Annotated in this window: 242 protein-coding genes and 8 tRNA genes (2 of these 250 running past the window's edge); 150 read left to right on the forward strand and 100 right to left on the reverse strand. The window is 42.1% G+C overall.

Annotation, left to right across the window (positions count from 1 at the left end):
* From rlmKL to rmf, 6 genes are all read left to right on the forward strand, one after another.
* On the forward strand, positions 1-1,977 hold the 3' portion of the coding sequence (gene rlmKL / locus ACIH2S_RS06585; RefSeq protein ID WP_430248318.1) for a bifunctional 23S rRNA (guanine(2069)-N(7))-methyltransferase RlmK/23S rRNA (guanine(2445)-N(2))-methyltransferase RlmL. 132 nt of this gene lie to the left of the window's left edge; the window shows 1,977 of its 2,109 coding nt (coding positions 133-2,109); its start codon lies beyond the left edge, outside the window; the stop codon is at positions 1,975-1,977.
* Between the two features lie 12 nt (positions 1,978-1,989).
* A complete protein-coding gene (locus ACIH2S_RS06590; RefSeq protein ID WP_430248319.1) occupies positions 1,990-3,897 on the forward strand; it encodes an ABC transporter ATP-binding protein in 1,908 nt (635 codons plus the stop codon).
* A gap of 34 nt (positions 3,898-3,931) precedes the next feature.
* Positions 3,932-5,206, forward strand: a complete 1,275-nt coding sequence (gene pqiA / locus ACIH2S_RS06595) for a membrane integrity-associated transporter subunit PqiA (protein ID WP_132494521.1) — start codon at positions 3,932-3,934, stop codon at positions 5,204-5,206.
* Positions 5,203-6,852, forward strand: a complete 1,650-nt coding sequence (gene pqiB, locus ACIH2S_RS06600) for an intermembrane transport protein PqiB (protein ID WP_036951701.1) — start codon at positions 5,203-5,205, stop codon at positions 6,850-6,852. The genes pqiA and pqiB overlap by 4 nt, the downstream gene beginning before the upstream one ends.
* Positions 6,852-7,406, forward strand: coding sequence for a membrane integrity-associated transporter subunit PqiC (gene pqiC, locus ACIH2S_RS06605; RefSeq protein WP_349487714.1), 555 nt, complete (start codon positions 6,852-6,854; stop codon positions 7,404-7,406). The genes pqiB and pqiC overlap by 1 nt, the downstream gene beginning before the upstream one ends.
* A gap of 310 nt (positions 7,407-7,716) precedes the next feature.
* On the forward strand, positions 7,717-7,887 hold the full coding sequence (gene rmf, locus ACIH2S_RS06610) for a ribosome modulation factor (RefSeq protein WP_036951696.1): 171 nt from the start codon (positions 7,717-7,719) through the stop codon (positions 7,885-7,887).
* A gap of 125 nt (positions 7,888-8,012) precedes the next feature.
* Here rmf and fabA read toward each other — a convergent pair whose 3' ends face one another.
* The 3 genes from fabA to ACIH2S_RS06625 all read right to left on the reverse strand — a co-directional run bounded on the left by fabA (position 8,013) and on the right by ACIH2S_RS06625 (position 10,738).
* Positions 8,013-8,531 carry a bifunctional 3-hydroxydecanoyl-ACP dehydratase/trans-2-decenoyl-ACP isomerase gene (gene fabA / locus ACIH2S_RS06615; RefSeq protein WP_036951692.1) on the reverse strand — a complete coding sequence of 173 codons (519 nt, stop codon included), beginning with the start codon at positions 8,529-8,531 and terminating at the stop codon, positions 8,013-8,015.
* A gap of 96 nt (positions 8,532-8,627) precedes the next feature.
* Positions 8,628-10,364 (reverse strand): AAA family ATPase, encoded by a 1,737-nt coding sequence (locus ACIH2S_RS06620; protein ID WP_430248322.1) that lies wholly within the window; start codon positions 10,362-10,364, stop codon positions 8,628-8,630.
* Positions 10,365-10,561: 197 nt separating this feature from the next.
* Entirely contained in the window at positions 10,562-10,738 is a 177-nt protein-coding gene (locus ACIH2S_RS06625; RefSeq protein WP_071992149.1) for a GhoT/OrtT family toxin, read from the reverse strand.
* 172 nt (positions 10,739-10,910) lie between these two features.
* Here ACIH2S_RS06625 and matP point away from each other — a divergent pair, with 172 nt between their 5' ends.
* Positions 10,911-11,372, forward strand: a complete 462-nt coding sequence (gene matP, locus ACIH2S_RS06630) for a macrodomain Ter protein MatP (protein ID WP_108478890.1) — start codon at positions 10,911-10,913, stop codon at positions 11,370-11,372.
* A 117-nt stretch (positions 11,373-11,489) separates the two neighbouring features.
* Here the strand turns inward: matP and ompA are convergent, their stop codons facing one another.
* Positions 11,490-12,563: a porin OmpA gene (ompA, locus tag ACIH2S_RS06635; RefSeq protein WP_036951685.1), complete on the reverse strand. Its 1,074-nt coding sequence runs from the start codon at positions 12,561-12,563 to the stop codon at positions 11,490-11,492.
* Between the two features lie 354 nt (positions 12,564-12,917).
* Positions 12,918-13,484 carry an SOS-induced cell division inhibitor SulA gene (gene sulA / locus ACIH2S_RS06640; protein WP_321146429.1) on the reverse strand — a complete coding sequence of 189 codons (567 nt, stop codon included), beginning with the start codon at positions 13,482-13,484 and terminating at the stop codon, positions 12,918-12,920.
* Positions 13,485-13,752: 268 nt separating this feature from the next.
* Here sulA and ACIH2S_RS06645 point away from each other — a divergent pair, with 268 nt between their 5' ends.
* Positions 13,753-14,355 (forward strand): TfoX/Sxy family DNA transformation protein, encoded by a 603-nt coding sequence (locus ACIH2S_RS06645; protein ID WP_036951681.1) that lies wholly within the window; start codon positions 13,753-13,755, stop codon positions 14,353-14,355.
* A 66-nt stretch (positions 14,356-14,421) separates the two neighbouring features.
* Here the strand turns inward: ACIH2S_RS06645 and yccS are convergent, their stop codons facing one another.
* Positions 14,422-16,572 carry a YccS family putative transporter gene (gene yccS, locus ACIH2S_RS06650; RefSeq protein ID WP_159075029.1) on the reverse strand — a complete coding sequence of 717 codons (2,151 nt, stop codon included), beginning with the start codon at positions 16,570-16,572 and terminating at the stop codon, positions 14,422-14,424.
* Between the two features lie 123 nt (positions 16,573-16,695).
* On the opposite strand from yccS, the gene helD reads away from it, so the two are divergent.
* Positions 16,696-18,750: a DNA helicase IV gene (gene helD, locus ACIH2S_RS06655; protein WP_321146721.1), complete on the forward strand. Its 2,055-nt coding sequence runs from the start codon at positions 16,696-16,698 to the stop codon at positions 18,748-18,750.
* A gap of 102 nt (positions 18,751-18,852) precedes the next feature.
* Here the strand turns inward: helD and ACIH2S_RS06660 are convergent, their stop codons facing one another.
* Positions 18,853-19,311 (reverse strand): methylglyoxal synthase, encoded by a 459-nt coding sequence (locus ACIH2S_RS06660; protein ID WP_036951676.1) that lies wholly within the window; start codon positions 19,309-19,311, stop codon positions 18,853-18,855.
* Between the two features lie 129 nt (positions 19,312-19,440).
* Between ACIH2S_RS06660 and ACIH2S_RS06665 the strand changes: the two genes are divergently transcribed.
* On the forward strand, positions 19,441-19,854 hold the full coding sequence (locus ACIH2S_RS06665) for a CoA-binding protein (RefSeq protein WP_108478988.1): 414 nt from the start codon (positions 19,441-19,443) through the stop codon (positions 19,852-19,854).
* 75 nt (positions 19,855-19,929) lie between these two features.
* Here ACIH2S_RS06665 and hspQ read toward each other — a convergent pair whose 3' ends face one another.
* The gene (gene hspQ, locus ACIH2S_RS06670; protein ID WP_006813539.1) at positions 19,930-20,250 is read right to left on the reverse strand and encodes a heat shock protein HspQ; all 321 of its coding nucleotides are present in this window, start codon (positions 20,248-20,250) and stop codon (positions 19,930-19,932) included.
* Positions 20,251-20,467: 217 nt separating this feature from the next.
* Here hspQ and ACIH2S_RS06675 point away from each other — a divergent pair, with 217 nt between their 5' ends.
* A complete protein-coding gene (locus ACIH2S_RS06675) occupies positions 20,468-20,746 on the forward strand; it encodes an acylphosphatase (RefSeq protein WP_036951674.1) in 279 nt (92 codons plus the stop codon).
* 26 nt (positions 20,747-20,772) lie between these two features.
* Here ACIH2S_RS06675 and ACIH2S_RS06680 read toward each other — a convergent pair whose 3' ends face one another.
* Positions 20,773-21,102 (reverse strand): TusE/DsrC/DsvC family sulfur relay protein, encoded by a 330-nt coding sequence (locus ACIH2S_RS06680; protein WP_036951672.1) that lies wholly within the window; start codon positions 21,100-21,102, stop codon positions 20,773-20,775.
* A 194-nt stretch (positions 21,103-21,296) separates the two neighbouring features.
* On the opposite strand from ACIH2S_RS06680, the gene ACIH2S_RS06685 reads away from it, so the two are divergent.
* The 4 genes from ACIH2S_RS06685 (at position 21,297) to ACIH2S_RS06700 (ending at position 24,754) form a co-directional block, all read left to right on the forward strand.
* Positions 21,297-21,384 (forward strand) — tRNA-Ser (locus ACIH2S_RS06685).
* A gap of 356 nt (positions 21,385-21,740) precedes the next feature.
* The gene (locus tag ACIH2S_RS06690) at positions 21,741-22,286 is read left to right on the forward strand and encodes a GNAT family N-acetyltransferase (RefSeq protein WP_108479548.1); all 546 of its coding nucleotides are present in this window, start codon (positions 21,741-21,743) and stop codon (positions 22,284-22,286) included.
* Positions 22,287-22,344: 58 nt separating this feature from the next.
* Positions 22,345-22,830 (forward strand): GNAT family N-acetyltransferase, encoded by a 486-nt coding sequence (locus ACIH2S_RS06695; RefSeq protein WP_430248325.1) that lies wholly within the window; start codon positions 22,345-22,347, stop codon positions 22,828-22,830.
* A gap of 508 nt (positions 22,831-23,338) precedes the next feature.
* Positions 23,339-24,754 carry an FAD-dependent oxidoreductase gene (locus tag ACIH2S_RS06700; RefSeq protein WP_430248327.1) on the forward strand — a complete coding sequence of 472 codons (1,416 nt, stop codon included), beginning with the start codon at positions 23,339-23,341 and terminating at the stop codon, positions 24,752-24,754.
* A 159-nt stretch (positions 24,755-24,913) separates the two neighbouring features.
* Here ACIH2S_RS06700 and ACIH2S_RS06705 read toward each other — a convergent pair whose 3' ends face one another.
* The gene (locus tag ACIH2S_RS06705) at positions 24,914-25,411 is read right to left on the reverse strand and encodes a hypothetical protein (protein WP_108479550.1); all 498 of its coding nucleotides are present in this window, start codon (positions 25,409-25,411) and stop codon (positions 24,914-24,916) included.
* A 162-nt stretch (positions 25,412-25,573) separates the two neighbouring features.
* Between ACIH2S_RS06705 and ACIH2S_RS06710 the strand changes: the two genes are divergently transcribed.
* The 3 genes from ACIH2S_RS06710 (at position 25,574) to ACIH2S_RS06720 (ending at position 27,422) form a co-directional block, all read left to right on the forward strand.
* Positions 25,574-25,927: a hypothetical protein gene (locus ACIH2S_RS06710; protein WP_255425946.1), complete on the forward strand. Its 354-nt coding sequence runs from the start codon at positions 25,574-25,576 to the stop codon at positions 25,925-25,927.
* A 189-nt stretch (positions 25,928-26,116) separates the two neighbouring features.
* Positions 26,117-26,800 (forward strand): carbonate dehydratase, encoded by a 684-nt coding sequence (gene can / locus ACIH2S_RS06715; RefSeq protein WP_036951600.1) that lies wholly within the window; start codon positions 26,117-26,119, stop codon positions 26,798-26,800.
* Positions 26,801-26,993: 193 nt separating this feature from the next.
* Positions 26,994-27,422 carry a TOBE domain-containing protein gene (locus tag ACIH2S_RS06720; RefSeq protein WP_036951599.1) on the forward strand — a complete coding sequence of 143 codons (429 nt, stop codon included), beginning with the start codon at positions 26,994-26,996 and terminating at the stop codon, positions 27,420-27,422.
* A gap of 130 nt (positions 27,423-27,552) precedes the next feature.
* On the opposite strand, the gene ACIH2S_RS06725 is transcribed toward ACIH2S_RS06720, so the two are convergent.
* The 3 genes from ACIH2S_RS06725 to ACIH2S_RS06735 all read right to left on the reverse strand — a co-directional run bounded on the left by ACIH2S_RS06725 (position 27,553) and on the right by ACIH2S_RS06735 (position 30,002).
* Positions 27,553-28,704 carry a beta-ketoacyl-ACP synthase III gene (locus ACIH2S_RS06725; RefSeq protein WP_430248328.1) on the reverse strand — a complete coding sequence of 384 codons (1,152 nt, stop codon included), beginning with the start codon at positions 28,702-28,704 and terminating at the stop codon, positions 27,553-27,555.
* Positions 28,705-28,854: 150 nt separating this feature from the next.
* Positions 28,855-29,448, reverse strand: a complete 594-nt coding sequence (locus ACIH2S_RS06730) for a TetR/AcrR family transcriptional regulator (RefSeq protein WP_154637426.1) — start codon at positions 29,446-29,448, stop codon at positions 28,855-28,857.
* A complete protein-coding gene (locus ACIH2S_RS06735; RefSeq protein ID WP_132494599.1) occupies positions 29,448-30,002 on the reverse strand; it encodes a dihydrofolate reductase family protein in 555 nt (184 codons plus the stop codon). Before ACIH2S_RS06735 ends, ACIH2S_RS06730 begins: the two co-directional genes overlap by 1 nt.
* 271 nt (positions 30,003-30,273) lie before the next feature.
* On the opposite strand from ACIH2S_RS06735, the gene ACIH2S_RS06740 reads away from it, so the two are divergent.
* From ACIH2S_RS06740 to ACIH2S_RS06765, 6 genes are all read left to right on the forward strand, one after another.
* Positions 30,274-30,540 carry a DUF2798 domain-containing protein gene (locus ACIH2S_RS06740; protein ID WP_036951591.1) on the forward strand — a complete coding sequence of 89 codons (267 nt, stop codon included), beginning with the start codon at positions 30,274-30,276 and terminating at the stop codon, positions 30,538-30,540.
* 62 nt (positions 30,541-30,602) lie between these two features.
* The gene (locus tag ACIH2S_RS06745; RefSeq protein WP_108479554.1) at positions 30,603-30,926 is read left to right on the forward strand and encodes a YnfA family protein; all 324 of its coding nucleotides are present in this window, start codon (positions 30,603-30,605) and stop codon (positions 30,924-30,926) included.
* A 351-nt stretch (positions 30,927-31,277) separates the two neighbouring features.
* The gene (gene fdnG / locus ACIH2S_RS06750; protein ID WP_159075039.1) at positions 31,278-34,325 is read left to right on the forward strand and encodes a formate dehydrogenase-N subunit alpha; all 3,048 of its coding nucleotides are present in this window, start codon (positions 31,278-31,280) and stop codon (positions 34,323-34,325) included.
* An 11-nt stretch (positions 34,326-34,336) separates the two neighbouring features.
* Positions 34,337-35,224: a formate dehydrogenase subunit beta gene (gene fdxH, locus ACIH2S_RS06755; RefSeq protein WP_165906918.1), complete on the forward strand. Its 888-nt coding sequence runs from the start codon at positions 34,337-34,339 to the stop codon at positions 35,222-35,224.
* Entirely contained in the window at positions 35,217-35,873 is a 657-nt protein-coding gene (fdnI, locus tag ACIH2S_RS06760; RefSeq protein ID WP_036951972.1) for a formate dehydrogenase-N subunit gamma, read from the forward strand. The genes fdxH and fdnI overlap by 8 nt, the downstream gene beginning before the upstream one ends.
* A gap of 133 nt (positions 35,874-36,006) precedes the next feature.
* On the forward strand, positions 36,007-36,540 hold the full coding sequence (locus ACIH2S_RS06765) for a GNAT family N-acetyltransferase (RefSeq protein WP_349487721.1): 534 nt from the start codon (positions 36,007-36,009) through the stop codon (positions 36,538-36,540).
* Positions 36,541-36,550: 10 nt separating this feature from the next.
* Here the strand turns inward: ACIH2S_RS06765 and ACIH2S_RS06770 are convergent, their stop codons facing one another.
* Positions 36,551-36,988 (reverse strand): GNAT family N-acetyltransferase, encoded by a 438-nt coding sequence (locus ACIH2S_RS06770; protein WP_349487722.1) that lies wholly within the window; start codon positions 36,986-36,988, stop codon positions 36,551-36,553.
* A gap of 237 nt (positions 36,989-37,225) precedes the next feature.
* On the opposite strand from ACIH2S_RS06770, the gene agp reads away from it, so the two are divergent.
* Positions 37,226-38,479 (forward strand): bifunctional glucose-1-phosphatase/inositol phosphatase, encoded by a 1,254-nt coding sequence (gene agp, locus ACIH2S_RS06775; RefSeq protein WP_430248331.1) that lies wholly within the window; start codon positions 37,226-37,228, stop codon positions 38,477-38,479.
* A 224-nt stretch (positions 38,480-38,703) separates the two neighbouring features.
* Here the strand turns inward: agp and ACIH2S_RS06780 are convergent, their stop codons facing one another.
* Positions 38,704-39,141: a universal stress protein gene (locus ACIH2S_RS06780; RefSeq protein ID WP_036951577.1), complete on the reverse strand. Its 438-nt coding sequence runs from the start codon at positions 39,139-39,141 to the stop codon at positions 38,704-38,706.
* A 211-nt stretch (positions 39,142-39,352) separates the two neighbouring features.
* Entirely contained in the window at positions 39,353-39,943 is a 591-nt protein-coding gene (locus ACIH2S_RS06785; protein WP_272534389.1) for a tetratricopeptide repeat protein, read from the reverse strand.
* A 743-nt stretch (positions 39,944-40,686) separates the two neighbouring features.
* On the opposite strand from ACIH2S_RS06785, the gene ACIH2S_RS06790 reads away from it, so the two are divergent.
* Positions 40,687-42,015, forward strand: a complete 1,329-nt coding sequence (locus ACIH2S_RS06790) for an amino acid permease (protein WP_036951569.1) — start codon at positions 40,687-40,689, stop codon at positions 42,013-42,015.
* Positions 42,016-42,108: 93 nt separating this feature from the next.
* Here the strand turns inward: ACIH2S_RS06790 and ACIH2S_RS06795 are convergent, their stop codons facing one another.
* The 7 genes from ACIH2S_RS06795 to ttrS form a co-directional block, all read right to left on the reverse strand.
* Positions 42,109-42,516, reverse strand: coding sequence for an acyl-CoA thioesterase (locus ACIH2S_RS06795; protein ID WP_036951567.1), 408 nt, complete (start codon positions 42,514-42,516; stop codon positions 42,109-42,111).
* 140 nt (positions 42,517-42,656) lie between these two features.
* Positions 42,657-43,463 (reverse strand): PhzF family phenazine biosynthesis protein, encoded by an 807-nt coding sequence (locus ACIH2S_RS06800; protein ID WP_154600303.1) that lies wholly within the window; start codon positions 43,461-43,463, stop codon positions 42,657-42,659.
* 145 nt (positions 43,464-43,608) lie between these two features.
* Positions 43,609-45,141, reverse strand: coding sequence for a peptide MFS transporter (locus tag ACIH2S_RS06805; RefSeq protein ID WP_036951563.1), 1,533 nt, complete (start codon positions 45,139-45,141; stop codon positions 43,609-43,611).
* Between the two features lie 378 nt (positions 45,142-45,519).
* Complete coding sequence (gene mdtG, locus ACIH2S_RS06810) at positions 45,520-46,743, reverse strand: multidrug efflux MFS transporter MdtG (RefSeq protein WP_108479561.1); 1,224 nt, start codon at positions 46,741-46,743, stop codon at positions 45,520-45,522.
* 167 nt (positions 46,744-46,910) lie between these two features.
* A complete protein-coding gene (locus ACIH2S_RS06815) occupies positions 46,911-47,858 on the reverse strand; it encodes a Kdo(2)-lipid IV(A) acyltransferase (RefSeq protein WP_108479562.1) in 948 nt (315 codons plus the stop codon).
* 67 nt (positions 47,859-47,925) lie between these two features.
* A complete protein-coding gene (ttrR, locus tag ACIH2S_RS06820) occupies positions 47,926-48,522 on the reverse strand; it encodes a tetrathionate respiration response regulator TtrR (RefSeq protein ID WP_036951558.1) in 597 nt (198 codons plus the stop codon).
* Positions 48,523-48,653: 131 nt separating this feature from the next.
* A complete protein-coding gene (gene ttrS, locus ACIH2S_RS06825; protein ID WP_430248333.1) occupies positions 48,654-50,399 on the reverse strand; it encodes a tetrathionate respiration histidine kinase TtrS in 1,746 nt (581 codons plus the stop codon).
* A 261-nt stretch (positions 50,400-50,660) separates the two neighbouring features.
* Between ttrS and ttrB the strand changes: the two genes are divergently transcribed.
* The 4 genes from ttrB (at position 50,661) to ACIH2S_RS06845 (ending at position 56,950) form a co-directional block, all read left to right on the forward strand.
* Positions 50,661-51,398 (forward strand): tetrathionate reductase subunit TtrB, encoded by a 738-nt coding sequence (gene ttrB / locus ACIH2S_RS06830; RefSeq protein ID WP_108479563.1) that lies wholly within the window; start codon positions 50,661-50,663, stop codon positions 51,396-51,398.
* On the forward strand, positions 51,398-52,426 hold the full coding sequence (gene ttrC / locus ACIH2S_RS06835; protein ID WP_195848060.1) for a tetrathionate reductase subunit TtrC: 1,029 nt from the start codon (positions 51,398-51,400) through the stop codon (positions 52,424-52,426). Before ttrB ends, ttrC begins: the two co-directional genes overlap by 1 nt.
* Entirely contained in the window at positions 52,419-55,508 is a 3,090-nt protein-coding gene (ttrA, locus tag ACIH2S_RS06840) for a tetrathionate reductase subunit TtrA (protein WP_108479565.1), read from the forward strand. The genes ttrC and ttrA overlap by 8 nt, the downstream gene beginning before the upstream one ends.
* A gap of 395 nt (positions 55,509-55,903) precedes the next feature.
* A complete protein-coding gene (locus ACIH2S_RS06845; protein WP_108479566.1) occupies positions 55,904-56,950 on the forward strand; it encodes a rhodanese-related sulfurtransferase in 1,047 nt (348 codons plus the stop codon).
* A 46-nt stretch (positions 56,951-56,996) separates the two neighbouring features.
* Here the strand turns inward: ACIH2S_RS06845 and ACIH2S_RS06850 are convergent, their stop codons facing one another.
* The 7 genes from ACIH2S_RS06850 to ACIH2S_RS06880 all read right to left on the reverse strand — a co-directional run bounded on the left by ACIH2S_RS06850 (position 56,997) and on the right by ACIH2S_RS06880 (position 61,044).
* Positions 56,997-57,590: a LuxR C-terminal-related transcriptional regulator gene (locus ACIH2S_RS06850; protein ID WP_036951544.1), complete on the reverse strand. Its 594-nt coding sequence runs from the start codon at positions 57,588-57,590 to the stop codon at positions 56,997-56,999.
* Positions 57,591-57,830: 240 nt separating this feature from the next.
* On the reverse strand, positions 57,831-58,085 hold the full coding sequence (gene bssS, locus ACIH2S_RS06855) for a biofilm formation regulator BssS (protein WP_036951542.1): 255 nt from the start codon (positions 58,083-58,085) through the stop codon (positions 57,831-57,833).
* Between the two features lie 219 nt (positions 58,086-58,304).
* Entirely contained in the window at positions 58,305-59,351 is a 1,047-nt protein-coding gene (gene pyrC, locus ACIH2S_RS06860) for a dihydroorotase (RefSeq protein WP_036951541.1), read from the reverse strand.
* 191 nt (positions 59,352-59,542) lie between these two features.
* Positions 59,543-59,618, reverse strand: a tRNA-Asn gene (locus tag ACIH2S_RS06865).
* A 307-nt stretch (positions 59,619-59,925) separates the two neighbouring features.
* Positions 59,926-60,001 (reverse strand) — tRNA-Asn (locus tag ACIH2S_RS06870).
* Positions 60,002-60,328: 327 nt separating this feature from the next.
* Positions 60,329-60,404, reverse strand: a tRNA-Asn gene (locus tag ACIH2S_RS06875).
* A gap of 136 nt (positions 60,405-60,540) precedes the next feature.
* Positions 60,541-61,044: a YlaC family protein gene (locus tag ACIH2S_RS06880; protein ID WP_036951540.1), complete on the reverse strand. Its 504-nt coding sequence runs from the start codon at positions 61,042-61,044 to the stop codon at positions 60,541-60,543.
* 481 nt (positions 61,045-61,525) lie between these two features.
* Here ACIH2S_RS06880 and cspE point away from each other — a divergent pair, with 481 nt between their 5' ends.
* The 3 genes from cspE (at position 61,526) to mgtA (ending at position 65,770) form a co-directional block, all read left to right on the forward strand.
* Positions 61,526-61,738, forward strand: a complete 213-nt coding sequence (gene cspE, locus ACIH2S_RS06885) for a transcription antiterminator/RNA stability regulator CspE (protein ID WP_004909801.1) — start codon at positions 61,526-61,528, stop codon at positions 61,736-61,738.
* Positions 61,739-62,222: 484 nt separating this feature from the next.
* Positions 62,223-62,921, forward strand: coding sequence for an MgtC family protein (locus tag ACIH2S_RS06890; RefSeq protein ID WP_036951537.1), 699 nt, complete (start codon positions 62,223-62,225; stop codon positions 62,919-62,921).
* Positions 62,922-63,067: 146 nt separating this feature from the next.
* Entirely contained in the window at positions 63,068-65,770 is a 2,703-nt protein-coding gene (gene mgtA / locus ACIH2S_RS06895) for a magnesium-translocating P-type ATPase (protein WP_430248334.1), read from the forward strand.
* Between the two features lie 83 nt (positions 65,771-65,853).
* Here the strand turns inward: mgtA and ACIH2S_RS06900 are convergent, their stop codons facing one another.
* Positions 65,854-66,165, reverse strand: a complete 312-nt coding sequence (locus ACIH2S_RS06900; RefSeq protein ID WP_006657479.1) for a DUF5339 domain-containing protein — start codon at positions 66,163-66,165, stop codon at positions 65,854-65,856.
* A gap of 1,024 nt (positions 66,166-67,189) precedes the next feature.
* On the opposite strand from ACIH2S_RS06900, the gene fliZ reads away from it, so the two are divergent.
* Positions 67,190-67,702 (forward strand): flagella biosynthesis regulatory protein FliZ, encoded by a 513-nt coding sequence (gene fliZ, locus ACIH2S_RS06905; protein ID WP_036951530.1) that lies wholly within the window; start codon positions 67,190-67,192, stop codon positions 67,700-67,702.
* Positions 67,703-68,081: 379 nt separating this feature from the next.
* On the opposite strand, the gene putA is transcribed toward fliZ, so the two are convergent.
* Positions 68,082-72,080, reverse strand: coding sequence for a trifunctional transcriptional regulator/proline dehydrogenase/L-glutamate gamma-semialdehyde dehydrogenase (gene putA / locus ACIH2S_RS06910; RefSeq protein ID WP_321146806.1), 3,999 nt, complete (start codon positions 72,078-72,080; stop codon positions 68,082-68,084).
* 493 nt (positions 72,081-72,573) lie between these two features.
* Here putA and putP point away from each other — a divergent pair, with 493 nt between their 5' ends.
* Positions 72,574-74,058, forward strand: coding sequence for a sodium/proline symporter PutP (putP, locus tag ACIH2S_RS06915; protein ID WP_430248338.1), 1,485 nt, complete (start codon positions 72,574-72,576; stop codon positions 74,056-74,058).
* An 87-nt stretch (positions 74,059-74,145) separates the two neighbouring features.
* On the opposite strand, the gene cycA is transcribed toward putP, so the two are convergent.
* Together cycA and ACIH2S_RS06925 are read right to left on the reverse strand one after the other, a co-directional pair.
* Positions 74,146-75,546, reverse strand: coding sequence for a D-serine/D-alanine/glycine transporter (gene cycA, locus ACIH2S_RS06920; RefSeq protein WP_154600298.1), 1,401 nt, complete (start codon positions 75,544-75,546; stop codon positions 74,146-74,148).
* Between the two features lie 350 nt (positions 75,547-75,896).
* Entirely contained in the window at positions 75,897-76,328 is a 432-nt protein-coding gene (locus tag ACIH2S_RS06925; protein WP_036951513.1) for a hypothetical protein, read from the reverse strand.
* A gap of 1,629 nt (positions 76,329-77,957) precedes the next feature.
* Between ACIH2S_RS06925 and flhD the strand changes: the two genes are divergently transcribed.
* The 12 genes from flhD to ACIH2S_RS06985 all read left to right on the forward strand — a co-directional run bounded on the left by flhD (position 77,958) and on the right by ACIH2S_RS06985 (position 90,288).
* Positions 77,958-78,308: a flagellar transcriptional regulator FlhD gene (gene flhD / locus ACIH2S_RS06930; RefSeq protein ID WP_036951507.1), complete on the forward strand. Its 351-nt coding sequence runs from the start codon at positions 77,958-77,960 to the stop codon at positions 78,306-78,308.
* A complete protein-coding gene (gene flhC / locus ACIH2S_RS06935) occupies positions 78,305-78,895 on the forward strand; it encodes a flagellar transcriptional regulator FlhC (protein WP_036951503.1) in 591 nt (196 codons plus the stop codon). The genes flhD and flhC overlap by 4 nt, the downstream gene beginning before the upstream one ends.
* A 96-nt stretch (positions 78,896-78,991) precedes the next feature.
* Complete coding sequence (motA, locus tag ACIH2S_RS06940; protein WP_036951501.1) at positions 78,992-79,879, forward strand: flagellar motor stator protein MotA; 888 nt, start codon at positions 78,992-78,994, stop codon at positions 79,877-79,879.
* 6 nt (positions 79,880-79,885) lie between these two features.
* Positions 79,886-80,821 carry a flagellar motor protein MotB gene (gene motB / locus ACIH2S_RS06945; protein ID WP_036951498.1) on the forward strand — a complete coding sequence of 312 codons (936 nt, stop codon included), beginning with the start codon at positions 79,886-79,888 and terminating at the stop codon, positions 80,819-80,821.
* Positions 80,822-80,913: 92 nt separating this feature from the next.
* Positions 80,914-83,124 carry a chemotaxis protein CheA gene (gene cheA, locus ACIH2S_RS06950; protein ID WP_108479570.1) on the forward strand — a complete coding sequence of 737 codons (2,211 nt, stop codon included), beginning with the start codon at positions 80,914-80,916 and terminating at the stop codon, positions 83,122-83,124.
* A gap of 16 nt (positions 83,125-83,140) precedes the next feature.
* Positions 83,141-83,638: a chemotaxis protein CheW gene (cheW, locus tag ACIH2S_RS06955; RefSeq protein ID WP_006662059.1), complete on the forward strand. Its 498-nt coding sequence runs from the start codon at positions 83,141-83,143 to the stop codon at positions 83,636-83,638.
* 120 nt (positions 83,639-83,758) lie between these two features.
* Positions 83,759-85,444 carry a methyl-accepting chemotaxis protein gene (locus tag ACIH2S_RS06960; protein WP_036951493.1) on the forward strand — a complete coding sequence of 562 codons (1,686 nt, stop codon included), beginning with the start codon at positions 83,759-83,761 and terminating at the stop codon, positions 85,442-85,444.
* 112 nt (positions 85,445-85,556) lie between these two features.
* Positions 85,557-87,122: a methyl-accepting chemotaxis protein gene (locus ACIH2S_RS06965; RefSeq protein WP_108479571.1), complete on the forward strand. Its 1,566-nt coding sequence runs from the start codon at positions 85,557-85,559 to the stop codon at positions 87,120-87,122.
* Positions 87,123-87,280: 158 nt separating this feature from the next.
* Positions 87,281-88,120, forward strand: a complete 840-nt coding sequence (locus ACIH2S_RS06970; protein ID WP_430248342.1) for a CheR family methyltransferase — start codon at positions 87,281-87,283, stop codon at positions 88,118-88,120.
* Positions 88,117-89,184: a protein-glutamate methylesterase/protein-glutamine glutaminase gene (locus tag ACIH2S_RS06975; RefSeq protein WP_036951484.1), complete on the forward strand. Its 1,068-nt coding sequence runs from the start codon at positions 88,117-88,119 to the stop codon at positions 89,182-89,184. The genes ACIH2S_RS06970 and ACIH2S_RS06975 overlap by 4 nt, the downstream gene beginning before the upstream one ends.
* A gap of 42 nt (positions 89,185-89,226) precedes the next feature.
* On the forward strand, positions 89,227-89,619 hold the full coding sequence (cheY, locus tag ACIH2S_RS06980) for a chemotaxis response regulator CheY (protein WP_036951481.1): 393 nt from the start codon (positions 89,227-89,229) through the stop codon (positions 89,617-89,619).
* A 24-nt stretch (positions 89,620-89,643) separates the two neighbouring features.
* Positions 89,644-90,288: a protein phosphatase CheZ gene (locus tag ACIH2S_RS06985; RefSeq protein WP_036951478.1), complete on the forward strand. Its 645-nt coding sequence runs from the start codon at positions 89,644-89,646 to the stop codon at positions 90,286-90,288.
* Between the two features lie 157 nt (positions 90,289-90,445).
* On the opposite strand, the gene ACIH2S_RS06990 is transcribed toward ACIH2S_RS06985, so the two are convergent.
* Positions 90,446-90,640, reverse strand: coding sequence for a CcdB family protein (locus ACIH2S_RS06990; RefSeq protein ID WP_430248344.1), 195 nt, complete (start codon positions 90,638-90,640; stop codon positions 90,446-90,448).
* A gap of 122 nt (positions 90,641-90,762) precedes the next feature.
* On the reverse strand, positions 90,763-91,110 hold the full coding sequence (gene yajD, locus ACIH2S_RS06995) for an HNH nuclease YajD (RefSeq protein WP_006657500.1): 348 nt from the start codon (positions 91,108-91,110) through the stop codon (positions 90,763-90,765).
* Positions 91,111-91,394: 284 nt separating this feature from the next.
* On the opposite strand from yajD, the gene flhB reads away from it, so the two are divergent.
* The 3 genes from flhB (at position 91,395) to ACIH2S_RS07010 (ending at position 95,030) form a co-directional block, all read left to right on the forward strand.
* Positions 91,395-92,546 (forward strand): flagellar biosynthesis protein FlhB, encoded by a 1,152-nt coding sequence (gene flhB / locus ACIH2S_RS07000; RefSeq protein WP_036951475.1) that lies wholly within the window; start codon positions 91,395-91,397, stop codon positions 92,544-92,546.
* Entirely contained in the window at positions 92,539-94,635 is a 2,097-nt protein-coding gene (flhA, locus tag ACIH2S_RS07005; RefSeq protein ID WP_036951472.1) for a flagellar biosynthesis protein FlhA, read from the forward strand. Before flhB ends, flhA begins: the two co-directional genes overlap by 8 nt.
* 257 nt (positions 94,636-94,892) lie before the next feature.
* Positions 94,893-95,030: a hypothetical protein gene (locus ACIH2S_RS07010; RefSeq protein ID WP_154600296.1), complete on the forward strand. Its 138-nt coding sequence runs from the start codon at positions 94,893-94,895 to the stop codon at positions 95,028-95,030.
* Positions 95,031-95,127: 97 nt separating this feature from the next.
* Here the strand turns inward: ACIH2S_RS07010 and ACIH2S_RS07015 are convergent, their stop codons facing one another.
* From ACIH2S_RS07015 to flgA, 3 genes are all read right to left on the reverse strand, one after another.
* Complete coding sequence (locus ACIH2S_RS07015) at positions 95,128-95,568, reverse strand: flagella synthesis protein FlgN (protein WP_036951468.1); 441 nt, start codon at positions 95,566-95,568, stop codon at positions 95,128-95,130.
* Positions 95,569-95,579: 11 nt separating this feature from the next.
* Positions 95,580-95,882, reverse strand: coding sequence for a flagellar biosynthesis anti-sigma factor FlgM (flgM, locus tag ACIH2S_RS07020; protein ID WP_036951464.1), 303 nt, complete (start codon positions 95,880-95,882; stop codon positions 95,580-95,582).
* A 246-nt stretch (positions 95,883-96,128) separates the two neighbouring features.
* Positions 96,129-96,800, reverse strand: coding sequence for a flagellar basal body P-ring formation chaperone FlgA (gene flgA, locus ACIH2S_RS07025; RefSeq protein ID WP_036951461.1), 672 nt, complete (start codon positions 96,798-96,800; stop codon positions 96,129-96,131).
* 240 nt (positions 96,801-97,040) lie between these two features.
* Here flgA and flgB point away from each other — a divergent pair, with 240 nt between their 5' ends.
* The 11 genes from flgB to flgL all read left to right on the forward strand — a co-directional run bounded on the left by flgB (position 97,041) and on the right by flgL (position 107,369).
* Positions 97,041-97,454: a flagellar basal body rod protein FlgB gene (gene flgB / locus ACIH2S_RS07030; RefSeq protein ID WP_006657508.1), complete on the forward strand. Its 414-nt coding sequence runs from the start codon at positions 97,041-97,043 to the stop codon at positions 97,452-97,454.
* Positions 97,455-97,459: 5 nt separating this feature from the next.
* Positions 97,460-97,864 carry a flagellar basal body rod protein FlgC gene (gene flgC, locus ACIH2S_RS07035; protein WP_036951457.1) on the forward strand — a complete coding sequence of 135 codons (405 nt, stop codon included), beginning with the start codon at positions 97,460-97,462 and terminating at the stop codon, positions 97,862-97,864.
* A 12-nt stretch (positions 97,865-97,876) separates the two neighbouring features.
* Positions 97,877-98,743, forward strand: a complete 867-nt coding sequence (locus ACIH2S_RS07040; protein ID WP_036951454.1) for a flagellar hook assembly protein FlgD — start codon at positions 97,877-97,879, stop codon at positions 98,741-98,743.
* 45 nt (positions 98,744-98,788) lie between these two features.
* A complete protein-coding gene (gene flgE / locus ACIH2S_RS07045) occupies positions 98,789-100,057 on the forward strand; it encodes a flagellar hook protein FlgE (protein ID WP_036951452.1) in 1,269 nt (422 codons plus the stop codon).
* Positions 100,058-100,072: 15 nt separating this feature from the next.
* Positions 100,073-100,828 (forward strand): flagellar basal body rod protein FlgF, encoded by a 756-nt coding sequence (locus tag ACIH2S_RS07050; RefSeq protein WP_036951450.1) that lies wholly within the window; start codon positions 100,073-100,075, stop codon positions 100,826-100,828.
* A 47-nt stretch (positions 100,829-100,875) separates the two neighbouring features.
* Positions 100,876-101,658, forward strand: coding sequence for a flagellar basal-body rod protein FlgG (gene flgG / locus ACIH2S_RS07055; RefSeq protein WP_006657513.1), 783 nt, complete (start codon positions 100,876-100,878; stop codon positions 101,656-101,658).
* Positions 101,659-101,738: 80 nt separating this feature from the next.
* The gene (locus ACIH2S_RS07060; RefSeq protein ID WP_036951448.1) at positions 101,739-102,473 is read left to right on the forward strand and encodes a flagellar basal body L-ring protein FlgH; all 735 of its coding nucleotides are present in this window, start codon (positions 101,739-101,741) and stop codon (positions 102,471-102,473) included.
* A 35-nt stretch (positions 102,474-102,508) separates the two neighbouring features.
* On the forward strand, positions 102,509-103,624 hold the full coding sequence (locus tag ACIH2S_RS07065) for a flagellar basal body P-ring protein FlgI (RefSeq protein ID WP_036951445.1): 1,116 nt from the start codon (positions 102,509-102,511) through the stop codon (positions 103,622-103,624).
* Entirely contained in the window at positions 103,624-104,604 is a 981-nt protein-coding gene (flgJ, locus tag ACIH2S_RS07070) for a flagellar assembly peptidoglycan hydrolase FlgJ (protein ID WP_036951441.1), read from the forward strand. The genes ACIH2S_RS07065 and flgJ overlap by 1 nt, the downstream gene beginning before the upstream one ends.
* A gap of 139 nt (positions 104,605-104,743) precedes the next feature.
* Positions 104,744-106,384, forward strand: coding sequence for a flagellar hook-associated protein FlgK (flgK, locus tag ACIH2S_RS07075; RefSeq protein ID WP_036951438.1), 1,641 nt, complete (start codon positions 104,744-104,746; stop codon positions 106,382-106,384).
* A gap of 49 nt (positions 106,385-106,433) precedes the next feature.
* Positions 106,434-107,369 (forward strand): flagellar hook-associated protein FlgL, encoded by a 936-nt coding sequence (gene flgL / locus ACIH2S_RS07080; RefSeq protein WP_036951436.1) that lies wholly within the window; start codon positions 106,434-106,436, stop codon positions 107,367-107,369.
* 389 nt (positions 107,370-107,758) lie between these two features.
* On the opposite strand, the gene fliR is transcribed toward flgL, so the two are convergent.
* From fliR to fliF, 13 genes are all read right to left on the reverse strand, one after another.
* A complete protein-coding gene (fliR, locus tag ACIH2S_RS07085; RefSeq protein ID WP_036951417.1) occupies positions 107,759-108,538 on the reverse strand; it encodes a flagellar biosynthetic protein FliR in 780 nt (259 codons plus the stop codon).
* Positions 108,539-108,540: 2 nt separating this feature from the next.
* On the reverse strand, positions 108,541-108,810 hold the full coding sequence (fliQ, locus tag ACIH2S_RS07090) for a flagellar biosynthesis protein FliQ (RefSeq protein WP_036951410.1): 270 nt from the start codon (positions 108,808-108,810) through the stop codon (positions 108,541-108,543).
* An 8-nt stretch (positions 108,811-108,818) separates the two neighbouring features.
* Positions 108,819-109,562 (reverse strand): flagellar type III secretion system pore protein FliP, encoded by a 744-nt coding sequence (gene fliP / locus ACIH2S_RS07095; protein ID WP_036951405.1) that lies wholly within the window; start codon positions 109,560-109,562, stop codon positions 108,819-108,821.
* 12 nt (positions 109,563-109,574) lie between these two features.
* A complete protein-coding gene (gene fliO / locus ACIH2S_RS07100) occupies positions 109,575-110,072 on the reverse strand; it encodes a flagellar biosynthetic protein FliO (RefSeq protein WP_036951402.1) in 498 nt (165 codons plus the stop codon).
* Between the two features lie 2 nt (positions 110,073-110,074).
* Positions 110,075-110,491, reverse strand: a complete 417-nt coding sequence (fliN, locus tag ACIH2S_RS07105) for a flagellar motor switch protein FliN (RefSeq protein ID WP_036951399.1) — start codon at positions 110,489-110,491, stop codon at positions 110,075-110,077.
* Complete coding sequence (gene fliM / locus ACIH2S_RS07110) at positions 110,484-111,491, reverse strand: flagellar motor switch protein FliM (RefSeq protein WP_036951396.1); 1,008 nt, start codon at positions 111,489-111,491, stop codon at positions 110,484-110,486. The genes fliN and fliM overlap by 8 nt, the downstream gene beginning before the upstream one ends.
* 5 nt (positions 111,492-111,496) lie before the next feature.
* Positions 111,497-111,982, reverse strand: a complete 486-nt coding sequence (gene fliL, locus ACIH2S_RS07115; protein WP_036951392.1) for a flagellar basal body-associated protein FliL — start codon at positions 111,980-111,982, stop codon at positions 111,497-111,499.
* A gap of 162 nt (positions 111,983-112,144) precedes the next feature.
* Entirely contained in the window at positions 112,145-113,560 is a 1,416-nt protein-coding gene (locus ACIH2S_RS07120) for a flagellar hook-length control protein FliK (protein WP_430248348.1), read from the reverse strand.
* Positions 113,561-114,004, reverse strand: a complete 444-nt coding sequence (gene fliJ / locus ACIH2S_RS07125) for a flagellar export protein FliJ (protein ID WP_036951388.1) — start codon at positions 114,002-114,004, stop codon at positions 113,561-113,563.
* Between the two features lie 11 nt (positions 114,005-114,015).
* Positions 114,016-115,380 (reverse strand): flagellar protein export ATPase FliI, encoded by a 1,365-nt coding sequence (gene fliI, locus ACIH2S_RS07130; RefSeq protein WP_036951385.1) that lies wholly within the window; start codon positions 115,378-115,380, stop codon positions 114,016-114,018.
* Positions 115,377-116,108, reverse strand: coding sequence for a flagellar assembly protein FliH (gene fliH / locus ACIH2S_RS07135; protein ID WP_036951383.1), 732 nt, complete (start codon positions 116,106-116,108; stop codon positions 115,377-115,379). Before fliH ends, fliI begins: the two co-directional genes overlap by 4 nt.
* Entirely contained in the window at positions 116,101-117,093 is a 993-nt protein-coding gene (fliG, locus tag ACIH2S_RS07140; protein ID WP_006657530.1) for a flagellar motor switch protein FliG, read from the reverse strand. Before fliG ends, fliH begins: the two co-directional genes overlap by 8 nt.
* Positions 117,090-118,781, reverse strand: coding sequence for a flagellar basal-body MS-ring/collar protein FliF (gene fliF, locus ACIH2S_RS07145; protein WP_036951380.1), 1,692 nt, complete (start codon positions 118,779-118,781; stop codon positions 117,090-117,092). The genes fliG and fliF overlap by 4 nt, the downstream gene beginning before the upstream one ends.
* A gap of 250 nt (positions 118,782-119,031) precedes the next feature.
* On the opposite strand from fliF, the gene fliE reads away from it, so the two are divergent.
* Complete coding sequence (gene fliE, locus ACIH2S_RS07150) at positions 119,032-119,343, forward strand: flagellar hook-basal body complex protein FliE (protein ID WP_036951378.1); 312 nt, start codon at positions 119,032-119,034, stop codon at positions 119,341-119,343.
* A gap of 20 nt (positions 119,344-119,363) precedes the next feature.
* Here the strand turns inward: fliE and ACIH2S_RS07155 are convergent, their stop codons facing one another.
* From ACIH2S_RS07155 to ACIH2S_RS07270, 24 genes are all read right to left on the reverse strand, one after another.
* The gene (locus ACIH2S_RS07155) at positions 119,364-120,647 is read right to left on the reverse strand and encodes a site-specific integrase (protein WP_154633741.1); all 1,284 of its coding nucleotides are present in this window, start codon (positions 120,645-120,647) and stop codon (positions 119,364-119,366) included.
* A gap of 7 nt (positions 120,648-120,654) precedes the next feature.
* A complete protein-coding gene (gene xisR, locus ACIH2S_RS07160) occupies positions 120,655-120,891 on the reverse strand; it encodes an excisionase family protein (RefSeq protein ID WP_006659470.1) in 237 nt (78 codons plus the stop codon).
* Between the two features lie 63 nt (positions 120,892-120,954).
* Positions 120,955-121,113, reverse strand: coding sequence for a hypothetical protein (locus ACIH2S_RS07165; RefSeq protein ID WP_430248350.1), 159 nt, complete (start codon positions 121,111-121,113; stop codon positions 120,955-120,957).
* Positions 121,114-121,120: 7 nt separating this feature from the next.
* Positions 121,121-121,666, reverse strand: a complete 546-nt coding sequence (locus ACIH2S_RS07170; protein ID WP_430248351.1) for a phage N-6-adenine-methyltransferase — start codon at positions 121,664-121,666, stop codon at positions 121,121-121,123.
* A complete protein-coding gene (locus ACIH2S_RS07175; protein WP_430248352.1) occupies positions 121,656-121,835 on the reverse strand; it encodes a hypothetical protein in 180 nt (59 codons plus the stop codon). The genes ACIH2S_RS07170 and ACIH2S_RS07175 overlap by 11 nt, the downstream gene beginning before the upstream one ends.
* Positions 121,836-121,988: 153 nt before the next feature.
* A complete protein-coding gene (locus tag ACIH2S_RS07180) occupies positions 121,989-122,261 on the reverse strand; it encodes a hypothetical protein (RefSeq protein ID WP_430248353.1) in 273 nt (90 codons plus the stop codon).
* Positions 122,261-122,563, reverse strand: a complete 303-nt coding sequence (locus ACIH2S_RS07185; RefSeq protein ID WP_430248354.1) for a hypothetical protein — start codon at positions 122,561-122,563, stop codon at positions 122,261-122,263. The genes ACIH2S_RS07180 and ACIH2S_RS07185 overlap by 1 nt, the downstream gene beginning before the upstream one ends.
* A 29-nt stretch (positions 122,564-122,592) precedes the next feature.
* Positions 122,593-122,853, reverse strand: coding sequence for an antitoxin (locus ACIH2S_RS07190; protein ID WP_430248356.1), 261 nt, complete (start codon positions 122,851-122,853; stop codon positions 122,593-122,595).
* A gap of 40 nt (positions 122,854-122,893) precedes the next feature.
* On the reverse strand, positions 122,894-123,061 hold the full coding sequence (locus ACIH2S_RS07195) for a hypothetical protein (RefSeq protein WP_430248358.1): 168 nt from the start codon (positions 123,059-123,061) through the stop codon (positions 122,894-122,896).
* Between the two features lie 16 nt (positions 123,062-123,077).
* Positions 123,078-123,578 (reverse strand): single-stranded DNA-binding protein, encoded by a 501-nt coding sequence (locus tag ACIH2S_RS07200; RefSeq protein WP_430248359.1) that lies wholly within the window; start codon positions 123,576-123,578, stop codon positions 123,078-123,080.
* Complete coding sequence (locus tag ACIH2S_RS07205) at positions 123,571-124,146, reverse strand: hypothetical protein (protein WP_430248360.1); 576 nt, start codon at positions 124,144-124,146, stop codon at positions 123,571-123,573. The genes ACIH2S_RS07200 and ACIH2S_RS07205 overlap by 8 nt, the downstream gene beginning before the upstream one ends.
* Entirely contained in the window at positions 124,146-124,970 is an 825-nt protein-coding gene (locus ACIH2S_RS07210) for a PD-(D/E)XK nuclease-like domain-containing protein (RefSeq protein WP_430248362.1), read from the reverse strand. Before ACIH2S_RS07210 ends, ACIH2S_RS07205 begins: the two co-directional genes overlap by 1 nt.
* Positions 124,967-125,173 (reverse strand): hypothetical protein, encoded by a 207-nt coding sequence (locus tag ACIH2S_RS07215; RefSeq protein ID WP_430248364.1) that lies wholly within the window; start codon positions 125,171-125,173, stop codon positions 124,967-124,969. Before ACIH2S_RS07215 ends, ACIH2S_RS07210 begins: the two co-directional genes overlap by 4 nt.
* Positions 125,170-125,400 (reverse strand): hypothetical protein, encoded by a 231-nt coding sequence (locus ACIH2S_RS07220; RefSeq protein WP_430248366.1) that lies wholly within the window; start codon positions 125,398-125,400, stop codon positions 125,170-125,172. Before ACIH2S_RS07220 ends, ACIH2S_RS07215 begins: the two co-directional genes overlap by 4 nt.
* Positions 125,397-125,552, reverse strand: coding sequence for a hypothetical protein (locus ACIH2S_RS07225; RefSeq protein WP_430248368.1), 156 nt, complete (start codon positions 125,550-125,552; stop codon positions 125,397-125,399). The genes ACIH2S_RS07220 and ACIH2S_RS07225 overlap by 4 nt, the downstream gene beginning before the upstream one ends.
* 66 nt (positions 125,553-125,618) lie before the next feature.
* Positions 125,619-126,560 (reverse strand): cell envelope biogenesis protein TolA, encoded by a 942-nt coding sequence (locus ACIH2S_RS07230; protein WP_430248371.1) that lies wholly within the window; start codon positions 126,558-126,560, stop codon positions 125,619-125,621.
* Between the two features lie 64 nt (positions 126,561-126,624).
* Positions 126,625-126,885, reverse strand: a complete 261-nt coding sequence (locus tag ACIH2S_RS07235; protein ID WP_154604070.1) for a hypothetical protein — start codon at positions 126,883-126,885, stop codon at positions 126,625-126,627.
* 1 nt (position 126,886) lies between these two features.
* Positions 126,887-127,123: a hypothetical protein gene (locus ACIH2S_RS07240; protein WP_154604426.1), complete on the reverse strand. Its 237-nt coding sequence runs from the start codon at positions 127,121-127,123 to the stop codon at positions 126,887-126,889.
* A 17-nt stretch (positions 127,124-127,140) separates the two neighbouring features.
* On the reverse strand, positions 127,141-127,287 hold the full coding sequence (locus tag ACIH2S_RS07245; protein WP_430248373.1) for a hypothetical protein: 147 nt from the start codon (positions 127,285-127,287) through the stop codon (positions 127,141-127,143).
* A 58-nt stretch (positions 127,288-127,345) separates the two neighbouring features.
* Positions 127,346-127,507, reverse strand: coding sequence for a hypothetical protein (locus tag ACIH2S_RS07250; protein WP_430248374.1), 162 nt, complete (start codon positions 127,505-127,507; stop codon positions 127,346-127,348).
* Positions 127,508-127,509: 2 nt separating this feature from the next.
* Entirely contained in the window at positions 127,510-127,785 is a 276-nt protein-coding gene (locus tag ACIH2S_RS07255) for a hypothetical protein (protein WP_430248376.1), read from the reverse strand.
* Between the two features lie 417 nt (positions 127,786-128,202).
* A complete protein-coding gene (locus ACIH2S_RS07260; RefSeq protein ID WP_430248378.1) occupies positions 128,203-128,559 on the reverse strand; it encodes a hypothetical protein in 357 nt (118 codons plus the stop codon).
* A complete protein-coding gene (locus tag ACIH2S_RS07265) occupies positions 128,556-129,326 on the reverse strand; it encodes a hypothetical protein (RefSeq protein ID WP_166687324.1) in 771 nt (256 codons plus the stop codon). Before ACIH2S_RS07265 ends, ACIH2S_RS07260 begins: the two co-directional genes overlap by 4 nt.
* 449 nt (positions 129,327-129,775) lie before the next feature.
* On the reverse strand, positions 129,776-130,486 hold the full coding sequence (locus ACIH2S_RS07270) for a LexA family protein (protein ID WP_131680872.1): 711 nt from the start codon (positions 130,484-130,486) through the stop codon (positions 129,776-129,778).
* Between the two features lie 95 nt (positions 130,487-130,581).
* Between ACIH2S_RS07270 and ACIH2S_RS07275 the strand changes: the two genes are divergently transcribed.
* The 38 genes from ACIH2S_RS07275 to ACIH2S_RS07460 all read left to right on the forward strand — a co-directional run bounded on the left by ACIH2S_RS07275 (position 130,582) and on the right by ACIH2S_RS07460 (position 157,262).
* Positions 130,582-130,773, forward strand: a complete 192-nt coding sequence (locus tag ACIH2S_RS07275; RefSeq protein WP_108479599.1) for a Cro/CI family transcriptional regulator — start codon at positions 130,582-130,584, stop codon at positions 130,771-130,773.
* Positions 130,774-130,928: 155 nt separating this feature from the next.
* Positions 130,929-131,249: a CII family transcriptional regulator gene (locus ACIH2S_RS07280; protein ID WP_430248381.1), complete on the forward strand. Its 321-nt coding sequence runs from the start codon at positions 130,929-130,931 to the stop codon at positions 131,247-131,249.
* Between the two features lie 119 nt (positions 131,250-131,368).
* Positions 131,369-131,695, forward strand: coding sequence for a hypothetical protein (locus ACIH2S_RS07285; RefSeq protein ID WP_335674263.1), 327 nt, complete (start codon positions 131,369-131,371; stop codon positions 131,693-131,695).
* A 308-nt stretch (positions 131,696-132,003) separates the two neighbouring features.
* The gene (locus tag ACIH2S_RS07290; protein ID WP_239354388.1) at positions 132,004-132,390 is read left to right on the forward strand and encodes a hypothetical protein; all 387 of its coding nucleotides are present in this window, start codon (positions 132,004-132,006) and stop codon (positions 132,388-132,390) included.
* Between the two features lie 2 nt (positions 132,391-132,392).
* Complete coding sequence (locus ACIH2S_RS07295) at positions 132,393-134,030, forward strand: DEAD/DEAH box helicase family protein (RefSeq protein ID WP_430248383.1); 1,638 nt, start codon at positions 132,393-132,395, stop codon at positions 134,028-134,030.
* Positions 133,993-134,949, forward strand: coding sequence for a primase-helicase zinc-binding domain-containing protein (locus ACIH2S_RS07300; protein ID WP_272672220.1), 957 nt, complete (start codon positions 133,993-133,995; stop codon positions 134,947-134,949). The genes ACIH2S_RS07295 and ACIH2S_RS07300 overlap by 38 nt, the downstream gene beginning before the upstream one ends.
* Positions 134,950-134,975: 26 nt before the next feature.
* Positions 134,976-135,179, forward strand: a complete 204-nt coding sequence (locus tag ACIH2S_RS07305) for a hypothetical protein (protein ID WP_430248384.1) — start codon at positions 134,976-134,978, stop codon at positions 135,177-135,179.
* A gap of 45 nt (positions 135,180-135,224) precedes the next feature.
* Positions 135,225-135,446 carry a hypothetical protein gene (locus ACIH2S_RS07310; protein ID WP_430248386.1) on the forward strand — a complete coding sequence of 74 codons (222 nt, stop codon included), beginning with the start codon at positions 135,225-135,227 and terminating at the stop codon, positions 135,444-135,446.
* Entirely contained in the window at positions 135,446-135,616 is a 171-nt protein-coding gene (locus ACIH2S_RS07315; protein ID WP_430248387.1) for a Lar family restriction alleviation protein, read from the forward strand. The genes ACIH2S_RS07310 and ACIH2S_RS07315 overlap by 1 nt, the downstream gene beginning before the upstream one ends.
* Positions 135,609-135,860, forward strand: coding sequence for a DUF4752 family protein (locus ACIH2S_RS07320; RefSeq protein ID WP_430248389.1), 252 nt, complete (start codon positions 135,609-135,611; stop codon positions 135,858-135,860). Before ACIH2S_RS07315 ends, ACIH2S_RS07320 begins: the two co-directional genes overlap by 8 nt.
* 8 nt (positions 135,861-135,868) lie before the next feature.
* Positions 135,869-136,342: a recombination protein NinB gene (locus ACIH2S_RS07325; RefSeq protein WP_430248390.1), complete on the forward strand. Its 474-nt coding sequence runs from the start codon at positions 135,869-135,871 to the stop codon at positions 136,340-136,342.
* 288 nt (positions 136,343-136,630) lie between these two features.
* Entirely contained in the window at positions 136,631-137,005 is a 375-nt protein-coding gene (locus ACIH2S_RS07330; protein ID WP_430248391.1) for a hypothetical protein, read from the forward strand.
* Complete coding sequence (locus tag ACIH2S_RS07335) at positions 137,002-137,664, forward strand: metallophosphoesterase (RefSeq protein WP_430248393.1); 663 nt, start codon at positions 137,002-137,004, stop codon at positions 137,662-137,664. Before ACIH2S_RS07330 ends, ACIH2S_RS07335 begins: the two co-directional genes overlap by 4 nt.
* 96 nt (positions 137,665-137,760) lie before the next feature.
* Positions 137,761-138,378 carry a recombination protein NinG gene (locus tag ACIH2S_RS07340; protein ID WP_265524605.1) on the forward strand — a complete coding sequence of 206 codons (618 nt, stop codon included), beginning with the start codon at positions 137,761-137,763 and terminating at the stop codon, positions 138,376-138,378.
* Positions 138,379-138,589: 211 nt separating this feature from the next.
* Entirely contained in the window at positions 138,590-139,093 is a 504-nt protein-coding gene (locus ACIH2S_RS07345) for an antiterminator Q family protein (RefSeq protein ID WP_423140283.1), read from the forward strand.
* 568 nt (positions 139,094-139,661) lie between these two features.
* Positions 139,662-139,970: a phage holin, lambda family gene (locus ACIH2S_RS07350; protein WP_283812503.1), complete on the forward strand. Its 309-nt coding sequence runs from the start codon at positions 139,662-139,664 to the stop codon at positions 139,968-139,970.
* Complete coding sequence (locus ACIH2S_RS07355) at positions 139,963-140,379, forward strand: structural protein (protein WP_430248396.1); 417 nt, start codon at positions 139,963-139,965, stop codon at positions 140,377-140,379. Before ACIH2S_RS07350 ends, ACIH2S_RS07355 begins: the two co-directional genes overlap by 8 nt.
* The gene (locus ACIH2S_RS07360; protein ID WP_430248398.1) at positions 140,376-140,828 is read left to right on the forward strand and encodes a lysis protein; all 453 of its coding nucleotides are present in this window, start codon (positions 140,376-140,378) and stop codon (positions 140,826-140,828) included. Before ACIH2S_RS07355 ends, ACIH2S_RS07360 begins: the two co-directional genes overlap by 4 nt.
* Before the next feature lie 751 nt (positions 140,829-141,579).
* Complete coding sequence (locus ACIH2S_RS07365) at positions 141,580-142,110, forward strand: Rha family transcriptional regulator (protein WP_430248401.1); 531 nt, start codon at positions 141,580-141,582, stop codon at positions 142,108-142,110.
* A gap of 79 nt (positions 142,111-142,189) precedes the next feature.
* Positions 142,190-142,360 carry a hypothetical protein gene (locus ACIH2S_RS07370; RefSeq protein ID WP_430248403.1) on the forward strand — a complete coding sequence of 57 codons (171 nt, stop codon included), beginning with the start codon at positions 142,190-142,192 and terminating at the stop codon, positions 142,358-142,360.
* Positions 142,357-142,605, forward strand: coding sequence for a hypothetical protein (locus tag ACIH2S_RS07375; protein WP_430248406.1), 249 nt, complete (start codon positions 142,357-142,359; stop codon positions 142,603-142,605). The genes ACIH2S_RS07370 and ACIH2S_RS07375 overlap by 4 nt, the downstream gene beginning before the upstream one ends.
* A gap of 6 nt (positions 142,606-142,611) precedes the next feature.
* Positions 142,612-143,202 carry a terminase small subunit gene (locus ACIH2S_RS07380; RefSeq protein WP_430248408.1) on the forward strand — a complete coding sequence of 197 codons (591 nt, stop codon included), beginning with the start codon at positions 142,612-142,614 and terminating at the stop codon, positions 143,200-143,202.
* On the forward strand, positions 143,195-144,544 hold the full coding sequence (locus ACIH2S_RS07385) for a PBSX family phage terminase large subunit (RefSeq protein WP_430248409.1): 1,350 nt from the start codon (positions 143,195-143,197) through the stop codon (positions 144,542-144,544). The genes ACIH2S_RS07380 and ACIH2S_RS07385 overlap by 8 nt, the downstream gene beginning before the upstream one ends.
* On the forward strand, positions 144,544-146,076 hold the full coding sequence (locus ACIH2S_RS07390; protein WP_430248411.1) for a DUF1073 domain-containing protein: 1,533 nt from the start codon (positions 144,544-144,546) through the stop codon (positions 146,074-146,076). The genes ACIH2S_RS07385 and ACIH2S_RS07390 overlap by 1 nt, the downstream gene beginning before the upstream one ends.
* Complete coding sequence (locus ACIH2S_RS07395; protein ID WP_430248413.1) at positions 146,048-146,839, forward strand: phage minor head protein; 792 nt, start codon at positions 146,048-146,050, stop codon at positions 146,837-146,839. The genes ACIH2S_RS07390 and ACIH2S_RS07395 overlap by 29 nt, the downstream gene beginning before the upstream one ends.
* 12 nt (positions 146,840-146,851) lie before the next feature.
* Entirely contained in the window at positions 146,852-148,066 is a 1,215-nt protein-coding gene (locus tag ACIH2S_RS07400; RefSeq protein WP_430248414.1) for a DUF2213 domain-containing protein, read from the forward strand.
* A 12-nt stretch (positions 148,067-148,078) separates the two neighbouring features.
* The gene (locus ACIH2S_RS07405; protein WP_407901480.1) at positions 148,079-148,564 is read left to right on the forward strand and encodes a structural cement protein Gp24; all 486 of its coding nucleotides are present in this window, start codon (positions 148,079-148,081) and stop codon (positions 148,562-148,564) included.
* 9 nt (positions 148,565-148,573) lie between these two features.
* The gene (locus ACIH2S_RS07410) at positions 148,574-149,572 is read left to right on the forward strand and encodes a DUF2184 domain-containing protein (RefSeq protein WP_430248415.1); all 999 of its coding nucleotides are present in this window, start codon (positions 148,574-148,576) and stop codon (positions 149,570-149,572) included.
* A 59-nt stretch (positions 149,573-149,631) separates the two neighbouring features.
* Positions 149,632-149,949 (forward strand): hypothetical protein, encoded by a 318-nt coding sequence (locus ACIH2S_RS07415; protein WP_430248417.1) that lies wholly within the window; start codon positions 149,632-149,634, stop codon positions 149,947-149,949.
* A 74-nt stretch (positions 149,950-150,023) separates the two neighbouring features.
* Positions 150,024-150,434, forward strand: coding sequence for a DUF4054 domain-containing protein (locus ACIH2S_RS07420; RefSeq protein WP_430248419.1), 411 nt, complete (start codon positions 150,024-150,026; stop codon positions 150,432-150,434).
* A complete protein-coding gene (locus ACIH2S_RS07425; protein ID WP_430248420.1) occupies positions 150,427-150,987 on the forward strand; it encodes a hypothetical protein in 561 nt (186 codons plus the stop codon). The genes ACIH2S_RS07420 and ACIH2S_RS07425 overlap by 8 nt, the downstream gene beginning before the upstream one ends.
* Positions 150,974-151,357, forward strand: a complete 384-nt coding sequence (locus ACIH2S_RS07430; RefSeq protein ID WP_430248421.1) for a hypothetical protein — start codon at positions 150,974-150,976, stop codon at positions 151,355-151,357. The genes ACIH2S_RS07425 and ACIH2S_RS07430 overlap by 14 nt, the downstream gene beginning before the upstream one ends.
* Positions 151,342-151,830 carry a phage neck terminator protein gene (locus tag ACIH2S_RS07435; protein ID WP_196712315.1) on the forward strand — a complete coding sequence of 163 codons (489 nt, stop codon included), beginning with the start codon at positions 151,342-151,344 and terminating at the stop codon, positions 151,828-151,830. Before ACIH2S_RS07430 ends, ACIH2S_RS07435 begins: the two co-directional genes overlap by 16 nt.
* Positions 151,831-151,839: 9 nt before the next feature.
* Positions 151,840-153,300, forward strand: a complete 1,461-nt coding sequence (locus ACIH2S_RS07440; protein WP_430248423.1) for a DUF3383 domain-containing protein — start codon at positions 151,840-151,842, stop codon at positions 153,298-153,300.
* A gap of 13 nt (positions 153,301-153,313) precedes the next feature.
* Positions 153,314-153,760 (forward strand): phage tail fiber protein, encoded by a 447-nt coding sequence (locus ACIH2S_RS07445; RefSeq protein ID WP_051473540.1) that lies wholly within the window; start codon positions 153,314-153,316, stop codon positions 153,758-153,760.
* Complete coding sequence (locus tag ACIH2S_RS07450; protein ID WP_108477893.1) at positions 153,760-154,170, forward strand: hypothetical protein; 411 nt, start codon at positions 153,760-153,762, stop codon at positions 154,168-154,170. The genes ACIH2S_RS07445 and ACIH2S_RS07450 overlap by 1 nt, the downstream gene beginning before the upstream one ends.
* A 195-nt stretch (positions 154,171-154,365) precedes the next feature.
* Positions 154,366-156,732 (forward strand): hypothetical protein, encoded by a 2,367-nt coding sequence (locus ACIH2S_RS07455; protein ID WP_430248425.1) that lies wholly within the window; start codon positions 154,366-154,368, stop codon positions 156,730-156,732.
* Between the two features lie 65 nt (positions 156,733-156,797).
* Positions 156,798-157,262, forward strand: coding sequence for a hypothetical protein (locus ACIH2S_RS07460; protein WP_430248426.1), 465 nt, complete (start codon positions 156,798-156,800; stop codon positions 157,260-157,262).
* 221 nt (positions 157,263-157,483) lie between these two features.
* On the opposite strand, the gene ACIH2S_RS07465 is transcribed toward ACIH2S_RS07460, so the two are convergent.
* Positions 157,484-158,281, reverse strand: a complete 798-nt coding sequence (locus tag ACIH2S_RS07465) for a LexA family protein (protein ID WP_430248428.1) — start codon at positions 158,279-158,281, stop codon at positions 157,484-157,486.
* A gap of 100 nt (positions 158,282-158,381) precedes the next feature.
* On the opposite strand from ACIH2S_RS07465, the gene ACIH2S_RS07470 reads away from it, so the two are divergent.
* The 12 genes from ACIH2S_RS07470 (at position 158,382) to ACIH2S_RS07525 (ending at position 167,412) form a co-directional block, all read left to right on the forward strand.
* Positions 158,382-158,555: a hypothetical protein gene (locus tag ACIH2S_RS07470; protein WP_241541906.1), complete on the forward strand. Its 174-nt coding sequence runs from the start codon at positions 158,382-158,384 to the stop codon at positions 158,553-158,555.
* 65 nt (positions 158,556-158,620) lie between these two features.
* Positions 158,621-159,352 (forward strand): BRO-N domain-containing protein, encoded by a 732-nt coding sequence (locus tag ACIH2S_RS07475; protein ID WP_430248430.1) that lies wholly within the window; start codon positions 158,621-158,623, stop codon positions 159,350-159,352.
* 66 nt (positions 159,353-159,418) lie between these two features.
* The gene (locus ACIH2S_RS07480; protein WP_430248431.1) at positions 159,419-160,201 is read left to right on the forward strand and encodes an ORF6N domain-containing protein; all 783 of its coding nucleotides are present in this window, start codon (positions 159,419-159,421) and stop codon (positions 160,199-160,201) included.
* Between the two features lie 44 nt (positions 160,202-160,245).
* Positions 160,246-160,485 carry a hypothetical protein gene (locus tag ACIH2S_RS07485; RefSeq protein WP_430248432.1) on the forward strand — a complete coding sequence of 80 codons (240 nt, stop codon included), beginning with the start codon at positions 160,246-160,248 and terminating at the stop codon, positions 160,483-160,485.
* 61 nt (positions 160,486-160,546) lie between these two features.
* On the forward strand, positions 160,547-161,299 hold the full coding sequence (locus tag ACIH2S_RS07490) for a phage baseplate protein (RefSeq protein WP_430248434.1): 753 nt from the start codon (positions 160,547-160,549) through the stop codon (positions 161,297-161,299).
* A gap of 258 nt (positions 161,300-161,557) precedes the next feature.
* Positions 161,558-162,445 carry a baseplate hub protein gene (locus tag ACIH2S_RS07495; protein WP_430248435.1) on the forward strand — a complete coding sequence of 296 codons (888 nt, stop codon included), beginning with the start codon at positions 161,558-161,560 and terminating at the stop codon, positions 162,443-162,445.
* Positions 162,432-163,118: a Gp138 family membrane-puncturing spike protein gene (locus ACIH2S_RS07500; RefSeq protein WP_196712324.1), complete on the forward strand. Its 687-nt coding sequence runs from the start codon at positions 162,432-162,434 to the stop codon at positions 163,116-163,118. The genes ACIH2S_RS07495 and ACIH2S_RS07500 overlap by 14 nt, the downstream gene beginning before the upstream one ends.
* A gap of 3 nt (positions 163,119-163,121) precedes the next feature.
* Complete coding sequence (locus ACIH2S_RS07505) at positions 163,122-163,475, forward strand: hypothetical protein (protein WP_154600747.1); 354 nt, start codon at positions 163,122-163,124, stop codon at positions 163,473-163,475.
* Positions 163,472-164,662, forward strand: coding sequence for a baseplate J/gp47 family protein (locus ACIH2S_RS07510; RefSeq protein WP_430248438.1), 1,191 nt, complete (start codon positions 163,472-163,474; stop codon positions 164,660-164,662). Before ACIH2S_RS07505 ends, ACIH2S_RS07510 begins: the two co-directional genes overlap by 4 nt.
* Positions 164,662-165,294, forward strand: a complete 633-nt coding sequence (locus tag ACIH2S_RS07515) for a DUF2612 domain-containing protein (RefSeq protein WP_196712326.1) — start codon at positions 164,662-164,664, stop codon at positions 165,292-165,294. Before ACIH2S_RS07510 ends, ACIH2S_RS07515 begins: the two co-directional genes overlap by 1 nt.
* A gap of 7 nt (positions 165,295-165,301) precedes the next feature.
* On the forward strand, positions 165,302-166,747 hold the full coding sequence (locus ACIH2S_RS07520; RefSeq protein WP_430248440.1) for a hypothetical protein: 1,446 nt from the start codon (positions 165,302-165,304) through the stop codon (positions 166,745-166,747).
* Positions 166,744-167,412, forward strand: coding sequence for a tail fiber assembly protein (locus ACIH2S_RS07525; protein ID WP_430248441.1), 669 nt, complete (start codon positions 166,744-166,746; stop codon positions 167,410-167,412). The genes ACIH2S_RS07520 and ACIH2S_RS07525 overlap by 4 nt, the downstream gene beginning before the upstream one ends.
* On the opposite strand, the gene ACIH2S_RS07530 is transcribed toward ACIH2S_RS07525, so the two are convergent.
* Positions 167,409-167,636 (reverse strand): DNA polymerase III subunit theta, encoded by a 228-nt coding sequence (locus ACIH2S_RS07530; RefSeq protein WP_430248561.1) that lies wholly within the window; start codon positions 167,634-167,636, stop codon positions 167,409-167,411. The genes ACIH2S_RS07525 and ACIH2S_RS07530 overlap by 4 nt on opposite strands.
* 478 nt (positions 167,637-168,114) lie before the next feature.
* Here ACIH2S_RS07530 and ACIH2S_RS07535 point away from each other — a divergent pair, with 478 nt between their 5' ends.
* From ACIH2S_RS07535 to ACIH2S_RS07545, 3 genes are read left to right on the forward strand one after another with little or no spacing between them, the layout of a single operon-like run.
* A complete protein-coding gene (locus ACIH2S_RS07535; RefSeq protein ID WP_108479073.1) occupies positions 168,115-168,534 on the forward strand; it encodes a hypothetical protein in 420 nt (139 codons plus the stop codon).
* Positions 168,535-168,558: 24 nt separating this feature from the next.
* A complete protein-coding gene (locus tag ACIH2S_RS07540; protein ID WP_036951373.1) occupies positions 168,559-168,972 on the forward strand; it encodes a hypothetical protein in 414 nt (137 codons plus the stop codon).
* Between the two features lie 10 nt (positions 168,973-168,982).
* Positions 168,983-169,342 (forward strand): hypothetical protein, encoded by a 360-nt coding sequence (locus ACIH2S_RS07545; protein WP_108479072.1) that lies wholly within the window; start codon positions 168,983-168,985, stop codon positions 169,340-169,342.
* A gap of 95 nt (positions 169,343-169,437) precedes the next feature.
* Here ACIH2S_RS07545 and ACIH2S_RS07550 read toward each other — a convergent pair whose 3' ends face one another.
* The 3 genes from ACIH2S_RS07550 to ACIH2S_RS07560 all read right to left on the reverse strand — a co-directional run bounded on the left by ACIH2S_RS07550 (position 169,438) and on the right by ACIH2S_RS07560 (position 172,068).
* Positions 169,438-169,902 carry a DUF1097 domain-containing protein gene (locus tag ACIH2S_RS07550; RefSeq protein ID WP_108479108.1) on the reverse strand — a complete coding sequence of 155 codons (465 nt, stop codon included), beginning with the start codon at positions 169,900-169,902 and terminating at the stop codon, positions 169,438-169,440.
* A gap of 258 nt (positions 169,903-170,160) precedes the next feature.
* On the reverse strand, positions 170,161-171,297 hold the full coding sequence (locus tag ACIH2S_RS07555; RefSeq protein ID WP_159075032.1) for a YadA-like family protein: 1,137 nt from the start codon (positions 171,295-171,297) through the stop codon (positions 170,161-170,163).
* Between the two features lie 288 nt (positions 171,298-171,585).
* Positions 171,586-172,068 carry a DUF4822 domain-containing protein gene (locus ACIH2S_RS07560; RefSeq protein ID WP_108479070.1) on the reverse strand — a complete coding sequence of 161 codons (483 nt, stop codon included), beginning with the start codon at positions 172,066-172,068 and terminating at the stop codon, positions 171,586-171,588.
* A gap of 563 nt (positions 172,069-172,631) precedes the next feature.
* Here ACIH2S_RS07560 and def point away from each other — a divergent pair.
* Entirely contained in the window at positions 172,632-173,138 is a 507-nt protein-coding gene (gene def / locus ACIH2S_RS07565) for a peptide deformylase (RefSeq protein ID WP_036951367.1), read from the forward strand.
* Between the two features lie 129 nt (positions 173,139-173,267).
* On the opposite strand, the gene fliT is transcribed toward def, so the two are convergent.
* From fliT to fliD, 3 genes are read right to left on the reverse strand one after another with little or no spacing between them, the layout of a single operon-like run.
* Positions 173,268-173,657, reverse strand: coding sequence for a flagellar protein FliT (gene fliT, locus ACIH2S_RS07570; RefSeq protein ID WP_036951364.1), 390 nt, complete (start codon positions 173,655-173,657; stop codon positions 173,268-173,270).
* Positions 173,647-174,045 (reverse strand): flagellar export chaperone FliS, encoded by a 399-nt coding sequence (gene fliS / locus ACIH2S_RS07575; RefSeq protein WP_006657543.1) that lies wholly within the window; start codon positions 174,043-174,045, stop codon positions 173,647-173,649. Before fliS ends, fliT begins: the two co-directional genes overlap by 11 nt.
* 4 nt (positions 174,046-174,049) lie before the next feature.
* Positions 174,050-175,486, reverse strand: a complete 1,437-nt coding sequence (fliD, locus tag ACIH2S_RS07580) for a flagellar filament capping protein FliD (RefSeq protein ID WP_108479068.1) — start codon at positions 175,484-175,486, stop codon at positions 174,050-174,052.
* Between the two features lie 476 nt (positions 175,487-175,962).
* Between fliD and ACIH2S_RS07585 the strand changes: the two genes are divergently transcribed.
* Both ACIH2S_RS07585 and ACIH2S_RS07590 read left to right on the forward strand, forming a co-directional pair.
* Positions 175,963-177,117: a FliC/FljB family flagellin gene (locus tag ACIH2S_RS07585; RefSeq protein WP_108479067.1), complete on the forward strand. Its 1,155-nt coding sequence runs from the start codon at positions 175,963-175,965 to the stop codon at positions 177,115-177,117.
* A gap of 451 nt (positions 177,118-177,568) precedes the next feature.
* Positions 177,569-178,285 (forward strand): RNA polymerase sigma factor FliA, encoded by a 717-nt coding sequence (locus ACIH2S_RS07590; protein WP_036951358.1) that lies wholly within the window; start codon positions 177,569-177,571, stop codon positions 178,283-178,285.
* A 301-nt stretch (positions 178,286-178,586) separates the two neighbouring features.
* Here ACIH2S_RS07590 and ACIH2S_RS07595 read toward each other — a convergent pair whose 3' ends face one another.
* The gene (locus ACIH2S_RS07595; RefSeq protein ID WP_108479066.1) at positions 178,587-179,027 is read right to left on the reverse strand and encodes a GNAT family N-acetyltransferase; all 441 of its coding nucleotides are present in this window, start codon (positions 179,025-179,027) and stop codon (positions 178,587-178,589) included.
* A 304-nt stretch (positions 179,028-179,331) separates the two neighbouring features.
* Here ACIH2S_RS07595 and ACIH2S_RS07600 point away from each other — a divergent pair, with 304 nt between their 5' ends.
* Positions 179,332-179,694: a hypothetical protein gene (locus ACIH2S_RS07600; protein WP_230082499.1), complete on the forward strand. Its 363-nt coding sequence runs from the start codon at positions 179,332-179,334 to the stop codon at positions 179,692-179,694.
* Positions 179,695-179,768: 74 nt separating this feature from the next.
* Here the strand turns inward: ACIH2S_RS07600 and ACIH2S_RS07605 are convergent, their stop codons facing one another.
* A complete protein-coding gene (locus ACIH2S_RS07605) occupies positions 179,769-181,811 on the reverse strand; it encodes a choline transporter (protein ID WP_108479064.1) in 2,043 nt (680 codons plus the stop codon).
* 209 nt (positions 181,812-182,020) lie between these two features.
* Between ACIH2S_RS07605 and betI the strand changes: the two genes are divergently transcribed.
* From betI to betA, 3 genes are read left to right on the forward strand one after another with little or no spacing between them, the layout of a single operon-like run.
* Positions 182,021-182,623 (forward strand): transcriptional regulator BetI, encoded by a 603-nt coding sequence (betI, locus tag ACIH2S_RS07610; protein WP_036951954.1) that lies wholly within the window; start codon positions 182,021-182,023, stop codon positions 182,621-182,623.
* 21 nt (positions 182,624-182,644) lie between these two features.
* On the forward strand, positions 182,645-184,123 hold the full coding sequence (gene betB, locus ACIH2S_RS07615) for a betaine-aldehyde dehydrogenase (RefSeq protein ID WP_108479063.1): 1,479 nt from the start codon (positions 182,645-182,647) through the stop codon (positions 184,121-184,123).
* Between the two features lie 33 nt (positions 184,124-184,156).
* Positions 184,157-185,824 carry a choline dehydrogenase gene (gene betA, locus ACIH2S_RS07620; protein WP_154600286.1) on the forward strand — a complete coding sequence of 556 codons (1,668 nt, stop codon included), beginning with the start codon at positions 184,157-184,159 and terminating at the stop codon, positions 185,822-185,824.
* A 45-nt stretch (positions 185,825-185,869) separates the two neighbouring features.
* On the opposite strand, the gene ACIH2S_RS07625 is transcribed toward betA, so the two are convergent.
* Positions 185,870-186,217: a carboxymuconolactone decarboxylase family protein gene (locus tag ACIH2S_RS07625; protein ID WP_036951341.1), complete on the reverse strand. Its 348-nt coding sequence runs from the start codon at positions 186,215-186,217 to the stop codon at positions 185,870-185,872.
* A gap of 358 nt (positions 186,218-186,575) precedes the next feature.
* Positions 186,576-186,923 (reverse strand): divalent-cation tolerance protein CutA, encoded by a 348-nt coding sequence (gene cutA / locus ACIH2S_RS07630; RefSeq protein WP_036951336.1) that lies wholly within the window; start codon positions 186,921-186,923, stop codon positions 186,576-186,578.
* A gap of 697 nt (positions 186,924-187,620) precedes the next feature.
* Between cutA and ACIH2S_RS07635 the strand changes: the two genes are divergently transcribed.
* Together ACIH2S_RS07635 and ACIH2S_RS07640 are read left to right on the forward strand one after the other, a co-directional pair.
* Complete coding sequence (locus ACIH2S_RS07635) at positions 187,621-189,093, forward strand: anion permease (RefSeq protein WP_036951333.1); 1,473 nt, start codon at positions 187,621-187,623, stop codon at positions 189,091-189,093.
* Between the two features lie 274 nt (positions 189,094-189,367).
* Complete coding sequence (locus ACIH2S_RS07640) at positions 189,368-189,688, forward strand: lipoprotein (RefSeq protein WP_036951331.1); 321 nt, start codon at positions 189,368-189,370, stop codon at positions 189,686-189,688.
* A gap of 90 nt (positions 189,689-189,778) precedes the next feature.
* Here ACIH2S_RS07640 and ACIH2S_RS07645 read toward each other — a convergent pair whose 3' ends face one another.
* Positions 189,779-190,870: an NADH:flavin oxidoreductase/NADH oxidase gene (locus ACIH2S_RS07645; protein WP_321146841.1), complete on the reverse strand. Its 1,092-nt coding sequence runs from the start codon at positions 190,868-190,870 to the stop codon at positions 189,779-189,781.
* Positions 190,871-191,478: 608 nt separating this feature from the next.
* On the opposite strand from ACIH2S_RS07645, the gene ACIH2S_RS07650 reads away from it, so the two are divergent.
* The 4 genes from ACIH2S_RS07650 (at position 191,479) to ACIH2S_RS07665 (ending at position 196,172) form a co-directional block, all read left to right on the forward strand.
* Positions 191,479-192,795 carry a CitMHS family transporter gene (locus ACIH2S_RS07650; RefSeq protein WP_430248444.1) on the forward strand — a complete coding sequence of 439 codons (1,317 nt, stop codon included), beginning with the start codon at positions 191,479-191,481 and terminating at the stop codon, positions 192,793-192,795.
* A gap of 495 nt (positions 192,796-193,290) precedes the next feature.
* Entirely contained in the window at positions 193,291-194,112 is an 822-nt protein-coding gene (locus tag ACIH2S_RS07655) for a VanW family protein (protein ID WP_036951322.1), read from the forward strand.
* A gap of 219 nt (positions 194,113-194,331) precedes the next feature.
* The gene (locus tag ACIH2S_RS07660; protein ID WP_211885260.1) at positions 194,332-195,042 is read left to right on the forward strand and encodes an RNA ligase family protein; all 711 of its coding nucleotides are present in this window, start codon (positions 194,332-194,334) and stop codon (positions 195,040-195,042) included.
* The gene (locus tag ACIH2S_RS07665) at positions 195,039-196,172 is read left to right on the forward strand and encodes an AAA family ATPase (RefSeq protein WP_430248446.1); all 1,134 of its coding nucleotides are present in this window, start codon (positions 195,039-195,041) and stop codon (positions 196,170-196,172) included. The genes ACIH2S_RS07660 and ACIH2S_RS07665 overlap by 4 nt, the downstream gene beginning before the upstream one ends.
* Before the next feature lie 48 nt (positions 196,173-196,220).
* Here ACIH2S_RS07665 and ACIH2S_RS07670 read toward each other — a convergent pair whose 3' ends face one another.
* From ACIH2S_RS07670 to citC, 8 genes are all read right to left on the reverse strand, one after another.
* Positions 196,221-197,276, reverse strand: a complete 1,056-nt coding sequence (locus tag ACIH2S_RS07670; protein WP_349487768.1) for a 4-oxalomesaconate tautomerase — start codon at positions 197,274-197,276, stop codon at positions 196,221-196,223.
* Between the two features lie 83 nt (positions 197,277-197,359).
* Positions 197,360-198,793, reverse strand: coding sequence for an anion permease (locus ACIH2S_RS07675; protein WP_036951311.1), 1,434 nt, complete (start codon positions 198,791-198,793; stop codon positions 197,360-197,362).
* Between the two features lie 269 nt (positions 198,794-199,062).
* Positions 199,063-199,956 (reverse strand): triphosphoribosyl-dephospho-CoA synthase CitG, encoded by an 894-nt coding sequence (citG, locus tag ACIH2S_RS07680; protein WP_349487769.1) that lies wholly within the window; start codon positions 199,954-199,956, stop codon positions 199,063-199,065.
* Positions 199,937-200,482: a citrate lyase holo-[acyl-carrier protein] synthase gene (citX, locus tag ACIH2S_RS07685; RefSeq protein ID WP_036951306.1), complete on the reverse strand. Its 546-nt coding sequence runs from the start codon at positions 200,480-200,482 to the stop codon at positions 199,937-199,939. Before citX ends, citG begins: the two co-directional genes overlap by 20 nt.
* Positions 200,483-200,485: 3 nt before the next feature.
* Positions 200,486-202,012 carry a citrate lyase subunit alpha gene (gene citF / locus ACIH2S_RS07690; RefSeq protein WP_108479053.1) on the reverse strand — a complete coding sequence of 509 codons (1,527 nt, stop codon included), beginning with the start codon at positions 202,010-202,012 and terminating at the stop codon, positions 200,486-200,488.
* Between the two features lie 11 nt (positions 202,013-202,023).
* A complete protein-coding gene (citE, locus tag ACIH2S_RS07695) occupies positions 202,024-202,920 on the reverse strand; it encodes a citrate (pro-3S)-lyase subunit beta (RefSeq protein WP_430248447.1) in 897 nt (298 codons plus the stop codon).
* Positions 202,920-203,216: a citrate lyase acyl carrier protein gene (gene citD, locus ACIH2S_RS07700; protein WP_036951301.1), complete on the reverse strand. Its 297-nt coding sequence runs from the start codon at positions 203,214-203,216 to the stop codon at positions 202,920-202,922. Before citD ends, citE begins: the two co-directional genes overlap by 1 nt.
* An 18-nt stretch (positions 203,217-203,234) precedes the next feature.
* Positions 203,235-204,287, reverse strand: a complete 1,053-nt coding sequence (citC, locus tag ACIH2S_RS07705) for a [citrate (pro-3S)-lyase] ligase (protein WP_430248449.1) — start codon at positions 204,285-204,287, stop codon at positions 203,235-203,237.
* Between the two features lie 371 nt (positions 204,288-204,658).
* On the opposite strand from citC, the gene dpiB reads away from it, so the two are divergent.
* The 6 genes from dpiB to ACIH2S_RS07735 all read left to right on the forward strand — a co-directional run bounded on the left by dpiB (position 204,659) and on the right by ACIH2S_RS07735 (position 210,984).
* Positions 204,659-206,296 carry a sensor histidine kinase DpiB gene (gene dpiB / locus ACIH2S_RS07710; protein ID WP_108479051.1) on the forward strand — a complete coding sequence of 546 codons (1,638 nt, stop codon included), beginning with the start codon at positions 204,659-204,661 and terminating at the stop codon, positions 206,294-206,296.
* Positions 206,289-206,969 (forward strand): two-component response regulator DpiA, encoded by a 681-nt coding sequence (dpiA, locus tag ACIH2S_RS07715; protein WP_036951294.1) that lies wholly within the window; start codon positions 206,289-206,291, stop codon positions 206,967-206,969. Before dpiB ends, dpiA begins: the two co-directional genes overlap by 8 nt.
* A 64-nt stretch (positions 206,970-207,033) precedes the next feature.
* Complete coding sequence (locus ACIH2S_RS07720; protein ID WP_108479050.1) at positions 207,034-208,188, forward strand: ATP-grasp domain-containing protein; 1,155 nt, start codon at positions 207,034-207,036, stop codon at positions 208,186-208,188.
* The gene (locus tag ACIH2S_RS07725; protein WP_108479049.1) at positions 208,185-209,324 is read left to right on the forward strand and encodes a GNAT family N-acetyltransferase; all 1,140 of its coding nucleotides are present in this window, start codon (positions 208,185-208,187) and stop codon (positions 209,322-209,324) included. The genes ACIH2S_RS07720 and ACIH2S_RS07725 overlap by 4 nt, the downstream gene beginning before the upstream one ends.
* Entirely contained in the window at positions 209,321-210,325 is a 1,005-nt protein-coding gene (locus tag ACIH2S_RS07730) for a Rieske 2Fe-2S domain-containing protein (RefSeq protein WP_196712337.1), read from the forward strand. Before ACIH2S_RS07725 ends, ACIH2S_RS07730 begins: the two co-directional genes overlap by 4 nt.
* A 176-nt stretch (positions 210,326-210,501) precedes the next feature.
* On the forward strand, positions 210,502-210,984 hold the full coding sequence (locus ACIH2S_RS07735; protein ID WP_349487772.1) for a glutathione peroxidase: 483 nt from the start codon (positions 210,502-210,504) through the stop codon (positions 210,982-210,984).
* 42 nt (positions 210,985-211,026) lie between these two features.
* On the opposite strand, the gene ACIH2S_RS07740 is transcribed toward ACIH2S_RS07735, so the two are convergent.
* Complete coding sequence (locus ACIH2S_RS07740; protein ID WP_272534309.1) at positions 211,027-212,088, reverse strand: tetratricopeptide repeat protein; 1,062 nt, start codon at positions 212,086-212,088, stop codon at positions 211,027-211,029.
* A 1,019-nt stretch (positions 212,089-213,107) separates the two neighbouring features.
* Here ACIH2S_RS07740 and dtpA point away from each other — a divergent pair.
* Positions 213,108-214,577: a dipeptide/tripeptide permease DtpA gene (dtpA, locus tag ACIH2S_RS07745; protein ID WP_108479045.1), complete on the forward strand. Its 1,470-nt coding sequence runs from the start codon at positions 213,108-213,110 to the stop codon at positions 214,575-214,577.
* Between the two features lie 79 nt (positions 214,578-214,656).
* Here the strand turns inward: dtpA and glpX are convergent, their stop codons facing one another.
* Entirely contained in the window at positions 214,657-215,634 is a 978-nt protein-coding gene (glpX, locus tag ACIH2S_RS07750) for a class II fructose-bisphosphatase (protein WP_181478713.1), read from the reverse strand.
* Between the two features lie 173 nt (positions 215,635-215,807).
* Positions 215,808-216,731 carry an AEC family transporter gene (locus ACIH2S_RS07755; RefSeq protein WP_036951272.1) on the reverse strand — a complete coding sequence of 308 codons (924 nt, stop codon included), beginning with the start codon at positions 216,729-216,731 and terminating at the stop codon, positions 215,808-215,810.
* Between the two features lie 508 nt (positions 216,732-217,239).
* On the opposite strand from ACIH2S_RS07755, the gene ACIH2S_RS07760 reads away from it, so the two are divergent.
* From ACIH2S_RS07760 to fabV, 15 genes are all read left to right on the forward strand, one after another.
* On the forward strand, positions 217,240-219,996 hold the full coding sequence (locus tag ACIH2S_RS07760; RefSeq protein WP_108479042.1) for a DUF2339 domain-containing protein: 2,757 nt from the start codon (positions 217,240-217,242) through the stop codon (positions 219,994-219,996).
* Positions 219,997-220,019: 23 nt separating this feature from the next.
* The gene (locus ACIH2S_RS07765; RefSeq protein ID WP_430248454.1) at positions 220,020-221,528 is read left to right on the forward strand and encodes a DUF3999 family protein; all 1,509 of its coding nucleotides are present in this window, start codon (positions 220,020-220,022) and stop codon (positions 221,526-221,528) included.
* A gap of 61 nt (positions 221,529-221,589) precedes the next feature.
* Positions 221,590-222,000: a GFA family protein gene (locus ACIH2S_RS07770; protein ID WP_430248456.1), complete on the forward strand. Its 411-nt coding sequence runs from the start codon at positions 221,590-221,592 to the stop codon at positions 221,998-222,000.
* Between the two features lie 223 nt (positions 222,001-222,223).
* Positions 222,224-222,631, forward strand: coding sequence for a phosphate-starvation-inducible protein PsiE (psiE, locus tag ACIH2S_RS07775; protein WP_187129826.1), 408 nt, complete (start codon positions 222,224-222,226; stop codon positions 222,629-222,631).
* 292 nt (positions 222,632-222,923) lie between these two features.
* Positions 222,924-224,477, forward strand: a complete 1,554-nt coding sequence (locus tag ACIH2S_RS07780) for an AbgT family transporter (RefSeq protein ID WP_036951266.1) — start codon at positions 222,924-222,926, stop codon at positions 224,475-224,477.
* A 16-nt stretch (positions 224,478-224,493) separates the two neighbouring features.
* The gene (gene pepT / locus ACIH2S_RS07785; RefSeq protein WP_196712339.1) at positions 224,494-225,726 is read left to right on the forward strand and encodes a peptidase T; all 1,233 of its coding nucleotides are present in this window, start codon (positions 224,494-224,496) and stop codon (positions 225,724-225,726) included.
* Between the two features lie 229 nt (positions 225,727-225,955).
* Positions 225,956-226,642, forward strand: coding sequence for a LuxR C-terminal-related transcriptional regulator (locus ACIH2S_RS07790; RefSeq protein ID WP_036951262.1), 687 nt, complete (start codon positions 225,956-225,958; stop codon positions 226,640-226,642).
* Positions 226,609-228,441 (forward strand): excinuclease ABC subunit UvrC, encoded by a 1,833-nt coding sequence (gene uvrC, locus ACIH2S_RS07795; protein WP_430248458.1) that lies wholly within the window; start codon positions 226,609-226,611, stop codon positions 228,439-228,441. Before ACIH2S_RS07790 ends, uvrC begins: the two co-directional genes overlap by 34 nt.
* A 56-nt stretch (positions 228,442-228,497) precedes the next feature.
* Entirely contained in the window at positions 228,498-229,046 is a 549-nt protein-coding gene (gene pgsA / locus ACIH2S_RS07800; RefSeq protein ID WP_006657588.1) for a CDP-diacylglycerol--glycerol-3-phosphate 3-phosphatidyltransferase, read from the forward strand.
* Positions 229,047-229,210: 164 nt separating this feature from the next.
* A tRNA-Gly gene (locus ACIH2S_RS07805) sits at positions 229,211-229,286 on the forward strand.
* Between the two features lie 25 nt (positions 229,287-229,311).
* Positions 229,312-229,385: transfer RNA gene (locus ACIH2S_RS07810), tRNA-Cys, on the forward strand.
* A 7-nt stretch (positions 229,386-229,392) separates the two neighbouring features.
* A tRNA-Leu gene (locus tag ACIH2S_RS07815) sits at positions 229,393-229,479 on the forward strand.
* A 105-nt stretch (positions 229,480-229,584) separates the two neighbouring features.
* Positions 229,585-229,671: transfer RNA gene (locus tag ACIH2S_RS07820), tRNA-Leu, on the forward strand.
* A gap of 248 nt (positions 229,672-229,919) precedes the next feature.
* Entirely contained in the window at positions 229,920-230,078 is a 159-nt protein-coding gene (locus ACIH2S_RS07825) for a hypothetical protein (protein WP_036953708.1), read from the forward strand.
* A gap of 98 nt (positions 230,079-230,176) precedes the next feature.
* On the forward strand, positions 230,177-230,686 hold the beginning of the coding sequence (gene fabV / locus ACIH2S_RS07830; protein ID WP_036953705.1) for an enoyl-ACP reductase FabV. Its footprint extends 690 nt past the window's final position; only the first 510 of its 1,200 coding nucleotides appear in the window; it begins with the start codon at positions 230,177-230,179; its stop codon lies beyond the right edge, outside the window.

Here is a 230,686-nt window from a genome sequence, read left to right on the forward strand (position 1 = left end):
TATCAAAGTCTGCTGTGGAGTCGACTGGCATCCCGTATTTTATTACCGCTGAATGATTTTGATGTCTATAGCGACCTTGATTTATATCTGGGTGTTCAAGCGATTGATTGGTCTGAAATCTTCGATGTGAATGACACATTTGTGGTGCATTTCACGGGAACCAACGAAGAGATCCGTAATAGCCAATACGGTGCATTAAAAGTGAAAGATGCCATCGTCGACAGCTTTGTGCGTAAGTTAGACCAGCGCCCGAATGTTGCTCGCCAAGAAGCCGATATTCGTATTAACGTCTACTTAAATAAAGAACGCGCAAGCGTGGCACTGGACTTGAGTGGTGATTCACTGCACATTCGTGGCTATCGCGATTTAGCGGGTCAAGCACCACTAAAAGAAACATTAGCGGCAGCAATTATTGGCCGTTCGGGCTGGCAGAAAAATACCCCGATAGTCGACCCTATGTGTGGTTCAGGGACTCTATTAATTGAAGCGGCAATGATTGCAGCGGATAGAGCGCCGGGCTTGTATCGCCAGCATTGGGGATTCAATGCATGGTTGAAACATAACCCTGAATTATGGCGTGAAGTTGTCACGGAAGCTCAGGTACGTTTCCGCCAAGGCTTGAAAGATACCACTTCCCGTTTCTATGGCTTTGATATTGATAAGCGTGTGCTGGATATGGCGCGTGCCAATGCTCGTCGTGCAGGATTGCAAGATTTAATCACTTTCAATCATGGTGATGCAGCGGCGCTGGAAAACCCAGTTAAAACGGATATCAAGGGAACCATTATCAGTAACCCACCATACGGTGAGCGTCTGGAAAGTGAACCGGCATTAATCGCATTACATAGCCAATTTGGTCGTATTGTGAAAGCGCGTTTCCCAGGCTGGCGTTTATCGATTTTCAGTGCATCCCCTGAATTATTAAGCTGCTTACAATTACGTTCTGAACGTGAATTTAAAGCGAAAAATGGTCCACTGGATTGTGTACAGAAAAACTATCAATTAGCGGAAACGCCATCAGAAACTATTGCGGAAATTTCACCAGATTTTGCTAACCGTTTACGTAAAAACCAGAAAAAACTGACGAAGTGGGCGAAGCAGCAAGGTGTTGATTGCTACCGTCTATATGATGCAGATTTACCTGAATACAATGTGGCTGTGGATATTTATGGCGACAAAGTCGTTATCCAAGAATACGCACCGCCAAAAACCGTTGATGAGCGTAAAGCGCGTCAGCGCCTGTTCGATGTGATCACCGCGACAATGAATGTCCTTGAGTTAACCTCGAATCAATTAGTATTGAAAACGCGTCAGCGCCAAAAAGGTAAACAACAGTACGAAAAATTAGCACAGAAAGATGATTTCTTTTTAGTGAATGAATATAACGCTAAATTGTTAGTTAACTTAACTGACTATCTGGATACTGGGTTATTCCTCGACCACCGTATTGCTCGTCGTATGTTAGGTGAAATGAGCCGTGGTAAGGACTTCTTAAACCTCTTTTGCTACACCGGTACTGCCACCGTTCATGCGGGGCTAGGTGGTGCGAAGAGCACAACCTCTGTGGATATGTCTCGTACCTATTTAGAGTGGGCAGAGAAAAACTTGCAAGCCAACCAGCTTACAGGTCGCCAGCACCGTTTAATGCAAGCGGATTGTTTGAATTGGTTAGCCAATACTGATGAGCAATTTGACTTGATTTTCATCGATCCACCGACGTTCTCAAACTCGAAACGTATGGATGGAACCTTTGACGTTCAACGTGACCATGTGCAATTAATCACCCATTTGAAACGTATGCTGCGTCGCGGTGGTACCGTGATGTTCTCCAACAACAAGCGCGGATTCAAAATGGATCTCGAAGCACTGACTGAACTTGGCCTAAAAGCACAAGAAATCACCGCTAAGACACTGTCAGAAGACTTCGCACGTAACCGTCAAATTCACAACTGCTGGTTAATTAGCCACGCAGAGTAAGGAACAGAATTAATGGCTTTGATTAATTTATCGGGTGCATACCTCGCGTTTAGTGATGCGCCTCTGTTAGACAATACTGAAATTCATATTGAAGATAATGAACGTGTCTGTTTAGTGGGTCGCAACGGGGCAGGAAAATCGACCCTGATGCGTGTCTTGACGAAAGAGCAGCCACTGGATGATGGTTCATTAACTTATGAACAAGATTTAATTGTTGCTCGCTTACAGCAGGATCCACCGCGTAACGTGGAAGGCACTATTTTTGACTTTGTGGCCGAAGGTGTTGCTGAACAAGCACAATATTTAAAAGATTATCACCATGTTGCTAAGCTGGTGGAGTCTGATCCAAGTGAGAAAAATTTAAATAAACTGGCGGATTTACAAGAGGTTCTGGATAACTTAAATCTCTGGTTATTAGACTCGCGTATTAATGATGTGCTCAAAAAACTGGGTTTACCGGCGGATGCGGAGTTATCTTCATTATCTGGTGGTTGGTTGCGTAAAGCGGCATTAGGACGTGCCTTGGTCAGCAATCCTCGCGTGCTTTTCTTAGATGAGCCGACTAACCACTTAGATATTGAAACCATTTTATGGTTAGAAACCTTTTTGAAAGATTTCCAAGGTAGCATCGTCTTTATTTCCCATGACCGTTCTTTCATTCGTAATATGGCAACCCGTATTATCGATTTAGACCGTGGTCAGCTCTCTTCTTGGCCGGGTAACTATGATGATTATCTGATCAATAAAGAAGAAGCGCTGCGTGTTGAAGAGATGCAAAATGCGGAGTTTGATCGCAAATTAGCACAGGAAGAAGCCTGGATCCGCCAAGGGATCAAAGCGCGTCGTACCCGTAATGAAGGCCGTGTTCGCGCGCTGAAAGCATTGCGAGTAGAACGCTCGGAACGTCGTGAAGTGATGGGCACTGCGCGTATGCAAGTGGGTGAAGCAGCGCGTTCCGGTAAAATTGTATTTGAGTTAGAAAACGTTAATTATCAAGTTGATAATAAAGTTTTAGTGAAAGATTTCTCTGCGCAAGTGATGCGTGGCGATAAAATTGCATTGGTGGGACCTAACGGTTGTGGTAAAACCACACTGTTACGTTTAATGCTCGGCGATTTACAAGCAGATAGTGGACGCGTTCACTGTGGGACTAAACTTGAAGTTGCGTATTTCGACCAGCACCGCGCAGCACTCGACCCAGATAAAACTGTTATGGATAACCTTGCGGAAGGTAAGCAAGAGGTCATGGTTAATGGTAAACCTCGTCATGTATTGGGTTACCTGCAAGACTTTATGTTCCCGCCAAAACGCGCGATGACGCCTGTAAGAGCGTTATCCGGTGGTGAGCGTAACCGCTTATTATTAGCGCGTTTATTCTTAAAACCAAGTAACTTGCTGATCCTCGATGAACCAACCAACGACCTTGATGTTGAAACATTAGAGTTACTGGAAGAGCTGGTGGATGGGTATCAAGGTACCGTTTTATTAGTTAGCCATGATAGAGAATTCGTGGATAACAGCGTAACAGAGTGCTGGATTTTCGAAGGTAACGGCGAAATTAACCGCTTTGTGGGGGGCTATAATGATGCTCAACAACAAAGAGCACAAACCGTACGTCTGAAATCGGAGCAAACCAGTAAAGTAGCTGCGCCAGAAAAAGAATCTAAGCCAAAAGAAGCTCCTAAACGTGCAAATAAGCTTAGCTATAATTTATTGCGTGAATTAGAGCAATTACCGGCGAAATTAGAGCAACTTGAAGGGGAAATTGAAACTCTTCAAGCACAAATTGGCGATGCAGATTTCTTTAATCAGCCACATGATGTGACTGAGCAAGCGTTAACTGCACTTGCCGCTAAAGAACAAGAGTTAGAACAGGCGTTTGATCGTTGGCAGGAGCTAGAGCTGTTGAAAAACGGTTGATATGACGGCTTGAATCAAAAGGAGAGAAAACACCTTGTGTTCTCATGAGCCCCATGAACATGTGCTCTGTCCACAGTGCGACATGATGGTTGCTGTTCCTGAATTGGAACAAGGAAATAAAGCCACATGTCCGCGTTGTGAAACAACACTCATATCCAAGTGGCGTTATCCTTACAGGCAACCCGCAGCATATGCATTTAGTGCATTGATTATGCTGGTAATTGCCTGTCTTTTCCCATTTGTAAAAATGAGTGCAGCAGGCATTGAGAATGAAATCTCCATGTTTCAAATCATCGAGATTATTATGGGGACGCGTTACAGCGGCTTAGCGCTGTTTTTTCTCCTATTTTCTTTGATTATTCCTGCATTTTGCATGGTGACTATCATCTTGTTAGGGCTGCAGGTTCACCTTCCTAAATCAATCAAAGTGCTTATAACGCGAATTCTCTTTCAGATGAAATCGTGGTGTATGGCGGAGATTTTTTTGGCGGGGGTATTAGTTAGTTTTGTTAAGTTAATTGCCTATGGTGATATTGGCATTGGGATGAGTTTTCTCCCTTATTGCGCATTTTGTATGATGCAAGTGCGAGCATTCCAGTGCCTAGATCGACATTGGTTATGGAACCGAATTGAAGAGGCGCCCAAACTCAATAAACCGCTGATTGTTGGGAAAACAGGAATTAGCCAAGATGTGCGTTTATGTTTAGTTTGTACGGCAATTTTGCCAGCAGACCAACATGAATGTCCGCGTTGCCATGCCCATGGTAGCGTACGTAAAAAGCAAAGTTTGCAGTGGACTTTGGCATTATTGTTAACTTCTATTTTGCTTTATATTCCCGCAAACGTTCTGCCGGTGATGACAACAAACGCCTTAGGTAGTGGGTTGCCTTCTACTATCATGGATGGTGTGATCCTTCTTTGGGAAGATGGTTCATTCCCCGTCGCCATGATTATTTTTATTGCCAGTATTATGGTGCCTTCCTTGAAAATGATTGGTATAGCATGGCTATGCCTCGACTCTAAAGGGTTTGGTAACCGTGATCCTCATCGAATGCATTTTATTTATGAGCTGGTGGAGTATGTTGGTCGCTGGTCAATGATCGATGTGTTTGTAATTACCATTTTGACTGCATTGGTTCAAATGGGGCAGTTAATGAACATCGTACCGGCACTGGGAGTTATTTTCTTCGGTGTAGTGGTAATTTTAACGATGTTTGCCGCAATGACATTTGATCCTCGCTTAACATGGGATCGTTGTGAAAAGAGAGATGCAGTTAAGACTGTTGAACAAGAAGGAGCCGCAGGGTGACAGATCAAGAAACACCACAGGCCAATGCTAAAGTGAGTAAGTTAAAGAGCTGGTCACCGGTTTGGGTGATCCCGATTGTGACTCTACTCATCGGTGCTTGGATCATGTTTTACCATTTCAGCCATCAAGGCCCAGAAGTGACGTTAATCACTTACAGTGCGGAAGGGGTTGAAGCAGGTAAAACCAAAATTAAAAGCCGTAGCGTGGATATTGGGGTGGTTGAAAGCGTCACCCTCGATGCTAATTTTAGCCGCGTGATTATTAAAGCCCGCTTGAATCCTGAAATGGAAGGTTTGCTGCGCTCTGATTCTGCCTTTTGGATAGTGAAACCTACGATAGGTCGTGATGGGGTAACAGGGCTAGGTACTCTGTTATCAGGGGCATATATTGAACTGCAGCCGGGATTAGCGGCAAAAGAACATTTTGAGTTTACGTTATTAGATACGCCACCTTTGGCGTCCCCTGATGCTAAAGGTAAACGGATTATTTTAACCAGCGACAAAGCAGGGCAGTTAAATGCTGGCGACCCTGTATTATTCCGTGGTTATCGTGTTGGATCCGTTGAAACCAGTAATTTTGATATGGATAAACGCGATATGCGTTATCAGCTGTTTATCAATGCACCGTATGACAAGTTAATTAGCAGCAACGTGCGTTTCTGGAAAGATAGCGGTATTGCCTTTGATATGTCTTCCCAAGGGGTACATGTTTCCATGGGGTCGGTGGCGACATTATTAACTGGTGGCGTGAGTTTTGATGTGCCTGAAGGGTGGGTACCAGGAGAAACAGTTAAAGAGAATGCACAGTTCGAACTGTTTGATACTCAATCAAGTATTCAAGATTCGTTATACACCACATACCAAGATTTTGTGCTGTTCTTCTCTGATTCTGTACGCGGTCTACAGCCGGGGGCACCAGTAGAATTCCGCGGTATTCGCTTAGGTACAGTGGCACAAGTGCCATTCTATACGGCGGGTCTGGATCAATCACTGGATAATAACTTCCGCATTCCTGTTCTTATTCATATCGAACCCGAGCGTTTTTCTAAGGATGTTGGTAAAGATTTTAACCTGAAAAATGAACTGAATCTGGCGATGAAAAATGGCTTAAGAGCCTCGTTAAAGTCCGGTAATTTATTAACGGGTGCACTGTATATCGACCTCGACTTTATTCCAGATGTGCCAGAGTACAAAGGTCCTTATGTTATTGCTGGCTATAAAATTATTCCAACACACAGTGGTGGTTTAGCGCAGATCCAACAGAAAGTGATTGCCGTACTGGATAAAATCAACAATATGCCAATTGAGCCTATGTTGAAACAAACAACGCAAACATTAGCTGAAGGTCAAAAACTGGTTCAAGAAGCAAATGTGATGTTTACACAGTTGAATAAATTGATGTCTAGCAAAGAGTTCCAGAGTTTACCTGCTGACATGCAAAAATCACTGAAAGAGATAAACAAAACGATGCAAGGCTTCCAACCAGGCTCACCAGCTTATAATAAGATGGTTGATGATATGCAGCGTTTAGATCAAGTACTGCGTGAAGTACAACCACTACTGCGCACGCTGAATAATAAGAGCAATGCGCTCGTGTTTGAAGCAGAACCAAGCAAGGACGTTGTGCCTAAAGGAGTGAAAAAATAATGAGATATCTATTAGCGATAGGCGTTTTTCTCCTGGCGGCTTGTAGTAGCACCCCAGAAAAAATGTATTATCAATTACCGATGAAGGCCCCTGAAGTTCAATCTGAGGCCGTGATGGATAAAGGACAAATCTGGTTACAGCGTATTACGCTGGCGGATGTGCTGACATCAAATGGGATAACTTACCAAACGTCCGATGTTGCTTATTCAAATGCGAGTGCGCATTTATGGGCAAGTCCGTTAGAGCAACAATTAGGGCAATCAATGGTGCGTGAGCTATCTTCTGCTCTACCGGATAGATTTATCTCATTACAACCTTTGCAGAACTCACCTGAGACGTTAGATATCACTCTAACGGCATTTAATGGTCGTTATGATGGGAAAGTGTTAGTGCAGGGATTTTGGACATTGATGCGTGGCGACAAAGTTGTACGCCGCAACTTTGATATCCAATTAGAACAGCAAGAAGATGGTTATCCTGAATTAGTCAGAACATTAGCGAGTGGTTGGCAAAAAGTGGCGGCAGATATTGCTCAAGAGATAAGCAAGCCATAATTTGATAATGATTTTGTTGTGACATGAATGCGCTACGGTAAAACGTAGTGCATTTTTTTATTATTTTTCATTTTGAAAGTGGATATTATGAATCTTAATTAACTGATAAATAATGAATTTATTTTTAATCATTTGAATATCAGTAGGTTGTGATTATCTCGAAATGTAGGTCACATTTATCATAATTATGACAATAATATGAAATTCTTTACTTGCATTTCTTATGGACGGGCGCTATTTGTATAGTGTATCTATTAACAAAAAATAGATGCTGTTTTCTTTTCCATTTAAATGATGAGGGAAGTAAGGCATGAAAAGACAGAAGCGAGACCGTTTAGAAAGAGCGTTATCAAGAGGTTATCAAGCAGGTTTAACCGGACGTTCCAAAGAATTATGTCCTTATCAGGCAGTAGATGCCCGTTCGCATTGGCTAGGTGGTTGGCGAAAAGCGATGGAGGATAGAGCGGCAGTAGCCGTTTAATTGGTCATTTAACGAGGATCATTAAATTATTTTGCGGAAATTAATTAGACGCATAATTTAATACCATCCCCTTGAAATTATAAACCTCCGCATTTGCGGAGGTTTGCATTTAAGGCAAGCTACGATTAGAACGCGCTTGTATCCTTAAATAAGCCGACTTTCAGGTCTGTTGCAGCATAAATCAGTTTGCCGTCTACCAGAACTTCACCATCTGCTAATCCCATAATTAACTTACGGTTAATCACACGTTTAAAGTTAATACGGTAAGTGACTTTTTTTGCGGTCGGTAATACTTGTCCAGTGAATTTCACTTCACCGACACCTAACGCACGACCTTTACCTTCGCCGCCTAACCAGCCGAGGTAAAAACCAACCAGTTGCCACATAGCATCAAGACCTAAGCAACCAGGCATAACAGGGTCATTCGTGAAGTGGCAACCAAAGAACCATAAATCTGGATTGATATCCAGTTCAGCTTCAACGTAGCCTTTATCAAATGTACCACCATCTTCGGTCATTTTGATGATGCGATCCATCATCAACATATTACCTGATGGCAATGGAGGACCATTTTCCCCAAATAATTCGCCTCTTCCAGAAGCCTCTAAATCTTCTTTTGTATAGGATTCGCGTTTATCAACCATGATCTTCAGATAGCCTTTATTATGTGTAGGTCAACAGAATAGCTTACACTTGTACGCTGAACAACTCCGATCAGCTAATATTTACTCAATCTTTACTTAGCCCATCCACTTTAAAAACCAAGGTAATCTAGACTTATCCGGTGAATTTGCTTGGTTTATGCGTTCTTGAATTAAAGCTAACAAGTGTACGTTATCACCTTCTACTTGTTGTTCAAAGTAAGGTTGTTTCGTTAAGAGAGAAATTGCTTGAGCAACATGTTCGACAGGCCAAATATGGAATTTCTCTTCTTTGACTGCCTCGATAACTTCTTGTTTCAAACATAGATGGCGTACATTAGACATTGGGATGATGACACCTTGATTACCTGTTAGCTCACGCTTATCGCAGATATCAAAAAATCCTTCAATCTTTTCGTTAACACCGCCAATCGGTTGAACATAGCCAAATTGGTCAACCGCACCAGTGACGGCAATTTGTTGGTCGATAGGCTGCAATGATAATGCGCTAATTAAGGCACACAGTTCAGCTAATGATGCGCTATCACCGTCAACTTCACCATAAGACTGTTCAAATACAATAGAGGCAGAGAAAGGCTGAGGTTGCTCTAATTTTAATTCGTAGTTTAGGTAGGCCTGCATAATCATCATGCCTTTTGCATGAATATTGCCACCTAATTCTGCTTTGCGCTCGACGTCGGTAAATTCACCATCGCCTAGATGAGCCACGCAAGTGATCCGTGATGGTTCACCAATTGCATCAGGGTATCCCGGATACTGTAAGACAGATAGCCCGTTAATTTGACCAACAACTTCCCCTTCAGTTTTAATCAAAACTTGCTCTTGTAGGATGTCGTCTTGATTGCGCTCAACAAGGAAAGAATGACGCCATAAACGATTTTCTTCGGCTTGAGAGAATGATTCAGCCGTTAAATAGCCTTCATGAACGTATTGAGCTGCATTGGTTAAATTGCGAGTTAGCCAATTAATATCAAGTGGCAAATTGTATTTGTCTTCACAACAACGCGTCGCTTGCAAAATAAATTCAGACCAGCCGTCAGCAGCAATTTCTGGTAGCTGATTACTGTTGACAATGAATTTAATGAAATTCATCCATAAGCTTAATTGTTCTTCGTCTTCGAAAAACATGAGAGGTTCATATTCTGCATATATTGAACAATCAAACAGCTCAGGAGCTGCAAACTCAAACTCTTCTAATATGAGTCTATCACCGACAACAATTACTTTAAGTTCAAGCGGCTGAGGCTCAATTTCAATCGGTAAGGTTTGATTTTCACTATGTGGCAGCCACTCTAATTGGCGGCGAGTCACCATATTTTTTAGCCGAGTCCACATTAATGGCTGAGTGACCAACGAGGTTGCAGAAATAACGAGGACTCCACCGTTAATTTGGTGTAGCAAACCTGGGACTAGATTTTGATTTGGCGTGATATAGCCGAACAGTTGTTCTGGTTCAATCCAGTGGCGGTAAGCGATTTTTTCATGTGAGGAAAAACGACCAGTAACATCGTTTTGCCACTGATATCGTTGCTTATCTTCAGATAATTGATAGTCACCATTAATAAATTGGGTTTTAGTCAATAGTGGGGTGATAGCGTCAGTAAATAGTTTGAGATACTCTTCACTTTCGTCAGACTTGATGAACATAAAGCGCGTTTGAGCATATTCACGAATGAAATGCTGCATCCCATCGAATAATCTTGGTTGAATATCAGCCAATGTTGCCGGAGTCAACGTCGCTGAAGAGACAAATTTTGTCTGAAAAGACGATAAGTTAGGAGTTAGGCCTTGCCATGTTAATTCTTGACTGATCACTATAATTATCTGCTATTAGTATGGTTATCAATAAATGCCTGCCAATCAGCAGGGCGCATATGCCTGAGTTTATTTATGTACCGTCTGTTTTATATACAATTTCAGGCTAATTTATTACCTTAAAATATTTTCGGCTTAAGATTGTTATATTAGCCTTTGAACGCTAATCTTGCAGCAATATTTGTCGAAATATCGAGTTAGAATAAAGAAAACATGAGTGCGACGGGTAAACTCAGTGGCCATGTAAAGCCAATAAGAAGTGCGCTCAATAATCTCATGCAAAAACTAGGATCTTTGGTTACTAGCAGGGCGAATAACGCTGAACATACTCCTCCAATCCCATAGATAAGAAGTATGTGTTCAAAAGTGGACATGCGATTTTAGTGGTTTGTTAACGTGTGGATGCGAATTGTACACTATTTTTTTATTTACTGTTATTTTCTTTGTGTTAATCAATGGATAGTCGATTAAATGAAATCCACTTTGAGCATTTTTCTTATATTATTGCTAATATAATGATAGGTACGATTTTCTTCGGGAAAAAATATGAAATATCAGCAGCTTGAAAATCTTGAATGTGGCTGGAAATGGGAATATCTAGTCAATAAAGCGAGAAGTGGGGAGCCTATTACCCGATATATAGAAAGAAGTGCGGAGCAAGAGGCAATTGAGCTGTTGTTAAAGCTGGAAAATACGCCTGTGGATGTATTGAAATGGATTGCAGATCATATGTCCCCTCAATTAGATAACCGAATGAAACAGAGTATTCGTGCGCGTCGTAAACGTCACTTTAATGCTGAGCATCCACATACTCGAAAAAAGTCGATTGATTTAAATTATTCGGTTTGGCAACGACTATCTAATTTGGCAGTAAAACGGAATAAAACCTTATCAGAGACGATTATTCAGTTAATTGAAGATGCGGAACATAAAGATAAGTATGAGAGCCAAATGAGCTTATTGAAGCATGATCTTCAAGCGATCTTAGGTAAGTCGGAGAAAGAGTAACGATCTATAGTTGAACAAATGGATTATTGTGATGATCTTTCTTTCTAAGGATGAAGAAAAGCCCCAATAAATTGGGGCTTTTTATATTCAGTTCGAAATTCAAACTAGGGCTATAAATTAAGCGCCTGGTTGAGTTACAACTTCAGTTGTACCTTGGATTTCGATTTCAACGCGACGGTCTGGCGCTAAGCACTCGATCAGAGCTGCACGGCCTTTAACTGCGTCACATTTGTTACCAGTTACTGGATCTTCTTTACCACGACCTTCAGCAGCGATTGCGCTTGCTGGAACGCCTTTAGATACTAAGTAGTCTACTACTGACTGAGCACGTTTTTGTGACAGTGGCAGGTTGTAGTTTTGTGAACCGATACGGTCTGTGAAACCAACTACCAGCACGCGACCTTGAGTTGGGTCGATGTTGCTCAGTTCGTTGTACAGTTCGTTCAGTGCTTGCTGACCTTCTGGTTTCAGAGTCGCTTTGTTGAAGTTAAACAGAACGTCTGAACGCAGAGTGAAGCGTTTGTTTTCAACAACTGGAGCTGCTGGCTCAGCAACTACTGCTGGAGCAACAACTGGAGCTGCTTCTTGACCGAAACGGTATGCAAGACCAACGCTCAGCATGCCGTTATCTGGGCTAACACCGATGTTGTCTTTGTCGCCCATGCGGCTAACCCACTGGTAGTCTAAACGAGTCGCTAATTCTGGAGTGATAGCATACTCAAGACCCAGTGCGTAAACTGGAGAAACGCCAGTGTCAGTTTCTTTACCAACGCCGTTAACTTTAGCTTCTGTACGGTAAACCATACCACCCAGACGAGTATAAACGTCTAAGTCATCCATGATTGGATAGCTCAGTTTGGTAGTCAGAGAAACGCCCATTGAAGAAACGCTACCTGCGTTGTCACCTTTGTACTTCATTTTACCAAACCAGTCATAGCCCATTTCGAAGCCCATGTACTGGTTGTATTGGTAACCTGCGTACAGACCCGCACCTAATTGGTCACGAGTTTTTTTGCCAGTACCAACTGAAGTTTCATCTCCAGCAGCATCTTCAAAAGTAAATTTAGCGTGCTCGTAGTGAGACCAACCTAATTTACCACCAGTGTACCAAGTGTTATCTTTTGGAGCTGCTTGTGCAACAGTTGCAAATGCTGCCACTGCCACTGCTACCGCGATAGCTGTCTTTTTCATTTTTACGCCTCGTTATCATCCAATATTGGCTTGGCTTCGTGAGCCTTATTATTTGCCATTGGTTCAATTTAATTGCTAGGTTCAGCTGACATTATCCACAAAAATTTACGAAAAGTAAAAAAATAATGTCATGAGCTTAACAGGCTAAAGTCTACAACGAACTCCAAAAGATACAAGTATGGTAAGCAATAAAGGTTAAAAAAAGTCTTTTTTTACCGTTGAAATCAGAGAGATAAATATATTACCCATTTTGTTGTTAATAAACGCATCTTATTGTTTTTAAAGAATTTAAATATATTTCTTTATAATTATCTTGATGAATGTAAAATTTCGTAAGAAAAATCTTATTATTGTTTAGTGAATGTTATTGGCGTGAATCTTTAAAAGGTTTTGATGTCTAATATCCGCTGAGCTTGTATTATATGTTTTGTCTGGTCTCATAATAAATCCCATCGAATGACCTGCTTCTGCCGCATTTTGTAAAAGAATAAAATCTTGCTCATTTATTTCTGGCAACCATCCTAATACGACACTGTAATTACCGCTTCTTAATGCTTTTTCCATGGCATCAATGGTCGTAATTGAATTAACTTGGTTAAATTGCATGATTTTGTTGGTGGGTAAACCCGCTTGCTCTAACCAGTGTTTACTCAGTTTTTTATCTGGGCTCAGCCACAATAGCCAACGTGATTGAATACCGAACTGGCGCAACATGGGTAGCAAGATGTAATCCATAATTGGGTGTTGTTCGTTATAGACTAGCTCGCTCACCATGCCTTGTTGCATTGAGCCATTTGCAAAACTCATTGCTGGGGTTGCATTGCTTAAATTGCTATGCGTAAGCTGGTCATGCGTGAAGCTATCATTAGTAAAATGATTAAGAGAATGTGTTGTTGCGCTATTCCAAGTAGAAATACTCATAATTCACCTCGCTACAATTTTACATGTAGTACAATGTTTCATGGAGATAAGTGCTGTATGAACATACAGTAACTGTATATTTATACAATATCAAGGCTATTTTTACAAAGCGCTTCGCAACTTTGTGGTTTTTATGCGAGTTATACTTGGCATTTTTAACTGAAACTTTAAAATTGATTAAACATAATTATATGTAAAAACAGTTGTTTTTTTATTGCTTGAAGCTCAAGGACGATTGTGTTTTTTTTATTCATAAGGAGATGAAAAAGTGTCATTACAAAATGAAAGAAGTTCCCTTTTACAACAAATTTTGGGTCAGTTTGGTGTACTAAAAAAGAAAAACCATTTCGGTGGATACTGTTTGTGTATTGATAATGCACTGGTGGGGTTAGTATTGGATGGACATTTCTATGTTCGTGGGTGCCTGTTTTCTCGTAGCTATTTTGAATCAGTTGGGTTTGAACGGTTGGTATACAGTAAAAGAGGTATACCTCTAGAGATGCGCTATTACCAACTTCCGGAAGAGGCCTGGTGTAACCCATCAATATTGAGTCATATCATTGAATTAGCTTACCGTTCAGCCATGGAAGAAACCCAACAAAGAGAGTCGGCGGCGGTACGCATCAAGGACTTGCCAAATATGAATATGGCAATGGAGAGGGCGCTTGGGAAAATTGGGATTTTCCATGCTGAAGACCTCATTATGATTGGTGCTAAAGCGTGTTTCTTGAAACTAAAACAGCATGGGAAGCTGATACCAAGTGTAAAACAGTTGATTGGATTGGCTGCGGCTATTGAGGGTTGCCATAGTGAAGTATTACCTTCTCGAACTCGGCAGGAGCTCATTAACTGGTTTAACAGCATGAACTAATTTTGATTCTTTCAAATCAGCGGGCATGACCATTAATAGGTTTTAATGCCCGCTCATCAGTTTATTTTATGACAAGCTAATCTGTTTAATCATTGATTTTATTTCAGGAATTAATTCAACCAGTAATTTAGTTTGTTCCATGATCAAGACAGTTTTCTCATCGTCATCGCTGGATGCACGGTCAATGCGATTCAGTAAGCTCACTCTTAGACGCTCTGATTTTTCGTCAATAATTGCGGGATCTAAGGATGTGACTTGAATAGACGATTCGATATAGCAGATTGCATCATTTAATAAGGCGAGATTCGCTTCGTTTTGCATTTGCTCTCGATGGGCACCGAGTGCTGAAATATAGCCTAGTAATGTATGGTTTAAACACAGTAAGCGGAATGCTTGCTCTTGCGTAATTTGGTATGACTTAGGATCCGATGCCATATTTGAAACAATTGAAGCAAATTCTGCATCATTATTATGGGCGTCACGCCTTGCAACACGGTACTCCAAGCTATTATCTTTACCTTGATAATATTGCTGCAAAATAGCGTCTAAATAACGGCAGTTGCTATCCATCGTTTTCTGAACTACTTGTGGTAACTGTCGAAATTTCCAGTCAGGCCAAATAAAACTGACGGCAAGTAATGCGATAAAACAGCCAATTAGAGTGTCGATTATTCGAGGTAATGCGACTTCGAAACCTTCACCGAGTAAATTGAAGCAAAATAGCACCAGTAATGTAATAAATAGTGTTGCTTGAGCATATTGGCTGCTACGGAACATGAAGAACAGTAACCCGGTGATAACGATTAGGGTGAGTTGCCCCTCAATGGATGGCACGATATTGAGTAAAGGTAAGCCAATGGCGATCCCTAATAACGTGCCTGTAATACGTAATGCTAGACGGCGCTTAGTCGCATTATAGTTGGGTTGGCATACAAATAAGCTAGTGAGTAAGATCCAATAACCGCGTTCTAAATCAAATAATTGAATAATCAAGTATCCAGTACAAAGCAAGACTGACATTCTGATTGCATGACGAAACAGCGAGGATTTGGGGGTTAAATGATGTTTGAAGCGGGCAAATACATCACGAATACCCGAGACTGATTCATCAGATAACTGTTCAATTTGCTTATTATTTTGCTGCCAAGAAGCTTGGCCTAAGCTTAAGCCTTTTAGTTGGACATCAATACCTTTGAGATTTTTTAGCAAGTTTCGTAATGCTTTGATTTCATGTAATTCAGGAGATTGTTGCTGGAGTAGCTGCAAGGAGTTTTCAATATACGTAAATGTACGCTCAAAGCGCGGATTATGTTGATATTGTTTGCGCCATAAAACGGATTGAGCGACCTGCTGGCAGGCTCTTGCTTGCATGGTTAATAAGCGTTGAAAGCGAAATAAAATATCACAATGGCGCAAACGGCGGCTAAGCTGTTGATATTGAATATGTGATGAACTAGCTCGTTCATGAATATCTTGGGCGACAAAGTAATATTGCAATGTATTACGCGTGCCTCGCTGACCTCTATCGCCTTTTAATCGACTGAGTAGCGATATTTTTGCCTGATTCATTGTACTGACTAACGTACTGTTAACTAAGGCTAAATCATAGACTGATTGCTGATAGTCATCTTCAAGATCAGGATCAAATAAGTTTGCCTTTGCATCAAGATAAGCCGAAAGCTGCTGATAACATTGCGTAATGGCATCTTGTAGTGGGCGAACAGGGAACAGGATATGCCCGATAAGGGTGAGAATGTTGTACCAAATGGCGCCAGTTAATAAGAGCGCTGGCTGGATGTACCAAGTATCAAAAATAGGTACGCCAAGCATGGTGTATATTGCAATTAGCAGGGCACCGAAAGCGATAGTGGCATAACGTTGCCCTAATGCGCCAAGTAAGATAAAACCGCAGGTTGAGAATGCTAACCCAAAAAAGAATAAAACAGGGTAAGGAAAAAGTAATTCAATAGAGACTGAGGCAATTAAAAAACAGAATAAAGTAATAATTAAATTTTTTATTCTGCCAGTCAATCTATCATCTAAGTCAGTGAGTGCGGCAGCGACAACGCCTAGAGTTAAAGGGATCGTGACTTTAGGCTCTAGGCCTAAAAGCCATGGAACCAAGGTTGTGCCTGTCAGCGCAATTAAGATTCGGGTATAATATAAAATATGGCTGTTATAGAGCACACGACGATAACTGGTTAGCAGCGTTAGCACAAAGTACCTCAGTGGTAAGACAAATCCTTATCTATATAGAATAACGTGTTTACGTAGAATAAAAAACTATTAGCAATTATGCTTTAATTATTTTCACGAATGATTCACACAGGTGCAGAACGTATGGAACTGAAATCAACACAGATTGGACAGCGCCTGGCTCAGCATCCCTATAATCGGGTTCGCTTACTTAATGCAGGCATCGAAGTTAGTGGTGAAAACCATCAATATCTTATTCCCTTCAATGAACTAGTCGATATTCGCTGTAAGCGTGGGATCGTCTGGGGGGAACTGGAATTTGAAGTTTTAGATGAACAAGTCGTTCGTTTGCACGGTACAGAGTGGAAACAAACTCAGCGTTTCTACCATTTTTTGAATGAAAAATGGCAGCAATGGAGCGTTGAAATGAGCGAGGTCAGTGCTCAAGTATTGACGTCTTTAACCCAGTCGATTTTACAACAAACTCAGCAAGATGCGTGGTTAAGTTTACGTAGCTTGCAGTCGATAAAAGAAAGGATCACTCAGCAGTTTTCATCACTTCCTTTACCCCTCGTTCGAATGCCTTTATTTGAAAACTGTGCCGCACATTACCAATTTTGCAAGCAGTGGCTAACGAATAGTGAACAATGCCGCAAGCAAAATAATCAGAATTGGTGCCAGTCAGTTCTAACACGCTATGATGATTTTTTCCAACATATTGAATCCTCTCCATTAAATTATTCTCAATCATTATCAGTTATTAATGGCGAAGATAATGTTTTAGTTTTAGCGGGAGCGGGCAGCGGAAAAACGTCGGTGCTGGTTGCAAGGGCTGGGTGGCTTCTATTAAGAGAACTGGCTAAACCTGAGCAAATCTTATTATTGGCGTTTGGACGTAAAGCTGCGGAAGAGATGAATGAGCGGATTCAATCTCGTTTACAACAAAAAGAGATTGAGGCGAAGACATTTCACGCACTTGCATTGCAGATTATCCGCGAAGGTAGCAATAAGTCACCGATAATTAGTGCGTTAGAGTCGGATACCGAAAAGCGCCAATCTCTTTTGTTGAATGAATGGCGAGAGCAGTGCTCCAGTAAAAAAGCCCAAGCGAAAGGTTGGCGAGAGTGGCTGTCAGAAGAATTACAGTGGAATATTCCTGACGGTGAATTTTGGAATGATGAAAAAATTAGTCGCAAAGTGGTCGTTCGACTAGAGCGCTGGTTGAGTTTGATCCGCTCTCATGGCGGTAGCCAAAAAGAGATGGTCGACAATGCGCGGGAAGAAATTCGTGCGCTATTCCAAAAACGAATTCGTTTAATGGCTCCGTTATTGAAAGCTTGGAAGAGTGCTCTCAAAGATGAAGGTGCGATTGATTTCTCCGGTCTTATCCATCAAGCGGTCAATATTATTGAAAAAGGGCGTTTTATTAGCCCGTGGAAACATATTTTAGTTGATGAATTCCAAGATATTTCGCCACTGAGAGCCAAATTATTACATGCATTACGCCAACAAAATAAGCAAACCTGTTTATTTGCGGTTGGTGATGATTGGCAGGCAATCTATCGCTTTAGTGGCGCTGAATTGGATTTGACGACGTCATTTAAAACGCATTTTGGTGAAGGGGATTTATGCGCATTAGATACAACATACCGGTTTAATGAGCGCATTGGTGATGTTGCGAATCGTTTTGTGTTACAGAACCCAAGCCAGTTAGATAAGCCATTAAATAGCCTAACAAAAGGTAATAAGAAATCAGTTGTTTTATTGTATGAAGATGCGCTAGAGCGTTTGCTGGATAAAATGAGTGGTTATGTTTTAGATGATGAAAATATCTTAATTTTGGCTCGTTACCATTATTTAAAACCGGAAATTCTTAATAAAGCGGAAACACGCTGGCCGAAATTGAAAATTCAATTTATGACCATGCATGCATCGAAAGGTCAACAAGCGGATCATGTCATTATTTGTGGTTTAAATGGTGGCAAAGAGGGGTTCCCAGCGCCTGCGCGGGAGTCGATTATTGAAGACGCTTTGCTGCCGCAACCTGAACATTTTGAACATGCGGAAGAGCGACGACTATTTTATGTGGCATTGACGAGAGCGAAGCAACAAGCATGGTTATTGTATAACCCTGATAATCCATCCGAGTTTGTTGAAGAGCTAAGGCAAATGGGCGTACCTAGACAGAAAAAACCTTAAAAATCGCTTATTAAAGTTCAGAGCTTAAAAATGAAAACTGCGCCATTGAGTATACTGATGGCGCAGTTTTTTATTTATTTACGACTATTTTCAGGCGTACTATTAATTAGTGCGTTTATTTAAATAGCTTTGATAATCAGGGATCACAATATCAATTTTCCCATCAAAGAAAGGAGAGGTAATCAGAAAATCAGCAGTAGCAGGGTTAGTGGCAACAGGAATGTTCCATACAGTGGCTAATCGCAGAAGCGCTTTGACATCTGGATCGTGAGGAACGGCATTTAACGGATCCCAAAAGAAAATGAGTAGGTCGATTTTCTGCTCTGCAATCATGGCACCAATTTGTTGGTCACCGCCCATTGGGCCGCTCAACATGCCAGTAACGGGTAAACCGGTTTCTTTATTGACTAAGCTCCCAGTGGTACCTGTTGCAAACAGTTTGTGTGAGCTTAATTTCGTTTTATTTTGGGTTACCCAACCGAGTAAGGATGATTTACAGTGGTCATGGGCAACTAAGGCAATATTTTTTGAAGCTGCGATTTTTCGGGTGGTAGATTCCATGAGGTTCCCTTAAACAAGATTTGCATCACAATAAATAGTTGTCACGCATCTTAAAAATTGAGTGAACAAAGATGTACAACATATATCATAATGCATATGAATAGTTTACTGATTTTGGGAGATATTTTGATGAGAGATCAAGAAATTGCTGAAATTCTAACAAGCGTTAAGACAATTGCATTAGTTGGCGCGAGTGACCGTACAGACCGCCCAAGCTATGAAGTCATGGAATACCTCTTACATCAAGGGTATCAGGTTATTCCGGTGAGTCCGAAGCTCGCGGGGCAAACGTTATTAGGGCAGAGAGTTTATGCACAACTGAGTGAAATCCCTAACCCTATTGATATGGTTGATGTTTTTAGAAATGCAGATGCTGCAGTCGGCGTTGCTCATGAAGCCGTCGCCATTAAAGCTAAAGTTCTATGGTTGCAAAAAGGGGTTATTAGCGAAGAGGCACAAAAGATTGCTGTAAATGCGGGATTACAGTGTGTGATGGATAAATGTCCTAAACAAGAAATTCCAGCGTTAGGTTTGGAAAAATAAGTATCGCGAGTTTATCGACGGTAATGTAAAAAAATAAAGCAGCTGGTGGGCTGCTTTACTGGATTGCGTTCATGGTCAGTTACGTAGACGCGGAGCTTGTAATTGGGATCTTATCGATTCTGCTAACTCATCCATAGAAGGTTGTTCCGGATGGTCATCAGTCATCTCATAAGTAATCTGTGCTTCTGCTAAATAAGTATGAACCGCTTCCCCATTATCATCTTCCATGACGACATGATACCAAGGCAGATCGCGTAATGTACTGTTGGATGCAATGTCATCATCATGTGGTTGGTCGAGCGAGTATTCAGGGTCAACATCAACAACTACCCCAAGGTAGCCGAGAAGTTTGTGCCTGACTTGTTGCCCGATTCCATATTTACTGGTGATCATCATAGCGACCTCCTTAAAAGCCTTGCTTGTGCTGTAAACTACATGTGGGCAGTGCTGTGCGTTTTCAAGCCAATGTGTGGACAATTACTCATAACGCAATACACTGTCTTTAAGTAATAACGAAAAGCAGTGCCTCAATAATCAGATTATCTGCTGAATGAATAAAAAACAACTGCGCCAAAGGGTTTTAATTGATTAAGTAATGACATCGGAGGCTTATATGACAGCAACAGGTCGTTATTTCTATATTTATGGACGAGTCCAAGGTGTTGGGTTTCGTTACCAAACCTATCATTGGGCGAATCAAAATGGGGTCAAAGGTTTTGTTTATAACCGGGATGATGGCAGTGTGAAACTAGCTATTTATGGTTCCGAGCAGGATATTGAGTTTGTCGATGACTGGCTGAAAGCGGGCGGGCCTCCGGGTGCTAAAATCGATCACTACTTTAGTGAAAATTGGCATACAGAACCAATAGCGGATTTTTCCGTCCGCTATTAATGTATTCTTAAATGATTAGCAGGTTCTTAAATGCATTTTACGGGTTTAGGAAGACCTGCAAGTTTTGTCGCTTGCTTCGCAGGACCTTGAGGAAACAGTCGATATAAATAACGGCTGTTGCCTTTTTCTTCTCCAAACTGTTGAGAAACCGCTTTAACTAACATTCTGATCGCTGGTGATGTATTAAATTCTAAATAGAATGCACGAACGAAACGGATAATTTCGAGATGCTCGTCAGTGAGTTCAATTTCTTCTTGCGCAGCGAGTAATGGAATAAGATCTTCGCTCCATTGTTGGCTATCAAGTAGGTAGCCTTGCGAGTCTGTTTCAATTTCTTGATTATTAAAAACCAACATACTTAATTTCTATCCAAACAAAAGTAGACCGCAAATTTAGCAAAAAACCAGCAATAACCCAAGTAAACCCTGTTGGAATAGGAAAAAATGTTGATAATTTCATCCATTGAATCAATGTGCGTCTATTTTTAAAGCGAACGAACAAATTAGGGGTTTACATTGAAAGCGCAGATGATTATAGTGCTCGTCATTGCGGAGGGGTGGCCGAGCGGCTGAAGGCAGCGGTCTTGAAAACCGCCGATGGGAAACCATCCGAGAGTTCGAATCTCTCCTCCTCCGCCATCTTCACTTCTAATCAAGTCTCTGAAATCTTTCAATTCCAAATAAATTCCAAAGTTTATCAAACACTCTAGCAAAATTTCATTCTACTGACGTTTACTGATACCGTTTTAAATCGCTACTATTTCGCTAGGCAATACTGGCGGTTTATGAAACTAGCCAATAAAGCAATTAAGCGTGACAAGCCAAAAGACATTATCCATTCCCTATTAATTAAGCCCTCTACACTTAAACTAACACCAAATTATCTGGTAAATTCAAACCAATCCGCTGAATTTTAGTTACAAGCAAATCTAATTAAGACATAGTTAAATCTAATTATATTCTGTGTAATGGTATCTCTAATTTGAGGCCTCAATATGATAATTAATTGCTATGATAAAAAACTAAGTGAAAATAAAATCGATGAGCTTGTTAACGTACTTTATAAGTGCGTCCTTGGTGGTGCAAGTGTTGGATATACTGATGCAGAAGCTCAAATTAATGAGATGAGAAACTATTGGATTGACGTCAATCATTCGTTATCAACGAATAGTTTTAAGCTGATCTCAGCAGAGCTAGACAATCAAATCGTTGGGGTTGTTGGTCTTGAATTATGCGCAAAACCAAATGGTAAACACCGAGGAGAAATTTGTAAGTTATTGGTGTTACCTGAATATAGGCGTAAAGGACTTGCAAGAAAATTGATGCAAGAGGCTGAGCAAGTTGCATGGAACTTAGGATTGAGGCTTTTAACATTGGATACCAATACTAAAGGGATAACGGTTAGCTTATATAATTCCCTTGGATGGCAGATAAGTGGTGAAATTCCTGATTTCGCTCAATCGGTTGGTGGTATTCTTGAATCCACGACGATTATGTTTAAGCGCAAGCCCGAAAATGGAATTAAAATACACCATCCCTAGCGGTGTAGGGTAATATCTTGTTTTTAAAGGATATTTAAGGTGTGACTATCTGGTTTATATGAAAATTCAAATAAAGCCTTATCAACCTCAGAATGCAGAAAAACTGCATGAAATATTTTATACCTCAGTTCATCATATTGCAGCTGCGTATTATACAGAAGAACAGCTTGAAGCTTGGGCGCCTGATTTATATGAGCGTGAGCATTGGCAAAGCAAAATGGACATATTAAAGCCGTTTATTGCATATATTGATGAAGAGATTGTTGGATATGCAGATCTTCAAGATGACGGGTATATTGACCATTTTTTTGTTATGAAGCCTCGCTGCGGAATTGGTGCCACACTTATGAATAAACTTGTTGAAGTGGCTAATACGAAAAGCATCAACAAGCTATGGTCATATGTCAGCTTATCAGCTGAAGAATTTTTTAAAAATCATCAATTTGAAATAGTTGAACGTCGAGAAGTTATTGTGAAGGGAGTGCTACTTCATAACGCAATGATGGTTCGATTGGCATTAGAGTTAAATGATTTGAAGTATTGATAGATGTTTTGATGAGAAAAGTCGCTTTTAACGTTTTTGTATCGTAGTCATCATTTACGAAGTTCAACTTCTATTCTGCAATACCAATATATAGCGCCCATACGCCACTCATAAAATCTGTTTTTCTTACCAAAATAGTGAGTTATTTAGCTGTAATCAAATAATGTTAGCCTTTAAGTGAGATTATTTTATAACTATAAGCATTAGTTGCTAATGAATAATAATCTAAAAATGATGGATTATTATGTGTTTTCCTTTAAAATCAAAGGGCTATTATTTCCGCCGAAAAAACACAATTAAATCAATTGTTTTCAATGGAATAATGAGGTTTTTGAAAATTAACAAATGAAGTTTTTATTTATTTTTAACTGAGTAATTAGACAAAAAAGTGGGATTACACATAAAATAAACATGATTTACTAATAGTTTACGAATGATTAACAAATAATATAAAATGGTGAAATTGTTAGGTAAGTAATATTGATCGTGTATAAGGAATTGTGTCGAAATGGCAATAACCAGAAGAAAATTTATTATTGGTGGTTCTGTAGTCGCTGTCGCAGCGGGAGCCGGTATTTTAACTCCGATGTTGACTCGTGAAGGGCGATTTGTTCCAGGTAAACCACGTGTTGGTTTTGTTGAAGGAACGCCTGGCGCATTGCCACAGCAATCTGATGTTGTTGTTATTGGGGCTGGTATTTTAGGTGTAATGACGGCAATTAACCTTGCTGAGCGTGGTTTATCTGTCGTGATTGTAGAAAAAGGGAACATTGCGGGAGAGCAATCATCTCGATTCTATGGTCAGGCAATTACATACAAAATGACCGATGAAACCTTCTTATTACACCATTTAGGCAAACATCGCTGGCGTGATATGAATGCGAAGGTGGGTGTTGATACCACTTATCGTACTCAAGGCCGTGTAGAAGTTCCTCTGGATGAAGAAGATCTGGTTCACGTTCGCCAGTGGATGGATGAGCGCCATAAAAACGTTGGCTCTGATATTCCATTCAAAACACGCATGATCGAAGGAAGCGAGTTAAATCAGCGTCTTCGTGGTGCTAAATCTGATTGGAAAATTGCAGGTTTCGAAGAAGATTCTGGTAGTTTCGATGCAGAAGTTACTGCATTCGTTATGGCTGAATACGCGAAGAAAATTGGTATTAAAATCTATACCAACTGTGCAGCGCGAGGCTTAGAAACTCAAGCGGGTGTGATCTCTGATGTTGTGACTGAAAAAGGCACAATCAAAACTTCTCAAGTTGTTGTTGCGGGCGGCGTTTGGTCTCGTCTGTTCATGCAAAACCTGGGTGTAGATGTTCCAACATTACCAGCTTATCAATCACAACAATTGATTAGCGCGGCACCAAATGCACCGGGTGGAAACGTTGCTCTGCCGGGCAATATTTACTTCCGTGAACAAGCCGATGGAACCTATGCAACTTCTCCACGCGTGATAGTGGCACCTGTTGTTAAAGAATCCTTCACTTATGGCTATAAATACCTGCCATTGTTAGCATTGCCAGACTTCCCTGTTCATATTTCATTAAACGAACAGCTGATTAACTCGTTTACCCAAGAGACCAGCTGGAAATTAGATGAAGTTTCTCCATTTGAGAAAAACCGTGATATGACGGCATTACCAGACTTACCAGAACTGAATTCATCTCTAGAAAAACTGAAAACTGAGTTCCCTGCATTTAAAGACTCTAAATTAATTGACCAGTGGAGCGGAGCGATGGCTATCGCACCAGATGAAAACCCAATTATTTCTGAAGTTAAGGAATATCCAGGTCTGGTTATTAACACGGCAACTGGCTGGGGTATGACTGAAAGCCCAGTATCCTCTGAAATGACCGCAGATATCCTGTTAGGTAAAGAGCCAATCATTAATCCGAAAGCATTTAGCCTGTATCGTTTCTAAGTTAAGTACAGCCTGTTGTTGACATTAATGTAGATATAAAAATACTAAAGCCCTCAATATGAGGGCTTTTTTGTATCGACAGGAAGTTAAAATTAGATAAAAACTATAAAGCCGTTTTTTTAATTTCTCAACGATATTAGGTTTGACTGGAAAGTAACCTTACTCTAAATCGCCAAAATGCTGGGTAAACTGTGTTTCGTACTGGCCTATAAATTGCTCTAGTTTTGCCGGAGTATCTCTAATGTTGGTTTCTGTAATACCTGCTTTTGCCATTGCCGCTTTTAATTTTGCTTCCGTTCCTTCATTAATGTCGATGTTAGCAATAACCAGGAAAATGGTTTTTAAATCATCACAGCCGCTTTTTGTTTCACATATCTTCGCGATTTTCTGCTCATTAGACATATAGATAGAATAGCTAAAGGCATCTTTGGTGCACACTACATCATTTCTCTCTTCTGAGGTCATATCTTTAGTTATGGCACTGAAAACGCTATTAGTGACCTCTGTGTAGTTTGCAAAAGAGGTGCTATTTTTAGGGGTTGGCAAACCGCTTTTCGTTAAACTTTGATTAGTCACAGGCAAACAGGTCGAATTGGCCATAGCGCCAGAAACAACCGTACCGCTTAAAATGATCGATAAAAGTAATTTTTTAAACATAACAAACCTTTCGTTTTTGAAATGATAAAGTAACGTATAATTTAAGTGTAATAGAGGATATAGGATTAACGGTATTTTTTAGGTTTTATTTAGACTTTGTAATTGATATCTAATTATTTTACGGAGTTAAGATTTTTAGGTGTTTATAAAGGTTGTTTAAGCATGCGATTGGCTCGATATTTTTATGAAAAAAACGAAACTATGTTAGCAAAATACATATTAGGTACCATGAAAAAGCAGGCCGTATGTGAAGTTATTTTTGATCAGCGCCAGCAAGATGCCCAGTCGGAAGTTATGCAAATTATCCGGCAGTGGCGATTTCATGACGGGGTTATTCTTCAATGCTCTGAAGAAATTGAATTGTCCATTCCAGATAATGATAGCCAATGTCCTGAGCGTTGGATTATTTGGCAAGTTATTGATTCTGCTGGGTGTTCTGTTTTACCTCAAAGAAAAGAGTTTTTTAACGCATGCCAGCAAGCATTTTGGCTAAAAATGCAAATGGCAGAAGAATAAAGCGAAAGATAAGCAAATTAATGACGAATTTAATGTAGAGGCTATCATTGGTTATGAGGTGTTTTTTTGCATATTAACCGATTGAGAGTAATCTTCTGGTAAATTTAGGTATATTAATTAAATTGACTACGTTTTGATAAACACGTTTGAAATATCATATATAGCAAGATTTGTAAGTGAGCGTGCCACATGGCGATGGATAAAATTAAAGAATTATTTGTGAATAACAGGGAATGGGCAACGTCGATTAAAGAACAAGACCCTAGCTTTTTTCGACAATTATCAAAAGACCAACAACCTAAATTTTTATGGATTGGTTGCTCCGATAGCCGAGTACCTTCTGAAAAATTAATTAAAGTTGGCCCTGGCGATCTATTTGTTCATCGAAATATAGCGAATCTGGTGGTTCACACGGATCTCAACTGTTTATCTGCTATTCAATATGCTATTGATGTGCTCAAAGTGGAACATATTATTGTCTGTGGGCATTATGGCTGTGGTGGTGTTGAGGCTGCGATTAACAATAAGGAATTAGGTTTAATTGATAATTGGCTGCTGCATATTCGAGATATTTGGTTTAAACATAGCCGAATGTTAGGTGAGCTTAAACCAACAGAACGTATTAATCGTTTATGTGAATTGAACGTGATTGAGCAAGTTTATAATCTGGGCCACTCCACCGTATTACAATCTGCTTGGAAAAGAGGGCAGGATATTATGGTTCACGGTTGGATCTACGGTATTAATGATGGTTATTTGGTGGATCTTGATATTACGGCAGATAGCCGAGCAAAGCTGGAGCTTTGTTATCGTGAAGCGATAGCGGCTTTAACCACAAAAGCGCCGTTTACAACAGGTTGCTCTGCAAATTAATAAAGTAAAGATGCGTTACAGCTAAATTGAGAACTAAATTTTTTCAGTAAAATAATAGACTTATCGAATGAAGCCTTAGTTGTGATTCATTGCTCATTTGTGAAAATGAGAAGATTGAGTCGTTTGTAAACAATATTTAAAAAGCTTACTATCGTTTCAATATTCACTCGTCTTCCATTAAATGAGGTTTTCTATGTCAATTTCAGCACGTAATCAGCTTACAGGAACGGTCGAATCAGTTGTGGCTGGTGCCGTTAATGATGAAGTGGTTTTAAGCTTAGGTAATGGTGAAACAATTTCTGCGGTGATCACGAAAAATAGCACTCAGTTGTTAGGCTTGGCAAAAGGTAAGCAGGCTGTTGCGATTATTAAGGCGCCATGGGTTGTCTTAGTTTCGGATGAGCACGAGTATCTTTTTTCGGCTCGTAACCAGTTCAGTGGACGTATTGATGGGATTGAAACAGGTAGTGTGAATGCTGTTGTTCATTTGACAACGAATGCCGGAACGAAATTATCTGCCGTTGTGACAAATAATAGCATTGAAGAGATGAAATTAGAGGCAGGCAGTAAAGTTACCGCTATTGTCAAAGCATCTAGTGTAATTTTAGCGACGAAAAAATAAGTTAGACCGCTCAATATTACCAAGGTCGTAGTTTTTCTACGACCTATCTATCAGAAGTTAGTTTTTTGCATTTATTCTTAATTGTCCATTTGAACAGGTGGTTAGCATATCTTTTTTTAATAACAGTGAATTAAACAACGGTTAGATGCATAAATCCACCAGAGAAACGACCACTTTCAGGAACAAAGCATAAGAGTTTTTCGCCTTTATTTAAACGCCCTGAATGTAATAATTCATGGATCATGATGTAGATTGAGGCAGAGCCAGTATTTCCTCGCTCTGAGAGATTGGTAAACCAACGCTCTTGAGGGATCGCACAGTTGAGGTCAGTCAAGCATTCAGATACCGGTTGACGAAAATATTCGGATGAAATGTGGGGAAGGAACCAGTCTATATTATTTGCTGAAATTCCATATTTTTCGATGACTTTTTGTAGTGGTTTTTTTAGCGCTAAGGCGATGATATTTTCATTAAGTAAACGTACATCTTGTTTAATGGAAAAAATTGAACGTGTAATCCATTCTTCTTGTTTCAACTGCTTCCAACTAATTAATTTTCCGTCACTGTCTTTTTCTGCCCCAGCATACATACATGCAGGAATTTCATTCGCGTACGATGAGATATCAATCCAATCAATGCGTAATGATAAGCTATGTGGATTAGGTTGATTTTTCACCAAGAATGCACCGGCGCCATCGGAAAGCATCCAACGTAGAAAGTCTTTTTCAAAAGCAATTTCTGGGCGCTGAACTAATTGTTCGACCAATGCCTCATTTTCAGCTTGGAAATTACGTGTATGTAAAACGGGAGAGACAACTTCTGATGCGGCTGAAACTGCATTGGTAGTTGTTCCAGAACTGACGGACAAATAAGCATATTTCAACGAAGTTAAGCCTGCTAAGCAAATGCCGGATGTTGAAACAACCTCACAGGGTTTATTTCCAAGTTCCCCATGAACCATGACGCCGTGACCTGGCATTAGTTGATCGGGCAGCGTCGTGCCTGTGGCTAGGCATTCAATATCATTGAGGGAAAAATCACTATCAACTAATCCATGAATGGATTTTGCAGTAACTTGTGCATTGTTAAAATTAGCCACTCCAGAGGAAGGGTTGAGGACATAATGGCGTTTTTTGATTCCATTACTTTTCAGCACAATTCGAAGGGAACGGGATGCCTTTTCACCAATATAACCTAAAACATGTTCTATATTTTTATTATCAACGGCTTCACCGGGGAGGAATATAGACGTTTTGGTAATATATGTATTAATTTTGCTCATATTTTCTCTATTTAATTAAATTAAATATTCTAAATGTTTATGTGAGCAAAGAAATATACCTGAAAACGTTAATTGAAATGGGAGTGAATTATTTAACTAACTAATAAATAATATTATTCAAAACCGTTGTTTAGTATCTTAGCTATGTTATTAAATATAGTCATTATTTAAATTATATAATAAAGCATCAATACTTTGGTGGTAATAATTTATATCGCTGACGTAATTATCCATATTTTTCCTATTTGATACAGCGAGTGCAGCGCCATGAGTAAAATCAATTAAAATATGTATCCAGAGCGTGGCTTGCTCTAAAGAGTATTTTAATTCTATCGCAAGCTCGATTAGAGTATTGGTTATCCGCTGTGCCTCTTCAGGAAACGCATTTGGGTGATTAAATATTGATAACGTTAATTCAGGGTAACGAACAATACATTCTCGGTATTCAGTTAAGAGGTGCTTGATTTGTTCGATGGGTGTTCTCGATAAACAAGGCATTACCTTAGCGTAAACATGGTTAGCAATCGATTTGACTAAACACTCTTTGTCTTCAAAATAGTAATAAATTGTCATGGGGTTAATGCCCATTTCTTTAGCGAGCGCTCGCATACTGAGTGCTGAGAATCCATGGGAATCAATAAATATTATTGCTGCACTGACAATTGCCTCCGCTGATATTTTTGCTTGTTTCTTATTTGGGCGTCCTACCGTTCGTGTTATTGCTACCAATGCTTTATCCATCATTATTCGCCTTCATCCGAGGATTGTTTTATTTCATAGTGGGATTGGATAAATCCAGAATCAAAGGTTTTAGTTTGTGTATGGTATAAGTGAATATCGTTAGGAATTTTACCAAACAATGGGCGACCAGAACCTAATAAAATGGGGATTCGAGTGATGATAAGATCATGAATCAAGCCTTCAGAAATAAAAGATTGAACTACTTTCCCGCCATCAATATAGGCATGATGATATCCCTCTACTTTTAGCATCTGCATGACTTCTTTAGGGGATAGGTCAATGAAGCGTACTTTTCCTATTAATTCTTCAGGGATAGTTTCTTGAGCGAGTACTTTTGATAGCACAATGACCGGACGATTATAAAACCAAGGTTGAACATGTTTTATTGTCTCATAGGTACCTCTACCCATAATAATCACATCAATATTGGCAATAAATGCATCATAACCGTGATCTTCACCGGTTGAATCTAATTGAAGTAACCAGCTGATATCGCCGTTTTCACGGGCTATAAAGCCATCAATGCTGGTTGCAATAAATACATGTCCAGTCGTCATCACTGTATTCTCGCTCTAATTTATTATACGGCGTATAATAAATGGATAGGTAGAATTTGCAATAGTGAAGTGCTTAATTCCTTATCAGGATAATCTGCATAAAATGGATTAGGGCAGGTGTAAAAAGGTATATTGACAAAGTATATCTAAAGATTAGAATGATTCTCAATTGGTCTCTAAGACTCGTAAGCGTTTACGTTAATCAACGCATATAACTTTGTTGTACCAACAGTTATATGCTGTTGTGTATCCGCTGATTAATGGAGACTGTATGTCATATCAAGACCGTAATTATGTATTAGGTATACCTAAACTTCCTATGAGAGCCCTATTTTTTCTGGTGCCTTTCTTTTTATCTTTGGTGATGAGCGGTATTGTTTCACTAATAAGTACTCTTCGTGCGCTAGGATTCACCTCCGAAATTTATGAGCCTTGGATTAGTTCATGGGCTATTTCATGGATGATTGCATTCCCAACAGTATTATTTGTTTTGCCTATTGCAAGACGTGTATCTCTGCTATTTGTTAAGCAAGCTTAAACAATATGCCACCTATTATTAGGTGGCATAAATAGTGATTTTATTGAGAAGAAAACATTTTTATGTCATTAAAAATTATTGGATTATTTTTTTTAACTGCGATAGCAGAAATTTTAGGTTGCTACTTCCCTTATTTATGGATGAAAAAACAGGGAAGTATTTGGCTGTTAGTACCCACCGTACTCAGTTTAATGCTGTTTGTTTGGTTGTTAACGTTACACCCTGAAGCCAGCGGACGTATTTATGCAACCTATGGAGGCATTTACATTGTGACGGCATTGATCTGGCTAAAAGTCGTTGATGGTGTTTCCCTTGCCGCTACAGATTTGATTGGTGCGCTGGTGGTTTTACTTGGTGCAGGTATTATTATTAGCGGTTGGAAATAATAATTATCCATATATTAAGTTAATTTTAAATATCTAGCTTAATATATGGATTGGTTATCTATTTTAATGTAGGTATAAACCACAATATAGAAAACATTTTCTAATCTAATTAAAATTCATTTGCATTATCTTTATTTAACTTAATTTGTTACTTAATTCAAATAATTTATCTAATTGATCCAAATCAATTTAACAATAATTACCCATTAAGTGGTATTTTTAATGGCTAATTAACTACCTAAATGACATTAATTAACCTTTATTTTCACTTTCATTGATTTTAGGCAATATCTAATTACAAGTGACTGATATTCTCTCCCGCGAATATACAAAAATAAAAAGAGGTTAATAATGAACGTCAGTCGCAGAAAGTTTTTTAAAATCTGCGCCGGCGGGATGGCAGGTACAACTGTAGCTGCGTTAGGTTTTATGCCAGGAATGGCAATGGCTAATGTACGTGAAAATAAATTATTGCGTTCGAAAGAAACGCGTAATACTTGTACCTATTGTTCCGTGGGTTGTGGATTGCTGATTTATAGTATGGGTGATGGGGCAATGAATGCTCGCTCTGCCATCTTCCACGTCGAGGGTGATGCCGATCATCCAGTGAATCGCGGTGCTCTGTGTCCGAAAGGGGCGGGGTTACTGGATTATATTCGTAGTGACAGTCGTTTACGTTATCCTGAATATCGCGCACCAGGCTCGAATAAATGGGAACGCATTAGCTGGGACGATGCTTTTACGCGCATTGCCCGCTTAATGAAAGATGACCGTGATGCCAACTTTATTGAAAAAAATGAACAAGGTGCCACTGTCAATCGCTGGTTATCAACAGGGATGCTTTGCGCCTCTGCGGCTAGCAATGAAACGGGGATGTTAACCCAAAAATTCGCACGATCGCTCGGTATGTTAGCGGTCGACAACCAAGCGCGTGTCTGACACGGACCAACGGTAGCAAGTCTTGCTCCAACATTTGGTCGCGGTGCGATGACCAACCACTGGGTTGATATTAAAAACGCCAATGTGATTGTGGTGATGGGCGGTAACGCCGCTGAAGCTCACCCTGTCGGATTCCGTTGGGCGATTGAAGCGAAAAACAATAATGATGCAACCTTGATTGTGGTAGACCCGCGCTTCACGCGTACCGCATCGGTGGCCGATCATTACGTGCCAATTCGTTCAGGAACGGATATTACCTTCCTTTCTGGTGTTCTACTTTATCTTATTGAAAATAATAAAATAAATGCAGAATACGTTCAGAACTATACCAACGCATCTTTGATTGTTAGAGATGATTTTGATTTTAACGATGGCTTATTCAGTGGCTATGACGCTGAAAAAGGTCGTTATGACAAAACCAGTTGGAACTATAAGTTTGATGAAAATGGTCATGCATTACGTGATGACACGTTACAAGATCCGCGCTGTGTTTGGAATCTGCTAAGAAAACACGTTTCCCGCTATACCCCTGAAATGGTTGAACGGATCTGTGGTACATCACAAGCAGACTTCTTAAAAGTGTGTGAAATTCTGGCAACCACGAGCGCCGCAGATAAAGCGGGGACATTCCTGTACGCATTAGGTTGGACTCAGCATACAGTGGGCGCGCAAAACATCCGTACCATGGCGATGATCCAGCTGCTTTTAGGCAACATGGGGATTTGTGGTGGTGGGGTGAATGCGCTACGTGGGCACTCAAACATTCAAGGCTTAACAGATTTAGGTCTGCTATCGACGAGCCTTCCGGGCTATTTAACGCTGCCATCAGAAAAACAGTTAGATGTTGATAGCTATTTAGCCGCGAATACGCCAAAAGCCACATTACCCAATCAGGTTAACTACTGGAGCAACTATCCGAAATTCTTCGTCAGCTTGATGAAATCATTCTACGGTGATGCGGCTCAACCAGAGAACCAATGGGGCTTTGATTGGTTACCTAAATGGGATCAAGCTTATGATGTTATGAAGTATTTTGACATGATGAGCAAAGATAAAGTCAACGGCTACATCTGCCAAGGCTTTAACCCAGTTGCCTCGTTCCCAGATAAAAACAAAGTGGTTAGCTGCTTAAGTAAGCTGAAATATTTAATCGTGGTTGACCCATTAACCACCGAAACAGCGAACTTCTGGCAGAACCACGGCGAAATGAACGACGTTGATCCTGCTTCCATTCAAACGGAAGTTTTCCGTCTGCCTTCAACCTGCTTTGCGGAAGAAGATGGCTCCATTGCTAACTCCGGTCGCTGGTTACAGTGGCACTGGAAAGCGGCGGACGCCCCGGGTGAAGCGCGTAACGATGGTCAGATCTTAACGGGTATTTTGCACAAAATCCGTGAGATGTATGAACAAGAAGGTGGTAAAGGTCGCGAACCATTGCTGCAAATGCGTTGGGATTATAAACGTCAATTCCATCCTGAATCGGAAGAAGTGGCGAAAGAGAACAACGGGGTTGCACTGGTCGACTTATATGATGCTGATGGCAACTTACAAGCGAAAAAAGGCGAGCTTCTGAATTCATTCGCTCTGCTACGCGCGGATGGTTCAACGGCATCTTCTTGCTGGATCTACACGGGTAGTTGGACCGAAAAAGGCAATCAGATGGCGAATCGCGATAACAGCGACCCATCCGGCATTGGTAATACATTGGGTTGGGCATGGGCATGGCCATTAAACCGCCGCGTTATCTATAACCGTGCCTCTTGTGATACCAAAGGTAAGCCATGGAATAAAGATCTGGTTCTGATTGAGTGGAACGGTAAGAAGTGGGTCGGAAACGATGTTCCTGACTTTAACGCATCGGCACCAGAAGTCGGTACTGGACCATTTATTATGCAGCCAGAAGGTTTAGGTCGTCTGTTTGCGATTGATAAGATGGCAGAAGGTCCATTCCCTGAGCACTACGAGCCATTTGAAACGCCATTGGGAACTAACCCATTGCATCCAAATGTGGTCTCTAACCCTGCTGCGCGAATTTTTGAAGATGACAAGAAACGTCTTGGAGATCATAAGGAATTCCCGTATGTCGGAACCACTTATCGCTTAACGGAGCATTTCCATACTTGGACCAAGCATGCGCGCTTAAACGCCATTGCTCAGCCAGAGCAGTTTGTGGAAATCAGTGAAACCTTAGCCAAAGCCAAAGGTATCGCTTTGGGTGATAAGGTTAAAGTCAGCAGTAAACGCGGCTTTATTAAAGCGATTGCCGTGGTAACACCACGTCTGCAAACCCTGATGGTTGACGGTAAACCGATTGAAACAGTGGGTCTACCTATTCACTGGGGCTTTGAGGGTGAAACGCAAAAAGGCTTTATTACCAACACGTTAACGCCATCTGTGGGGGACGCTAACTCTCAGACTCCTGAGTATAAAGCGTTTTTAGTTAACATTGAGAAGGCGTAAGGGAGGGAACTATGTCCATGCAATCTCAAGACATTATTAAACGTTCCGCGACCAATAGCATTACGCCTCCACCACAGGCGCGTGACGATAAATTTGAAGTCTGCAAACTGATTGACGTGTCATCCTGTATCGGCTGTAAAGCCTGTCAGGTGGCATGTTCAGAATGGAATGATATCCGTGATGAGGTAGGACACTGCGTTGGGGTTTACGATAACCCAACCGATTTAAGTGCCAAATCTTGGACGGTGATGCGTTTTAGCGAAGTCAGTGAGCAAGGCAAATTGGAATGGCTTATCCGTAAGGATGGCTGTATGCACTGTACCGATCCAGGTTGCTTGAAGTCATGCCCATCTGCGGGTGCGATTATTCAATATGCTAACGGTATTGTGGATTTCCAATCGGAACACTGTATTGGTTGTGGTTACTGTATCGCGGGTTGCCCGTTCAACATTCCTCGATTAAATCCAAAAGATAATCGTGTGTACAAATGTACATTATGTGTTGACCGTGTTGCCGTGGGGCAAGAACCGGCTTGCGTGAAAACTTGCCCGACAGGTGCTATTCGTTTTGGTACTAAAAACGAAATGCTGGAATACGGCGCGGAGCGTGTTGAAAAACTGCAAAAACGGGGTTATGCCCAAGCTGGCATTTATGATCCTGAAGGTGTTGGGGGAACTCATGTGGTGTACGTGCTACATCATGCGGATAAACCTGAGCTTTATCATGGATTACCAAAAGACCCACAGATTGATACACCAATTAATCTATGGCAAAGCATCCTGAAACCATTATCGGTAGCGGGCTTTATCGCCACATTTGCAGGGCTGATTTTCCACTATGTGGGTATTGGTCCAAATAAAGAAGTGGATGATGAAGAGGAGAAAGATGACCATGAGTAAAAAGAGCAAAATGATCGTTCGGACTAAATTTATTGACCGAGCGTGCCACTGGACAGTGGTTATCAGCTTCTTCTTAGTCGCATTGTCGGGTATTGCACTGTTTTTCCCAACCTTGAAGTGGCTGACTGAAACTTTCGGTACGCCACAGATGGGACGAATTTTGCATCCTTTCTTCGGTGTGCTTATTTTCGTCGTGCTGATGTTTATGTTTGTGCGTTTTGTAAAACACAATATCCCAGATAGAAAAGATATTCCTTGGCTACTGAATATTGTGCAAGTTCTCAAAGGTAACGAACATAAAGTGGCTGATGTGGGCAAATACAACGCCGGTCAAAAAATGATGTTCTGGAGTATCATGAGTATGATTTTTGTACTTTTGGTTACCGGAATTATCATGTGGCGACCTTATTTCGCGCATTTATTCCCAATCTGGATGGTTCGTTGGAGTATTTTGATTCATGCATTAGCGGCAATTATTCTGATCCATGCAATTTTAATCCACATGTATATGGCATTTTGGGTTAAAGGATCTATCAACGGCATGATTGAAGGTAAAGTTAGCCGTCGCTGGGCGAAGAAACATCACCCACGTTGGTATCGCGATGTTGAAGCGAAAGAAGCCAAAGCGGAAGCTGAAAAAAGCCAGTAATTTCGCTGTCAATTAAGTAATATAAGCCGCTGTTGTTGACGTTACCGAGAAGGTTACACAATGACAGTGGCTTTTTTATGTTTAAAGAATGTCTTATTTGAGGTTGATTGTATTGAGTCATTTAGGAGGGGAAATGGTTGAGCTGGTAAGAATTTCTGCAAATGATAAACACGATAATGAATTAATTAACGCGCTATACGATATTTCATTTCCTGACCATGAAAAACGTTCTTATGTAGGGCGAGCGGCATTACTCCCTCTAGAGCAATATTATTTATATAAAATTACAGACAATAATCAGTTTGTTGGATTTATCGGTGGGTGGGTTATTGATGCCTTTTTCTATATTGAACATTTTGCGATTGACCAACATATTCGTGGGTCAGGTTACGGTCAAAAATCGTTGACCGCACTGTGCCAGTTGTACCCACAGATAGTGTTGGAGATAGACCCATTAGTCGATGAAGTTGCAAGAAAACGTCTTCATTTCTATGAAAAAAATGGCTTTGTCAGAAATGATTATGTCCATCACCATCCATGCTATAACGCCCAGTATGCGCCGCATAAGCTGGAAATTTTAAGCTTAAATACGCCTTTCACGCCGAGTCAGTATGACGTATTTAATCATTTTCTGGTGAATACAGTGATGAATAGCCATTATCTATAACAATCTGTCGCTATTTAGCTAATCGCATATGCAGTAAAGGAAATGGATTTCCTTCCCCATCAAGTTCGGAACGAGCATATTGAACAAATCCCATGTGTTGATAGAAACCAACTGCTTGCGGATTTTGCTCATTCACATCGACTTCATTAATACCTAAGTGTTTAATGGCGTAATTCAGGAGTTGTTTACCAATGCCTGTCCCTCTTGCAAGGGGGGAAATAAACAACATTTCTAGACGATTCTCACCCGTACCTAAAAAGCCCGCTATTTTGCCGTTAGGATCAAAAGTCACAAAAACAGACAAATTAGGTAAGTATTGTTCCCTAATGGGTGTTTTTAGCATTTCTATGTTCTTTTCTGGCAGAAAATCATGAGTTGCTCTTACAGAAGCCTCCCAAAGATGAATGATCTCATCGTAATGTTCGACAGTGGCGGGCTGAATATTCATTGCATTTTATCCTTATAGTGAAAATTCATCTTAAATTATGGCTAGTTAATGTCAATATTTGATGGTTATTTTAGTTAAGGAGCATTTTTGGGATATTAATCGCAGAAAAAAAAGATAACTGCTTCATTATTAGAGGATATGTTTCCGAAATTCATATAAGCACTATACTTTATTTTATTGCAGTGTTTATTGTTTGATTATGTTAATCAATTTAAAAACTATGGTAGGAGTATGCTGATGAAATATAAAATGCTAACAGTGTGTTTATCGGCGGCGTTATTAGCACCAATAGCCCCCGCACTGGCAAGTACAGATAATGCACAAAATATGGAATTAGACCAAGTTTTAGTTCTAAGTCGTCATAATTTACGTACTCCTATTGTTAATACAGGGATTCTGACTGAAATAACCGATAAAAAGTGGCCAGCATGGGATGCAGAAAGTGGCTATTTAACGACAAAGGGCGGGGCGCTCGAAGTGTATATGGGGCACTATTTTAGAGAGTGGCTCGATAGCAATAAATTATTTGTGAATGAGTTATGTCCAACCAGCAGCGATGATATCTATATTTACACGAATAGCCTACAGAGAACGATTGCGACTGCGCAGTTCTTTACTGCGGGAGCATTTCCTGGCTGTAAAGTGAATATCCATCATAAACCGGAAATTGGTACGATGGATCCCGTGTTTAATCCTATCATTACGAATAGCTCCCCTGAATTTAAAAAACAAGCACTTGAAGCGATGGAGTCCCACCTTAAAGGGTTAAACCTGAAGCCGGGTTACGATGAGCTGGATAATGTTCTCAATATTAAAAATTCGAAGAAGTGCGCGACGGATAAACTGTGTAATTTAGCCACACCAAAGAACAGCTTTATCATTGAAGCAGATAAAGAACCGGGTGTGAGTGGACCGTTGAAGATGGCGAACTCTGCCGTCGATGCAATTGACCTGCAATATTATGAAGGCTTCCCTGAAAAAGATGTAGCATGGGGAATGGTCAATAGCGATGAAAAATGGCAAAAGCTGAATACTTTAAAAAATGCTTATCAAGAAACGTTATTTACACCGAAAATCATCGCAAAAAATGTGGCGCATCCAATTCTGAGTTATATGGATAAAGGCTTTGTTTCTGTCAATAAAGGTGAAACGGCTAAATTCATTTTCTTAGTGGGACATGATTCAAATATTGCTTCAGTATTGTCTGCGATGGATTTCAAACCGTACCAGTTACCCGAGCAATATGAGCACACACCAATTGGCGGTAAATTGGTATTCCAATGCTGGACAGATAAAAAAGAGACAAAGGATTATGTGAAGATTGAGTATGTGTATCAAACCGCAGATCAGTTGCGAGACAATGCTTACCTCTCTTTAGCAACACCGCCAAAACACGTTACCCTTGAATTGAAAAATTGCCCGATTGATAAAAATGGGTATTGTTCATGGGAAGACTTTGAAAATGTGATGAAATCGGCGTTGAAACAGTGATATCCAACTGTCAATAATGCCTGAATGAAGCATAAAAAACCCTGCTCTGAGGAGCAGGGTGTGAAATAGTCACGAAAATGTTTATGAGCCTCTAATTTACCTTAAATGTCGAATAAATGGGCTTATAAATTGTATGGAATTGCCCTTTAGTGTAACAAACTTTAACCCTAACCATTCGACGAGTTAAAATAGAGCTTTCTGCGGTTATTAACCCTTCGTATGGATTAGCGAACCACTAATACGCTCGTTTTCGCATAACGTACAACTGAAGCCGCATTGGAACCTAATAAGTAGGTAGACATACTTGGGCGACGTGAGCCCAGTAAAATCACATCGGCTTTAATATCTTCAGCTGTTGCCAAAATTTCATCTTTAACTGAGCCTACAACTGCTTTTACTTGCACTTTGTCTGCAGGGATAGAGAACAGTTTAACTTTCTCTTGTAACTCTTTCAGAATTATATCAGCTTGTTTTTGATCATCCGGGAAGTCACCTGGCAAAATAGTGCCGCCATAGCGTAAATAATTGGAAATTGGTGCAGTCACAGCTAAAAAATGAACGGTAGAATTGTTTAGTTTCTGCATGGCATTAACATGCGGGACTAACATTTTGGTGAGGTCGTCTTCGGTAACATCAATAGGAACTAAAATTGTATTGTACATAATATCTCCTTTTTTCTTTTATATTATAAGTTTAGAACATTTTAACCATTTTTCATATTGATTGTTAATAAATTAATATTAACTGAATTGGATTAAAAATGATGTGAGCGGGAGTACGCAATTGGCGGGAATAAAAAAATGGATAATAAAAATAATGACAATAAAAAAACGGCAATACATGAGGGGAGTATTACCGCTTTCAAAGAGAATATTATTTTTTAGTCGCTTTAGGCTTTGTGGTTTCTTTTTCTGGGCAGGCTGGTTTTAATCCGCCTTTACACGCTTTATCAATATATTCAGCGCCAAGTTTTTCATTAAACTCAGTTCCCTCACCATTTTGTAGCATTTTTCCTAATTGATATTCAGCAGGTGGAAATTTTTTATCGGCTGCTTTTTGGAACCACTCAAAAGCCACGAGATAATTTTGTTTTACGCCAGCACCTTGGTAATAGAATTGACCCATATAGTTTATGGCTTCAGGATTTCCCTTATTTGCCGATTTCTCAATCCAACCATAAGCTGTTTCAAAATCAGATTGAACGCCATTACCATTAAGATACATATCACCTAGGAATAGTTGAGCGTCCGCATTGCCTTTATTAGCAGCCATCGTAAGCCATTTCTTTGCTTTCGGATAATCTTGCTTAATTTCGTTACCAACATAGTAACCAATGCCTAGCATAACTTGGGCTTTCACATCCCCTTTTTGTGCTTGTTGTTCAATTTGCTTAATGACTTCAGGAGGAACAGGAGCTGCAAAAGTTAAATTTGTTGAAAATATAAATAAAGAAATAAAGGTCAATAATCGTAACATAAGGCTTTCCGTATCTTAAGTTGGCTATGAATATCCTTATTTCAAGATAAACTCGAAACGGTGTTAACAGTTATTAACTACAGGATATAACCATCAACGCATCAAATACTCTACTTCTATAATTTATAAATATCAACGCCCCATCAAAAATACAGAGTAAACGAGCCTTTTACTCTTCAGGGGTGAATATTCAAAATATTTTTCTTCATTATAAGCCTGCGGTGATTCTCTTTGACGCGATAAATGAGTAAAAATTAAATATTACTCTTAATAGAGAACTAGTTATTTATATCGAAAATTAACAAGAGAAATACAAAATACGGAATTATTGCAAAGAATAGTAGTGGTTATCATGGTGTCTTGTGATGTTTAGCACGAAATAAAAGGATAATTGTTGGAATTGTTAATAATCACTTATGGGTTATTAAAAGACTAACACCTTTAAAAACAAAGGGTTATAATTACCGCGTCCAAAAACAATTAATAGGGATTATTTCTGTCGATAGATAGAGATATTTACGTCGGATTGCTCTTTTTAGAGAAAAATATTCTCTTTATTGGGGGTTTTATAGGTTAATAAAGAGATAATTTTTCTCTCACATATCCTCTATGATGGAATCATTATAATAGCCTGCAAATAATTAAGGTTATTGAAAGAAATAACCACTTAAGTCGCATCTAAAACAAAAAAAATTCTCTTTTAAGAGTTCAACAATATTAAGTGAGTAATTATGGCTACGATCCCTACAATAGATAATGTCGATGATGGAAAAGCTTCTACGGCGGCTTCTCGTGCAGGCATGACACAAGAACAATGGCGTGCTGCCACTAAGTTTGATGGCACAGATGTTGGTTGGGTGATTATGAGTATCGGGATGGCGATTGGTGCGGGGATTGTTTTTCTCCCCGTACAAGTTGGCTTGATGGGTTTATGGGTATTTTTGCTATCATCCGTTGTCGGTTATCCTGCAATGTATTTGTTTCAGCGTCTGTTTATTAATACGCTGGCGGAATCACCAGAATGTAAAGATTATCCAAGTGTGATCAGCGGATACCTAGGTAAAAACTGGGGTATGCTGCTTGGCGCACTCTATTTTATTATGCTGGTAATTTGGATGTTTGTTTATTCAACGGCAATCACGAATGACAGTGCATCATATTTTCAAACTTTTGGTGTAACGGATGGGTTATTATCTGAAAGTCCTTGGTATGGTCTGGTTCTGATTTGTATTTTAGTCGCCATTTCTTCTCGCGGTGAAAAACTGCTATTTAAGCTTTCAAGCTTTATGGTTCTGACTAAATTATTTGTGGTTGCCGCATTGGGTATTTCCATGGTCGGGATGTGGCACTTATATAATGTGGGTTCATTGCCGCCTGTTGGTCGCTTATTCAAAGAGGCAGTCATCACACTACCTTTCACATTAACATCGATTCTGTTTATTCAAACATTAAGCCCAATGGTGATTTCATTCCGTAGCCAAAACGTGAACCGTGAAGTGGCTCGTTATAAAGCTCTGCGTGCAATGAATATCGCGTTTATTGTTTTATTCTGTACCGTCTTTTTCTACGCAGTATCATTCACATTAGCTATGGGGCACGATGAAGCAGTGAAAGCTTACGAGCAGAATATTTCTGCATTGGCTATCGCAGCGAAATTCTTCCCAGGTGGTTGGGTGACTGTCGTCAGCGTCATGCTAAATATCTTTGCCGTCATGACCGCATTCTTTGGGGTTTATTTAGGTTTCCGTGAAGCCACTCAAGGCATTGTGATGAACATATTACAACGTATTATGCCGGTTGAGCGTATTAATGAAAATTGGGTGAAGAACGGCATTATGATTTTTGCTGTGCTATTAGCATGGGGAGCGATTATCCTGAACGCACCAGTGCTGAGCTTCACATCAATCTGTAGTCCAATTTTCGGGATGGTGGGTTGTTTAATTCCAGCGTATTTAGTCTATAAAGTCCCTATGTTGCATAAATATAAAGGTATTTCTTTATATCTGATTATTTTTACCGGAATTTTACTGTGTATCTCTCCATTCTTAGCATTCGCTTAATGTCGAGAATATGAATAATGTGCGCTCTATCTTAATGATCGGGCGCACATTTTTTATTTACCAGTATGAATGGTGGTAAAGAGAGATCCGTGATTACTGTTCAAATAATGGGGTTGGTTTGCCATTTTCATCAATAGCCACGAAATTAAACTGTCCGTGGATCACTTCTTCTCGTCCCTCAGCGTACATATCTTCTAAAAAGATAGAGACATTAACGGTAAGGCTAGTGCGACCAACTCGGATTACTTCCCCGACTAATTCAACGATGGTGCCTGATGGGATAGGGTGGGTAAAATTGATTTTTTCTGTGGAGACAGTTACCAATCTTTTGCGGCAAAAACGGGTCGCGGTAATGAAGGAAACTTCGTCCATCCATGCTAATGCAGTCCCACCGAACAGAGTGCTATGGTGGTTAGTGGTGGTTGGGAATACCACTTTAGAAACATGGGTAACAGATTGTTCAATTTTTTGTTTGATTACATCATCAACGTCGGAACGCATATTTAAGCCTTACTTTCTTTGAATTCTCACTATTTAAAAACTTGAACCGGGAAAGATAATTACTTACCGGAACATTAATGTACATATCATTAATGTTGCCGATAAGTGTAATCCTGATCACAAATAAATACAGTGATTAATCAAAAGTGAATCGTTCCGGCTAAAAAGAGTGTTGCTTTTCCGGTCATTTTGACGCGATTTTGTTCAACTAAGCAGTGTATTTTTCCACCACGTGCAGAAATTTGGTGACCTAATACTGGGTTTTTCTGTAAGCGTTTAGCCCAAAGAGGAGCAATCGCACAGTGAGAGGTGCCAGTGACGGGATCTTCATTAACACCTTTGGCTGGCGCAAAATAGCGAGAGACAAAGTCACATTGTTCGTCGTGAGTTGGGCTATCAGCACTTTTCGCGGTAATGGTTAATCCCTGCAAAGGTAATTGTGCAAGACGCAACATATCGGGATGGCAATTCTGCACTTGTTCTGGTGAATCAACAAAACAGATATAGCGATCTTTGGCTAAATACAGTTCAGAAATAGGGGTTCCGAGGATCTCGCTTAATTGTGGATATTGGCTTAAATCGGCAGGTTCACAATCTAAAATAGGGAAGTCTAATGTGAAGCCTTCTTGATTTTTATGAACCGTCAGTTCTCCAGATAAGGACTGAAATACAATAGGGTTTGCTGGGTGCTGCTTAAACTGGTTCAAAATATATGAAGCGGCAAGGGTAGCATGACCACACAATTTAACTTCCATCACCGGTGTAAACCAGCGGATATGTTCACCTACCAGAAAAGCCGTTTCAGATAAGTTAATTTCGGCGGCGATAGCGATAAGCTTGTCATCAGGAAGCCACTCATCAAGTAAAACGATAGCGGCCGGATTGCCATGAAATAGGGTATCAGTGAACGCATCGACATAATAAACCGGAACAGACAGTGTGCTCATCGTAAAAGATCCTTGAAAGGAAATAACGCATTATGATTAGAAAAGTGAGGGAAGAGTAGCACGAGATTTGCAGTATTGAGGAGAGGTTGGCGCAATAATTTTTGAGATTATTACGCCAACAACGATTATCTAATAACGAATAATATTATTTCGCTTTTGCTTCGTTTTTATCTGCGTTTTGCAGCATTTTTCTGACTGGAATAATCAGGGCCGCTAGCACAACAGCACAAATAACCAGTGCGATAGAAACGTGGGAGAACAGGTCTGGCATTGAATCCAGTTGGTCTTTACGGATATTACCACCCATAATACCTGCTGCTAAGTTACCCAGCGCACTTGCACAGAACCATAATCCCATCACCTGACCGCGCATTTTCTGTGGTGCAAGTAATGTCATGGTTGCCAAGCCAATTGGGCTTAAGCACAGTTCACCTAAAGTTAGTAATAAAATACTGCCGACTAACCAGAATGGTGAAACGCCAGTTTGTGTTGCCAGAACGTGGTTAGCGGCAACCATCATGACCGCAAAACCACCCGCGGCGAACAGGATACCAATCACAAACTTCGTCATACTGCTTGGGTTCAGATTACGCTTAGCCAAAGAAGGCCAGAACCAGCTGAAAATAGGCGCTAACAGAATGATAAATAAGGCGTTGATTGATTGGAACCAAATGGTTGGGATTTCGAAGTTACCCCATTGGCGATCGGTATAGTCACGCGCAAAGATATTAAATGATGTTGGCTTTTGTTCAAATGCAGACCAGAAGAACGCCGCAGCAATTAACAGAATCAAACAAGCCAGTAAGCGAGAGCGCTCACTGCTGTTTAAACCTGCACAGAAGAACATGAAAATAAAGTAGATACCCACACACGTAGAAATAATGTAAGCCGAGCTTTTTGCTATTACTGAAGGGTTGAATGGAATAGTGCCATTATTGATTAACACCACCAGTACAGCCAGTGCAGCCATGGCAACAGCAACCCATTTACCGACGTTTTTACGTTGAACGGTAGGGTGATTCCATGTGGAATCTAAGCCAACTTCTTTGTCATAACGACGCATTTGTGGGATCGCGTAGAAACGGAAGATAAGCAGGGCAACTAACATACCCAAACCACCTAAACCGAAACCTAAATGCCAGCCGTATTTTTCATGTAATGGACCGATAATTAATGGGGCAATAAATGAACCCATATTGATACCCATGTAGAACAGAGAGAAACCGCCATCACGACGCGTATCTTCTTTCTTATACAGGGTTCCAACCATTACGGTGATACAGGTTTTAAATAAACCGGTACCTAATACGATCAACAGCAGTCCCACGAAGAAGAAGGTATTGGTAAATAACGCAGACAGCGCAATCGACAAGTGACCCAATGCAATGATCAAAGAACCATACCAAACGGCACGACGCTGACCTAACCAGTTATCCGCGAGCCAGCCACCCGGTAATGAAGTGATATAAACACCACCCGCGAAGATACCCACGATAGCAGATGCTTGTTCAATCGGCAGCCCCATGCCACCTTGCAACAAAGTTGCACTCATAAAGAGGATTAAAAGAGGACGAACACCATAGAAAGAAAAACGTTCCCACATTTCGGTGAGGAAAAGCGAACTCAACGGGTAAGGATGCCCGAAAAAAGTTTTAGTTTTAGTCGCAGAATGACTCATCTGTGAACTCCAATACGTTGTGACTTAAGAGGTTGTGCCGAATTGTGAATGTGGAGCAGAAACTCCATCACTGTTTTTTATTGATATGTTAATGCTGTGTTGCAAACATATTTTCGGCATACATTATTATAAAATTGCTAATAAGCAGAATGAATTTATCGTAAGAAAGTCAGTTTTAAGATGAAAATTCGATGTAACTCTCATTCTTACGATAAGGGGGCACAGAATAACGGATTTTTATTGACAATAAAAGAATGTTTTTTGAATCGATTAAGTTAATTAAAAACAATGAGTTACAAAATATTTTTTGCGCTTATAAACTTTTCGTGGAAAAGATAATAAAAAGTTATGTTTTGGCGTAAAAGGGACACATTAACATTACTCTTTAGAGGGAGATGCTCTTAAACCATCGGATTGCTTCCTAATGATAAGCCAAGAGTAAATGAGGTTGACCAACACTAATACGGCGGTGAAGAAGAACACGGCTCTAAAGCCGTATGTTGCTGCAACAAAGGAACCCATTAAAGGACCAGTGACATTACCTACATCGCGTAATGCTTGGTTGTAGCTAAATATTCGCCCAGTGATTTGGTGAGAAATATTATAAATAATTAAGGTTTGTACGGCGGGTAACAGCGCGGCGTTAAGGGCGCCGAGTAAGAAGCGCAGAGCGCCTAATTCCCAATAACTGCTGACGAGCCCCATCGGAAATAGAACAAAAATTGAGGCGGCAAGTACGGCTAATAAAACACGGTCTGGTCCAATGCGATCGCTCAGTTTACCGAGCATAGGGGCGCTAATCAGTGCAGCAACGCCGGGAATGGATGCAATAATCCCACTGATAAAAGCAAGATTATCAATTGAGTCTGAAAGCTCCCGAACATACAGGGTGATCACTGGGTTAATCGAACCAATCGATGCTTGGATGATCATGGTGGTGAAAAATAGGCTGATCACTAAGTTTTTATTACGTAAAGAGGCAAAAACTTGTTTTCCGGTCAGAGCATCTTTGCGTGAAACGGGGGTAAAACGCTCACGGACGTAGAAAAGTGTCACAAAAAAGCAGATAAACAACACACTAGCGGTAATAAAGAATACTGGGCGCAAGCCATATTGGTCGGCAAGTAATCCACCAATCAGTGGACCAATCAATGCGCCGCTCACCGCGCCAGTTGCCAAGACACCCATCGCCCAACCACTTTTATTCACGGGGACTTGGGTGGCAATTAGCGCATTGGCATTCGGGACAAACCCGCCAAGTAAGCCTAAAAGCGCCCGTAAAGCCAAAAGTTGCCAAATATTCTGCGCAAAGCCAATCAGCACCATGACAATCGCCATCCCAAGGGCAGAGCGCAGCAACATTAATTTACGACCGTGGCGGTCAGAAAGGCGCCCCCAAAAAGGTGCGGCAATAGCGGAAAATAGGAAGGTAATACTGAAAACGGCACCCGTCCATAAATTCAAAGAGCCATGGTCAGTAATACCAAGTTCTTCGATATACAGAGGAAGAAAAGGCATGATCAAGCTGAAGGCAGCGCCCGTTAGAAAGCAGCCGAACCAGACGATGTAGAGGTTTTTTTTCCAGTAAGTACTTTTCTTCATGTTCTCCCTTCATATTTCGCGCCGCAGCGTTGTTGGCTTCATTCGCGCACCCCAGTCACATACTTGTGTATGCTCCTGGGGATCCACTCATTTGCCGCCTAGCTGCAACACGAACTATTTTGGGATAACTGCCTGCTTCAATGCGAAAAATTTCGGGAATAGGCAGCCTAGCGGTGGTGGATTTTATCTAAATCGCCGTACAGGGAAGGTTCTCCCTTTGGACGCGTTTTAAAACGGCGGTGCATCCACATATATTGCTCTGGCGCTCGTAAAATTTCTTTCTCAATGACCTGATTCATCATCGTTGCGGTGGCGACATTATCGTCTACAGGGAAATTATCTACGGCCGGCTGGATCAGCAATTTATAACCCTTACCATCGGGTAAGCGGATAGCTGAAAATGGTACAACGAGTGGATTGCCAAGAGATAATAAGATTTGTGAGCCATTGGTGGTTGCCGCTTTTTCTACCGCAAATAATGGCGCGAATGAACTGTTTCTAGGACCGTAATCATGGTCAGGGGCATACCATAAAATTTCCCCTTCTTTTAATACGCGGATCATGCCTTTAACGTCTTTACGGTCGAGCATGTATTTATTGGATTTCAAACGTCCACGAGTTTGTAGCCAGTCCATCAGTTTATTATCGTTAGCGCGATAAACACCAATGCCGGGATTCAACATACCAAATGCACGACCGCCGATTTCCAACGTTAAGAAATGGACGCCTAACACAATAATGCCACGGCCGGTTTCTTGAGCGGCGAGCATATTTTCACGACCTTCAACTTTAAGCCAGCGGCGCACTCGCCAATCAGGCCAGAACCACGCCATTCCCGTTTCGAAAACACCCATACCGACGGCTTCAAAGTTTTTATCCACCATTTTTTGGCGCTCTTCTTGGCTCATCTCAGGAAAACACAATTGCAGATTACGATCGGCAATTTGGACACGTTTTTTTAAGAAGCGCTTGGAGAAACGCCCCAAACGGGTACCTATCCAATAAATGACGGGATAAGGAAGCAGGACGAGCAGGTAGAGCACGCTAATGCCAAACCAAACTAGCCAGTAGCGAGGATGTAATAAACTTTTTTCAAACTTTGGTGCTGGGATCATTGTTTTTTCGGTTTCTACTTAAGTGGATTTCAATTAAAAATAGCTTGTTAATCTGAATGATATCAAATTAACCCGCAAAAAGTTGTGCTGTTTGCATGGTGCTCATTAATTCGGCAAGGTTTCTCACTGCCATTTTTTCCATCACTCGTGAGCGATGTACTTCAACGGTTCGCACAGATACGCAAGCCACTTCTGCAATTTCACGGTTAATTAGCCCTTGAAGCACATAGGTGCAAACGTCTTTTTCTTTCGGCGTTAAGGTTTCATAACGCTGTTTAATCAATGTGCGTTCAGTGGCTTTTATGGTTTGTAAGCGAGCTTGCTCAAGGGTTTCGGCAAGTTGCTGGCTATCAATGGGTTTTTGTAAAAAATCGATAGCGCCTAATTTCACCTGTTCAACCGCCATCGGGATATCCCCATGACCAGAAAGGAAAATCACCGCGAGGGTGCTTTGCTGCTCTTTCAGGTATTGATGTACTTGGCGCCCGTCAAATTTTGGCATACGCATATCGAGCAATACAATACCTTCCTCATGCAGAGGGGCTTGCTGGATGAACTGCTCACTGTCGTTCCATACGGTAACGTTATAGCCGAGCGTTTCGAGTAAAAATTGACAGGAATCAGTGACATCGGTGTCATCGTCGACAAGGTGAATGACTGGCATTAATTCATACCTCGTGGCTTATTTCTTGTTTGTATAAGTATCTTGCTTATATAAATGGTATCCATAACATTGTCACATATAGTTATTGGGAATGTTATCTTTTGTGTGGCAAAACATGCGCTATATTCTGATTATCTCGAGTAATTAAAAATTAGCGTCACGCGCAGCCCATTCTTACCTTCATCATTATGTTGATTTTCAATGCGAATATCCCCACCTTGGCTTTGAATTAATCGCTGGCAAATCACCAATCCGAGTCCCAGCCCTTCCTGTTTAGTGGTGGCAAATGGCATGATCCCTTGATTAAGCTGCTCGTCAGGCATTCCACCGGCATCATCTTGTAATACAAGTAAAAAACGTCCATCGGCAAAGTGAAAGCCAAAGGTTAATGTGGTGGCGCCCGCTTGTAGGCTATTACTGATTAAATTTGAGAGCAGCTGGTCGAGTAAGGTATCTGGTAGCAAGAGCTGGACATCGGGAGTTTCGGGTAATTGCAACCTAACGGTTGGGAAATGTTGCTCAACTTGCAACAGTTGCCAGATATGATTAATGGTCTGTTTGACGGATTGCTGGCGTAGTGTCAGACAGGATTCTTGTCCCGGTTTTCCTGCCCATAAACGTAGGTTTTGAATAATGTCAGCACCCCGTTGAGCTTGTTCATCAATTTTACTGATCGCACCAAGAAGAGGGTGGTTTTCCGACTCTTTCTTCAATCGCAAAATAGAGCCTTGGGCATAATTTCGAATTGCGGATAATGGTTGATTCAATTCATGGGCAAACCCAGAAGCCATTTCACCTAATATATTGAGTCGTTGAGCTTTTTGTAGATTAGCTTCTTGCTGACGTAGGCGGTTATGTGCGACTTCTAGCTGTTGGCTACGACGGCGAACCAAGAAGGCTATCCAGACGTGGTTAATACCCAACAATAAGAATATTAAGGCGATAATGCCGATGGTAATTTGGTGTTGAATTGTCCAACTGACAATATCTTGCCAAATTTCCCGTTGCTGTGGGTGTTGGTTAACGTCGCGCAGTAAGTTTTCTACTTGTGTGATGGATGCTGGAGCTCCCCAGCGCATATTAGGCGTATCGCCAGATAGCAAAACTTTGGTGACTTTATCCACTAAATTGTCAGGAACTTCGCTTAACGCGGCGAATGACCAATTGGGGTAAAGTTCGGTGCTCGTTAGGCAAGGTAACGCGCTCTCTTTTTGAACAAGCGGACGGAATTGGTGTTTATCAATCAGTCCTTCACTGTCCATATTTTCTAATAAACAGACGGGGACAATTGCCGCAGAGAGGGATTTATCCCGTAAAGCGTATAACAGCGCATCCGCGGGAAAGCCCAAAAACTGCATCCGAAAGTCTTTTTCAGTGTCATACCCTAAATCCCTTAACACTTTATAACCTAATAGATATCCCCCAAATGCATCGGGAGATATTGCGCCGACTTTTTTGCCAATGAGCTGATCCGCGCTGTGAATGTCGCTATCTCCACGGACCAAAATAAGGCTACCAATCACGTTGCGCGTCGTACTGTTTGGCTCCACATCCGAGCGTAAAGAGAGCAGCCAGCGTAAATGATAGCGGTTATCGAGTTGGATAAATTGAGCAGGGTTAGTGAGTAAAAAGTCAATTTTGCGATTCGAAATCGCTTCTTTCATCTCTTCAAGATTCAGGGGTTGCAGGGTAAAGCGTTCACCCGGGATGGACTCATTGAGGGTGTCAACTAAAGGTTGCCAGTGCAACTGAGTGAAACTCGGTCCTCGCAGGGCGAGAACACCAATTGTCCATTGCGCCGCACCCGCCGGAATGCACCATAACAGCAGGGTCATTAAAAGTATGTGATACAACGGCATAGACGTTTTTTTTAACATTTGAGGTTTATTCGTTGCGTTAGATCAAGATCCCTTCGGGTATGTGGAAAACCACAATAGGGGCGCAAGGCTTTTCTTCTTACTATGAACTCAGAATTATTAGAGTAGCACAAAGATAACACACCGATTTTAAAGAGAAATAAGAATTTAGTGGTTATCAGACATCGGTAACACGGTGTTACCAATACGTAAGATAAACCAATAATAGATTGATTATTAACTTTTATTTTCGCATTAGCAATGTCAATACTGGAGCCGATTATGGATCTGAGTAAACGAAAATTCCTACAACAGATTGGGGCCGTCACTGCCGGGGCATCGCTGATCCCAATCGCCGAGGCGGGGTTAAGTTTTTCCCCAACTCGCCGTGAAGGCAACCCTGAGAAACGCTATGGCATGTTGATTGACTTACGCCGTTGCGTAGGATGTCAATCATGTACTGTCAGCTGTTCTGTCGAAAACCAAACACCTCAAGGTCAATTTAGAACGACGGTTAACCAATATCAGGTCTCCCTAAAAGGGGAAGAAGGGTTCACTAACGTTCTACTGCCTCGCCTGTGTAACCATTGTGATAATCCACCTTGCGTGCCTGTTTGCCCAGTACAAGCAACGTTCCAACGTGAAGACGGCATTGTGGTGATTGATAATGAGCGTTGTGTAGGCTGCGCGTATTGTGTGCAGGCTTGTCCGTACGATGCGCGTTTTATTAACCATTCAACACAAACTGCAGATAAATGCACGTTCTGCGCGCATCGCTTAGAAGTTGGTTTATTGCCAGCCTGTGTCGAATCTTGCGTGGGTGGCGCGCGCATTATCGGTGACTTAAAAGACCCGAATAGCACTATTCGTAAGATGCTTTCTGAGCACGAAGCGCAAATCAAAGTTTTGAAACCGGAAAGTGGTACGTTGCCGCAGGTGTTTTATTTAGGGCTGGATGATGCGTTTGTGGAACCGTTGCAAGGTAAAGGGCAACCGGCATTATGGCAGGAGGTGTTCTGATGAGCGAACAAGTGACCTATATTTCCGAAATCATGGCGCAGCCGCAAGAGTTTTTCTGGCTTCCTTGGGCGGTGCAATACTTTTTCTTTATTGGGATTGCTGCCTGTGCGGTGCTGTATGCCTGCTATCTTCATTGGCAAAATCGTAGTGGAAACGGTCGATTAGAAATGATTGCCGTGTTTATTGCTATCACGATGGGGATCACGGCGCCGTTAGCATTAACCGCTGACTTGCACCAAACCGCGCGTGTATGGCACTTCTATGCGCATCCAACAATGTGGTCTTGGATGTGGTGGGGTTCGGTGTTGCTACCGCTGTTTACCACGTTTGTTGGGTTGTACTTTGTTGCGCTGCTGGTCAAATTGATTTGGAAGAAAGAGTATAAAGCGACCCGCTGGGTAGCGTTACTGAGTGCGTTATCATCTATTGGTTTACTGCTATATACCGGTCGTGAAGCCTCTGTGTTAGTGGCTCGTCCAATTTGGTTTAGCTGGTGGATGCCAGTACTAATGTTCTTAAGTGCGATGCAAGTGCTGCCAGCGCTGATTAGCTTAGGTGCGCGTCGTGAGCCGCAATATCAAAATCGTTTAGCGCGTTTTCAAGTGATTACGTTACTCCTGTTTGCTGTTTGTTTTGCACTGTGGATCTCTGGTGATACCACATCTGGAATTGCAGTTCGTCAACAGTTAGATGTCACAAGCCCAGGTTGGTGGATGTTAATGGGCGTATGCGCGCTGTGGGTAATCACGTTTGTGATGGCGCTGAGTAATGTGAAAGCAGTTCGCTCCGTTCCTTACATTACGGTTTTAGCGTTAGTGTCTATGGCGTTAGCGTGGGTATTACGTTGGATTTTCCTGATGGAGATTCAAGCGGTACCAAAATACAACATCATCACCAATCCATACCATTTCCCATTAGGTAATGATGGACTACTGGCGATTGTCGGTACATTTGGATTGTGGATTGCATTAACAATTATTGTTCGCGAAGGTGTTCGCTGGTTTGCGGGGAGAGTGCAACATGGCTAAATTCTCAAGACGTCAATGGCTTAAAGGTGGTTTAGTTGTCGGTGGTCTTGCTCTTTTTGGGGCGAGCTATCGTGAAGTTGCCAAACGTGCTGTAGATGGTTTAGTGGATGGCACTTCTGGCAAAGTGACACTGGATCGCATCAATGGTAACTCGCTTATTCCTGAAGGAACGGCGATTGGTGGTTGGAAAGAGAACCCTGCGCAAGTGGTTTCAATGACACAATGCTTCGGTTGCTGGACTCAATGCGGTATTCGAGCCCGTGTGGACAGTGCGAAAAATGAAGTTTTGCGAATTGCGGGGAACCCATACCACCCTCTATCCCATGAAAAACACTTTCCATACGGGATGCCGTTATCCACTGCACTTGCCAAAATGGGCGGTGAAAGTGGATTAGAACATCGTTCAACTGCGTGTGCTCGTGGCGCAACACTGATGGAAGGGTTAACCAGTCCATTACGTATTCTCGAACCGATGAAACGCGTTGGTAAACGCGGTGAAGGGAAGTGGGAACGTATTAGCTTTGAGCAGTTAATCAAAGAAGTGGTTGAAGGTGGGGATTTATTTGGTGAAGGTCATGTGGATGGTCTGCGTGCTATCCGTGATTTAGAAACGCCGCTGGATCCTGCTCAACCGAAATTAGGTCCCAAAGCTAACCAGTTACTGGTGACTAACGCTGGGGATGATGGTCGTGATGGCTTTATTCGTCGCTTTGCGCAAAACGCTTTTGGTAGCAAAAACTTTGGTGCCCATGGTTCTTACTGCGGTTTAGCTTATCGTGCAGGTTCCGGTGCGTTGATGGATGACTTGGATAAAAACGCCCACGTCAAACCGGACTGGGATAATACACGTTTTGCGCTGTTTATCGGAACATCTCCAGCGCAATCAGGTAACCCATTTAAACGCCAAGGTCGCCAGTTAGCGAGTGCTCGTTTACGTGACTCGTTTAACTATGTGGTGGTGTCTCCAGCTCTGCCATTGACGACCACATTGGCCAATGACCATGGTCACTGGGTACCTGTTCAACCGGGTACCGATGCTGCGTTGGTGATGGGGATGATCCGTTGGATTATCGAAAATGACCGCTATAACGCCGCTTATCTGAGTGTGCCAAGCGAAAAATCCATGGAAGCGGCTGGCGAGAAAAGCTGGACCAACTCGACCCATTTAGTGATCACTGATGATGCCCATCCTCTGGCAGGTAATCTGTTACAGCAATCTCACCTAACTGGTGTAGTGGCTGAAGAGGGTGAGGATGAGAAAAAAGCCTATTTGGTTCAGGATGCAAACGGCGAACTGAAACTGGCGGACGATGTGACAAATGCAGAGTTGTTTGTGACTCGTCAAGTCACGCTTCATGACGGTAGTGAAGTGACGGTGAAATCAAGCTTCCAATGCTTAAAAGAAGCCGCCGATCGTATGACGCTGGAAGAATACAGTCAGCGTTGCCAAGTCCCTGTAAAAACCATTGAATCATTAGGAAAAGCATTAACCTCTTATGACAGAAAAGCGGCGGTGATATCTCACGGCGGTATGATGAGTGGCAATGGTTTTTATACAGCATGGTCTGTGATTATGCTTAATGCGTTGATTGGTAACTTAAACTTAAAAGGTGGTGTTTCTGTCGGTGGCGGTAAATTTAACGGGGAAAATGATGGTCCTCGCTACAATATCGCAGGCTACAAAGGCAAGGTGAAACCGAAGGGTATGGTACTATCGCGCAGTAATGAAGTGTATGAAAAGTCGGATGAATTTAAAGCAAGAGTGGCGGCAGGTGAAAAACCGTACCCAGCGAAAGCGCCTTGGTATCCGTTTGCGAAAGGTCAGTTAACTGAACAATTGGCTTCAGCATTGATGGGATACCCTTATTCTCTGAAGGCGTGGATCACCAATATGACGAACCCAGTTTATGGTATTGCGGGTATTCGTCAGGTGATGGAAGAGAAGCTGAAAGATCCCAAACATCTACCGCTGATTATTGGTATTGATGCTTTCATGAATGAGACGACCGCGTTAGCGGATTACATTGTGCCAGATACCCATAACTTCGAGAGCTGGGGTTTCAGTGCACCATGGTCAGGTGTTCAGGTGAAAGCGAGTACTGCGCGTTGGCCGATTGTTGAGTCCCGCACGGCGAAAACAGCGGACGGCCAGCCTGTTTCTATGGAGTCATTCTGTATCGCAGTTGCTAAAGAACTAAATTTACCGGGTTTTGGTGACAATGTGATTGCAGATATGGATGGCAATATGTATCCGTTAAATACCGCGGAAGATTACTATCTGCGTGTGGCGGCTAATATGGCTTGGTTAGGTGAAAAACCGGTACCGGAGGCGGCAACAGAAGACATTACGATCAGTGGTGTCGAACGTATCATGCCGCAAATTACTCGCACATTGAAACCTGAAGAAGTTCGCCGTGTTGCGTATATTTTTACGCGCGGTGGTCGATTCGCACCTTATGAGAAAGCATGGGATGGCGAAGGGACGGGTCCACAGTGGAAAAAAGGGTTACAAATTTGGAACCCTACGGTGGCGATTAACCGTCATGCGATCACCGGTGAGCGTTTTAGTGGTTGCCCGACCTACTATCCACCGCGTATGGCAAACGGTGAAGATGTGAATGCGGTATTCCCAGAGAAAGAGTGGCCATTGAAAATGATGTCATTTAAATCTCATGTGATGAGCAGTTCCACAACCATGATTGAGCGTCTGCGTCATGTGAAACCGACTAACTTGGTAGCTATTCACCCTGATGATGCAGCGAAAATGGGCGTTAAACATGGGGATTGGATCAAGATCACTACACCGGGTGGCCATGCTGAGGCTCAAATTAGTGTGCTCGATGGGGTTATGCCCGGAGTTCTCGCCGTTGAACATGGTTATGGCCACACCGAAATGGGTGCAAAACAACACTATTTAGACGGTGAAGCCATGCCGATGAATGCGGCAAATGGTTCAGGTATTAACTTGAATGATTTAGGGTTCGCAGACCCGACTCGTGAAGTGGCAAATACATGGCTTGATTGGGTATCTGGCGCCTCCGTGAGACAAGGTTTGCCAGCTCGTATCGAGTTAATTGGTTAAGACAGAAGTCCATCCAGTAGGTTGTAAGTTAGTAAAGTGTAAGTAGTAAAGTGTAGTTAGTAATATAAGCAGTAAAGAGGTTTCTGACCTACTCTGTTCTGCATAGCGGAGTAGGGAAGTACCCCTAAAGCAGTTGACATTGCGCTCTACGATGCGGTTTACCCATCGTAACTTCGGCAAATGCCAGGGAGGGGGAGCCCTCCCTTTTTTCTTTTCTAAAAAGAATTATTTCCCCTAATAAATCATCACAATATATTCCCCTAACAATAACCTTTCAAATAAAGGGTTTTTTATTAACATAATAAAAGGGATAATAACTCAAAATTAACGAGCAATTCTTTGCTGGTGATTTAAATCTTTTTTATATCAAAGTATTACATAGGAAAGCGAACACCATGCCAGTGTTACACAACCAAGTTTCGAATAAAATCCTTAAAGAACGTATGTTGGCTGAAACTGAGCCGCGTACCACAATCTCTTTTTATAAATACTTCAATATTCAAGACCCTACAGCATTTCGTAATGAATGGTACCAACAATTCAAAGCGTTGAGCGTATTTGGTCGAGTGTATATTGCCAAAGAAGGGATCAACGCACAAATTAGCGTACCTGCCTCCAATGTCGATGTGTTGCGGGAACTTATCTACGCAACAGACCCGGCCTTAAATGACCTGCGTTTGAACATTGCTATTGATGATGATGGTAAGTCCTTCTGGGTACTGCGCATGAAAGTCCGTGATCGTGTGGTTGCGGATGGTATTGATGATGAAACTTTTAATCCTGCGAATACTGGGCAGTATCTAAAAGCCGAGCAAGTCAATGCGATGATTGATGATCCAGACACTATCTTCGTTGATATGCGTAATCACTATGAATATGAAGTGGGTCACTTTGATAATGCGATTGAAGTGCCATCAGATACCTTTAGAGACCAACTGCCAATGGCGGTTGAAATGCTGCAAGACCAGAAAGATAAAAATGTGGTGATGTATTGCACGGGCGGTATCCGCTGTGAAAAAGCGAGCGCTTACATGCTGCATAACGGTTTCCAGAATGTTTATCATGTGGAAGGCGGGATCATTGAATATGCGCGAAAAGCAAAAGAACAAGGCTTGCCGCTACGTTTCAAAGGTAAAAACTTCGTGTTCGATAACCGTATGGGTGAGCGTATTACGGATGATACCTTAGCGCATTGCCATCAATGTGGGGAAGCCTGTGATACTCACACTAACTGCAAAAATGACGGTTGCCATTTACTGTTTATTCAATGCCCAAGCTGTGCTGAAAAATATGAAGGCTGCTGCAGCCATGCGTGTACCGAAGAGATGAAGCTGCCTGAAGATGAGCAGCGTACTCGCCGTGCTGGCCGTGAAGTGAGTAATAAAATATTTAATAAATCTCGCCATCGTTTAGCGGATGGATTATTAAATAGCGAAAAGTAATATTATTTTTAAATGAAGAAAGCCCTTTTTAAAAGGGCTTTTTATTTTAATAAAGATACTTAAAAACATTATAAATAAAAAATAGTTCAATTCTGTTTTTAACAAATACTTTTGATGTAATATGCCGTTTTTGTGAATAAACGGTGCTGTTACTTATGCCTAATTTTCTAGAGATAATATGATTAGGGGTTTCATTCATCCAGTTGTTAATTATATTTTGTTCTTTCATAGTAAAGATGGATGAGTCATTATTATTAGCAAGCTTAGTTATTTTTTCTATTTGCTCTGAATCAGTGATAACTTTATCCAATGTTTGAGTCATGATATTTTTTGACATGATGAAAAAATTATCTTTTAGTAACAGAGGCTTGTCTGTTAAAGGGTATGCGGCATTGATGTAGATATAGAATCGAATGCTACTGGTTCTGTTTAGTAGAGTTTTCAACGTTGGGCAATAACTCGAGTAATGGCAATAGTAAGTTAAATTTACCAAAACAATACTGGGCGAGTATTTATTGATATATTCAATCCCTTCATTAATGCACCCTGTACTAATGAACTTTAATTTTCTATTAGAAGATAAATATTCGGTAATACCAAGGCGGGTATAATAACACTCATCAATAACTAATATTCTCATAGGGAACATCCTTGTTCGAAAAGAGTATTACAATAAATTGGAATCGATATTGAAGTCAATAAAGTAATAATAAAAATAATAAATTACCGCTTGTATTTGCAATTAATTCATAATTTATAGTTTCTATTTTATCTTTAATAATAAGCAGAAAAATTTCATTTATTAATGATGTAAATTGGAGTGGTTAAATGATAGTGAATGGATATTTGTTATGAGACAAATATCCATTCTTTTTACCTGCTAATGAGTTTTGAAATCAGATTCAAGATATTCGCCAGACTCAATCTTATCAATTCCAGCCTGAAGAATATTAATCAGCTGTTTGGCTACATCGGTTGTCAGCCACATGGTTTTATCAACTATTGCGCTATCCAGGCTATTGTTCTGTTCAGGGAGGTAATGTAAACGTAGCATCATCGCATCGTAGGCATCGACAGTACTGATATCCCAGCCAACAACAGGGTGAGTTTGGATTACATCGCTTTTTCTATTCATTTAGACCTCCTAATCAAACATCGTGATAAATAGTAAATATCTATTACTGACTAAGAGCAGGTGACTCAGAACGAGCTATATCTAGTATAAGAAGATTTTTTTAATATGGTAGTAGTAAAACTATTTTTTTGTGAATTTTGGTGAAAATTTAAAAAATAGCCGGTGATTCTTTAAAAAGAAGATGTGAAAAGGATAAAACCTTTCCACATCATAATGTTATTAGCTTACTTTGATAGTCCAACCACAATCTTCACCCGCTAAGAATGGGATTAATTTATCTGTCCCACAAGCAATAGATTCGCAGGTTATATTCTCAGATTTTGTCAGTGTAATGTGACCTTCATTGACAGGTAATCCATAAAACTTAGGTCCATTTAGTGAACAAAATGCTTCGAAATGCGCGAAAGCACCTAATTCTTCGAACACGGTTGCATAGGCAGCTAGTGCGGTTGGAGCGTTAAATACGCCTGCACAGCCGCAGGATGTCTCTTTACGGGATTGAACATGCGGCGCAGTATCGGTACCTAAGAAGAAGCGATCGCAACCAGAAGCAACAGCTGCACGTAATGCTTCTTGATGAACATTACGTTTTAAAATCGGCAGGCAATACAGATGCGGTCGTACACCACCAACTAACATATGGTTGCGGTTAAACATCAAATGCTGTGGTGTTAAGGTCGCCGCTGTAAATTCGTTAGCCTCTAACACATATTGTGCGGCTTCTTTGGTTGTGATGTGCTCAAAAACCACTTTTAATTGAGGGAATTGAGTGCGCAATGGCAGCATGACTTGTTCGATAAACAGCGCCTCACGGTCGAAGATATCGATATGGCTGGCGGTCACCTCCCCATGAATGAGTAATGGCATTCCAGCTTGTTCCATGGCAGCAAGAACAGGGTAGATTTTCTTAATGTCAGACACGCCATGGCTAGAGTTTGTTGTGGCATTCGCGGGGTACAATTTGCAGGCCGTAAATACACCTTCATTGAAACCACGAATTAGTTCATCAGCATCAGTTGTGTCAGTTAAATAGCAGGTCATTAACGGTGTAAATTGGTGCCCAGCAGGTACCGCTTGTTTAATTCGCTCACGATATGCTCTTGCGGCTTCTACCGTGGTAACAGGGGGTACAAGGTTAGGCATGACAATGGCACGACCAAAAAATTGGCTTGTGAACGGCACGACTGTATTTAACATTTCATTATCGCGAAAATGAACATGCCAATCATCAGGGCGGCGGATCGTTAGGGTAGTTACAGTTGTCATTAAACCGGCTCCAATAAGGGGGGGAAGTGATGAGCAGATGCTCAAGCCGGGAAAGAATGATAAAACGAAAACGATTAAATAGCTATGATCAAGGACAATTAATATAGAAATTATTTTTCTTTGGAGTTTTTTAACGTACTGGAAAATAAAGGAATTTAAACAGAATAAAACAGAGAAAGGAAAGATTAAGTTGGCTCCTCCAGCTGGACTCGAACCAGCGACATACGGATTAACAGTCCGCCGTTCTACCGACTGAACTATGGAGGAACTCCCTTAACACGCAGAGGATATTAGCGTTCTGAATCGCTAATGTCAAAGGGGAAAATGATAAAATAAGTTTGTTTGCCTGTTATCTGCACGAATCGATAGAATTTTGATCTAACTGATCAGATGTAAAAGAAATTAAGTCAAAAATAGCTGAAAAAAGAGCCAGTTAAAAAGATGTGATTAAGATTGGAAAGTAATTTTAATGTGTAAAAATTATCTTTGATAAGGGATTAGTAGGAAAGATAAAAATGGCAGAATTAGAAAGCAAGAAGCCCGCTAGGATTAACCTGAGCGGGCTTCTTAAATTTGGCTCCTCCAGCTGGACTTGAACCAGCGACATACGGATTAACAGTCCGCCGTTCTACCGACTGAACTATGGAGGAATTGGTTGTTCCTGAGAACGAGGCGCATATTACCGACCCCGTACTCGGTTGTAAAGCATAAAATTAAAAAAAATGTTCAATAGGTTGTTAAGTAAACAATTTGGTGATTATTTATGCCTTATTTATAGAGTTTCAGGAATTTACCCGCTGTTTTAAGCGGTGCAGCTAAAATTGAACTACACATAAGTCATAAGGATTGTTCTATTAATGAGTAGAGCCGGAATAAATAAAAGTAGTCGGGAATAGGGTGAAAAAGAATGAAAAGGCAGAAGAACAGCTAGAAAGCAAAAAGCCCGCAAGAATTAATCTTAGCGGGCTTTTTAAATTTGGCTCCTCCAGCTGGACTTGAACCAGCGACATACGGATTAACAGTCCGCCGTTCTACCGACTGAACTATGGAGGAATTGGGTTGTTCCTGAGAACGAGGCGAATATTAACGATATCACCTCGACCTGTCAACGATAAAAATAGAAATTAAATCTAATTGCTCAATCACTACTCATTACGAATAAAAACTACGCTATATTATTGATAATGTTTTAATTTTGAGCGGCTAAAGTAACTTGTGTCGGCAAAGAAACCTCAGGGTAAGCAATATGATAAATATCGTAAAAGGAGATGTTGCCCTTTAATGCTAATAAACGAGAAATTTCTTGCTTGATTGCTGAGCTGACTTCCTGAGAATTAAGAATTTTATTTAACGCGTCCTCAGATACGGTTTCAGTGACAAACCATTCACCGTTATAGCAAACACGCAAATCAAGTACGCCAATATCTTCGAAATGGTAGACAGGCTTAATGTCAAATAACAGAACGCTAGCAAGTATAATAAATAAGAGGGTTATACCAAGTGTCCAATAAGGACCAAAGTAGGGTGCGTACCATAAGATCACGGCAAGCGGTAAATAGGCTGCAATCATGCCAATACATAAATAAGGATGATTGGCGAGAAATTGGCTATTAAAGTAAGGTTTGCCATCACGTTGCTCACGCTGATTAATGGCATCTAAATCATCTATAAGTATTTGTTTGATAATATCCATGGTAAGTGACTCTCTGTCAGATATCTATACTAGGAGGGTATCATGGAGGGAATGAATTGTTATATATCAGTTAAAAAAAATATTTAACTGGATTGTCATCGTCTGGGATTAATCCTGTCGACTTTTGAGGTTTAGAGAGGGTTTTATTTAAAAGAAATCTTTAAAATATCAATAAAATGCAGTTTTTTTGTTAACATAATTCCGCCTAAAAGTGACGGAATCGAAAAAAACAGCAATATTTTCAGAATTGAATGTATAAAATAGTTGCTATTATCTCAAAGTCATGAGTTAATGTGCATCGGCCTGTTTAGCAGTCCTATTTGATGTATGATTACTGAGTTAGTGTGTTCTAAAGAAAAAAGTTATCACAGATAGCCTTTTACCGTGACGCTTCATCTTGGTGTTTCCCTGATTAAATAGCTGACTCTGGCCCATATATGCCAAAAGGCAAGTTTTTTTGATGTTATATAGGAAAAGTCAAATGTCCGACAAAATGAAAGGTCAAGTTAAGTGGTTCAACGAGTCTAAAGGCTTCGGTTTCATCACTCCAGCTGATGGTAGCAAAGACGTTTTCGTCCACTTCTCTGCCATTCAGGGCAATGGTTTCAAAACTCTGGCAGAAGGCCAGCAAGTTGAATTCACCATTGAAAACGGTGCAAAAGGCCCAGCAGCTGCTAACGTAACTGCTATCTAAGCTAATTGCTTAACTGATTTTCTAAAGCCCGTCCTTTTTAAGGACGGGCTTTTTCGTTTCTGAAAAATAAAAAATATAGTGTAAAAATAATTAACATTTAAATCTTTACTTAATAATTAGCCGCATCTATACTCAGCTCACAATTAATCTATTGGAGATAAATTACTTGGACAGTCAGAGTTGTAATAAAAACTTAATTTAATTGGCAAGTAATTAATAATCTCTTCTATTAGCTGCTTGCCACTACGGCGGGCGGTGTCTGATGTTTCTATCACTCATACTCCCTGATTTATATAAGAATTTTTCATTTTCCGAATGAAATAGTCACTGTTGCAGTGAGTGTGTATCATGCAAGTTTATATTTATTCTCTATTCCCTCCGGGCAATAGCCATTAATTACTGAATATTTATTTATTCAGCAATTTGGCATGGGCTTTTTATTCTGCCCATTAATTGTTATCCATTATTTGATGGAGGGATCATTATGTTTTTCACACCGGATATATTAAATCTTTTATCTGCAATGTGCCTTGGCGCATTAATTGGCGCAGAGCGTCAATGGCGTCAAAGAATGGCTGGATTGCGTACGAATGCATTGGTTGCAACGGGAGCAGCCGTATTTATTTTGAGTTCAGTGACAACTTCACCTGATAGCCCTGGTCGAATTGCTGCACAAATTGTGTCAGGTATCGGCTTCTTAGGGGCTGGAGTGATCATGCGTGAAGGCATGAATATTCGAGGTCTGAATACTGCTGCAACACTATGGTGCTCAGCCGGAATTGGTGTGTTATGTGGATTAGGGCAATACTCACTGGCCACAATAGCTACCTTATTGATTTTATGTGCAAATATTCTATTGCGTGAAGCCGCAGCAAAAATTAATCGCCAACCGCAACAGCAGGCATTGGATGTTGAACAACGTTATAAAATTCGTGTGATGTGTCACCAAGGTGATGAAATCCTTGTTAGAACGTTGATTTTACAAGCCATTAATGGCCTGCATATTCGCTTACAGTCATTGAGTAGCGCAGATACATTGAAACCAGAACAGTTGGAGGTGTGTGCAGAGTTTCTTGCCACGCCAGTCGAGCAAAAAGAGATAGAAGCATTGGTTTGCCGGATTAGTCTTGAGCAAAGTGTCAGTGCTATCAATTGGAAAGTGGCATCCGAGCTACCAGCTTGATTGCTAAAAATTAACTGATTAAAGGAGCCGAAATGGACGAGCATCCCCCGTCTTGGAGATATAAACAGGAGCTATCTGGCTAAAATACAATATTTTCAGTCAGATAGCGTTTAAAAAGTACAACTGTACTCTATTGAGATAACGTTATGACTGAAATAAGGCATCAGCGCAAAGGCGCAAAAGCCCCTGCACGCCAAAAATTCATTGTTGGCGAACAAGCGAGCAAAAACATTGAGCAGGTTCTCAATGAATATCAAACTAACCTTCTGGGGTTGTCTGAAAATGAGGCTCTCGACCGTCTAGTCGTCGAGGGGGAAAATGAAGTTGCTCATGAAAAAGCACCTCCTGCTTGGAAGCAATTACTCACTTCTTTTAAAAACCCATTTATTTTTGTTTTAATGATCCTCGCGATTGTGAGTTTCTTTACTGATTACGTGATCCCTGAGCGTCAAGGTGAAGATACTGATTTAACGGGCGTTATCATCATTGTCACGATGGTTGTATTAAGTGGATTGCTGCGCTTTTGGCAAGAATATCGAACCAATAAAGCGGCAGAAGCCTTGAAATCCTTGGTAAGAACCACAGCAACGGTATACCGTCGCGACAATAGAACGGGACGTTCTATTCGCAAAGAGGTACCAATCAAATGCTTAGTGCCAGGGGATATCGTTTTATTATCAGCTGGAGACATGGTTCCTGCGGATTTAAAACTGGTGGAATCCCGAGATCTATTTATCAGCCAAGCTATTTTAACGGGGGAATCTATCCCGGTTGAAAAATATGACACTCTCGCAAATGTGTCCGCAAAAAGTTTGGAACCCGCATCACCGACAGAAAATGAATTACTTGAAATTTCCAATATCTGTTTGATGGGCACCAATGTAACGAGTGGAACGGCGAGGGGCATAGTGGTTGCAACGGGGAGCAAAACGTACTTAGGCTCGCTGGCCAAATCGATTGTGGGAACTCGAGCTCAAACTGCTTTTGATCGCGGCGTGAATAGTGTGAGTTGGTTGCTAATCCGCTTTATGCTGGTAATGGTGCCGATTGTCTTATTAATCAATGGATTCACTAAAGGTGATTGGTTTGAGGCAACACTATTTTCACTGGCTGTTGCGGTGGGATTAACCCCTGAAATGTTACCGATGATAGTGAGCTCAAACCTTGCAAAAGGGGCGATAGCCATGTCTAAGCACAAGGTTATTGTTAAACGGCTCAATGCTATTCAGAACTTTGGTGCGATGGATGTGCTATGTACCGATAAAACGGGAACATTGACGCAAGATCGTATCATTTTAGAGCATTATCTCGACAGTAATGGGCAAAAAGATAGCCGAATTTTGCAATTGGCGTGGTTGAATAGTTTCCATCAAAGTGGTGCCAAAAATATGATGGACCAGGCAATTATTCGACGTGGACGTGGCAATGATAAAGTCGAGCAGTTGAAGGCTTATCAAAAAATTGATGAACTACCATTTGATTTTATTCGCCGAAAATTATCCGTCACAGTAAAAACCCCTGAAGGTGAAGCTTTATTGATCTGTAAAGGGGCAGCGGAAGAAATGTTGGCTGTTTGTCATAGTTATCAGCAAGATGGACACTCCGTCTTATTGGATGACCAAGCTAAAGCTAGGATTGCGGAGCTGGTCAGTGGCTATAATAAACAGGGGTTCCGGGTATTACTGCTGGCAACGCGTTCATTGAATGATGCTGAAGCTTTGTTACCGTTATCGGCTCAAGCAGAACAACAACTCGAGTTACAAGGTATTCTTACATTTTTAGATCCTGCAAAAGAGAGTGCAATTTCGGCTATTGCTGCACTAAGAGAAAATGGCGTGATGGTCAAAGTGCTTACGGGTGATAATGCCGTGATCACTGAAAAAATTTGCCATGATGTAGGTTTAAATATCGATGAGATAATGACTGGTCTTGAAGTCGAGGCAATGAGTGATGATGAGCTGAAAACGAAAGTTGAGCAAGTTTCCGTTTTCTGCAAATTAACCCCACTACAAAAATCTCGGATCCTAAAACTACTGCAAGCAAATGGACATACTGTCGGTTTCCTAGGGGATGGGATCAATGATGCACCCGCTTTACGGGATGCTGATGTAGGAATATCTGTAGATACGGGTACCGATATTGCGAAAGAGTCTGCGGATATTATTCTGTTAGAAAAGGATTTGATGGTATTAGAACAAGGGGTTATCAAAGGAAGAGAAACGTTTGGGAATATTATTAAGTATTTAAATATGACCGCTAGCTCTAACTTTGGAAATGTATTTTCTGTTCTTATTGCGAGTGCATTTATTCCGTTCTTACCGATGCTAGCTATTCATTTACTGGTTCAAAACTTGCTGTACGATATGTCCCAATTAGCATTACCTTGGGACAAAATGGATAAAGAATTTTTAAAACGTCCACGTAAATGGGATGCGAAAAATATTGGACGATTTATGATTTGGATTGGTCCAACATCTTCCATTTTTGATATCACGACATTTGCTTTGATGTGGTATGTATTCCAAGCCAATAGTGTAGCTCATGAAGCACTATTCCAATCTGGTTGGTTTGTTGAGGGATTATTGTCGCAAACCTTGGTCGTTCATATGCTACGAACACAAAAAATTCCCTTCATTCAAAGCACGGCTGCATTACCCGTGTTACTGACAACGGGAATTATCATGGCTCTTGGACTTTATATTCCGTTCTCATCATTTGGTACGATGATTGGCTTGCAGCCTTTACCAATGGAATATTTCCCTTGGTTAGTGCTGACATTAGTGAGTTATTGTTTTGTAGCGCAAGGGATGAAGCACATTTATATTAAACGCTTTGGAACTTGGTTATAGTCTGCTCAAGTCACATTACTTTAGTAAAACAGTACAATAAAAAAAGAGCCATATAGGCTCTTTTTTTAACAGAGTAGGAAAGACTATTGCAGACCTAAAGCTGTTTTCATTTGTTTCATTGCATCAATGCCTTGCTGGCAAGCTTGATCTTGTTGGTCTTTAGGTAAAGCAGCAACTTGCTTTTTACCTTCTTCTAACTGACCTTTCATCGCATCTAATTGAGCTTTGGCTTGTGGGTTCTCAGAAGCTTTAGCAATTAAGCTATCAACTTCAGCGAAGTAAGCGTTACAAGTTTCAGTTGCACCAGCAACTTGACCTTTTTTCTCTTCTTCTGAACACGCAGTGATTGTCAATGCCAATAAACCCAGTCCACAAGCTAAAATCATCTTTTTCATAATCAACCTTATTAAATTTATTTATATATAAAGCAAATTAAGTATATAAGAGGATCTTCTTTTATCAATGTAACAAATCCTAAAAAGGAAATTGATAATTAATTCAAATGGTTAATCTTTAATATAAATAGTTATACTTTATAAATGACTTTTGTAGCGATAATTATCTATCGTGCTTTATGTTAGCTTATTATGACGTGCAAAAAATAAGAATGGATTATTATTAATTGGTATAAATACGTAATTGATATTGAGTTCTCTTATTCATGAAATAAGAATAACCGCATAAAATACTTAGCGAGTAGTAAACCATTTTGTAAAAAATACGTTAAGCAGAAGTAACTAAAAATTGTATATAATAGGAGAAAATCAAACTCCTTATAACTTTTCTAATGACACTAATAACTTTTTTTCATATACAGTAAAAATAATTAAAATTAAGAAGTAGTGTAAAAAATAATTTACACCTCACTTATAAAACTGAATTATCGAATATTTATAGAATTAATGGCTGTACATTTAAAATGCGATTATAGAAGTGAAAAGTGAGCTGTATCACAAATTTATCAATAAAATGCTTTTCACTATATAATATTGATTTTTAAATTAAATTTCCTTTGAACCTTTGGGGGGTTATCAGGTAAAGTCTGTGCCTCCAAGGGGTGTCTCCTTTCGAATCTTGGTTCTTTAAGTGATAAAACTTTGCTATTTAGGTTAACAACGATTAGGTTCGTTAGGTTGACGCTAGGTCAAATTTACATGCAAAATTACTCTCATAAGAAATTCGCCAAAGTGTTTTAGACAGGTTAGAATGCTTCGGACAAAGGGAAATAAATTTTCTTACATTACATTCCCAGAAGGATCCACCTTACAAAGGGAAAGTAAGAAAATGAGATAAGGCAATTACGCTTATCTCGATATGCAACATAGCAGACAATCATTAATGCTATGGGCATGGTATGTATGTAACCGGATTTATCTTGTTACTTTTTATTTTTATAATTACACACAGAGCTTTACCATTATGTCTGCTTCTATTGTAAAGAAACGGCCGTTGAGTCGTTATATTAAAGATTTTAAACACAGCCAAACTCATTGTGCACACTGTAATAAAACTCTTGATCGTATCTCCCTCGTTTTCAACGATGGTATCTTGAATAAAGAAGCTATCGCTGACATGACCGATTTGGTTGATGAAGCGGCTTGGGGCGAACTTCAAGGGCAATTTACAGCACTTTGTCGTTTTTGTAGTGAAATTTTCTGTAATAGCAATACAGACTATTTCGATATTATGTCTTTTAAACAGTATTTGTTCTTACAGACAGAAATGAGTCATAGCACCGTCCGCGAGTACGTTGTTCGTCTGCGCCGCTTAGATGAACTGCTGTCATCCTCTAACTTTTCAATGAAAGATTTTACCGCAAGTAGAGTTCAAGAACAGTTGAGCGATAAAATGACTGATTCAGCATTTAGCAACTACAATATTGCACTACGTAAATATGAGCAGTATTTAAGCTGGCAGTCAGAAAAAAACTAATAATATTTTAAGTTAATAAAAATAGTTGGTTATACGATTATTTTTAATACTAAAATAGGCAAATAGGTGTCCAATAGGGCACCTTTTTTATTTTTTGAATAATAGTCAGTATAAATGACATAAATTGCACAGATTTAGAATTAAACGTAATCAACTGTTATAGCTAATACTTAATATATAATAATAAAAATTAATGGGAACTATTTAATTAAATTTATAGATAAATAAGAATGGCAAGAAACAAAAAGTAAGTGGATATTCGGATTTAATGATAAAGGAATAGAATATTATGAATGTAACCCAAGGGGTTATTGCTAAGAGAGAGCCTGAGTCAATCAGCCTATATTATACTGGACTGAAAAACTCAGGCTTTTGCCTATTATCCGATAGTCATTAAGCTTGCATTACCACCCGCTGCGGCAGTATTCACACTTAAAGAACGTTCATGTACTAAGCGTTCAATGAGCAAGTTAGTTTCACCACGCTCAAAGCCTTGAACAGAAATAATCGGTCCTTTACGTTTGGCAATCGCTTCGCAAACGTGTTTGAGCTGATCGCAATCTCCGTGATAAATCACACCTTCAATTGGCTCTACTGTGTTTTGCCAATCTTTGGTGAATGAGATAGTTTTGCGAACTTTTTCTGGCAGTGATTTAAATAGCTTCTGGTGCAGTTCGCTATTTTCCCACAATGTTTGACAACCACTTGCGAGCACAGCAGATAATTGAGTCAAACAATCACGCTCATTATCGCTAAGGCATAAAATAGTGCCGCGTGGACGTAAGGTGTAGGTGTTCTTTTCACCTGTTGGTCCTGGTAATAAACGTGTTGTACCGGCTTGCGTTAAACGCGCAAATTGTTCAACCGTAGATTGTTCAATTATGGATTGCTCAACATCCGTTTTCTGTTTTTGTACCCATGCAGAGAATGCTTCAAATGGTGCGAGTAACTCAGCGCGAGCACTTGCATCCATTGGTAAATGGCTGTCTTGCTGCTCCAGTGTTTGGCAAACTGCATTCTCAGGACGCTCGCTTAATAAACGGTAGAGATAAAGCGGTCCACCGGCTTTAGGTCCTGTACCTGAAAGTCCTTCACCACCAAATGGTTGCACTCCGACAACAGCACCGACCATATTACGGTTAACATATAAGTTGCCCACTTTCGCTTTAGCGACCACTTGGTTGATGGTTTCATCAATGCGAGTATGAACACCTAATGTTAATCCATAACCAGCCGCATTAATTTGGTCAACTAATTGCTCTAACTCATCACGTTTGAAACGAACAACATGCAGAACTGGTCCGAAAATTTCTTTCTTCAACTCACCAATATTATCTAACTCAATCAGCGTTGGCTTAACGTAGGTTCCTTCTGCCTGTTCTTGCTGATCTTGGCTATCGGCATAGACGGCTTGGAAAACGATTTTGCCTTTACTGCGCATTTGTTGAATATGTTGGTCAATATTCTCTTTGGCTTCACTATCAATAACAGGACCAATATCGGTGGAGATGTGTTCAGGATTACCCATCCTGCACTCTTCCATCGCACCTTTTAACATACGAATTGTTCGGTCAGCGACATCTTCTTGAACACAAAGAATACGCAATGCAGAGCAGCGTTGACCGGCACTATCAAATGCAGAGGCGACGACATCGGTGACGACTTGCTCTGTGAGAGCGGAAGAATCAACAATCATCGCATTCAATCCACCAGTTTCTGCAATCAGTGGCGTCGGGCGACCTTGAGCATCTAAGCGACCTGCAATATTGCGCTGCAATAAGCCCGCGACTTCGGTTGAGCCAGTAAACATCACGCCACGAACGCGTTGATCGCCTACTAATTTTGCACCGATAGTTTCACCTTTACCTGGTAAAAATTGCAGGACATCACGAGGAATACCCGCCTGATGCATAATGGATACCGCAATAGCACCAATTAATGGTGTTTGTTCCGCCGGTTTAGCCAGCACAGTGTTGCCTGCGGCTAATGCCGCTGCGATTTGTCCTGAGAAAATGGCTAATGGGAAGTTCCATGGGCTGATACAAACAACAGGGCCAAGAGGGCGGTGAGTGTTATTATCAAAATCTTCACGGACTTGAGTTGCATAATAGTTTAAGAAATCAACCGCTTCACGAACTTCAGCAATCGCATTCGCGTAAGTTTTCCCGGCTTCACGCACCAGCACATCCAATAATGGCTGCAATTGTTGTTCCATAATGTCAGCAGCACGTAACAGGATAGCAGCACGTTCAGATGGTGGCGTTGCAAACCAAATCGCACCCGCATCAGTGGCGATATCAAGCGCATGTTCAGCTTCTTGTTCACTGGCTTCGCGTACTTTACCAACGATATCACGATGACAGGCTGGGTTGATAATTGCGACAGCTTCAGGTAGCGCTTGTTGTGCCACAAATTCACCACCCAGCAGTGGCTCCGCGACTTTTTCTTGTGCTGCGGCATTGAGCAATGCGCTCGAGAGTGATGCTAAGCGGTGTTCGTTAGATAAATCTAAGCCCATTGAGTTAACACGACGGGTTCCATATAGGTCACGCGGTAATGGAATTTTAGGGTGTGGTAAGCCAATTTGCCCTTCAGTTTTAGACAGTTCACGAACATCTTTAACCGGATCAGCAACCAATTCATCTAATGGGATCGTGGCATCCGCAATTCGGTTAACAAACGAAGTATTTGCTCCATTCTCTAAGAGACGGCGTACTAAGTAAGCTAATAAGGTTTCGTGGGTACCTACTGGAGCATAAATACGACATGGGCGGTTGAGTTTACCGTCAGCCACTTTACCAACAACTTGTTCATATAATGGCTCACCCATGCCATGTAAGCATTGGAACTCATATTGACCAGGGTAGTAGTTTTTACCTGCAATTTGGTAGATAGCTGATAATGTATGTGCGTTATGAGTCGCAAATTGTGGGTAAATTAAATTAGGTACAGACAGTAATTTACGAGCACAAGCTATATAAGAAACGTCGGTATACACTTTGCGTGTATAAACTGGATAACCTTCTAAGCCATCAATTTGCGCACGTTTAATTTCGCTATCCCAATAAGCGCCTTTTACGAGACGGATCATCAGGCGTCGTTGGCTGCGTTCGGCTAAATTAATAATTGAGTCGATAACAAATGGGCAGCGTTTTTGGTAAGCTTGAATGACAAAACCAATACCGTTCCAGCCTGCTAATTTCGGCTCAAAACACAATTTTTCGAGTAAATCTAAAGAAATTTCTAAGCGATCTGCTTCTTCAGCATCAATATTGATACCAACATCGTATTGGTGAGCTTGCAAGACTAAAGAAAGTAAGCGCGGGTACAGTTCTTCCATCACGCGATCGTATTGCGCGCGGCTATAACGCGGATGTAGTGCCGATAATTTGATGGAAATACCCGGTCCTTCATAGATACCGCGTCCATTCGATGCTTTACCAATTGCGTGGATCGCTTGTTGGTAAGAGACCATATAATCTTGGGCATCTTTCTCGGTTAAAGCGGCTTCACCCAGCATATCGTAGGAGTAGCGGAAACCTTTGTCTTCCAATTTACGTGCGTTGGCAAGGGCTTGGGCGATGGTTTCGCCGGTGACAAATTGTTCACCCATTAAGCGCATTGCCATATCCACGCCTTTTCGTACTAGCGGCTCACCACTTTTACTGATAATGCGATTTAACGATGTCGATAATTTGGCTTCATTGTGGGTAGAGACTAATTTACCTGTAAATAAAAGCCCCCATGTTGCCGCATTGACGAACATCGAGCTGCTTTGGCCAACATGAGATTGCCAGTTACCCGTACTGATTTTGTCTCGGATCAGCGCATCGCGAGTGGCTTTATCCGGAATACGTAATAGCGCTTCGGCAAGGCACATTAATGCCACACCTTCTTGAGAAGACAGCGAAAATTCTTGTAATAACCCTTGGACTAAGCCTGAACGACCAACACCGTTTTTTTGATTACGTAATTTTTCCGCAATGGAATAAGCCAATTTATGAGCCGCATCAGCTTGCTCAGGCGGTAGCTCAGCTTGTTGTAAAAGCATAGGCACGGCTTGAGTTTCAGGAATGCGGTACGCTGATGTAATTGCGGAGCGTTTTACGGATTGGGGTAAAATATGCTCAGCGAACTCAAGGAATGGCTGATAAAGGGTCTCAGGAGACGAAATTTCATCACCAGAATGCTGATCTTTTGTATCCAAAACCGTTGATAATTCAGGTATAATTTGGTTGTTATCGAGTTGCTCTAAATAATTATATATAGCTTGTTTAATAAGCCAATGGGATGTGCGATCAAGACGTTGAGCGGCGGCTTTAATGCGGTCACGAGTTTCTTCATCAAGTCTCACACCCATAGTTGTTGTGCTACTCATCTTAATTCCTTCCTTTTCACAGGTGTTAAATACCAAAAGTTACACACCATTATGATGATGTTGCAACTTTGTGCAACATTGTTAATGTGTTATGTGAAGAAAATGTGAAACAACTCTTATTTTTATGAGTGATTTATGATACCCATTGATTGGGTTTTTATAATTTACTTATAAATCAATATATTGTTTTCTCTTTTAAGATGGTGGCAAGTTAAACGCTTAATTAAGAATTTGACTTAAAAGTTTAACATTTGTGATGTGTCTTTTATTTATTGAACAAAAAATAGTTAATTTCTTGTTAAAAGCATCTGAGTCTGTCTAGCATGATGTGGCAAAGTTATTGAGTTATTGCAACACAAACAATCACAACATAGATAAGGTGTGCATCAAAAAACGCAAAATTGTGCAATTAAGTGCAACACCTTGAGATTAAAAGTTATCAAAGAAAATTATAAAGATAACGACAAAATAGACGCACTATGGAGACGACAGGATGACTGTAAGCACTCCGATGATCATTATGTTCATCGTATATATCACGGGTATGTTATTGATCGGCTATTTAGCCTATCGCTCAACGAAAAACTTTGATGATTACATTCTAGGGGGACGAAGTTTAGGTAGTGTGGTAACCGCATTATCTGCAGGGGCTTCAGATATGAGTGGCTGGTTATTGATGGGTTTACCAGGCGCTATTTTCCTCGCTGGGATTTCTGAAAGCTGGATTGCGATTGGTTTATGTTTAGGGGCTTATCTGAACTGGTTGTTTGTTGCAGGGCGCTTACGTGTACAAACCGAGAAAAATAATAATGCCTTAACGTTGCCAGACTATTTTACAAGTCGTTTTGAAGATAATAGTAAGATTTTACGTATTATTTCTGCGGTTGTTATTTTAGTTTTCTTTACTATCTATTGTGCATCAGGAGTTGTCGCGGGGGGCTTATTGTTTGAAAGCACCTTTAATATTAGTTACGACAAAGCGCTATGGTTAGGGGCATTGGCGACCATTGCTTATACTTTCTTAGGTGGTTTCTTAGCGGTAAGTTGGACAGATACTGTTCAAGCATCATTGATGATTTTTGCCCTGATCTTAACGCCAATTGTCGTGATTTTATCCCTTGGCGGGTTAGATACTTCAATCGAAGTCATTAAAGCTAAAAACCCTGAATATCTTGATATGTTTAAGGGAATGAACTTTGTTGCCATCTTGTCATTGTTAGGTTGGGGGCTGGGTTACTTTGGGCAGCCGCATATTCTGGCGCGTTTTATGGCGGCAGATTCACATCGCACGATCCGTTCAGCACGCCGTATCAGTATGACATGGATGGTATTATGCTTAGGTGGAACGATTGCTGTTGGCTTCTTTGGTATCGCTTATTTTGAAAATAATCCTGCATTAGCAGGTTCTGTAATGAAAAATAACGAACGTATTTTCATGGAATTAGCCGGATTACTGTTTAACCCATGGATTGCGGGTATCTTGCTGTCTGCGATTTTGGCGGCGGTAATGAGTACATTAAGTTGCCAATTATTAGTATGTGCCAGCGCATTGACCGAAGATTTATACAAACCTTTCTTCCGCAAATCAGCGAGCCAGAAAGAGCTAGTATGGGTAGGGCGTGGAATGGTGCTGTTAGTAGCGGCGATCGCAATTTATATTGCCCAAGACCCAAATAACAAAGTCTTAGGATTGGTGAGTAATGCGTGGGCCGGTTTTGGTGCCGCATTTGGTCCCGTCGTTTTACTCTCTGTTATGTGGAAACGTATGACACGTACTGGTGCATTAGCCGGGATGGTTGTCGGTGCGGTAACAGTATTAGTTTGGATGAAATTCAAATGGTTAGGTTTATATGAAATCATCCCGGGCTTTATCTTTGCGACTATCGCTATCATTGTTATCAGCTTGATAACTAAGGCGCCAAGCGCAGCAGCACAAGCCCGTTTTGATGAAGCAGAAGCTGAATACAATACAAAATAATAGATAGATTTGGTTATCGATAGTAAAAAGGCTGAAAGGGAAACCTTCCAGCCTTTTATTTTTGTTAATTGCTTATTCGTCAAATAATCAACGTGGTTTACGGCGTTTTACGACTTGGTAGCCAATAAACAGAATAACAAACCACAGTGGTGTCGCAATTAATGCTTGTCGGGTGTCATGTTGGAACGCTAATAACACCACCATGAAAGCAAAGAAGGCGAGACTGACCCACGACATAAAAATACCCCAAGGCATCTTATAGCGAGATGCGGCATGTTTTTCTGGGCGATTCTTACGGAAATTCAGGTAGCTTAATAAAATCATACTCCAGATAAACATGAATAAAATCGCAGACACGGTTGTGACTAAGGTGAATGCATGCATGATATCGGGAATAAAGTAGATCAAAACAATACCGAAACTTAGGCAGATACAGGTGAAAATTAAGCCTGTTGCGGGTACTGCTTTTTTCGATAACTGACTAAATTGTTTCGGCGCATCTCCCTCTTTAGATAGCCCAAACAGCATACGGCTGGTGGAGAAAACACCACTGTTTGCTGATGAAGCCGCAGAGGTAAGTACCACAAAGTTCACGATACTGGCAGCAGCAGGCAGGCTGATTAGCACGAACATTTCCACAAAAGGACTTTTATCCGCCAAAATGGTGCGCCAAGGGGTAACAGCCATAATCACAATCAGGGATAAAACATAAAAAGCAATGATCCTAATCGGGATAGCGTTAATAGCTTTCGGCAGGGATTTTTCAGGATCACGGGTTTCCGCTGCGGCGGTTCCCACTAATTCAATTCCCACAAAGGCGAAAATAGCAATTTGGAATCCCGCAAAGAACCCACTGAGTCCCATTGGGAACATTCCGCCATCGTTCCAAATATTACTTAAGGATGCAGTGTGCCCGGCCGGTGATTGGAAATTCATCGCAATCAACGTACCGCCAACGGCAATTAGTGTCACAATGGCGACAATTTTGATCATCGCGAACCAGAATTCCAGTTCACCAAATAGTCGAACAGAAACTAAGTTAAGCGTCAGTAGGGTGGCAACACAGATAAATGAAGTCACCCATTCCGGGAAATTAGGCACCCAGAAACTGACGTACGAGGTGATCGCGATAATATCGGCTATTCCCGTGATCACCCAGCAGAACCAGTAAGTCCATCCCACAAAAAAGCCAGCCCATGGACCGATTAAATCCGCAGAAAAATCACTGAAAGATTTATAGTCCAGGTTGGATAGCAGTAATTCCCCCATGGCTCGCATGACAAAAAACAGCACAAAGCCGATGATCATGTAGACAAAGATAATAGAGGGACCCGCAAGGGAGATGGTCTTTCCTGATCCCATAAATAGCCCTGTACCAATGGCTCCACCAATGGCAATTAACTGAATATGACGGTTACTGAGGCTACGTTTTAGTTGATTTCGGTCAGAAGATGGCCGAGAGGTGGTTGTCGCTGCATTTTCTTCCATATTGTTATTTATCCGATTGTCATTGTGATATTAGCCCACACTATTTTTTTAAGTTTGAGGCTGTGTTTGCTCGAAATATTGTGACATAAATCTCAATTAGAGTAAGAGAAAATTTACAAATGGCTGAGAGACCGCTGGTTTAACCAACGGATCCTCCTAGGCTATTAACACTATTAACGAAAAATTAACCTAAAAATAAAAATAGCAGAATAAGATGAAATGTACCAAATACTTAATTCTAAATAATGACAGTTGGGGTATTGGATATATATAAGAGTGATATAGCTTATTTTTTAACTGAAAATGCCACGAGTTTTCTTCTTTTTAACCGTTATCTTCGTTGGCTATTTCTAAACGATAGGGCTAACGGTCACTTTCACGTCATATCCCACGACAAATAAAGCTTGTTCGAGCGCTTCAATTTTTGATGCATATTGTAGGTCAAGTAACCGCTCTATTTGTTGAGCGCTGATATTGAGTGTCCGAGCAAGTTTGCTCCGCGGAGTTTGAGTTTCAAGAATGGCATTGTGCAGTGCGATTTTTAAGCAACTCAATACAGGTAAATGAATAGCAAACGCATTAGTGACCGAATTTTGGGGAAGAGGAATCGGGTTTCTTAATGTGATTAGCTCCGAAAGTGTGGCGAGTAATGTTTCTTGAGCCTCTAGTTCGACATCTTCTGCGCAATAAGTCACGCCTTGAATATCGGGAAAATCACAAAAATTAATTTCGTATACTCCTTCATCTTCGACAAATTCAACTGTTGCTAAATAATTAAACATAGTAAACCTCAAAAATTAATTTCTTTATAAGATAAATAGTACAAAGCGTCACAGAATAGACAATGGGTTGCATGTTAATAAAATGAAAAACGGATAGCGATAGTTTGGAGAACGAACATTTTTACCGATTTTATGCCTGATTGGCTAAAGAATAAGCCTGTTTCATAATGAAACCATGATGTAACCTCATCACCTCTTTGTGAGCCAAGTCCCAGTTTTAACAATATTTTATCCACCCTTCACCTCAGTATCAATATGCCAATTTTACCCTTTTAGTCATCATATAATTTTTTAAATAAAACATATGAAAACGTATATGTATCTTAATTCGAATAAGCAGTTATACGTAATGTTGTCATTGTGGTTAAGTAATTTGTTAAAATAAAAGTATATAGTAACATAATGATATTATCATTCATTGTTACTAACTGGTAAATAAACAGCGATATGTACGCGGGGGTAATAAGTTAAATTACTTATTTACATAAGTCATATTTTCGAAGCAGGTCTTGCTTATTTACACATAGATGTAGTGAACTTGGATGACCATCTTATTGTTTATAAATTCGCTAGGAGAATGGTGCTTAGTTTTTTTTATTTTTTCCTTTTATCAATAACTCAGTGCGCTAACTAATGCTGTGGCTTGAATTTTTTATGCAAAAAATAATAGCTAAATAGGTTAATCAAATGTTTGAAAAGTTAATTTAATTAAAATGAGTTTGTCATACAAAAATAACAATATTGCTTATTAATATGGCAATGCTCGATGAAAATTCATGACAATTTTATCTGAAATCTTTAATGGTATTGTCTGTATATAAAATGGTCTTAATTAGAATTTTTAATGTTATTGCTATTGGTTAATATTAATACAGTTAAATTTAATTAATATAAATTTACTATGGAATAATAATATGTATGACAAATTTAACTTTAATCTTGGCAGGAAAAAATTGAATTAATTTGATTAAGATTTGTAATTTTGATTAAACACATTGAAAAATAATGTTTAATTTTTATTCCTAAGTTACCGATATTACTAAGCCTTTAAACGAATTGCATTTTTACGAGAGTAATAAAGATTGATTTAGATCAATATGTAGGCTCTTTCGTTATGCTTAGTGTTTATCGCTTATAAATTCCCTCATATGTGTGAGTTTTTTACTTAAAATGCTAGTATTTGACTTATGAAAAATCTAAATGTTGTGAATATTTGAGATAAGTAGGATTAAGATATAGTTGTAATAAAGAATTGTTAATATATAGATGGATAATTATCCCGATAGACCAAAAAGAAACATAAGTGTCTTGAATAGTTAATTTAGTGGTGCATAATAATTAACGGCTAATAATGAAATCGGTATATTCTGAGATTTACAGGAAATGCTAACTTTTTAGCCACTCGTTATTGTTGTAGGTAATCAGGAAATATATTTAATTTAAGTTTGAACCTGTGTGTTTATATACTCCAAACTGGGTATTTCAATGGACCTCATGGGATAGTAATGGACTACACTATCCAGCTTTAATTATTTTCATATTTAAAACTTTGGTTAACACATTCGGCTCAAATTGATATTTGTTCTTTCTTCATGCAGATGTTAATAATTATTCGAAAGGTATAAAAAAATGAGCTCTACCACTGATTTTCTGAAGCATATATACGATATTAATCTTTCATATTTGCTTTTAGCTCAAAAGCTTATCGCCCAGGAAAAAGCCACTGCCATGTTCCGTCTCGGGATTTCCGATTCAATGGCAAACACTTTAGCAGAACTTTCTTTACCTCAATTGGTTAAATTAGCGGAAACAAATCAGCTAATCTGTCAATTTAGATTTGAAAACAGCGACACGATTGAAAAGCTTACTCGAGATTCTCGAGTTGATGAATTGCAGCAAATTCATACGGGTATCCTTCTTTCTACCCGATTATTGCAAACGCATAATGAGTCCGATTCAGATATAGCGAGAAAAAGATGAGTAGCGTAGCTGAAAAAAGTATTGTCAAGGAAGCTAATGATATTCGTTTGGCAATGGAATTGATTTCTCTTGGGGCTCGCCTGCAGATGTTAGAAAGCGAAACTCAAATTAGTCGCGGACGCTTAGTGCGTTTATACAAAGAACTCAGAGGTTGCCCACCACCAAAAGGGATGCTCCCTTTTTCAACCGATTGGTTTATGACATGGGAACAAAATATTCACTCATCCATGTTCTACAACGCCTATCAGTTTTTACTGAAAACCGGTCAATGTGAAGGGGTTGATGCTATTCTCAAAGCCTATCGACTCTATCTAGAGCAGTGTTCACCCAATACTGGAGACGAGCCAATTTTGGCATTAACCCGTGCATGGACATTAGTTCGTTTTGTGGAAAGTGGCATGTTGCAAAGTTCCGATTGCAATTGCTGTAGTGGTTCATTTATCACCTATGCCCACATTCCTGAAAATAGTTTTACGTGTAGCTTGTGCCAGCCTCCATCACGAGCGATAAAAAAACGTAAACTTTCCGAGCATCTCGCCGATATTACGGAATATCGACAAGATGGCATTACCAAAGCGGTAATGTAATTGGATTAATTTGGTTTACAGGCAATTTTATTGCCTGTCCTTCCTCATATTCCCTTTGACTGCCATCTGTTAACCAACGGAGTGAAAGGGAATACTGTGTTAATACTCATCGGATATATCATTGTTACAGCTGCCGTTATCGGTGGCTATGTCATGGTCGGTGGTCATCTTGGCGCGCTGTACCAACCAGCTGAGTTTGTCATTATTTTAGGGGCTGGTTTAGGCGCATTTGTTGTGGGTAACAGTGGTAAAGCCATCGTTGCATTATGCAAAGTATTACCAAGACTCTTCCGTCGCTCTTCTTACAACAAAGCCATGTCAATGGACTTGATGGCTTTGTTATTTCAGCTTTTGAATAAATCTCGTCAACAAGGTCTACTTGCGCTCGAAAAAGATATTGAAAACCCGCAAGAGAGTGAGATTTTTTCTCAGTATCCTCGCATTCTCAAAGATCAAACTGCCATGATGTTTATCGTGGATTATTTACGTTTAATGGTGACAAGTAACTTACAAGCCCATGAAATCGAAGCATTAATGGATGAAGAGCTAGAAACATTCCGTCAAGAAAATGAAGTACCAGCATCCGGTTTGAACATGGTGGGTGAATCCATGCCTGCGTTCGGGATCGTGGCGGCTGTTCTAGGTGTGGTGAATGCACTTGCAGCTGCAGACCGACCTGCGGGTGAATTGGGCGCCTTGATTGCTCATGCAATGGTAGGAACTTTCCTTGGTATTTTAGTGGCTTATGGATTTATTTTGCCACTGGCTAGTTTAATTCGTCAGCGCAGTAGCGAACAATTAAAAATGATGGAGTGTATTAAAGTCACTTTCCTCTCTTCGTTGCAAGGGTATGCCCCTCAAATTGCGGTTGAATTTGGTCGTAAAGTCTTATTTAGCGTTGATAGACCATCATTCCTTGAGCTGGAAGACAAAGTCCGTGAAGTCAAAGTCGGTAATCGCGCAACAGAAACTACTGAGGAGTAATCGCTAATGGCAGCCAATGGCCCTCAAATTATTCGTGTTAAGAAAAAAGGCGGTCATCAGCAGCATGCCCACGGTGGAGCATGGAAAATTGCTTACGCTGATTTTATGACTGCGATGATGGCATTCTTTCTGGTTATGTGGCTGATTTCCATCTCCAGTCCTCAAGAATTAACCAAGATAGCGGAGTATTTTCGTACTCCGCTCAGTACTGCCATCAACCCAGGAACGAAAAGCGGAGATGCCACTAACCCCATTCCCGGTGGTGGAAAAGATCCGATTTTTCGTGATGGTGACGTGATGCCAGAACCAAATGACATCATTTCCGGTGATGCGAATTATCGATTTGAAAAATTAAAAGAAAATCTTGAGCAAGCGATTTTACAAGACCCGCGTTTGAATGAATTAAAACCCCATTTATTGATTGACATGATCAACGATGGTTTACGAATTCAAATCGTAGATAGCGCCAATCGCCCTATGTTTAAAGTGGGTTCTGCTACCGTCGAGCCTTACATGCGCGATATTCTGCGTGCCATTGCGCCACTACTCAATGATGTCCCGAATCGCATTAGTATTTCAGGACATACGGATGACTTGCCGTATGCCAGCGAAGCCTATTACAGCAACTGGGAACTCTCATCCGATAGAGCCAATGCCTCTCGCCGTGAGCTGATCATGGGGGGAATGGATGAGCGCAAAGTTTTACGTGTAGTAGGGATGGCCTCATCCATCCATTTAGACAAAGAAAACGGCTTAGCACCCGTCAACCGGCGGATCAGCATCATCGTATTGAATGAAGATGAAACAAATCAAATTTTACATGAATACGATGGCGCAACACCGATTAACGATGTGCTGAAAAAAGGCCCAGAAGATGTGCCAATACCGGCAAACAGTGATGTCGTGACTGTGAAGGTGACAAAGTCACCCGATAAACAGTAATGACAAAAACCATAATCACCCGAATCTCACTACTGCCGGACTTATCCGGCAGTCAGTGTTAAGTGAAACTTAAGCGAAATTGGATAAAAAGCATGGATATTACCGAGTTTTATCAAACATTTTTCGATGAAGCCGATGAGTTGCTTAGGGATATGGAACAGCATTTGCTTGAGCTTGATCCTATTGACCCAGATAGCGAGCAGCTCAATGCCATATTCCGCAGTGCCCACTCAATTAAAGGTGGGGCGGCAACCTTTGGTTTCACTCATCTACAAAACACCACGCATACCTTAGAAAACTTGCTCGATAAGGCACGTCATGATGAGCTGACATTAACGCCAGATATTATTGACGTTTTCTTAGATGCAAAAGACGTGATGGTGTCCCAATTGGATGCCTATAAAAATGACTCATTACCGGATGATGAGACTTTCAAACGCATTTGTGATGTGCTCAAAAGCATTGAACATGATGTCAGCGAAGTCGGCCCGGAAGAGGTTGCCGCTCTTGTTAGCATGAGTACCGAAGAGACTGACTGTGTTGTGGCTGACGATGTTGCGACAGAAGAGTCCTCGTCAGAAACCGCGATGCAAACTCATGCTGCGTTGACAAATAACGAATTTTCTCACTATTTCATCATTACGTTAAACGGTCTGAAATCGACGGAAGTAGATGTATTAGCGGATGAACTAGGTTTATTCGGTAGCTTATTTGGCTCTGAAAAAAGTGATTCCAGCTTAAAAGCGTGGTTAGGGACCAATACGGATATCGAAGATATCTGTGGGGTACTGTGTTTCGTCGTGGATGAGTCTCAAATCCAGCATAGCGAAATCAGTTTTGAAGAGTGCCAGCGTGCAACACAAGGTAGTAACCAGAAAAGTAAAGTTGCTGCAACTCTCGAAGAACTGGAAGCAACGGTGGAAGAGTTGGCAGCAATGGTTGAAGCACCTGCCGATCCAGTTGAAGCGCCTCAAGCGGTTGTACCGACATCTACACTTGTTGCGGCACCAACGTCGGCGCCATCTTCGACATCATCATCTTCAGCATCGTCATCCGCAGCCACTAAAAAAGCTGCTGCAGCGAAGCCCAAAGGGGATTCAAGCAGTATTCGTGTTGCAGTTGAAAAAGTTGACCAACTGATCAACTTAGTCGGCGAGCTGGTAATCATCCAGTCAATGTTGACTCAGCATAGCCAACAAGTTGACCAAAACGAATATGCAGATTTACTCAGTTCTATCGTTCAATTAGAGCGTAACTCACGCGCTCTGCAAGAGTCAGTTATGTCCATTCGTATGATGCCGATGGATTATGTCTTCAGCCGCTTCCCGCGTATGGTGCGCGATATTGCCTCTAAACTGGGTAAGAAAATCGAACTGAAGGTGGAAGGTAGCTCAACTGAATTAGACAAGAGCCTTATCGAACGCATCGTCGACCCTCTTAATCACCTTGTCCGAAACAGTCTTGACCATGGTATTGAAAAACCAGAAGTTCGCTTGGCAAATGGTAAACCTGAAGCGGGAACATTAACGCTCTCTGCGGCACATCAAAGCGGCAATATCTGTATCGAAGTGCGTGATGATGGGGCAGGGCTAAACCGCGAACGAATTTTAGCAAAAGCTCGCTCTCAAGGTATGAATGTTCACGATGGCATGACCAACGATGAAGTCGCGATGTTGATCATGGCGCCGGGCTTCTCTACTGCCGAAGTGGTGACGGATGTTTCAGGGCGTGGTGTCGGAATGGACGTGGTTAAACGAAACATTCAAGACATGGGCGGACGTATTCAAATCGGTTTCACAGAAGGTAAAGGCACCATCATTCGGATTTTACTGCCATTAACCTTAGCCATTCTTGATGGTATGTCAGTCAAAGTCTCTGACGATGTGTTTATCGTGCCACTTAGTGCAATTATTAGCACATTACAGCCACGTCCAGAGGATATCTATCGCCTTGCCGGTGAAGAAAAAATGCTGCTCGTTCGCGGTGAATATTTACCACTGGTCGAATTGCATCACGTCTTTTCTATCAAAAATGCCGAACCAAATCTTGCCAATAGTATCGCGCTGATCATCCAAAATGCGGGGCATCGTTTCGCTTTATTGGTTGACAAGCTGGTGGGGCAGCAGCAGGTCGTGGTGAAAAATATCGAAAGTAATTATCGCAAAATTCCGGGAATTTCCGCTGCAACCATCATGGGCGACGGTTCTGTTTCGCTGATTTTAGACGTCGCAGAATTGCAGAGAATGAACAACAACATTTTGATTAATAAGAAACAACCTGTTTCTCAACCAGTAATGCACTAAATAGAGGTTATATACCATGTCTATGTTAGATGACGATTTAAACAAGCTTGAAGAAGAAAAGAATGGCGAAGGCTACCTCATTTTTACGCTTGGTGAAGAAGAGTACGGAATCGAGATTTTAAAAGTGCAGGAAATTCGTGGTTATGAGCAAGTGACTCGTATTGCGAATACTCCTGACTTTATTAAAGGTGTCACCAACCTGCGTGGCGTCATTATTCCGATCATCGATCTGCGCATTAAGTTTTCCCATGAAAACGTAGTTTACAACGACAACACCGTCGTCATCGTTGTGAACTTAAAAGACCGAGTTGTGGGAATTGTGGTTGATGGTGTTTCCGATGTACTGGTGTTGCATGAAGAGCAAATTGCACCACCGCCAGATTTCGCGGTGACATTATCCACTCAGTATCTGACCGGTCTAGGAACAGTAGGCGAACGTATGTTGATTTTGGTTGATATCGAAAAATTATTGACCAGTGAAGAGATGGCGTTAATCGACAATATCGCGGAATAACGAGTCATTAGATGCGTTAAATACGCTGATAATTTGCTCAAAAATGGTAAGTGAATGACTAAAGTTTTTGAGCAACTGTCCGATATCCAAACTACAACAACACTATGTTAGTAAAACACCATGTACAGTCGAATTAAAATCGTATCAGGACTTTTGTCCGTTATTTTTGTATTTATTTTATTGCAGCTGGTATCAAGTGGTTTGATGTTTACCAAACTCGGCGATAACAGCGACAGTATTAATTATTTGAATTCTCTCCAACGCCAAAGACTCGTTCTGACTCAAAGCTGGGTCAATCTATTGCAAGCTCGTTCTGACTTAAACCGCGCCATTAACGCGTATTTATTAGAAGAGTTAAGCATTAAAGATGATGCCTCTGCTGCGGATCTTATTGCTTCAGCAAAAGGTAAATTTAAAGCTGCCGATGAAGCGTATGACAGCTACAGAAAGTTGATGGCAAACGCAGATGTGGATAAGGGGTTATTTGATAACTTACTAAAATCCTATGAGGATTATCGTGTTGCATTAACCAAACTGTCGGAATATGCAGAGAAGGGGGATTTAAACGGCTTCTATGCGCATAGAACGTCAGGGTTACAAGCCAAATTTGAAGAGCAATTTGGCCTCTATTTTGCTGAAATTTCTTCAGATTTTGAAAATGAAGTCGTGAATGCAGAATCCAATTACCGCCAATCACTGTATTTGCTGGTTATCTTATCCGTACTGTTAGCAGTGATCAGCGTGATTAGCTATCGCTATGTGCGTAAAGGGATCACTGAGCCATTAAATACGCTGATCGAGCGCATTAAAGTGTTCGCTTCAGGGGATTTAACGCCAAAAATTGATACCTCAGCGAACAATGAAATTGGTGAGTTAGCGCGTGGTGCTCAGCACATGCAACAAGAGCTGATCAATACGGTTCGTGGTGTACTGGATGGTAGTGAAACTATCTATCAGGGAACCACTGAAATCGCAGCGGGTAACAATGATTTATCTTCACGTACCGAGCAGCAAGTGGCTTGCTTAGAAGAAACGTCTGCTAGCATGAGTGAGCTGACAGCAACCGTTAAGCAAAACACTGAATATGCTCATCAAGCTAGCGAGTTTGCAAGCCAAGCTTCTGTTATTGCAAAAGAAGGCGGCAAAGTGGTGTCTAACGTGGTTCATACCATGCGCAACATTGCTGATAGCTCGCAAAAAATCTCTGACATTACCGCTGTTATCGACAGTATTGCTTTCCAAACCAATATCCTCGCATTGAATGCTGCGGTTGAAGCGGCGCGTGCTGGTGAGCATGGCCGTGGATTTGCTGTGGTTGCCGATGAAGTTCGTAGCCTTGCTCAACGCAGCGCAGATGCAGCAAAAGAGATCAAAGGCTTGATTGAAGACTCTGTTTCTAGAACAGACGTAGGGGCTCGCCAAGCAGAAGATGCTGGTGAAACAATGACAAAAATTGTCGACTCAGTCACACGTGTTACTGACATCATGACGCACATCGCAACCGCGTCTGATGAGCAGAGCAAAGGTATTGCTCAAGTGAGTATTGCCGTGGAAGAGATGGACAAAGTAACTCAGCAAAACGCCTCACTCGTTGAGCAATCCGCTGTTGCTGCAAATGTACTGGAAGAGCAAGTCGCTAAGCTTTCCCAGTTGATCTCCATTTTCCGTTTACCTGCAATGGATCAAGCAAAAGTACGCAACGCACAACCTGCACCAAGAACAGTATCTAATATTGTTAAAACACCAGATTTATCCAAAATCGCATCGAAAAATCATAAAGATGACGATAACTGGGAAACCTTTTAAGGGTAAATCTGTTCGAGCGCTGTGAGAGTTTCTCTCGCAGCGCTTTTATATGTTTAAGCTCGATAATTAAAAAAGGGCCAAATTTTTGGCTGGCATAAGTAGGGGATTAAATATGTTAGGAAAGAATATCCGAATTTCAGTGAGCTTATACTTACTCCTGATTTTATTTTGTGGCATGCAGTTAACCTCAAGCGGCGTTTCTGTTGGCATCGTTAACAGCGAATTAAACGCGCTAGAAAGAATCGATATGGGTTCTAAAAAACGCGCATTACTGGAAGAGACCAGCAAAAACTTAATGCAGGCACGTAATAGCCTGACTCAAATTGCCTTACTGATGAAAGTAGGCGACCACGTTCCATTAATCGAAGAAACCCGCGTTGTTTTCGATAACTACTTAATTTCAGCTAACAAATCGTATAACGAATTCAAAACTCAGCCAGTGCTAAGCGAAAAAGAAAACTTAGCGGCATTGGAAGAGAAATTTAATGCCTTTGTCGTCACGTTAAACGCATTGAAAGGCAATCTTGATAACAACGATGTTGCGGCTTATATCAATCTGCCTGCACAACAAAACCAAGATGAATTAATCAGTGTTATTAATAATTATCTCTCTGTTTTAAATGATGAAAGTAATGATTCTATTGCGGATGCAAGATTTTATAACCAATTTGCATGGGTTTCATTCTTTACCGTCATTGTCATTATTTTCGGTGTGATTGCCGTTGTGCATCTGTGGTTAAAACGTAAAGTCATTTCACCATTAAACAGCATGAGTGAACACTTTATGCACGTTGCGGAAGGAAAACTAAATCAGAATATTGAAATTAATTTCCGTGATGAAATCGGTGATGTATTCGAAAAATTAAAAGTCATGCAGCAATCATTGGCAAAAACTGTCACCTCTATTCGCTCTAATACAGACCAAATGTATACGGGTATTCGTGAGATTGCTTTAGGGAATAATAATTTATCATCAAGAACAGAACAGCAGGCCGCCTCGTTAGAAGAGACGGCAGCGAGTATGGAAGAGTTAACTGCGACAGTGAAACAAAACGCCGATAATGCGCGTCAAGCTAGCGAACTTGCAGTGAGTGCATCGCGCACAGCGACAAAAGGCGGTGAAATCACGGAAGGTGTGATTGACACGATGACTGCCATTTCTAATAGCTCTCAGAAAATTAGCGCCATCATCAGTGTCATTGATGGCATCGCTTTCCAGACCAACATCCTTGCATTAAATGCTGCAGTAGAAGCGGCGCGTGCGGGTGAACAAGGTCGTGGGTTCTCGGTAGTTGCAGGTGAAGTTCGCGCATTAGCGCAACGAAGCGCTGAAGCGGCGAAAGAAATTAAAGGCTTGATTGACGAGTCAGTTGGACGCGTGAACCAGGGCTCTCAGTTGGTGAATGAAGCAGGTCAAACCATGAATGAATTGGTTGCCGCTGTTAACCAGGTAACTGAATTAATGGGCAATATTGCGTCTGCATCGAATGAACAGAGCCGAGGTATTGAGCAAGTCGCGATTGCAGTGACCCAAATGGATTCTGTTACACAACAAAACGCCGCATTAGTAGAGCAATCAACCAGTGCGACAGCAGCACTTGAAGACCAAGCCAATAATTTGGTCGAGACTGTGGAATTTTTCGAATTACCAGAACAGTCGACCCGAGTTAGACGGTAATGGGTATTCATGCGATAGCGTGAATAATGAACTCTCAATCTAGATAACTTGAACTAGGGAGAGGCGGTTAGTTAGACAACGCATAAGTTAGACGATGATAGTTAGGCAGCCACTTTCGGCTGCCTCGCCGGTTTTTATTGAATAGGACGACAAGTACGATGCTATTAGTACCACAGATAGAACCTTTGACTGATGACGAGTTTGGTCGGGTTTGTCGATTTATTCATAAAAAGTCTGGAATAGTCCTTACGATGAATAAGAAAAATATGGTCTATAACCGCTTATTAAAGCGCTTACGTGACTGTAATATCGACAATTTTTCTGATTACTTACGGATGTTAGAGCGTGAACCGTTGAATACGGAATGGCAAGCATTTATCAACGCACTGACCACAAACTTAACGGCATTCTTTCGAGAGCCTCACCACTTTGCGACATTGACAGATTTTTTAAAAAGCCGTCGAAATAGCAATATCAATATTTGGTGTTCGGCTTCTTCGACAGGGGAAGAACCTTATTCTATCGCCATGACAGTGAGCGATGTTCTGGGAGCCAACGCTGTCAATGCCAAGGTCGTTGCCAGTGATATTGACACGGAAGTATTAGAGAAAGCGAAACAAGGGATCTATCGAATCGAAGAACCCAAAGCCCTGACAGCACTGCAACGGCAGCGCTACTTCATGAAAGGGGTGGGTGAGTACGAAGGGTTTGCTCGCGTAAAACCCGCACTTAGCAACATGATTGAGTTTCGTTACTTAAACCTGACGGAAGGCGATTGGCAATTACAACATCGCTTCGATGCGATTTTTTGCCGCAACGTCATGATTTATTTTGACAAGGAAATGCAGATAAAACTGCTAGAGCGCTTTGCGCCACTGCTCAAGCCGGATGGCTTATTGTTTATTGGTCACTCTGAAAATATTTCGCAACTGACAAAACAGTTTGTGATCAATGGGCAGACCGTCTACAGCTTAGCGTCGGCGAGGAGAGGACAATGAAAAAAATAAAAGTATTGTGCGTCGATGACTCTGCACTCATGCGCCAATTAATGCGTGAAATTATCAACAGTCACACTGATATGGAAGTGGTCGACACAGCGCCAGATCCGTATGTTGCTCGGGACTTAATTAAGCAACTGGAGCCAGATGTTATCACCCTCGATGTTGAAATGCCGAGAATGGATGGTATTGATTTTTTAGAGAAATTGATGCGGCTGCATCCAATTCCGGTCGTTATGGTCTCCACATTAACCTCTAAAGGCTCTGAAGTGACATTAAAGGCTTTAGAACTGGGCGCTGTAGATTTTGTGACAAAACCACAGATTGGTATTCGCGAAACCATGATGAGTTATCGCGATATGATCGGTGAAAAAATTCGCGCAGCGGCAATGTCTAAAATGTCGCAGCGTAACCGTTTTGCTCGTACAGAGAAAAAAGTTGCTGAGCCGACAACTCTCGCTAAACCGCTGACGCCATACGTGTGCAACAACCGTGTGATAGCCGTGGGAGCCTCAACTGGTGGAACAGAAGCTATCCGCCAATTTTTAGAGATGCTGCCAAGAGAATGCCCGCCAGTGGTGATCACTCAGCATATGCCAGCAGGCTTCACTCGCTCTTTTGCTGAACGCTTAAATAAACTGTGTGCACTTACAGTTAAAGAGGCGGAGCACAATGAGATTTTGCAAAAAGGCTGCGCCTATATTGCGCCGGGTGATTCACACATGTTGATTGCCGATAAAGGCAAAGGTTATCAAGTGGTGTTGGAACAGAGCGAGCCGGTTAACCGCCATCGTCCTTCCGTCGATGTGCTATTTGACTCAGTCGCTAAGCATGTCGGACGTAAATGTATTGGTATTTTGCTGACCGGAATGGGAATGGATGGCGCCAAGGGCTTACTCAACCTACGTCAACAAGGGGCTTTCACTTATGCTCAAAACGAAAGTAGTTGCGTCGTATTTGGTATGCCGCGTGCTGCAATCGAAATGAATGCCGCAGATGAAGTGCTGGATCTACTGAAAATTGCCCCAAGCGTATTAACAAAACTTTCTACTGTCACCGTTTAGTGGTGACAGTTTATTTATCATTGTATTTTTGAAGGAGTGGTTATGGCCGCTAAAGATCTGAGCTTTCTGGTTGTCGATGACTTTTCTACTATGCGTCGCATCGTCCGTAACTTATTAAAAGAACTTGGTTTTAACAAAATTGAAGAAGCGGAAGATGGCGTTGATGCCCTCGAAAAAATCCGTGCTGGGAATATTGATTTTGTTGTTGCTGACTGGAATATGCCAAATATGGATGGTTTAGAGTTACTCAAAACCATTCGTGGTGATGATGCACTTAAACATATCCCTGTCTTAATGGTGACCGCAGAAGCGAAAAAAGAAAATATTATTGCGGCAGCACAAGCTGGTGCGAGCGGCTATGTTGTGAAACCGTTTACCGCAGCTATCCTCGAAGAAAAATTAAATAAAGTGTTTGAAAAAATGGGGCTGCAATAATCGCGGGCGGTAAAGGAGACAGTGATGATTGAACAAGTAGCAATGAATGGCAGTCGTAATGGCACTGGCAACGAAGATCTAAAACACGTCATTACACGTATTGGAACTCTGATGCGAACCTTACGTGAAAGTATGCGTGAGTTGGGTTTAGAGAAAAGCGTTCAGCAGGCAGTAGCAAGTATTCCAGACGGTAAAGACCGCCTGCGTTATATTGCGCAAATGACAGCCCAAGCGGCAGAAAAAACACTCAACGGCATTGATGTTATCAAGCCGCTGCAAGTGGAAATGAACAAAAATGCGGTTGCGTTGCAGCAACAGTGGGAAGAGGCGGCGTCCGGTGAAGTCTCTGAAGCGTTACGCGGCTCCACTCAAGCATTTTTGGGACAAGTTATCCAAGATAGCGAAGTGACGAAAGCTGAACTATTAGAAATCATGATGGCGCAAGACTTCCAAGACTTAACGGGGCAAGTCGTCAAAAAAATGATGGAAGTGGTTGAAGAAGCAGAGAAACAGCTACTAGCGTTGCTGATGGAAAATACACCACCAGAAATGCGAGTGAAGACTCAAAGTGAAAGCCTGCTCAATGGTCCTCAGATTAATAAAGAAGGTGTGAATGTGATGGCATCACAGTCACAGGTGGATGATCTGTTAGATGAATTAGGTTTCTAATTCGCTCCTTCGAGATATTTTGAGCTATAGCGTTATTGGCTGAGTTTACCTGCTTGCTATGGCTCAAACTATTTAGGGTAGTTGTGCATCATTATTTTATTAGCAATTTTTCATCAAAACCCATCGACCAGTAGATCGCGTTTTTGATTTTATCTCTTTAGTACCCAATGCAAATAATCTCTTTTCCTAGCATGGACTTAGAGATAGCTGACATCAAATGAGTCATAAGTACATAGGGCTGTCCTTCAATATCAACAATCGGGTTAAGTCGAATCGGTAGGGCGGCTTGTAGATGACGTGTATCAAATAATGGAATGATAAGGCGTGTTGTTAGGTCATGAATAAGTTGCAATTGCTGACGAATGACTGGATAGCGTGCCGAGAAATGTTGGGGCCGTAAAAGAGGATATTAATAGGGCATTAACGCAGGCTTGAATAGCTTTTCAAACCTGCGCAAACAAAACAGAGATAAAGTTATTTCTTTTTATTCAACATAGCTTTTAAATCTGCAAACGGGTTATAAGTGGCTTCACCCACATCTTTTTGTGCATCTTCACCCGCAACCACATTCGTTCCGTACTGGTCGGCTTCTGTATACTTAGAGTGCTCATGGTCATGGCAGAAGAGACACAATAATTCCCAGTTACTGCCATCTTCAGGGTTATTGGTATGATCATGATCGATATGATGAACAGTTAATTCTCTTAGATTCGAATAAACGAATTCCCGTGTGCAGCGTCCACATATCCATGGATAAATCTTGAGTGCTTTTTCACGGTAGCCACTTTCTAAGCGAGCATAGTTTTTAGGGATCAAAGCCATAACGAATATCACCTGCTATAAATAGAGTGTTTTATATTGATACTGTCAATATACCCCATTTTACAGCACGGGTATTATAGGAAGTGATTTTTTAGGTCATCCTTTTTGACTTTTTCTCTTGTTACCTTTCATTTGCCTCTTTGCGAAGCGCTTCGCAAAGTTGTTGCCATATTGCTCAATAGCCAAAAAACCCCTGCGAACTACGTCTATTTTCCACCATTGATTTTTTTACACTCTGTCATGCTATAGCGACTATGCGTATAGGCTAATTTTTTGGAAGTCACGTGTCCGACGAAAGTGATGTAGAAAAAACAGAAGAACCCACGCCCCATAAAAAGCAGAAAGCGAAAGATGATGGGCAAATTGTTCGCTCCAAAGAATTAAGCTCCCTCATGATGATGTTGGCTGGAGTCAGTTTGCTGTGGTTAAGTGGCGGGCATTTGGCAAACCAGCTACGACAAATCATGCGCCAAGGATTTATCTTTGACGGGCATTACCTGCAAAACACAGGGTTAATGCTCAGTTATTTGGGGAGGGTGGTTAGTGAGGCGTTATTTGCTCTACTCCCAATTATCGGGGGGTTAGCGCTGGTGGGGATCTCTGCTTCGTCACTGGTGGGTGGGCTGTTATTTAATAGCAAATTGATTAAGTTTGATTTGAAAAAATTAAACCCAATCAAAGGATTAAAACGAATTTTCTCTATGAATGCCTTATCTGAATTGTTTAAGGCGATATTAAAATCACTGTTTGTGGGGTTAGGAGCATCCATTTTCCTCTGGCAAAGTTGGCCTTCACTACTCCATTTGGTAATGGAACCACCGACAACGGCATTAGCGAATGCACTAGAGAAGGTAATTTTTGCAGGTTATTTAATTGTCTTTCTCTTAATCCCGATGGTGGCATTTGATGTGTTTTATCAATTTCGTTCCCACTTGAAAAAGTTACGGATGAGCCGCCAAGAAATTAAAGACGAATTTAAGCAGCAAGAGGGTGATCCGCACATTAAAGCCAAAATTCGTCAGCAACAACGAGCGATTGCGCGTAACCGAATGATGGCAGATGTCCCCAGTGCGGATGTGATTGTTACTAACCCGACTCACTACGCTGTCGCCCTAAAATATGACGATAAAAAAATGGGGGCGCCGAAAGTTTTGGCAAAAGGCGCAGGAGTTATTGCTCAACGTATTAAAGAAATTGGTGCAGAGCACCGCATTTTACAACTTGAAGCTCCACCGCTCGCGCGTGCGTTATACCGTCATGCGGAGATTGGACAAAGTATCCCTGTTGCGCTGTATGCAGCGGTAGCAGAAGTTTTAGCATGGGTTTACCAATTACGCCGTTGGCGTCGTGAAGGTGGCCTGAAACCAAAGAAACCGAAGAATTTACCAGTGCCACCGACGCTGGATTTTGCTGGAGATAACAATCGCGATGGCTAATTTGGCTGCACTTTTAAAATTGCCGAAAAACTTACAAGGAACTCAGTGGCAAATCCTCGCTGGACCCGTGCTGATATTACTGATTCTGTCGATGATGGTTTTACCATTACCGGCATTTTTGCTTGATTTGTTGTTCACCTTTAACATTGCTCTGTCCATTATGGTTCTGCTTGTGGCGATGTTCACCAAACGGACATTGGATTTTGCCGCATTTCCCACCATTTTGCTGTTCGCAACCTTATTGCGCCTATCTTTGAATATCGCTTCAACGCGTATTATTTTGCTGGATGGTCATACTGGACCTGATGCTGCTGGGCGTGTTGTCGAAGCTTTTGGTCACTTCCTGGTTGGCGGTAACTTTGCCATTGGTATCGTTGTTTTCATTATCTTGGTTCTGATTAACTTTATGGTTATCACCAAGGGTGCGGGGCGTATCGCCGAAGTGGGTGCTCGCTTTGTGCTTGATGGTATGCCCGGTAAGCAAATGGCCATCGATGCCGACTTAAACGCCGGTATCATTAATGATGATGAAGCGAAAAAACGCCGAGCAGAAGTCACTCAAGAAGCCGATTTTTACGGCTCAATGGACGGTGCGAGTAAATTCGTCCGTGGTGATGCTGTCGCCGGAATTATGATCATGGTGATAAACGTCATCGGTGGTCTGATTGTTGGTGTGGGTCAGCACCATATGACCCTCGGTGATGCAACGAGCGTTTATACCTTATTAACCATTGGTGACGGTCTAGTTGCCCAAATTCCAGCATTGATCATTTCAACGGCAGCGGGGGTTATCGTCACTCGCGTTGCAACCGATGAAGATGTCGGTGAGCAGATGGTCACTCAACTGTTCAATAATCCGCGCGTGATGTGGCTCAGTGCTGGGGTGTTAGGGTTGATTGGTCTTATTCCAGGGATGCCTAACTTTGTTTTCCTACTGTTTACTGCGGCATTGGCTGCATTAGGCTGGTATCTGGTAAAACGCTCACGTAACCCAGAAAAAGTGATGGATGATAGCCAAGCGCAACATTTCCAAGAAGCCAATAAAGTGGTCGAAGCAACATGGGATGATGTGCAGTTAGAAGATTTACTGGCAATGGAAGTCGGTTATCGCTTAATTCCGTTGGTTGATAACGATCAACAAGGGGAGCTATTGGGTCGACTTCGTGGGTTACGTAAGAAATTTGCTCAGGAAGTCGGATACTTACCTCCGGTGGTACATATTTGCGACAACTTAGAGTTATCCCCATGTGAATATCGCATTCTTATCAAAGGGGCTGAGGTGGGGCGCGGAGAAGCTCAACCTGGACGTAACTTAGCGATTGATCCGGGTAATGCGGCGGGAACTTTACAAGGAGATATGACTAAAGAACCTGCGTTTGGTCTACCTGCAATATGGATCGATGACGATTTACGTGAACAAGCACAAATCCAAGGTTATACCGTCGTTTCTGCAAGTACCGCGGTAGCAACGCACTTTAACCAGATTTTACTGCAATACTCGAGCACTCTGTTCGGTCGCCAAGAAGCCCAAATGTTGTATGACCGAGTGAAAAAAGAAATGCCAAAACTGGCGGATGATTTGATCCCTGACACCATTTCACTGACCATCTTGCACCGCGTTTTACAAAACCTACTCATGGAAGATGTGGTGATCCGTGACATGCGCACCATTATTGAAACGCTGGCTGAAATGGCAGGTGAAAATGGTGAACAAAAAGACACTGATTACCTTACCTCTCAGGTACGTATTGCTTTAGGACGAGCCATTACCCAGCAATGGTTTGGTAGCGCTGAAGAGATCCAAGTGATTGGGTTGGATGCGAAGTTAGAGCAAATCCTGCTACAAGCCGCAAAGAATGGCGGTGGCTTAGAGCCAAACTTAGCCCAGTTTATTCAAACTCAAGCTGAAGAAGCAGTGGGGCATCAAGAAGCGATGGGGGCGCCAACCGTATTGTTAGTGAATCATGCCCTGAGGCTGATTTTATCTCGCTTCCTGCGTCGTAGTTTGCCGCAATTAGTGGTGATGTCCAATTTAGAAATGACAGATCACCGTAAGATTAGAATGACATCGATGATCAGTGGGTCATAAACAGTCGATTGATTTCAAGTTAACGAAACGCAAATAAGTATCACAATAGGCAGTGTAGTGAGATGAGTGTCATAACTCCTCACTCACTGCCTATTTTTTCGTGCATTAGTTTTATACAAAAGCACAGTTAAGGTCTTTGCAGACTTTAAACCGAACGCTGCGAACAGCATCAAGTCTCACTAACATGAGCCCAAAAATGCTAGATATTAATCATTAATGTGCATCGATACCTTATACATAATCATGGTGTAAAGAACATGGCAGACACATTGAAGGAATTATTGGAATTTGCTAAAGGACTAGAAAAAATCGGGGTTACAGATGGAGATGTTGTGAAACGTATTAAGGCGAGAATAGAAGCAAAAAAGGTGAAATCTAATCGACCAAAAGGCTAAATTTAATAAACCAAAAGACTAAATTTAATAAACCAAAAGACTCTGATCATTTAACCAGATAAAAATGGGGGCGAGGAAAACAGGTTTAGTCAGAAATCTAAATTGAAATTTTCTTTCCTAACGCAGGGCGTTTAGATTCTAAGCCATCGGCACCGTAAGTTGACTGATTATTATGCTTTTTCACAAAATTTAGACGTTGTGCATTCAGCTCAATATGCAGTTGAAGCATTTGGTGATTACGATAATTTAAATCTTTTAGTTGGGTCGTTAGGTCTTTAATCGTATTCCAAGTATGGTTGAGCACTGGGTTACCTTCATAAGGTGCAACGATTTTTGCTTGCTCTTCCAGTTGTAAACGGTGGTTCTCACCATGACTGATAGCGGCAACTAAAAAACGTTTTTGCTCCGTCGTTTCCTGAAATGGAGAAGGTGGCACACGATGGTAACCCAATAATAACTCTTCATTCTTCATCACAATTTCCAGTGATTGCAAATGACCAAGCTGCTGTTCTAATAGTAGTAATAATTCGTCGTTCATAGTCGTTCAGTTTATTTCATAGAAAGCATGCATTCATGGGCATCACGTAAAATACCATCAGCGATTTTACCTGCATCCATGGTTAACGTACCGTCTTTGATGGCTTGTTTGATTTTTTCAACTTTAGCGACATCAATATCAGAAGCTTGAGGTTGAAGTAATTTCTTTTGTAACTCACTCGGTGCAAAAGAGCTTTCTTTAACGGCTTCATTTGCGGAGACTTTTTTCTCACGAACCAGCGCTGCGGTTTCTTGTGGATCGCGAGTGGTTACCTGAGTCAAGGCAGAGATTGCAGATGTTTGCTCAATAGCCATAGTATTTTTCCTGTTCCCGATATTTTTGATATAGAAGGTTATCGGCAGATATTAATGAACCTTTAATATTCGGTTAGCTTTCAAATTACCAATGAGATAGGTAATTTCACTTAAATCGCGATATAAATTCTGATAATTAACTGCATGTTTAACTACTTCAGACGAATTGCAAAAATTATACCTGTAATTCACTTCAAAAACAGAAAATTATCACGCTATAACTTGATGATTTAATTTTAAATTAAGTTAGTTAAGCGCTACTTGAACACTGCCATTTTCTTGAGCTTCACCATTAACCACTTGCCCATTGATAAGTCGAACTCGAATATTTTCACCCATGGCGGCATTATTAATGGCTCGACCTTCATATTTAACGGAAAAGTTATTGCCAGTAGCAAATACATACACGGTTTGACCCGCCTTAATAGCCCAAGGGCGCCTAACCATTGAGCTAGTAAACGTCTGCCCTGCGGTAATATTGCGAAGGGCTAACGTGCCACGCAGCGCCATCTTGTCGGTAGATGCCCCAGATGGCAATTGGTGAATAAGCCCTCTTTTGGTGCCAATATCCACAAATTCAATGGTTTCTCCCCGTTGAATATTACGGGTGGCAACATAATATTGCCCGGTGACATTCACCGTTAGCTGTAAATACTGTTTTTTCTTATCGCATTGCACAGGAAGTGAGATATTTCCCATATTACGACCCCCACTTGGTAAGCCAATTTGCGGCTTATCACAATTTGGCCATTTATCAATTGGGGTTTTTATTTCAATTGAAACGCTATTTTGCTTTCCATGAATTTTACGGAAATACTGGTCAATATCTTGTGGGAGAGATGCTTGCGCAGAAAAAGAAAATAGATTTAATATACTGATAATTAAAATATATTTAATTGAAAAAACAGTTTTCATCATCCCATTTCCTTTTTCATCCCATACCTTTTCACCCTTGAAGTTTACCTACATCGTCAATAATGAATGAGGCAAATAGGTCAATTATTTTGCCTTTATCTCGCCATTAGATTTTTTATCTGCCAGCTAATATGAGCATCGAATTTCTATATTCAAACTTTGCATTTATAAAAACTGCAATTAAAAAATTCTTAATTTCCGTCTAAATCGATTAGGAATTAACTGAAATCCATTGAGGAAACCATGATTGATAAATTAGATGCCACCTTTGCTTTTCAGCAACGGGCTTTGTCCATAAGAGAAGCAAGACAGACTGTTTTGGCTTCTAACATTGCCAATGCGGATACCCCTGGTTATCAAGCGCGTGATATTGATTTTAATCGTCAATTACAACAAGCGATGGATAAAGGCGTGGTGAAAGGAAAGGGTATTTCACTAGCAGTGACAGCCAAAGGGCATATTGAAGGACATGATATGAAGCCTGCTGCATTGGATCTGAAATATCGTGTGCCTTATCAAACTTCAATGGATGGAAATACGGTTGATATGGATGTTGAGCGCAGCCAATTTGCTGATAACACATTGAAATATCAAGCCGATCTTACATTCATCAATAGCCAAGTCAAAAGTATGTTGGCCGTTCTACAACAAGGGTAAGGGTTATGGGTCTACTCAGTATTTTTGATATCTCCTCTTCTGCATTAACCGCGCAATCTCAGCGTCTAAACGTTAGCGCGAGTAACATGGCGAACGCAGAAAGTGTGGTGGGTCCTGATGGTGAACCGTACCGTGCGAAGCAAGTAGTTTTTCAAATGGCGCCACAAGGTCGCAATCAAGTCGGTGGCGTTCGTGTGAGTGAATTAATCGAAGATCCTGCTCCTCCGCGTATGGAATACAAGCCCGGTCATCCTCTTGCAGATGAAAAAGGCTACGTGAAGATGCCTAACGTCGATACCGTAGGTGAAATGATCAACACCATCTCTGCATCGCGCAGCTATCAAGCCAACTTAGAAGTCATGAATACCGCAAAAACATTGCTACAGAAAACCTTAACGCTAGGTCAGTAACGGAGGCGCGCAATGGGAATTTCTGCATCAATGAATGATTCTTTGGATAACACAGTTGCTGGGCCAGCAGCTGCAGCCAGTAACATTCCAAAGAAAAGTCAAAGTGATGATATGCGTGACACATTTTTAACCATGATTGTCACGCAGATGAAAAACCAAGACCCGACCAAACCAATGGATAACGCGGATTTAACGGGGCAACTAGCTCAAATCGCTACACTTGAGAGCATGAATAAGCTCAGTGATAGTGTGACAGGGATTTCGCAACAGATAGGGTCTGGGCAGTCATTACAGGCAACGCAACTCGTGGGCAAAGGGGTGCTTATCCCGCGCAATGAAATTGTGCTGGCACCACTGAAAAAAGAGAGTAGTGGCGAAAATAGCAATGTAGCTAAGCCAGCGAACCCATTACCTGACGATGTGATTAGCGCGAATAGCCCATCTAATTTTGGGCTCAGTAATTTTGGCGCAACAGAGGGTAATGAAGGCGGAGAAGGTACTGAAGAGCCGCAAACTGATTACATTTCATCGCCATTTGGCTTCTTCCTACCGAAGATGGCCGATAGCGTTGAAATTACCATTCGAGACAAAAACCGCACCGTAATCCGCACTATCACCTATGACTCAGAAGTGAAACCCGATATTTACGATATGGCATGGGATGGTCGCGATAACAACGGCAATGTGGTTGCCGATCCGAAAGGGAAATATTTCTTTGATGTGAAAGCCGTCAGGATGGGGTCTGAAATTGAGGTCACCAAACTCGGTTATACCCGTGTCAATGGTGTCACACCTGGCTCAGATGCACCATTACTGGATGTTGGAATAGGGCAAAGTGTGCCACTAAGCAGCATCTTTAAAGTGTATCCCGCATCTTAATTTTATTCCCCAAACTTTTATTCCCCAAATATTCATGGAGAAAATATGTCTTTTTCACAAGCAGTCAGTGGCTTAAATGCAGCATCAGCGGGGCTAGACTCGATTGGTAACAATATTGCCAACTCCGCAACTAACGGTTTTAAAGGGGCAACAACCTCGTTTGCCGATATGTTTGCCGGCTCCGGTGTTGGGCTAGGTGTGAACGTCGCAGCGGTCACTCAAAACTTCAAAGATGGTCCAATTACCCGTACTGATAGAGCAACCGACGTTGCGATTTCCGGTAACGGGTTTTTCCGCGTTCAAGACCAAAACGGTGATGTTTATTACAGCCGTGACGGTCAATTCTTGCGTGATAAAAGCGGTAACTTAGTCAACAACCAAGGCATGGTAGTGACTGGGTATCCGGCAAGCGTGGATGAGAAAGGTAACATCACTGTGCAAAGCGGCGGTGTTCCGGCTGGAATGAATATCCCAACGGATATGATGGATGCGAAGCAATCTGATTTAGCTAAGTTAACCATCAACCTGAACTCAGAAGATAAAGTTAAAGATAAGCCTTTTGATCCAAACAAGCCTGATGATATCGCGACATATAACTTCAGCACGACCATGACAGCTTATGACAGCCAAGGTAACACTCATGAAATTTCTGTTTATTTTGTGAAGGATGCAGATAACAAATGGAGTGCATACGCTAAAGATTCTAGTGAAACCAAAGCTGAAAAGCTGGGGGAGCTAGAATTTGACGGTAACGGTAAGCTAATGACTGAAAAAGTAGTCAAAGGTCCAAACCCTGGTGACCCAGATACTACGGTTCAATTACCAACAACGTTTGCTTTCCCATTCAAAGGCTTAAATGGTGCGAATGATGGTACTCTACAAGTCGATTTGGGTAAAACTCGTCAACAAAAAGTGAGCGAATCTTCAGTCAGTGCTATCGATGTGAACGGCTACCCAGCCGGTGAATACACCACCTTCAAAATCGAAGATAACGGTCTGATTGTTGCTAACTACTCCAACCAACAAAAACGTGTTGTGGGTCAAATTGCGTTATCCGCATTTGCTAACCCGAACGGTTTGGTTTCCCAAGGTGGTAACGTTTGGGCGGCATCAAATGCTTCTGGTAACCCAATGGATGGCGTTCCGGGTGTAGGTCAATTCGGTAAGTTGACCAGTGGTGCGCTGGAATCGTCCAACGTGGATATGAGCCAAGAACTGATCAGCATGATCGTAATGCAGCGTAACTATCAGTCCAATGCCCAAACCATTAAGACCCAAGACCAGATGTTACAAACACTGGTTAACTTACGTTAATCCTAGAGGCTGGCGATGGATCATGTCATTTATACCGCAATGGGCGGGGCGCGTCATGCGCTTGAAAACCAAAGTATTGTTTCGAATAACATTGCGAACGTTTCAACAGCGGGCTTTAAAGCTCAACTGTCAGCGATGCGCGCGGTGCCTATTCACGGTGATACCGAGCAGACGCGTACGCTAGTTGTTGCATCAACACCGGGTGCGGATATGAGCCAAGGTCAACTGAACTATACCGGTAGACCGATGGATGTTGCGTTGAATGATAAACACTTTTTGGCAGTCGCTTTAGGCGATGGCACGGAGGCGTATACCCGCAACGGTAACATCCAAATTTCGCCAGACGGTGAATTAATGATTGGTGAGCGTGTGTTGCAAGGGGATGGCGGGGCTATCAACGTGCCACCTAACGCGGAATTAACCATTGGTAACGATGGCACCATTACGGCTTTGCTGGCAACCGATCCACCAACCATGTTGGGACAGATTGGCCGCCTCAAAGTGGTTGAAGCGCAGCCGCAAGACTTAGTTCGTGGCGAAGATGGATTATTCCATTTATCTCCTCAGGCACAAGCAGCGAATGGCGAAGGATTACCCATGAGCGAGCGTGCTATCGTGACTTCTGGCGTGATTGAAGGAAGTAACGTCAATGCCGCTGAAGCCATGGTCTCCATGATTGCCAATGCTCGTCATTTTGAAATGCAAATGAAAGTGATCCACAGCGCAGACGAAAATGCGCAGCGTGCCAATCAACTACTTACTATCAGTTAATCACTAACAGCTAGCCGCTAGTCGGCAAATGTTAGTAAGGAATGACTATGATCCGCTCTTTATGGATTGCAAAAACAGGGCTTGATGCTCAACAAACTAACCTTGACGTGATTTCCAACAACTTGGCAAACGTCAGCACTAATGGCTTTAAACGCCAACGTGCGGTATTTGAAGATTTACTGTACCAAAACATCCGTCAACCGGGTGCGATGAGTTCAGAACAAACTTCATTACCATCAGGTTTACAAATGGGTACAGGCGCGCGCCCAGTGGCGACCGTACGTATTCATAGCCAAGGTAACTTAAACAAAACTGGCACGACCACGGATATCGCTATCAAAGGTCAAGGCTTTTTACACGTTCAAATGCCAGATGGTACTGATGCTTACACCCGTGATGGTGCTTTGCAGCGTAACCAAGATGGTCAGTTAGTGACATCGAGCGGTTATCAAGTGGTTCCGGCGATCATGATCCCAGAAAACGCCAACAGCTTGAGTATTGCCCGTGATGGTACGGTTTCTGTCACCGTGTATGGGGATAACCAACCACAGCAAATCGGTCAAATCACGTTAACCACCTTTATTAACGATGCTGGCTTAGAAAGCATGGGTGAAAACCTGTATATGGAAACCGCAAGTTCAGGTGCACCGAATGAGAGTGCTCCGGGTACTAATGGCGCAGGGTTGCTGTATCAAGGCATGTTAGAAACCTCAAACGTTAACGTTGCCGAAGAGTTGGTGAACATGATCCAAACTCAACGCGCATACGAAATTAACAGCAAGGCAGTTTCTGCATCAGACCAAATGCTGCAACGTCTGACACAGCTGTAAGTAAGGATGGCAGTTCATGAATAACATTGTGAACTGCCTTTCGTGATGACAAAGGTATCCAGTAGCAAAAGAGTCGCATGATGATTGAAAACGGTATTGTTCCTAAGCGGAAAAAAACAGTGTTACAGACCATAAAATCCGTCTGTTTGGTTGCGGCAGTGGCGGTCACATTAAATGGCTGTGCACATATTAAGCCACGCCCGCTGGTGGACACACAAACCAGTGCAGTACCGACTGCACCCACAGCACCCGCTCCTAACGGTGCTATTTTTCAAAGTGCTCAACCTGCTTACTACGGCTACCAGCCGCTATTTGAAGACAGAAGACCACGTAACGTTGGCGACATCTTAACGATCAACCTACAAGAGAACGTGAGTGCGAGTAAAAACTCGTCGGCAAATGCAAACCGTAGCGGAAAAACCGGATTTTTGGCAGCGATTCTGCCTGGATTTATGCAAGGTTGGTTAGGCGGTAGCAACACAGAAATTGATGTGAAGGGAAACAGCGATTTTAACGGTAAAGGTGGTGCAAATGCCAACAATACCTTTAAAGGCACAATTACAGTGACCGTTGACCAGTTATTAGCAAATGGCAATTTGCATGTCGTGGGTGAAAAACGCATTGCGATTAATCAGGGAACGGAATCTATTCGTTTCTCCGGCGTGGTGAACCCGCGCACGATTGGCGCAGATAACAATGTAAGTTCCACGCAAGTGGCTGATGCTCGGATTGAATACGTTGGTGATGGCTATATTAACGAATCCCAAACAATGGGGTGGTTACAGCGTTTCTTCTTAAATGTATCCCCTTACTAAGTGAATATCCGTCAGCTAATAGCCGAGAAAAATCAATGAAAAACAAATTATTCGTTCTCATTTCATTTGTTTGCCTTTTCGGGAGCCTATTTGTTGCTCCTGCCTACAGCGAACGAATTAAAGATCTCACCACAGTACAAGGGGTGAGAGATAACCCATTAATTGGTTATGGTTTAGTGGTTGGATTGGATGGAACGGGTGACCAAACCATGCAAACGCCCTTTACCACTCAAAGCTTAAATAACATGTTGTCCCAAATGGGCATTACCGTTCCACCAGGCACCAACATGCAGCTGAAAAACGTTGCCGCAGTTATGGTCACGGCGAAAATGCCGCCATTTGGTCGCTCTGGTCAATCGGTGGATGTTGTTGTTTCCTCAATGGGTAACGCAAAAAGCTTACGTGGTGGAACCTTGCTGATGACCCCATTAAAAGGGGTTGATGGGCAAATTTACGCGATGGCGCAAGGTAACGTTTTAGTGGGCGGCGCAGGGGCTAGCGCGGGTGGAAGCAGTGTAAAAGTCAATCAGCTTAATGGTGGGCGTATTACGGATGGTGCAACGATTGAGCGTGAACTGGCCAGTAGCTTTGGGCAAAGTGGTGCTATCAACCTGCAACTTAACGAAGACAGTTTCGCATTAGCGCAAGACATTTCAGATGCGATTAACCGTCTGGGTGGAATGGGTTCAGCACGCGCATTAGATTCACGAACTGTTCAATTACTCGTTCCTGCAAATAATACAGACCAAGTCCGCTTTTTATCACGAGTTCAAGAGCTGAACGTGCGCACACCGATGGCAGAAGCCAAAGTTATCCTGAATTCACGCACCGGCTCTGTGGTGATCAACCGCAGTGTTACCTTAGACAGTTGCGCGGTCGCGCACGGTAGCTTAGCTGTTACGGTTGACCGTCAAACCCAAGTTAACCAACCGAATACGCCATTTGCTGGTGGACAAACGGTGGTCACTCGTAACACAAATATTGGCGTGAAAGAGCAAGGTGGGGCGCTACAGAAAGTGAATGCAAGCGTTCAGCTTAACCAAGTTATCCAAGCGCTCAATACGTTAGGGGCAACGCCAACAGACTTGATGTCTATTCTGCAAGCGATGGAAAGTGCTGGCTGCTTACGTGCGAAATTGGAGATCATCTAATGAGCGATATGCAGTTATTACAAGGGGCTGCGTATGATGTCCAGTCGCTCACCAGTTTAAAAGGCGAATTAAACAAATCGCCAGAACAAGGGCTGCGTCAAGTGACGCAGCAACTGGAAGCGACATTTGTGGAAATGATGCTCAAGAGTATGCGTTCAGCATTACCGCAGGATGGCATGTTTTCCAGTGACCAAACGCGCATGATGACCAGTATGTACGACCAGCAAATTGCCCAAGATCTTGCCCAAAAAGGGCTTGGTTTTGGGGAAATGATGTATCAGCAACTGACCCGTGACCAATCGCCAAGTTCACCTGCACAAGGCGCTTTTATGCCACTCAATGAGCAGGATCTACAATCGTTACCGCCGTTTGCTTTAGAGCAAATGGTACGACGATTCGCTCCTGCCATGGGGGATGCACTGGCATCGCCATTTAAGCAAATCAAATCCTTATCACTCAATAGCAGCAATTTTATCAATCAACTGATTGAGCCTGCTAAAAATGCCAGTGAAAAAAGCGGTATTTCTCATTTCTTAATTCTGGCGCAAGCGGCATTAGAAAGCGGTTGGGGAAAACGCGAAATTTTGACGGCGGAAGGCAAAACCAGCCATAACTTATTCGGTATTAAAGCGGGTAAAAATTGGCAAGGACCGGTCACGAATATTATGACCACGGAAGTGATCAACGGCAAAACTATCAAAATGCGCGATGATTTTCGTGTTTATGGCTCCTATGAAGAGGCGATTTCCGACTATATCAGTCTGTTAACGGAAAATCCTCGCTATAAAGACGTTAAACACGCCGCAACCCCTGAAATTGCCGCACGTCGACTTCATAAAGCGGGATATGCGACTGACCCCGGATATTCAGACAAACTGATCACGTTAATTAACCAGATTCGTGGTTCGGGCAGTGTGGCGAATACCTCGGCGTCACGGGCTATTCAAGCTTATAACATCGACTTAAACGATATCTTTTAAAGTGTCGCAATAAATCAAAGTTTGCGCTAAACATTTGCGCCAATTTTCCGATAAATAAATAAGTGAAAAATTTTGAGTGGCTAGCGCTGAGATTGAGTCAGCCAATCAAAGCGCTCAGTCCCAAGAATAGGAAAAGCTTATGCTGAACAATGTAATGAATAATGCGCTCAGTGGTGTGAACGCTGCGCAAGGCGGGTTAAGTGTTATTTCTAACAACTTAGCGAACGCCGGCGTAGGTTACTATCACCGCCAAAGTGCTGTTTTCGGGGAGAATCCCGGTACGATGACACCTAATGGTTATTTTGGTAACGGCACCTATTTCAGCCATGTTCGCCGTGAGTTTGATGAATTTGTTAATGCGCAATATAGCCAATCCCGCGCGCGTAGCGGTGATTTCGAAGCGTATGTGAAAAACTGCAACAAAGTTGATGATTTGCTGACAAACGATGTCGAAGACTTGTCTGGTAGCATCGGAAGCTTCTTTACTGCGCTGGATGCAGCTAGCAGTGATGCGAGCGACAAAACGCTGCTTGATGTTTTCTTAGGTCAATCCAACGCGTTAGTTTCTCAATTCAAAGAAGCTGATAAGCAACTGCAAGAGATGGAACGTGATATCAACCGCCAAATTGAAAATAAGGTGAAAGATATCAACATCTACGCAGAAAAAATTGCGGGATTAAACCAACAAATCGCGCGCGTGCGCTCCGTCAGTGGTTCAGAGCCTAATGACCTGCTGGATGTGCGTGACCGCTTAGTGAATGAAGTTAACTCGCTAGTTGGCGTTAAAGTTATCGAGCAAAACGGCAACTACAACGTGACCTTTGCCAACGGTTTACCGTTAGTCACGGGCGAAAAAGCTAACCGCTTAGAAGCGGTGCCATCTTCAAAAGATGACAGCCGTTTTAGTATTGGTTTTGTGGGGGCGAATGACCAAGTTCGTGAAATCCCTGACGAAGCGTTCAAAGGCGGTGAATTGAGCGGTATTTTGCGTTCACGCCAAGAAGTGCTCGACCCTGCTTATCAAAAAATCAATAAATTAGCGTTAGTTTTCGCGACTAAATTTAATGAAATTCATCAAAAAGGCTTTGACTCTAATGGCGAAACTGGCAAAGACTTTTTCGCGATTGGTAAAGGCTCTGTGGTCAGCAACACCTACAATACCGGCAAAACTGACTTTGACCTGAGTTACAGCGATGTTTCTCAAGTGACGGGCAAAAACTATGAAATGCGTTTTGATGGCGGCAAATGGAATGTGACCCGTTTACCGGATGGCGTTGACGTCAAAGTTGATACTAGCACTCCAGGCTCACTGAAATTTGAAGGTATTGAACTCAAAATCACGACCAATTCTCCTGCACAAGGAGATACTTTCGTCGTTAAACCGATGAATGGAGTGATTAACAGTATGTCAACGCTAGTGACGGATTCTTCGCAGTTTGCAAAAGCAGGCAGCAAAGATGGTGGCCCAGGAGACAACGAAAACATCAAAGAGTTAGTTAAGCTGCAAGATCAAAAACTGATTGATGGTGGCTCGACGTTCTCTGATTTTTACGCAACATTAGTCAATGATGTGGGAAGCCGCACTAAGCAAGCGCAAATTGATTCTGAAACCCAGAATAAAATGACCGAAAGTTTCTATCGCCAAGAGCAAGAAATTTCAGGGGTCAACATGAATGAAGAGAGCATTCAGATGCAAAAAATCCAGCAATTCTTTAATGCTAATGCTCAGGTATTAAAGACGGTTGATGATTTATTCAATGCATTAATGCGTGCGTTCTAATTAATTAAAAATACTGGGTTTTAATCAGAATTTAATAAGGATTTAAGCGATGCGTTTAAGTACCAATATGATTTTCCATCAACGCTTGCAGGACATGAATAGCGCCCAATCTCGTTGGATGGAGGCAGGGAGCCAAATAGCTTCAGGACACCGCGTAAATAAGCCTTCGGATGACCCGCAAGCGTCATCCCAAGCCGTGCGTATTAACCAGTCTGAAAACCGTAACCAGCAGTATGTGACCAGCCGTGGTTTCGCTAAAACTGGTATGACGCTGCAAATGAGTATTCTGACTCAAATGACGGATGTCACGACGCAAATCGATACTACTATCATTCAAGCCTCTAACCAAGGTGCTCTGAGTGATAAAGACCGAAACTCACTGGCTGAGCAACTGACTGGTCTAAAAGATCAATTGGTTGCACTGGGTAACACCACCGACGGTAATGGTCGCTATATTTTTGCAGGTTTTAAATCCGATAAGCCGCCATTTGAAATTGATGCTGACGGTGAGGTGCTGTATCACGGTGGCGATAAGCCTATCACTCAGAACGTCGCGAGTGAGCGTGAAATGACTACCTATTTCACAGGTGCACAAGTGTTTGAAACCGATGGTGCGGGGATGGTCAATGTGTTTAAAGCATTGAACGAAGGCATCAAAGCGCTGGGCATTCCACAAGAAAATGCACCGCAAGCGGATTTAGATAGAGCGCAAGCGGGTATGGACACGGCTAACCGTGGTATCAAAGCGGCATTGGATCAAATTTCCAATATCGAAGCGAAGCAGGGTTTACAGCTGCAAGAGATTGATAAACTTGATTTCTTAGCGGATACCCGTTCTATCCAGAATTCGGCGCGTAAAAGTGAGTTGTTAGAGACTAACTGGACCGCAGCCACAACGGATTATTATAAAGAGAAGGCGATGTTCCAAGCTTCTCAAGATATTTTCAAAGATCTAAACAGCATGTCATTATTTGGCGGCCGTTAATTGATTTTTACCGCACCCTGTAGCAGTGGCATGTGTATCGGGTGCGGGTTTTCTTCTGAGATTATTTTCAATTTTCCCTTCTGATTTTTCTCGCCTAATTTTTTAGCGTTTTAATATTTATATTCCAATCTATATTTCCGCTTTTCTCGTTCGAAATAACAGAGTTTATTTTTCTGTTGTTGGCTTATAGTATTTTTCACGATAAATTTGACCTTTGTTTTTTGCTCTTTAGTAAATTGCTGAGTAAACAATAGGTTATTTGTTAACTGAAAACGGAAGGTATTTTAGTGTATTTCGAGCTAATCGGTTGTTGTGATTTGTTTTATCTCTGATAAGTTATAGTTCACTGCTACATAGGCAGCTTAGAAGGCCGTAGGTCATATCAAACCTTAAACCCACAAATTAAACATCAACGACAGCTGCTCAAACGCTTGATGGATCAGGCGTTCTGTATAGCGTGGAAGGATAGAAATAATCAGCCCCAACATACTGATACCGATAGTTAATGTAAGGGGGAAACCTACTACAAACACCGATAACTGCGGCGTCATTCGGTTTAGAATACCGAGGGACAAGTTGAGAATTAAAAACAGTGTAATAAACGGCAGGGCGAGCATTAACCCATTGATAAAAATGGTATTAGCAAATTGCAAAAACACCCAAAAACCATCGCGGTGAAGAGGAGCAGTTTGGATAGGGATCAGCTCAAATGAGTTTGTCAGAATATAAATCAGCCACAAATGCCCATCGAACGACAAAAACAGCAGCAGCGTGATTAAATTTAAAATTCGTCCGAGGATCGGCATATTGGGACCGCCAGTCGGGTCAAAGAACGTCGCGAATGACAATCCCATCTGTAAACCAATCACTTCCCCCGCATGACGTACCGCGGCGAAAGCCATCTGCATGGTTAATCCCATGGCGGCACCAATCACGATTTGTTGTACACACACCCATAATCCCATCGCTGAAAATAGTGGAATGGTTGCGACAGGCAATTGTGGAGAAATGACTAAAACGGTAAAAAATGCGAGGGCGATACGTACCTTACTGATAGCCTGTTTTTCATTAAAAAACGGGGCGGTACCAAACAGGGCTAACAGGCGAACAAAAGGATAAAAACCTTGGCTTAACCATAGCGTGAGGGTTTCGCTGGTAATGGTTAACATGATCAGCCAATGATAAACGGTAAGTTACTAAACAATGTGCGGATATAGTCCGTAAGCAGGTTTAGCATCCAAGGTCCCGCGATGATTAATACCGCAATTACCGATAAAATCTTAGGAATAAACGACAATGTCATTTCGTTTACTTGGGTAGCTGCTTGTAGCAGGCTGATAATTAAACCCGCTGCTAGAGCAGCTAACAGCAAAGGCGCCGCCAGCATCAATGCGATTTTCATCGCTTCCGTTCCCATTGCCATTACAGATTCAGGTGTCATATGCGCTCCTAATTAAAAAAGCTTTGGGAAAGGGAACCGAGTAGTAACTGCCAGCCATCGACTAACACAAATAGCATTAGCTTAAACGGCAATGAAACCGTTGCAGGTGGCACCATCATCATCCCCAACGCCATCAATACGCTGGCAACCACTAAGTCGATAATCAAAAATGGGATAAAGATAGTAAAACCAATCTGGAATGCCGTTTTTAGCTCACTGGTAATAAACGCCGGAATTAAAATGCGCATTGGCACATCTTTGGCCTCTTGGATATCACCCACTTTGGCGATACGCGCAAACAGCGCTAAATCAGATTCCCGAGTTTGCCCTAGCATAAAGGTACGCAGTGGCGCAGTGCCTTTTTCTAATGCGGTTTCTAGGCTAATTTTATCTTCGCTAAAAGGTTGATATGCCTCGCGATAAACCTGATCGGCAACCGGGGACATCACAAAGAATGTGAGAAATAAAGCTAAGCCCAATAAGACTTGGTTTGGTGGCGCTGACGGTGTACCTAGGGCGTTACGGAGTAACCCTAATACGATGATAATACGGGTAAAACTGGTCATCATCAGTAACATTGCAGGGATAAAACCCAGCAAGGTTAAAAACAGTAACGTTTGAACGGGCAACGACCAGGATTGACCACCATCGGCCAATGTATGGCTGATCACGGCAGGCAATGCCGCAGAGGCAGATTGTGGCAGAACAAGTAACAGAGCGCTGATAATGACAGCAGGTTTTAAAGGTGACATGGGCGCTTCCGGTTACTGTTTTTCAGGTGCCACAGCGTTAGCAGCATCCTGTTTTTTCTTGAAAATCGACTGAAACGTTAACGGTTCAGAGGCAAAGTTCACAACATCATTTTCTAGTGGTGCAGGGTACTGGTGCAGCAAATTCACGGATTGTGATGTGACGCCCAGCACTAAATATTCGTTATTCACTTCCACCACGACAACGCGCTCTTTGCCACCCAGAGTACAACGGCCTTTCACATTAATCAGTTGCTGCTTAACAAGCGGATTACGTCCAAACCCAAATGTCTTAAACAGCCATGCACCCAGTAAGATCAGTAAAATGATCCCGCCAAGTGCCCCTGAAATCTGCGCTAAGCTATCATTTTGGTTGATAGCTTGTGCAGAGTTACCTTCGCTGCTGACGGTGCTGGTCAAAAAAGGCTTTTGAGTGTGCGCCGAATCAATCTGTGAAGCTGGTGTCTGCAAGGATGCCTCGGTTTGCAAAGGTGTGGCTGTTTCGTCAGACATTTTTAACGGCTCAAGCGGCGCATACGTTCTGATGGTGTGATGATGTCAGTGATACGAATACCATAATTGTCAGACACCACGACCACTTCACCTTGGGCAATTAAATAGCCGTTGATCAGGATATCCAATGGTTCACCGGCTAAGCCATCTAAAGAAACCACAGAACCTTGAGACAGGCTCAGCAATTTTTTAATCGTCATCTTGGTGCGACCCAGTTCCACCGATAGGCGAACTGGAATATCCATGATCATATCGACATCAGATAATTGATTTAATGGATTTTGTCCGTCGAAATTATCAAAATTTTGCATACCTGCGGAGGCGGATTCCGCTTGTTTTTGCTGTTCCAGCGCCTCAGCCCACAGATCCTCTTCATTGTGGTTGGTTGATGCATCAAGAGAATTCTTCGCCTCACTCATTGGTACTTTCCTCATCTAGAGTGTTTAAAACAGGATTAATCAAATGTTCCACACGCAGCGCATACTGGCCGTTTTGGGTACCGTATTGACTGGTTAATACTGGCACGCCATCAACATTGACGATAAGACGGTCAGGTTTCTCGATAGGGAGCACATCCCCTTTTTGCAATTGCAGTAAGCGAGAAATACGCAGCGGGATCTCAACCAAATTGGCAATCAGTTCAAGTTCTGAACGTTTTACTTGCGTGACTAAATTGGTTACCCACGCTTCATTTTCTTGATGCCCTTGCTCCATTGGTGGGTTAATTAACCGTTCACGCAATGGTTCAATCATGGCAATAGGAATACAGATACTGAACTCACCGACGGTATTACCAATTTCCACTAAGAACGGGGTTGTCACCACGATATCGTTCGGGGAAGTGGTGATGTTGGTGAATTTAACTTGGATTTCAGAACGCACATACTCGACTTCCACGTCAGCAATTGGTTTCCACGCATCACGGTAAGCGCCTAAAGCCAGCTTCAGCATACGGTTGATAATACGTTGTTCTGTATTGGTAAATTCTTTGCCTTCAGAACGGACAGGGAATCGACCATCTCCCCCAAACAGGTTATCCACGGCGATATACACTAACGCAGGTTCGAAAGTGAACAATGCGGTGCCGCGAAGCGGTGGCATGTGGATCAAGTTTAGGTTGGTTGGAACTGGCAAGTTACGCGCAAATTCATGATAAGGTTCGATTTTGATGGCGCCAACCGTGATATCCGGGCTCCGGCGCAACATGTTAAACAACCCCATACGAAACTGACGGGCAAAACGCTCATTAATTATTTCCAAGGACTGCATACGTTCGCGAAATACCCGACGTTGGGTATTCGGGTCATAAGGGCGAACGTTGTCTTTGCCTTGAAGATCCGTGGATGGCTGCTCGCTTGATGGCGCGTCATCATTGAGTAGCGCATCAATTTCAGCCTGAGATAAAATATTATCGCTCATGGGTCTTATCGCAGAATAAAAGTAGTAAATAACACGTCTGAAATATCCTGATCGGTATCGCCTGGGATCAGGGTAGGGGTAAGTGTCCCCTTAATATCTTTCATTAATTGCAACTTACCCTCGTTAGTGCCCATGTTTTTAGATTGCTGTTCTGACAGCAATAACAGTAGGCGGCTACGCACTTCTGGTAGGTATTCATGAAGTTGCTTACGCGACTTTTCATTCGCTAGACGTAAGGTGATGTGGATATAGAGCACGCGATCTGCCGCATTGTTTACCCCTGGCAGGTTAACGGTAAACGGTTCTAACTCCATAAAAATTGGTTGAGGCATATTTGGGCGTTTTTCTTCCCCATTCGCAGTCTCCTGCGCCTCTTGTTTTGTCGTCCACCAGCTGTAACCACCGAAACCTGCACCGGCTAAGGCGATGAGGGCAAACAGTAAAATTAACCCTTTGTTCGAACGTTTAGATTGATTGCGTGAAGACGACATGTTGCAAAATTCCTGTTGTAAATGCCAAACCCATACGGAGTTTTATACTTTATGATCTCTAGCATTATCCCTAGATTGGGAAGAGTTAAAGGAGTGAAAAACGAAACAAAAAGGCGGTAACTCGACGCTTTAGACCTGAAATTACCGCCATTAGATTATTTCTTAGGCAAAGGTATTAATTCCACCTTGATGTGTTGGCAATTTAACCCCACTCACGCTGGCATGAGATTCACTGATACCAACCGCGCCCATTGTTGGATGGGTTGGCTGAATTTGCCCATCATGTTGGCGAGATTGCTGTTCCGCGTTTGATTGACCGCTAAAATTATCTTGCCCCACAGAGCCTTGCGCTAAATGAATACCACTTTCCTGCAATGCACTGCGCAGGACTGGCATCATGCTTTCCATTGCAGCACGAACATGGCTATGTGGAGAAACAAAGTGCATCACGGCTTGATTATCTTCGATACGTAAATGCACATTTAGGGAACCTAACTCTTCAGGATGTAAGCGAATTTGCGCTTGAGAAACCCCTTGGCGAGAGAAAAACAGCATTTGTTGGCTAAGTTGTTGTTGCCAAGCTTCAGTACCAAATGGCGCAGCAAGGTTCATGGTTGGCGTTGGCATTGCAGGCGTTGCCGTTGGCATTGGTGTGGCAGATGGTGTCGCCATAATACCGGCTACATGCGTTACAGAAGGTGTCGCTGTATTGTTAAATGCGCTGCTTTCAGTTTGAACACTAAAAGCCCCTTTAGCACTGTTTTGAAGATTCTGGGTATTTTCAGCCGTTGCACTGGCGATTTGTGACAATGATTCTGTGCCTGGCGCTTTTTTACCGAGCGACATCGCATCTTGATTCAGATCTTTCGTTGGGATTGTGCGTGGATTATCCAGCGCAAATAGCGCCTGGTCACGACGTTCACCCACTTCTTTTTTGCTCATTAAAGCGAGTGTCGGTTCATCGGCTTCCCCAGCAAGCTGCAATTGTGCTCCAGCCAAGGTTTTATCATCAAATGGCGCCACGTTACGTGCCACATCTGTCAGTTGTTGCAGTGTTTGAGTGAACTGAGTTGCAGAGGGTTTCTCCGCACTGATTTGTGGGTTAGCGGCCGCTTGAATACGCTCATCCATGGCTTGTTTTAATTGGCTAATTAAGGCGTGTTCCTCGCTTTGTTTACCCGTTAATAGCTCCGCTTGTAGTGGTGATTGTGCATTGAGGTCACGGCGGAAATTCAGCTGCGCTAAGGTATTTTCAGCTTGTTGTTTTTGAGTTAACTGATTTTCTGTGGTCGCGATTTTGTCCGTTGCTAATGGCGCGTCAGTGGATTTTTCTGAGGCGGCAGTGGCTGCATCAGATTGTTTTTGCTCACTGATCTGTTGATTCAAAGGCGTTTCGTTAGCAGTGCCATTAAGCGTTGGGGCGCTATCACTATTTTTTTCTGGTAATTGCTGGTTTTCAAGAACTGCCTGAAAGGGTACGGCAGGTGCTTGATTTTCATCAATCTGCTTGTCTCGCGGCTGTTCCTTCGCGGAGTTAGCGGTAGGGGGGACCGGTAACAGGTTTGCATTGACGTCCATTTATTGGGTTCTCCGTAAAGTCGCGCGTTGAGCAAATTCATCCATCTGTTTCTGCTCTAAGCGATTTTGACGTTGGCTTTGAGTGTGTTCTGCACGCTGGATCAAGGTATCGAACGCATTGACGCGTTGCTGTTTTTCTTGCCAATGACGATTGGCGTCACTGACACGTTGTTCCCAGAGCGTTAACTGTTGCTGTTGCTGCTCAATAGTTAGCTCCAAGGTCACAAGAAATTGCTGATAGTTTTGCCATTTGTCCGAGTCCATGCCCGTGTGCAACGTTTGGTTTAATTTCTGCCGATATTCCGACTGATAGTTTTCCAACATGTGCAATTGCTCCGCCATTTGCGTGTGCGTTTGGCGGACTTGAGCAAGGACTTTAGCCGCTTCCTCTGAGGCATCTTCTGCTAAGCTCAGTAAGGTCGCTAATGCATGACTATTGGACATCGCATTCCTCATTATTCATTGGGAACAACATGAGCCAGTTGTTCACAAGCGGTTTGATAATCACAACGTTCATCAATATCTTGCTGTAAAAACTTCGACATTCTTGGGTAATACTGAATTGCGGTATCGAGCATTGGGTCGCTGCCCATGGCATAAGCGCCGACGTTAATCAGGTCACGGTTGCGTTGATAGCTGGATGTGAGCTGTTTAAAGCGCTGGATCTTACGATAATGTTCTTTGGCGATAAGCTCCGTCATTGCACGGCTAATGGATGCTTCAATATCAATGGCAGGGTAGTGCCCAGATTCTGCCAATGAGCGTGACAGAACAATGTGCCCATCTAAAATAGCGCGAGCGGAGTCGGCAATCGGGTCTTGTTGGTCATCCCCTTCGGTCAATACAGTATAAAAGGCTGTAATCGACCCGCCGTTTTTACCATTACCAGCACGCTCAACCAATGCAGGTAATTTTGCAAACACGGACGGTGGATAGCCTTTGGTTGCCGGAGGTTCACCGACAGCAAGCGCGATTTCACGCTGTGCCATGCTGTAGCGTGTGAGTGAATCCATGATAAGCAATACGCTTTTACCTTGATCACGGAAATATTCTGCGATGCGGGTAGCGTAAGATGCCCCTTGCATTCTCAGTAACGGTGAAACATCAGCCGGCGCGGCGACGACAACGGCACGGCGTAACCCTTCAGCACCTAAGATATTTTCAATAAAGTCTTTAACTTCGCGCCCACGCTCACCGATCAACCCAACGACAATAATGTCCGCTTGAGTGAAACGCGCCATCATGCCGAGTAAGACGCTTTTACCGACGCCAGAGCCTGCAAACAGCCCCATACGTTGACCGCGACCGACAGTTAACAGCGAGTTAATCGCTCGTACGCCCACATCTAAAATATCGTGAATTGGTGTACGCTCTAGCGGGTTGATGGATGGCGTGATTAGCGGCGCCCGTTGTTTGGTTTCCAGTGGTCCTTTGCCATCTAATGGAGTGCCTTGGGCATCTAATACGCGCCCAAGTAATTCATTGCCGAGTGGCAGCAGGCGACTCGTTTGTCCGTCTTCTCCCGAAGTTTGCGCATACACGCGCGCCCCCGGGGAAATACCTTCGAGGTCGGAGAGCGGCATCAACAACATGCGAGGGCCGTTAAAGCCAACCACTTCGCAGACAACTTCGTCAGTGCCACCATTAATAATGCGTTCGATATAGCAGGTGGCGCCTAAAGGCATCTTAATGCCTTCGGCTTCCATCACGAGACCTGTAATTTTGGTCAAACGTCCATAGCGGCGTACCATCGGAATGCCTTTCATGCGTGACTCTAAGTCATCAAGAGACGCTATCCAACGGCCGAGTCTCGCAGTCATGACAAGCTCTCCGGTGCATACAGACGGCATAATTCTTGCCAGCGAGTGGCTACGGTCATATCAATTTCACCATCTTCAGCGACCACGCGACAGCCACCCATATGCAGGCTTGGGTCGGCGACTAAGCGCCAGCCATTCAAGTCTAACAATGAGCCTAAATGTTGTTCGATAAGCGCCACATGATTCGGGTTCACATGCAGTTCAGGCTGGCTCGCAAATATTGGTTTTTGTTGCATTAAATGGCTAATTTCTTCTAATAGCGCGGTACCATCGCACACAGTAGATTGCCCCAACACTTGCTTCGCGGCAGTTAGCGCGATTTGCAGTAATTTGGTAGTAACGACGGTGTCAAAAGTATCCAGCGAATAGTGAAATTCTGATAACAGTTTCTGCCACGTTTCAATCACCGGTTGCTGAAGGGCGAGGGCTTGCTCGCTCCCTTGCTGCTCACCAGAACGTAAACCTTCCGTAAAACCGGCTTGATAACCTTCTTTTTGACCTTTTTCAAAGCCTTGCTGGAAGCCCGTTTTCTGGGCATCCTCTTTGATGTTATCCAGTAAGTTGATCTGCTCGAGCACTTCTTTTGGCTCTAAGCAGGGAACTTTCGGCGTGTTTGGTTCAGGGACGTCATTTAACGGCGGAATGGCCGATGAATTCAGATCCCATTGATTAAGTTCCCGTAACTGCCAAGGCTGCCACTGCTGATTATTTTTGGATGTATTAGACATACACGTCGTCTCCACCACCAATCGCGATTTCGCCTTTTTCCATTAAGCGGCGAACAATCATCAGAATAGCCTTCTGCTCGGTTTCCACTTGTGACATACGAACTGGCGCTCGAGATTCCAGGTCGTCGCGAACAATCTCGGCTGCACGCGCTGCCATATTGTTGAGGAAATGGTCGCGTAGAGCTTGGTTGCTGCCTTTGAGGGCAATAACCAGCGAGTCGGTAGACACGTCTTGCAGAATGCGCTGAATACTGCGGTTGTCCACTTCGATAAGGTTTTCGAATAGGAACATTTCGTCGATAATGCGTTGAGCCAGCTCACCATCATAATCACGCATGGCATCGATAACGCTTTCTTCTTGCTGATTTTTCATCAGGTTGATAATTTCTGCCGCGGTTCTTATGCCACCCATTTTGCTGCGTTTGAGGTTCTGACCGTCTAGCAGGTTGTTCAGAACTTCGGTCAGCTCAGCTAATGCGGCTGGCTGAACACCACCAAATGTTGCGATACGCAGCATAATGTCGTTACGCTGACGCTCTTCGAATAGTTCTAAAACATCGGCCGCTAAGTTGCGTTTTAAGTGAACCAAGATTGTGGCGATGATTTGTGGATGCTCGTCGCGAATAATATCGGCAACCGTTTGTGGCTCCATATAGTTGAGGCTTTCGATACCCGAGGTAGTCTCTTGTTTCTCGAAAATATCTTCCAACAGGCTGGCAGCACGTTCTTCCCCAAGGGCTTTGACCAACACCGAACGCAGATAGTCGTTGGTGTTGATATTTAAGGCGGCAAACTGAATTGCCGACTCTTCAAACTCGGTGAGCACTTCCGCCAGTTCGTTGTTGGAGATTTGGCGCATGTTGGACACCGCCATACTCAATTGCTGAACTTCTTTGGGATTCAGGTGCTTAAACACTTCAGCTGCCTGATCTTCGCCGAGTGTCATCAACATCACGGCGCTTTTTTCTGTTCCAGTTAAATTCATTGGGATTTTCCTAACCACTGACGGATAACCATTGCCACAACTTGTGGGTCTTTCTCTGCCATTTCACGAATACGCTGGCTTTGAATTTCAGCGCTAACACGTTGGCGAGTAAGACGGCGACGGGTTTTCTCGTCCATATCTTCACTAATTTCTTCTTCCACCACGAACGGCGCTTTAACTTGAGATGCATTGGCAATGGACATTTCAGCATCAATTTGCGCTTGTTGGGCTTTGCGATATTTCACCCACTGAGGTTTGATACCAAAGCGCCACATAAACCACGCAATCAACGCAATCAGCAAGATTTTGCCGTAATCTAAAGCTTGACCAATCACCTGTGGGTTATTCAATAACGATGGCTCTTCAACCACTGGCGTATCGTCAGTAAATAAGGAGTTAGTGATATTGATGGAGTCGCCACGCTGCGCAGAATAGCCCATCGCTTCACGGGTTAATGCATCAATTTGCTGCAACATTTCCGGTGGGAGCGGCTTCATTTCTGGACCTTTCTCACCTTCTTGGGATTGGTAATTGACGATCACCGCAACAGACAGTCGGTCAACGACACCAATTTGGCGCTGTGTGTGACTGATTTTGCGATCCACTTCGTAGTTTGTGGTTTCATCACGCTGAGTATTGAGAGTACCATTACGGGTATTCCCTGCGGTTTTTCCATCGGTGCTTTCTTTATTAGCATCAATCGGTGCGCTTGGTGCACTAACAGGTTGATTAGATAAGGCACCCGGTACGCCACTTGGACCGCCATTACTGTTTTGTAGGCTTTCGCTATTCTGGCGAGAACGTACCGCAGCGGCATCAGGAGTTTGATTTGGTTTGTACTCTTCAGAAGTCTGCTCAACTTTTGAAAAATCCATTTGCGCGGTGACTTGCGCGTGAATATTGGCACGACCGACTAATGGCGACAGAATATCTTCAATGCGCTCTTTAAGATGGGCTTCCATCTCTTTGGTCATTTTGATTTGTGCGCTATTGGCAGATTGTTGGCTGTTGTCGTTATTGGTCAGCAGGCGACCTGTTTGATCGACAATGATCACGTTGGCGGCAGTTAAGCCGGTCACGCTGCTGGAAACCATGTGAACGATAGCGCTAATTTGCCCTTCATCCAACATTCTGCCTGGCAATAAACCGACAGTGACCGAGGCGGTCGGCAGTTTTTGTTCACGGACAAATAAGGTTGGTTTAGGGATAGCCAAATGGACTCGGGCGCTTTGAACTGGGCTGAGGGATTCGATGGTACGAGACAGCTCGCCTTCAAGGGCGCGCTGATAGTTGATTTGCTCACTAAATTGGCTGATACCAAATTGTTCTTTATCAAGCAGTTCAAAACCGGTATTGCCACCTTTCGGTAAACCTGATTGCGCCAGTTTCAAACGTAATTCATGGACTTTATCAGCAGGCACAAGAATAGCGCTGCCGTTATCCGCGATTTGATAAGGGACGTTCATCTGGGTCAATTGACCGACAATATCGCCACCATCTTTTGCACTCAGATTACTCAGTAGTACACGGTAGTCAGGGCTACGAAACCAGAGGAGCAGGGCGACAATAATAGATATCGCAGCAGCACCGGCAATAATTAATGGTATTTTAGGGTCGGCTTTGATGCTTTCGATCAGTGAGGCAAAACCTTTTTTGGCCTCCCCCGTATCTTTAGATGCGGTACTCATAAATATTCCCTGCTATGCAAACTAAACGGATGAATATACGTTTGGTGAAACAATCTTATTTCCCTCTTCGTAACCTCATTTTTTTACGCTGCTATTATTTATTGTCTTGATGCAATCTAATGACGGAATCAGCCTATAATTTTGGTGTTATTTATCGGCTTCAAGTAAAAAACGGTGTGGTAGGGTAGGCAAACTAAAATTCGTGACGGCAATTTTTTGCTCAACTTATCGACTAACCGAAGAGAACAGAATGACGATTCAAGCGATTGAAGGGGTGGTTTCCCAATTAAATGTGGTGGCAACTCAAGCGGCACATAATACCAAACCCGTTGTAGAGCCGGTGGGTTTTGCCGATCATTTAGTGGCATCCGTGAACCAAATCAATGAAACCCGTGTACAATCTGCGCAGAAAGTGCAAGATTTTACCCTCGGTAAGCCGGATGTTTCATTAAATGATGTGATGGTCGATATGCAAAAAGCCAGCTTGAGCCTACAAATGGGCATTCAGGTGCGTAATAAGCTGGTAGCAGCGTATCAAGAGATCATGTCAATGCCAGTGTGATTGGTTTATCTATTTGAATATTATGAATTAACTGCCTTGTCATTGCCTTTGTGGGGCAGTGATGGGGCATTTCTATTCAAAATATCAATTTGGCTAGCATCATTTTCTGTCATCCATGCGCCATATACATCATGAACCATTTTTGATGATGCGTGTCCCATTTGCGTTGCAATGAATGCAGGGTTGGCTCCGGCTGATAGCATCCAGCATGCGTATGTGTGCCTTGTCTGATATGCTTTCCTGTGTCTAATTCCTGACTTTCTTACCAGATAGTTCCATATTTGACCAAATCCACCCGGAGAGTAGAATTTTGTTTTCAACCCATTCGCTGCAACGATGTTTGGTTGAAAAATAAAAGTGCATGTATCCTCTCTTGATTTACCGAATTCCCTTGTTGATACATTAACAATCTCTGGTTGGGTCATTCTAGTTAAGACCATTTGAGATTTTAAGCACTCAATGACAGGGTCAAGCATATAAATAACCCTATCTGTTCCTGCCTGAGTTTTTGGAAATGTAAATTCACCTACAATCGATAGATTCCTTCTTACTGTTAGTGTTTTCTCAGTGAAATCTATATCTTCCCAAGCAAGCGAGCAAAGCTCACCAGGTCTCAATCCTGTATACACAGATGTAATTAACATGTTTCTTGACTGTTCATTGTTAGCGGCACTGAGAAGCCTAGGAAACTCATTTTGTGTTATTGGGTCTGGCTTTGGTCTATCTTTTTTCAATGGCTTTATTGATGAGAATATATTTGTGTTTATATATCCATTATCAAAAGCAAAATTAAAAATATGTCGAAGCAATCCAATATAGTTATTTACTGTTGGAACTGTTCTACCAATTTTGTTTGTTTTATGCCCTCTATCCAAAGTTGGCGATGTTAATAAATTATTTCGTATTAATAAAATATCCTCAGTTTTAAATGTTGATACGTTTCTTTTTGTATTAATAAAATTAGATACTGCATTTAAAATAGTGATGTACTTTTTTAATGTGCTTGACGATATTTCAACGCTTTTAATTTCTATCCACTTGTTAGCTAATTCACCATAGGTTATCACTCTATCGCCAGAGCTATATGTGCTGATATTTTTTGACTCAGGGAATTCAACCGAGTAATCAAAAGCGCCAGTTTTTATTTTGTAGCAGATGGCTGTCCTTAGCTCACCTGCTAACTTTCTGTTTTTTGTGGTGTCAGGTATGCCAAGAGTTTCCCTTACTCTCTTTCCTTTGTATGTAAATGATATACGAAGGCTTTTACCATGTACTTCAACACCTGTTGGGTATTTTATTTTCATAATGCACCTATTGAGGTTGTGAATTTCTTTGCTTCTCGATCCAGTTTATGATCGCCTCATGATTGTACATGCATTCTGAATTTTCTTTAGGGCTCCCGTCCGGTGAAATGTGAAGATATTCCCTGCCGGCAGCCCAAGACTTTTTCCGTGCTGATTTGATTGTCCCTGAGCGCATGCCTGTAATCATCATAAGTACATCTTCAGTAACCCACTTACTCGGATTTAGAAGAACAACATTATCCATTATTAATCTCCTTATCTATCGTGCGTACGTAGTAATTCAGCCACATATTAGCCGGGCATTTTTCTAGATGTGCTTTTCGTTGAGTGTTAATTGAAATTTAGGAAGGTAATCTTTGAGTATTGCGGTGCTTTGTTTATCGCTGAGTTTTTTGAGTTGCTTTAATTTATCTCTGCAATCCCTTGCTACTTTTCTGCGTCCATTCTCCATTTCCTGTGGTGTCATAGGCCACCTATGCTATTTTCCATTCATTTAATATTTGATTGCCGATATTCATTAATTCATCTCTATCGACAGTGCTAATTATCTTCCGTGGCTTAATGTACGGTCGCCATATTAAAAGCATTGAACCTTTGTTATTTCCGTTAACTGGTTTGTTTGTACCAGCATTAATAAAAGATATTCTTCCTCCTGTAATTAATCTCACTTCATCAACAGTTTCCAATGCGGAATTAAACCAGCCGACAGAAGTATCAGACGGAATTAACATAACAACAGGCTGTAATTGTTTTTTACATTGTTCAGCGGCTTTATTAATCCAAGGCTGAATTTCACTGTAAGGAGGATTACAGAATATAGATCCATAACTTTCCCAATCACAATTTAGTGAGTCGTCTTTTTCGGTGAGGTAATGAGTGCAAAGGTGGTTATTTTTATCGGCAGCGGCATCTAAATAGAAGCCGAATTCAGCGTCCAATGCTGTAAATAAAGGTAGTGGAGTTTGCCATCTATCACGCAGTTCCTTTGGTGTGTGGCTACCTCCGTAGTCAGCCTTCATTATCATCCTCTAAGATTTCATTAATTGTATCTCTAATATCAATTAAGTCTTGTTTTGTCACGTCCATATTCCAAGATGGAGTGTTTAAAATAAAGCAATCTTTTATTGTTGGTTCTATTTCAATGCAATCTCTATAATTTTCTAATCCAGCATAATATTTATCTTTCATTCCATACCTCACCACATTTAATCTCAACATCCCGCACCTGCATTATCTGCATAGCACGGCTCTCGCATTCTTGCTGTGTGTATATTTGCTCAGATACAGGCACAGCAGAACCCTGCATTACAAGCAGTAATACATATCCGATTATTTGCATGGTTATTTATCTAGGCGGTAGAGTGGAATATTAATTTTATCGATACTGTCTTTATATAAATAACAAACTCGACTAGATTGAAGCTCACTAAATTCAGCATTATCAATATAACCAACAGGCTCCAAGCTATTAATTAAACTCTCGCGTGATGCTTGCCATGCTGATAACTGGCGCTGGTACATTCTTGTTATCGAAATCATACCAAGCCCATTATTCTTCATTTCTTCTTTTTGTGGTGCAAACCACTCTTCAAATTGCTGCCTTGATTTATCCATCACTCCACCTTTCTATATCCAGCTTGATGAAGCAGACTGGCAATATCTGCACTGTCAGTTTTGACCGCATAACCTTCAATTAATCGAATAATTTCTTTGATTTCATTTTCAGCTATTTCCTTGCGCTTTTCATCGGCTAATTGCTTTGCTAAATCTGAGCAGTCAAAACAAATATTTGCTGCCTGACCTTGGATTAAATTTTCTTTACCGACATTGCCACCGCAAAGATTACAAACATTCTTAGGGTCTGGCTCTGGTACGATAAATTTCATAATTTGCCCTTGGTACATAAAATCTTTCATATTCATTCCTCTTATTGCATCCCTGCGAGTTAAATTAAGCCCAATTCATCTTCAATTTTTAGCAATGATTCAGGGTTGGTGGTAACTGGCTTAGCCATCCAATCAACTGATACCAGACGCCCATTAACTAAAACACCGATATTAAAATCGTCAGATTCACGCTGTTGCCATCCGTTTTTAATGGCATCGTTACGCTTATCGAACCTTTGATAATCTGTGTAGTAATTAATGCCACTGCCTTGATCGTTACAGTAAGCTTGAGCGCAGATGTAAATGTATTCTGTTTTCATATCTATCTCCTGTTTGCATCCTTGCAAATATATCCTTTGGTTATTGGCTGTCGATGAAGCATTGTTCGCAGCAATAAACAGTATCGCCACCTACAAAAACTTTATCGTCACTTAGTAGTTCTACATCGCAATAAGCGCAGTATGAGCAATCTTCCTTTTGCTCTTCTGTTAATTCTCTGTCCTTGTATGGGCTATCGCACCAAGCCATAGTATTTCTCCTCTGGTTAAATCACATAAATAGTGTGGCGTGGGTAGGGGAGTCCGATAGGAGCGAAGGGAATATTGTCATCCCAATCCATCGGAGGCTCATTCTGCGGCGCTTGCTGTGACTGTTGAGGTTGCCGCGTTGGTTGCTGGCTTCCTGCCTGATTACCGCCGTTACCACCTAGCATTTGCATAGAGCCGCCGATATTTACGACTACTTCTGTCGTGTATCGGTCTTGACCGCTCTGGTCTTGCCATTTACGTGTTTGTAGAGAACCTTCAATATAGACTTGCGAGCCTTTTTTCAGATATTCGCCTGCAACTTCAGCCAACTTGCCGAAAATTATCACTCGGTGCCATTCTGTTTTTTCGCGCATTTCACCCGATTGCTTATCACGCCACGATTCCGATGTGGCTAGTGTGAGATTTGCTACTGCGCCACCTGCTGGCATGTACCGAATTTCAGGATCATTACCTAAGTGACCAATGAGAATTACCTTATTTACTCCGCGACTAGCCATTAGCTTTCTCCATATCTTCCTTTCTGGCTTTGTATAGCGTTTCTAGTTTCTCTAAACTATCCGCATCGCCTGTGAATTTCTTTTTCAACCATTCGTGTGAATCATCAAGTTTTTTTGAGTCCATTGAGTCGATTTCTTGATTGAATCTAGTAAGGTAGTCCATGTTTGTTTTTGGTTTTTCAATCTCAAGTTTTTTAACTCTATGTTCAGCTCTTTTCCCTCGTGAAACAGAAAGCATCAGAGAAAAATCGCCTTCGATGTCGCTCATTGCGTGAACCTTTATCCCACCAATAGCGACGCCACCAAACTTAACGTTCGGGTCGCCTTTGAGAGTTAGCGATTTACCAACCCATTCATGACCGTTATTTCCCCAGCCATCAATTAACACTCTGCGCATTGATTTTGATGGCTTATATGGGCGACCGTCATATCCAACTAGGTCAATAAATACAGGCTGGTCTTTAGAGCCTTCTCTTACTGATTTGATAGTTGCTGTTATCGGGGTAGATTGAACATCTTCAAAGTTAAGCTGATCTGACTTTGGAATGATTGTGCGTGATAAGTCCATTAGAGATACACCTCATCGTCTAAATATTCATCATCGAATAAGTAATTAGGAACATTGATTTCACTTGGTGGAAGAACTATTCCTTCAGTTCGTAGTGATTCGTCATCAATGCATTCTTTAATTTTGCGTAATGCTTCGTGCATGTGCTTATAACCAAGCTCCAGCGATTCCGTGCCGATGTAATACATGCAATTGGTATAAGGCGGTTTATTTTGAAGTGCAAAGAAGCAAAACTGGTCTAACTCAATCCCTGTAGTTAGCTTTAAAACGTACAGATAAAATGCTGCTTGAATATGGTAGTGATATTTACCGAATGCTTGGCTAAACCCTCTCTCAGTTGCATCCATGCAACTTTTGACATCAAGCGGGTAAGGGTGTGAGTCTGATAATCTATCGAACCGACATTTAAGCCTTAAGCCAGTAATTGGACATGTGGCAAACATCGATACTTCTGATTTTCCTTTTGCCGCCATGTAATCCATAAAGTCGGCATTCATCCTTGCCGACTCAATCATCCGTGTGATTGTTTCTACCTCGCCATTAATTAGAATGTTGTCGGCGTTGTATGTTTTCGCTAGTTCCTTATATTCCTTGGATGCACGAGTTTTTATTTCTGGCTCAAGTATGAAATCCTTTTCAAATACTTCAGGTTCCAGCAGTGCTGCATGAATTGCCGTTCCAATCTGTGCCGATTTACTTCCTTTAAATGGGTTAAAATACAGATTGGCAGGGCTAACACTAATAGCTTTGACTGATGTTGAACCTATCGCCTCATCCTTGTGATAGTCTTCATTGCTCAGCCCGTAAATAATTCCTTCTCTCACAATATCCTCCTTTCGATTTTTGCAGCCTCAAAAAAAGCATTCCATGCTTCATCTGATTCTTGAGTTGTCATTTTCCGTATGACCGATGAGGGAAGGGCATCATAAAACCGCTGAGCCATTTCATTGGTTAGCTCATCATCCTGATTTGCTAGGTGCTCACGGTCTGGAATGGTGACGAAATTTTCATACTCTGAAATTCTCATGCCACCTCCTTGCCTTTCTTCTCGATCGCTTTTTGAATTAGCTCGTCTAACATTCCATTGCTAGCCGCATAATCAACGACATCAGTAAATGGGCTTTCCATAGCTCCAAAAATCACGCTTGATTCACCAGTGAGCGACTTTAGTTCGTAGCCTTCCATGGCTAATGAGAAGTTATTCCTGCATGTTATTTCTGGCTTATATCCAGTGACTTCGATTCTAACTGTCATATCCACCTCGGTATCAGTGCCATGAAAGCAAGTAGGGCGATAACAATCGCTACCCAATCCCACTTAACTTTGTTTTTAACTTCATCCTTGAAGCTATCGCTATTCAGTCGATAGCTGAGTTCCTGACGTTTTAATTCGTTAATTTTTGGCATAAGAAATCCCTCACTTATCGATTGATAGCGATTGTTATTTAGGTTCTGGTGTTGGTGCGGTGGGTATTAGTAATTCATTGTCATGTGTGGGATTTGGTTACTTGCAACTAGCTTAATGAATTCAGTTGCTAGTTTTTCCTCAAATCCATTACTGACTAAGGCTTGTAATGTTTCTTGGTTATACTTTCTGCGATGCTCTTTATCTTCTTGGCGTTTAGCATCCTCCTGACGTTTACGCTCTTCTTCTGCTAATCTCGCTTTTTCAGCTTCATGAGCTTTCTTGCGTTCAGCTTCGATAGCTGCTTGTTTCTCGCGTTCGGCTCGTTCCTGAGCTTCTTTAGCATCACGCTCTGCCTTTTCCTTAGCTTCTTTCGCTGCCTGCTCGGCACGTTGAATGGCTTCCTGCTTTTCACGCTCTGCACGTTCAGCGGCTTCTTTTGCTTCACGCTCACGTTTAGCTGCCGCTTCAATTTCTTGCCTTGCCTTACGTTCAGCTTCAAGTCTTGCCTGTTCCGCAGCTTGTCGCTTCATTTCTTCTTCACGAGCAATGCGCTGGCGTTCCTCTTCGGCTTTGCGTAAATCAAACAACTCGTTCATTTGCAGCGCTTCTTCGTGGTCAAGCTCGATTTGCTTCTTGAGCGCCTCAGCTTCTTCACGTGCTTTTTCTTCCAATTCATATTCTGTTACTGGTTTTCGAATATCATCGCTCAGGAGGTCTAGTTCATCGCGGAATAACTTACGTGCAGCATCCACTTTCTTTGGTAACTCTTTCAGGTCATCAACAACCAGCTTGCCAGCCTTATCAATAGCTGTCTTTGTTTGAGTAACTTTGTATGCCAGTGATGCGAATGCCTTGCGGTTTTTAGCCACAGATAAATCACTGTCGAGCTCTTTTCGTTCTTCTTCAGTCAGCGTTTTAATGCGAGCTAGCATCTGATTTACTTTTTCTGGTGCTGTGAATAAATCCAGCGCTGTTGCTTGTTCAATTACGACTAATTCATTTGCCATTTCCTATGTTCCTTATGTGCGTATTCCTCACTATTAATAGCGATATGAATGATTAAGTGGTGGGCTACTGCTGACCGAGGGCTTTTGCGATTGCTAAATCTGCTTTATCGTGATGTGCAACTAGCTTGCGAATCTCAATCAAAGCCTCTAATAACTCTGGTGCTGCTGCGATTAGATGGGCGTTGGCTCTAGCCTGCTCAGCGCCTGTATGTCTTTGCAGCGTATGTGCAATTACTTTGTCACCCTTTTTTACTAAGCAACTAGGTAAATCAATCCTTGTTTTTGTAACCACTTCCCACGGCATAGGAGTTCCTTTAAATTCCATATCACCCCCTAGCCTTTAACATTGCATCTGCCATGCGGTAGTAGAAATTAGCTCTATTTACTAGATGCTCAATGGATGTGTTATTTTCGTAATACCCCATATCTGACGCATCCTGTGTAGCAATGTCACCTTGCATGCATTTAGCTGCAAAATAATCACGCAATGTCATACCAGCATGAGTCCCATGCAATTCCGTTGCTGGAATTGGAAAAGCCGCTCCACCTGTTTTATCTGTCATACTCCCTCCGTTATTAACTAAACACGCCTTGCCGCTTGCCTAGCAAATTTCTTTGTGTGACCAAGTGCCATCAATCGCTTTACTTCAGCATCTCGTCTAATTTTTTTATCTTCCTTACTGCTATATTGATTACGAAAACCAAATATGTCTCGCTTATTTTCCATCTCTATCTCCTATCTATTAATCAACTCACCACAGCCCACCTTGATGGACTGTAATTAGTTAACTTGAAAACGATTCTTCATCATCAACAACCACGCTAACGTTGAATCCTACGTAGTCATGATGGTTATCCATCGCCTCTATGACTGAAACTATTAGCTCGTTTTCATTCATATCCATTTCAAGTAATTCTTCCTGAGTAACATCAATTACCACTTTCATATTCATCCCCTCTCCGTGACTGAACTGTCACTCATAATCGGCTTGCGTAGCCGTGGTTGCTTGCGTTCCACATCGGGTATGTCTTTTATCCCAATAAGTAAGTTTGCCAGTACATCGGTTTCGTCTACTGGTTTAAATATCGAATCCCATATTTCCTCCACTGAGCGGCTTTTCTGTTTAGCTTTTAACTCGTTACGTTGCTTGTAGTACTCTCCGTTACGTTTATATCTGCGCATCTTTGAGTTTTCTTTCGCTGGTAAAAAAGTAATTGCTGTCATATTTGCCTCCTAAGTGATCTTTGGTGGTGATGCCGAATGCCTCCGGTAGCTATCTTTCGCCCACAAGGCGACTGCTTGTCTTTTCGACCATCACCCCAAAAACCACTCAGTGGTTGCTCTGAGAAGTTCCTCTGAGCGTTCCGCTATGCCGTACTGTATAAACCACACGTAATCGGCAAGATGTTAAAGAGCATTTATCTCAGGGTGTGTGCCTTCGATGTGGTTAAATATAACCAGCGGTGATTTTGATGTCAACACCGCAGGTGATAATAATATTATTGGCGGTGATACTTTATTGAATTTAAATGATATTTATTTTCAAAAATTATTTATCTTGCGAGTAAAATCACACTAGCGGGTAATTGCAGGCACAAAAAAGCCCTCGCGGGGAGGGCTGGGTATAAATGATTTTTTACTTTAGAACAGGGATAAGCCTTTTTTTACTAAAATTATAGTTGATTTGGCATCTGTTTCGTCAATGTTGTGCTCTAAATCATAATCAGCAACAACTCTTTGTTTTTTAGTTTGCTCTAAAAGGGCTGCGAGTTTAAGCATGGTAGCTTGATCTAAATCTTCACCTTTGTTTTCATTTCTACTTCTTAAGTAAGAAATAACCCCGCTATGTGACGTTGGAGGACAGTGCTTAAGCTCGGAGCAAACCGAGTGATACAGTGAGTAATAAGATCGAGATACAGCATTTCTATTGCTTATTTCGTTATTATTAATTAAAACGCTTTCAGCAAAATCAAGAAAATCAGACGGTTTTATACTCATAATGATGCCACCCCAACTCCACTATGTGGTTTAAACCATCCTGTAATTCCCCTCTCCAAAAAAGAGTCATTCTCAGAAATCATCATGGCTAGTTCAAAATCTAGATTAGCTAAAAGCTCAGGGTCTTTAGTGGCTATAGTGGTTATGAATGCAATTTCATTGCATTCTTTATCTATGTAGTGTTGGGTGGATAGTGGAATAGCCTTTAGCTTTTCACATACTTCTAGTATTTGGCTATTCATCCATTCGAAATCATTTTTCGTCATTTTCCCAATGGACATAAAGTCACCAAAATTGTGTGAGAAGTAATCATATTGGCTGATTATATGTTCATAATTGAAATTCTGCAATGGCCTGCTTTTTAACAGAGCGTCAAGCTCAGACTTTGCAGCCTCAACATCACCAAAGAAAATTGCAGAATTCACAGAAACAATATGTATAACTGGAGCCGTTATCCTGCCGATTATCTTATATGATTCTTCAATGTATTTCTTTACCTGCTTTGTTGTATTTAGGTAAGCAAAATAATTTCTCTGAACCCTAGAATTATTTGATTGCAAGGCAACTCTAAATGATTCGTTTGCTTTATCAAACAAACCGCTTGCTGCATAAGAAAGCCCATTAATCATATGTCTTATGTCATATTCTGGAATATCTGCGGCCTTGTCTAAGTATTTTTTTAGAGTAAACCTATCCATTATAACGCCTTCAGAAATGAAAGAGGTAAGCTCATCTTGAAGTTCGTCTGCTATTGGTTTTGGTATCATTTGCTATCCCTATAAAAAATATCACACCCTAAAACGTGTCGTCACTCTGCATTGAAAATCGAAATCCAAGCAAAAGGTTCTTCTGCAAACTGCAATACAGCACCTACCGCTAATGCAATTATCAAGATGACGATTAACAGCTTATTTTTATTGATAAATCTAAGTATTGTTTTCATGTTAAAGCGTGTCGTCATACATCGAAAATCAAAACCCAAATCTGCCAGAATGATTCATCATCAAGGTCAATCAAGAAAGCAATAATCACCACAGCGATAAAATACAGTATCGCTAACTTATGATGCCATATAACCTTCCATAACCATTTCATTTGAGTTTGACATTAATTATCAAAAGCAATCAGCAACAATAGAATGATATCCAGCGCTGCAATAACAACTAGCAGTATCATTATGTTAGCGTTGGATATCAGCTCTAGCAGTTTATTCATATTAAAACGTGTCGTCAGGCCACTGAGACTTAACCACTTTGCCTATAATCTGGCAGTTGCCATTAATCGGTATCATCTCGAACCGTGGGTTTAATGGCTCAAGGTATTCTGTTTCACCTTCTCTGATCAGTCGTTTAAATGTGAACTCATTGTTCATCATGCGAGCTATACAGAAGTCACCAAAGTTAACATCCTGCTCAGGGTCAACAAGTATCAGCATCCCTTCAGGGAAGCTAGGACGTCCACCTTGAGGGGCTGTCATTGAATGACCTTCAACTTCTAGCCAGAATGCGCTATCACTTGCCTTCTTGGCTGTTGGTATCCATGCGTAAGCATCTTTTTCTGTATATGAATTACTGTTTTCGGTGAACGTTCCTGCTTGCACTTTAGTAAGCAATGGATACATGTATCTATCTCCATTAGATACTATCTTTTGCTCAGATACTGAGTTGAACATTCTCCTGATCTCTTTAGCCAATAACGGGCTGAAATCATCTACAGAAACCTCCAAGGCCTCTGCTAGTTTAACTGCATTCTCTACGTTAATTGCATTAACGCCATTTAATAGCTGTGCAACCGCACTCTGCCCCATGCCAATAGCATCACCTAGAGACTCTTGGGATAAGCCAAGCTCTTTCTTTTTTGCCTCAAAAATGGCTTTTAGCCGCACTGCATCGGCTTTTTGTTCGTCAGTGATTGGTTTCTTTTTCATATGTTTATTTTATTACCAAATGGAATATTTACCAATCACCGCAGGTGTTGACTATTTTATCACTTGCGGTGATAATAAATAAAAAAGGAGGAAGCATGGAAAGAATCCCATTAACAGCATTTGCTACAGAGCTAGGTCAAAACAAAGCAGCGGAATTGCTTGGTGTAAGACAAAGCGCTATTAGCAAAGCAATCTTAAAAAAACGAAATATTTATGTAATTAAAAAACAAGATGGAAGCGTTGAAGCTGAAGAAGTAAAAGCATTCCCATCTGGCAAAAACGAATAGATAAATCGCTCTTTAACATCTGAATATAGATTTGCTTTCCCTAGGGTAATTCTAGGGTGTCTATATTCTTTGGAATCGCTCAGAGGAACTTCTCAGAGCAACACACTCACAGGATCGTGAGCAACGGACTAACTACGTCAAAAGGAATTTAACAAATGGACTACGCAACAACACGCAACGTGCGAGCTATTGAGACTCGCATTCGCAAAGGGATTATCTTAACAACACCAAAAGCAGTTGCAAAAGCTGTCGGTGTACACGAATCACAAATCACTAGATGGCAAGCTGAGAACGGCTTTATCGAGAAGGCGGCTAAGTTGCTTGATGCAATAGGGTTCGATGCGCCAATTCAAGATGTGATTATTCAGGGTGATGAGGCTAGGGCATTAATTCAGATGCTAGAGCATATCAGATACCCAAAAAGAAAAGTCCCAACGGTGGCACCCGATGAGACTCAAATTAGTTTAAACATCTAATTGTAGTTACCCATTAATACTGGACGAATAATCAGTATTAGTCAAATGATTTGATCACTCATAGATAAGTTCATTAATTTATTTTTAATGGGCTTTAAATTCATGGAGTTAAAAAGTATATGGATAATTATGAGTATAACGTCAATGTTTTAATGCCAAGTTATTATTTTGAACAAGATGAAAACTGGATCAGGGAAATGTTATTGAGGCTAAGGCCATCAGTAAGGCCAAAGGTATCAGTTAAATATTCTGAGGTTTATCAAGAGCATTTCGACGATGAGCATATATCTTACAAAAAAATAAATGCTGGCAGAAAAGCAGCAAATACACGATTAAGAAACTTTGTAAAAAACTATGCTTCCTATCTCGATGGACATGTTTCTGATCCGAGAGTTTTTCAACAAGGCACTAGCCAGATGAACCAACCATCTCAAGGTGTCGCCTGAATCACCGAATTCAATACAAAAATATGGCCTGTTCCTTGGAAAGTGTAGCAATGCCGATACATGGCACTAGGCATAAGTATCTGATTCAAAAACCAAAAAAAAGAAAATCCGAGTTCTAAATTTACCCCTATAAGGACAAGGAGAGGGCAATTAAGAAATTCGTTAAAAATCATGAAGTTAATCAACATCAAAACGACAGGGTTTGTCGCTTTTTGCGACAGGTTCGGTCGCTTTGTTAAAAATCAATAGGTTACGATTTTATGCACAAATGGTCACGAGTTTTTAAAGCCAAGGAGCTGTTTAAACGAATGGCTGGATTGTCTCCCGTAGCAACGGAGCTGTACGGACATATCGTTGAGAATTGTGACTGGCGGCATGGGCGTTTTGTTGCGACTTCGGCAGAGGTTGCAAGCGAGTTAAACGTCACAGCGCGAAGTATTCAGAGAGCCAACAAAGAGCTTGAGGTTGCAGGTTTAATCAAGTTCAAGCGTGGCATATACGCAATAAATCCAGAATTTAACTGGGGGGGAAGGAGCTGGAATATATCGAAATCCTGTTACTACACGATGGACAGGAAAGGTGCTCAGGTTATTGATTTTAATGACGCAGCAGAAGCCATTAACTCAAAAAAGCTTGAGGAGATAGCCCGAAAAACCTTGAGGGAGGTAAACGGGCGTAACGCAAAAAGGAATTAATCATGCTCAGTATAACGCCAAAAGCTAAGCAAGTCACCGCATTGGATATGCTCAGAAGAAACTGGAATCAGCATCGAACGATGTTACTTTCGGCAAGTGTGGGATTTGGTAAAACGGCAATAGCCGCATTCATGGCAGACGGCCTAGTCTCTAGGAAGCTGCGAGTTATGTTTGTAGCGCCTTACACAGTGTTGTTAGACCAGACAGCAACTCGGTTTGTTGAATATGGTTTGCCGCCAGACGAAATCAGTTATGTGTGGCGAGATCATCCACTCTATGACCCTGACAAGCTAATTCAAATTGCATCAGCAGATACGCTAATTCGTCGCAAATTTCCTGACAATATCGATTTGCTTATCATCGATGAAGCTCACATGAAGCGGAAAAAAATACTCGAAATTATTCGAGATACGGATATTCGGGTGGTTGGATTGTCAGGAACGCCATTTGCTGGGTGGATGGGGGAATACTACGAAACACTGATTAAACCAACAACGATGAAGGAGTTAATCGAAATTGGGGATCTGAGTCCTTACGAGTTTTATGCGCCAGATAATCCCGATGTTAGCGGTGTGAAAACATCAAAACTGTCGGCATTCGGCAATGACTACAACGAGGAGCAGTTAGCCAAAATCATGGGCGATTCTGATTTAGTCGGGAATATCGTCAAGTTTTGGTTAGAACATGGTGAGGACAGGCCAACAGTTTGTTTTTGCGTCAATGTCAGCCATGCAAACTACGTCACGATGGAATTTAACCGAGCTGGTATCAATGCTGAGGTGATGACCGCAGACACGCCACACGATGAACGGCAGTTGATTATTAACCGTTTTGAGAGTGGAGCTACAAAAATCATCGTTAACGTTGGTGTTCTTGTTGCGGGGTTTGATAGTGATGTTCGCTGCATCATCTACGCAAGGCCAACAAAGTCAGAAATTAGATGGGTTCAGTGTCTTGGGCGCGGATTGAGAACAGCGAAAGGAAAAGACAAGTGTCTCATATTTGACCACTCAGGATCAGTTCACTTACTTGGCTTTCCTGATGATATTGAATACGACGATTTGCAAAAGAAAAATGACGGGATGAAAACTCAAAGTGGTTACAGCGAGAAAGAGAAAGCTGAGAAAAAACCTAAAGAGTGTCCATCATGTCACTACATGAAGCCCGCAGGCGTTTACGTTTGCCCTAAGTGTGGATTTAAACCACTGATGGGGGAAAACGTTCAGGTTGATGAAACTCGTGAGCTCAAAAAGCTGAAAGCAGGCGAGCAAATATTTACCAAAGAGCAAAAACAGAGTTGGTGGTCACAAATCAAGTTTTATCAAAAACAGCGTGAGATATCAGGCAAGCCGATTTCAGATGGTTGGTGTGCTCATACGTACAAGAAAAAATTTGGTGTATGGCCTCGTGGTTTACATAACTCACCGCAGGAAATAACACCAGAAGTTAGTAATTACATTCGGTCAAAAAATATCGCCTTTGCAAAAATGCAGGAGAAGCAAAACGCCAAAGAGGTAAAGCCGAAAACAGAGTCTGAAAAAATGGACTCTGCAAGGTCTCACCTAAAAGGCATACGTGAACAACTGAGTTTAGGAGGTAATCGTGAAGACGGTAGAGGCAGTAGTAGGGCGATGGCCTGAAATATTTGAGTATTACAAATTACCGCCAATCACAGGGAAAAAACATTATCTAGGTGAATGCCCAATATGTGGCAAGAAAGGGAAATTCAGGATAGATGATAAAAACGGAAAGGGGTCTTGGATATGTTCATGTGGTGCTGGGGATGGTTGGAAGCTACTGGAACTTACCCAACAAAAAGATTTTAGAGTTTTAGCAAGTGAGATAGACCGATTAATCGGAAACAGTTATTCAGGCCAAGCAGTACCGCAAGTCCAATCAGATGTAAAAGCCACTCATTCAAAAGTTATAGCAAAGTTTGCCTCACTAATCCCACTTAAAGATACATCGGCTCACCGTTATTTGATGGGCAGGGGGATCAACGTTTTACCATCTCAGCATATCAGATACAGCAGCACACAGCAGAACGGATTTACCTCACTCTGGTCAATTGCAACAGATGATCGCGGTGCTGGGTGTTATCTGCATAGGACGTTCTTGGATGGTGAAAAAAAGGCAAACTTTGAAGGAAATAAGCGCCTTACCAAATTACAGGAAGCTAATTATTTAGATTTTGCTGGCTCTATAGCCATTCGAATGACCCCAGTAGCATCAACGCTGGGTATTGCCGAGGGCATAGAAACAGCTCTTTCCTGCCAGCAAGTCTACGGTTGTAATACTTGGTCAACGCTAAACGCCAATTTCATGCGTAAGTTTAGAGCGCCGAAAGGTGTTAAGCACCTCATCATATTTGCAGACACGGACAGCAACGGCACAGGGCTAGCAGCCGCTTTTGAATGTGGCAATCGAAACATTTTAAGTAACAACGATGTTGAAAAAGTCAGCGTCCGATGGATTGACGGAACAGGCGATTTTAACGACATGCTAGTCAATGGGGCAAAAGTATTTCAACAGGAGTTATGGCGCAAGCAAGCAGCCTAACACACCAAATCATAAGGACTTCTAGGATGAATTTATTAACGAACACCGTCACCAAGGTATTAGGTGATCCGGTTCGTCATACCTACAAAAGCGATGATGGAACCGAAAATGAATATTACCTAACGCCAGTCGAGTGTGATTGTTGGGGGAATATTTCTAATAAGAAAGTGATGACAAATACTCTTGAGCAAGCTAAGGCAATTAAAGTTGGCTATGAGTGGGAATCGTGAGGGTTGAGTGATGAAAGGAACAACGTTAACAGAGGGAGGCATCTAATGCAGGGAACTAATTGGGTTAAACATAGCAGTAAGCAACCAGAGAATGGCGAGTTTATTTTGTTCGTAAGTGAAGGCGTCATGTATGTAGGTGAGTATGAAGCGGGTGACTTAGACGAGAGTCCGGTTGTTTATATAAGTGATGCAGATGGAAACACTTCAGTATTTTATGATGATTTAGAATTCTGGATGCCGAGACCACCAATGCCAGAGGGTGAATGATGGATGAACTCAAGAAATGCCCGTTTTGCGGTGGTGAAGCAAAGACAGAAAAATATTTGCTGGTTTATTGGCGAGTGAGATGTACTAAGTGCTTCACACTACAAACTGAAATGGTCACATCTGAGAAGTCAGCCATAGCAGCATGGAACAGGAGAGCTAACAGTGAGTGATGAAACATACAAATGGATAGTAGCCACGCTATCAATGATGGGGTACGTGTATATTGTTACACAAGCGTTTTGCTGGTTCGTAAATTTGATATTCAGCAAGTTATTTAAGCGCAAATCAAAAGAGCGAAAGCAAGCGGCAATTGATGAATTGTACGATGCGTTTGAACTTAGCGAAATCAAAGATAACCAAACAATCAAGGTTGCAACTAAAGGCGGCTTGGTCGTTATGATTTATCGTCAATAGGAGGTTAAATGTCACTCAAGACATACTATCTCAGTAGTAAAAGCATCAGACAGAACGCCATCGAAGCAATACAAAACCTACCAATAGATTCAGCCAAGCCATACGAAGTAAAACTCTCCGAACCCAAACGAACCAAAGCACAAAATGACCGCATGTGGGCAACTCTTACTGATTTGTCTGAACAGGTCATATGGCAAGGTCAACGGTACGACAAAGAGGATTGGAAGGATTTAATCACCGTGCTTAACAAACAAGTTAAAGGTGAGGCTCAACGGTCGGCTGTCGGGCTAGGTGGCGGCATTGTCTATTTTGGTGAGCGTACTAGCAAAATGCGAGTAAGGCAAATAGCAGATGTTATCGAATGTGCTCACTGGTTCGGCTCGCAAAATGGCGTGAAATTCACTGATGACGCAAAGAAAGAACTGGAGTGGGCGCAACGCATCGGTGACAAACAGAAACTCAAGGAGCAGCAAGAGAGATGAACATCATATCAAAAATGGCAATCGCTATAGCTTCGCTAGCATCACAGAACACCTTATGGGCTATTAATCGTAATAGCTATTGGTACAGCTACCAAACATCAACTAAGCGCATCACAGGTCACGCAAAGATAAACCGAGCAGCAAAGAAGCGGAGGGCGAGAAAGTGACTCCTAAAGAAAAGCTAAAGGAAATCGACAAAAAGCTAGACGAAGCTCATGCATTGGTAATTTCACTGCAAAACATGCGCAGAGAGCACATCAATCGCCACGATTTAAACAAGGAGAAATCATGACTCAGCAAGGGGAAAGAGCAATCGATGTTATTAACGCTGTCAGTGGACTCGAATATTTCACAGCAAAGAAAGCCACAAGCTTAACCGGTATGTCTCGCTCATATGTGAGCTTCATCCTTGGGCTAATGCATAAGTTTGGTGCAATAACTGTGGTCGGTAAAATCGGCGGCACCGTTAAATATCAAGCATCACGTAATGCAATTCAGATCATCGAAAATAACTTCACCGAGATATTTAAGCAAAGCCATTGCGTAAGAGGTAATGAGCCACTAGGCACTGGGATGGTTATTGTTGATAGGGCTAATGTAAATGGCATGGGTAATCCATCGTTAAGAAAGTTAGATGCATTGCTGAGTGGGGTGAGAGTGTGAGTGAGGAACGCAACGGAATTTACCTCAGAATCGATGGTGATCAATATCGACATATTTGGGCGGTTGGAGACATTCACGGATGCTTTGATTTGCTAAGTGATAAGTTGCAAGAAATTGATTTTGATAAAGAAAATGATTTATTGATTTCAGTTGGTGACTTAATCGATAGAGGGGATCAAAACGTAGAATGCCTAGATTTGATTAATGAAAAATGGTTCAGAGCTGTACGTGGAAATCATGAGCAAATGGCAATTGATGCTTTGTTTAATGGAGTGCCTTCACATAACTGGCTATATAACGGCGGTGATTGGTTTTTCATGCAGGACTACGATAACGAAGTTTTATCCCGCGCCTGTCTAGCAAAAGCGGAGAAGCTACCACTCATTATCGAAGTAAATGCTGATGGCAAAAAGACGGTCATTGCACACGCTGATTATCCATCCGATGAATACGAGTTCGGCAAGCCAGTAGATGAGCAATATGTAATTTGGAGCCGTGAGCGAATTGGTGACGAGAATGTGCGTGAGATTAAAGGCGCTGACCTATTTCTATTTGGTCATACTCCAATGAGAAAAGGTGCTGTTAAACGAGCTAACCAAGAGTATATAGACACTGGCGCAGTGTTTGGCTATGGACTGACATTAAGGAAGATAAAATGAAAAAGCAAAAATTCACTATCGGTGCAAAGTTATTTATCGCAACTCTGATCATTAGTCTAGTTGCTACATCATCAGCAATCTACTGGGTGGCGATATATGGCTAAGGCTAAAAAGCCGAAGCTGAAAACCTGTAAAGAATGCGATAAACAATTCACCCCCTACCTATCTACTCAAAAAGTCTGTTCTACATCCTGCGCAATAAAATTCGCCTCAAAAGAAATTAAACGGACCGAAGAAAAGGACCGCAAAAAACGCTTATCTGAGGAAAGGAAAATATTGCGGGTCCGCAAGGAAAAGCTAAAGACAAAATCAGACTGGAACAAAGAGGCCCAATCTGCGGTAAACAAATACATATTCTGGCGTGATTACGGTCAGCCATGTATAGCATGTGGTAGGTCCTTAAATTATGGGGTAAGAGGTGGGTCCGTAGATGCAAGTCATTACAGGTCCAGAGGTACGGCAAGTCATTTAAGGTTTAATCTTTTCAACATTCATGCTGGCTGCGTTCACTGCAACAGGGACCTGTCAGGCAATCTAATTCCATATCGCATAAATCTAATCAATAAAATCGGCGAAGAGCGAGTAACACGCTTAGAGCACGATAACTCGGTCCGTAAATTTGATATCGAATATCTAAAACGAATGAAAGCAATATTCACTCGTAGGGCTCGTTGGTATGAGAAAAGACGAAAAAGACTCATGGAGGCAGCTTAATGTTCACTGACATAGAGGCAGCAATTGAAGAGTGTAGGTTTCGCGCTGAGACCGAACGAACTGGAAGGAAACCAAAGCGGTATCTGTCCGTTGTTCAGTTGAAAAATGGGCTAATGAGAGTAATGGAAACCGGACAGGCTACAAGGCTTAAATATCCGATCATGTTCTCAGTAGGAAAAGACCGCTATCACACAGTATTGCCGGAGGTAAGATGAGCTACATTGGAGAGAAAGAACTTACAAAGGAACAATTCGACTGGCTCAATGGTTGGCTTGAATTGTGGGGAGCGTGGGTTCACTCAGGGCGATTGAATGTACGCATGATAAACATGATTTATAAATTCATGCGAACAGTCGAGCCAAACAGTACACCATCAAGACCTATGTGTAGTGACGATGACGGAATGTTGATTTCTCAGGTCGTAGATTCAATCATCGCCACTGACGAGCAGGCTTATAAAATATTACTCAGCTATTACGCTCATGGCGCCTCCAAGCTTTCGATAGCATCTTACTATCACTCGGTTGCAAATCCTCGCAAAATGAACACGCGTTCAGGAGGAAAGATAAAAGTTCCATCATTGCGAACATGCCGACGCGAAGTGGACGAAAAACTAAAAGCTTGCCAGTGGTTATTGTATGAACCTCTACGAAATGCAATGAACAGTCGTAAACGTGTAGCTAAAGTTAGGAAAATAACTGAACTTTGCTATTGACAGTAATGACCAAATGGACAATACTTATCAGGTAAGCTGCCTTAACTGTTCTTAGGTTGGCTTAACCAGATTCTAGAGCCTCACTTCGGTGGGGTTTTTTGCGTTAATAGTGCCCATCATAACCTCTACGCAGAATGGATAAATCTGGTTTGCGATACGTTTTGGGCTTTCGATGTACCCTTATGGGGCTTGAAGACCACACCACCCACTATCAGGCAATAGTTACTACCTGTACAGTGGCTTGGTGTGGCAACCTAATTTAGAGGTTTATGCGCTTGATGAATTCGAAGGCTTCGACGAGCATCCTGATTTTTAACTCCCCCGAATTCGAGGGGTTTAACTCTTAACTCAATTTTTAAATTTTGCGGTAATTTTCAATTTATCCTTTAATTTCAATAAGTCGCCTAGTGCGGCTTTTTTGTTTCTACCATATCGAGCACATCCTCGAAATGGTTCCTCATACGCCGCCACAGAATTCTAATCAACCAAACGAAAATTGACGCATAGAGATTGTGCGCGGCTATCTATTAACTAAATTCCTCCAACGTAGGGGGTGAGTATGAAATGTATGAATAACACTCCTGATTGGCTGGATCATCTACTTAGTTGGCTATCTCCAGTAAAAGAGCAAGCGGCTGCGGCTGGTCTGGCTGGAACCGTCGCAATACTTCGTGGAATGTATAACGGCGGTGGCTGGAAGAAGACCCTGCTAGATGGTGCGCTGTGTGCATTCTTCGGATGGTTCGCTAAAGACTTACTGGCAGCTATGGGTATGAACCCTGAGTTTGCTTATTTCACTAGCGTGCTGATTGGTTACTGGGGCGTAGAAACGCTGAGTAAAATGATTAAGGGTAAGGCAGGAGTAAACAATGACTAAGCAAACTCGCGGTATTCGCAACAATAACCCCGGCAATATTGACTACAACAAAGCCAATAATTGGAAAGGTCAATTACCGCATAACCCAAGTGTTGAATCTCGCTTCTGTCGATTCGAAAGCCCTGACTATGGTATTCGTGCATTAATCGCATTACTTCGAACTTACCAGCGCAAGTACGGATTAAGCACTGTATCCGGCTTGATTAATCGTTGGGCTCCGGCGAATGAGAACAATACTGGCGCATATATTAATGGCGTGGCTAAAGAGTTGGGTGTATCGCCTACTGATATTATCAGTCTTGATGATAAGGTAACCGCAATTAAACTGGCCAAAGCAATCATTCGTCATGAAAACGGCTCACAGCCATATGATGAGACAACGTTCGAAAAAGCGTGGAGCTTACTGTGAGCAGCTTAAAATCATGGCTCCCCGTTCTGTTGTTGGGTGGATTGTGTATTGCTTTGTTCTTTTCGACTAAAGAAATGATTGAGCTTGGTAAAGAGAATAAAGACCTAAAGAAAGCAAACGGCTCTCTCGTTGCTGAAATGGCAGACTACGAAAAGCGCATTAACTCCCTTCACGAACTCGACACCAAACACACAACGGAACTCACAAATGCAAAAGCTGAAATTGACCAGTTGCGTATTGCTGCTGAGCGTAATCCTGATCGGGTGTACATCAGAGCCAGTTGTCCGAAAGGCGAAACCAATTCAACCTCCAGCGTGGATGATGGAACAGCCGCCAGACCTACTGACTCCGCTATCGGAAATTATTGGTTACTCAGACAACGAATCGCAGAGTCCAAGCAAATGATACTTGGCTTGCAAGATTACATTAGAACTGAGTGTTTACCTTAATACCAACCAGTAAATGCTCTTGCAAAAAAAATTAAATTTATGAAGGTAAGAGCGCTTAACAAGTAGATAGAGAACTTCAAAAAAATAGTCATTACGTCTGATGGTTTTTTATCTTGAGTAATAATGAATAAGATACAGACAAGGATAGGAAGAAATATGACTAAGAGAGTAATAGGATTAGTATACATATATTGATACTCCCTCTTATGCAATGAAAAATTAACCAATTAGTTAAGTATATTTTTAACAGGAAAGCAATGCGGGAAATTGAACAACAAAGAAATGCCCCAGATATCGGGGCAAAGTAGAGAATAATAGTTTATGAATGTGACGTCACTATACGTTAATCGTTAATGACCACAATCTGAAAAAGGTAGTAGTCTCAAGCGGATATTACAAATCTGAGCCTCGCTAAATGCGGGGCTTTTTAATGACAAAAAAATAGCCCCGATGCTGGGGCTTAAAGGGGATGGTTCATAGGAATATATTTGAGGGTAATAACTTAGCGATGTAATAACCATACCCCTATCAACGTGATGTTACGAAAGTAAAGTTAAAAGAAAGTTACATTTATTCAAGTTTTGTAATCAGTAGTACGCATTTCACCCTGTGCACCACATGCACACACATCTAAAAACATCGAGCCAATATTTAGGTAATGAGTCTTTGAGGTAATCAGTTATAGCTGGTGCGCTTCGATGGGCTGATTTTCCTATGTGGCAAAGGCTCATTACTAAGTAAGGTAAGCACTATGAATAATACAGTCGTTATTCCTAAATTTAATTTCCAGAAGATGGTCATGGCATCTGATGGACAAGTATTCACAACTAGTAAAAAGATTGCTGATTACTTTGGCAAGCGTCATGACAACGTATTAAGAAAAATCAGACAAGTTAAGGATGAGTGTCCAGATGAATTTGCCCGCCTCAATTTTGAGGAGACTGATTTTATTGATAAAAATGGTGATGTACAACCAATGTTTAAATTAACAAAAGATGGTTACATTTTGGTTGTCATGGGATTCACGGGGAAAATGGCTACCTTAATTAAGGTTAGATACATTCAAGCATTTAACTGGATGGCAGAGCAGATAAATCGCTGGAAAGATTTAGGTGAAGAAGCTCAGCATCGGCATGCGTTAAAAGCGGCAAAGTCAGAATTAAAAGGTCGGCTAGGCAGCCAGTTAATGAATGGGCGAAAGAAAGAGAAGAAAGCATTGCAATTGGAATATGAGCAAATACTTTCACTCACTCAGCCCAAGTTATTATTTGTAGATGAATAGGTCGCTCAGCGGACTTTTTTATTGTTAATCACAAAGCCCGCTTTCGAGTTGGCTTTTTAATTAACTATGAGGTGATGACATGGAAAATAAATCTAAGCCGCATCTAAAACTAACCCCTAGAGGCTGGCATGCAAAAGTAAGTCATCTTTTATGGGGTTTACCGTGCCAGTCTAACGCTATCGGTAGCACGCCTAAAGAGGCGGTTGATAACTTGAATGAATTCTTGCTGAAGCAGAAGGGTATCGTATGAATGACAAAACAGAGTTTGCAAAAATAGTTCCCGAGGCTATTCAGAAAAAAGCCGCTGATTGGGTTATCAAGGGTGTCGATGATGCTATGGACTATCTATTAACTACAGGAACAAAAGACGCAGCAAAGCAAGTTTTATCCATTGCACGTTTTAGAGGTCAGGTAATGAATCAGGCATTCATTGCTCAATATTCGGATGCTAATTATGACCTTTCCATTCCAGAGAAAGAAAAACCAGAAGAGTAAACAATTATGGCAGAGAAAAAAACAGCGCTCACAGATGAGCAGAAAGTTCTTTTTGATGCCCTGACGAAATTACAGCAGAAATTCGTATTAGGCATCTTAAATGGACTGAACCAAACAGATGCTTATAAACAAGCTGGGTACAAAGCTAAAAGCGATGATTCAGCACGAGCCTCTGCATCTGAAATCTTAACAAATCTTAACGTTAAATCGTTTCTTGACGCAGTGAATGAGACTGCCGTTTCATCCGCTATCATGACGCGAGAGGAAGCGCTGGAAAGGCTAACTCTAATAGGTCGAGCCTCTATATCGGAAATGGTTGAGTTTGGGGAATATGAGTTAGGCGCTGACGATGATGGCAACCCAGTTATTCAGTCTACATGGAAATTTAAAGATTCTGCTTTGCAAAGCCCTCAGTTACTGTCAGCAATATCCGAACTTACCGCTGGCAAAAAGGGCATAGCCATAAAGCTACATGACCCTAGAGCAGCCATTAAGCAAATAGGCGAATACCTTGGGTGGGAAGCGCCGAAGAAAACAGAGCATAGCGGCAAGATTGAAATAGAGAACCGCTCTATCAAGGATATATTCGATGGCTAACCCTTACTTTAAACCATTTGCAGCAAGCGCCCCTTATAAGGTGGCTTACGGTGGTCGAGGTAGTGGTAAGTCTTATTTCTTTGCAGAGTTAGCGATTGAAGTATCACGCAGAATCAAAACGGTCATTCTCTGTACGCGTGAGTTTCAGGGTTCGATTAGTGACTCAGTGCATAAGCTGCTTTGCGAAACTATCGACCGGCTAGGTTATGAAAAAGAGTTCGAGATACAAAAGAACACGATTATTCATCTTGGTACTGGCGCTTCATTCGTATTCGCTGGTATCAAAAATAACGTCACCAAGATTAAATCAATTCAAGGTGTCGGGATTTGCTGGATTGAAGAAGCAGAAGCAGTAGTCAAAGATTCATGGGAAGTATTGCTGCCTTCTATCCGTGGCGATAAAAACGCGGAAATATGGGTTAGCTTCAACCCGAAGAACATTCTTGACGACACTTACCAGCGATTCGTTGTTAAACCGCCAGAAGGCGCAATAGTCCTCAAGGCTAATTACGACGTAAATCCCCACTTTTACGACACGCCACTCCCCAAGCAAATGGAAGAGTGCAAAGAGCGCGACCCTGAACTCTACCGCCATATCTGGCTAGGCGAACCGGTAGCAGATTCAGCGCTGGCAATTATCAAACCTGCATGGATTGAGGCGGCTGTCGATGCGCATATCAAGTTAGGATTTGATCCAAGAGGTAAGCGAATTGTCGGTTTCGACGTTGCAGATGATGGTGAAGATGCTAACGCAATAGTGCTTCGTCATGGCTCGGTTGCTCTGTCCGTTGAGGAGTGGCGAGGTCAAGACGTCATATTTAGCGCTGACAAGGTCTATGCGGATGCTGTTAAGAGCAACGTAGATACCGTTATATATGACTCAATCGGCGTAGGTGCTGGCGTTAAGGCTCAGTTTAACCGTAAAGACAATCGCATTGTTACTGTCGGATTTAATGCGGGCGCTTCCGTTGAGAAGCCAGAAAGCAGCTATAAGCCCGGTAAAACAAATAAAGATATGTTCTCCAATTTGAAGGCGCAGCAATGGCAATTAGTTGCTGACCGATTTTACAACACTTGGAGAGCTATCGAGCATGGCGATAAATTCACCGATGACCAGCTAATCAGCATATCCAGTGATATGAAAGATATCGAATATCTCAAAGCCGAGTTATCACGCCCTCAAGTCGATTATGACAATAACGGACGGGTGAAGGTTGAGAGCAAAAAGGATATGAAGAAACGCGGCATCCCAAGCCCCAACAAAGCCGATGCGTTCATTATGGCGTTTGCCGATGTTCGTGGCGGTCTACGAATTAACCCCGCAGCACTTGCAGGTATCTAATGAAATTATTCAAATGGAAAAAACGCCTGTCAAAGCGAGAGGCGGAGCTTGCTATTGAGCAAGAAAAAACAAAGCAGCTTGAGTTAGAGGCAAAGAAAGCCGCATCTCAAACGCAGCTAATGCAAATGCTAGTCACTGAGGAAACAAAGCGACAGCAGCCAGTTGAGATTAAAGCCCCTGAGCTTCACCCGTTGGTATTGCCTGAAGGTGAAAAAGCGCCTATCGCAATGGATAGCTGCGGTACATATGCATACGCAAATCAGTACGCTAGCCAAGATGTTGGTTTTTACACTGGCTTTCTTGGTTATCCTGCACTGGCGATTATGTCTCAATCTAGCGATTATCGCAGCGTTCCTGAGACCACGGCTAAAGAAATGACGCGAGAATGGGGTAAGGTTAAATCACGCGATGACGGCGAGAATGCAGCCGATAAGTCAGATATTGTTTCTCAAATTAACCAAGCGCTTGAAGATTTTGGTATTCGTGACATTTTCAGGCGTCACATTGAGAATGAGATGGTATTCGGACGTTCTCAAATTTACCTCGATATCAAAGGGCATGATGATAAGCGCGATTTGCCACTGCTTATTAATGAGGCGGGTGTAAAGATTGGCGAGCTAAACGGATTTGCAGTGATTGAGCCCATTTGGTCAACGCCTAGTATGTACAACTCAACCGACCCGACTAGCCCTGATTTCTTCGTGCCTACTCAGTGGTTTGTTTTAGGTAAGAATACTCACGCTGATAGATTACTAACCCTAATCATGCGACCAGTGAGCGACATTCTGAAGCCAGCTTATAACTTTAGCGGATTATCCATGCTTCAGTTAATGAAGCCTTATGTTGAACGGTGGCAGCGCACAACGGACTCAATTAGCGACCTAATTCACTCATTTTCGCTGACTGGTCTAGCTACCGACATGGAAGACATTCTTTCTGGCGGTAGTAACGCAAGCGTGATGCTTCGCGCTCTGATGTTTTCGCAGGTTAGAGATAATCGCGGGCTGATGATGACGGATAAGAACAAAGAAGAATTCTTCCAGTTTAATACTCCGCTATCTGGCTTAGATGCGTTGCAACGCCAAATGCAAGAGCAAATGTCAGCGCCTAGCCATACGCCCATGGTTAAGTTGTTAGGTATCACGCCTAATGGTCTAAACGCTAACAGCGATGGTGAGATTCGGGTTTATTACGATTACATTTCATCGCTTCAAAATGCGCACTTATTGCCACAAATAAACAAGATCATCGACCTTATTCAGCTTCATCTATTCGGGAAAATTAACGACGGCATCTATTTCGAATTTACGCCACTTTATCAGCTAGACGAGAAAGAGATTGCTGAAGTAAATCGCACTAATGCGGAAACGGCTGAAAAGTTGTTCAATATCGGCGCGGTTGACGGTGAAGAGGTTAGGCAAACACTTGCAACGGACGAATCAAGCAAGTTTAGCTTTATCGACCCAGACAAGATAATCCCATCACCTTTTGGAGTTCCTGACTATGGAAGTGCGGAGGAAGAAACCGAGTGATGCGGTAATGCCTGAAATTAAGACGTCAGATGCTATACATGCGTGGTATTACAAAGAGCTAATGCAAATCCTCAAGGATATAAGAAAGGAGCTTGATGAGGCTCTCATTAGCGAATATCACGGCAAAGCTAAAAAGGCTCTAGCCAATGACGGAATTTCAGACTGGATAGCCCATATCGCTGATTACATGCTGGATAAGTGGAATAGGCGTCTTAACTCAATATCTGAAGAGGTCGCTAAAGACTTCATCGATAAAACAGTTGGCAACTACGATACTCGGTTTGCAGCGATGTTACGGCGCAAGGGGTTCACTGTTCGAATGCAAAACAGCGAACGGACGTTAGATGCCTTGCGTGCTGCGATGGGTGAAAACGTTGGGCTGATTAAATCCATCGGCACTGAGTATCTAAGCAAGGTGCAAATGCATGTCTGGCAGTCAGTAACGGGCGGCTATGACCTCGCAACACTAACCGATAACTTGGAGCATGATTTCCATATAGCCAGAAACCGAGCAAAGACAATAGCGCGTGACCAAGCAAATAAGGCTCATGCAGTTATTGAGCAGGCAAGGCGGAAAGAGCTAGGGATTAAAGAGGCTATTTGGATCCACTCTCACGCAGGTAAGCAACCACGAGAATCACACGTTAAGGCTCACGGTAAGAAGTTCGACATTGAAAAGGGAATGTATATCGATGGCGAATGGATATTGCCGGGTGAAAAAATAAATTGTCGATGTGGCAGTAAGGCAATTCTTCCATTTTAAACAGGGGCGGTCATGAAGATGACAGATAGCCTCGCTTTCGACAGTGGCACATCAATGCGGAGTAAGGACGCAAACGGACACCTAACCGTTGAGCGCACCGTGATATCCAAAGCCGCAGTAAACCCCTATTACGGTAGAGAGATACCAGATAGTGAAAGGCTAGGGCTAGAGCCTGAGCGGATTTACTACATGCTGCGTGACCCTGTCGAGTTAGAGCGAGCAGCAAATACATTCAGCAAAAAACAATTACTCATCAAGCATATTCCCGTCGATTCAGACGAACCGCAGAAACAATCAACCATTGGCACTATCGGCTCAAATATCACATTTGAGGACGGGCGCCTGTTCGCTGATTTGTGCGTGTGGGATGGGTATGCAATCGGGTTAATTGAAGCAGAAAAAATGAAAGAGCTATCCGCGGGTTATGGATATACAGCAGATATGACCAGTGGAGAGTTTGAAGGGCAGTATTACGACGGAGTTATGCGAAACATTATCGGTAACCACGTTGCATTAGTCGAGCGCGGCAGAATCGGGCGAGACGCTATTATTTCAGACCATCAAACAGTTGATTTGGAGAAATTAATGAAACTGAAAAAAGGTGCGCTTGCTAACATTGCCGCACAAACAAAAACAGCGTTAGGGATGGACTCAGACCTAACAGAAGCGCAACTTCATGCGATTGTGAATGCGGTTGCACTAGGTATGGATGAAGTATCTACCGAAGCGTTGGTGGGTGCTAAAGACGAAGAGGCTAAGAAAGCTGAAGACGAGAAAGAGGAAGATAAAAAAGCCTCTGACGAAGATGACGCTAAGAAAAAAGCCGAAGATGAGCAAACGCAAGCTGAGCGCGATAACGAATCAGAAGCCATGCGCATCAAAGAGCGCGAAGAGCGTGAGCGTAAAGACCGTGAAAAAGATAAAGCGATGGACTCTGCTATCAAGCTAGCTGAAGACCAAGCCGTTGCTCGTGTAACTAAGTTATTTGAAGCGCGTGAAGAAGTGAAGTCTCTGGTCGGTCAGGTTGCCATGGACAGTGCAGATGATGTCTACGCATATGCATTAAAGCAGTGTGGCGTGGATATTTCAGGTGTTCACCCTAGCGCATTCAAAACAATGGTTGGCATGGTTAAACAAAATCGCGCTCAACCTCAAAAAGCAAGTCTAGGCATGGACTCTGCGGCATTCGCTGAAGACCCGTACACCACTCGCTTCAAACAGGCTTAATAAGGAAAAATCATGACAGGTTTTCAAACTCGAATGAATAACGACTTGCCACTAGGTGTGGCGGGTGACTTTGCTTCAACTAACCCGCATTTCTCAATGCTGGCTGGTGAGGGGCAGTTAAAATCAGGTGCTACAGGTGTAACGGTTGGTTTATTTGCATGGGCTGACGAAAAAGGCTTAGTGACCAACGCTAAAACAGCAGGCGCATTGATTGGTTTCGTTCACCGTAACAATCAGGCAATTATCTCTGCATATGGCGAAGGTGCAACAATGTTAGTGCCTAAAGGTCGTGAAATTACCCTCATGACTGGTGGTGACTACTTCGTCGTTCTGGAAGCGGGCGGTAAGCGCGGTCAATTTATTGTCGCTGATGTTGCAACAGGTAAAGCCAAAGCAGTTGATGCCATTGATCCTGATGACGCAACGGTAGAAGCGACTCCGTTCCGTGTGGCCAAAACGGTTACATCTGGCTTAACTAAAATGTCTAGCTCACTGTAAGGATAAGTAATGACACAATTAAATTTTAATGCGCTTGAGCAGCGAGCTGGCATTGTCTTTGCTACAGGTTACAACCCTCAAGCATTAACGCCACTTGCTAAACAAATGGCAATGGATAGCGATTTAGTGACTACACCTAACGCTGGTGTGTTATCACTGTTCACTACCTATGTTGATCCAAAACTAATCGAAACGCTTGTTACGCCAATGCGTATGGCTGAGATTTTTGGCGAAACTAAAAAAGGCGACTGGACAACTCAGACCGCGCACTTCCCAGTGATTGAATCCACCGGTGAAACGTCAAGCTACGGCGACTACAGCAACAACGGTCAAGCGGGCGTGAACGTTAACTGGCCTATGCGTCAACCTTATCACTATCAGACAATTATCCGTCTGGGTGAGAAAGAAATGGCGATGGCTGGTGCGGCTAAAATTGACTGGTCTTCTCGCAAGCAAATTGCAGCGGCACTGACGCTGAATAAGTTCCAGAACAAATCCTACATTTACGGGATTGATGGACTGCAAAACTACGGCATCCTGAATGACCCCGATTCACTACCTAATGTGACGTCAACTCCGTGGGAAGCAATGGACGGGCAAGGTGTTTATGACTCCATTCAAGGCAAACTGTATGGCGAGCTAATCAAGCAAACCAATGGTCACGTAGAAGCCTCTACCCCAATGGTGCTGTTATTATCACCGAAAAACGAAGTTAACCTGCACAAAACAAACCAGTACAACGTTAACGTGTATGACCAGTTGAACAAAAACTTCCCTAACTTAGAAATTCGCAGCATCCCTGAGTTTTCTACTGATGCGGGTGAGGTTGTTAAGCTGATCGTTCGTGAATATGAAGGCCAAGAAACATTAGACCTGAGCTTCACTGAAAAAATGCGCGTTCACGCGATGATCCCCGAACTGTCATCTTGGAAGCAAAAGCGCTCTCAAGGTACTTTCGGTTGCATCATCTATCGTCCGATGTTCATTGCATCAATGCTGGTTTCTTAATCATTATCCTCGTTGTTAATCCTTGCCACCTTCGGGTGGCTTTTTTATAGGTGAATTTTATGTCTGAAGTAACAGTAGCGTGCAAATTAGCTAATGGCTTGTATCTGGATGTTGGAAATCAGCGAGTAACAGTGAAAGGCTTCGCTAATGGCATTCAGGACGAAAACGGCTTTGGCTTAACTCATGGTGTAGATAAGTCGATTTGGGGTGCATGGCTGGAAGAGAACAAAGGTCGTGACATCGTTAAAAATGGTCTCATCTTCGCTCACGAAAAAGTGAAAAGCGTTGAAGCTGAGTCAAAAGAAAAGAAAGACACCAAGTCAAAAACTGAGCGCCTGAAGCAAAACACTGAAGGTGTGCAGACCGCAGAAGAGTAAGGGATAGCATGAATAATCGCGAACTGATGAAATATCGCAGCCAGCAAGCAGCCAGCAATATAAACGATGGCGTTGTGGAGTTTAACGTAGCTAAGTTTCGCGAGATTTATCCCAACACCAAAGGCACCGACGCACAGTTAGAATCGGCGTTCGTTAAGGCTGGACTGCTCTTGCGCAATGATAGGTTTAGCTGCGTTAAAGACCTGAAAGAGCGTGAAATGCTCCTATTCTTGCTTGTCGCTCACATGGCTATGCTTCAATCCAATATCGAAGATGGCAACAGTGCGGTAGGTCGAGCATCTAGCGCAACCGAGGGAAGCGTATCTGTATCGCTGGACTATGGCACAACAACCAATGCCGAAAAGTGGTACACGCAAACGCCTTATGGTGCTGAGTATTGGGCTTTAACCAGTCAATACCGCTCATTCCTGTACACGCTTGGTGTGATGCCAATGCCTGTTTGGAGAGGTGGTTATTATGGCTAAAAGCAAGCTTGAAGAAGCGCTGGAGAAATATCTAAACGGTAACTTGGAGTTGCGAGCAGGTATATTGGATGGAGCCACTTATGATGATGGAACGCCAGTAGCGCACGTTGCTTACATTCATGAGTTTGGAGCAAGCATAAATCAAGCTGAAAGGACTGGGACGATTTACAGAAGCATTAGAAAGGATGGTGCTTTCAATAAAAACGGTAGGTTCGTTAAAGCAAGAAATGCCAATTTCGCAACAGAGCATAGTATTCCAGCTCACACCATAAACATACCCCCTAGACCATTTTTCCGGTCAGTAATTGCCAATGGGAAAACTACATGGTCGGCAATATTATCCAATGGCATTAAAAATAGAGGAAGCATAAAGGGCGGAATGGAGTATCTAGGCGGGGCAATAGTTGAAGAGTTGCATGCTTCAGTAATGACTTGGACTTCACCACCTAATGCGGCATCTACGATTGCTAAGAAAGGGTCAAATAGCCCACTACGTGACTCAATGAGGTTATCTAGATCATTTAGTTATGAGGTAAACGATGATCAAGGTTAGAGCTATCGCCAACGCGGCTGTTCAGGTGGTTAATAAAAACTTGCCTGCGACCTTATTAGCCAATGAAGGTTTCGACATTGACGAAGCTGGATATCAAACCCCTAAGTATTCCGAATATGAAATCTCCATGCAATTGCAAAGCCTGAGCACTCAAGACCTTGAGCATTTAGGGGTTGTAAATCAGCAAGGGGAATTTACCTACGGATATGCACGCGGGCAGATTGAAGCTATTCGTCGAGCGAAACAAAAAGGCGCAGATAAGATTAGCTTTGTTGCTTATGGCGAATCTGAGGTGTCTGAGTGGCTAGTAACCAAGGTCATAGAATCGTACCCATCATGGGTTAAGGTGCTTTTATGGCGGCAACAATAAGTGTTACTGAGCGCGATATATTCGTTGAACTTAGGCGTTATCTCATCGAGTTATTCTCGTGTCCTGTGGTAGTTGGGTATCAGAATAATGAAGCTATCCCTATCGACGGTATTGTCATGCACATGTTGTTTGAGCGCAATCTTGATTACACCTCTGATTACTGGAATCCAGCGATAGAAGAGATGGCGTCTCAGTCATCGGTCGAGGCAACATTTCAACTGGATTTTTATGGAGCTGAGGCAAACTCGCGTTCTCGCGTTGTAGCGAATCTTTGGCGAAGTAACTATACAACCTCGCGAATGACTAAATGCCAGCCACTTTATTGTGGTGAGCCTAGAAAGAATATCCTCGTTAACGAATCAAATCAGTACGAAAACAGGATGATGCTTGAAGTAAAACTTCAATATAACCCTGAAACAACCTATCACGTCGATGGTGTCGACGAAATCTCAATTACTACCACAAATATCTAAGGTAAAAATATGAAATCTATTCCGGCAAGCGATATCGTCCAGATATTGCCCGGTGTCGTTGGCACTGGCGGCAATCCACTGGCTCTTAACGCATTGTTTATCACCAAAAAGCAACCGGCATCCATGCTAGGCGTGAAAGCTTTCGGCTCTGCTGATTTAGTGGGTGAAGTGTTCGGCAAAGACTCTAAAGAGTATGAAGCTGCGCAGGTGTATTTTGCAGGCTTTGATAACTGCACGGTGTTGCCTGATACGCTATTTATCGCATCCATGGTCACGACAGCACAAGCGGCTAAGTTAGTCGGCGCTAAACTTCCAACTCGAACTGCTAGCGAATTTGCAGCGTTGCCACAAGGTCTGATTTTAACTATCGATGGTCAGGTCACTTCTGTGAACTTTGAAACTGAAGTTAACAGTTACTCATCTTTGGCGGCGGCAGTCACTACGGCTTTAGGTGCTGCGGCAACGTGTACTTATGACACAGGCGCTAAAGTGTTTGTCATCGAAGGCGCAACAAAAGGCGCAGTTGGTTCAATCTCGTTGGCTGAGGGTGATTTAGCAACATTCATGGGGTTAACAGAAGCATCCGGCGCGCAAGCGAATAACGGCATCAACGCAGACACTATCGAAGAGCTGCTACCTCGCATCACCAAAGAAACGACAAACTTTGTTTCTATCGCGGCGATTGATTTTACAGCCGAAGAAAAGTTAGCAATTTCTCGCTGGGTTGCCCTGCAAAAAGACCGTTATATGCACGTTCTGTATCAAACAGAGAACGGTGAAGGTGAGTTAGAAACTATCAGCTCAGCAATTAAAGAGTCCGATATCGGCGGCACGTGCCTGTTTTACGGTAGCCACAAACACGCAGCCTTTGTCTGTGGATTTGCAGCAAGCCTGAACTTTGATGAGCTGAACGGTCGCACAAACTTGGCATTCCGTGGTCAGGAAGGGTTAACGCCTTCAGTAACAGATAAAGCACTGGCAGATGAATTAATAGCGATGGGCTTTAACTTCTACGGTGCATACGGCACAGCCAATGACCGATTCATCTTTGTTTATCCTGGTTCCGTGTCAGGTAAGTTTAAGTGGGTTGATAGTTATGTGAATCAGGTGTTCTTCAATAACCAACTCCAATTAGCGTTAATGACGATGCTGAAAAGCTTTAAATCTGTACCGTACAACGAAACAGGCAAGGCAATTCATCGTTCTGCCGTGGCGGATCCGGTATTCCAGATGATTAATTTTGGCGGCATACAAACTGGCGTTGAGCTATCAGAACAGCAAAAGAAACAAATCAACATCGAAGCTGGATTTGATGCGGCATCTCAAATTAACACGGCGGGTTGGTGCATGAAGATTGAAGACACGCCAGCGCAAACACGCGGTCTTCGCAAATCAATGCCTCTGAAACTGTGGTACGCCGATGGCGGCAGTGTTCAGCAAGTTAATCTCCCATCAATCAACGTCCAGTAAGAGGTAAAACATTATGCCAATGGGACATAACCCAAGAACATTAACATCAGCAAATGCCGTTTTGATGATCCGCTGTAAGGGCGTTTATGACGAGTTCGTGAAGTTACAAGGTTTTCAGGCTGATAACGCGTGGAACTTTGGTGACGCAAATATCGGCGAGACTCGCATGGGTGTCGATGGCAAACAGTCTATCGGCTACACGCCACACGAAACGCAATGGACGCTTTACTTGGAAGCAAACAGCGTATCTACACAAATCATGGAAAACATTCGCAAGGACTTTAACGCGAATATGGAAGCCCGATTTGTGGATATCGTTGTCGAAATTCCATCAATCGGCAAACGCTACAGCGCAACGGGCGGCTTAACGTCAATGACTGGCGGCGCAAGCGGTAAAAAAATGCTCGACGGAACAAGCTACAACTTCAACATGGTCTTCGAAGGTGCTGAGGAAATCTAATGACGCTGAAATCAAAAACTATCACGATTGAAAAGGGTCGTGATGCCGGAATGATGTATCAAGTTACCGAAATGCCAATTGCCAAGGCGGATAACTGGGCGATGCGCGCACTGTTCGCGATTGCTAATGGCGGTGTGGACTTGGAAGGCGTCAATCCAAACATGGGAATGCTAGGCATGGCCAACGTCGCAATCAAGGCGCTGGCAGGTATTGACCCAAACGTCGGCATCCCTCTGCTTGATGAGCTTCTGGATTGCGTGCAAACCATCCCATCGGGCGGAACCGCTCGACCTCTGTTACTTGAATCCGATGTGAAAGACCTCTCGACCATGTTCGTTCTTCGCAAGGAGGCGTTAGCTATTCACTTGGATTTTTTAGTGAACGGCGGTGGCTCCAGCTCGAACGATTAAAAGCAGGGTTACCGCTTCGTGATGGTGTTTTAGCTGAAACAAATAACGTATCTACTGTTGCGTACCAAGTGATAACCGCGAAGTACGCAACGCTTCACGAACTCCACACGATTTACAGTCTGGAAGATGTTTTAAACCTCCTAGAAATCCATCAGGTCGAATCGTACAACAAGCAACTAATGAGTGAGATAAACGATGGCAACGCTAATTGACACGCTTCTTGTTTCGCTGAAACTCGATAGCGGCGGTTTTGCTAACGATGCGAAAAAGGCGACAACTGAAAACGATAAGTTAGCGGACTCTATCGACGCTCTGAATGAAATGCTCGGCGGCGTAAATGAGACCCTAAAAGGCACGAGAGAGCAGCAAAAAAAAGCCAAGGAGCAAAGTGATAGCTTCACAAAGTCGATTAACAATGCGACTAAGGCACTGGCTGGACTCTTCACGACCATATTCATGTCCACGGGATTAACTAAGCTTATCGAAGATACGGCTCGGTCAAATGACCAGCTTAATTTTCTAAGTAAAAATCTCGGCATGAATGCCACGCAAGTTAAACGCTGGCAGGGTGCCGCCGAGCTGTCGGGTGGAAGTGCTGAGGGCATGGCTTCCAGTATGGCTAACCTGAACAAGTCTCTTTGGGATTTGGTGACGGTAGGTGATACCTCAATCCTGCCTTACTTTAACGCGCTGAACGTGGGTGTGGTTAAAAACAACGGTGAGTTGAGAAACCTTGATGATATCTTGTTGGATGTCGCCGATAGCCTTTCTCAAATGTCCAGACCTCAAGCCTATAACTTCGCTAAGAATATGGGCTTTGATGAAGGAACGATAAATATGTTATTGCAGGGTCGCCAAGAAATGGAGCGGCAACTTGCACTGCAAAAAGATATCGTTGTTTCGTCTGAGCAAGAGTTAGAAATCAGCCGGCAGTTACAACAACAAAATGCGCTGGTCGGTATGCAATGGGATGGGCTGAAAACGTTACTTGGTAACTACCTCATCCCTTATGCATTAAAACTATCCGCTACAGTGACGGGCTTCCTTGGTTATCTGAACAAGAACAGAGATACCGCTATATTCATCTTCAAGGCGCTTGGAACGGTAATCGGTGTCACGCTAATTCCGATTGTACTAAAAGCGGCTACGGCATTCTTGGGGCTGTTTGGTGCGATTGGTTTACTGCCTGCTCTTTTATTGTTGCTCGGTGCCAGTTTATGGATGCTGTATGACGACTTCAAAAAGTGGAAAGAAGGCGGGGAGTCATTACTCGGTGAGTATTGGGAAAAGTGGGATAGCACGATTACGCCGATACTTGAAAAGCTTGATGAGATGGGGGATTGGTTCATCAAGTCTGATTTTAGTCGATGGAGCAGAGACATCGATAGAATCAAGAAATCATTTGATAGCATTAAGGATTCAGTATCCTCTCTAACCAGCAAGCTTCTTGAGCTAATCGGGATAGATCCGAGCAAGTTTTCTGCTGATTGGGTTTTCGACAAGATAATCGCGGGAGTTAGACGGGCATCAGAAACGCTAGCATTGTTGCTTGATGCCTTAAATAAGCTTACTGACGGTGATTTCTCTGGCGCTTATGACTCATTGGCTGGTGCTGCTACAACGCTGATAACGGGGGAAAAAGACGGGAGCATATTTAATGCCATATATGGCGAGCCTACAAATAAATACATCGAAGAGCATAAGGCAAATAAATCTTTAGCTTATAGCGGTATGTTTGGAGGGCTTAGGGAAATTCTCGGGCTTCCATCAGCTTCCAGTGATTCATTCACAGCTACTAGTGTAGAAGTTCCTAGCCAAAATAAGCGCATCTATAAAACTGATAAAGGTGATATCGTTCGAGAGGACGGATCTAGGGCGTGGAGAAATAACAATCCTAGCAATATGATTTGGGGTGAGGCTGCCAGAAAGCAGGGAGCTATCGGTCATGATACTAACGCGCAAGGTCATACAATGGCTATATTCCCTAACAGAGAGACTGGGGATAAAGCTAGGCGCTGGCTTTTATTTGAGAGTAATGGCGGAAAGCAACTAGGCACTAAGGGCGATTACGGCGCGGGAATTGGATATCAAGATAAAACCGTAGCGCAAGCACTGACGGCTCATTCGCCACCTGAATCGGGAAATGATACTGCTGCATACATTAGAGCAGCATTAGCCGCTCTTGGCAGTACAGATCTTCGCATGGGCGACCTAACTCCAGCGCAAAGGGATGCCCTTATTGCTGTTATTGACCAAAAAGAGGGGCAACAAAAAGGTAAGGAATATTATGTAAATCAATCCAATGCCATGAATAACATTAAGTCATTCAACAAGCAGATATCTACACCTTTTGCTGCTGGCGTGGGTGATTTAGCTAAGGGTTTTTTAGACCAATCTAATGCGCTTAAATCACAAGCTCAAACAATCACAAACAACAAAACGGACGTTAATGTTGCAGGTATTACTGTTAATACTAACGCAAGTACGCTGTCAGGAGTAAGTGAGGTGGCGGCTGAAGAATCCATAAAGAGGGTTTATCAGCTAGTTCCTTCGCTTATTTAGGAATTGCTGTAGTTTGCGTCAAGTCAGTGGCACAATATGTTTAAATAATATTCATGGGGTGAATAATGATTAAGCATATCTTTGTCGGCTTGGCGCTATTTCCTTTAATTGCATTTGCTCAAGTGAGCAATCTTGGAATAGGAAGGGATGTCAGCGGAAATGTAAGAATTATTGATGGCAATTATGAATGCTCGTATGGAAGCATTACAGAGAATGAAACACTGAAAGGAAACTTCAAATCTGCAAATATTTATGTTGAAAATATGGAGAATGAGACCATTTTGTTTATAGCCTCATTCCCCGGAAATATTTCAGTAAACCCACCGATAACGGGAAAGATAGACCAAACAAAGGAGCTTGTTACATACCGATATACAGACAAAAAAGATAAATCGTTTGTTATCGGAGCAAGCTCATCAAAGGGGGTTTACGCCATGATTGCAGTGAAGAATGACCTTCTAGGTGCAAGTACTTTAATATATAACTGCAAGATGATTAAGAATTTAGAGCATCCAATGCCTACCGATTGAAACAAACAAGCCCACAAGTGGGCTTTTTTATTGCCTGATCGCCATGAGATCTAAAATGCTAATATTGATACAGTAGCCTATGTAAATCAAAGTGTTACGAATAGCTGAATGCAAGCATTACTTCTGCAACATCATGATATATATAGAAAAGTGGCTGTATTGATCCCAGCAGGATCAATAAACGACATTTGGGGAATCCAGCCCGTCCTTGGGCTGGGTGGTTATTTCTTACTGAGTAGCTGTTCTAGCATAGACTCTATTTTATCTAGCCTTTCAGAAATACTGTCATTTGTGGCTTCAGTTTCTTGCTTTTTAGCTTTATCGCTGATGTTTTCCATAAAGTCGGATATCATCCCGCTTCTGGATAGCATAATAACATCTGGCGAGAGTTCGTGCCTTGATTCTATTGCTACCCCGATTATAGATATGTTTTTACCAGCTAAGATATTCATATAGCTTGGGTTTAAAGGGTGCAAGTAATACTCACCTTGGTCTATTATCAATTGCTTAAATGTTACATCATCACTTGATTCAATTTTACATAGAACAAAATCACCGTTACAGACATCTGATTCTGGGTCGAATATTACAGTGCATCCCGCAGGGAAGCTTATTGTTGAATTAGATTGCATGGAGTCACCATCTAACTTGACAGCAAAGGCTGAATCAGGCGCAAGCCTTGGAGCAGGAATGTAATCATATCCAACAACATCATCACCACTAGAAAGGTTAGCTGCCTGAACAAAGGTGATAACAGGAATTAATGGCAAGGTTATAGTTGATCTGACTCTTGCTATATCGGGAGCCTCTCCAACGCCAGAAGCTAACCACTCAGGAGTGGTTCCAAGGGCGGCGGCTAAATTATTCAATGCATTAATGCGAGGGCGAGCCTCACCGCCTTCGTAAGCTGCAATTTGTCTTGTTACAACCCCTACCTTTTTTGCTAATTCAGATTGAGTTAGACCTAGTGAGTTTCTTGCTGCGGCAACTCTTCGAGGAAAACTATCGTTAAAGTTCATAAATGCACACCTAAAAATCATTGACTCATTATGAATTTTGAGTATTATGATAATTCATCAATGAGTATATTAAATTCAAAAACACATAATGGAGTGAATAATGAAGCAAAACACAGTTAAGAGCAAGCAGATTAGTTACCGCCTACGCCCTGAGGTAGCTGAATTTTTAGAAAATTACGCAGCGAGAACGCATCGTTCTATACAGGGTATGCTTGATACTATTATGGATAGAGTGATCGATAAGGAAGAAAAAGGTGAAAGTATTATTCAGTAAAAGGCCTCATCCGCGCAAACAGTATGAGGCCAGTTGCCAAGTAAACCCGATAAGGAATAAATGACATGAACATTGTAGCTAAAACAGACTTAACTTTCCAGAACTTCACATTCAATCCAATCGTTGAAGATGGTCAAGTGTGGTTAACATCAACTGAAATTGCACACGCATTAGGCTATAGCCGCACAGATAACGTAAGTAAGCTTTATGCACGTAACGCTGATGAGTTTACAGACTCCATGACAATGACCGTCAATATGACGTTCAACGGGATAAACAATAGCTTACGTAACAAATCGGTCAGAGTTTACTCACTTCGCGGCGCTCACCTAATCGCAATGTTTTCTAACACTCCAGTGGCCAAAGAGTTTCGTAAGTGGGTATTGGATATCTTAGATCGTGAGGTTGAGTTAGGTAATCATTCACCAGCATTTAATTATCATTACCCAATTGAATCAGCTGATATTCATAACCGTAAGTTTGATAACGCTTGGCTGACACCTAGCAGTTTGATTGACAACAAAAACCCTGCGCCAGAGCTTGATTTAATAGAGCAATTAGAGCGTGATGGCTTTGATGTTACTGGTGCAAAAGTTCGTATTCATGCATTACATAACAGTGCTAAACAGGCGGTACAAATTGAAGAGCTGTTTATGGACACAAAGAAAATGCTACACCGATTGAAAGATAGCTTTGATGTTGGCTCAAGACTAGGAGGTGCAAACGTAGTATTTGAAGGTAAAGACAAAGGAGTGATGATTAGTGGTAACAAAAAAAGAAATATTGGGTGTCATTAAAAACAGAAAAGCCAACAGTTCGCACCTGTTGGCTAATCCCAAACTAAACCAGAAGGAAAAGTTTTTATGAGTCAGATTAGATTAGCAAATAATAATTCAGTTGTCACGTCGAGCTATTTTCAGGTGCCGGAGGTCTATTACCGTCAACAAAAGGTGATCACTACAGAGTCACTGGCTATTGGTTATGGTGCAGATGTAAAAAATATTCAGGACAACTTTACCAACAATAAAGATAGATTTGTCGAAGGTAAGCACTATTTCAAGCTTGAAGGTCAGGAATTACAAGAGTTTAAGAGCTACCCCGATAATTTCGGGTTAGTTAATAAATTTACAAGACACGCTTATCTCTGGACTGAGCGCGGAGCAAGTCGCCACGCAAAAATGCTAGAGACAGACCAAGCCTGGGATTACTTCGAACTACTGGAAGAAACCTATTTTTCTTCACGTAAAAATTCTGGCTTGCCTGTTAACTATATTGAGGCGCTGGAAAGCTTACTTCAATCAGAGAAAGAGAAAGCGGTAATTGCGGCTGAGCGTGACCATGCAATAGAAACAAAAGCATGGATTGGACATAAGCGCGAAGCTACAGCAATGGCCACTGCATCAAAGGCTGTGCGTGAAAAGAACGCTTTAGCAGCTAAAATTGGTGAAAGTAAAAAACATGCCACTGTTTTATCTGTAGAGAAGAAGTTAGATAAAAAGTTTAAATGGCATCCATTACGTAAATGGTGCTTAGAAAATAACGTCACACCAATGGAAGTGCATGACGACAGGTACGGATCAGTAAAATCATGGCCTGCCGAAGCTTGGAAAGCTGTTCATGATGTTAACTTAGCTAAGTTATTCTAGACTCACATAGCCCAAGGATGGGCTAACAATCAATAGGTGAAAAAATGAGCATTACGTGTGATTTTTGCGAAAGAAATGCCCTGAAATACAAAAATGTATATTTTATCGCAAATGATAGTGGCGACGTTCATATCTGTGAAGATTGCGCAAAATCAGCCACCATCTACGCTGAAGAAGAAAGAGAAAAGAAGAACCCTAAAAACAATAAAGAATTCAAACAGGCATTAGAAAAAACTCAAGAGAAACACGCTGACGTCATTAACCAACTAGCACGTCACGACTAAATAATCCTCAAATATTCACACCACGCCTCTTAACTGAGGTTTTTTACGTTGGAGAAAAATCATGTTCGGAATGCCAGATATACCAAACTGGAAGAATATTCCTGACGCTGCCATTAACGCCGGAATTAGCTTAGGCGGAGGCGCGTTAATCAATACTCTATTCGGTAACTACTGGGGAATATTCAATGAGTTCGGCGTTCCATTACTGTTAGCTGATAACGTGATATCTCTTCAGTACCAGAATCAGAGTCGCGTAGTGAATGCGCCGATTGAGAAGGGTTCTTTCACGAGCTACAACAAAGTCGCCGACCCTTACAAAGCTACTGTTCAATTAAGCAAGAGTAGCGGTGGAACATTGGAGCGCGGGGCGTTTTTAGCGCAATTGGAAATACTCGCCAAGAGTACGCTCAAGTTTTACATCATCACGCCGGAGTATGTTTATAAGGGTGCAAACATCGTTGGGTTTGATTTCGCTCGAGAGGCAAGAGACGGCGCCACACTGATTAAGGTGAACGTGCATCTTGAAGAAATCCGCGAAGTAGTCGTCAAGTACGATGAGGAAGAGGTAACGAATCCTGACGATGCGCGAATCAAGGATACCGGAGATAAAACGCAGCAAGTAGCATCCTTATTTTCTGGTGAAACGCTTGATGAGTTGATGAAGATACTTGATGACCCTACAAAGTCCAAGCTATTAAAAGGGAAAGAGATATCCATGCTTCTTTATAAGGCTATTTCTAACCTTGGTGGCGACCTAACTCAGATACAGCAACAAGCCGAGATGATAGTAGAGCAAGGAGTTAGCCTACAATGATGACAATAATTCCAACCTCTCCAATCCCCAATCAAATTCTAACCTTCACGCTTGATACTGATGAATACGAGATAGAGCTAAATTCTCGTAGGCATAACCTGTACGCGACAGTGAAGAAGAATAACGAATACGTGGTTTGCAATCGGATATGTCGAAACATGACGTACATCTGTCAGTGGTTAATATTTGCAGACCAGCAAGGCAACACAGACCCGATTTACACTGGATTGGGCACTCGATATAAGTTGGTGTGGGCTGATGGCATTTAATCGAAAGAGGATCAGGCTAACGCTGAAATTGAATGGTAAAGACGAAGTATTTACTTCAGATAACCAAAATAAGCTATCAGCCGTCGGTTTGCGTATTAGCGCTGATGTGACGTTTGGCTATGGCTCTCCGGCTCCATACGCACGAATAAGAGTTTATGGTCTACCTCAAGAGACGATGAATAAACTCATCACTGCAAAGTGGCAGAACGTGAAGGCGCTTAGAACATTAATCACTATTGAAGCCGCTGAGGGCGACGGTGATTTTGCTCAAGTGTTCAGCGGCGGGATATTCATGGCATTACCAGAATACTCAGAAGCCCCTAACGTATCGATTGTTATTGAGGCGATGTCGGCGGTTTTTGAAAGCAAGTTAGCGACAGCGGCAGAGAGTTACGAAGGTGTTCACTCAGTCTCTGAAATCATTGCAGGGATATGCCAGCGCATCGGTTTTTCGTTTGAGTCAAACGGTGTTAATGCAGTAGTTGATAATGCGTACCTGACCGGTTCCGACTTAGACAAAATAAGATGGCTATGCGCTAACACTGACCTAGACCTCTACCTTGGCAATAACAGCGTGGCAATAACGCCGAAAGGCTCAGCAAGAAAGATTAAGATTGCCGTCATATCGCCAGACACAGGACTTATCGGCTATCCAATTATCACAAATATCGGTGCAACATTCCGGTGTCTGTACGACCCGTCCATCCAGTTTGGCGCGCTAGTCCGCGTGAAAGGTAGTGAGATTGAAATGTGTAACGGGGATTGGCGAGTCTATGGAATGCGAGCGCAATTAGAAACTGAAATGGACTCCGGTCGCTGGTTTATGGAAATCGTCGGCTCAAACCTGAAGGACAAAAACGTACATGTCGCAAAATGAAACGGTATTACCCTATGACCCTGAAGACTTGGCGGGCGGTGCCAGAACGCAAGAGTTCATCATTAACAGTCTGATTGGGAAAATTGGCACTGTAACAGTGTGCAGGGTTGTGAAGGTTAAATGTGGCGGGGTAAATCCGGTTGGGTTTATTGATGTTAAACCAATGGTGCTCCAAGTGGATGGCGGCGGTAATATCTTCGATAGTGCCACTATCTATAACGTTCCGTATTTTCGTTATCAGGGAGGAAAGAATGCCGTGATTCTTGATCCTAAGGTTGGTGATATTGGAATTTGCTTGGTCTCTTCACGGGATATCTCACAAATAAAGCGCACCAAGAAGGATGCGCCACCATCGACTAAGCGGCAATATGACATCGCAGATAGTCTGTACATCGGCGGCATACTCAACGGAACTCCATCCCAATACATTCATTTCCTTGAAAGTGGAATTGATATTGTTGCGACAGGGGTGATTAAAGCCAAGGGAACAAAAATAATCCTTGATGCTCCCGTGGAAACCACTTCTACGATTAAATCGAAGGGTGATATCACCGACAACACTGGCAGCGGAAACACTCAAACCATGGCAAGTATGCGCGTGACTTATAACGGTCACACGCACAAAGCTAACGGTGAATACGCCAATACAGATAAGCCAAATCAGCAGGTATAACCAATGAAAACACTGTTTCTATTGCCTGATACGTGGGACTTAACCCTAGACGTATCGGGAAATATTGCTATGGCTTCCGATCAGTATGCTATCGCTCAGTCAGTGGCAAATAAATGTAAGGTGTTCATGCATGACATGTACTACTCACAAAATGAAGGTATCCCTTACTTAGAGAAAATACTGGGTAAAAACAGGTATTCATTATCTCTGTATCGTCAGCATTTAGAAGATGCGGCAATGTCAGTTGATGGTGTGGTGTCGGCTAAAGCTGAGCTAAGTACCGCGAATGATAGGGTGGTCAGAGGGAGGTTGATTTTCACTGACAAGCAAGGCAGAGAAGGAGCGATAGAATTATGATCCCCAAGCTAGAAATAACGCCAAACGGCATTATCACACCTACGACACAAGAGGTGATAAGCGGGCTGTGGTCGATGATGAGAGGTACCTTTGGTGAGGGTCTAAACGAAGATATGGACACGCCACAAGGTCAGTTAGTGACAACGCTTGCGGCTATTATTACGGATGAAAGAAATCAGCTGGTTGAGTTATTTAATCAGTTCGACCCTAGATATGCCGATGGTCAAATGCAAAATGCTATTGGCTATATCTACTTTTTGCAGAGAAAGAAAGCAACGAAGTCAGTAGCCGAGTTAACTTTTAACGGTCTATCTGGCGTGTCGGTTCCAGCAGGCTTCAAAGTCCAAGATGACAATGGCAATACATGGTCAACATCGAGGGATGTTTTCATTATGAGCAATGGGCTAGCTGTCGTCGAAGCAACCTGTGATGTTGATGGCATGATTTACGCTCAGCCAAATACAATTAATCGTATTGTTCGGAATATTGGCGGTATTGATAGCGTAACAAACGTCAAGGCTGCGATAGCTGGGCGAAACACTGAAACTAGACAAGAGTTTGAGCTTAGAAGGTCATTATCTGTCTCGAAGAATGCAAAGAACACAAACGATGCCACATACGGAGCTGTTTCCAACATCAACGATGTCATTGACTGTTATGTAATTAATAACCCAAGCGATGCGACCATTACGGTAGGTAAAACCAACTATTCACTGATTAGAAACTCAATCGCTGTATCAGTTGTGGGCGGTGATGATAATGAGATTGCCAAACAGATTTTAACTAAAGCCGGAACCGGGTGTGCGTTTGTTGGAAACACAACAGTAACTTATGAGGATTCTACTAACTTTCCATATATGCCGCCGACCTATGACGTTAAGTTTATTCGACCAGCCCATATTCCCGTTGAGTTCAACGTGAAATTTGAGAATAAAGATTTGCTGACACTGCAGGATAAAGAAGCAATTAAAAACGCAATCATTAATGAATTCAACACAGGGGTAGGCAAGGGGAGAATAGCTAAGCGACTGATCGCGAGTGATTACATTTGCTCTGTTGCTCAGTCAACTAGAAACAGATTGATATCTATTCAAATAGGGCGGAAAGGTGGTGCTTTAGGGAATTATATTGATTTTGGGATAGATGAGTTTCCAGTCTTATCTCCAGATGACATAAGGATGACGTGATGGATAGCATTAACACAACCTTAATGAGTCAATATGCAAACTCCCCAATTATCACTTCCATTCTTAAATCAGCAAACGAATCAATAGACCCATCGAATAATATAGATGACTTCTATTCCCTTGTTTTTAATGTTCATACAGCGCAGGGGTTCGGGCTGGATATTTGGGGGAGGATAGTTGGAATTGATAGGGGCATTTCTATTCCCGATCCCGACGAAGATTACTTCGGCTTTGATGGGACGGAGAAGTATCTGCCATTTAACCAAGCACCCTTTTACAGCGGAGATAGTAGCGAAAGTGCTTATATGATGTCTGATGAATCTTTTAGAGAAGTCATTATCATGAAAGCCTATGCAAATATCATCTATGCCACCGCGCCAAATATCAACGCATTCCTGAGGGATTCATTCACTAGAGGAAGAGCATATTACCTGATTACAGGGCACATGAAGGCGAGGTATGTATTTGAATATCGTCTATCAGAGTTTGAAAAGAATTTAATCTTTACCCATAACATCTTACCAAAACCTTGCGGCGTTGAAGTGAGCATTACAGAGCTGCCAGTGAGTGAGTATTTCGGTTTTTATAAAACTGGATTCCAACCTTTCAATCAAGCGCCTTTCATAAAATAGGTACGAAATGAAAAATCCAAAATTAATAGTAAAGCCTTTCGCTAAGAACGGGCAGAAAAACGTCATCCCTGAAAACTATGAAACTAGCATGGATTCAAACCAAGCAACGTGGGATCAGGGTTTCGGGCAAATCACAATGCTACCTGTCGCCGCGGGCGGTTTACCACCAAAAGGGCAGGACTTTAACGGAATTCTCAACCAGATTTCAGAGAATATTGTTTATCAATCTCAAGGTGGGCGTTTTAAATTTTCCCCGGAATACGCCGAGTCTATTGGTGGGTATCCGAAGGGGGCAATACTTCAGTCTGATGACGAGAAGAAAGAGTATCAAAGCTTAATCGATAACAACAAAGTTAACTTCAATACCGAGTCGAATATCTCAGCATCATGGGAGCTGATCGGTGCTAAGTACGCGATTAAAACCGAGGTTGATTTAGCACTACTGAAAAAGTTCGACAAAGCTAATATTTCAGGCGTAAAAGGAAACGATAACGACAAGGTGCCTAGTCTGAATCTGTTTACCGCTGAGATTGGTAAGTTACAGCCGAAAGGAAACTATCAACCTGCCGGTGACTATGCAACGACCCAATCCTTGAACGACGGGCTTAGTAAAAAGTTTGATAAAGCAGGCGGCGAAGTTAACGGGTATGTTTTAGCTAAAAATCTCGGCGTCAGTAGAGAAGGTAGTACCTTGTGGATTTACTCAAAGAATGCCGAGCGTGATACAGCATTTCTTCAATACCAAGATGGCGACTCATGGGGTGGGCAAATTCTCGTCCCAAAAGTAGCATCCGGAAATGTAGTTTCATTACTATATTCATCGGATATTGTTCAATCCGCGGGGTCATCAACATCAAAAGCCATGAGTCAAGATGCTGCGACAAAAGCTTTCCAGAAGTCAGGAAACTATGCCTCTGGCGATAGTTTTACGCACGCATCGGGCGGCTCACCGATTATAATGACATCATCGGGATTTCATTTCAGAGTTGCTGCTTCAGGTGCAATTGATGCAGTAAGCAGCGATGGAAAGTCTGTATGGGGAGTGAGTTCAACAGGTCAGCTTATAGCAACAATCAATGCAAGTCGTATTGATGGACTTGCTACTGACATAATGGGTGGTGACAAAGAAATCCCCAATTCACCTGCAGTTAGAAAGCGTATGTTTGGTGTATCTCAAACACGAAAAGATGTTACTGCATCGAGGGCGCTAGCGACCACTTACACAAACACCACAGATAAACCGATTATTGTTGATGTTGTCAGTTCAGTGACGATGGATTCAGTTGTTGGAATGATTGAAATTCAAGTGGGCAATATAGTTGTATCCAAGTCAGAGGTAGGGGGAAGTCCAGTCTCTAAACGCTTGTCCGCATCTGCAATTGTGTTACCCGGTGAGCGTTATGCAGTGAGAATGAGTAATGTATCCATTGTCATTTGGAGTGAGATTTCATGAATTATTTTAAAAATAAAAACAATGATGTTTACGCTTATGATGATGAGCAATTAATGCAGGTCGCAAGGCTGTCAGAGCTTGAACAGCTAATTTTAGAGAAAGAGCATGCTCTCGAAAATATGCGAAGTGAATTAAATGCAGCATTAAATATACTGAACGAGTTAAAAGCTGCATTCAATGATGAAGCATCACGGGAAATTGATGAAGATGATATTGACGCGCAAGAAATTCACAAAGATACGCTAATCAAACTGGAATCTGATGTATTTAATAATTTTAAAGCGTATGAAGATATCAATGCAAAATTTGTTAATGCAGAGACTGAATATCTTGCATTAAAAAATGAGTGCGACTCTGTTCTTCCAGCTATCTATGATGTTAGGACTAATGTTCATACAATGAAGAAGATGACGGAAAAAGAAGTTAAAGCCCACTTAAACCCACAAAAATCAAAAGAGCAGCACATTGCAGAAGCAGAAATGCAAAAGCAATTACTTGCTGATGAAGCTGAAAAAAACATCACGATTTTAGAGCGTAAAGTGCGCTTAAATATGGCGACTGAAGTCGATAAAAGTAATCTTAATGCATGGGAAATTTACAGTATTAAAATTGCAGATATCGATACTTCACTAGCACCAGATATCGACTGGCCACAAAAACCTTAACTCTCTTTGTTGTACTCATATCCCTGCGGAAATCGCTTGCTCAATTCTCTGTAATGGACTAAACGCTCACGAAAATACTCGCGCAAGTGTTCGGGTTGCTGTCGCTCGACTTCAACATCAATAACTGGCTTGCCGAGTCTTTCGCGATAAGCGACGCCGGAAGCGGCTAAATCGACATTCACTTTGTCTTTATCTTCTTTCGTTAGTTCTGCGAGATTGAGCATGATGGTTTTCTGTGGGGAATGAATGGCCTGAGTATAGCACGGAGAGTGAATCACTTTGACGAGCTGTGCCGAAATTGTGACGTGAGGATGAGGGGATTTTGTGCATGGGGCATATTTGGGGCAAAAAATTACCGCAAATGAACTCGAACTATCCAGCAGTTCTAAATCAGCTTGCGGTAATTGTCTGTATTTCCACGCTGTAACGCGAATATGCTAGCTTACTTGTTTGTATGCCGTCATATCATGTCAATGCCAGTGTGATTATCATTCTTTAATATTTATGTATTGATACGAAACGCAGGCAATGTCTGCGTTTTTTATTTGTTTTTAAATTGCGAAGTAAGCATCAATAAATAAGTTAATCTATTATTATTTCTTTTTGTCATTTTTAATATAACTATTTCTTACTCATGTAGGGTGAATGGGTAATACACTAAACTAGTGTTTATTTTATGAGCTCAATAATAATGGGTATGTTATGAATGATAATAATATTAGTGAAAATCACGGGCGAGATAATATTACCAATAAAAAGGAGTACGAAAGTGTTATTAAAAAAGGTGCGTTCTTTATATTAAATAGTAGCGGTGAAACTATTAATTCTATTGTTGTTAGTTATTATTCAGGATTGAAAGGTAATAAAGCGATACAACGAATTGATAAGCTAGAGCATTTGGAAATGGCTGAGTCTGGATGTGAATTTACATACACGGTAATGGCATGGAGTCATACGGATTATTGGGATGTTGATTTCAAAATATCAACAGGAAAAACTATATCTTATAGAAAACAAGCCTGTAATATACGATATTGGGATAATGGCATTGTGATTATTAATATAGTAAAAGATTTTAGGTTGTTTATAAAGTTCTCAAATTCAGGTGGTTGCCATAATTAATTTTTTAATAAAAATTGGAGGCAAATGGATAACGTAATAGAAAAATCACTTGCAACTAACCATACTGGTTATTTCTATGTGATGAACTGCTCTTTGCAGGAGCTAAAATCTGTTAGTGTCACGCATTCTACAGATTACCCTCATAGTATGCTTAATATTACTGCTGATTACAGTAACCTAAAAAATATGAGCACAACTAAATTAGGACATTCATTTCCATATGAGACCGGTTTTTTATCTCATTTTGATTACTGGACTGTTGAAATAGAAACAGCATCTGGGTACAAATATAAAACTAATGACTATTTTCTTTGTAATTTAAATTTCGACGATGATGGTTTTGTGTATATGGCTATTCTTCCCGATTTATCAGTCCATACTATTTTTTCTTATTCATCAGGATGTGTAAATCATTTAAAAAATAACTTTACAAAATAGGATTTATATCATGAAGAAAAAAATAATTTTATTAGTCTGTGTGTTGTATTCAAGTTTTTCAATGGCAAATCAGAATATTATAAATAAGGCATTTGCAGATAATTGTAATGCCTACCTCAACAAAGAAAAAAGAATTTCCACTATCACATTAGGTGAGCAAGATGTATTTAATAAAAGGGCTTTTTTTACAATAACTCTACGTGATGGAGATGCGGATACAAAGGAAATATCTATATTGGAATCGGTTGGGAACGAGTATGGTAGAGCAATGTTCCAGCTTATGAATACTGCATATTTATCAAATTCAAATATTAAAATAACTAGCTGTTCATCAAATAAAATCAGTGCAGCATCAATATCCTATAAATAAAATGTAAATTGTTTTGATAGTAAGAGGGTAATTATTACCCTCATTTTTATAAGTCGCTTAGATATTTCTGATTAAAAATAGGTTTACGTTATACATCAGGAAGTTCTATCCAGTTTTTTGACTAACCAAAGCCCACTTTGCTTCATGGCATAGCCAAATAAAACGCCGACAATAAGTGACGGGATAGTCAATTGCCAATTTCCTTGTGCTGCAAAGGTTGCACAGGCACCAATAAAGGTTCCTGGAATATAGGCAAGCCACGATTTTTGGGCTTGAAAACACATGACAAAAGCGATAAATGTGGTTACAAAGTAGCCTGTGAAATTAGGTAGGTCATGGGTGAGTTTATCGCTATGAATAATAACTAATCCCCAAACAACACCACTTAGTGCTGTTAATGCTGTCACCAGCAAACCCTTCACACCATCTTTCGGATAGGCAAAATAAGCGGTACATCCTAAAAATCCCGCCCAACTGATCAAGCCAAATACATCAGCAACCCATGCCCATAGCCCAGAAAGAATAGCAGTCGTTAATGACAAAGAAAAAAGTAGTTTCACAATGATGACTTTATAAATAAGAATTTGGGAAAGCAGAGCATTTTATAGAGGGATTTTAATTGTTGCAATTAAATGATGGATAATCAGCACAGAGAAAAGACATGATGGTTAAGTTAAAAGTGCTAACGGTTAATTAAATTTAATTTTGGAAAATTGAATAGGGATATTGATAATTAATCGTTAAATAAAAATTAGCATCAATTTACATTGATGCTAATAAATATGGCGAGAAGAATAAAGATAGTTATTGGTTAAAGATTACCAACCGTAAGCAATACCTGCACCGAGAACGGCTCTATCCGAGTTATTCCAGGAAATAGAGCTACGCAAGTTTAAGTTTTGCTTAACTTGATACTGAGCTCCAGCTGCGATGGCGTTACCGTTTTTAAAATTACCTAAGCCTAATCCGGCGCTAAAACGTGTGTTGGTGGTGTAAGGAATATTGGTCATTGCAGCAACTGAAGCAATACCGGCATTTGCATCACGAGCAGTTTGGTGGATTTTACTTTCCATTTGGTCAACTCGGGTATTTATTTGATTGAGCTGCTGTGTTTGAAGTTTTTCTTGTTTGTCGAGTTTATCAAAACGGTCGATATTAAGCATTTGTTGATTGCGTAAAATTAAATCAGCATGAGCTTTACTATTTTTTTCTGCATCTTCAATTAATTGGCTTGTAATTAGATCACTTTCTCTAATGTCTTTGTCGAGCTTTTCTATGGCAATATTCAGTTGTTTGGTATCTGTTTCATGTTTTTTGTTTGTGTCATCAATTAATAAAGTTGTAATAGCTTCACTTCTAAAAACTTCATCATCAACATATTTTTTATTCTTCATTTCACTATCATTAAAGTTTTTTTCTAAATCAGATAAAGAGCTTTGTAATTTCTTAATGGAATTTCCTTTTTCAGCTATGTTTTTTTCTTGCTTATTATTTTCTTGGCTTAAATTATTAATAGACATATTTAATAAATTAATTGCATGGTTATTATCTTCGATTTTATTCTCTAAATGGGCAAGGTTATTTTTTTGGGAGCTGGATAGAGGATTTGCTGATATTGATGAGTTAGTTAAAGTAATAGGGGATAAGCTAGCAGGTTCTTTTTCATTTAATGTGGATAATTTTTTAATTAATGGTGATGATGTTTCGATTGCATACGCCAGAACATCAACAACAGGTGTCATAGTCTCGGCTATATCAATATATTTATTAATATTATCGCTAAGTTTTTCATCATTTTTTAACTCAAAAGTGGTTCTATTATCCTCATGTCGATGCTCTGGGTAATCATAAGGAGAATTTATAGCATCTTGAAAACCAGTTAAAGCAAGGGATTGAGAAGATAAGGATGTGAGGGTAGCCATACTTAAAGCACTTAATAGCAATTTATTTTTCATAACGAAATTTCCATATAACGAATAAAAATTAGAGTGGAATAATTGAGGTAAATTATTATTCATAAAAAACGTTGGAATAATAATTTGAATATTAAAAAAAATAAAATCCGTTTTTATTTTTAATTGATTCGGAAAAATCGTGTTGGATGAAGATTAATGCAGTGGAATTGATGATGGGAATGAAGTGTAATTCTGGGGTGCTTTAAAGTAATTTAAAAATTAATTTTTATCAAACTAATAACTGAGAAATAGGGGAATATTAAATACATTCCCCAATCATGGTATAAGCTATTTCTTCACTTTATGGACGATATCAAAATATTTGGTTTTATCATCCTGTGATGGGTAAATTCGGTAAGTATATTCTTCCGGTGTCACGGTCACGTTTTCAACTACACGAGTAAACAGGACTTCACCTTTGTCATCTTTTGCAGTTAATGAGCGGGTTTTACCATCTTCGCTGAATGACCAATCACCCTGCATTTTTGGCGCACCCTCAAGGGTTAGCATCTTAAAAGTACCATCTGGGTAATACTCTGCAAGCCCAAAGAAGTTTGCCACTTGTTTATCTGTTGCAGGCACCTCTTTTTTATCTTGATCGACAGCTTGAGTGGTTACCCAGACTTTATCAATCATAATCTCTTCATAGGCATTGGCTTTTTTTGCGCTAACAGCTTGCTTTGCAACAGGCGCCGTTGAGTTAGCTTGAGCTGTAAAAGCAGCAGTGGTGGACATCACAATCAGGGCGGCAATAATCGGTTTTAATTTCATAAGAACTCCATTTATTAAGATTAGAAATGTGAGTAACAAAATCGAACAGGTCTTCATCATTAATTAAACAGCGAGCAAAGCAAAGGTAAGAATTATGATTAATTATTAAAAATGTAAGCTTACGTTGGGTTATGTATTCAAAGAAAATAGGCATCAGCAAACAAAACTCGGCTTATCCCATGTAATTTTTCTGTTAAAAACAGTATTAAATAGAAAGTCGAAATAAAATTATAGCTAAGCTATCTAATCAGTGTTAATTCAGATTTATATTTTGGTCGGTTTACCATGAAAAATTTACAAATACTTGTTTATACGGATTGTCTGATCTCAATCAAATACGTTGGATTTTGCCTGTAGAAAGGGGTTATACGGAGAATTTTCTGGTGATTTCAGATGTATTTTGTCTTAGAACATGTTATTTTTCTGTGAAATTTTCATCTCCAAGCCACTTTGCCATTTTTTGCATCTTTTGTGGGTAAAAAAAGGGCGATACTTTAACTTATAGGTTTAAGTAAAAATACATGGGCTTGAGTAAAAGTAATTGAATCAACAGGATTTTAGCTATGGCAGTAAGAGAAATTATTGAAATTCCAGATGAAAGATTGCGTATTCAGTGCAGTCCCGTTACGGATTTCGCATCAGTACAAACATTGGTCGATGATTTAATTGAAACCATGTACAGCACTGACAACGGCATCGGGTTGGCGGCAACGCAAATCGCCGAAACCAAAGCCATTATGGTGATTGATATTTCGGAAGAACGTAATCAGCCAATGGTATTTATCAACCCACAAATTATTGAGAGCGAAGGGGAGACGAGCTATCAAGAGGGTTGTTTATCTGTACCAGATGTTTACGCTGATGTGCCACGCTTTTTGCGTGTGAAGGTGAAGGCGTTTGACCGTGACGGCAAGGAGTTTGTTGTCGACAGTGACGAGTTTTTAGCGATTGTCATGCAACATGAAATTGACCATTTAAACGGTAAAGTGTTTATTGACCACTTATCCACGTTAAAGCGCAATATGTTGTTGAAAAAGCTCAAAAAGCAGCAAAGATTAAAACAGCAGTAAGTTCCCACCTATTTTACGGCTTCCCGAGACCCAACAAGTGTGATTCGGGGAGCTGCTATTGCGTGCTTTGTGCCAATTGGGTTGTCCTATTAAGTTAAGCGTCAGGTTAACTGCCTGACACTTTACCGTTTACTCGAGAGGTTTAATAACCCTTGGAGCATCGGGTTGATCAAATTGGCCGTAGCTATTATTCAATACCTTTTGTTGGTCGAGCTGTTTGATTTCTTTACTTAAAAAATTCAAATGATTTTGTAAGTGTTCTTTTGTCACTCGTTCGTTTTCAATGATCTGGTGTAGTAACTGCACAAAGTCGTCAGTAATAGGTTGTTCCTGCTCATATTCTTGAGTCAGAGCCGTTAAATTCTCAACGGCAAGGACATATTCAGTTTCTCGGGAGATTAATGACTCCCATTCCCCTGATTGTGCGAGCGAAACTAAGTTTTCACTTAATATTAAGACATTACGATATATTTCAAGTAAATAGAGAGGATTTTTATTGTCCACCTGGTTATCTTTCATCCACATTTGCACCGATTTGTTGCCATGCAGAGGCGATATCGGAGAGTAATTGGTAAACTTCTTGGACATAAGTCACGTTGTTTTCTATGTTGGCGCGGAGCAATTGCCGCGTCATGTATTCATACAAACTTGCTAAATTTTCAGCAAGTTCGCCACCAGCCTCGTAATTTAGCGATTGTTTTAATCCCGTGTCAATGATGTCGATTGCTTTTGAGATTTCTTTACCCTTTTCAGCAATGTTTCCCTGCTCCATAAAAATTTCCCCCCGTTTAAGGGCACTTAAGGCCCCTTTAAACAGGATTTGGATCAGTTGATACGGGGTCGCATTGGCGATTTCACTCTCCAAACTGACCTGCTGATAGGCTTGATTAGCTTTACGTTGATACATGCGGTTAACCTAAAAGTCTGCCTAATGAACTGCTTGTGCTGTTCAGTGAACTCATCATCTTATCGAGGTTTTGGAACTGACGACGATAGATATCCATGGTGTTTTCAATTTGTTTATTGGTTTGCTCGATACGTTTATCGATGCTTTTCTTTTTCTTCTGTACGCCATCTGTGGCGTTATGCAGCGTACCTTCTTTACTATCTAAGGTATCCTTTAAGAAATTAAAGTTTTCGGTCGCAAATCCAGTCTTTTCACCGTCACCGGCAAAGAATACTTTTACGCTTGATGGGTTATCTTTTAGGGCACTATCGAGTTTTTTATTGTCGATTTCTAACGTGCCATCCAGTTTTTGCTTAATCCCCATTTTATTCAGCAGGTTCAGTTCGCCGCTATCTTGTGGACTACGCACTTGAGTACGCAAGGTGCTTTGAATTGCACGCAAAGTGGAATCACCAATTAATGGACCATTAGTTTTATCCGGTGCAGTACCTTTTTCAGTAGGGGTATATTTAGTGAGTTCTTTAGCTAAGCTTTGGAATTCATTATAGGCATCCACCCATGCTTTGATTTTCGCTTTAGCAGGCTCAATATCTTCAGAGATAATTAAATGTTCTGATTTGCTATCTTCACTCTCTTTCTTTAAAGACAGAGTTAAACCGGGAAATAAGTCTTTGGCTTCGTTGGTTTGTGATTCAAGATCAAAACCGTCGATAGTTAATAGTGCGTTTTGTGGTGGAACTTTTTGATCCATACCCGTAGTAGCATCAGTGTTTAATGTCACTTTGCCATTTGTATCAATTTCAGATTTAACGTTTAACATGGCGGCTAAATTACTATCACCTTCCACATTGATGCTAATTCGGTTATCGGTTCCGGCTTTTTTCGAAGTAACCACTAAGTGGTATTGATTGTCTTTATCTTTAATAACGGAAGCTGAAACGCCTTTATCGGTTTTATTAATGGCGTCCGCAATTTCGATTAATGAAGTATGTTCATTATCGAGTTTGATAACAATTTTATCTTTATCTTCTTTTTGTGAAGGCTGGGTAATTGTAATCGTTCGTTCTGTTGCGCCGTTACCTAGTAATTTTTTATTATCATCAACACCTTTTGTTGCAATAGTTTGTGCTTTTGCCAGTTGATTGACTTTAACATCATGTACACCCGCAATAGCCTTACCATCAGTTTTTACATCAAAGGCTTTATATTCACCACTCACTTTAGTGGTGCTGATGTCTTGATATTTTTTGAGATCTTCCGCCGCTTTTTTCAGTTTTTCTAATGAAGATTGCATCTTACCAAATGCACTGATTTGCGCATCATAGCTGGCTTTTTGTTGTGTTAATGGGTCGAGACGGCGTCTTTCCATTGCCTCTAATTGATCCATTTGCACATTTAAGTCTAAGTTAGCCCCGATACCGAGTGTGGATATGCCTGCCATAAATCTCTCCTGAATATAAACCCTGAAAATAAATTCGTATTTAGTCCTTTATCGGCGAATTGGGGAAAAATATTAGACTATTCTGCGAAATAATAATGGAAGGAGTTAAACCGTAAAAAGCAGGTAATTAGGCTTATTGAATAAAAATGATAAGGACATTAACCATAATCGAAGGGTTTAATAAAAAATTTAGTTTGAAAAAAGCTGATTCCAGTGCGCTTTTGTCGTTACTCGTGAAAAATTTTTATAAAAATGGCTAAAGGGGTTTTGGGCGCCGCCGATAATGTATTTGCTGACAAAATTTCTTAACAGAATACTCGTCATACTTCACGCTGTATCGGTGTTGGCTGCACTCAGTCACCCTAGTCACATACTTCAGTATGCTCCTAGGGATACCTTCGCTGGCCGCCTAGATACAGCCTGAATTATTTAGAGTATTAACACTGTAATATATTGAATAATAAAGGACATACATTATGGCACAGGTCATTAACACTAACATTCTGTCTCTGACTACTCAGAACAACTTAAACCGTTCACAAGGCGTACTGGGTACTGCGATTGAGCGTTTATCTTCCGGTTCACGTATCAACAGCGCAAAAGATGACGCTGCTGGCCAAGCAATCGCTAACCGTTTCACTGCAAACGTTAAAGGTTTAACTCAAGCAGCACGTAACGCAAACGACGGTATCTCTATCGCACAAACCGCTGAAGGTGCAGTTAACGAAATCAACGATAACTTACAACGTGTTCGTGAACTGACTGTTCAAGCACAAAACGGCACTAACTCTAAGAGCGACATCGAGTCTATCAATAAAGAAGTTCAAGCTCGTATGGAAGAGATCAACCGTATCTCTGAACAAACTCAGTTTAACGGCGTAAAAGTATTAACTAAAGACACTAGCATGAGTGTTCAAGTGGGTACTAACGATAAAGAAACTATCTCTATCGGTCTGAAAAAAGTAGACAGCGAAACTTTAGGTTTAACTGGTTTTGATGCAAGTTCTGGTAAAACAATGGGTAAAGAAATTTCTTTATCTGACTTTGATGCAATGAAGGGTCCTGGTGGTCAAGCTGTTGGTGCTGGTAATACAGATACTGCTTTAAAAGCAATGACCTTTGATACAGATGGCGCGACTGGTGTTAAATTTACCGATGCGAAAGTATATCAAAAATTAGATGCTAACGGCGAAGCGGATGGCAAGAAAGTCTATATCGTAGGTAAAGGTGATGACGGTAAAGAGCATACCGTAGAAACAACTTACGCTGTTGCTGATGGCACAACACCTGCAACTGACCCTGCAAAAATTACATTTACTAACGGCAGCACCGCGATGACTGAAAAAGAGTTATCAGTGTTCAAACCATTAGATACTTTAGACAAAGCATTAGCGCAAGTTGATAGCTTCCGTTCAGACTTAGGTGCTATCCAAAACCGTCTGCAGTCTACTATCAATAACCTGAACAACTCTGTTAACAACCTGAGCGCAGCACGTAGCCGTATCCAAGATGCTGACTTCGCTACAGAAGTTTCTAACATGAGCCGTGGTCAGATTCTGCAACAAGCAGGTACTGCTGTGTTAGCGCAAGCTAACCAGGTTCCACAAGGTGTGTTAAGCCTGTTACGTTAATTCGTGATTGGTTAATGATATTGAAGGCCAGCAATGCTGGCCTTTTTCATGCCCGTCATGTTTCGCGCCGCAGCGTTGTTATTAGTTTGAACGCCCGTCATACTTCGCGCCACAGCGTTGTTGACTTCAGTCGCTCACCCGAATCACGTACTCATGTACGCTCATCGGGATAATCTCCTTCGTCGCCTAGCTGCAACACGAATTATTTAGGGCGCGCTTTGGCATTATTAAGGTCAAAAAAAATGTCAAAAACAAGGTCAAAAACAAGGTCAAAGGTAAGGGCAAGGTCAAAAGAAAAAGCAAAAATAGACTCAAAAAATATTGGGCTTCATCAAATTTATTTAGGATAAAAAGAATAACGGCTGATTTAGTGCCTTACTCTGCGGATTGAAATTACGCGTAACACAGATAATGGCTACCTTTAGTTAAAACTTGAAGGGTGATTCAGGTTGTGAGTGATTTATATACTGCCGAAGGTGTCATTAATAAAAATAGCCTATGGGAGCGTTATTACCCTCTAATACGCCATGAAGCCCTGAAACTGCAAGTCCGACTTCCTGCCAGCGTTGATATCGATGACCTAATCCAAGCGGGGGGCATCGGTTTACTCCACGCATTAGAACGTTTCGATGCCTCATTAGGTGCCTCTTTTGCCACTTACGCTGTGCAGCGGATCCGCGGATCCATGCTCGATGAACTGCGTAGCCGTGACTGGGTTCCTCGTAGCGTACGTCGCCAAGCGCGAGAAATGACCAAAGCCATTGGTGAACTTGAGCAAAGCCTTGGGCGCAGTGCGACGGAGCCAGAAATTGCCAAAGCGCTGGATATCGATTTGGCGGAATATCGCCAAGTGCTGCTAGATACCAACAATAGCCAACTGTTCTCCTACGATGAATGGCACGAAGTGCACGGGGAAAGCTGCGAACCTTCAATGGATGAAGACGATGGCGGCAACCCACTGAGTTTACTGATGGAATCCAGCCTGAAAGACCAAATCGTGGCGGCAATAGAACAATTGCCAGAGCGCGAAAAAATGGTGCTGACGCTGTATTACCAAGAAGAACTGAATTTGAAAGAGATTGGTGCGGTGCTGGAGGTGGGGGAGTCGAGAGTGAGTCAGCTTCACAGTCAGGCCATCAAACGGTTGCGCTCTAAGCTGAGGACTTAAATGCTCGTCATACTTCACGCCGTGACTGTGTTGGCTTCATAAGCTAACCCTAGTCACATACTTATGTATGCTCCCAGGGCTTAGCGTATTCGCCGCCTTGCCGTAACTCGAATGCTCATCATACTTCGAACCACTGCGTTGTTGGCTGCTCTCAGCTACCCGAATCACATACTTATGTATGCTCATCGGGATATCTTCGTTTGCCGCCTAGCCGTGGATTCGAATTATTTAGAGCATTGGGGGCGTCATAATAAAGGGCAAAACTAAAGCAAAAATAAGGGTGAAACAAAGTCTCGGTATTTTAGGACTTCATTTTATCTAGAAAGCGTTTGGCGGAGATATGCCATGTGTTGGGGCAGGGATTGAAGCCGAGTTTGGGGTAGGTGTTTTGGGAGTCGGGGGTGGAGCGAAAAATTAAATGACACTCGGGGGGAAGCTCCTCGGCGGTGAGGCGCAGCAAATGCTTACCGACACCTTGGTGAAGATACTGAGTATCTACCGCAATTTCAGAGATATAGCAGCAAAAACTAAAATCCGTGATCGCGCGAGCGAAACCCACCACCTGCTCATCCACCCAAGCACTGATCAACAAATCCGCATTATTTAACATCGAATCCAGCAACGCGACATCGTCAGTGGGCACAAACGTATCCAGTGGGGATTGCTTCAATAAATTCAAAAAATCATCCACCGAAATCGAATGGTTCACTTTATATGTAATGTGGCTATTCACTGGCTCCATGTCATTCCCTCATAAATAAAAACGCTAATATAGTTTTAGCTCGAAATCATGAAAATTGCCTGTTTTTCTTTGTATTTTTGCGTGATGACATTGCGCTATTTGATGAAGAGTAATGAAAGCAATAGATAAAAATGCAGAAATAATCACTATGGGTATTAATGAGTATTCAAACAATTGATTTTATGATTAATTAATTCCAACTATTTAATAAATAACAATATTTAAAAATCAATAATGGATTTTATACACCAATGGGTTGTAAGTGAATATAATGCCAAATTATGCATTTACAGTAGGTATCCATATGTTCAAAAAGGTTATTGTTGTCTTTTTTCTTATTTTCTGTGCTCCTTTTGGCTTTGCCACCGACTTGTCATTTAAAGAAAAATCACCCGTTGATCGCCTATATCATGAAAACTACCAAGGAGTGGACTCACTGCGGGAAGAGCAGAAGTTCAAATTTGACCCTAAATTAAAAATTGCTCAGCAAGATCGTAGCTACCAATCGCTACTCGAACAACGGGATGAAGATGAAAAGTCCTTGCTCAATCACATCCGCCCTTGTGATATCAACCCAACGGCAGCAGGCTGTCCGGGGCATTTATCGTGGATGAACAACCCGCGCGAGCTTCAATCCATGCTAGAGCAAAAATATCAGAATGAATAATTAGTATTCCCCGTGTTGCAAACAAAAGGCGCTTTTTGAGCGCCTTTTATATTGTTTAAATAATCAGCTCCGTATCAATTTCCTTCGGGAAAGGTCAATGTTGATCCCGGTGCTTCGCGGCTTAAATGAATAAAATTCAAATGCTTCTCATACTGGTCAAGAATATCGCTGATCACCTGCTCTTTGGTGTAGTCCATTAAATCGTTAGCTTGGGTGCCTTCCCACAAGTAAGTTTCAAGGCGGTAATAGTGGGATTTACCGGAACGAGCGCGGTAGGTAAAGCTTGGCACCGTGTAGCGGCGTGGCCAAATTTGATAGATAAAACTTTGCTCTTCTTCTAAATCGACCACTAACTCTAAATGGTTAAGTCGCTCTTCTTCGGCAAGAGGATAGATCGCAAATTCCACCTTCGCGCCACGCAATTCCAATTCTTTAGCTACATCTTGCATCGCGGGAATACAGACTAAATCTAACATCCGTTGGGTGTAGGTGGTGCCCGGGAAATTCATCACGCGTCCCAGACGTTGTTTCCACTTAATGGGCTCATTACCATACAGCGGCGCAGGGGCATTGGTATTAATGGCACTGACGCGGCGATAATCTTCAAACCGTAATGACTTATACAGCCCCGCCATAATAAAGAAGATTACAAAACTAAACGGCAGCCCCATAATCACGGTGGTGTTTTGCAGTGCGGGCACCCCATCGGTTATTAACATTCCAAGAGTGAGTAAACCAATGGCAACTGACCAGAAAACCCGTAGCCAATTAGGTGAATCACTGTTTATATCGCTCAGTTTTGAGGTGAAATTCCCCAGCACTAGTGAGCCAGAATCTGCGGACGTCACGTAAAATAGTAACCCTGTAATGGTGGCAACGGAGGCGGTTAATCCAAACCCCGGATATAACTCGAGTAGGGAATAAAACCCTTTTTCGGGGGCCTCTAATACCGTTTCAGCCAACGCTTTGTTGCCATGAATAATTTCATACAGAGCGCTATTACCAAAGATAGAGAGCCAAAGTAGTGTGAAGACAAAAGGGATGATTAGCGTGCCAATCACAAACTGGCGAATGGTGCGACCACGGGAAATTCGTGCCAAAAACAGCCCAACAAAAGGCGACCATGCTACCCACCATGCCCAGAAAAATAGCGTCCAGCTATTCATCCAGTTAGTCGGTCTATCAAACGCAAAACTGTTCAAGGTCATACCCATAAAACGGTTCACATAATCCCCGACGTTGAGTACTAGCGCATTGAGCAGAAATTCCGTATCCCCCACAAAGAGGATAAACAGGATCAGTCCTAATGCCAGCAGTACGTTGAGTTCCGAGAGAATACGGATCCCTTTATTGACCCCCGATGTGGCGGAAATGACCGCCATGATTACCGAAAGGAAAATCAGCCCGCCTTGCACCGTTAGCCCTTGAGGAAGGTCAAACAGCACTTTTAGCCCGTAATTGAGCTGAACCACGCCAATACCGAGGGTGGTGGCGATACCGAAAATCGTCCCGAGCACGGCGGCAATATCGACGGTATGACCAATCGGTCCGTTAATTCGATTACCAAAAATCGGATATAGGGCAGAACGGATGGTTAATGGCAAATTATATCGATAACTAAAGTAACCGAGCGCAATGCCCATCAAGGCGTACATTGACCAGCCCGTGAGTCCATAGTGAAACAGTGTCCACACCATCGACTGACGAGCCGCTTCAAGGGTTTCGCCTTCACCTGTTGGCGGTAACATATATTGAGTGACCGGTTCAGCCACCGAGAAAAACATCAAATCAATGCCGATCCCCGCGGCAAACAGCATCGCTGACCAGCTGAGCAAACTAAATTCCGGTTTGGATTGTTCTGGTCCCAGTTTGATGTTCCCAAAGCGCGAGGTGGCGATAAAAATCACAAAAACGATATACAAGGTGGCGGCAAGTAAGTAATACCAGCCGAAGGTTTTTGACACCCAACCCAGTGTTGCAACAATCCATTTATTTGCGGTGTCAGTCATCAGGATGGTGAAAAAAGAAAACGCCAGTATTAAGGCGGCGGAGGTAAAAAAAACAACGTGATTAAGTTGGTCTTTCTGCCCATTTTTTGGACTTTTTGAATTTGTCATTGGCAGTTCCACAGTTTTATCTGGATGAAAATTTAAAATTAGATTATTTACTAACGCATTGAATTATTAGTAAATATTTAAAATTTCACGGGTATCTCCTCTAGTTATTTGTAAATGAATTGTTGTAAACAATAGTTAATATTGATTGAACATTCAATTAAAAAATCGTTTAATGAATGGGTTCAATGGTCTTATTAGGTCTTCATGCCATGCCGAAAATAGGCGTTCAATCGATACGTAAACAGCAGTTAATTCAGGCCACTTTAGCTGTCATCAACGAAGTGGGAATGCAAGAAGCCAGCTTTGTGCTGATCGCCCGTAAAGCGGGAGTCTCTACTGGGATTATTAGCCACTATTTCCGTGATAAGAGTGGTTTATTGGAGGCCACCATGCGCCATATCCAGTATCAACTCGGGTTTGGTATTGCGATGCGACTCAGATTATTGAGTGGTGAAAATCCTAAAGCGCGAATTCAGGCAATTGTGGAAGGGAACTTTGACTCCACCCAAATCAGTGAAGCCGCAATGAAAACGTGGCTAGCATTTTGGGCGAGCAGTATGCATCAGCCAAATCTGAACCGCTTACAGCGGGTGAATGACCGTCGCTTATATTCAAACCTGAGCTATGAGTTTGGACGAGCGCTAAGTAAACCTGCCGCACGCCGTGCTGCTAAAGGTCTGGCTGCCTTGATTGATGGATTATGGTTACGCAGTGCGCTGAGCAATGAGTCTTTTCCTGTGACGGAAGCGCTCAGCATCACTAACGAATATATCGATATGCAATTGGCACGAGCAGGAGACCATTCGACCTAACTATTTTTCAAAGGAGACGTTATGCAACATCCACCGATTCATAAGCTTTACATTCATGGCGGATATGTCGACAGTTCACAACCTGAATGCGGGCAGTTTGAGGCAATAAACCCAGCCAATGGCGACGTGATTGCGCATTTGCAGTCAGCCAGTATCGACGATATTCACTGGGCGGTGGAGAGTGCAAAACAGGGGCAAAAAATTTGGGTGGCAATGACCGCGATGGAACGTTCACGTATTTTGCGCCGTGCTGTAGATATTTTACGTGAACGTAATGATGAACTCGCCTATTTAGAAACCCTCGATACAGGGAAGCCGCTTTCTGAAACGCGTTTTGTGGATATTGTGACGGGCGCGGATGTTCTTGAATACTATGCAGGCTTGATCCCCGCTCTAGAAGGGCAGCAAATTCCGCTACGTGAAACCTCGTTTGTCTATACTCGTCGTGAACCATTGGGGGTTGTTGCGGGGATTGGCGCATGGAACTATCCCATTCAAATTGCGTTATGGAAATCCGCACCGGCACTGGCAGCGGGTAACGCCATGGTATTTAAGCCCAGCGAAGTTACCTCATTAACCGCATTAAAGCTGGCGGAAATCTACACTGAAGCGGGCTTACCTGCGGGGGTGTTTAACGTGGTAACGGGAATGGGCGGTGAAGTGGGTCAATGGCTAACAGAGCATCCTGATATTGCCAAAATCTCATTTACCGGCGGCGTCCCGACGGGGAAAAAAGTAATGTCGAATGCCTCTAGCTCAAGCCTTAAAGAGGTCACCATGGAGCTGGGCGGAAAATCACCGCTGATTATTTTCGATGATGCCGATTTAGACAAAGCCGCGGATATCGCCATGATGGCAAATTTTTACAGCTCTGGGCAAGTGTGTACCAATGGGACGCGGGTGTTTATCCCAGAAAACCTGAAAGCCAACTTTGAAGCCAAAATCGCACAGCGCGTTGCTCGCATTCGTATTGGTTCACCAACCGATGAAAATACCAATTTTGGGCCTTTAGTCAGCTTCAAGCATCTGGACAATGTGCTGCGCTATATCGAGATTGGTAAGGCGCAAGGGGCGACCGTGTTATGTGGTGGTGAGCGTCTGATGACTCAGTCGCTGGCAAACGGCGCGTATGTGGCACCGACGGTGTTTACTGATTGCACAGATGAAATGCAAATCACCCAAGAAGAGATTTTTGGTCCTGTAATGAGCATTCTAAGCTACCTCACAGAAGACGAGGTCATTGAGCGAGCAAATCACTCGATTTATGGTTTAGCCGCAGGAATTGTCACGCAAGATCTCGCCCGTGCTCATCGCGTTATTCACCAATTAGAAGCGGGAATTTGTTGGATCAACACCTGGGGAGAATCCCCTGCGCAAATGCCAGTGGGGGGTTATAAACACTCTGGTGTAGGGCGCGAAAATGGTCTGATGACGCTACAAAATTACACTCAAATCAAATCCATTCAAGTTGAACTCGGAGAGTTTTCATCCATTTTTTAATCACTTAATTTGACTGAAACAGAGGAGATAACAATGGTCTATGACTACATTATTATCGGTGCTGGTTCAGCCGGTAACGTTCTTGCTACCCGCCTGACAGAAGATACTGATGTTACTGTGCTGCTCCTTGAAGCAGGAGGTCCGGATCACCGGTTCGATTTTCGCACACAAATGCCAGCGGCATTAGCATACCCACTTCAGGGGCGCCGTTATAACTGGGCGTATGAAACAGAGCCTGAGCCTCATATGAACAACCGCCGTATGGAATGTGGGCGCGGTAAAGGGCTTGGCGGCTCTTCATTGATTAACGGCATGTGCTATATCCGTGGAAATGCCATGGACTTTGATGGCTGGGCGCAAGCACCGGGGCTTGAAGATTGGGCTTATGCCAACTGTTTGCCATATTTTCGTAAAGCAGAAACCCGCGATATTGGTGGAAATGATTACCACGGCGATCAAGGCCCCGTGAGTGTGACGACGCCAAAATCCCACAATAATGTGCTATTCCACGCGATGGTTGAAGCTGGCGTTCAAGCGGGTTATCCGAAAACAGAGGATTTAAACGGTTACCAGCAAGAAGGGTTCGGTCCGATGGATCGTACGGTGACGCCAAAAGGTCGTCGTGCGAGTACCGCCAGAGGGTATCTAGACCAAGCTCGCACCCGTAAAAACTTGACGATAGTTACCCATGCCACTACGGATACCATTGAGTTTGAAGGGAAAAAAGCGGTGTCTGTGAAGTATTATTTAGGAAAGCATCAGCAAGTGCAGGTGGCGAAGGCGCGCAAAGAAGTCTTATTATGCGCTGGGGCTATCGCCTCCCCGCAAATATTGCAGCGCTCCGGTGTCGGCCCTAAAGCGGTATTAGCGCAGTTTGAGATCCCTCCCGTTCATTATCTGGAAGGTGTGGGTGAAAATTTGCAAGACCATTTGGAAATGTACTTGCAATATGAATGTAAGCAACCCGTTTCCCTGTATCCCGCATTGAAATGGTTTAATCAGCCGATGATTGGTGCGCAGTGGCTATTTAAAGGCACGGGCATTGGTGCGAGTAATCAGTTTGAAGCGGGTGGGTTTATTCGTAGCAGTGAAAAATTTGCATGGCCAAATATTCAATTTCACTTTCTGCCGGTGGCGATTAACTACAATGGTAGTAATGCGGTGAATCAACACGGTTTTCAGGCACATGTGGGTTCTATGCGTTCACCTAGCCGAGGTCGAGTGCAGATAAAATCTCGTGACCCGCATCAACACCCTAGCATCTTGTTTAATTACATGTCTTGTGAGCAGGATTGGGAAGAGTTTCGCGCAGCGATTCGTATCACGCGGGAAATTATGGCTCAACCCGCGTTAGACCCGTATCGAGGTGAGGAAATTAGCCCCGGCAAGCATATTGTCACCGATGAGCAACTTGATCAGTTTGTACGAGAACGCGCGGAAACTGCGTTTCATCCTTGTGGAACGTGCAAAATGGGCTCGGATGCTATGGCGGTCGTCGATGGTGAAGGGCGTGTCCATGGGATTGATAACCTACGAGTGATTGATGCATCCATTATGCCGCTGATTATTACAGGCAATTTAAATGCCACAACCATTATGATTGCGGAAAAAATAGCGGACAAAATTCGCGGTCGAGAGCCATTAGCACCCAGCCAGGCTCCCTATTTTAACGCTGGTAGCCAGGTGGTTAGAGCGGGCTAAAACGTGGTTTATGGGTGAGGGGACATCCTCACCCTTTGTACATGCTTATTCGCAATGGTTGGTAAATTCTTTATACGCATTCCATGTCTGAGTTGCATACATAACTGAAGGGCCTCCCCCCATAAAAATGGCAACAGCTAAAGTTTCAGCAAGTTCTTGTTGGGTTACTCCTAAATCGACCAAAGCTTTTGTATGAAAAGCAACGCAGCCATCGCAGCGATTGGCAACCGCAATACCAATCGCAATCAGCTCTTTGGTTTTTTTATCCAGAACTCCCTCTGTCGAGGCAGCTGCAATTAAGTTAGAAAAATGCATCATGACTTCAGGAATAAATTGAGCCAGCTCCGGCATGGTTTGCAGTAGGTTTTGATTGATTTCAGTAAACTTTGACATTGTTTCTCCGTCTTACATTATGCGATTAAATAATATATATTTTAATATAATTTAAGGATAACATTGAGCAAGGAAAATATTCGAAATAAGATATAAAACAGGTTTATACTTTTTATTTAATAAAGGATGGTGTATTAAATTGAAAGATTCATATTTAGATGTTTGATCTGAAATTTAACGCTATTAGTGTCAATTTGACAAAAAAATCCTCCAAACGAAGGAGGAAAATAAATATTAAGCGAGACTACTTATATAACACTAATTTTGTATTTACCAAAGCTGACCAGCTAATAAAAATGATCAAAATTTGCTATATGAAAAAGGAATATAAACTAAAAATAATATGGAAGTGTTAATATTAACGAACAGAATTAACTAGCCATTGTAAATAGTTATCCTCAACTTGGTTAGGGTCTAAACGAATTAACTCAGGAATTTCATAGGGATGAATTTCCTTGATTGCATCAAATAGCGCTTGCTGATTACCAATCGTGCTTTTTATCAGTAATAGAATTTCTTTATCTTCTGTCACATTTCCTTTCCACAAATAGACTGATTTCATTTCGGGTAATAATGAAACACAGGCAGCAAGATGGTTATTCAACAGGTGCTGTGCAATTTTTATGGCACTTTCTTGGCTATTAGTCGTGCTTAAAACGATGCAAGGTTGTTGCTGGCTCTTATAATGAGTATCGTCAAATGTCATTTTAATCTCCTTTATTTAAAGGGCTTATTTAAATGAGTAGCCTGATTCATTCTAGTTCAGCTGCCCGTAAGAAAACGTAGTCACATAATGATACAAATAGAGAAGTACGTGATTAATGTGGAGATGATTATTACTGATAACGATTATCTTATTGGGTAATGAATTGGCTGCCCATGAGATAGCAATATATGTACCCTAATAGCTTAAGGCTTGAGCTAAATAATTTCATTAATCAATTAGCCTGGTTGATTTTCATTCGCTCTACTAAACGAAAGTAAATCTATTTACAAGGGGCTTTATTGCTATTCTTGATTAATTATGAGTAATTCGATTCAGCATTAAGTTTTAGATAGGTAAATATCAATAATTATTGAATTTTTGTATATTAATTGAGTTTTGGGAAATATTTTAATATTTAATCGCTTTAATCCGATGGAAGAGTTAGTGACGTTTTTATACATAACTGTTACTCGTTTTTATTTCACTGCCACATTTAACTCATTTTAAGGGTGTGTGACTGTTTGTGAATTTCAATTACATTTTGTTACATAATGGCTTGAAATTCATATGAAACTCAGTAACCAAATGATAACGATCAATATTTTCAGGTGATTATTTGCTAACATCGACTGAGAATAAAAAAATATATATTGCACTTTCTCTGTCATTCCATCTCAAAAACTGTATGGATACCCTTATGAATAAACTGACTCCGTTAAAACCGATACCTACCTTAATCGCGGTCGCGATTACGTTAATTATCTGGTTTGCTATTCCTGTTCCTGAAGGTGTTAATCCGAATGCATGGCATTTATTAGCCCTGTTTGTCGGAACTATCGCTGCGATTATCGGTAAAGCGTTACCGATTGGTGGTGTTTCTATCGTTGCGATTTCCTTGGTGGCCGCGACTGGGGTCACCAATCCTGAATCTACAAAAGGCGCGATTGCAGATGCATTAAGTGGCTTTTCTAATGACCTGATTTGGCTGATTGGTATTTCCATCATGGTCTCCATGAGCTTGAATAAAACGGGGCTGGGAGCGCGTATAGGTTATTACGTTATTTCACTGTTTGGTAAAAAAACCATTGGGATTGCTTATTCGCTGGCCATTGCAGAAACCATTCTTGCGCCTGTGACGCCAAGTAACACTGCGCGAGGCGGGGGAATTATTCACCCGATTATGCGTTCGATTTCAGACAGTTTTGGTTCTAAGGCAGAAGACGGTACTTCCGGGAAAATAGGGCGCTACCTCTCTTTAGTGAACTATAATATCAACCCAATTACCTCCGCGATGTTTATTACAGCAACGGCACCGAACCCGCTGATTGTCAGCTTAATTGTCAGCGAAGCGGGTAAAGGTAATGAGCTAACTTGGGGAATGTGGGCGATTGCGGCATTTGTACCGGCGATTGTTTCTCTGATTTTAATGCCACTGGTTATCTACTTTATGTATAAGCCAGAAATTACCTCTACACCGGATGCTCCTAATTTTGCCAAAGAACGTTTACAGCAATTAGGACCAATTTCATTGCCTGAAATGATCACATTAGGGGTTTTTATCCTGTTATTAATGATGTGGGCAGGGGTTCCTGAAATGTTGTTTGGTCCATCATTCAGCGTGAATGCAACCACGGCAGCCTTTATTGGTCTGAGCGTATTATTGGGCACAGGGGTTATTAACTGGGATGATGTCCTGAAAAATAAAGGGGCATGGGATACCGTTGTCTGGTTCGCCGCACTGGTGATGATGGCTAGCTTCTTAGGTAAATTAGGTCTTATTAAGTGGATGTCTGTCACGGTAGGAAGCTCTATCGATAGCATGGGAATTAGTTGGGTTTGGGGTACCTTAATTTTGGTACTAATCTATGTTTACTCTCACTATTTCTTCGCCAGTACAACTGCGCACATTACCGCAATGTTCGGGGCTTTCTTTGCGGCGGGTCTTGCATTAGGCGCACCGCCAATGCTGTTAGGTTTAACCTTAGCATTCTCCTCATCCTTAATGATGTCATTAACTCACTACGGCACGGGTACGGCACCAATTATCTTCGGTTCGGGCTATGCCACACTGGGCGAATGGTGGAAAGCGGGCTTTGTGATGAGCGTTGTTAACTTAATTATTTGGATCAGTTTAGGAAGTATTTGGTGGAAATTCTTGGGTTACTGGTAATGCCATTGAATATTAATTAAAAATACGTATTCACCAAAAGCCGGAATTATCTTCCGGCTTTTTTGTCCTCTATTGACTGTGAGTGAAATTATATTTTACTGAGAGAGGAAACATAAAATTTAAACCTTAAATCAGTGAATTTATTGAAATAAATAGGGCAATTAAATATTCAATGGAAACAAGATTTTTTAATTTAAAGCAGCTATGATTAATACTAAGGCATGTTGTAGGGTTTTAATGTAATCCGATATAAACAAAGATAAATAGGTTAAAAATGAAAAAGACAGCATTAGTATTGGGTATGGCGGGTATGATGGCATTGTTGTCAGCGTGTTCAGACGAGAAAAAAGAGATTGCAGAGTATCGTTCTGAGTTCGTAAACAACTGTGTAAAAGCAGCGGGCGAATCTGATACAGAAACAGCACAAGCTATTAGCGCAATCTGTGGCTGTGCTTATGATAAAACTGTTGAAAAATATGGTTTAAAAGAATTTAAGCGTTTAGACAGTGAACTGCAAAAATCACCTGCTGCTGCGCCTGAATTCCAACAAACTATGATTTCATTTGTTCAAGAGTGTGCAACTAACGCGCGTTAATTGAATAACTTTAGTCATTGTTAAATAAAGCCACGGTGATGAAAAATCCCGTGGCTTTGTTGTTTTTAGGATAGGTTTTTAAATCAACGCTTATTTAAATAGCTGTTTAAATTGATGTGGAGCACAGCGTAAATATTGTGGTGCCACATTAATTTGTTCATTGAGCACACTGGCGGCACGCCATGGCCAGCGTGGTTCATATAAAATGCCACGACCAATCGCAATAAAGTCAGCTTGCCCAGTCGCAATAATCGCTTCCGCTTGGTGAGGCTCGGTGATCAGCCCCACAGCAATAACTGGCATATCGGTATGTTCATGAATAGCTTGCGCCAGTGGTACTTGGTAATTTGGGCTGACCGGGATCTGTTGCTTGTCTGATAATCCACCGGAAGAAACGTGGATATAATCGCACCCTAATTCTTCTAGCACTTCAGTGAGTTCGATGGATTGAGCCAGATCCCAGCCCCCTGCAACCCAATCTGTTGCAGAAATACGGATACCGACAGCAATATTTGGATTGACCGCCGCACGTACTTCACGGAACACATCCACTAAAAATCGAGTACGGTTAACAAAACTGCCACCATATTCATCTTGTCGTTGGTTGGAGATAGGAGATAGGAATTCATGCAGTAAATAGCCATGAGCCGCATGGATCTCAATTAAATCAAAACCTGCTTGTTCAGCACGTTTTGCTGAATCAACAAACTGTTGCGTTATTTCGTGGATCTCATTGATGGTGAGAGCCTTTGGTGAATAGCTATCGCCAAAAGGCAGAGCGGATGGCGCGACGGTTTGCCAACCATGTGGATCGTCTGGCGCTAAATTTTTCCCGCCTTCCCACGGTAGTGCGCAGGAGGCTTTTCGGCCTGCATGGGCAATTTGAATACCTAATTTTGCATTGGCAAAACTCTTGATGTTTGTTAACAGAGTTTTAAACGCCTGCATCTGAGCGTCATTCCATAATCCTAAATCTTGGTAAGTAATTCGTCCATCGGGGTTTACAGCACTAGCTTCGACAATCACAAGGGAAGCGCCGGATAAGGCAAGGTTCATATAATGAGCCTGATGCCAAGGGCTGATGAGACCTTCATGTGCGGAGTATTGGCACATAGGTGGCACAATAATACGGTTAGTTAGCTGAACTTGACCTAAGTTAGCAGGTGAAAATAGGTAACTCATTCCTTTTTCCTTATAACGAAACTTAAGATAATTCTGACAGTATACAAAAAAAGGAAGAGCATTCTTGTGATAAAGCGGCAAATTTAGGTATTCAAAAAAATTTTTCGTTATAAGCAAGCTGAAAAAGCAATAACGCGAAGATAATTTTGAGGAAAAGAATAAAAAGTATAAATCTCTGCTTGCTATTTTTTATTATAAATAAAAGAACCAGGGATAGAATGTAGATATATTGCAATGTGTCATTTCAAATCATGATAAATACTCGCTTAGTTCCCCATTTCTTTGTTAACCCCATGATAAATCAAGCATGATAAACTTAATTTGGTTTTATGGTTTTTATGGTGCTAATAGATTTTCACACTGGGTTTTTATTTTATTCAATGATTTTCTTTACCTTTAAATGAATATTGTTGCCGCAAAAAAATAATTTTCATCTTGCAACCTAAATAAGGGATTTATATAAGCAACGATAGCCCTACGTAATATTAGTTTTATGTAAAAAGAGTAATGGAGATGAAAATAAAATTACAACTGTAAAAGTGTAGCAGTTTTATTTTCAACAACGTGTATTAGCCTGTGAAAATATAATTCTAAAAAGGAAGGTCAATGTGTTAACAATTATTGGTATTTTAATCATCGTGACAATCGTCACTTTACTGATGATGGGTAAAGCTAGCCCAATTATTGCAATGTCTTGTATTCCTTTTATTGGTGCACTGTTAGCGGGATATTCTATTGGTGAAATCTCGGTCTTTTTCGAAAGCGGCATTAATAAAGTGGCAAAAGTGGCAGCGATGTTTTTGTTTGCCATTTTGTTCTTCAGCATGATGAAGGACTTACATATTTTTGACCCACTGATCCGCATGATGGTCAAAATGATCCGTGGTAATGTGATTATCGTCTGTATCATGACCACGCTAATCGCGGGGGTAGTGCACTTAGATGGCTCTGGCGCCGCAACATTTTTAATTATTATTCCTGCATTATTACCGCTATACCGACAATTAGGTATGAGTCCATACCTAATGTTGCTGCTGATGTGCGCAAGTATGGGGATCATGAATATGGTGCCGTGGGGCGGACCATTAGGTCGTGCGTCAGCGGTAACAGGTATCGATGCCTCTACACTATGGCAAGGTTTAATTCCCGTGCAATTGATTGGTATGGGTGGCGCGGTGGTATTTGCCATTATTATGGGAATGCGTGAAAAGCGTCGCATTGCTGCGGCCGCGTTAAATGGCACTACGCCGTATCAAATGGATTCACTGTTAGGCGAAAGTGAGCAAATCGCAGATGTGGTTGATATTGCCCATAAACCTAAAAAGCCATTAATTAATGGTGGATTAATTGTAGGGGCGATTATCTGTTTAGCATTCGGGCTACTTTCAGCTCCATACGTATTTATGATTGCGCTTTCTTTGGCGTTATTAATTAACTACCCAAATCCCAAAGAGCAGATGAAGGTGCTCTCCCTGCACGCCCCACAGGCGTTAGGTATGGTGGCCATTATTCTTGCAGCGGGCGCGTTTCTCGGCATCTTATCCGATGGTGGAATGTTGAAATCCATCGCAATGGATCTGACATCAATTCTGCCAACGGAATGGGTATCAAAAATACATATTTTTGTGGGTATCCTCGGCGTACCAATGGATATTTTCACCAGTACTGACGCTTACTATTTTGCATTGCTGCCAATTATTCAGCAAATTGCTGCGACGGCAGGGGTTGATCCTTCAGCGGTGGTGTACGCTATGGCGATTGGGAATAACGCCGGTACGTTTGTGAGCCCGTTCTCACCGGCAGCATGGCTGGCTATGGGGCTGGCGGGAATTGATATGGGGCGTCATTTGCGGTATTCGTTCGGGTGGATTTGGGTGTTCAGCTTTTTTACGCTAGCCGTCGGGGCGGTTCTTGGATTGTATTAATCGCTCGTCGTCTTTTGCACCCTAACGTTGTTGGCTTCAAAAGAAAACCCTAGTCACATACTTGTGTATGCTCCTAGGGATTTTCTTTTTTGCCGCCTAGTTACGGCGCAAAATCCATAGAGCCAATGTTTGAGGAAACTAAGGAAAAACCTAAAATCTGAAAAGATAGAAGATAGAAGATAGAAGATAGAAGATAGAAGATAGAAGATAGAAGATAGAAGATAGAAGATAGAAGATAGAAGATAGAAGATAGAAGATAGAAGATAGAAGATAGAAGATAGAAGATAGAAGATAGAAGATAGAAGATAGAAGATAGAAGATAGAAGATAGAAGATAGAAGATAGAAGATAGAAGATAGAAGATAGGAAAAACAAACAGAAAACGGTGAGAGAAAATAGTTGCTAAGTGGAGCATGGATTATCGGACAGTGACTATATTGATGATAAGGGAATTATGTGAGTATGCCTTTATTATCTGAAACCTATAAGGCTCGACATGCGCAGACCACTTTCTTCCTATCATCCTATCTTGTATTGGCTGCGCGTGAATCAAAAACGGCTACTTAGGCGCTGGCACTGGGCATTTTCAGGGCGCAAATATACCCGCAATTTAGCGGAGCAACCGCTGGAATACCGTTACCATAAACACACATCGCGCCTTATACGCAAATTGGGGCAATCAGACCTTCGACTACAACATAACAAAGTGATAAACCTCGGAATTGCGATTGAAACAATGAACGGCGTTACCATCGCGCCGGGAGAATACTTCTCATTTTGTCGCCTTGTGGGAAAACCTACGGCTAAACGCGGATTTGTGGAAGGAATGGAACTTTCTTACGGAGAAGCCCGCAGCGGAATTGGCGGAGGAATTTGCCAACTCAGTAATTTAATCCACTGGATGGCGCTGCATTCACCATTGCAAGTGGTGGAACGCGCCAACCACAGTTTTGATCCATTTCCCGATGAAGGACGAGTACTGCCATTTGGGTCGGGTGCCGCTATCTTCTATAACTATATCGACCTTGTGTTGTATAACCCCACTCAAGCGATATTTCAGTTAGTGTTTAAAATTGGTGAGCACCAAATTGAAGGGGAGCTACTGTGTTCAGAACCCCGCGAAAATAAATACCATATTTACCAACAAAATCATAAGTTTGTTCGGGAGCACGGCGTGATTTATCGCCATAATGAAATTTGGCAGCAAATCACCACCAAAGGGCAGGAGCCGCTCACACTCAGCGACCGCTGTTTGTACCGCAATAAAGTGGTGGTGAAATACCCACTGGATGAATCTCAATTGAGTGATGCGGGTTAATACGAGCATAATTAGGAATATGTTACTGGCTTTTACCTAATTAATTCGTTTAGAATCCCCCCAACTAAGTTATTTCTTGCTGTTTTTCTGATAAAACACCCAAAATGAGGCCGTCTCGCGGACTAGATATGTAATACCAACACTTGATTTCTCAATTATCGCAGAGGCAAATCTTGCACAAGATTTGTTGTGTTTTATTATTTCTGTAGAGAAAGCATAATGAATATGCAATCAAGGAAGTATGGTAGAACGTATCACTATCCGTTCTCACCTGGCACCACCAGCGACGATCGTATTAATAGCGATTGGTGGGCGCACATCCAAAATATTGAACAACTGGTTCATACTGAAAAACTCGATGGTGAAAATAATTGCCTGAATCGTCACGGCGTATTTGCCCGTTCTCACGGCGCTCCGACCCAGTCGGCATGGTCGCAGCAAATCCGTCAGCGTTGGCAATTAATTAAAGACGATCTGGGTGATATCGAATTGTTTGGTGAAAATCTGTATGCCGTGCACTCCATCGAATATCAACATATCGAAGATTATTTTTACGTGTTTGCGGTGCGCCAAGGGGATTATTGGCTAAGTTGGGATGAAGTGAAGTTTTACGCATCACTGTTTGATTTCCCAACCGTACCTGAGCTTCATTTGGCTATCGATAAAACCCTCACTGCTCAGCAGTACAGCAGCGGATTAATCGCCGCGGCAGGGGAAGATAGCCAATTTATTGCACGGGATACCCACACCGGAAAACCGTGCAGCATGGAAGGCATTGTGACGCGCAATCGCCAAGGTTTTGCCGTGGATGATTTTATGCAGCACGTTTTTAAGTATGTTCGTAAAAACCATGTCAAAACCGATATTCACTGGAAGCGAAATTGGCAGCGCGCGAAATTAGCGTTTGAGATGCAAGGAGGTGACCAATGAGTTGGCAGCTGACAAAACAACGGGAATGGTCACAACTTACTGAACAGTTTGAATTTGTGCGTGATATGCATGGCGTACCTCAAGATGCGATACACCATGCCGAAGGGGATGTGGCTATCCATACTCAAATGGTATTAGCTGCGTTGGAGGCGTTACCGGAATATCAGCAATTACCTGAAGCGCAACAGCAGATTGTCTGGACAGCTGCGCTCTTACACGATGTGGAAAAGCGCAGCACCACTCGAGAAGAAGAGGGGCGTATTCGCTCACCCGGACACGCAAAAAAAGGCGAGTTATCCGCTCGCCATATCCTGTTTCGTGAAGTGGAAACGCCATTTGCTATCCGCGAGCAGATTGCCACATTAGTACGCTTTCACGGTTTGCCATTATGGTTGATGGATAAGCCCGACCCAGAGCGAGCGTTGTACGCCGCCTCATTACGGGTCGAAATGTCCTTGCTGTGTATGTTAGCGAAAGCGGATGCGATTGGTCGTGAATGTGAAGACAAAGCGGACTTATTAGCGCGCATCGAGCTATTTGAACTGTTTTGCCGTGAGCATGATTGCTGGGATCAGCCGAAAGCTTTCGCGTCACTGGCGGGGCGTTTTCACTATTTCCATACCCAGCGCGGCACGCCGGATTATCAACCGTTTGATGAAGACGGTAGCGAAGTGATGATGTTGTGTGGTCTGCCAGGAATGGGAAAAGACCATTTTATTCAACAACATTACCCACAAACGCCGATGGTATGCTTGGATGAAATTCGCCGAATTCATAAAATCAGCCCAGCGGATAAAAATGCCCAAGGCTGGGTCGCGCAGCAAGCGAAAGAACAGGCGAAAGTTTATTTGCGTAGTAAACAAGATTTCATCTGGAATGCGACATCGCTAAGTGCCTCACTGCGCGAAAGCATGATCAGCCTATTTGCTCGCTACCAAGCCAAAGTGCATCTGATTTATCTGGAAGTGCCGTATAAGCAGTGGCAGCAGCAAAATCGTCAGCGCAAATATGCGGTTCCGGAAAATGTGATGGAAAGAATGGCGGGGAAACTGGAAATACCGACCCCTGATGAAGCTCATCAAGTTTCCTATTTTATCAATGGTGAATTTTTGAGTGAGCCGGTGAAGTAAGTTTTACCATCCTGCCTCTGTCTAAGAGGCAGGACAATCAGTTCGCCATCATGGCACAAAAACCTTTCCTTCAAATAATTTTCTAGCAGTACGAATAATTGAAGCTTGAATGCCTTCCGGTTTATCCGTCGGGTTACTTAGTGCTACCTCAAATTGACCACTGAGATGTTCAATGGCAATCTTCTGCATATCCACATCACCTTGCAGATAACGCTCGATAACGGTGCCTGAAATCACGCAGCCGGTGGCAATAGCAATTGCGCCCGTTACCGCTAATGCGCCATGGCATTTATGGGGCATAAAGTAGCGCACATTAATGGTGCCGCCGTGAATCGCAGGGGAGACTAAAATCGGTTTTGGGATCACTTTTTTGCTCACATCCCCTAACCCCATCATGGCACCAGCTTGTAGACGAATGTGCTCCAGCTTTTGCATAAACTCGCTATCGCCTTCAAGTTGATCCGCCGTTTCATACCCCGTTTTATTAAGTTGAGGGGCATCGATAAGCACCACAGGCGTCGCCATATCGAGGCAAGAGACTTCAACACCATCAATGATATCGACCACATTTCCGGTAGGGAACAATTTCCCTGTTTTGGTTCCACTGGCATTAAGAAAAGTTAAACCAACAGGGGCAGCCTGACCGGGAACACCCGCAATCGTTGCATTACCGTTATATTCCACTTGCCCATTGGGGGTTTGAATAGTGGCGTTGATAAAGGTATTGGTGTTGACGTTACGCACCCTGACGGTGGTCACATCTCCAGTGATAGGTACTAACCCTTTTTCTAACGAGAATGACCCGACCGCACACAGAATATTGCCACAGTTAGGGGCAGTATCGACAATACGCTCAGTAATGGCGACTTGCGCAAAAAGGTAATCAACATCTGCATCTGGGTGTGTCGATGTGCTGATGATGGCAACTTTGCTGGTTTGCGGGCTACCGCCGCCAATACCATCGATTTGTAAAGGATGACCAGACCCCATAATGGCTAAAATCAGTTCATCACGTTGTTGAATGTCGGTCGGGAGAGAGTCGGCGAGGAGAAAAACACCTTTTGATGTGCCTCCGCGCATTAATGTACAAGGAATTTGTTTCATCACGCGTCCTTTTTGAACGCCTCACCGTAAGAAAAATGGAGTGCGTTATATTGCACTCCATCTTTTTTATGGGGTAAGGGCGATTAGATTAAGCCCATGTTGATAAGAATTTCCCACCAACCTAAACCAATAGTCATGTGAACTAATAGGCTGAGGAACGCGATAATCCCACCAATGATCCACCAAGAACGAATATCGTTATAACCTGCACCGAAGACGATTGGAGCTGCCGCGCCTCCGTAATGGGTTAAGCTACCGCCGTAAGCGTTAGAGAACAGCAGACCCAGCGCTAACAGCATCGGCGGTGCGCCTGCAACCATACCAACGGTGGCGAAAACAGGAACCATCGCCGCTACATAGGCACCACCAGAGGCGAACAGGTAACGAATCGCGACACTGATAAACATGATGACAAAGAACGCTAACATCGCTTGGTCACCGAAGGAGAGGTGTTCGCTCATCACATCGGCTAACCATTTGAAGAAGCCTGCTTTGGTTAGCACGCCGGACATCCCGATAATACCACCGTACCAAATCAGGGTGTTCCAGCCGCCTTTGTTCTTCAACACATCATCCCAAGTCACGACACCGAGGATCAGCGTTAATGCCATCACGGCAATGGCGACACTTGAGGCGCTCACACCGATTTTATCTGCAAATATCCAGCCGGATAACGCCAGCACAAAGATAATGCTGAGCAGTTTTTCACGCACGGTCATTGGACCTAAATCCGCTAAGCCTTTCGCTGCGATTTCTTTGTTATTCACCTTTTTCAATTCAGGTGGATACAGTTTGTAGATAATCAACGGAGTGAGGATCAACATGATTAAGCCCGGCACGGCAGCGGCTAATGCCCAGCCCCCCCAACTTAAATGGATACCCATAATGTCGGTCATCATCGCTAATGCCAGTGCGTTTGGTGCCATAGCTGTTAAGAACATATAGCTGGTGGTTTTGGTCACCATATATACGTTTACCAGCAAATAGTGACCTGCTTTACGGGGGCTTTTTTCAGGATCAGACCCTAATGCAACCGCCACACTGTTGATGATAGGGAAGACAATCCCACCGGCACGCGCGGTGTTAGACGGCGTTGCTGGGGCGATAATCAAGTCAAGAATAGCAGTGACATATCCCAGTCCAAGAGTGGTGCCACCTAATTTTCCAATAAGAATATAGGAGAGGCGCTTACCTAAGCCTGTTATGACGAACGCGGCACTCAAGGTGAACGCGGCGAAAACTAACCACGTTGTACCGGATGAGTAACCACTCAATACTTCGCCAACTTTGACGTCTTTAGTGCCGGTTACACCGATGATCACCGCACTGGCAGCAATCGTGGCTAACAAGATCACAGGCTCGGAATAAGGTTTTAATACCAGCCCCACAATGGCGGCAAGGTACAAACCAAATAACAGCCATGCAATACTCGGTAGCCCTGCGGGCGTCGGTATTAAGGCAATGATTATTGGAATGGCTATTAAAACTAATAGCTTCCATATTTTATCTTTTTGCATAGGCTAATCCTTCAAGAATATAAAACTTTAAATTTCTTAAATCACATAAAACGAATATCTAAAATGTGTGGAAACCTATTTCTGGATATAGCGGTATCTTGAATAGTGTTATTTCTTAATAAAACTATTGGTTAACGCTTATTGACAGAAATGTTATTAATGATTGAAAAGCAAAATCAGTTTTTATTTAAAAATTATTTTCTCTGGTTTTAATTAATCAATTTTGTGATGTTTGTTCCTTTGTTAATGAATATTTAAGTTGTTTTTATTTATGAAGCTAAATAAGTATTCGTAGGTAATCGCGCAAAAAACCACGTTAGAATTAATAAATCTGCGCTGCCTCCGGGACTTAGATTTTTTTCAATACACTGCAAGTCAAATTGTTGGACTTTGCTTAAATCCTGTTCGTCTTGAATTCCTTGATGTAACAAGCTGGTTGCTTGCTGTTTTATCCACAGAAGCCCTGCCATTCCACCGCGATTGGCGATGTTGGTATCGTCATTGAGACTCATCAGTAAAATCAGTGTATCGAGTAGGGCGATATCAGCCTGTTTACCATCTGCCAGTTGTTTCAAATAATGGGGCAGTGCATGGGCTATCACCAGTTGATAACCTTGCTCTGCTTCCCCTCTAGCGCCAGTGAATCCATATTCTTGGAATAAACGTTGCCCTGCTGTTGGGTGCTCTGCGGGCTGTTGCAGCTCAGCGGTTAATCCTTGGCACATGTCAGAAACAACTTGGCTGATTGCGTTAGGCGTAACTCGTTTCTGTAACCCGAATAAACGTCCCACTGCAGTGAGCACTAAACCTAATGAAAAAATTGAGCCTTTGTGGGTGTTCACGCCTTGAGTGGCACAAAACATCGCTTTTTCACAATTGATACCGATACCGCGAATTTGGCGAAGTAGCTGATTAATCGGTAATTGACAATGTTCATAACCTGCATGCAAAAACTGCGGAAAGAATTTTGCAATTGCATTGGCACTTAAATGAAAATCGGTCAGTGCCATATCTTTATGGGCGCCAGTGTTGCATTTATCTACTAAACCCGGTTTAGGGGTTAAATTGACTTCAGCCAGCATCGCTTGCCAAGCCAGTTGGCTGTAGTGATTCACTACGTCATCATTTAACGTACGTTCTCGGTTAATTTTTTGCTGGAGCATGGGCTAACTCCTCGATACGACGCAAAATCTCTTCAAGGGAATGGCTGCGTTGGCGCGCACATACCTTGGCTTCATTGTCACAAATCAAGCAGCGTCTAGTCGGTAAATTGAATTGGCTGCGAGAATATAAAATGCCATTTGCATCAAAAACATCAAAGTCCCAAAGTCGGCCGACGGGGGATAATTCTTCCGCTTCCATTAAGGCTTTTTTGACCTCAAGGGCATCGGCATTGACGGCGACTAAACATTCCGGTCCGGTAACGAAAGGGAATGATTGTTGTGATAAAAGTACCCACTGCCTGCATGAAGCAACTTGCTTAAGCGCATTTAAGCCTTGATTAAAAATGTCTCTGACCAGTTGATTGTCTTTAACCGGTCCCGGAAAAACGACAGTAAATGAAATCAAGGTTACCTGATGGAGACCAATCCACTCTTGCTGACGAGCCTGACGGGCATCACGGCTCGCCAGCAAGTCAGGTAAGGAAATGTCAAATTGCTCTTGGGTATCAGGCAGTGGGTAAAACATGTTCTACTCCTTCACTTGATGGACAACATCAATCACAGAACCGTCACGATAACGCACCACGGCCACCACTTTATCGGTAAACTCGATAGGGTTTGGTGTGCCTGTTAATAATTGGGCGCGTTCACGTAACCATTGAATAGAAACGGTTTTGATACCTTGGCTTTCCAGCTGTTGCTTCAGCTCAGGGCGTGCTGGGTTAACGGCAATACCATGGTCAGTCACCAAAATATCGACGCTAGAACCCGGCGTCACGCAAGTCAGCACATCGTCTACCAAGGTTGGGATACGACCGCGTACTAACGGCGCGACGATGATAGACAGTTTCGCCGCCACCGCCGTGTCGCTGTGTCCACCAGATGCACCGCGAATAACTCCATCTGAGCCTGTTAACACATTGACATTAAAGCGAGTATCAATCTCTAAAGCACTGAGTACTACCACATCGAGCATGTCCACTGAGGCGCCTTTAGAATCAAAGCATGCATATTGGTTGGCACTGATTTCAATGTGATTTGGGTTACGCGCGAGAGACTCGGCAGCAGCGCGGTCAAAGCTTTGCACGTCGAGTAACTTCTTAATTAAGCCTTTTTCATGGAGATCAACGATGGTGGAGGTGATCCCACCTAACGCGAAGCCTGCATGGATATGATGACGGCGCATTTTATCTTCGAGGAAGCGAGTAACCGCCAGTGAAGCCCCGCCAGTACCGGTTTGCAGTGAAAATCCTTCTTTGAAGAAGCCTGATTTTTCAATCACATCAGCGGCGGTACGCGCTATCAATAACTCACGCGGGTTGGAGGTCATGCGAGTGGCATCGGCACCGATTTTGTCGGCATCCCCCACACGTTTAACTTTGACAATGTAGTCCACTTCATCTTGCTTAATGCTGGATGGGTTATGTGGGTAAGGCAGAAATTCTTCGGTCAGCATGACCACTTTCTTGGCATTTTCTGCGTCGATTTTGGCATAACCCAGTGAGCCACAGCTTGCGTTGCCAGTGTATCCGTTCGCATTGCCATATTCGTCACAAGACGGAACGCCGATAAATGCCACGTCGATTTTTAATTCACCGCTATGAACAAGGTTGGCACGTCCACCATGGGAGTGAACTTGCACAGGCTCCGCTAATTCGCCACGAGAAATGGCTTCGGCTAATGGGCCACGTAACCCGGAGGTGTAAATCTTGGTGACGACGCCATGGCGTATATGTTCAACCAGTGGCGAGTGGCACGCGCTGAGTGAACTTGATGCCAAGGTTAGGTTGCGAAAGCCCATTTCGGCAATCACTTGCATCACCATGTTGATGGTTAAATCACCGCCACGGAAAGCGTGGTGGAAAGAGATGGTCATGCCATCTTTTAATCCTGAGCGGCGGATAGCCACTTGCAGGTCATCACACAGTTTGCGGTTGCGTGGTTTTTGAACTTGCTGCTGAACTTTGCCGATATCTTTGAATTCACGCAGTAATTCATCGTCTTTAGGTGCTAAGTAGGCTGATACGCGAGCCTGACGCAATGTATTGGTTGTCATAATGTTCTGCCTCACTCTTCCCGAATGCCTGATAATGCCGCGCGCAATAACACTAAGCGGGCTCTTTCAATTACAGGGCTGTCTACCATTTTACCGTTGAGGGATACGACGCCTTTGCCTTCTCGTTCTGCGGCATCAGCGGCATCTACCACACGCTGTGCATGGTCGACTTCTTTTTGGGTTGGGGCATACAAGTTATGCAGTAACTCAATTTGTCTTGGGTTAATTAATGATTTGCCATCAAAACCAAGCTGTTTAATGAGAGCGGCCTCTTTGAGGAAGCCTTCTTCATTGTTGGCGTCAGAATAAACGGTATCAAAGGCTTGAATACCGGCCGAACGCGCAGCTTGTAAAATGGCGCACCGAGCATAGAGGAGTTCAATGCCGTCTGGAGACCGCTCGGTGCGCAAATTGCGGACATAGTCCTCGGCACCTAATGCGATGCCTATTAATCTTGGAGAAGCGTGAGCAATATTCACTACTTGAGTGATCCCCATCGGGGATTCGATAGCCGCGAGTAACCCGGTGCTACCTTCTTCACGCCCACAGCTTTTTTCAATACGTAAAATTTCGTTTTCAATATCAATAATATCTTGTGCGGTATCGGTTTTCGGTAAGCGCACAATATCGGCACCACCGCGAACAACGGCTTCGAGGTCAGCAACCCCATAAGCGGAGTCGAGGGCGTTAACGCGCACAATGGTTTCAATATCTTGATATAACGGGTGTTGCAGTGTGTGATACACCAAACGACGTGCTGTGTCTTTTTCTCGGATGGTGACGGAGTCTTCGAGGTCAAACATCAGGGCATCGGCTTTATAAATAAAGGAGTTACTGAGCATCGCGGCATTGGAACCTGGGACGAACAGCATACTTCTGCGAGTGCGGCTTTTTCTTTCCGGTGTCATTATTTATCCTCCCATGGCAGAGCATCGAGATCACAGGCGCGAGCCAGTAAGGCTTCGAGGCGAGCGCGTAGAACGCACTCCAATGCACCTTTGTCATCCACCACAATTTCAGCGCCTTGAATATCGTATTTTTCAATCATTTCAAGCACGATGGCATTGATGGCATCACCAAATTGTTTTTCAACACTGCTGGTGATCTGCAATGAGACCTCAAGAGTGTCTTCAAGAGGCTCTATTCGTACCATGACATCACTGGATTCGAGTGTGCCGGCAACCGCTGCGTGTAGTATTTTCATATTTCACCTATAACTAATTCAAGCTTGTAGTGCGGGGGTAGGCGACGGTGTCTGCGCTGCGAGCATCTCTTGTAAATAGTGATACGTGGCAGGGGGCACAATCGGCTTGATCGCCGCAAGATCTTTTTTAGCGAGCAGTTTTCGAACTTGCGAGGCGGAAACCGCCGTGCCGTCGATCACTGTTCGCGGGAATTCGACCAGTTCAATGGGTGGGAATGGCATTTCGTCGGTTTCCAGCCAGTAGCGCATGTCTTGGTTATATTGGTTAGTGACTTGGCAAAATGGTTCTGAGCCGACGAAACGATGGGTAATTCCCAGCGCCGGAGCAATATATTGGCGAAAAATCTTAATATCGATTTCTGTATAACAGTTGTTGGCTACAGTAATGTCTTTAATAAAATAACAAGGGAATGTAGCCCGTGAAATAATGTATTCTGAACCTTTATGAATGGTGAGGTTATTAATTCCTTTTGTGCCTTCTTCAATTAATTTCAGGCGAACTTTATACGGAAAACGGGAAGTATCTTCTTTGACGACAAATAAATGTAGCCAATCACAGTTCTTTGAGGCTTGTTCAATTAAGTAACGATGCCCCAATGTGAATGGGTTGGCATTCATCACGATAGCGCCAATTTTTTTTCCTGCTTTATATTGGGCTTTTAAACTTTTAATATAGCGATTTAAATAACAGCAGCTATTTTCCATTAAAACCATTACATTGGGCACAGTAGCAATGGTATGAAACCCGCATTGATGAAATAGCTCTTCATTTTGGTATTTGGTATAGATAAATAGGTGAGTAGTATTATTCTCGTAAGCGAGATTCACCAATTCAGTCGCTAATTTTAAGGCTAAACCTTCACCACGAACTTCATCGCTAATAGCAACGCATTTAATGACATTCTTAGCGAGACCACCACAGGCAATTAACCTTTCGTTACGTGTGATCGTAATAAAGACGTCAACGCTGGCATCAACGTCTAAATCATTCTCTTTTAAAAACTGAGTGATATCATTGAGTTTTCTGTTCTCATGACGTTTTACTTGGTTAAACGTTATGCTGTCGAACATAATGGTATCCTGCATCTCATTTAGAGATGTATTAAAAATGTTGCTAATGTTAAAGTTAATTAAATAAATATTTTTGGCTTGCCGTTAATTACCTAAGTTCTCAATTTTTATTTAATTATCCTTTTCAATATTCATATTAAATACCCTGCATATAATATATTTGACCTATTTCATGTTTCTAAAATGAGTTTGTATTTGTTTAATGGTTTTAATGTTTTTAATTACGAGTTATGAACTTTACTCAGTGGTTTTAATGTGTTTAATTAATATTATGTGCATTACTAAGCGGACTACGTTATCTTTTATCTTCATTATTGGTATTTTTGCGTGTAACAATAATTTTACTTTTTAGCGAGTTATAGAGAGACGAGATGAAAACAGAGTTTTCACAGATCCCATTTAAAAAAGGGAATATTTTTTCATTCTCAGGAAGAGTCTTTCTTCTATTGTTACTGGCTTCAGTGTTATTGACGCTTGGATTAGGCAAATATTTTACGGATACCACAGAAAACCGCATGATGGCGAACATTCGCGTACTCGCCATGAGCCAAGCCAAAATGATCGCTTCATTGGATGGCATCGTCAGTACTGTAAAAGATAAAGATATTCCTAAGCTAAAAGTTATTGCCGATAAGCTCAATCAAGATTCCAGTTATGACTATGTCGTTATTGGTGATGAACATTCCGTTCGTTTATATCATCCAAATAGCGAAAAGATTGGCTACCCAATGCAATGGAATAAACCGGGGGCGCTAGAAAATGGTGAAAGCTATTTTATTAAAGGCGAAGGCTCCATGGGGAATGCAGTACGTGCAAAAACACCTATCTTTGATGAAAACGGTAAAGTCATTGGCGTTGTTTCCATTGGTTATCTCACCACCAAAATAGATACCTCATTAGCTGAAGTGTTTGTGCAAACGTCAGCAACATTTTTAGGGGTGTTGGTAATTTTGCTATTTCTATCTTGGGCATTCGCCCGATTAATTCAACGGCAAATGCTTGGCATGGAACCTGAAGAAATAACCCAATTAGTGTTGGTGCAAAAGGGGATTTTTGATGCGGTGTTTGAAGGCATTATTGCCGTCGACCGTTATGGGAAAATTATCAATATCAACCATAATGCTAGAAAAATGTTGGCGCTGAGTGAGTCAGCTAAACAGTTAATCGGTAAACCGGTTTCTGAGTATGTTTCTCCCGCAGGCTTTTTCACGAAAGAAATCGCGAAAAACCATCATGATATAGTTTGCGAGTTCAATGGGTTGAATGTGATAGCCAGCCGAGTTGCCATTATGGATGGTGAGTTGCTGGCGGGAGCGGTGATCAGCTTCCGTAGCCAAAATGATATTGAATCCTTAAATGCGCAGCTTTCTCAAGTTCGCCAATATGTGGATAATTTGCGTACATTGCGCCACGAACATTTAAATTGGATTTCTACTTTAAGTGGTTTGCTGCAAATGAAAGAGTACGACCAAGCCTTGGCGTTAATTAAGGGGGAATCGGAATCTCGGCAACAATTAATAGATTCACTGCGAGAGCAATTTGCAGATAAACAAGTGGCTGGGTTGTTATTTGGTAAATATCACCGTGCGCGAGAATTAGGATTACAGCTTATTTTTGTGCCGGGTTGCCAACTCCGTGAATTACCTAACTCATTAAATAGCACGGAACTCTGTGCTGTATTAGGAAATTTATTAGATAATGCCTTTGAGGCAAGTTTAAAGAACGAAGCGGGTAATAAGCAGGTAGAACTGTATATCTCAGATGAAAATAATGAGATTGTGATTGAAGTTGCTGATCAAGGATGTGGTTTTCCCCTTGAGCTGCAAGATAAATGGTTTGAACGCGGAACAACAACAAAAACGGATGCTGTCGATGGACATGGCATAGGGCTATTTTTGGTGGCCTCCTATGTCAATCGATGTAATGGGGCGGTGATCATTGAAGATAATCAACCGTATGGTACTGTATTCTCTATTTTTATACCGAAAGTGAAGACGCAAAATGGCTAAGATAAAAATCCTCATTGTCGAAGATGAACTGCTCCTTGCGGAGATGCACGCGGAGTACATTAAAGCTTATCCTGCTTGTGATAAAGTCTGGCTTGCGGGCAATCTTGCGGAAGCAAGAAAAATGATTGAGTACATGAAGCCTGACTTGATTCTGTTGGATAACTATTTACCTGACGGGAAAGGAATTGATTTAGTTCATGAACTACTTCAGGAGCGCAATAGTGCGGATATTGTATTCACCACCGCCGCTAGTGATATGGAGACAGTCTCTGAGGCGATTCGTCTAGGAGTATTTGATTATTTGGTTAAGCCGATAGCTTATGAGCGTTTAGGGCAAACGTTAGATCGCTATATTCAGCGTAAATCGGTTTTGCAGGGCGCCAATAAAACCAATCAAAGCCAGATTGATGACATGTTTAATACCTATGCCCGTGGTGAGAGCAAAGAAGAGCTACCGACTGGGATTGATGCTATTACGCTTGATAAAGTGCTCGCGTTATTTGCAGTACCCGATGCGGAATATACGGCAGAGTCGATTGCAGAAACCATAAAATTAAGCCGCACTACCGCCCGCCGTTATTTAGAGTATTGTTTAGCCCAACGTAAGATTGAAGCGGAAATTGAATACGGCAAAGTAGGGCGCCCCCAGCGGATATATCGGGGTAGTCATTAGTTGCCGTAGGTAGACGATTGAAGTCTGCGTGAAGGTGTTTGCGTCAATTTCCCAAAAGGTTGTTATGAACGTACTGATCCTTGGCGCTCGTGCGCCGGCCTGTCTAGAATGGGCGCGAGCGTTTAATGAGGCAGGATGGACTGTCAGCGTCGGTGATTCGCTCAGCCAGCCGCTGAGCCGTTTTAGTTGCTCCGTGCAACATTATATCCGCTTACCTGAACCTCGACAGAACCCGATAGTTTGGGTTGAAGCCCTTGCGGCGGCGATCGAAAATCAACATATCGACCTACTGCTACCCACTTGCGAAGAAGTGTTTTATTTGGCCTACGGTCTTGAACGCTTGCAGCCGTTGTGTCGGGTGTTAACCAGTGACTTTCCACTGTTGCATCGTTTGCATCATAAAGGGGATTTTGCAGCCATGACGAACGGCTGGTCTTTAGCCGCTCCTGAAACCCATTTACTGACAGACAGCCAAGCATTACTCGCCTTCGCGGGCGATGCTGCAAGCTGGGTATTCAAACCTGCGTATTCGCGCTTTGCCTCACAAACCTTGATCCGTCCATCAGCCCAACAGCTAAATAAAATACAGCCCACTCAGACCGAGCCTTGGGTAGCGCAGCGATTTATCAAAGGACGGGAGTTTTGCAGTTTTAGTGTCTTGGTTGATGGTGATCTACGCGCCCACAGCTGTTATCACCCACGCTATCGAGTGGGCCGTGGCTCAGGGATCTATTTCCAACCGAGTGCACCAGAACAGGTACGACAATTTATTGAGTATTTTGGACGAGAGACCGGCTATAACGGACAAGTAGGGTTCGATTTTATTCAAGACAAAAATGGTTGTTTCCATGTGCTGGAGTGCAACCCAAGAGCGACCAGTGGTGTGCATTTGTTCGACAACCAGCGACGGTTACTAGTGAATAGCTTGAGTCACCCATCCGAGCAGATCCTTGAACCGACATTAGAGCCTCGAATGATCGCATTGGCGATGCTGTTATTTGCCGCACCACGACGAGCCCTTAGCCCGACGCTCTGGCGTGATTATGCCGCCGCTCGCGATGTTATCGTGCAAAAAGGTGACTGGTGGCCGTTGATAACACAAGTCGGAAGCCTCACGGAAATTGTTGCTCGGGCGGTATCTCGACGCTGTGGATTATTAACGGCATCTACGGCAGATATTGAATGGAATGGTCAGCCACTAGATGAGCGTACGCCATGAGATTATTGTTCGAAGATCAAATCGTTAGTGAGAACGCTAGCTCGAATGATAGCTTGGCTCGGTGCTATGTGCGTGCTTGTGCCAGCGAGTGCTTGATAGGTAATGTCAGCACGAAAATGGTGTTGCTCGATACGAGGACGCAGCAATTTCCGGTCAGTATCACGGACGGCAATGAACCCGACGACAACTGCTATGTGGTGTCCCCCCAAACAGCCTACAGTGGTTATGCCCGCGAGGAAATCAAACGCCTTGGTCACCCCTATCTGACTTGGCCGTTGAAGCTGCTGACTCAAGCTGTCGAACGCTTACTAAATGCGGGTAAGGTCAACAAATTGGTGCAGGTAAACAACTGGTTACTATCGACCAATCTTTATCCAGATGATTGGGATGTTACTGAATTACCGGCAATCACGGCACTGCTGAGGCAAAACTTTCCTGAGCATGGAATTGGTTTTCGTTCGCTTAATGATTTCAGTAATCGTGCATTGCGCCAAAGCCTACAAAATCACGGATACTTGTGTATACCTAGCCGACAAGTTTACTTATTTGATGGTCGAGCAGGGGAGCAAGCGCCGTTTCTCAAACACCACAATACTCGGCTGGATGCCACTTTATTGCGGCGCAGCCCATATACCGTCGTACCTGGTAACGAATTGAATGATGACGATTTCAAAAGAATAGAGCATCTTTATAACCTGCTTTATTTGGATAAATATTGCACACTGAATCCCCATTATAGTGCGCAATGGATGCAGCAGGGACAGCGTGAGGGTTGGCTAGAAATCCGCGCTTTACGTAACGCAGAAGGGCGTATTGACGGCGCATTGGGTTGGTTTTCATCTTCCACTGTGATCAGCACGCCAATAGTGGGTTATGACACCGCGTTACCCCAACGGCTTGGGCTGTATCGACAATTGACTCGTTTGTGCTTGCAAGAAGCGGCTGAGCGTCGTCAGGTGCTGAATTTTAGCTCTGGCGCGGCTGAGTTCAAGCGCTTGCGGGGTGGTGAGCCGCAGATCGAATACAGCCTAGTCTACGTCGCCCATTTATCTTGGGGACGACGCCTTGTATGGAAGGTGCTGAGTGCTCTGTTACATGGTATCGGTGTGCCGATGATGAGGAAGCTAAAACTGTGAAGCCGTTTGAACATCAATGGTGGCCTGTGGCTATCAGCGACAAATTGCGAAACCAACCGGTGGCTTGCCAGCTACATGACACTCCGCTGGTGCTGTTTCGCGACAATGACGGGCATGCTGCTGCGCTACCCGATCGTTGTCCGCATCGTTTTGCACCATTGAGCGCGGGAAAAGTTTGTGATGGGCTGATTGAATGTCCTTATCATGGCTGGCAGTTTTCTGCCGATGGGCGTTGTACGCGAGTGCCTGGTACTGAACTTGCGGCGGGAAGTAAGCCGCTGCTTGAGAGTTTTCCTTGTTGCGAAGCTCACGGGCTAGTTTGGATTAGCCTGAGCATGGAGCGTCCGCAGATCCCGCCAGTTGCTCCTTCCGATAACTCGCAGAGAGTCGATACATTTTGGATCACCGATGAAGTGCAGTGTTCGCTGCAAGACGCCGCAGAGAATTTTCTCGATGGTTTTCACACCCATTTTGTTCACTCTGGCTGGATCCGTCACGACCGGCAACGGCAACAAATCAGCGTCCGAGTTCGCCCTCTGGCTGATGGCGTCGAAGCCGTGTATAGCGAAGAGGGCAAACAGTCTGGATTTATTTCTCGATTGTTTGAACGTGACCGCGGTGTCAGTATGGGGCGTTTTCGTCTGCCGTGTCTGGCAGAAATTGAGTACCGTGACCGTAGTGACGAGCTCAATCTGCTGGTTAGCGCTTGGTTAGTACCTTGTGAAAATGAGCAGTTACGCCTATTTGCACGAATAGCGACTCGGCAGGGCAAGCTTCCGGCAGTCATTAAACGTTATGTATTGAGCAAGTTATTCCGCGTGATCCTCCGTCAAGACCGCCAAATATTGGAAAAAGTCAGCGCCAATAAATTGCGTTTTCAAGGAACCTTACCGACACCGCTCGATGGTGAGCAAGATCTACTAGGGCCAAGTATTCGCCAATTACTTGAAGATGGTGAGCCGCTGATGTTTGAGGAGCGGAAGTTCTGTTTTCGGCTTTAAATGGTTGTGTGGGTGATTACGATATGTTTGCTTTTCCTGTTTGTTTTATTTCTTTGAATTTGCAAAGATAATTGGCATAAAACTTCAGACCTGCCGTGTAGTTAGGGATATCCCCATCACCAAGCAACAACATACTACGTGGCAGTATCGACTAGCTCCACTTTAAGGACTTTACTATGACCCCCTTTTATCAACTGACAGCAACGAGCCTTGGCGGGCAGCACATTTCTATGGCGGACTACGCGGGTAAGGTGGTTTTAGTTGTAAATACAGCTAGCCATTGTGGTTTTACACCTCAATACGAAGGTCTTGAAGCACTCTACAAAAAATATTCAGATCAGGGTTTGGTGGTGCTTGGCTTTCCTTGCAACCAATTCGGGAAACAGGAACCTGGCGGCGCAGAGGAAATCGAGCAAACCTGTTACATTAATTACGGTGTGAGCTTTCCGATGTTCGAGAAAATAGACGTCAATGGAAGTGCAGCGCACCCAGTATTTCGTTATCTAAAAAGTGAGTTGCCGGGGCTGCTGGGTGGCCGGATTATGTGGAATTTCACCAAATTCCTGATTGGACGCGATGGTAAACCGCTAAAGCGTTTCGCTCCGTTTACGACCCCTGAAAAAATGGAAGCGGCGATAGTTGCCGCACTTGGAATTTGAGCGTTCGGACATTCTAGCTATTTCATGCAGATAATCTTAGGGCTATTTCCCTGTCCCCGAATTCTGTAACTCATTTTCCATAATCATCACTTTCTTTTGGGCGCGCTCGTCGCCTTGTTTCGCGGCGAGCCGATACCAATATAAGGCTTTCGTATCATCTTGCGATACGCCCATTCCATATTGATAGCACGCTCCGCTGGCATACTGTGCATCGCGGCTGCGTTGGTTGGCGGCCTTGATAAACCACTGGCAGGCTTTAGCTTGGTCGGCGGTGATGCCATCACCTCGAGCATAAATTAACGCTAAATTAAACTGGGCGGACACTTCCCCTTGCTGAGCGGCTAGGGTTAACCACTTAATGGCGGAAGCGGTATCGCGTTTGGTGCCTTGCCCTGCTAAGTAGAGCATACCTAAGCTATTTTGTGCGGGAGAGAAACCTAATTCCGCAGAGCGCGTAAAATACTGAAACGCAGCGGGGTAATTGACTTTGTCATACATCCCCGTTGCTGCTTGATAACCTAATAAATAGAGCGCTTGTGGCTGATTTTTCTCAGCCAGTGCGAGGTAGATTTGATTGGCTTTTTGGGGATCTTTATCTCCGATTACGCCTTTTTCATACCAATAAGCTAAAGTTAGCTGCGCTGCGGGTAACTGTTGTGCTGCGGCTTTTTCTAGCCAGCTTAATGCTTGTTGTGGATTTTTCTCTAACAGGTTTGGAATACCTTCTAGAGTATATTCCGCCATATTCATTTGACCAATAGGGTCGCCTGCGTTGGCTGCCGCTTCCATCCAAAGCAACATCTCTTTGGGATTTTTACCGATGCCAGCCCCTTGCTGGTACATCAGGGCGAGGTTGATTTGTGCCTTGGTAAAATTTTGACTGGCAGAAAGTTTATACCAATAGGCGGCTTTATCTAACTGACCGTGAGATTGATAAAACATCGCTAAATTAAACTGAGCTTCAGCTTGCCCGCTATCGGCTAATTGCGTGAGTGTTTTTTCATCCACAATTGAAGAAGGTGCAACAGGGGCGACAGTTTTAGCATGGCTCATGTTAATAAAAAGCGAGCAAAAGATAATGAAGGGGAAGGTAAACTGTTTCACTGAGCTTCCTTGGGATGAATTTTAGCCATTTATTCCTAGTGGATAGGTTAACGGGTTGCTGTTAGCGGTGCAATTGCCATTCTTGCTATTCTGAAAATTATTTTTACGCATTAAACGAAGATAAATCATGATGTTATAAAAAAGATTAAAAATAATTAAAAAAAAGATGAACCTTTTAAGTCTATCAAGGGTCTTAATTACATATATATCACTGTTTGCTTGTGTAAACATTCATATATTTACCCTCAACATTCATTTCTTTACATGAAGTAATGCAATAATGCATCTATATCGTGTAGTTTGAATTAGTAGTACGATCCTTAATAGAATGCATTATGCCCAGTTTTAGTCGCTGGGCTTTTTTTTGCATAAAATACGACTCTTCTTGCAAATACCGCTTTATTTTTATTTCACTCCGCTATTTCGTTCGATAAATAAACACGTAATAGTGACATCAATAAATAATCACCTATCTAAATTCATTTTCTATTCAGTTTTTATTATCACGAAGGCGAAATATCCGCAGGGTGCCGCGCGGTATGTTTGTAGTGTGTATAGGGTGTTACTCTGCGAGTAAAATGATTAAAGATAGAACAATATGCTTAACATATAGTGAACAAGTGATTATTTAATGGGCGATAATAATTTCATGATTTTTTAAAAAATTGAAGTTAATCACGATAACGATCCATAGATGTAGTAATTAACACTAGCTAATTCTTTAGTTTTGGTGCATAAATAGCATATATTGCTTAATTGATTATTCTGTTTGGATTGGCATATATTCGCTGTAATGCTGAATAAATAATCAAATATGCTTTAACTCATTGAATTTTATGTTCGCGATTCATAAACAATATTTACACACAGTTTTGTTTGTTTTGAGGTCAGGGATTGATACTCCTCCTACCAAAAGTGAATCTTCTAAAGCTTGAATTCTTGAGACCATAACAATGCGAGGGTGCAGACAGCGTCCCGTGGTTTTTTTGCATACGTACAGGTTGTATTAGAGGTAACTTGTGTCCACAACAAATAACAAAGAGGAAGTCAGTCTTAACGCGTTTAAGCAACCTCGTTCATTCTATCTCATCTTTTCTATCGAACTCTGGGAACGTTTTGGTTACTACGGTCTTCAGGGGATCCTCCCAATTTATCTCAGCCAAGTGCTTGGCATGTCGGAAGCGGAATCTATCACGCTGTTCGCGGCATTCTCTGCACTGGTTTATGGCTTCGTTGCCATCGGTGGTTGGTTAGGGGATAAAGTTTTAGGGACTAAGCGCGCGATTGTCCTTGGGACGGTAGTGTTGATTGTCGGTTATGCCTTCGTTGCCTACTCTGGGCATGATGTGTCGATGGTTTACCTCGGTCTAGCTACCATCGCGGTAGGTAACGGTCTGTTTAAAGCGAACCCATCATCATTATTATCTACCTGTTATGACAAAAATGACCCACGTTTGGACGGTGCATTCACCATGTACTATATGTCCGTTAACATTGGTTCATTCTTCTCAATGCTGGCAACGCCATGGTTAGCCAAACATTACGGTTGGGATGTCGCATTCTCCCTCAGCGTAGTGGGTCTGATCATCACCTTAATTAACTTCTACATGTGCAAAAAATGGGTCGCAGACCACGGTTCAAAACCGGACTTTGCACCTGTTGTTATCTCCAAATTACTGATGACTATCGTCGGTGTGGTTGCACTGATTGCGATTTCAAACTGGTTACTGCACAACTTAGGTATTGCACGTGCGGCACTGGCGGTGATTTCTCTGGGTATTTTAGTTATCTTTATCAAAGAGATGATGGCACTTAAAGGTATTGCTCGTCGCCGTATGGTGGTCGCATTGATCCTGATGCTCGAAGCAATTGTTTTCTTCGTACTGTATAGCCAAATGCCAACCTCACTGAACTTCTTCGCACTGCATAACGTAGAGCACGAAGTTTTCGGTTTTGCGATTGAGCCTGCTCAGTATCAAGCCTTAAACCCATTATGGATCATGATTGGTAGCCCAATTTTGGCGGCAATCTATAACAAAATGGGCGATAACTTACCGATGCCACATAAATTCGCTATCGGGATGTTACTGTGTTCAGCGGCGTTCTTAGTACTGCCATTAGGGGCAAAATTTGCGAACGAAGCGGGTATTGTTTCTGTTCAATGGTTGGTTATCTGCTACGGTTTCCAAAGTATCGGTGAGCTGATGATTTCAGGTTTGGGTCTGGCGATGGTGGCACAGTTAGTTCCACAACGTCTGATGGGCTTTATCATGGGCGCATGGTTCTTAACTAACTCTGCAGCGGCATTTATCGCGGGTTATGTTGCTTCTATGGCAGCAGCGCCTCAAGGTGAGATCACCAGCAAAGTTGAATCACTGGCTGTCTACAGTGATGTCTTTATGAAGATTGGTCTGGTAACGGGTGCAATTGCTATTGTGATGGTATTTACCGCGCCGTTATTAAACCGTATGACGCAAGAACAGCATTAATTTGTTCTGTCAGTGATAAAATTGAAAAGGGCGATAAAAATATCGCCCTTTTTTAATGCATGATTATTCAAAGCATCCGCTATTTAAAATAGCGATTACTAATTAACTTCATGGAGCGGTTATTGCCGTTGACTAAAATGGTGCTCGCGCTGCGGCTATGCAGATCATTCGAGATACCATTCATCAGTACTGTTGGGGTGATAGCAGTTGCCGAGAAAATTACATCGGACGTATTCACCATCATATCCAACGTTAAAATTTCCCCAATTTCGATGCCCATCTGTTGGCAACGAATGGCTTCTTGCGCCGCTAACAGTTTATTTTGTTCGGTGTCTTCTTTGGCTTTGTTACGTGGAACAAGGCGTGCTTGCATGTCGCCACCTAATGCGCGGGCAATAGCTGCACTAATAATGCCTTCTGGTGCACCGCCGATACCATACATCATATCAATAGGGTGCTCAGGTAAGATTGTCAGTAGTGATGCCAGAACATCGCCATCTGGGATTGTGATGACATTGGCGCCAAAGTTACGGATGGTTTTAATAATGTGCTGGTGGCGAGGTTTATCGAGAATGGCAATGTTGAGCATGGAAATGGGTTTATCCAATGCCGCAGAGAGAAACTCGAGGTTCTTCTCTAATGGGTTTTTTAGGTGAACGGCATCCTTTGCTGCTGCGCCAACGACCATTTTTTCCATATACATATCGGGGGCTTGCAGTAATGTTCCTGTTGGGGCTGCCGCCAAAACGGCAATCGCATTATGCTCATTACATGCCACCATACGGGTGCCATCAATGGGATCGACCGCGATATCTAAATGATGTTCGCTAGATTGTTTGCCGACTTGCTCGCCAATATACAGCATTGGCGCTTCGTCAATTTCCCCTTCGCCAATTACGATTTTTCCATGAAAATCAATTTCATTGAGTCGATTTCGCATGGCTTCAACCGCCGCGTTATCTGCGGCATTTTTATCTTGTTTCCCTACCCATTCAAACGCGGCAATGGCGGCAACTTCCGTCACTGACGCGATAGCAGACGCGAGTTCATCGCTAATTTTCATTTTGGTGTGATCCCTAGGACTAAAAAATTATCGCGCCTATGATACGTTTTTTGTGATCAACTTGGTAATTTTTTGGCGAATAAAACGGCGTTTTATTGAGTTCGGAGAGGGTAATTAAGCAGATGGAAGGGCGGAGCAAACTCCGCCAATTGATATTCAAAGACGCATTACAGCATTTCGACGATGGTGATCCCGCCAATAATTGAAATCAATGCCGCAATGGTACTGAGTAATACGGTTCCGGCAGAGGTTTCAGTATAGGCTTTATTACTGATAGCTAACGCTGGTACAGCTGTTGCCGTCGGTAACACACCGATAATAAATGCCGCTTTTAATAAATCACTTTGTAATCCTAATGCGAGGCCGGTTCCAAGAATAAGCGCCGCCTGTACAAAGTTTTTCACAAAAACGTTAAAGATAATTTCTTTATTGATTGTGAGTTTAATACCTGACAGCAATAAGCCGAGGAAGAAGAGAGCCACACCACCTGCCGTTTTCCCGAGTTCATTGACTGAGTTTTGTAGAATTTCAGGTAATTTTACGCCACAAATTGCCAGAATTGCCCCTAAAACAGGCAGGAAAACTAATGGCTGAATAACGGCTTTACCGACAGATTTCAGAATACCGTTGCCATTTGCTGATCCACTGATCATCAATAAGGTAAATGGAATTATGATGACGGTATAAATTAAGTTACCGAGAACCATGGCAATTAAGCCGGATGAACCGACAGTTGCCAGTAAAACCGGTGGTCCACAGTACGCCATATCCGGGAATGAAACAGACAATGCTTGCATCGCAGCATCGGTTTTATTGTGGCGGAAAAATACTTTACCGACTACAAAACCAATGACATAGGATGCAATTAACCCGACTGCGAGCGCTATCAAGTAATCAACATTCAGTAAAACTGAAGGTGGGGCTTGAACGGCAGCAAGGAATAATGCGAATGGTAAGGCGATTTTGACAACAAAGTCAGCAAACGCTTGCGAATATTCCCGTTTCACGAAGCCATATTTACCCGATAACCACCCTACGGCAAGACCGAGTACGATGGGGCTTAGGGCTTCAAGTATTATATGTAATAACATAGGTATTCCTTTGCGTTATTTAGGACAATACATATTTTTTAAATATATCGATAAAAGACGGTCGTTATTTGTTAAATAACTTATTGGTGATTTTGTCTATAAATTAATAACATAATCACACGAAAAAACACCTATTATCTGCATATTTTCTCTAATAAATAGAAAGTATCAAAAATGGATTATTGAAATTAATAAGTTATTAATAAAGTAATAGGGGATTCAGTAGCGAGAAAAAAATCATTTGAAAATGTGCTCTTAGAGACTAAAAAATATTAAAAATGTACTATCATTTTATGATAGTTAAATAATAAGATGATATAATAGATTAATCCGTGAATACTCTTAAAAAGAGTTATTTTGTAACAGTTTGTTACCCACTGTTGGCAATTTAGTTATTCGTCTCTAAACTAGGATGATTATTGAATAATGTCGATTGATACTGTGTATTCTAAGATCCTGTTAACTAATCTTGGGTTACTGGCATTGGATTAAAGAAGGAAACCTATTTGTGGATACATGGATACTCCTCGGGCTCATTTTAATTGCGTTTGTGATAATTGCCCCTGTACTGGCTATCATTGCGATTAATCGTACTGGTCGAATGCAATATCAAATTAACCAGTTAAACCAAAAGGTTGCCTCGCTAGAAGCAGAAATGACTCGTGATAATGGTCATCAGTCTACACATGCTATTAATGAAGAAAATCCAGTATCCCATCAAGTTGATATCCAACATAATGAGAATCAAGTGGATGCACTTAAAATTGCAGCCCAAGATCCTCTACCCCAAGCACCTCAAATTATGCCGCAACCGATGGCAGTTTCCAGCGACAAACAAGCTAATGCAGTTAACCCGATAGCAATTAATCCAAACCGTTTTGATAAACCAAAGCCAAGCCAGCCTGCATCATCTCAGAATAAAGCAGAAGATAAATCCATTTTTGCACATTTCTTCACGTGGTTAGTGACAGGTAATCCACTAGCGAAGATAGGAATTTTATTATTATTTTTAGGTGTTGCTTACTTACTGAATTACAGCGTACAAAATGAGATTATTTCACCTGAACTAAGGCTCGTCTTCAGTGCTGCAGGTTGTTTAGTTTTATTGGGTATAGGTTGGTGGTTACGCACGAAAAAAGCATTATTTGGCCTGATATTACAAGGTGGCGCTATCGGTTGCTTATACATTACCGTTTTTGCCGCTTTCAAGTTATACACCATGATCCCTTATGGGTTCGCATTTGTGGCGATGCTAATCATCTGTTGTGCAAGTATCGGGTTGGCATTATTACAGCGTACGATTAGCTTAGCAATTTTAGCGTCTTTAGGTGGTTATTTAGCGCCAATATTACTGTCCACTGGGGGCGGTAGCCATATCGTTTTATTCTCCTATTACTTAATGTTGTCGATAGGTATTTTAGTTATTAGCTTCTGGCAAGCATGGCGTCCGTTAAATTTAGTTGGCATGTTTATGACCTATGGCGTGGCAATATTATGGGGAATGGACAATTATCATTATGATTATTATCTATCATGCCAGCTATTTATTATTGCTAACTTGATTGTATTCAACGTATTAACTCAGCTATTCGCCTTACGTTTCGAACATAATAAACAGCTCGTTGTCGATAATACGCTATTATTTTTCCCACCATTAATGAGCATTACCTTGCAATTTGCTATTTCGGATGGCATCGGATTATTGCCAGCATTTATTTCTCTACTTATTGGCTTACTGTATCTCATTGCCAGCTTACAGCTTCATAAACGCTTTAATGCCGCTGGCAAGAATATGGCTCTAGGCAATATCATTATTGGGGCTAGCTTCGTCACATTGGCGGTACCACTCGCCTTATCATTTGAATGGACAACGATTGTTTGGTCATTGCAAGGCTTTGCTATGTTGTGGTTTGCCCTCAATCAAGGGCATAAAAAATTAGCGTTGGTCTCGTCATTGCTCATTGCTGTTAGTGCTTTAATAATATTAAGCGATTATCCATATTATTATTGGAACGATAATGTTATTTACATGCTACCAAGCTTGATAGCCGCTTGCTTCTTTGCGGGCGGGTTATTTCATGTGCACCAGAAAGAGGCGAGCTATTTTACCGCGCTTAGTTATGCTTTTTTGATCCTCGGGTTATTAGTCTGGTTAGCCTGGGTGCCTGAATTTACTGGTATGCTGTCATGGAACAGCGAAACGGAAAGCTTAATTATTTTGGCGGTAGTGCTGATCTCCGCGTGGTGCTGGCGTCTTGGCGGTCAAAAAATCAATTGGATACCATTAGTTTTATGCCAGTTCTCATTATGGGCAGTGGCTTATTACTATTTAACATTAGATTTTATTTATGCAGAAAATCCGATGGGGCGTGGTGAGGGTTCGCTGATTTGGCCTGTGATCTTGGGCAGTTCAGTTCTGTATGTGATGCACGCTTATCGTACCCAAAACCTGTATATTCGACGTGGAATGCACGTTGCCAATCTATGGTTAATTATTGGGTTTGGTGCGACGCAAGTTAACTGGTTTGTGGCTAACCTTCCGTGGGGAATGCACGAACTGGGTTACTTCATTTACATTATGTCGATAACCTTAGTGGTATTAATCCTTTACTGGTTACAACATAACAAATTTGTACCAATGCGCCGTAAAGGCTTGCTGTATTGGTATAGTTTATTACCACTTATGGCTGTAATGGTGGTGCTTTCATGTTGGTCAAACTTTGAAGATGGCAAACTCACGTTTTGGAGTTACGTTCCATTAGTTAACCCGTTAGATGAAGCAGGGCTGTTTAGCATTGCAGCACTGTTATTGATGCGTAAAGGTTTTATCGCGAAGCTAAGAAAAATAACGCCTATTGAAATTGGGGTAGTGAAAGGTCTGATGATGGTGATCATTGGATTAGCTATCTTCTGGTATAACGGCATCATTCTTCGTGCGACGGCTGATTTTGCGAATATTCCTTGGAATGAGAATATTTTATTTGATTCGCGTCTCGTTCAAACGGTTCTTTCCATTAGCTGGGCAATAGCCGCGCTATTTTGCATGGTGATTGCAGCTGTGAAGAAAAGTCGAACATGGTGGTTTGGTGGTGCAGCGATTTTCGCTTGTGTGATTGCAAAACTATTTCTTATTGATGTGTATGGGCAGGATGGCATTTCCCGTGCGGTCTCCTTTATTGCCGTGGCGGTGTTGATCTTGGTTGTGGGGTATTTCTCCCCATTACCACCAAAGCATAAAACGGACATTGAGGTACAGGATAAATAGTGATGAACTGCATGAAAATAGCCGTGAAAAAGATAACAACATTATGTGCATGGGGCGCTCTCTTTTCCTTAATATGCTTATTATCATTTGGAAGCTATGCTAGCGATTCTAAAGCCAATGACTCTAAAGCTAATGATTCTAAGCAAGCAAGTCCTTACGATTTTTATCAAGGAAAAGAACTGACCACACCGGATAGGAACAGTCCGTTCTATTGGTTAGAGCTGCCCGCAGCTGCTTATATGGGATCTGCGTATCCAGATACTCTGCAAGATATTCGTGTTTTTAATGGCACAGGAAATGAAATTCCAACAGCGTTATTTTTTGATACTAATAAATCTATTGCAACGACCAATGTTAAATTTAATTTTCAACGTTTAGTCACTCGTGCAGATAATGTGAATCCTAACGACGATGATCAATTTGATAGCCAATATATTCTGGTCGAAGCTGAGCCAGGAAAAACAACCCGTATTGAATTGCCGAATTTACAACGAAAAGATAAAACCAACTATCAAGCCTATTTACTGACGCGTGATCAATTCAAGGACAACGGTGTTTTATCGACTTTAAATTTAGGTTGGGATCAGAACAATCAGGACTGGCAAGCCAAAGTTTTTGTTTATTACAGTACGGATAAGAAAAATTGGGTAAATATTGCATCGAATCAGCCTGTGATGAGCCTGAGATTAGACTCTGGCGTTGTGGCGAGTAATACGATTGAATTATTAAAAGGGGAAAGTACTGGGCCTATTGCACCATACCTAATGTTAGTGACGGTCAGCGCTCAAGAACATGAAATTCCACTTCTTAAATCTGTGACGGGATTGCAGTATGTGATGAACTCTTTCCATCGTCAGGAATCTTTTCTCTTTGAAGTGACAAACGATGGAATCACTCGAGAACAAGTGATTTATCGCTTGCCAACGCCGCAGCCATTGAATGAAATCAGCATTAAACTACAACAATCAAATCGCGTAGTACCGCTGAAAGTAGAATATATTTCCAATAGTGATGAGGAATGGAAATTGTTGGCGAATGTGATGGTTTTCAACCAAATCAATGATGGTGATAAAGCGAGCAATCCGAATTTAATGATCCACGATAAGCAAATTAAGGGACTCAGAATAACTGCATTAAAAGGTAGCTGGGATGAACTGCCACCTACGATTTATGGGTTGCGTGATGCGGTAAATCTAATTGTGAATATACAAGGTGCTTCGCCTTATTTGCTTGTGTGGGGAAATAAACAAGCCACCTTAGATAATGTTAACTACACTCAACTTATTGGTAAAAATGAAAGCGTTGAAAACGTGATGGATGATTTCCCTGAAATCACAACGACAGGTAAAATATTGGAATTAGGTGGTTTGGAAAAAAGAACCCAAGATAAGCCAGTGGAAGAAGGTTTACATTGGATGACTATCGCACTATGGATGTTACTTGTTGTCGGTATTTTCGCGCTGCTTTATTTCTGTTGGTATCTTTTCAAAGAGGTTGGGTCATCAAATAAATCCAATCCAGACGATCTTTAATTAAAAAGGGAACCTAAGGTTCCCTTTTTTGAATCTAACAGCATCAATAGAGGACAGGATCATGCCTAAAGGACTGTGTTTATGTGGGTCAGTCAAACTGACTATCAATCAGCCTATCGATACCGTTCATGTTTGCCACTGTGGCATGTGCCTAAAATGGAATGGTGGTCCTGGAATGACCATCGGCTATGAAGGCGAACCTGAAATTGAAGGTAGAGAGTTTATTACTCGTTTCGCTTCATCGGAATGGGCCGAAAGGGCTTTCTGTAAGCAGTGTGGTACGCATCTATTTTATCATTTGCATTCACCGTCAACGTATTACCTCTCAGCCCCACTATTTGAAGAAAGCAAAAGTGCTAAAATGGGAACACAGATTTATATTGATTGTAAGCCGGATTATTATAATTTTGTTGAAAAGACGCCAATGCTAACTGAGCAAGATATATTAAACCTGTTTACCAACAAATCCTAAACTCCAATCTTATAGCAGGTATTATTGCCTGCTATTTATCTTAAGGTAATCTAAACATTCATTTGTAATGTCAGCGTCAGAAATTTCAATTATAATTAAGCCATTCTATTTTGTTTTTTTACATAATGTTGAAAGGTTATGCTTAATCTAAGGTAAATAGAAAAGGATAAATTATCTATTTTAAACGTAGAGAGAGTAACCTGAGGGATGATGAATGAATAATATGAAAGGAATGCGCCATGCTAGTAATATCGCTTGGGTATTACAATGGGTTCTTAACGCAGGTTTAATTGTGCTTGCTGCGGTGTTAGTTTTCTTTTTAGCAAAAGAAACATTTACGATGGCATCATTAATGTTTGGAGGTAACCAAGAGGCTAAAGCGTATGAACTTTTAGAAGGAATTGTCATTTACTTTCTATACTTTGAGTTTATTGCTTTGATTATAAAGTACTTTATGTCAGGTTATCATTTCCCATTACGCTATTTTATCTATATTGGTATCACGGCAATTATCCGCCTAATTATCGTCGACCATAGTGATCCGATGACTACGTTGCTGCATGCTGGCGCTATCTTAGTTTTAGTTGTTGCACTTTATATTGCTAATACAGAAAAACTTAAACGAGAATAATCTTTAGATTAATTTATCAATCACGCTAAAGGGAATAATAATCATTTCTTTTAGCGTGAGCTTAAATAAATAAAAAAATGACTTAAACAATATAAAACGAGATTAAACATAAGATAAAATAAAATTTCAGGCAATTGGGTTTGGAATAAAACTAATAATATAAGCATTATTAACTAGAAGGATTACTTGATTTTTATTCTGTTAAAATAAAGTAAGAAAGTGTTTTACTTTTCTAAATGGGTTATTTACTGTGATAAAGTTTCTATTCTAATAACATAAGTAACTTGCAACTATGACAACTAAAACACTACCCCAGAAAAAGGGTTTTTTAAATCGCGTTGAGCGCATCGGTAACGTTATGCCAGATGTGACAATGCTATTTGTTTACGCCCTAGTAATATGTTGGTTTTTATCCTATCTACTCTCATTTGTAGATTTCAGTTATCACCATCCTATTTCTAAAGAAAAAATTTCCGTTATTAATATGTTTCAGTATGAAGAAATCATATTATTTGTGACATCAGCGGTTAAAAATTTTATTAATTTCCCTCCTCTCGGAATAACAATTGTTGCAACCTTAGGTATTGGGATTGCAGAAAGCAGCGGCTTTATTAATACCGCGCTGAAAAAAATGCTTTCTTTTATTTCACCTAAAATGTTGACTCCAACAGTTGTTTTCGTCGGGATTGTCTCTCACGTTGCTTCTGATTCAGCCTACGTTATTTTGATGCCAGTCGCAGCAATGATGTTCTATGCCAGTGGTCGCCATCCTTTAGCGGGAATTGCAGCGGCATTCGCTGGTTTAGCCGGGGGATTCACGGCAAGTTATACGCCATCGATTATTGACCCGATTATGCAGAGCTTTACGCAAGATGCCGCGCAAATGTTAGCGCCAGGCTACAGTGTAAATGTACTGTGTAACTATTTCTTTAGCTTGGGCGGAACCTTCGGCGTTATTTTTACTTGCTGGTTTATCACCGAAAAGATCGTAGAGCCGTGGTTAAATAAAAACGCTCCAATCACCAAATCTGACGTTGATACTGATGCTGAGCAAGATTTAGGTAAAATCACACCGCAAGAGCACCGCGCATTCCGTGTTGCGGGATTAATGGTGATCGCATTAGGTGTGGGGTTATTTGCGCTGTTATGGCCTGAAAATTCACCACTAAGAGGCCCAGATGGCAGCTTAACCAGCCCGAAAGCACCAATTATGCAGATTGTTGTACCATTATTGTTCATCTTCTTTGCATTGCCAGGCATAGTGTATGGCTATATGACTAAATCTTTCACCTCGACCAAAGATGTGGTTAAGGCGATGGAAAATATTACCAAGTCACTGATCCCATTTATTGTGTTTGCTTTCTTTGCAGCGCAATTCCTGTATTCGTTCCAACATTCTAACTTAGGTACATTATTAGCCTTATCGGGGGCGGAATTACTGCGAACTTTAGATATGCCATCTGGGATGACGGTATTCGGGGTGATTTTATTAACTGCCGTGTTAAATATCATGATCACGTCAGCGACCTCAAAATGGGCGATTATGGCACCAGTTTTAGTACCAATGTTAATGGCAGTCGGAATTTCGCCAGAATTAACCCAAGCAGCCTTCCGTGTGAGTGATTCTGCGATGAACGTGAGTACGCCAATGTTTCCGTTCTATCCGCTGATTTTAATGTATTGCCAGAAATATTATAAAAATGCAGGTATCGGAACTTTATGTTCTATGATGATCCCATTCACTATCGGTTTATTAATTACCTTAACAGCGACACTGTATCTGTTCTGGGCATTTGATATTCCAATTGGTTTTGACAGTGGTTATACATGGCAGCCTGCGCAATAAGTAAAAGGTATGTGAAATGAAAGAATTAGGTAAGAAATTAGAAGAACGTTTTTATCGCTATGTGGCTATTGAAAGCCAAAGTGATGCGGCAAGTTCTGTTGTACCAAGCACAGAAGGCCAGCGTGAACTGGCAAATCTTCTGGCGAAAGAATTAGAGAGCTACGGCTTGAAAGATGTGTATGTTGATGAACATGCCATTTTATATGGAATGCGCCCAGGTAATAAACCCAATGCCCCTAAAATTGGTTTTGTGGCTCACTTAGATACTGTTGATGTCGGTTTATCTCCGGTGATCAAGCCGCAAACCTTGAAGTATGAAGGTGCGGATTTATGCCTGAATGTGCAGGAAGATGTGTGGTTTAAAACCGCGGAACACCCGGAAGCCGCCGCTTATGTGGGCGATGAAATTATTTTCAGTGACGGCACCAGTGTTCTGGGCGCGGATGATAAAGCGGCCATTACCGTTGTCATGGAGCTGATGGATAAACTGCAAAACGCAGATTTTGATTGCGGCGATATCTATGTGGCGTTTGTGCCAGATGAAGAAATTGGTCTTCGTGGCTCCAAAATCATGGATCTTTCTCGCTTCAAAGTGGATTTTGCTTACACCATCGATTGCTGTGCGCTCGGAGAGGTGGTTTTTGAAACCTTTAATGCGGCTTCTATTGAAGTGGAAATTAAAGGGATCACCGCTCATCCAATGTCAGCGAAAAACGTATTGTTAAACCCAATTCGTGTGGCACATGATTTTATTGGTTGTTTCGATCGTTTCGATACGCCGGAACACACTGAGCACCGTGAAGGTTACTTCTATATCACAGATTTAGCGGCAAACCCGAATGAAGCAAAAATCAAAATGGCGATCCGTGATTTTGACCGCCCAAGTTTTGAAGCTCGTAAGCGTTTCATTTCTGAAAGTATTGAACTGATTCGTACTCGTCATCCACGAGCGAAAGTGGAATTCAAAATAGATGATGTGTATAGCAATATCAGCGATTCAATCGGTGAAGATCGTACAGCGGTAGATATTATTCTCGAAGCGTTAAAAATTCATAATATCGAGCCAAATATCATTCCAATGCGTGGAGGCACTGACGGTTCAGCGCTGTCTGCTCGCGGAATTGTGACACCAAACTATTTTACGGGTGCGCATAACTTCCATTCTCGCTTTGAGTTTTTACCAATAACTTCATTCGAGAAGAGCTATTTAGTGTCTGAAACTATTTGCCGCCTTGTTGGGCAAAAGTAGTTCATACTGGATTTAGCTTTAGCTCGTTAAAAGTCAGAGTATTAAAACCGATAGCTGCTAATTATTTAGCGGCTATTTTTTTGAAAGAAACTCATTCAAGTTTTAAATGTTAATTAATGAATTATAACTAGAATAATAGTTTTAAATATTGATTTAAAAAGAAGATATGACTTATTAATTTTTTCATTTATTATCCTCCCATTATGGCTGCAAGTAATAGGAGAGGTATTTGATTAATATAATAATTATTGATGATAGTAATATTTCGATTCGAGGTATTGAAGCGATACTCACTCGAAATACTCGCTATAAAGTTGTCGCAACGTTTCCTTCTTTAGATCCGGTGATCACGTGGAACCGGCAAAATAAAGCAAATATTATTTTGATTAATCGAGAACATTGCCATTTCGATTCATTGAAAACCTTCACGACAATCCGTCGTACTCAACCTGATGTAGGGCTCATTATCTTCAATGTGCGTCATAATGATATGTTTGTTGTGAAAGCGTTGGATATTGGCATTTTTGGCATACTGAGCGCTAGTATTGCAGAAGAAGAGCTAATTGAAGCCTTGCAAATCGTGAATGCGCGTCAACGAATTATCTCTCCTGATATTGCTCAACAACTGGCTTTACAAAGATTAAATCAACGTGAACAGCTAGATATATATGAATTGCTTTCCGCAAGAGAGCTGGAAATTATGCTCATGATCACCAGAGGGCTTCCGGTTAAGCATATTGCGGAGTCATTATCTTTAAGCCCTAAAACGGTAAATACCTATCGATATCGAATGTTTGGTAAACTTAATATCAGTAGTGATGTAGAATTAACACATATAGCAATCGGTTATGGTTTAATCACCGCAAAACAGGGTTCATCAGGGTGGAACAACAGTTTGATCCAAAAGTTTTCTTAAAAACAGTCACAAACCAACCCGGCGTTTATCGCATGTATGACGCTGGGGGAACCGTGATTTATGTTGGGAAAGCGAAAGATCTGAAAAAAAGGTTATCGAGCTATTTCCGTGAGAATGTCGGTAGCCGTAAAACAGAGCAACTCGTCAAGCATATCGCCTCTATTGATGTGACGGTAACCCATACCGAAACTGAGGCGCTACTGCTGGAACATAACTATATAAAGCTGTATCAGCCTCGTTATAACGTCTTGCTACGAGATGATAAATCTTATCCTTATATTTTTCTGAGTAGCGAAACACATCCTAGAATTTCAAGCCACCGAGGTGCGAAACATGGGAAAGGTGAATATTTCGGCCCATTCCCAAGTTCTTATGCGGTACGTGAAACCTTAGCGGTTATGCAAAAGCTGTTTCCCATTCGCCAGTGTGAAGATAGCGTTTATAGAAACCGTTCAAGACCTTGTTTACAGTATCAAATTGGTCGTTGTTTAGGACCTTGCGTGAAAGGTTTAGTGACGGATGAAGAGTATGATCAGCAAGTCAACTATGTCCGTCTGTTCTTAACGGGGAAGGACAAGCAAGTCTTAACTGGGTTAGTCGAGCGCATGGAAAAAGCTAGCCAAGAGCTACGTTTTGAGGATGCTGCACGTTTTCGTGACCAAATTCAAGCCGTGCGTGCGGTAACAGAAGAGCAATATGTGTCAGGCGGTGATGATGACCTCGACGTTATTGGAGTCGCATTCGATTCTGGATTAGCTTGTGTTCATGTTCTATTTATTCGCCAAGGAAAGGTTTTGGGCAGTCGCAGCTACTATCCAAAAATTCCGGCGGGGACTTTATTAGAAGAAGTAGTGCAAACCTTCTTAGGGCAGTTCTATTTACAAGGCAGTGAAAACCGTACATTACCAGGGGAAATATTAATTGATTTCCCCTTGACGGAAAAAGAGTTACTGGCGGAATCGTTGTCTGGGATTGTGGGGCGTAAAATTAATATTCAAAGCCAGCCACGAGGCACCCGTGCTCGTTATTTAAAACTGGCTCGAACCAATGCATCCATTGCGCTATCTACCAAACTGGCGCAGCAATCGACGATCCAACAACGCATGGCTGCACTGTCAAAAGTCGTGAATATAGAGAATATTTCGCGCATGGAGTGTTTCGATATTTCCCACACGATGGGGGAGCAAACGGTGGCTTCCTGTGTCGTGTTTGATAAAACGGGTCCTGTGAAATCAGAGTATCGCCGATACAATATTACGGGGATCACGCCTGGGGATGATTATGCGGCGATGCACCAAGTGCTGACTCGCCGTTATGGTAAACATCTGGATGAGAGCAAAGTTCCCGATATTATCTTTATTGATGGTGGTAAAGGGCAGCTGAGTCAAGCGCGGGATGTCTTTGATTCACTTGAAGTGGATTGGGATAAAAACCATCCTTTATTAATTGGGGTTGCTAAAGGTAGCGATCGTAAAGCTGGGTTGGAAACGTTGTTTTTAAAACCCGAAGGTGAAGGTTTTGCGCTTCCGCCTGATTCGCCAGCATTACATGTGATCCAGCATATTCGTGATGAGTCGCATAACCATGCGATTACGGGGCATCGCCAGCGCCGCGCGAAAGTGAAAAATACCAGTGCGCTTGAATCTATCGAAGGCGTAGGGCCAAAACGTCGCCAAATGTTATTGAAGTACATGGGAGGATTACAACCTTTGCGTAATGCGAGCATAGAAGAGATCGCAAAAGTGCCCTCGATCTCATACGCGCTGGCAGAAAAGATTTATAATGCATTGAAACAGTAGATATCTTAGGGCAACATACTAAGGTATCCGTCTTGGACAAAGAGTTAGTGAGCGCGATGAAATTAAATATACCAACGTGGTTGACCTTATTCCGTGTCATCCTGATACCGTTTTTTGTATTAGCGTTTTATCTTCCTGTCAGTTGGGGACCTTTTGCTTGTGCGCTGATTTTTGTGATCGCCGCTGTGACGGATTGGTTCGACGGATTTTTAGCGCGTCTATGGAAGCAAACGACCAAGTTTGGTGCTTTCCTCGATCCTGTTGCAGACAAGGTTATGGTTGCGACAGCATTAGTCTTAGTGACTGAAAGTTACGATGTTTGGTATGTAACGTTACCCGCAGCAACCATGATTGCCCGTGAAATCATTATCTCTTCACTCAGAGAGTGGATGGCAGAAATTGGTAAGCGCAGCAGTGTGGCTGTTTCTTGGATTGGTAAGTTCAAAACTACCGCGCAAATGATGTCGCTGGTGGGCTTATTATGGCGTCCAAATCCGCTGATCGAACATCTGTCTATTGCACTTTTATATGTGGCTGCAATTCTGACTTTCTGGTCAATGTTCCAATATTTAAAGGCTGCGTGGGGCGATTTGAGCGAAGCGTGATCGAAATGATTGAAAAAACAGCGAACGATCCAATTATTTCAATAATTGTATTGACTCGATAGGTGAAATCAGTAGAATGCAACGCATCGAACGGCAACGTGGTTTACGAAAATAAATAAGTAAATCAGCCAGTTTGAGAGCAGAAACTGAAAAGTGAAGCTTAAGCGGGAATAGCTCAGTTGGTAGAGCACGACCTTGCCAAGGTCGGGGTCGCGAGTTCGAGTCTCGTTTCCCGCTCCAAATCTTGAAAAAGACTAGGGTGTAAGGCGCGTTAGCAAAGCGGTTATGCACCGGATTGCAAATCCGTGTAGCTCGGTTCGACTCCGGGACGCGCCTCCAAATTCTAGCCCAGGTGGTGAAATCGGTAGACACAAGGGATTTAAAATCCCTCGGCTGTAAGGCTGTGCGGGTTCAAGTCCCGCCCTGGGCACCATATTTAGTGAATGGACCAATAGGTCCATTTTAATTTAAAGATTTAAACTAGTTAGTTAATAAAACTTAGCTACTAGATAAGCAGTAAAGCAGTATTAAAAATTTGGCCCAGGTGGTGAAATCGGTAGACACAAGGGATTTAAAATCCCTCGGCTGTAAGGCTGTGCGGGTTCAAGTCCCGCCCTGGGCACCATACAAAACTTAACTGAATTTAATCAGTAAGTTAGAAAAAGAAAAAGAAAAAGCCACCCATTGGGTGGCTTTTTTGCGTTTGAATATAAAAATAATTATTGGCTCTTCAATGGATTTTACGAATCCAATTTTTTGTCATTTTTCTCCCATTTTTATCAAGATCCCGAAAGACTAAGTAAAAATAAGTAAGTCAGACCTATCCCACCCTGAACTGTGCCAATATCTGCGTTTTAGAAAAAGGAGAGGGTGATGTCTAATATGAAAACTGAAATTGTGGTTGTCCGCTTAACCAAGCATGAGCGTGCGATGTTAGATGCGATAAAGACCACGCCATTACTTGCTGATTGGTTGAAATCGCTCGCTTTTTCTCAAGTGGAACAGCACGAAAAGAGTCAAAATCCTAAATAAACTGGTCTGTTCACTATGTTTCTTGCCTATACATCTTAAGTATAAGATGAATATCAGGTATATTAGTGTTCGATTGTAAGCTACCAAGAAAAATTACTATGATTATCAAACCTAAAATTCGTGGTTTTATCTGCACTACAGCTCACCCAGCAGGCTGCGAAGCCCATGTTCGTGAGCAAATTGCCTATGTGAAATCTCGTGGTGAACTGAAAAATGGACCGAAAAAGGTTCTGGTAATTGGTGCATCCACTGGTTATGGTCTGGCTTCACGCATCAATGCGGCTTTTGGCAGCGGTGCAGCGACCATCGGTGTTTTCTTTGAAAAGCCGGGCAGTGAGAGCAAAACAGGTTCCGCAGGCTGGTACAACGCCGCTGGTTTTGACAAAGCAGCGAAAGAAGCGGGTCTGTATGCGAAAAGCATCAACGGTGATGCATTCTCCAATGAATGCCGTCAAACCGTAATCGACTTGATTAAACAAGATTTAGGTCAAATCGATTTAGTGGTTTATTCACTGGCTTCTCCAGTGCGTAAAATGCCTGAAACGGGTGAAGTTGTACGTTCAGCATTAAAACCAATTGGTGAACCGTACAAATCTGTTGCGCTGGAT

Origin of the sequence: Providencia lanzhouensis, assembly GCF_050469745.1 — a bacterium.
Classification (GTDB): domain Bacteria; phylum Pseudomonadota; class Gammaproteobacteria; order Enterobacterales; family Enterobacteriaceae; genus Providencia; species Providencia lanzhouensis.

Coding starts and splice junctions, on each gene's coding strand:
- ACIH2S_RS06590 (WP_430248319.1), top strand. CDS start 1,990: ATGGCTTTGATTAATTTATCGGGTGCATACCTCGCGTTTAGTGATGCG.
- pqiC (WP_349487714.1), top strand. CDS start 6,852: ATGAGATATCTATTAGCGATAGGCGTTTTTCTCCTGGCGGCTTGTAGT.
- rmf (WP_036951696.1), top strand. CDS start 7,717: ATGAAAAGACAGAAGCGAGACCGTTTAGAAAGAGCGTTATCAAGAGGT.
- fabA (WP_036951692.1), bottom strand. CDS start 8,531: ATGGTTGATAAACGCGAATCCTATACAAAAGAAGATTTAGAGGCTTCT.
- ACIH2S_RS06625 (WP_071992149.1), bottom strand. CDS start 10,738: ATGTCCACTTTTGAACACATACTTCTTATCTATGGGATTGGAGGAGTA.
- matP (WP_108478890.1), top strand. CDS start 10,911: ATGAAATATCAGCAGCTTGAAAATCTTGAATGTGGCTGGAAATGGGAA.
- ompA (WP_036951685.1), bottom strand. CDS start 12,563: ATGAAAAAGACAGCTATCGCGGTAGCAGTGGCAGTGGCAGCATTTGCA.
- sulA (WP_321146429.1), bottom strand. CDS start 13,484: ATGAGTATTTCTACTTGGAATAGCGCAACAACACATTCTCTTAATCAT.
- helD (WP_321146721.1), top strand. CDS start 16,696: ATGGAACTGAAATCAACACAGATTGGACAGCGCCTGGCTCAGCATCCC.
- ACIH2S_RS06660 (WP_036951676.1), bottom strand. CDS start 19,311: ATGGAATCTACCACCCGAAAAATCGCAGCTTCAAAAAATATTGCCTTA.
- ACIH2S_RS06665 (WP_108478988.1), top strand. CDS start 19,441: ATGAGAGATCAAGAAATTGCTGAAATTCTAACAAGCGTTAAGACAATT.
- hspQ (WP_006813539.1), bottom strand. CDS start 20,250: ATGATGATCACCAGTAAATATGGAATCGGGCAACAAGTCAGGCACAAA.
- ACIH2S_RS06675 (WP_036951674.1), top strand. CDS start 20,468: ATGACAGCAACAGGTCGTTATTTCTATATTTATGGACGAGTCCAAGGT.
- ACIH2S_RS06680 (WP_036951672.1), bottom strand. CDS start 21,102: ATGTTGGTTTTTAATAATCAAGAAATTGAAACAGACTCGCAAGGCTAC.
- ACIH2S_RS06690 (WP_108479548.1), top strand. CDS start 21,741: ATGATAATTAATTGCTATGATAAAAAACTAAGTGAAAATAAAATCGAT.
- ACIH2S_RS06695 (WP_430248325.1), top strand. CDS start 22,345: ATGAAAATTCAAATAAAGCCTTATCAACCTCAGAATGCAGAAAAACTG.
- ACIH2S_RS06700 (WP_430248327.1), top strand. CDS start 23,339: ATGGCAATAACCAGAAGAAAATTTATTATTGGTGGTTCTGTAGTCGCT.
- ACIH2S_RS06705 (WP_108479550.1), bottom strand. CDS start 25,411: ATGTTTAAAAAATTACTTTTATCGATCATTTTAAGCGGTACGGTTGTT.
- ACIH2S_RS06710 (WP_255425946.1), top strand. CDS start 25,574: ATGCGATTGGCTCGATATTTTTATGAAAAAAACGAAACTATGTTAGCA.
- can (WP_036951600.1), top strand. CDS start 26,117: ATGGCGATGGATAAAATTAAAGAATTATTTGTGAATAACAGGGAATGG.
- ACIH2S_RS06720 (WP_036951599.1), top strand. CDS start 26,994: ATGTCAATTTCAGCACGTAATCAGCTTACAGGAACGGTCGAATCAGTT.
- ACIH2S_RS06725 (WP_430248328.1), bottom strand. CDS start 28,704: ATGAGCAAAATTAATACATATATTACCAAAACGTCTATATTCCTCCCC.
- ACIH2S_RS06730 (WP_154637426.1), bottom strand. CDS start 29,448: ATGATGGATAAAGCATTGGTAGCAATAACACGAACGGTAGGACGCCCA.
- ACIH2S_RS06735 (WP_132494599.1), bottom strand. CDS start 30,002: ATGACGACTGGACATGTATTTATTGCAACCAGCATTGATGGCTTTATA.
- ACIH2S_RS06740 (WP_036951591.1), top strand. CDS start 30,274: ATGTCATATCAAGACCGTAATTATGTATTAGGTATACCTAAACTTCCT.
- ACIH2S_RS06745 (WP_108479554.1), top strand. CDS start 30,603: ATGTCATTAAAAATTATTGGATTATTTTTTTTAACTGCGATAGCAGAA.
- fdxH (WP_165906918.1), top strand. CDS start 34,337: ATGTCCATGCAATCTCAAGACATTATTAAACGTTCCGCGACCAATAGC.
- fdnI (WP_036951972.1), top strand. CDS start 35,217: ATGAGTAAAAAGAGCAAAATGATCGTTCGGACTAAATTTATTGACCGA.
- ACIH2S_RS06765 (WP_349487721.1), top strand. CDS start 36,007: ATGGTTGAGCTGGTAAGAATTTCTGCAAATGATAAACACGATAATGAA.
- ACIH2S_RS06770 (WP_349487722.1), bottom strand. CDS start 36,988: ATGAATATTCAGCCCGCCACTGTCGAACATTACGATGAGATCATTCAT.
- agp (WP_430248331.1), top strand. CDS start 37,226: ATGAAATATAAAATGCTAACAGTGTGTTTATCGGCGGCGTTATTAGCA.
- ACIH2S_RS06780 (WP_036951577.1), bottom strand. CDS start 39,141: ATGTACAATACAATTTTAGTTCCTATTGATGTTACCGAAGACGACCTC.
- ACIH2S_RS06790 (WP_036951569.1), top strand. CDS start 40,687: ATGGCTACGATCCCTACAATAGATAATGTCGATGATGGAAAAGCTTCT.
- ACIH2S_RS06795 (WP_036951567.1), bottom strand. CDS start 42,516: ATGCGTTCCGACGTTGATGATGTAATCAAACAAAAAATTGAACAATCT.
- ACIH2S_RS06800 (WP_154600303.1), bottom strand. CDS start 43,463: ATGAGCACACTGTCTGTTCCGGTTTATTATGTCGATGCGTTCACTGAT.
- ACIH2S_RS06805 (WP_036951563.1), bottom strand. CDS start 45,141: ATGAGTCATTCTGCGACTAAAACTAAAACTTTTTTCGGGCATCCTTAC.
- mdtG (WP_108479561.1), bottom strand. CDS start 46,743: ATGAAGAAAAGTACTTACTGGAAAAAAAACCTCTACATCGTCTGGTTC.
- ACIH2S_RS06815 (WP_108479562.1), bottom strand. CDS start 47,858: ATGATCCCAGCACCAAAGTTTGAAAAAAGTTTATTACATCCTCGCTAC.
- ttrR (WP_036951558.1), bottom strand. CDS start 48,522: ATGCCAGTCATTCACCTTGTCGACGATGACACCGATGTCACTGATTCC.
- ttrS (WP_430248333.1), bottom strand. CDS start 50,399: ATGTTAAAAAAAACGTCTATGCCGTTGTATCACATACTTTTAATGACC.
- ttrB (WP_108479563.1), top strand. CDS start 50,661: ATGGATCTGAGTAAACGAAAATTCCTACAACAGATTGGGGCCGTCACT.
- ttrC (WP_195848060.1), top strand. CDS start 51,398: ATGAGCGAACAAGTGACCTATATTTCCGAAATCATGGCGCAGCCGCAA.
- ttrA (WP_108479565.1), top strand. CDS start 52,419: ATGGCTAAATTCTCAAGACGTCAATGGCTTAAAGGTGGTTTAGTTGTC.
- ACIH2S_RS06845 (WP_108479566.1), top strand. CDS start 55,904: ATGCCAGTGTTACACAACCAAGTTTCGAATAAAATCCTTAAAGAACGT.
- ACIH2S_RS06850 (WP_036951544.1), bottom strand. CDS start 57,590: ATGAGAATATTAGTTATTGATGAGTGTTATTATACCCGCCTTGGTATT.
- bssS (WP_036951542.1), bottom strand. CDS start 58,085: ATGAATAGAAAAAGCGATGTAATCCAAACTCACCCTGTTGTTGGCTGG.
- pyrC (WP_036951541.1), bottom strand. CDS start 59,351: ATGACAACTGTAACTACCCTAACGATCCGCCGCCCTGATGATTGGCAT.
- ACIH2S_RS06880 (WP_036951540.1), bottom strand. CDS start 61,044: ATGGATATTATCAAACAAATACTTATAGATGATTTAGATGCCATTAAT.
- cspE (WP_004909801.1), top strand. CDS start 61,526: ATGTCCGACAAAATGAAAGGTCAAGTTAAGTGGTTCAACGAGTCTAAA.
- ACIH2S_RS06890 (WP_036951537.1), top strand. CDS start 62,223: ATGTTTTTCACACCGGATATATTAAATCTTTTATCTGCAATGTGCCTT.
- mgtA (WP_430248334.1), top strand. CDS start 63,068: ATGACTGAAATAAGGCATCAGCGCAAAGGCGCAAAAGCCCCTGCACGC.
- ACIH2S_RS06900 (WP_006657479.1), bottom strand. CDS start 66,165: ATGAAAAAGATGATTTTAGCTTGTGGACTGGGTTTATTGGCATTGACA.
- fliZ (WP_036951530.1), top strand. CDS start 67,190: ATGTCTGCTTCTATTGTAAAGAAACGGCCGTTGAGTCGTTATATTAAA.
- putA (WP_321146806.1), bottom strand. CDS start 72,080: ATGAGTAGCACAACAACTATGGGTGTGAGACTTGATGAAGAAACTCGT.
- putP (WP_430248338.1), top strand. CDS start 72,574: ATGACTGTAAGCACTCCGATGATCATTATGTTCATCGTATATATCACG.
- cycA (WP_154600298.1), bottom strand. CDS start 75,546: ATGGAAGAAAATGCAGCGACAACCACCTCTCGGCCATCTTCTGACCGA.
- ACIH2S_RS06925 (WP_036951513.1), bottom strand. CDS start 76,328: ATGTTTAATTATTTAGCAACAGTTGAATTTGTCGAAGATGAAGGAGTA.
- flhD (WP_036951507.1), top strand. CDS start 77,958: ATGAGCTCTACCACTGATTTTCTGAAGCATATATACGATATTAATCTT.
- flhC (WP_036951503.1), top strand. CDS start 78,305: ATGAGTAGCGTAGCTGAAAAAAGTATTGTCAAGGAAGCTAATGATATT.
- motB (WP_036951498.1), top strand. CDS start 79,886: ATGGCAGCCAATGGCCCTCAAATTATTCGTGTTAAGAAAAAAGGCGGT.
- cheA (WP_108479570.1), top strand. CDS start 80,914: ATGGATATTACCGAGTTTTATCAAACATTTTTCGATGAAGCCGATGAG.
- cheW (WP_006662059.1), top strand. CDS start 83,141: ATGTCTATGTTAGATGACGATTTAAACAAGCTTGAAGAAGAAAAGAAT.
- ACIH2S_RS06960 (WP_036951493.1), top strand. CDS start 83,759: ATGTACAGTCGAATTAAAATCGTATCAGGACTTTTGTCCGTTATTTTT.
- ACIH2S_RS06965 (WP_108479571.1), top strand. CDS start 85,557: ATGTTAGGAAAGAATATCCGAATTTCAGTGAGCTTATACTTACTCCTG.
- ACIH2S_RS06970 (WP_430248342.1), top strand. CDS start 87,281: ATGCTATTAGTACCACAGATAGAACCTTTGACTGATGACGAGTTTGGT.
- ACIH2S_RS06975 (WP_036951484.1), top strand. CDS start 88,117: ATGAAAAAAATAAAAGTATTGTGCGTCGATGACTCTGCACTCATGCGC.
- cheY (WP_036951481.1), top strand. CDS start 89,227: ATGGCCGCTAAAGATCTGAGCTTTCTGGTTGTCGATGACTTTTCTACT.
- ACIH2S_RS06985 (WP_036951478.1), top strand. CDS start 89,644: ATGATTGAACAAGTAGCAATGAATGGCAGTCGTAATGGCACTGGCAAC.
- yajD (WP_006657500.1), bottom strand. CDS start 91,110: ATGGCTTTGATCCCTAAAAACTATGCTCGCTTAGAAAGTGGCTACCGT.
- flhA (WP_036951472.1), top strand. CDS start 92,539: ATGGCTAATTTGGCTGCACTTTTAAAATTGCCGAAAAACTTACAAGGA.
- ACIH2S_RS07010 (WP_154600296.1), top strand. CDS start 94,893: ATGGCAGACACATTGAAGGAATTATTGGAATTTGCTAAAGGACTAGAA.
- ACIH2S_RS07015 (WP_036951468.1), bottom strand. CDS start 95,568: ATGAACGACGAATTATTACTACTATTAGAACAGCAGCTTGGTCATTTG.
- flgM (WP_036951464.1), bottom strand. CDS start 95,882: ATGGCTATTGAGCAAACATCTGCAATCTCTGCCTTGACTCAGGTAACC.
- flgA (WP_036951461.1), bottom strand. CDS start 96,800: ATGATGAAAACTGTTTTTTCAATTAAATATATTTTAATTATCAGTATA.
- flgB (WP_006657508.1), top strand. CDS start 97,041: ATGATTGATAAATTAGATGCCACCTTTGCTTTTCAGCAACGGGCTTTG.
- flgC (WP_036951457.1), top strand. CDS start 97,460: ATGGGTCTACTCAGTATTTTTGATATCTCCTCTTCTGCATTAACCGCG.
- ACIH2S_RS07040 (WP_036951454.1), top strand. CDS start 97,877: ATGGGAATTTCTGCATCAATGAATGATTCTTTGGATAACACAGTTGCT.
- flgE (WP_036951452.1), top strand. CDS start 98,789: ATGTCTTTTTCACAAGCAGTCAGTGGCTTAAATGCAGCATCAGCGGGG.
- ACIH2S_RS07050 (WP_036951450.1), top strand. CDS start 100,073: ATGGATCATGTCATTTATACCGCAATGGGCGGGGCGCGTCATGCGCTT.
- flgG (WP_006657513.1), top strand. CDS start 100,876: ATGATCCGCTCTTTATGGATTGCAAAAACAGGGCTTGATGCTCAACAA.
- ACIH2S_RS07060 (WP_036951448.1), top strand. CDS start 101,739: ATGATTGAAAACGGTATTGTTCCTAAGCGGAAAAAAACAGTGTTACAG.
- ACIH2S_RS07065 (WP_036951445.1), top strand. CDS start 102,509: ATGAAAAACAAATTATTCGTTCTCATTTCATTTGTTTGCCTTTTCGGG.
- flgJ (WP_036951441.1), top strand. CDS start 103,624: ATGAGCGATATGCAGTTATTACAAGGGGCTGCGTATGATGTCCAGTCG.
- flgK (WP_036951438.1), top strand. CDS start 104,744: ATGCTGAACAATGTAATGAATAATGCGCTCAGTGGTGTGAACGCTGCG.
- flgL (WP_036951436.1), top strand. CDS start 106,434: ATGCGTTTAAGTACCAATATGATTTTCCATCAACGCTTGCAGGACATG.
- fliR (WP_036951417.1), bottom strand. CDS start 108,538: ATGTTAACCATTACCAGCGAAACCCTCACGCTATGGTTAAGCCAAGGT.
- fliQ (WP_036951410.1), bottom strand. CDS start 108,810: ATGACACCTGAATCTGTAATGGCAATGGGAACGGAAGCGATGAAAATC.
- fliP (WP_036951405.1), bottom strand. CDS start 109,562: ATGTCACCTTTAAAACCTGCTGTCATTATCAGCGCTCTGTTACTTGTT.
- fliO (WP_036951402.1), bottom strand. CDS start 110,072: ATGTCTGACGAAACAGCCACACCTTTGCAAACCGAGGCATCCTTGCAG.
- fliN (WP_036951399.1), bottom strand. CDS start 110,491: ATGAGTGAGGCGAAGAATTCTCTTGATGCATCAACCAACCACAATGAA.
- fliM (WP_036951396.1), bottom strand. CDS start 111,491: ATGAGCGATAATATTTTATCTCAGGCTGAAATTGATGCGCTACTCAAT.
- fliL (WP_036951392.1), bottom strand. CDS start 111,982: ATGTCGTCTTCACGCAATCAATCTAAACGTTCGAACAAAGGGTTAATT.
- ACIH2S_RS07120 (WP_430248348.1), bottom strand. CDS start 113,560: ATGGACGTCAATGCAAACCTGTTACCGGTCCCCCCTACCGCTAACTCC.
- fliJ (WP_036951388.1), bottom strand. CDS start 114,004: ATGTCCAATAGTCATGCATTAGCGACCTTACTGAGCTTAGCAGAAGAT.
- fliI (WP_036951385.1), bottom strand. CDS start 115,380: ATGACTGCGAGACTCGGCCGTTGGATAGCGTCTCTTGATGACTTAGAG.
- fliH (WP_036951383.1), bottom strand. CDS start 116,108: ATGTCTAATACATCCAAAAATAATCAGCAGTGGCAGCCTTGGCAGTTA.
- fliG (WP_006657530.1), bottom strand. CDS start 117,093: ATGAATTTAACTGGAACAGAAAAAAGCGCCGTGATGTTGATGACACTC.
- fliF (WP_036951380.1), bottom strand. CDS start 118,781: ATGAGTACCGCATCTAAAGATACGGGGGAGGCCAAAAAAGGTTTTGCC.
- fliE (WP_036951378.1), top strand. CDS start 119,032: ATGACGATTCAAGCGATTGAAGGGGTGGTTTCCCAATTAAATGTGGTG.
- ACIH2S_RS07155 (WP_154633741.1), bottom strand. CDS start 120,647: ATGAAAATAAAATACCCAACAGGTGTTGAAGTACATGGTAAAAGCCTT.
- xisR (WP_006659470.1), bottom strand. CDS start 120,891: ATGGATAATGTTGTTCTTCTAAATCCGAGTAAGTGGGTTACTGAAGAT.
- ACIH2S_RS07165 (WP_430248350.1), bottom strand. CDS start 121,113: ATGACACCACAGGAAATGGAGAATGGACGCAGAAAAGTAGCAAGGGAT.
- ACIH2S_RS07170 (WP_430248351.1), bottom strand. CDS start 121,666: ATGAAGGCTGACTACGGAGGTAGCCACACACCAAAGGAACTGCGTGAT.
- ACIH2S_RS07175 (WP_430248352.1), bottom strand. CDS start 121,835: ATGAAAGATAAATATTATGCTGGATTAGAAAATTATAGAGATTGCATT.
- ACIH2S_RS07180 (WP_430248353.1), bottom strand. CDS start 122,261: ATGGATAAATCAAGGCAGCAATTTGAAGAGTGGTTTGCACCACAAAAA.
- ACIH2S_RS07185 (WP_430248354.1), bottom strand. CDS start 122,563: ATGAAAGATTTTATGTACCAAGGGCAAATTATGAAATTTATCGTACCA.
- ACIH2S_RS07190 (WP_430248356.1), bottom strand. CDS start 122,853: ATGAAAACAGAATACATTTACATCTGCGCTCAAGCTTACTGTAACGAT.
- ACIH2S_RS07195 (WP_430248358.1), bottom strand. CDS start 123,061: ATGGCTTGGTGCGATAGCCCATACAAGGACAGAGAATTAACAGAAGAG.
- ACIH2S_RS07200 (WP_430248359.1), bottom strand. CDS start 123,578: ATGGCTAGTCGCGGAGTAAATAAGGTAATTCTCATTGGTCACTTAGGT.
- ACIH2S_RS07205 (WP_430248360.1), bottom strand. CDS start 124,146: ATGGACTTATCACGCACAATCATTCCAAAGTCAGATCAGCTTAACTTT.
- ACIH2S_RS07215 (WP_430248364.1), bottom strand. CDS start 125,173: ATGAGAATTTCAGAGTATGAAAATTTCGTCACCATTCCAGACCGTGAG.
- ACIH2S_RS07220 (WP_430248366.1), bottom strand. CDS start 125,400: ATGACAGTTAGAATCGAAGTCACTGGATATAAGCCAGAAATAACATGC.
- ACIH2S_RS07225 (WP_430248368.1), bottom strand. CDS start 125,552: ATGCCAAAAATTAACGAATTAAAACGTCAGGAACTCAGCTATCGACTG.
- ACIH2S_RS07230 (WP_430248371.1), bottom strand. CDS start 126,560: ATGGCAAATGAATTAGTCGTAATTGAACAAGCAACAGCGCTGGATTTA.
- ACIH2S_RS07235 (WP_154604070.1), bottom strand. CDS start 126,885: ATGGAATTTAAAGGAACTCCTATGCCGTGGGAAGTGGTTACAAAAACA.
- ACIH2S_RS07240 (WP_154604426.1), bottom strand. CDS start 127,123: ATGACAGATAAAACAGGTGGAGCGGCTTTTCCAATTCCAGCAACGGAA.
- ACIH2S_RS07245 (WP_430248373.1), bottom strand. CDS start 127,287: ATGGAAAATAAGCGAGACATATTTGGTTTTCGTAATCAATATAGCAGT.
- ACIH2S_RS07250 (WP_430248374.1), bottom strand. CDS start 127,507: ATGAAAGTGGTAATTGATGTTACTCAGGAAGAATTACTTGAAATGGAT.
- ACIH2S_RS07255 (WP_430248376.1), bottom strand. CDS start 127,785: ATGACAGCAATTACTTTTTTACCAGCGAAAGAAAACTCAAAGATGCGC.
- ACIH2S_RS07260 (WP_430248378.1), bottom strand. CDS start 128,559: ATGAGTATAAAACCGTCTGATTTTCTTGATTTTGCTGAAAGCGTTTTA.
- ACIH2S_RS07265 (WP_166687324.1), bottom strand. CDS start 129,326: ATGATACCAAAACCAATAGCAGACGAACTTCAAGATGAGCTTACCTCT.
- ACIH2S_RS07270 (WP_131680872.1), bottom strand. CDS start 130,486: ATGAAAAAGAAACCAATCACTGACGAACAAAAAGCCGATGCAGTGCGG.
- ACIH2S_RS07275 (WP_108479599.1), top strand. CDS start 130,582: ATGGAAAGAATCCCATTAACAGCATTTGCTACAGAGCTAGGTCAAAAC.
- ACIH2S_RS07280 (WP_430248381.1), top strand. CDS start 130,929: ATGGACTACGCAACAACACGCAACGTGCGAGCTATTGAGACTCGCATT.
- ACIH2S_RS07285 (WP_335674263.1), top strand. CDS start 131,369: ATGGATAATTATGAGTATAACGTCAATGTTTTAATGCCAAGTTATTAT.
- ACIH2S_RS07290 (WP_239354388.1), top strand. CDS start 132,004: ATGGCTGGATTGTCTCCCGTAGCAACGGAGCTGTACGGACATATCGTT.
- ACIH2S_RS07295 (WP_430248383.1), top strand. CDS start 132,393: ATGCTCAGTATAACGCCAAAAGCTAAGCAAGTCACCGCATTGGATATG.
- ACIH2S_RS07305 (WP_430248384.1), top strand. CDS start 134,976: ATGAATTTATTAACGAACACCGTCACCAAGGTATTAGGTGATCCGGTT.
- ACIH2S_RS07310 (WP_430248386.1), top strand. CDS start 135,225: ATGCAGGGAACTAATTGGGTTAAACATAGCAGTAAGCAACCAGAGAAT.
- ACIH2S_RS07315 (WP_430248387.1), top strand. CDS start 135,446: ATGGATGAACTCAAGAAATGCCCGTTTTGCGGTGGTGAAGCAAAGACA.
- ACIH2S_RS07325 (WP_430248390.1), top strand. CDS start 135,869: ATGTCACTCAAGACATACTATCTCAGTAGTAAAAGCATCAGACAGAAC.
- ACIH2S_RS07330 (WP_430248391.1), top strand. CDS start 136,631: ATGACTCAGCAAGGGGAAAGAGCAATCGATGTTATTAACGCTGTCAGT.
- ACIH2S_RS07340 (WP_265524605.1), top strand. CDS start 137,761: ATGGCTAAGGCTAAAAAGCCGAAGCTGAAAACCTGTAAAGAATGCGAT.
- ACIH2S_RS07345 (WP_423140283.1), top strand. CDS start 138,590: ATGAGCTACATTGGAGAGAAAGAACTTACAAAGGAACAATTCGACTGG.
- ACIH2S_RS07350 (WP_283812503.1), top strand. CDS start 139,662: ATGAATAACACTCCTGATTGGCTGGATCATCTACTTAGTTGGCTATCT.
- ACIH2S_RS07355 (WP_430248396.1), top strand. CDS start 139,963: ATGACTAAGCAAACTCGCGGTATTCGCAACAATAACCCCGGCAATATT.
- ACIH2S_RS07365 (WP_430248401.1), top strand. CDS start 141,580: ATGAATAATACAGTCGTTATTCCTAAATTTAATTTCCAGAAGATGGTC.
- ACIH2S_RS07370 (WP_430248403.1), top strand. CDS start 142,190: ATGGAAAATAAATCTAAGCCGCATCTAAAACTAACCCCTAGAGGCTGG.
- ACIH2S_RS07375 (WP_430248406.1), top strand. CDS start 142,357: ATGAATGACAAAACAGAGTTTGCAAAAATAGTTCCCGAGGCTATTCAG.
- ACIH2S_RS07380 (WP_430248408.1), top strand. CDS start 142,612: ATGGCAGAGAAAAAAACAGCGCTCACAGATGAGCAGAAAGTTCTTTTT.
- ACIH2S_RS07385 (WP_430248409.1), top strand. CDS start 143,195: ATGGCTAACCCTTACTTTAAACCATTTGCAGCAAGCGCCCCTTATAAG.
- ACIH2S_RS07390 (WP_430248411.1), top strand. CDS start 144,544: ATGAAATTATTCAAATGGAAAAAACGCCTGTCAAAGCGAGAGGCGGAG.
- ACIH2S_RS07395 (WP_430248413.1), top strand. CDS start 146,048: ATGGAAGTGCGGAGGAAGAAACCGAGTGATGCGGTAATGCCTGAAATT.
- ACIH2S_RS07400 (WP_430248414.1), top strand. CDS start 146,852: ATGAAGATGACAGATAGCCTCGCTTTCGACAGTGGCACATCAATGCGG.
- ACIH2S_RS07405 (WP_407901480.1), top strand. CDS start 148,079: ATGACAGGTTTTCAAACTCGAATGAATAACGACTTGCCACTAGGTGTG.
- ACIH2S_RS07410 (WP_430248415.1), top strand. CDS start 148,574: ATGACACAATTAAATTTTAATGCGCTTGAGCAGCGAGCTGGCATTGTC.
- ACIH2S_RS07415 (WP_430248417.1), top strand. CDS start 149,632: ATGTCTGAAGTAACAGTAGCGTGCAAATTAGCTAATGGCTTGTATCTG.
- ACIH2S_RS07425 (WP_430248420.1), top strand. CDS start 150,427: ATGGCTAAAAGCAAGCTTGAAGAAGCGCTGGAGAAATATCTAAACGGT.
- ACIH2S_RS07430 (WP_430248421.1), top strand. CDS start 150,974: ATGATCAAGGTTAGAGCTATCGCCAACGCGGCTGTTCAGGTGGTTAAT.
- ACIH2S_RS07435 (WP_196712315.1), top strand. CDS start 151,342: ATGGCGGCAACAATAAGTGTTACTGAGCGCGATATATTCGTTGAACTT.
- ACIH2S_RS07440 (WP_430248423.1), top strand. CDS start 151,840: ATGAAATCTATTCCGGCAAGCGATATCGTCCAGATATTGCCCGGTGTC.
- ACIH2S_RS07445 (WP_051473540.1), top strand. CDS start 153,314: ATGCCAATGGGACATAACCCAAGAACATTAACATCAGCAAATGCCGTT.
- ACIH2S_RS07450 (WP_108477893.1), top strand. CDS start 153,760: ATGACGCTGAAATCAAAAACTATCACGATTGAAAAGGGTCGTGATGCC.
- ACIH2S_RS07455 (WP_430248425.1), top strand. CDS start 154,366: ATGGCAACGCTAATTGACACGCTTCTTGTTTCGCTGAAACTCGATAGC.
- ACIH2S_RS07460 (WP_430248426.1), top strand. CDS start 156,798: ATGATTAAGCATATCTTTGTCGGCTTGGCGCTATTTCCTTTAATTGCA.
- ACIH2S_RS07465 (WP_430248428.1), bottom strand. CDS start 158,281: ATGAACTTTAACGATAGTTTTCCTCGAAGAGTTGCCGCAGCAAGAAAC.
- ACIH2S_RS07470 (WP_241541906.1), top strand. CDS start 158,382: ATGAAGCAAAACACAGTTAAGAGCAAGCAGATTAGTTACCGCCTACGC.
- ACIH2S_RS07475 (WP_430248430.1), top strand. CDS start 158,621: ATGAACATTGTAGCTAAAACAGACTTAACTTTCCAGAACTTCACATTC.
- ACIH2S_RS07480 (WP_430248431.1), top strand. CDS start 159,419: ATGAGTCAGATTAGATTAGCAAATAATAATTCAGTTGTCACGTCGAGC.
- ACIH2S_RS07485 (WP_430248432.1), top strand. CDS start 160,246: ATGAGCATTACGTGTGATTTTTGCGAAAGAAATGCCCTGAAATACAAA.
- ACIH2S_RS07490 (WP_430248434.1), top strand. CDS start 160,547: ATGTTCGGAATGCCAGATATACCAAACTGGAAGAATATTCCTGACGCT.
- ACIH2S_RS07495 (WP_430248435.1), top strand. CDS start 161,558: ATGGCATTTAATCGAAAGAGGATCAGGCTAACGCTGAAATTGAATGGT.
- ACIH2S_RS07500 (WP_196712324.1), top strand. CDS start 162,432: ATGTCGCAAAATGAAACGGTATTACCCTATGACCCTGAAGACTTGGCG.
- ACIH2S_RS07505 (WP_154600747.1), top strand. CDS start 163,122: ATGAAAACACTGTTTCTATTGCCTGATACGTGGGACTTAACCCTAGAC.
- ACIH2S_RS07510 (WP_430248438.1), top strand. CDS start 163,472: ATGATCCCCAAGCTAGAAATAACGCCAAACGGCATTATCACACCTACG.
- ACIH2S_RS07515 (WP_196712326.1), top strand. CDS start 164,662: ATGGATAGCATTAACACAACCTTAATGAGTCAATATGCAAACTCCCCA.
- ACIH2S_RS07520 (WP_430248440.1), top strand. CDS start 165,302: ATGAAAAATCCAAAATTAATAGTAAAGCCTTTCGCTAAGAACGGGCAG.
- ACIH2S_RS07525 (WP_430248441.1), top strand. CDS start 166,744: ATGAATTATTTTAAAAATAAAAACAATGATGTTTACGCTTATGATGAT.
- ACIH2S_RS07530 (WP_430248561.1), bottom strand. CDS start 167,636: ATGCTCAATCTCGCAGAACTAACGAAAGAAGATAAAGACAAAGTGAAT.
- ACIH2S_RS07535 (WP_108479073.1), top strand. CDS start 168,115: ATGAATGATAATAATATTAGTGAAAATCACGGGCGAGATAATATTACC.
- ACIH2S_RS07540 (WP_036951373.1), top strand. CDS start 168,559: ATGGATAACGTAATAGAAAAATCACTTGCAACTAACCATACTGGTTAT.
- ACIH2S_RS07545 (WP_108479072.1), top strand. CDS start 168,983: ATGAAGAAAAAAATAATTTTATTAGTCTGTGTGTTGTATTCAAGTTTT.
- ACIH2S_RS07555 (WP_159075032.1), bottom strand. CDS start 171,297: ATGAAAAATAAATTGCTATTAAGTGCTTTAAGTATGGCTACCCTCACA.
- ACIH2S_RS07560 (WP_108479070.1), bottom strand. CDS start 172,068: ATGAAATTAAAACCGATTATTGCCGCCCTGATTGTGATGTCCACCACT.
- def (WP_036951367.1), top strand. CDS start 172,632: ATGGCAGTAAGAGAAATTATTGAAATTCCAGATGAAAGATTGCGTATT.
- fliT (WP_036951364.1), bottom strand. CDS start 173,657: ATGAAAGATAACCAGGTGGACAATAAAAATCCTCTCTATTTACTTGAA.
- fliS (WP_006657543.1), bottom strand. CDS start 174,045: ATGTATCAACGTAAAGCTAATCAAGCCTATCAGCAGGTCAGTTTGGAG.
- fliD (WP_108479068.1), bottom strand. CDS start 175,486: ATGGCAGGCATATCCACACTCGGTATCGGGGCTAACTTAGACTTAAAT.
- ACIH2S_RS07585 (WP_108479067.1), top strand. CDS start 175,963: ATGGCACAGGTCATTAACACTAACATTCTGTCTCTGACTACTCAGAAC.
- ACIH2S_RS07595 (WP_108479066.1), bottom strand. CDS start 179,027: ATGGAGCCAGTGAATAGCCACATTACATATAAAGTGAACCATTCGATT.
- ACIH2S_RS07600 (WP_230082499.1), top strand. CDS start 179,332: ATGTTCAAAAAGGTTATTGTTGTCTTTTTTCTTATTTTCTGTGCTCCT.
- ACIH2S_RS07605 (WP_108479064.1), bottom strand. CDS start 181,811: ATGACAAATTCAAAAAGTCCAAAAAATGGGCAGAAAGACCAACTTAAT.
- betI (WP_036951954.1), top strand. CDS start 182,021: ATGCCGAAAATAGGCGTTCAATCGATACGTAAACAGCAGTTAATTCAG.
- betB (WP_108479063.1), top strand. CDS start 182,645: ATGCAACATCCACCGATTCATAAGCTTTACATTCATGGCGGATATGTC.
- betA (WP_154600286.1), top strand. CDS start 184,157: ATGGTCTATGACTACATTATTATCGGTGCTGGTTCAGCCGGTAACGTT.
- ACIH2S_RS07625 (WP_036951341.1), bottom strand. CDS start 186,217: ATGTCAAAGTTTACTGAAATCAATCAAAACCTACTGCAAACCATGCCG.
- cutA (WP_036951336.1), bottom strand. CDS start 186,923: ATGACATTTGACGATACTCATTATAAGAGCCAGCAACAACCTTGCATC.
- ACIH2S_RS07635 (WP_036951333.1), top strand. CDS start 187,621: ATGAATAAACTGACTCCGTTAAAACCGATACCTACCTTAATCGCGGTC.
- ACIH2S_RS07640 (WP_036951331.1), top strand. CDS start 189,368: ATGAAAAAGACAGCATTAGTATTGGGTATGGCGGGTATGATGGCATTG.
- ACIH2S_RS07645 (WP_321146841.1), bottom strand. CDS start 190,870: ATGAGTTACCTATTTTCACCTGCTAACTTAGGTCAAGTTCAGCTAACT.
- ACIH2S_RS07655 (WP_036951322.1), top strand. CDS start 193,291: ATGCGCAGACCACTTTCTTCCTATCATCCTATCTTGTATTGGCTGCGC.
- ACIH2S_RS07660 (WP_211885260.1), top strand. CDS start 194,332: ATGAATATGCAATCAAGGAAGTATGGTAGAACGTATCACTATCCGTTC.
- ACIH2S_RS07665 (WP_430248446.1), top strand. CDS start 195,039: ATGAGTTGGCAGCTGACAAAACAACGGGAATGGTCACAACTTACTGAA.
- ACIH2S_RS07670 (WP_349487768.1), bottom strand. CDS start 197,276: ATGAAACAAATTCCTTGTACATTAATGCGCGGAGGCACATCAAAAGGT.
- ACIH2S_RS07675 (WP_036951311.1), bottom strand. CDS start 198,793: ATGCAAAAAGATAAAATATGGAAGCTATTAGTTTTAATAGCCATTCCA.
- citG (WP_349487769.1), bottom strand. CDS start 199,956: ATGCTCCAGCAAAAAATTAACCGAGAACGTACGTTAAATGATGACGTA.
- citX (WP_036951306.1), bottom strand. CDS start 200,482: ATGTTTTACCCACTGCCTGATACCCAAGAGCAATTTGACATTTCCTTA.
- citF (WP_108479053.1), bottom strand. CDS start 202,012: ATGACAACCAATACATTGCGTCAGGCTCGCGTATCAGCCTACTTAGCA.
- citE (WP_430248447.1), bottom strand. CDS start 202,920: ATGACACCGGAAAGAAAAAGCCGCACTCGCAGAAGTATGCTGTTCGTC.
- citD (WP_036951301.1), bottom strand. CDS start 203,216: ATGAAAATACTACACGCAGCGGTTGCCGGCACACTCGAATCCAGTGAT.
- citC (WP_430248449.1), bottom strand. CDS start 204,287: ATGTTCGACAGCATAACGTTTAACCAAGTAAAACGTCATGAGAACAGA.
- dpiB (WP_108479051.1), top strand. CDS start 204,659: ATGAAAACAGAGTTTTCACAGATCCCATTTAAAAAAGGGAATATTTTT.
- dpiA (WP_036951294.1), top strand. CDS start 206,289: ATGGCTAAGATAAAAATCCTCATTGTCGAAGATGAACTGCTCCTTGCG.
- ACIH2S_RS07720 (WP_108479050.1), top strand. CDS start 207,034: ATGAACGTACTGATCCTTGGCGCTCGTGCGCCGGCCTGTCTAGAATGG.
- ACIH2S_RS07725 (WP_108479049.1), top strand. CDS start 208,185: ATGAGATTATTGTTCGAAGATCAAATCGTTAGTGAGAACGCTAGCTCG.
- ACIH2S_RS07735 (WP_349487772.1), top strand. CDS start 210,502: ATGACCCCCTTTTATCAACTGACAGCAACGAGCCTTGGCGGGCAGCAC.
- ACIH2S_RS07755 (WP_036951272.1), bottom strand. CDS start 216,731: ATGTTATTACATATAATACTTGAAGCCCTAAGCCCCATCGTACTCGGT.
- ACIH2S_RS07770 (WP_430248456.1), top strand. CDS start 221,590: ATGCCTAAAGGACTGTGTTTATGTGGGTCAGTCAAACTGACTATCAAT.
- psiE (WP_187129826.1), top strand. CDS start 222,224: ATGAAAGGAATGCGCCATGCTAGTAATATCGCTTGGGTATTACAATGG.
- ACIH2S_RS07780 (WP_036951266.1), top strand. CDS start 222,924: ATGACAACTAAAACACTACCCCAGAAAAAGGGTTTTTTAAATCGCGTT.
- pepT (WP_196712339.1), top strand. CDS start 224,494: ATGAAAGAATTAGGTAAGAAATTAGAAGAACGTTTTTATCGCTATGTG.
- pgsA (WP_006657588.1), top strand. CDS start 228,498: ATGAAATTAAATATACCAACGTGGTTGACCTTATTCCGTGTCATCCTG.
- ACIH2S_RS07825 (WP_036953708.1), top strand. CDS start 229,920: ATGTCTAATATGAAAACTGAAATTGTGGTTGTCCGCTTAACCAAGCAT.